General features: G+C 42.0%; 139 protein-coding genes, 6 tRNA genes, 2 rRNA genes and 1 pseudogene. 85 read left to right on the plus strand and 63 right to left on the minus strand.

What is annotated here, in order from left to right:
- Positions 1-9: 9 nt before the first annotated feature.
- The 3 genes from rrf (QQJ93_RS08300) (at position 10) to rrf (QQJ93_RS08310) (ending at position 434) form a co-directional block, all read left to right on the plus strand.
- Positions 10-125, plus strand: a 5S ribosomal RNA gene (rrf, locus tag QQJ93_RS08300).
- 70 nt (positions 126-195) lie between these two features.
- A tRNA-Thr gene (locus QQJ93_RS08305) sits at positions 196-272 on the plus strand.
- 46 nt (positions 273-318) lie between these two features.
- A 5S ribosomal RNA gene (gene rrf, locus QQJ93_RS08310) occupies positions 319-434 on the plus strand.
- A gap of 42 nt (positions 435-476) precedes the next feature.
- Here the strand turns inward: rrf (QQJ93_RS08310) and ilvY are convergent.
- Positions 477-1,367, minus strand: coding sequence for an HTH-type transcriptional activator IlvY (gene ilvY / locus QQJ93_RS08315; RefSeq protein WP_089125043.1), 891 nt, complete (start codon positions 1,365-1,367; stop codon positions 477-479).
- 166 nt (positions 1,368-1,533) lie between these two features.
- On the opposite strand from ilvY, the gene ilvC reads away from it, so the two are divergent.
- On the plus strand, positions 1,534-3,018 hold the full coding sequence (gene ilvC, locus QQJ93_RS08320; RefSeq protein ID WP_089125042.1) for a ketol-acid reductoisomerase: 1,485 nt from the start codon (positions 1,534-1,536) through the stop codon (positions 3,016-3,018).
- Between the two features lie 168 nt (positions 3,019-3,186).
- On the opposite strand, the gene ubiK is transcribed toward ilvC, so the two are convergent.
- The 4 genes and pseudogenes from ubiK to QQJ93_RS08340 all read right to left on the minus strand — a co-directional run bounded on the left by ubiK (position 3,187) and on the right by QQJ93_RS08340 (position 8,387).
- Entirely contained in the window at positions 3,187-3,441 is a 255-nt protein-coding gene (ubiK, locus tag QQJ93_RS08325; RefSeq protein WP_027696353.1) for a ubiquinone biosynthesis accessory factor UbiK, read from the minus strand.
- A gap of 168 nt (positions 3,442-3,609) precedes the next feature.
- Positions 3,610-6,657: pseudogene (locus tag QQJ93_RS08330) on the minus strand (multidrug efflux RND transporter permease subunit); the annotation flags it as partial.
- An 11-nt stretch (positions 6,658-6,668) separates the two neighbouring features.
- Positions 6,669-7,775, minus strand: a complete 1,107-nt coding sequence (locus tag QQJ93_RS08335; RefSeq protein WP_089125040.1) for an efflux RND transporter periplasmic adaptor subunit — start codon at positions 7,773-7,775, stop codon at positions 6,669-6,671.
- 18 nt (positions 7,776-7,793) lie between these two features.
- Positions 7,794-8,387 carry a TetR/AcrR family transcriptional regulator gene (locus tag QQJ93_RS08340; RefSeq protein ID WP_089125039.1) on the minus strand — a complete coding sequence of 198 codons (594 nt, stop codon included), beginning with the start codon at positions 8,385-8,387 and terminating at the stop codon, positions 7,794-7,796.
- Between the two features lie 138 nt (positions 8,388-8,525).
- On the opposite strand from QQJ93_RS08340, the gene rep reads away from it, so the two are divergent.
- Positions 8,526-10,541, plus strand: a complete 2,016-nt coding sequence (gene rep, locus QQJ93_RS08345) for a DNA helicase Rep (RefSeq protein ID WP_089125038.1) — start codon at positions 8,526-8,528, stop codon at positions 10,539-10,541.
- Between the two features lie 81 nt (positions 10,542-10,622).
- Here the strand turns inward: rep and QQJ93_RS08350 are convergent, their stop codons facing one another.
- Positions 10,623-11,036 (minus strand): c-type cytochrome, encoded by a 414-nt coding sequence (locus tag QQJ93_RS08350; RefSeq protein WP_089125037.1) that lies wholly within the window; start codon positions 11,034-11,036, stop codon positions 10,623-10,625.
- A 286-nt stretch (positions 11,037-11,322) separates the two neighbouring features.
- On the opposite strand from QQJ93_RS08350, the gene QQJ93_RS08355 reads away from it, so the two are divergent.
- The 10 genes from QQJ93_RS08355 to QQJ93_RS08400 all read left to right on the plus strand — a co-directional run bounded on the left by QQJ93_RS08355 (position 11,323) and on the right by QQJ93_RS08400 (position 19,601).
- Positions 11,323-11,399, plus strand: a tRNA-Arg gene (locus QQJ93_RS08355).
- 33 nt (positions 11,400-11,432) lie between these two features.
- A tRNA-His gene (locus QQJ93_RS08360) sits at positions 11,433-11,508 on the plus strand.
- Between the two features lie 97 nt (positions 11,509-11,605).
- Positions 11,606-11,682: transfer RNA gene (locus tag QQJ93_RS08365), tRNA-Pro, on the plus strand.
- A gap of 135 nt (positions 11,683-11,817) precedes the next feature.
- Positions 11,818-11,893, plus strand: a tRNA-His gene (locus QQJ93_RS08370).
- A gap of 192 nt (positions 11,894-12,085) precedes the next feature.
- Positions 12,086-12,162, plus strand: a tRNA-Pro gene (locus QQJ93_RS08375).
- A gap of 862 nt (positions 12,163-13,024) precedes the next feature.
- Complete coding sequence (locus QQJ93_RS08380) at positions 13,025-14,740, plus strand: dipeptide ABC transporter ATP-binding protein (protein WP_089125036.1); 1,716 nt, start codon at positions 13,025-13,027, stop codon at positions 14,738-14,740.
- Between the two features lie 114 nt (positions 14,741-14,854).
- Entirely contained in the window at positions 14,855-16,414 is a 1,560-nt protein-coding gene (locus QQJ93_RS08385; protein WP_089125035.1) for an ABC transporter substrate-binding protein, read from the plus strand.
- Between the two features lie 150 nt (positions 16,415-16,564).
- The gene (locus tag QQJ93_RS08390) at positions 16,565-17,542 is read left to right on the plus strand and encodes an ABC transporter permease (RefSeq protein WP_089125034.1); all 978 of its coding nucleotides are present in this window, start codon (positions 16,565-16,567) and stop codon (positions 17,540-17,542) included.
- Between the two features lie 2 nt (positions 17,543-17,544).
- On the plus strand, positions 17,545-18,489 hold the full coding sequence (locus QQJ93_RS08395; RefSeq protein ID WP_089125033.1) for an ABC transporter permease: 945 nt from the start codon (positions 17,545-17,547) through the stop codon (positions 18,487-18,489).
- A gap of 131 nt (positions 18,490-18,620) precedes the next feature.
- Complete coding sequence (locus QQJ93_RS08400) at positions 18,621-19,601, plus strand: Gfo/Idh/MocA family protein (RefSeq protein ID WP_089125032.1); 981 nt, start codon at positions 18,621-18,623, stop codon at positions 19,599-19,601.
- 317 nt (positions 19,602-19,918) lie between these two features.
- Here the strand turns inward: QQJ93_RS08400 and QQJ93_RS08405 are convergent, their stop codons facing one another.
- The 4 genes from QQJ93_RS08405 to QQJ93_RS08420 form a co-directional block, all read right to left on the minus strand.
- Entirely contained in the window at positions 19,919-21,049 is a 1,131-nt protein-coding gene (locus QQJ93_RS08405) for an outer membrane beta-barrel protein (RefSeq protein ID WP_089125031.1), read from the minus strand.
- Between the two features lie 262 nt (positions 21,050-21,311).
- Positions 21,312-21,953 carry an outer membrane beta-barrel protein gene (locus QQJ93_RS08410; RefSeq protein WP_089125030.1) on the minus strand — a complete coding sequence of 214 codons (642 nt, stop codon included), beginning with the start codon at positions 21,951-21,953 and terminating at the stop codon, positions 21,312-21,314.
- Between the two features lie 366 nt (positions 21,954-22,319).
- A complete protein-coding gene (gorA, locus tag QQJ93_RS08415) occupies positions 22,320-23,675 on the minus strand; it encodes a glutathione-disulfide reductase (RefSeq protein ID WP_089125029.1) in 1,356 nt (451 codons plus the stop codon).
- A gap of 85 nt (positions 23,676-23,760) precedes the next feature.
- A complete protein-coding gene (locus QQJ93_RS08420) occupies positions 23,761-24,597 on the minus strand; it encodes a 23S rRNA (adenine(2030)-N(6))-methyltransferase RlmJ (protein WP_089125028.1) in 837 nt (278 codons plus the stop codon).
- A gap of 264 nt (positions 24,598-24,861) precedes the next feature.
- Here QQJ93_RS08420 and prlC point away from each other — a divergent pair, with 264 nt between their 5' ends.
- Together prlC and QQJ93_RS08430 are read left to right on the plus strand one after the other, a co-directional pair.
- Entirely contained in the window at positions 24,862-26,916 is a 2,055-nt protein-coding gene (gene prlC / locus QQJ93_RS08425; protein ID WP_089125027.1) for an oligopeptidase A, read from the plus strand.
- A gap of 208 nt (positions 26,917-27,124) precedes the next feature.
- Positions 27,125-28,012: an AraC family transcriptional regulator gene (locus QQJ93_RS08430; protein ID WP_284186073.1), complete on the plus strand. Its 888-nt coding sequence runs from the start codon at positions 27,125-27,127 to the stop codon at positions 28,010-28,012.
- On the opposite strand, the gene QQJ93_RS08435 is transcribed toward QQJ93_RS08430, so the two are convergent.
- Positions 28,001-28,876, minus strand: a complete 876-nt coding sequence (locus tag QQJ93_RS08435) for an ArgP/LysG family DNA-binding transcriptional regulator (protein ID WP_089125026.1) — start codon at positions 28,874-28,876, stop codon at positions 28,001-28,003. The genes QQJ93_RS08430 and QQJ93_RS08435 overlap by 12 nt on opposite strands.
- Positions 28,877-29,001: 125 nt before the next feature.
- Here QQJ93_RS08435 and QQJ93_RS08440 point away from each other — a divergent pair, with 125 nt between their 5' ends.
- The gene (locus tag QQJ93_RS08440; protein WP_089125025.1) at positions 29,002-29,628 is read left to right on the plus strand and encodes a LysE/ArgO family amino acid transporter; all 627 of its coding nucleotides are present in this window, start codon (positions 29,002-29,004) and stop codon (positions 29,626-29,628) included.
- Between the two features lie 311 nt (positions 29,629-29,939).
- On the opposite strand, the gene QQJ93_RS08445 is transcribed toward QQJ93_RS08440, so the two are convergent.
- Complete coding sequence (locus tag QQJ93_RS08445) at positions 29,940-31,553, minus strand: isocitrate lyase (protein WP_089125024.1); 1,614 nt, start codon at positions 31,551-31,553, stop codon at positions 29,940-29,942.
- A 165-nt stretch (positions 31,554-31,718) separates the two neighbouring features.
- On the minus strand, positions 31,719-33,890 hold the full coding sequence (locus QQJ93_RS08450) for a malate synthase G (RefSeq protein WP_284186078.1): 2,172 nt from the start codon (positions 33,888-33,890) through the stop codon (positions 31,719-31,721).
- Positions 33,891-34,101: 211 nt separating this feature from the next.
- On the opposite strand from QQJ93_RS08450, the gene QQJ93_RS08455 reads away from it, so the two are divergent.
- Positions 34,102-35,634, plus strand: a complete 1,533-nt coding sequence (locus QQJ93_RS08455; RefSeq protein WP_089125022.1) for a DUF3612 domain-containing protein — start codon at positions 34,102-34,104, stop codon at positions 35,632-35,634.
- Between the two features lie 140 nt (positions 35,635-35,774).
- Here the strand turns inward: QQJ93_RS08455 and QQJ93_RS08460 are convergent, their stop codons facing one another.
- Together QQJ93_RS08460 and asnC are read right to left on the minus strand one after the other, a co-directional pair.
- Positions 35,775-37,643 (minus strand): PhoX family protein, encoded by a 1,869-nt coding sequence (locus tag QQJ93_RS08460; RefSeq protein WP_089125021.1) that lies wholly within the window; start codon positions 37,641-37,643, stop codon positions 35,775-35,777.
- Between the two features lie 139 nt (positions 37,644-37,782).
- Complete coding sequence (asnC, locus tag QQJ93_RS08465) at positions 37,783-38,247, minus strand: transcriptional regulator AsnC (protein WP_089125020.1); 465 nt, start codon at positions 38,245-38,247, stop codon at positions 37,783-37,785.
- Between the two features lie 298 nt (positions 38,248-38,545).
- Here asnC and QQJ93_RS08470 point away from each other — a divergent pair, with 298 nt between their 5' ends.
- The 5 genes from QQJ93_RS08470 (at position 38,546) to QQJ93_RS08490 (ending at position 43,061) form a co-directional block, all read left to right on the plus strand.
- Positions 38,546-39,226, plus strand: coding sequence for a PAS domain-containing protein (locus QQJ93_RS08470; protein ID WP_284186074.1), 681 nt, complete (start codon positions 38,546-38,548; stop codon positions 39,224-39,226).
- A gap of 138 nt (positions 39,227-39,364) precedes the next feature.
- Positions 39,365-40,795 carry a putative bifunctional diguanylate cyclase/phosphodiesterase gene (locus QQJ93_RS08475; protein WP_284186075.1) on the plus strand — a complete coding sequence of 477 codons (1,431 nt, stop codon included), beginning with the start codon at positions 39,365-39,367 and terminating at the stop codon, positions 40,793-40,795.
- Between the two features lie 42 nt (positions 40,796-40,837).
- Positions 40,838-41,626 (plus strand): class I SAM-dependent methyltransferase, encoded by a 789-nt coding sequence (locus tag QQJ93_RS08480; protein WP_089125018.1) that lies wholly within the window; start codon positions 40,838-40,840, stop codon positions 41,624-41,626.
- Positions 41,627-41,719: 93 nt separating this feature from the next.
- Positions 41,720-42,241, plus strand: a complete 522-nt coding sequence (locus QQJ93_RS08485; protein ID WP_089125017.1) for an ATP-dependent zinc protease family protein — start codon at positions 41,720-41,722, stop codon at positions 42,239-42,241.
- 148 nt (positions 42,242-42,389) lie between these two features.
- A complete protein-coding gene (locus tag QQJ93_RS08490) occupies positions 42,390-43,061 on the plus strand; it encodes a hypothetical protein (protein WP_089125016.1) in 672 nt (223 codons plus the stop codon).
- 52 nt (positions 43,062-43,113) lie between these two features.
- Here the strand turns inward: QQJ93_RS08490 and QQJ93_RS08495 are convergent, their stop codons facing one another.
- Both QQJ93_RS08495 and QQJ93_RS08500 read right to left on the minus strand, forming a co-directional pair.
- The gene (locus QQJ93_RS08495) at positions 43,114-43,707 is read right to left on the minus strand and encodes a response regulator transcription factor (RefSeq protein WP_089125015.1); all 594 of its coding nucleotides are present in this window, start codon (positions 43,705-43,707) and stop codon (positions 43,114-43,116) included.
- Positions 43,708-43,716: 9 nt separating this feature from the next.
- The gene (locus QQJ93_RS08500; RefSeq protein WP_089125052.1) at positions 43,717-45,555 is read right to left on the minus strand and encodes a sensor histidine kinase; all 1,839 of its coding nucleotides are present in this window, start codon (positions 45,553-45,555) and stop codon (positions 43,717-43,719) included.
- Positions 45,556-45,707: 152 nt separating this feature from the next.
- On the opposite strand from QQJ93_RS08500, the gene dsrO reads away from it, so the two are divergent.
- Genes dsrO through QQJ93_RS08515 form a run of 3 tightly spaced genes read left to right on the plus strand, consistent with a single transcriptional unit; the run spans position 45,708 to position 50,677 of the window.
- Positions 45,708-46,466: a sulfate reduction electron transfer complex DsrMKJOP subunit DsrO gene (gene dsrO / locus QQJ93_RS08505; RefSeq protein ID WP_089125014.1), complete on the plus strand. Its 759-nt coding sequence runs from the start codon at positions 45,708-45,710 to the stop codon at positions 46,464-46,466.
- Positions 46,466-47,581, plus strand: a complete 1,116-nt coding sequence (gene nrfD, locus QQJ93_RS08510) for an NrfD/PsrC family molybdoenzyme membrane anchor subunit (RefSeq protein WP_089125013.1) — start codon at positions 46,466-46,468, stop codon at positions 47,579-47,581. The genes dsrO and nrfD overlap by 1 nt, the downstream gene beginning before the upstream one ends.
- Before the next feature lie 9 nt (positions 47,582-47,590).
- The gene (locus tag QQJ93_RS08515) at positions 47,591-50,677 is read left to right on the plus strand and encodes a tetrathionate reductase subunit A (RefSeq protein WP_089125012.1); all 3,087 of its coding nucleotides are present in this window, start codon (positions 47,591-47,593) and stop codon (positions 50,675-50,677) included.
- An 80-nt stretch (positions 50,678-50,757) separates the two neighbouring features.
- Here QQJ93_RS08515 and QQJ93_RS08520 read toward each other — a convergent pair whose 3' ends face one another.
- Together QQJ93_RS08520 and QQJ93_RS08525 are read right to left on the minus strand one after the other, a co-directional pair.
- Positions 50,758-51,630, minus strand: a complete 873-nt coding sequence (locus QQJ93_RS08520; protein ID WP_089125011.1) for a carboxylate/amino acid/amine transporter — start codon at positions 51,628-51,630, stop codon at positions 50,758-50,760.
- A gap of 73 nt (positions 51,631-51,703) precedes the next feature.
- Positions 51,704-52,129: a universal stress protein gene (locus QQJ93_RS08525; RefSeq protein WP_089125010.1), complete on the minus strand. Its 426-nt coding sequence runs from the start codon at positions 52,127-52,129 to the stop codon at positions 51,704-51,706.
- A 316-nt stretch (positions 52,130-52,445) separates the two neighbouring features.
- On the opposite strand from QQJ93_RS08525, the gene ftnA reads away from it, so the two are divergent.
- The 3 genes from ftnA (at position 52,446) to QQJ93_RS08540 (ending at position 54,781) form a co-directional block, all read left to right on the plus strand.
- Positions 52,446-52,976 carry a non-heme ferritin gene (ftnA, locus tag QQJ93_RS08530; RefSeq protein ID WP_089125009.1) on the plus strand — a complete coding sequence of 177 codons (531 nt, stop codon included), beginning with the start codon at positions 52,446-52,448 and terminating at the stop codon, positions 52,974-52,976.
- A gap of 81 nt (positions 52,977-53,057) precedes the next feature.
- A complete protein-coding gene (uspB, locus tag QQJ93_RS08535; RefSeq protein WP_089125008.1) occupies positions 53,058-53,381 on the plus strand; it encodes a universal stress protein UspB in 324 nt (107 codons plus the stop codon).
- A gap of 212 nt (positions 53,382-53,593) precedes the next feature.
- Complete coding sequence (locus QQJ93_RS08540; RefSeq protein WP_089125007.1) at positions 53,594-54,781, plus strand: BaiN/RdsA family NAD(P)/FAD-dependent oxidoreductase; 1,188 nt, start codon at positions 53,594-53,596, stop codon at positions 54,779-54,781.
- Between the two features lie 286 nt (positions 54,782-55,067).
- On the opposite strand, the gene norW is transcribed toward QQJ93_RS08540, so the two are convergent.
- Entirely contained in the window at positions 55,068-56,225 is a 1,158-nt protein-coding gene (gene norW, locus QQJ93_RS08545) for an NADH:flavorubredoxin reductase NorW (protein WP_089125006.1), read from the minus strand.
- Positions 56,225-57,769, minus strand: a complete 1,545-nt coding sequence (gene norV, locus QQJ93_RS08550; protein WP_089125005.1) for an anaerobic nitric oxide reductase flavorubredoxin — start codon at positions 57,767-57,769, stop codon at positions 56,225-56,227. The genes norW and norV overlap by 1 nt, the downstream gene beginning before the upstream one ends.
- A gap of 218 nt (positions 57,770-57,987) precedes the next feature.
- Here norV and norR point away from each other — a divergent pair, with 218 nt between their 5' ends.
- The 4 genes from norR (at position 57,988) to QQJ93_RS08570 (ending at position 62,313) form a co-directional block, all read left to right on the plus strand.
- On the plus strand, positions 57,988-59,553 hold the full coding sequence (norR, locus tag QQJ93_RS08555) for a nitric oxide reductase transcriptional regulator NorR (protein WP_089125004.1): 1,566 nt from the start codon (positions 57,988-57,990) through the stop codon (positions 59,551-59,553).
- Between the two features lie 80 nt (positions 59,554-59,633).
- Positions 59,634-60,011, plus strand: coding sequence for a TehB family protein (locus tag QQJ93_RS08560; RefSeq protein WP_089125003.1), 378 nt, complete (start codon positions 59,634-59,636; stop codon positions 60,009-60,011).
- Positions 60,012-60,147: 136 nt separating this feature from the next.
- Positions 60,148-60,618 (plus strand): Dps family protein, encoded by a 471-nt coding sequence (locus QQJ93_RS08565; protein ID WP_089125002.1) that lies wholly within the window; start codon positions 60,148-60,150, stop codon positions 60,616-60,618.
- A gap of 231 nt (positions 60,619-60,849) precedes the next feature.
- Positions 60,850-62,313 (plus strand): SLC13 family permease, encoded by a 1,464-nt coding sequence (locus QQJ93_RS08570; RefSeq protein ID WP_089125001.1) that lies wholly within the window; start codon positions 60,850-60,852, stop codon positions 62,311-62,313.
- 148 nt (positions 62,314-62,461) lie between these two features.
- Here QQJ93_RS08570 and QQJ93_RS08575 read toward each other — a convergent pair whose 3' ends face one another.
- The 7 genes from QQJ93_RS08575 to QQJ93_RS08605 all read right to left on the minus strand — a co-directional run bounded on the left by QQJ93_RS08575 (position 62,462) and on the right by QQJ93_RS08605 (position 68,507).
- Complete coding sequence (locus QQJ93_RS08575; protein WP_089125000.1) at positions 62,462-64,204, minus strand: bifunctional lysophospholipid acyltransferase family protein/GNAT family N-acetyltransferase; 1,743 nt, start codon at positions 64,202-64,204, stop codon at positions 62,462-62,464.
- Positions 64,205-64,337: 133 nt separating this feature from the next.
- The gene (locus QQJ93_RS08580; RefSeq protein ID WP_089124999.1) at positions 64,338-64,802 is read right to left on the minus strand and encodes a YHS domain-containing (seleno)protein; all 465 of its coding nucleotides are present in this window, start codon (positions 64,800-64,802) and stop codon (positions 64,338-64,340) included.
- Positions 64,799-65,560, minus strand: coding sequence for an NRDE family protein (locus QQJ93_RS08585; protein ID WP_089124998.1), 762 nt, complete (start codon positions 65,558-65,560; stop codon positions 64,799-64,801). The genes QQJ93_RS08580 and QQJ93_RS08585 overlap by 4 nt, the downstream gene beginning before the upstream one ends.
- A gap of 16 nt (positions 65,561-65,576) precedes the next feature.
- Positions 65,577-66,128, minus strand: a complete 552-nt coding sequence (locus QQJ93_RS08590; protein ID WP_089124997.1) for a DinB family protein — start codon at positions 66,126-66,128, stop codon at positions 65,577-65,579.
- Positions 66,129-66,193: 65 nt separating this feature from the next.
- Positions 66,194-67,282 carry a D-alanine--D-alanine ligase gene (locus tag QQJ93_RS08595; protein WP_089125051.1) on the minus strand — a complete coding sequence of 363 codons (1,089 nt, stop codon included), beginning with the start codon at positions 67,280-67,282 and terminating at the stop codon, positions 66,194-66,196.
- 85 nt (positions 67,283-67,367) lie between these two features.
- Complete coding sequence (locus QQJ93_RS08600; RefSeq protein WP_089124996.1) at positions 67,368-68,012, minus strand: DedA family protein; 645 nt, start codon at positions 68,010-68,012, stop codon at positions 67,368-67,370.
- Between the two features lie 186 nt (positions 68,013-68,198).
- Positions 68,199-68,507 (minus strand): DUF4870 domain-containing protein, encoded by a 309-nt coding sequence (locus QQJ93_RS08605; RefSeq protein WP_089124995.1) that lies wholly within the window; start codon positions 68,505-68,507, stop codon positions 68,199-68,201.
- Positions 68,508-68,906: 399 nt separating this feature from the next.
- On the opposite strand from QQJ93_RS08605, the gene uvrD reads away from it, so the two are divergent.
- From uvrD to pfkA, 3 genes are all read left to right on the plus strand, one after another.
- Positions 68,907-71,078: a DNA helicase II gene (uvrD, locus tag QQJ93_RS08610; RefSeq protein WP_089124994.1), complete on the plus strand. Its 2,172-nt coding sequence runs from the start codon at positions 68,907-68,909 to the stop codon at positions 71,076-71,078.
- Positions 71,079-71,095: 17 nt separating this feature from the next.
- Entirely contained in the window at positions 71,096-71,995 is a 900-nt protein-coding gene (gene fieF, locus QQJ93_RS08615; protein ID WP_089124993.1) for a CDF family cation-efflux transporter FieF, read from the plus strand.
- A 325-nt stretch (positions 71,996-72,320) separates the two neighbouring features.
- Positions 72,321-73,283: a 6-phosphofructokinase gene (pfkA, locus tag QQJ93_RS08620; RefSeq protein ID WP_089124992.1), complete on the plus strand. Its 963-nt coding sequence runs from the start codon at positions 72,321-72,323 to the stop codon at positions 73,281-73,283.
- A 127-nt stretch (positions 73,284-73,410) separates the two neighbouring features.
- Here the strand turns inward: pfkA and tpiA are convergent, their stop codons facing one another.
- Positions 73,411-74,184, minus strand: a complete 774-nt coding sequence (tpiA, locus tag QQJ93_RS08625; RefSeq protein WP_089124991.1) for a triose-phosphate isomerase — start codon at positions 74,182-74,184, stop codon at positions 73,411-73,413.
- A 201-nt stretch (positions 74,185-74,385) separates the two neighbouring features.
- Here tpiA and QQJ93_RS08630 point away from each other — a divergent pair, with 201 nt between their 5' ends.
- Positions 74,386-74,736 (plus strand): 5-carboxymethyl-2-hydroxymuconate Delta-isomerase, encoded by a 351-nt coding sequence (locus tag QQJ93_RS08630; protein WP_089124990.1) that lies wholly within the window; start codon positions 74,386-74,388, stop codon positions 74,734-74,736.
- 40 nt (positions 74,737-74,776) lie between these two features.
- Positions 74,777-75,208, plus strand: coding sequence for a DUF805 domain-containing protein (locus QQJ93_RS08635; protein WP_089124989.1), 432 nt, complete (start codon positions 74,777-74,779; stop codon positions 75,206-75,208).
- A 73-nt stretch (positions 75,209-75,281) separates the two neighbouring features.
- Here the strand turns inward: QQJ93_RS08635 and QQJ93_RS08640 are convergent, their stop codons facing one another.
- The 3 genes from QQJ93_RS08640 to glpX form a co-directional block, all read right to left on the minus strand.
- Positions 75,282-76,550: an MATE family efflux transporter gene (locus QQJ93_RS08640; RefSeq protein ID WP_089125050.1), complete on the minus strand. Its 1,269-nt coding sequence runs from the start codon at positions 76,548-76,550 to the stop codon at positions 75,282-75,284.
- A 94-nt stretch (positions 76,551-76,644) separates the two neighbouring features.
- The gene (locus QQJ93_RS08645) at positions 76,645-77,271 is read right to left on the minus strand and encodes a helix-turn-helix transcriptional regulator (RefSeq protein ID WP_089124988.1); all 627 of its coding nucleotides are present in this window, start codon (positions 77,269-77,271) and stop codon (positions 76,645-76,647) included.
- A gap of 170 nt (positions 77,272-77,441) precedes the next feature.
- Positions 77,442-78,449 carry a class II fructose-bisphosphatase gene (gene glpX / locus QQJ93_RS08650; RefSeq protein ID WP_089124987.1) on the minus strand — a complete coding sequence of 336 codons (1,008 nt, stop codon included), beginning with the start codon at positions 78,447-78,449 and terminating at the stop codon, positions 77,442-77,444.
- A 322-nt stretch (positions 78,450-78,771) separates the two neighbouring features.
- Here glpX and zapB point away from each other — a divergent pair, with 322 nt between their 5' ends.
- Entirely contained in the window at positions 78,772-79,014 is a 243-nt protein-coding gene (zapB, locus tag QQJ93_RS08655; protein WP_089124986.1) for a cell division protein ZapB, read from the plus strand.
- A 179-nt stretch (positions 79,015-79,193) separates the two neighbouring features.
- Here zapB and rraA read toward each other — a convergent pair whose 3' ends face one another.
- The 7 genes from rraA to priA form a co-directional block, all read right to left on the minus strand.
- Entirely contained in the window at positions 79,194-79,724 is a 531-nt protein-coding gene (gene rraA, locus QQJ93_RS08660; RefSeq protein WP_089124985.1) for a ribonuclease E activity regulator RraA, read from the minus strand.
- A 141-nt stretch (positions 79,725-79,865) separates the two neighbouring features.
- Complete coding sequence (locus QQJ93_RS08665) at positions 79,866-80,774, minus strand: 1,4-dihydroxy-2-naphthoate polyprenyltransferase (RefSeq protein ID WP_089124984.1); 909 nt, start codon at positions 80,772-80,774, stop codon at positions 79,866-79,868.
- A gap of 108 nt (positions 80,775-80,882) precedes the next feature.
- On the minus strand, positions 80,883-82,220 hold the full coding sequence (gene hslU, locus QQJ93_RS08670; RefSeq protein WP_089124983.1) for an ATP-dependent protease ATPase subunit HslU: 1,338 nt from the start codon (positions 82,218-82,220) through the stop codon (positions 80,883-80,885).
- A gap of 104 nt (positions 82,221-82,324) precedes the next feature.
- The gene (hslV, locus tag QQJ93_RS08675) at positions 82,325-82,843 is read right to left on the minus strand and encodes an ATP-dependent protease subunit HslV (RefSeq protein ID WP_027696429.1); all 519 of its coding nucleotides are present in this window, start codon (positions 82,841-82,843) and stop codon (positions 82,325-82,327) included.
- Positions 82,844-83,221: 378 nt separating this feature from the next.
- Entirely contained in the window at positions 83,222-83,800 is a 579-nt protein-coding gene (locus QQJ93_RS08680; RefSeq protein WP_089124982.1) for an SPOR domain-containing protein, read from the minus strand.
- 173 nt (positions 83,801-83,973) lie between these two features.
- Complete coding sequence (gene cytR, locus QQJ93_RS08685; protein WP_089124981.1) at positions 83,974-84,978, minus strand: DNA-binding transcriptional regulator CytR; 1,005 nt, start codon at positions 84,976-84,978, stop codon at positions 83,974-83,976.
- A 295-nt stretch (positions 84,979-85,273) separates the two neighbouring features.
- Complete coding sequence (priA, locus tag QQJ93_RS08690) at positions 85,274-87,475, minus strand: primosomal protein N' (RefSeq protein WP_089124980.1); 2,202 nt, start codon at positions 87,473-87,475, stop codon at positions 85,274-85,276.
- A gap of 273 nt (positions 87,476-87,748) precedes the next feature.
- Here priA and rpmE point away from each other — a divergent pair, with 273 nt between their 5' ends.
- Together rpmE and QQJ93_RS08700 are read left to right on the plus strand one after the other, a co-directional pair.
- Positions 87,749-87,967, plus strand: coding sequence for a 50S ribosomal protein L31 (gene rpmE / locus QQJ93_RS08695; RefSeq protein ID WP_089124979.1), 219 nt, complete (start codon positions 87,749-87,751; stop codon positions 87,965-87,967).
- Positions 87,968-88,129: 162 nt separating this feature from the next.
- A complete protein-coding gene (locus QQJ93_RS08700) occupies positions 88,130-89,389 on the plus strand; it encodes a malic enzyme-like NAD(P)-binding protein (RefSeq protein WP_089124978.1) in 1,260 nt (419 codons plus the stop codon).
- Positions 89,390-89,541: 152 nt separating this feature from the next.
- On the opposite strand, the gene metJ is transcribed toward QQJ93_RS08700, so the two are convergent.
- Positions 89,542-89,859, minus strand: a complete 318-nt coding sequence (gene metJ, locus QQJ93_RS08705) for a met regulon transcriptional regulator MetJ (protein ID WP_089124977.1) — start codon at positions 89,857-89,859, stop codon at positions 89,542-89,544.
- A 636-nt stretch (positions 89,860-90,495) separates the two neighbouring features.
- Here metJ and QQJ93_RS08710 point away from each other — a divergent pair.
- From QQJ93_RS08710 to metF, 3 genes are all read left to right on the plus strand, one after another.
- The gene (locus QQJ93_RS08710; RefSeq protein ID WP_089124976.1) at positions 90,496-91,662 is read left to right on the plus strand and encodes an O-succinylhomoserine (thiol)-lyase; all 1,167 of its coding nucleotides are present in this window, start codon (positions 90,496-90,498) and stop codon (positions 91,660-91,662) included.
- Positions 91,663-94,074 (plus strand): bifunctional aspartate kinase/homoserine dehydrogenase II, encoded by a 2,412-nt coding sequence (locus QQJ93_RS08715; RefSeq protein WP_089124975.1) that lies wholly within the window; start codon positions 91,663-91,665, stop codon positions 94,072-94,074. It begins immediately after the preceding gene.
- Between the two features lie 269 nt (positions 94,075-94,343).
- The gene (gene metF, locus QQJ93_RS08720; protein ID WP_089124974.1) at positions 94,344-95,231 is read left to right on the plus strand and encodes a methylenetetrahydrofolate reductase; all 888 of its coding nucleotides are present in this window, start codon (positions 94,344-94,346) and stop codon (positions 95,229-95,231) included.
- Positions 95,232-95,551: 320 nt separating this feature from the next.
- Here metF and QQJ93_RS08725 read toward each other — a convergent pair whose 3' ends face one another.
- The 4 genes from QQJ93_RS08725 to QQJ93_RS08740 all read right to left on the minus strand — a co-directional run bounded on the left by QQJ93_RS08725 (position 95,552) and on the right by QQJ93_RS08740 (position 101,006).
- Positions 95,552-96,124: a PadR family transcriptional regulator gene (locus QQJ93_RS08725; RefSeq protein WP_089124973.1), complete on the minus strand. Its 573-nt coding sequence runs from the start codon at positions 96,122-96,124 to the stop codon at positions 95,552-95,554.
- A 163-nt stretch (positions 96,125-96,287) separates the two neighbouring features.
- A complete protein-coding gene (gene ppc / locus QQJ93_RS08730) occupies positions 96,288-98,918 on the minus strand; it encodes a phosphoenolpyruvate carboxylase (protein WP_089125049.1) in 2,631 nt (876 codons plus the stop codon).
- Between the two features lie 468 nt (positions 98,919-99,386).
- The gene (argE, locus tag QQJ93_RS08735; RefSeq protein WP_089124972.1) at positions 99,387-100,541 is read right to left on the minus strand and encodes an acetylornithine deacetylase; all 1,155 of its coding nucleotides are present in this window, start codon (positions 100,539-100,541) and stop codon (positions 99,387-99,389) included.
- A gap of 318 nt (positions 100,542-100,859) precedes the next feature.
- Positions 100,860-101,006: a hypothetical protein gene (locus QQJ93_RS08740; RefSeq protein WP_186294761.1), complete on the minus strand. Its 147-nt coding sequence runs from the start codon at positions 101,004-101,006 to the stop codon at positions 100,860-100,862.
- A gap of 104 nt (positions 101,007-101,110) precedes the next feature.
- Here QQJ93_RS08740 and argC point away from each other — a divergent pair, with 104 nt between their 5' ends.
- From argC to oxyR, 8 genes are all read left to right on the plus strand, one after another.
- Positions 101,111-102,112: an N-acetyl-gamma-glutamyl-phosphate reductase gene (argC, locus tag QQJ93_RS08745; RefSeq protein ID WP_089124971.1), complete on the plus strand. Its 1,002-nt coding sequence runs from the start codon at positions 101,111-101,113 to the stop codon at positions 102,110-102,112.
- Between the two features lie 12 nt (positions 102,113-102,124).
- Entirely contained in the window at positions 102,125-102,916 is a 792-nt protein-coding gene (gene argB / locus QQJ93_RS08750; protein ID WP_089124970.1) for an acetylglutamate kinase, read from the plus strand.
- 107 nt (positions 102,917-103,023) lie between these two features.
- Positions 103,024-104,256: an argininosuccinate synthase gene (locus QQJ93_RS08755; protein ID WP_089124969.1), complete on the plus strand. Its 1,233-nt coding sequence runs from the start codon at positions 103,024-103,026 to the stop codon at positions 104,254-104,256.
- 196 nt (positions 104,257-104,452) lie between these two features.
- The gene (gene argH / locus QQJ93_RS08760) at positions 104,453-106,327 is read left to right on the plus strand and encodes an argininosuccinate lyase (protein WP_089124968.1); all 1,875 of its coding nucleotides are present in this window, start codon (positions 104,453-104,455) and stop codon (positions 106,325-106,327) included.
- Positions 106,328-106,661: 334 nt separating this feature from the next.
- On the plus strand, positions 106,662-106,901 hold the full coding sequence (locus QQJ93_RS08765) for a DUF1656 domain-containing protein (RefSeq protein ID WP_089124967.1): 240 nt from the start codon (positions 106,662-106,664) through the stop codon (positions 106,899-106,901).
- A gap of 80 nt (positions 106,902-106,981) precedes the next feature.
- Complete coding sequence (locus QQJ93_RS08770; protein ID WP_089124966.1) at positions 106,982-107,839, plus strand: efflux RND transporter periplasmic adaptor subunit; 858 nt, start codon at positions 106,982-106,984, stop codon at positions 107,837-107,839.
- Positions 107,840-107,851: 12 nt separating this feature from the next.
- Positions 107,852-109,960: an FUSC family protein gene (locus QQJ93_RS08775; protein ID WP_089124965.1), complete on the plus strand. Its 2,109-nt coding sequence runs from the start codon at positions 107,852-107,854 to the stop codon at positions 109,958-109,960.
- A 367-nt stretch (positions 109,961-110,327) separates the two neighbouring features.
- Positions 110,328-111,248: a DNA-binding transcriptional regulator OxyR gene (oxyR, locus tag QQJ93_RS08780; protein WP_089124964.1), complete on the plus strand. Its 921-nt coding sequence runs from the start codon at positions 110,328-110,330 to the stop codon at positions 111,246-111,248.
- A 190-nt stretch (positions 111,249-111,438) separates the two neighbouring features.
- Here the strand turns inward: oxyR and QQJ93_RS08785 are convergent, their stop codons facing one another.
- Both QQJ93_RS08785 and QQJ93_RS08790 read right to left on the minus strand, forming a co-directional pair.
- Positions 111,439-111,585 carry a hypothetical protein gene (locus QQJ93_RS08785; RefSeq protein ID WP_284186076.1) on the minus strand — a complete coding sequence of 49 codons (147 nt, stop codon included), beginning with the start codon at positions 111,583-111,585 and terminating at the stop codon, positions 111,439-111,441.
- 143 nt (positions 111,586-111,728) lie between these two features.
- Positions 111,729-114,296, minus strand: coding sequence for a penicillin-binding protein 1A (locus QQJ93_RS08790; RefSeq protein WP_089124962.1), 2,568 nt, complete (start codon positions 114,294-114,296; stop codon positions 111,729-111,731).
- 266 nt (positions 114,297-114,562) lie between these two features.
- Between QQJ93_RS08790 and pilM the strand changes: the two genes are divergently transcribed.
- From pilM to trpS, 12 genes are all read left to right on the plus strand, one after another.
- Positions 114,563-115,579, plus strand: a complete 1,017-nt coding sequence (gene pilM / locus QQJ93_RS08795; protein WP_089124961.1) for a type IV pilus assembly protein PilM — start codon at positions 114,563-114,565, stop codon at positions 115,577-115,579.
- Positions 115,569-116,168 (plus strand): PilN domain-containing protein, encoded by a 600-nt coding sequence (locus tag QQJ93_RS08800; RefSeq protein WP_089124960.1) that lies wholly within the window; start codon positions 115,569-115,571, stop codon positions 116,166-116,168. The genes pilM and QQJ93_RS08800 overlap by 11 nt, the downstream gene beginning before the upstream one ends.
- Entirely contained in the window at positions 116,168-116,752 is a 585-nt protein-coding gene (locus tag QQJ93_RS08805) for a type IV pilus inner membrane component PilO (protein ID WP_089124959.1), read from the plus strand. The genes QQJ93_RS08800 and QQJ93_RS08805 overlap by 1 nt, the downstream gene beginning before the upstream one ends.
- Positions 116,752-117,258 (plus strand): pilus assembly protein PilP, encoded by a 507-nt coding sequence (locus QQJ93_RS08810; RefSeq protein WP_162497278.1) that lies wholly within the window; start codon positions 116,752-116,754, stop codon positions 117,256-117,258. Before QQJ93_RS08805 ends, QQJ93_RS08810 begins: the two co-directional genes overlap by 1 nt.
- Before the next feature lie 37 nt (positions 117,259-117,295).
- Positions 117,296-119,095 carry a type IV pilus secretin PilQ gene (locus tag QQJ93_RS08815; RefSeq protein WP_284186077.1) on the plus strand — a complete coding sequence of 600 codons (1,800 nt, stop codon included), beginning with the start codon at positions 117,296-117,298 and terminating at the stop codon, positions 119,093-119,095.
- Positions 119,096-119,336: 241 nt separating this feature from the next.
- Positions 119,337-119,855, plus strand: coding sequence for a shikimate kinase AroK (aroK, locus tag QQJ93_RS08820; RefSeq protein ID WP_089124957.1), 519 nt, complete (start codon positions 119,337-119,339; stop codon positions 119,853-119,855).
- 24 nt (positions 119,856-119,879) lie between these two features.
- A complete protein-coding gene (aroB, locus tag QQJ93_RS08825) occupies positions 119,880-120,962 on the plus strand; it encodes a 3-dehydroquinate synthase (protein WP_089124956.1) in 1,083 nt (360 codons plus the stop codon).
- A gap of 237 nt (positions 120,963-121,199) precedes the next feature.
- Positions 121,200-122,627, plus strand: coding sequence for an AAA family ATPase (locus QQJ93_RS08830; protein ID WP_160117461.1), 1,428 nt, complete (start codon positions 121,200-121,202; stop codon positions 122,625-122,627).
- A 96-nt stretch (positions 122,628-122,723) separates the two neighbouring features.
- Positions 122,724-123,545 carry a Dam family site-specific DNA-(adenine-N6)-methyltransferase gene (locus QQJ93_RS08835; RefSeq protein WP_089124954.1) on the plus strand — a complete coding sequence of 274 codons (822 nt, stop codon included), beginning with the start codon at positions 122,724-122,726 and terminating at the stop codon, positions 123,543-123,545.
- 204 nt (positions 123,546-123,749) lie between these two features.
- Positions 123,750-124,421 carry a ribulose-phosphate 3-epimerase gene (rpe, locus tag QQJ93_RS08840; protein WP_089124953.1) on the plus strand — a complete coding sequence of 224 codons (672 nt, stop codon included), beginning with the start codon at positions 123,750-123,752 and terminating at the stop codon, positions 124,419-124,421.
- A 233-nt stretch (positions 124,422-124,654) separates the two neighbouring features.
- On the plus strand, positions 124,655-125,341 hold the full coding sequence (locus QQJ93_RS08845; protein ID WP_089125047.1) for a phosphoglycolate phosphatase: 687 nt from the start codon (positions 124,655-124,657) through the stop codon (positions 125,339-125,341).
- Positions 125,342-125,520: 179 nt separating this feature from the next.
- Positions 125,521-126,537 (plus strand): tryptophan--tRNA ligase, encoded by a 1,017-nt coding sequence (trpS, locus tag QQJ93_RS08850; RefSeq protein WP_089124952.1) that lies wholly within the window; start codon positions 125,521-125,523, stop codon positions 126,535-126,537.
- Positions 126,538-126,624: 87 nt separating this feature from the next.
- Here the strand turns inward: trpS and QQJ93_RS08855 are convergent, their stop codons facing one another.
- On the minus strand, positions 126,625-128,196 hold the full coding sequence (locus tag QQJ93_RS08855) for an AMP-binding protein (protein ID WP_089124951.1): 1,572 nt from the start codon (positions 128,194-128,196) through the stop codon (positions 126,625-126,627).
- Positions 128,197-128,543: 347 nt separating this feature from the next.
- Between QQJ93_RS08855 and QQJ93_RS08860 the strand changes: the two genes are divergently transcribed.
- From QQJ93_RS08860 to QQJ93_RS08875, 4 genes are all read left to right on the plus strand, one after another.
- The gene (locus QQJ93_RS08860) at positions 128,544-129,122 is read left to right on the plus strand and encodes an aminodeoxychorismate/anthranilate synthase component II (RefSeq protein WP_089124950.1); all 579 of its coding nucleotides are present in this window, start codon (positions 128,544-128,546) and stop codon (positions 129,120-129,122) included.
- A 234-nt stretch (positions 129,123-129,356) separates the two neighbouring features.
- The gene (locus QQJ93_RS08865) at positions 129,357-130,568 is read left to right on the plus strand and encodes an aspartate aminotransferase family protein (protein ID WP_089124949.1); all 1,212 of its coding nucleotides are present in this window, start codon (positions 129,357-129,359) and stop codon (positions 130,566-130,568) included.
- A 154-nt stretch (positions 130,569-130,722) separates the two neighbouring features.
- Complete coding sequence (gene astA, locus QQJ93_RS08870) at positions 130,723-131,751, plus strand: arginine N-succinyltransferase (RefSeq protein WP_089124948.1); 1,029 nt, start codon at positions 130,723-130,725, stop codon at positions 131,749-131,751.
- Between the two features lie 112 nt (positions 131,752-131,863).
- Complete coding sequence (locus QQJ93_RS08875; protein WP_089124947.1) at positions 131,864-132,661, plus strand: DUF1338 domain-containing protein; 798 nt, start codon at positions 131,864-131,866, stop codon at positions 132,659-132,661.
- A gap of 64 nt (positions 132,662-132,725) precedes the next feature.
- Here the strand turns inward: QQJ93_RS08875 and spoT are convergent, their stop codons facing one another.
- From spoT to QQJ93_RS08920, 9 genes are all read right to left on the minus strand, one after another.
- The gene (gene spoT / locus QQJ93_RS08880) at positions 132,726-134,867 is read right to left on the minus strand and encodes a bifunctional GTP diphosphokinase/guanosine-3',5'-bis pyrophosphate 3'-pyrophosphohydrolase (RefSeq protein ID WP_089124946.1); all 2,142 of its coding nucleotides are present in this window, start codon (positions 134,865-134,867) and stop codon (positions 132,726-132,728) included.
- 25 nt (positions 134,868-134,892) lie between these two features.
- Complete coding sequence (gene rpoZ, locus QQJ93_RS08885; protein WP_027696467.1) at positions 134,893-135,165, minus strand: DNA-directed RNA polymerase subunit omega; 273 nt, start codon at positions 135,163-135,165, stop codon at positions 134,893-134,895.
- Between the two features lie 121 nt (positions 135,166-135,286).
- Positions 135,287-135,910: a guanylate kinase gene (gmk, locus tag QQJ93_RS08890; protein ID WP_089125046.1), complete on the minus strand. Its 624-nt coding sequence runs from the start codon at positions 135,908-135,910 to the stop codon at positions 135,287-135,289.
- Between the two features lie 231 nt (positions 135,911-136,141).
- Complete coding sequence (locus QQJ93_RS08895) at positions 136,142-137,497, minus strand: Na+/H+ antiporter NhaC family protein (RefSeq protein WP_089124945.1); 1,356 nt, start codon at positions 137,495-137,497, stop codon at positions 136,142-136,144.
- 208 nt (positions 137,498-137,705) lie between these two features.
- Positions 137,706-138,443, minus strand: coding sequence for a DsbA family protein (locus QQJ93_RS08900; protein WP_089124944.1), 738 nt, complete (start codon positions 138,441-138,443; stop codon positions 137,706-137,708).
- A gap of 49 nt (positions 138,444-138,492) precedes the next feature.
- Entirely contained in the window at positions 138,493-138,987 is a 495-nt protein-coding gene (locus QQJ93_RS08905) for a protein disulfide oxidoreductase (RefSeq protein WP_089124943.1), read from the minus strand.
- The gene (locus QQJ93_RS08910; RefSeq protein ID WP_089124942.1) at positions 138,984-141,104 is read right to left on the minus strand and encodes a protein-disulfide reductase DsbD family protein; all 2,121 of its coding nucleotides are present in this window, start codon (positions 141,102-141,104) and stop codon (positions 138,984-138,986) included. Before QQJ93_RS08910 ends, QQJ93_RS08905 begins: the two co-directional genes overlap by 4 nt.
- A gap of 93 nt (positions 141,105-141,197) precedes the next feature.
- Entirely contained in the window at positions 141,198-141,509 is a 312-nt protein-coding gene (locus tag QQJ93_RS08915) for a hypothetical protein (protein WP_089124941.1), read from the minus strand.
- A gap of 254 nt (positions 141,510-141,763) precedes the next feature.
- Positions 141,764-142,630, minus strand: coding sequence for a YicC/YloC family endoribonuclease (locus QQJ93_RS08920; protein ID WP_089124940.1), 867 nt, complete (start codon positions 142,628-142,630; stop codon positions 141,764-141,766).
- A gap of 157 nt (positions 142,631-142,787) precedes the next feature.
- Here QQJ93_RS08920 and rph point away from each other — a divergent pair, with 157 nt between their 5' ends.
- The 3 genes from rph (at position 142,788) to QQJ93_RS08935 (ending at position 145,729) form a co-directional block, all read left to right on the plus strand.
- Positions 142,788-143,516 carry a ribonuclease PH gene (rph, locus tag QQJ93_RS08925; RefSeq protein WP_089124939.1) on the plus strand — a complete coding sequence of 243 codons (729 nt, stop codon included), beginning with the start codon at positions 142,788-142,790 and terminating at the stop codon, positions 143,514-143,516.
- A gap of 138 nt (positions 143,517-143,654) precedes the next feature.
- On the plus strand, positions 143,655-144,296 hold the full coding sequence (pyrE, locus tag QQJ93_RS08930; RefSeq protein WP_089124938.1) for an orotate phosphoribosyltransferase: 642 nt from the start codon (positions 143,655-143,657) through the stop codon (positions 144,294-144,296).
- Between the two features lie 227 nt (positions 144,297-144,523).
- Positions 144,524-145,729, plus strand: a complete 1,206-nt coding sequence (locus QQJ93_RS08935) for an aromatic amino acid transport family protein (RefSeq protein WP_089124937.1) — start codon at positions 144,524-144,526, stop codon at positions 145,727-145,729.
- A 696-nt stretch (positions 145,730-146,425) separates the two neighbouring features.
- Here the strand turns inward: QQJ93_RS08935 and crp are convergent.
- The 6 genes from crp to QQJ93_RS08965 all read right to left on the minus strand — a co-directional run bounded on the left by crp (position 146,426) and on the right by QQJ93_RS08965 (position 151,860).
- On the minus strand, positions 146,426-147,058 hold the full coding sequence (crp, locus tag QQJ93_RS08940) for a cAMP-activated global transcriptional regulator CRP (protein WP_017025416.1): 633 nt from the start codon (positions 147,056-147,058) through the stop codon (positions 146,426-146,428).
- Between the two features lie 242 nt (positions 147,059-147,300).
- Positions 147,301-148,170 carry a phosphoribulokinase gene (locus tag QQJ93_RS08945; RefSeq protein ID WP_089124936.1) on the minus strand — a complete coding sequence of 290 codons (870 nt, stop codon included), beginning with the start codon at positions 148,168-148,170 and terminating at the stop codon, positions 147,301-147,303.
- Positions 148,171-148,252: 82 nt separating this feature from the next.
- Positions 148,253-148,468 carry a YheU family protein gene (locus QQJ93_RS08950; RefSeq protein ID WP_089124935.1) on the minus strand — a complete coding sequence of 72 codons (216 nt, stop codon included), beginning with the start codon at positions 148,466-148,468 and terminating at the stop codon, positions 148,253-148,255.
- A gap of 26 nt (positions 148,469-148,494) precedes the next feature.
- Positions 148,495-149,478 carry a DUF3187 family protein gene (locus QQJ93_RS08955; protein WP_160117462.1) on the minus strand — a complete coding sequence of 328 codons (984 nt, stop codon included), beginning with the start codon at positions 149,476-149,478 and terminating at the stop codon, positions 148,495-148,497.
- 13 nt (positions 149,479-149,491) lie between these two features.
- Positions 149,492-149,953: a TIGR02444 family protein gene (locus tag QQJ93_RS08960; protein WP_089124933.1), complete on the minus strand. Its 462-nt coding sequence runs from the start codon at positions 149,951-149,953 to the stop codon at positions 149,492-149,494.
- Positions 149,953-151,860: an ABC transporter ATP-binding protein gene (locus QQJ93_RS08965; RefSeq protein WP_089124932.1), complete on the minus strand. Its 1,908-nt coding sequence runs from the start codon at positions 151,858-151,860 to the stop codon at positions 149,953-149,955. The genes QQJ93_RS08960 and QQJ93_RS08965 overlap by 1 nt, the downstream gene beginning before the upstream one ends.
- 193 nt (positions 151,861-152,053) lie before the next feature.
- Between QQJ93_RS08965 and kefG the strand changes: the two genes are divergently transcribed.
- The 4 genes from kefG to slyD all read left to right on the plus strand — a co-directional run bounded on the left by kefG (position 152,054) and on the right by slyD (position 155,439).
- A complete protein-coding gene (gene kefG, locus QQJ93_RS08970) occupies positions 152,054-152,650 on the plus strand; it encodes a glutathione-regulated potassium-efflux system ancillary protein KefG (RefSeq protein ID WP_089124931.1) in 597 nt (198 codons plus the stop codon).
- A gap of 14 nt (positions 152,651-152,664) precedes the next feature.
- Entirely contained in the window at positions 152,665-154,455 is a 1,791-nt protein-coding gene (gene kefB / locus QQJ93_RS08975; protein WP_089124930.1) for a glutathione-regulated potassium-efflux system protein KefB, read from the plus strand.
- Positions 154,456-154,512: 57 nt separating this feature from the next.
- Positions 154,513-154,728 (plus strand): YheV family putative zinc ribbon protein, encoded by a 216-nt coding sequence (locus QQJ93_RS08980; RefSeq protein WP_089124929.1) that lies wholly within the window; start codon positions 154,513-154,515, stop codon positions 154,726-154,728.
- A 144-nt stretch (positions 154,729-154,872) separates the two neighbouring features.
- Positions 154,873-155,439, plus strand: a complete 567-nt coding sequence (gene slyD, locus QQJ93_RS08985; RefSeq protein ID WP_089124928.1) for a peptidylprolyl isomerase — start codon at positions 154,873-154,875, stop codon at positions 155,437-155,439.
- Between the two features lie 103 nt (positions 155,440-155,542).
- On the opposite strand, the gene QQJ93_RS08990 is transcribed toward slyD, so the two are convergent.
- Positions 155,543-155,773 (minus strand): SlyX family protein, encoded by a 231-nt coding sequence (locus tag QQJ93_RS08990; RefSeq protein WP_089124927.1) that lies wholly within the window; start codon positions 155,771-155,773, stop codon positions 155,543-155,545.
- A 342-nt stretch (positions 155,774-156,115) separates the two neighbouring features.
- Here QQJ93_RS08990 and fkpA point away from each other — a divergent pair, with 342 nt between their 5' ends.
- The 9 genes from fkpA to QQJ93_RS09035 form a co-directional block, all read left to right on the plus strand.
- A complete protein-coding gene (gene fkpA / locus QQJ93_RS08995) occupies positions 156,116-156,913 on the plus strand; it encodes an FKBP-type peptidyl-prolyl cis-trans isomerase (protein WP_089124926.1) in 798 nt (265 codons plus the stop codon).
- Between the two features lie 247 nt (positions 156,914-157,160).
- On the plus strand, positions 157,161-157,841 hold the full coding sequence (locus QQJ93_RS09000; RefSeq protein ID WP_267135441.1) for a helix-turn-helix transcriptional regulator: 681 nt from the start codon (positions 157,161-157,163) through the stop codon (positions 157,839-157,841).
- Positions 157,838-158,257, plus strand: a complete 420-nt coding sequence (tusD, locus tag QQJ93_RS09005) for a sulfurtransferase complex subunit TusD (protein ID WP_244943764.1) — start codon at positions 157,838-157,840, stop codon at positions 158,255-158,257. Before QQJ93_RS09000 ends, tusD begins: the two co-directional genes overlap by 4 nt.
- Complete coding sequence (gene tusC / locus QQJ93_RS09010; protein ID WP_089124925.1) at positions 158,257-158,610, plus strand: sulfurtransferase complex subunit TusC; 354 nt, start codon at positions 158,257-158,259, stop codon at positions 158,608-158,610. Before tusD ends, tusC begins: the two co-directional genes overlap by 1 nt.
- Before the next feature lie 14 nt (positions 158,611-158,624).
- Positions 158,625-158,906 (plus strand): sulfurtransferase complex subunit TusB, encoded by a 282-nt coding sequence (tusB, locus tag QQJ93_RS09015; RefSeq protein WP_089124924.1) that lies wholly within the window; start codon positions 158,625-158,627, stop codon positions 158,904-158,906.
- Between the two features lie 187 nt (positions 158,907-159,093).
- Entirely contained in the window at positions 159,094-159,468 is a 375-nt protein-coding gene (rpsL, locus tag QQJ93_RS09020) for a 30S ribosomal protein S12 (RefSeq protein ID WP_004399892.1), read from the plus strand.
- A 113-nt stretch (positions 159,469-159,581) separates the two neighbouring features.
- Positions 159,582-160,052, plus strand: a complete 471-nt coding sequence (rpsG, locus tag QQJ93_RS09025) for a 30S ribosomal protein S7 (RefSeq protein WP_045957025.1) — start codon at positions 159,582-159,584, stop codon at positions 160,050-160,052.
- 149 nt (positions 160,053-160,201) lie between these two features.
- Positions 160,202-162,298: an elongation factor G gene (gene fusA / locus QQJ93_RS09030; protein ID WP_089124923.1), complete on the plus strand. Its 2,097-nt coding sequence runs from the start codon at positions 160,202-160,204 to the stop codon at positions 162,296-162,298.
- Positions 162,299-162,449: 151 nt separating this feature from the next.
- The coding region (locus QQJ93_RS09035; RefSeq protein ID WP_246847629.1) for a GTP-binding protein at positions 162,450-162,717 on the plus strand (268 nt) is incomplete at its 3' end.

The following is a 162,717-nucleotide window of genomic DNA, read 5'->3' on the forward strand; positions in this document are numbered from 1 at the left end:
AAGAATTTGCTTGGCGACCATAGCGCTTTGGACCCACCTGATTCCATGCCGAACTCAGAAGTGAAACGAAGTAGCGCCGATGGTAGTGTGGGGTTTCCCCATGTGAGAGTAGGACATCGCCAGGCTTGATTTTGAAAGAGCCCGTGTTAAACGGGCTTTTTTATGTTCAAAGCAAAATTATTGCTGAGAATATATGCTGATATAGCTCAGCCCGGTAGAGCGCACCCTTGGTAAGGGTGAGGTCCCCAGTTCGAGTCTGGGTATCAGCACCACTATTAGCATTGCAACGGCCTCATCAAATTAGCCGTAACAGTTTTGCTTAGCGACAATAGCACTTTGGACCCACCTGATTCCATGCCGAACTCAGAAGTGAAACGAAGTAGCGCCGATGGTAGTGTGGGGTTTCCCCATGTGAGAGTAGGACATTGCTAGGCTTATATTTTAAGGCCTCCCTGAATTGGGAGGCCTTTTTCGTATTAGGCTTTTATAAATTTATTTTGTGATACCTGCCATAATGCCTTTATCAGCGGATTTTGTAGCTGAGATCGTTGACAACAAATCCCTAATTTAAAAGGTTTAATCGGTGCGACTTTCAAGCGTTGAATTTTATCTTTAACTGGACTGTTATTGATGACCACATCAGGAGCGATACCTACCCCTAAACCAAGTGCAACCATACTAACAACACCTTCATGACCAGATGTTTGAGCATAAATATTAGGCTTAAACTTCATATCTCTAAACCAAGTATTACTTCTATCTCGAGCGGTGCCGGCTTCTGGAATGATAAACGGAATTTGAGTCCAATCAGGTTGTCCCTTTTGTAGTTCAGCAGTAAAACTACTGTGAACATTTGGAGCAATGACAGATAAGGGAATTTCACCGATTGTTTCAAATTCTAAACGTGCAGGTAGCTGTGTCGGCAAAGCACTGATCACAATGTCAGCCTCATCGCGTAATAACTTCTCAACCGCTTGTGCCGGATCTCCGGTTGAGAGTTTCAATTCAATTTTAGGGTAGGCCAGCCTGAAGTCGGTTAAAATTTCGGGCAAATGACTAAAGCTCGCAGTCACCGAGCAAAATAATCGAATTTCTCCGGTTAATTGCTGTTGATTACCTTGTAGGCTGCTGCAAAACTGAGTCCACTCTTGAGTGATATGGGTGGCCACTGGAAGGAGTTTTTTTCCTGCTTCCGTTAGCTCAACACTTCGGTTATCTCTAACCAGTAGTGATTGTCCTACCTCTTCTTCTAATTTTTGGATCTGCCTACTTAAAGCGGACGGGCTAATATGCATCGCAGATGCCGTTTTACTGAAGTTTTGACTACTGCATAGATGGACAAATAAGTGAAGACTACGAATATTCATTGTGATCCCATTAACGTTATTGCACTTTTCGCAATGATTACTTGTGAATATATCACTTTGAGCAATTGAATTCGTGTTTTAATATCAATTCATCGAGTAAGGACATCTTTCGAGCAACACTTACTAAACGTTATTATGGATTAATTAAAGACAGGATTTTTAGATTATGGCTAACTATTTCAATACCTTGAATCTACGTGAGCAATTAGACCAATTAGGTCGTTGTCGTTTTATGGATCGCGAAGAGTTTTCACAAGAAGCTGATTACCTAAAAGGTAAAAAAGTCGTAATCGTGGGTTGTGGTGCTCAAGGCCTTAACCAAGGCTTAAATATGCGTGATTCAGGCTTAAATGTTACGTATGCACTTCGTCAAGCCGCCATTGATGAGCAACGTCAATCGTTTAAAAATGCTAAAGATAACGGTTTTGAAGTCGCAAGCTATGAAGAATTAATTCCTCAAGCGGATCTAGTGGTTAACCTGACTCCAGATAAGCAGCATACGAATGTGGTTGAAACTGTGATGCCATTAATGAAACAAGGTGCAGCACTTGGTTACTCTCATGGCTTCAACATCGTTGAAGAAGGCATGCAGATTCGTAAGGATATTACGGTAGTGATGGTTGCGCCTAAATGTCCTGGTACAGAAGTTCGTGAAGAATATAAGCGTGGTTTTGGTGTTCCAACTCTTATTGCTGTACACCCTGAAAATGATCCACAAGGTGAAGGCCTAGAAATTGCTAAAGCATGGGCTGCGGCTACAGGTGGCCACCGTGCAGGTGTACTAGAGTCTTCATTCGTAGCAGAAGTAAAATCTGATTTAATGGGTGAGCAAACTATTCTTTGTGGCATGCTTCAAGCAGGCTCAATCGTTTGTTATGAGAAAATGATTGCTGATGGTATTGACCCTGGCTATGCGGGTAAGTTGTTGCAATTTGGATGGGAAACCATTACTGAAGCATTAAAATTTGGTGGTGTGACTCACATGATGGATCGTCTATCAAACCCTGCTAAAGTAAAGGCATTTGAGTTATCAGAAGAGCTTAAAGATCTAATGCGTCCACTGTATAACAAGCACATGGATGACATCATCTGCGGTGAATTCTCACGTACTATGATGGAAGACTGGGCGAACGATGACAAGAACCTACTAGGCTGGCGTGAAGAAACGGGTCAAACTGCATTTGAAAACTACCCTGAATCTGATGTGGAGATCTCAGAGCAAGAATACTTTGATAATGGCATTCTAATGATTGCAATGGTTCGTGCGGGTGTTGAACTAGCATTTGAAGCGATGACAGCATCAGGTATTATTGATGAATCCGCTTATTACGAGTCACTCCACGAATTGCCACTAATTGCTAATACGGTTGCCCGTAAGCGTCTATATGAAATGAACGTGGTTATCTCAGATACGGCTGAATATGGTAACTACTTATTCGCGAATGTTGCCACGCCACTACTTCGTGAAAAGTTCATGCCGAAAGTGGGCACTGATGTAATCGGTAAGGGCTTGAAAGAAAAAAGCAATCAAGTTGATAATGGTCAGTTGATTGAGATTAACGATGCGCTACGTAATCACCCAGTTGAGTGGATTGGTCAAGAGTTACGTGGGTATATGAAGGATATGAAACGTATTGCCGTTGGTGGCTAAATTACTTGTTATATCTCAGACTTTCGGTGTCGTTGGTGCTCATTGACTATCGTCAACTCCGCGCCAACTCCTAGAAAGTCAGAGATATTCCGACGTAATTCCGAACTAGATAAAACAAAAAGGCTTGCCTATTAAATTGCAAGCCTTTTGTTTTGTTGAGCGGTTAACTTATTCTTTTTCGCTTAATTTACTTTCTAAGTCAGCCAGTTTTGCTTCGAGGTCATTCAGTTTTTGACGAGTACGCAGTAGAACTTGAGTTTGTACATCAAATTCTTCACGTGAAACAACATCTAACTTGTTGAGTTGTCCTTGGATCACTTGGCGAACTTTTTGATCAACGTCGGAACCAAGGTCTTTTACTGGCTGAGGCATTGATTCGTGAATTTGTTTGGCAATTTGCTCAATTTTCTTAGCATCAAACATCTGGTTAGCTCCTAAATAGTATTGCGTTATTTTATGCAAATCTGTTCAAAATGTCTCGGCTTGTTATCGTGAAATAAAACAAAGGCTACCAATTTGGCTGGTAGCCTTTGTATTTAACTGATCCAATATGAAGAGTTAGTGTTTAGGCTCTTCGATAGCTGGAACACTTTCATCGAACTCTGGTAATGGTTTATGTTCACTTGCTAAGTAGCTGTAAATGACTGGCAATACAAACAAGGTAAACAAAGTACCAATAGCAAGGCCCGCCACGATAACAATACCAATACTAAAGCGCTGAGCCGCACCTGCACCGCTGGCATAAAGTAGAGGTATTAAACCTGCAATCATCGCTGCTGTCGTCATTAAGATTGGACGTAGACGAATTTTTGCAGATTCCATAACCGCTTCCATTTTTGATTTACCGTGATGTAGCTGCTCTTCTTTAGCAACTTCACAAATCAAAATACCGTGCTTGGTGATAAGGCCGACTAGTGTAATCAATCCTACCTGAGAATAGATGTTCATGGTTGCCGCACCCCAAGCAAGGGCAATCAATGCACCACAAATTGCCAGTGGTACTGATACCATGATGACTAACGGATCTCGGATAGATTCAAACTGAATCGCAAGTACCAAGAAGATAATCGCTAGCGCTAAACCAAATGTGGCATACAGAGCACTACCTTCAGTCACGTATTGTCTTGCTTCACCTAGATACTCATGGCTATAGCCTAGAGGTAGCTTAGTTTCAGCAATGTTTTCAAACCAATCAACTGCTTGGCCCATAGAAGCTGTTGGTGATGGAACCGCACTTATATTGGCTGAGTTTAGCTGGTTTAAGTGAGGTAGTGACAATGGTTGAGCGATAACGTCAATATTAACTAAACCGCTAAGTGGCACCGAATGTCCGTTAGATGCACGTACATAATAGCCATTCATCGATTCAGGATTAAGGCGGAATTTACGCTCAACTTGAGGTATTACCTCATAAGATCGGCCATTGAGATCGATACGGTTAACATAACCGTCAGACATCATAGTACCAATGGTCACTGCGATATCTTGCATAGTCACGCCGTAAGCACCGGCTTTATCCTTATCAATATTGATTTTCATGGTTGCCGAATCAAAATTGAGATCCAATGTTGAATAAACAAACAATGGGCTTTTGCCTACTTCGACCAAAATGTCACTGGCAATTTGGAATAAGCTTTCAAAACTGTTTGGTGTAGTGATCACAAACTGCATTGGTAAGCCTGAACCCGCACCTGGCAATTCTGGCATCTGGAAAGCCGATACCGCCATGCCTGGGATATCTTTCATCAGATTACCCACACGTTCAGTGACTTCCGATTGGCTCGCTTCACGCTGACTCCACGGTTTCATCGAAGCAATACCAAAAGCTTGGTTAGATGCAGGAACACCGGTGAATGCCTGAGCGTATTGAATCTCTGGTTGATCAACCAATACATCGTTCACTTCATTCATGGTGTTTTGTAGGTAGTCTAAGTTAGCATTAGATGGACCTGTACCCATCAGAACGACTACGCCTTTATCTTCCGATGGCGCCAATTCACTAGGAATGAATTTAAACAATAGTGGTAAACTTGCCATAACAATGACCGCAAATGCGATTAGCACTGGACGATGTTGCATTACTGCACGCAACATGCGCTCATACCGATTGGTCATGCGATCTAATACGCTGTGTACCACAACTTCAAAGCGACTCGGCTCTGAGTGGGCTTTTAGCATCTTAGAACACATTACCGGTGATAGTGTTAAGGCAATAATCCCCGACACAAATACCGCGCCCGCTAGAGTTAAGGCAAATTCCTTAAATAATGAACCCGTAATACCGCCCATCAACGCAATCGGAGCATATACCGCACCTAATGTTAATGTCATCGCGATAACCGGAACCGCAATCTCACGAGTACCAATAATTGCCGCTCTAAATGGTGGTTCGCCGAGTTTGATATGCCGATCGACGTTTTCCAATACCACGATGGCATCATCAACTACCAGTCCTATCGCAAGTACCATCGCCAGCAGAGTCATCAAGTTCCATGAGAACCCCATCGCCTGCATAACGACCGCCACACCAACCAAAGATAATGGAATCGTGATGATTGGAATGATAACCGCGCGAAGTGAACCTAGGAATAAAGTGATCACCACCAATACGATTAATGCAGCTTCCAATATGGTATGAATAACTTCATTGATTGATTCATTGATCGCAACCGTTGAATCATAAAGGATTCGCATTTCAATATTGCTAGGTAGGTTTTTTTCCAAGTCAGGCAATAGTTCTAAAATATCATGTGCGATATTGATCGGGTTGGCGGTTGGTGAGGCATCAATCGCCGCTACTACCGCTTCATCACCATTTGAAGTTGCACGATAAGTATCATGGCTTTTGGCTAATGAAACCTTGGCAATATCACTTAATCTAACCACTTGCCCCTTATCAGACTTAACCACTAAGCGTTCAAGTTCAGCGGTATCTTCTACCTGAGTATTGGCGCTACCATTATAAATAACAAACTCACCAGTAGATTGGCCGGTTGCAGATTGGTAGTTGTTGGCATTTAAAATGCTCATTACTTCAGTCGCAGTTAAATCAAAAGCTGCCATTTTGGCCGGATCTAACCAAATGCGTAGTGCATACTGTTGACCACCGTACAGGTTAACTTTAGATACACCATTAACGGTAAACAACTGTGGGTTAATTACCCGTTCTAGGTAGTCCGTGATTTGGCTAGAGACTAACTCGTCAGAAGTAAAACCAATATAAAGTACCGAGGTTGTTGAACCTGTTGACATGGTTACGGTTGGATCTTCGGCTTCTTTTGGTAGCTGCGAACGAACCGAGTTGGTTTGAGCCAAAATATCGGCTAACGCCCCATTGGGATCGGTATTAAGTTTCATCGTCACTGTAATGGTCGATAAACCCAACACTGAGCTGGAGGTCATGTAGTCGATATTATCGGCTTGGGCGATCGCTTGCTCCAAAGGCTGAGTAATAAAGCCTTGGATTAAGTTAGCATCCGCACCATAGTAACTGGTGGTTACCGTTACAACGGTGTTGGTCATTTCGGGGTATTCGCGAACGGACATTTTGAAGATGGCTTGAAAACCAAGCAATGCAATCAAAAGACTGATCGATACCGCCAAAACTGGACGTTTTATAAAAACATCAGTAAAGCGCATAGTGCCTCCAGTTACAGCATTGGGGTTTGGGCTGGTGGAGTGGTTGCATCACTCTCCACAACTTTAACTTTTGAATTGTTACTCAAGCGAACTTGTCCCGAGGTGACAATGGTTTGACCTGGTTTTAGTCCATCTAAAATATGAGCAACACTGCCCGCACGTTCGCCCACTTTTACTACTGTTTGGGTAACACGCTGTACACCGTCTTTTTCTTCAAGCACATAAATACTGTCGCCATAAAGGGTATATGTGATTGCCGTTTGAGGAGCGATGATTTGATCATGAATTGTTGGTAGTACAATGCTGGCTCTTGCAAACATACCACTGCGGAGCTTTCCATCATTGTTCGGTATTTGAGCTTGTACTTGAATCAAACCACTTTGCGCATTTACTGCAGGAGAAATCGCACTAATTGACCCCTTAAAGGTTTTATCAGCATAAGAATCAACATTGATATTCACTTGTTGACCAACATGAATCTTACTAATGTCGGTTTGCGGCACAGTAAAACGCAGACGCATAACGCTCATATCTTCTAAGCGTACAACTTCTGCCCCTGTTTCTAAAAACTGGCCATTAAATACATTACGTAAGCCGACTGTGCCATCAAAAGGTGCGGTAACGGTACGACGATCAATCGATGCTTTTAGGCTTTCAATATCGGCTGATAGTGATAAGTAATCAGCTTGGGCATTATCAAATGCTTCTTTAGACACTGAGCCTTTTGAATACAGATCTTTATAGCGAACATATTTTGCTTGTGCGGCTGGTAGTCTTGATTGTGAGCTTTTTAGTTGTGCTTTTTCTACTTTAGAATCGACCTCAACTAATACATCATTCTTTTTAACATCAATACCTGAATCAAAATGAATTTTATCAATTTGACCGCTAGCTTGAGCGGTGAGGGTAACACCTTGATTAGGCTCGACAAAGCCAATCGCATCGATGGTTGGGGTCCAATCTTCTGGGGTGACTTTGACAACTGTCACCGGGAATTCCGGCTCAGGCATATTTGCCATGTATTCGGCAATTTTTTTCTGCTTAAACATATTAAAGCCAATCACACTGCCAAAAAGCAGTATTGCGATGATTAGCATAACGAAAGTCCACTTTTTCATTTCGTTAGAACTCCAAAATTAATGTTGAATTACCGCATCCCAACTTGCTTCAATAGCGGAGTCAAGGGCGGAATCAGTGATAATATAACAACCAAGTACGTGTTTTCTGGCTATTGATAAACAAACATCTAAACTCAAACTAGCAAGTAAGTGATTATCTAATGGTTTAAAAATACCAAGAGCTTTTCCTTCATTAAACATAGCTTCAATTTTATGGAATAGCTTACGTTCCATTTCTGAGCCACAGCTTGGCCTCGTTGGTAAAGATTCATATTGGATTCGGTTGAGAATTACATCGACTTCATTTTGAGTCGTAGTAACATGAGCAACGTTTCTCCAGATTAAAATGAATCTTTCTTTGAGAGGCATGTGTTCTTCAACACCTTGCTGCACCATATCAGCTACACGCTGTAGGACATGTATGCGAACCGCTTCAACCAAGTCGTTTTTATCTTGGAAATAACGGTAGATGGTTCCTGCAGCAACACCAGCTTCTTGAGCCAGTTTGTTCATAGATAACCCTTGAAAGCCATTTTTAGCAATCATATGCTCAGCGCTATTCAATATGAGTTGTCGTTTATCTAACAGAGAATTGCCTTTAGAATTAACCATAGAAAAAACCAGATAATGAATGAACGTTCATTCATTATATTCAGGATTTATTGATTAGTCAGTAAAAATAAAATATTCGTATTAATTTGTTACACCTTGATTAGGGTAGCAGGTGTAGAGAAAAATATTGAGCTCAGTATGAAGTTAAACTCCCGACAAGATGAAGCAGTAAAATATGTCTCCGGCCCATGCTTGGTGCTCGCTGGTGCTGGCTCTGGCAAAACTCGCGTGATCACTAATAAAATGGCCTACCTTGTGCAGCAATGTGGCTATCAAGCAAGGCATATCGCAGCGGTTACTTTTACTAATAAAGCCGCGCGGGAAATGAAAGAGCGTGTCGGGCAAACCTTAGGTAAGAAAGAAGCTCGGGGATTGATGGTATCAACTTTCCATACGCTCGGATTAAACATCATTCGTCGTGAATATAAATCATTAGGGTTAAAAGCCGGTTTCTCGTTATTTGATGATCAAGACCAACTTGCCTTGTTGAAAGATTTAACAGAAGAACAACTCGATGGCGATAAAGATTTACTACGTCAACTATTAAGCAGCATTTCTAATTGGAAAAATGACATGCTGACCGCCGATCAGGTTAAAGCACAAGCTCGTTCAGAACAAGAGCAGTTGTTTGCCTTTTGTTTTGATAAATATTTGAATCAAATGAAAGCTTATAATGCTCTTGATTTTGATGACCTGATTGCCATGCCGGTACTACTGTTGAAAACTAATAGTGAGGTGCGTGAACGCTGGCAATCTAAAATCCGCTACTTGCTGGTGGATGAGTATCAAGATACCAATACCAGCCAGTATGAATTAGTGCGTCTCATTGTCGGTGAAAGAGCCCGCTTAACCGTGGTAGGGGATGATGACCAATCCATCTATTCTTGGCGTGGTGCTCGCCCACAAAACCTAGTGTTACTTAATCAGGATTTTCCACAGTTAAAAGTGATTAAGTTGGAGCAAAATTACCGTTCAACTAGTCGAATTCTACGTTGTGCCAATATTTTGATCGCCAATAATCCACATGTATTTGAAAAAACGCTTTTTTCTGAAATTCCAGATGGTGAGAAGCTCAAGTTGCTTACCGCTAAAAATGAAGAGCATGAAGCCGAACGAGTAACCGGAGAAATTATTGCTCATCGCTTCTTAAACCGAACTCAATATAAAGACTATGCGATTTTGTATCGCGGAAACCACCAGTCTCGCTTGATTGAAAAATCGCTAATGCAAAACCGGGTGCCATATAAAATATCAGGCGGCACTTCATTTTTTGCACGCGCTGAAATCAAAGATATGATGGCTTATTTACGTGTTTTAGTTAACCCAGATGATGACAATGCCTTTTTGAGAATTGTAAATACGCCTAAGCGAGAAATTGGCCCAGTGACTCTCGAAAAGCTTGGTAGTTACGCGAATATGCGTGGTAAGAGTTTATTTGAGGCTAGTTTTGAGTTGGGGCTTGAGCAGCATTTATCAGGCAGAGGCTTAGAATCATTGCGACGCTTTACGGCATGGATTGTTGAAATTGCTGATAATGCAGAAAGAGGTAATACAGTTGATGCAGTACGTTCATTAGTGCGAGATATCAATTATGAAGATTGGTTATACGAGACCTCATCGAGCCCTAAAGCAGCAGAAATGCGTATGAAGAATGTTTCTGATCTTTATGCGTGGATCACGGCAGATTTAGAGGGTGATAACTACGATCAAGAAGTGAAGACCCTAAAAGAAGTGGTTCAACGCTTAACGCTGCGTGACATGATGGAACGAGGCGAAGGCGATGATGATGTTGACCAAGTACAACTGATGACATTACATGCTTCTAAAGGTTTAGAGTTCCCTTATGTGTATTTAATGGGAGCAGAAGAAGGCATCTTGCCACATCAAACCAGTATCGATGAAGAAAATGTCGATGAAGAACGCCGTTTAATGTATGTCGGCATCACGCGTGCTCAGAAAGAGCTGACCTTTACGATGTGCCGTGAGCGTCGCCAATATGGAGAATTGATTAAACCAACGCAAAGTCGCTTCTTGGATGAGTTACCTTTTGATGATGTTGAGTGGGAGTTACATAAAAAACCACAAAGTGCAGAAGAACGCATGGAAAAAGGGCAGGCGCATATCGCTAATTTACGGGCTATGTTTAAAAAGTAGTTAAACTGATTTTCTAAGTAAAATAAATAATAAAGCCTCGTACTAGCAAAAATACGAGGCTTTATTTATGTGCTGCGGTGTTTATAAACCAGCAATCATGTGTTCAATAGCAGCTTTGATCTCATCATCAGAACAATCCATACAAGTCCCTTTTGGTGGCATTGCATTAAAGCCTTCGATGGCATGCTTAATTAACGTATCCTCACCTTGAGCAATACGGGTTCCCCAATCTCCAGCATCACCTTTCTTCGGTGCGCCACTGACGCCAGTACCATGACAAGCAATACAGAAAGTGCCATACACAGTTGCACCATCACGAGGGCCAGATGCTTCAGCAGCCGCAGGCTCGCTACCCGCTAAGTAGACATCTCCAACAGGTTTAATACGATCAGCGATCGCAGTTCGCTCGCTATCACTTATTCCAGAAGCAAAGGCGAAAGAAGAAAAGGTTAGTGTCGCGGTAAGTATCATTAAGGTTTGGCGAATCATATCCATAAACTCACTATATGCTTAGGCCGATAAAAAGACCTAGATAAAAACAAAGCTTCATTGCTCTTAAAGGAGCAGTATATCGTTATAAATTTGTAAATAAGTCGTGATTGTATCCTTTTAATAACGTGGCATAAACTATAAGATTGCAGTGACATGGTGTGTGTCACATCCTAAATAGGTTTATTTATTGCTTAATTGTTGAAAAACACACCAAACAGTAAAAAAAGTTTAAAAAACACTAGACGACCTAGTGTGATATACGTATTATTCCACTCCGCCGATAGGGCATGCGCCCGTAGCTCAGCTGGATAGAGCGTTGCCCTCCGGAGGCAAAGGTCGAAGGTTCGAATCCTTTCGGGCGTGCCATTCGGAAAGTGGAGATATCGGTAAAAAACATTGGTGGCTGTAGCTCAGTTGGTAGAGTCCCGGATTGTGATTCCGGTTGTCGCGGGTTCAAACCCCGTCAGCCACCCCATATTATGGTAGCCTTGGGTTTCCAGCTTCGATTTCATCGAGGCAAAATGCTTAAATTAGTTACCCAGCTAATTGTTAGTAAGTGAAAATGAAAAATTCGGTGAATAGCGCAGCTTGGTAGCGCATCTGGTTTGGGACCAGAGGGTCGGGGGTTCGAATCCCTCTTCACCGACCATTTTAAATAAACTTTTGTGATAGACAAAAGTTTCGGTGTAAGAAGCCCGACAAATCGTGGGTTCGCCTGATGTTAGAATCTTGGCTCTTCACCGAGCATATTTTAAAGCCTCACTCAGGTGAGGCTTTAACTTTGGTGGCTATAGCTCAGTTGGTAGAGTCCCGGATTGTGATTCCGGTTGTCGCGAGTTCAAGCCTCGTTAGCCACCCCATATTTTAGGTACGAGTTTATAGTCCCTAGTTACTAGGAAGATTAAAACTGGCACCTCTAGGAACTAGTAAACTAGGGACTAGGAACTTACATCGGTGAATAGCGCAGCTTTATAGCGCATCTCCGGCTTTTAGGAATAAGCGGACCAGAGGGTGACCCTCAGCTTAATGAACTAAAAGTAAATACAAAATTTCGGTGAATAGCGCAGCTTGGTAGCGCATCTGGTTTGGGACCAGAGGGTCGGGGGTTCGAATCCCTCTTCACCGACCACTTTATAAAAAGCTCTGCAGAAATGCGGAGCTTTTTTGCATCTATCTCGACGGGTCGGGGGTTCGCTTGATATTAAAATCTAGGCTCTTCACCGACCACTTTATAAAAAGCTCTTCAGAAATGCGGAGCTTTTTTGCATCTATCTCGACGGGTCGGGGGTTCGCTTGATATTAAAATCTAGGCTCTTCACCGACCACTTTATAAAAAGCTCTGCAGAAATGCGGAGCTTTTTTGTATCTATCTGGACGGGTCGGGGGTTCGCTTGATATTAAAATCTAGGCTCTTCACCGACCACTTTATAAAAAGCTCTGCAGAAATGCGGAGCTTTTTTGCATCTATCTCGACGGGTCGGGGGTTCGCTTGATATAAAAATCTAGGCTCTTCACCGACCACTTTATAAAAAGCTCTTCAGAAATGCGGAGCTTTTTGTATCTATCTGGACGGGCGGGGATTCGCCTGATATTAAAACACTGCCAAATTTGAACTGACTGATTATTGCTTTTAAGTTTATATCTATCTATTTCTGCTGCTTTAGTTACTGGTTTTCTCAGTGTTATTTGCTTGTTTATGCATTGAGAGTATAACAATCTGCTGTGATCTACTGCATGCTTTTTAAGCTAAATCTGTTGTGTTGTTTATTTTGTCAGCAATATTATCTATCCTTTGTTGAATTTTTGTTAATAAACGTGCTTTGTACGGCTTTTTTTAGCGTTTAATATGCTGTTTTATTGCATTTTCATTAATTGTTTGCCAAATTGGAATACACAATTTGTCTTCCCTCCTTTTTGATGGGGATTACAACGAATGGATTCGTTTTTTTACAGACAAGGCAGAAAGCTGTCAAAGCAGTAGAGGTCTGGTAATGCCACTTTTAGAAGTTAAAGATCTACGGATTGAATATCCGTCACGTCACGGTGTTCACGCCGCGGTAAAATCCCTTTCTTTCAGCATTGAGCGCGGTGAAATCGTCGGTGTGGTTGGTGAGTCTGGTGCAGGAAAATCTACCGTCGGTAATGCGGTGATTGATCTGCTAAGCCCTCCAGGTCGTATCGCTGGTGGTGATGTTTTTCTTGATGGAGAGAAAATTTCAGGCTTAACACCTGAGCAAATGCGTTCAGTACGCGGTTCTAAGATAGGGTTTATTTTCCAAGACCCAATGACGTCATTAAATCCATTATTTACGGTTGAACATCAACTTACCGAAACGATTCATGCCAATATGAAAGTATCGGAAAAAGAGGCGTATGAGCGTGCATTAAACTTAATGAACCAAGTAGGTATTCCTCAACCTGAAAATCGCTTAAAACAATATCCTCATCAATTTTCTGGTGGCATGCGTCAACGTGTGGTGATTGCCATCGCGTTAGCTGGCGAGCCTGAGTTAATTATTGCTGATGAACCGACTACCGCGCTTGATGTATCGATTCAAGATCAAATTCTTAGCCTTATCCGCGAGTTATGTATTAAAAATAATGTCGGATGTATGCTGGTAACCCATGATATGGGCGTAGTTTCTAACGTTACCGATAAAGTTGCGGTGATGTATAGAGGTGACCTGGTTGAGTTTGGACCAACCGCCAAAGTACTTGGTACGCCAGAACATACCTACACTCGCAGTTTAATTTCAGCAGTGCCACGCTCAGATAAGAAATTTGATCGCTTTCCGTTGGTGAGTTATATCGAGGAAGCACATGAACTTGAGCCACTCGATGTCAAAACCCATTGGTTAGGTCAGAGCCAAGATCAGCGTGATTATACTGGTCCATTGCTTAGTGTTGAAAATGTTAGCTTACGTTTTACTACCAAAGACTCGTTGTTTGAATCACGTAGAGAATATGTCCAAGCCTCTAATAATGTCAGTTTTGATGTTCATGAAGGGGAAACATTTGGGCTAGTTGGTGAATCTGGATCAGGTAAATCGACAATTGCTCGTGTGATTGCCGGGTTATATGCACCAAATGAAGGCAAGGTTACCTTTGAAGGTATTGATTTAACCGCAATTAAATCAGAACGTGAACGTCGACCATTCCGTCGTCAAATGCAAATGGTGTTTCAAAATCCTTATACTTCAATGAACCCTCGCATGAAAATCTTCGATATTATTGCTGAGCCGATTCGTTTTCATAAGCTCACCCGTGATGAAAATGAAACTCGTAAGATCGTACATGATCTGTTAGATCACGTAGGTTTAGGCCGTATGGCTGGGGTGAAATTCCCACATGAGTTCTCCGGTGGTCAACGTCAACGTATTTCGATAGCTCGTGCTTTAGCGACTCGCCCACGTTTATTAATTTGTGATGAGCCAACCTCCGCATTGGATGTGTCGGTTCAGGCACAGATCTTGAATCTATTAAAAGACTTACAAGATGAGCTGAATTTAACCATGTTATTTATCAGCCATGATTTGCCAGTTATTCGCCAAATGTGTGATCGCATTGGTGTGATGAAAATGGGGCAATTATTGGAAGTGTCTCCAACCGAACAGCTGTTTACTGATCCGCAACACGAATATAGTAAACAATTGATTTCTTTAATGCCGGAATTTACAGGCCTTAGAGAAGATATGAAAATCGCTTAATGGCGATATCGTATGGGCAGCGAGAGTTCGTTGCCTATAAAAACACAGATGTATAAACACAACACACTCTATATAAAAACAAGGGATGTCCTCCCGCATGAAGGAGTTATGCAAATGAAAATGATGAAGAGCAAATTAGCCGTAGCATTAATGGCTGCGGGTTTGAGCTTTAACGCACTGGCTGCTGATATTACCGTGGCTTATGATGCTGACCCAGTATCGATGGATCCACATGAGCAATTATCGGGTGGTACGCTGCAGTTGTCTCACATGGTGTTTGACCCACTGGTTCGCTATAACCAACAGTTTGAATTTGAAGCTCGATTGGCTGAAAAGTGGGAGCGAATTGATGATAAAACCATGCGTTTTCATTTGCGTAAAGGTGTGAAATTCCACTCAGGTAATACCATGACTGCGGATGATGTGGTATGGACCTTTAATCGTTTACAAAACTCTCCAGACTTTAAAGCTATTTTCGAACCGTTTGAAAAAGCAGTAAAAGTTGATGATTTCACAGTCGATCTTGTTACGAAAAATGCTTTCCCTCTAGTGCTTCAATCTGCTACTTATATCTTCCCGATGGATAGTAAGTTCTACTCTGGTAAAGATGAAAATGGCAACGATAAGTCTGCAATTGTGAAGCATGGTAACTCTTATGCTTCGACTCATATTTCAGGTACAGGTCCATTTATTGTGACAGCACGTGAGCAAGGCGTAAAAGTTGATTTTGAACGTTTTGCTGATTACTGGGATAAAGACTCAAAAGGTAATGTTGATCATCTGACACTTAAACCAATTAAAGAAAATGCCACCCGTGTTGCTGCTTTGCTTTCTGGTGGTGTGGATATGATTGCTCCGGTTGCTCCTAATGACCATGATCGAGTGAAAGGTGCCGATGGTATCGATTTAGTGACTCTGCCAGGCACTCGTATTATTACTTTCCAAATGAACCAAAACAGCAACCCAGCTTTAAAAGATAAGCGTGTTCGCCAGGCGATCGTTTATGCGATTAACAACGAAGGGATTGCTAAGCGAATCATGAAAGGCTTCGCAACTGCCGCTGGTCAACAAAGCCCAGAGGGTTACGCAGGCTACGATGCTGAGCTTAAACCTCGCTATGATTTGAACAAAGCGAAAGAGCTGATGAAAGAAGCGGGCTACGAAGATGGCTTTAGCTTAACAATGATTGCGCCAAACAACCGCTATGTAAATGATGCAAAAATTGCTCAAGCAGCGGCTGCAATGTTGTCGAAAATTGGCATTAAAGTTGATTTGAAAACGATGCCTAAAGCTCAATACTGGCCTGAGTTCGATAAGTGTGCTGCGGATATGTTGATGATTGGTTGGCATGCGGATACCGAAGACTCAGCAAACCTAACTGAGTTCTTAACCATGACTCGTGATGAGAAGACTGGTAAAGGTCAATATAACTGTGGCCACTACTCAAACCCAGAAGTCGATAAGCTGATCACTGAAGCTAATACTGAAACCGATCCAGAGAAGCGCAGCGCAGAACTGAAAAAAGTTGAACGTATTCTTTATGATGATGCTGCTTTTGTGCCATTACATTGGCAAAACCTAGCGTGGGGCGCGAAGTCTAATGTTCACATTACACCAATTGTGAATGCGATGAACTTCCCATACTTTGGTGATTTAGTGGTTGATGAAAAATAAGCTAATTTCACGAGATTCATTCGTTGTTATTAGTGAGCAATAGGCCGTATATTCCTCGAATCTAGGTATACGGTCCTATAAAAATAAGCTGGTTACTTCTAAGAAATATGGAGCTAACCAGCATTTAATGGATTATTTAAGGGGCAAGGAATGTTAACGTTTCTGGTCAAGCGCCTATTTCAGGCACTGATAGTGATGTTTGTGATCAGTCTAGTAGCGTTTTCCATACAGGATAACCTAGGTGACCCGTTACGTGAGTTAGTCGGGCAATCAGTTTCAGAATCTGAGCGACAAGCATTGCGTGATGAATTGGGCCTTAATGACCCATTCACAGTTAAGTATTCTCGTTTTGTGGTGGATGCATTACATGGCGATTTAGGAACATCTTACTTTTTTAAAAAGCCGGCAGCAGAAGTGATTTTGGATAAACTTCCAGCCACTCTAGAGCTGGTTTTTGGCGCGACATTAATTATTATATTTTTATCGATTCCACTCGGTGTTTATTCTGCAATTAACCCTAAAAGCATTTTAACTAAAGTCATTATGGGGTTTAGTAGTATTGGCATTTCGATTCCAGTTTTCTTAACTGCCATTATGTTGATGTATGTGTTCTCGATTGAGCTAGGCTGGCTGCCGTCCTATGGTCGAGGAGATACCAGTGATATTTTAGGTTGGGATTCTGGCCTGTTTACACTAGATGGTTTAGCACATTTAGTCTTGCCTTGTATTTCTTTGGCTTCAATTATGTTGCCGCTATTTATTCGTTTAGTCCGTTCTGAAATGCTGGAAGTGCTAGGCTCTGAATACATTAAATTTTGTCGTGCTAAAGGTTTGGCAATGAACAAAATTTATTACCAACATGCACTGAAAAATACCATGCTACCGGTATTAACCGTTGGTGGTGTGCAGATTGGTACTATGGTGGCTTACACCATTCTGACTGAAACCGTATTTCAATGGCCGGGTACTGGCTTTCTTTTCCTTGAAGCGATTAACCGTGTTGATACGCCGTTAATTACCGCTTACGTTATCTTCGTCGGTTTGATCTTTGTGGTCACCAATACCATCGTTGATTTGCTTTATGGTTTGGTTAACCCAACCGTTAACATCACAGGAAAAGGAGCATAATTATGAATCAGCAAACTTCATCTGTTGTTCCGACTCGTTGGGAACGCTTCAAACAATCAGACATCTTGTATTATTTCCTACGAGACAAAGTGGCGATGGTCAGCTTTGCGGTTTTTATGGCATTTTTTGTTGCGGCTATTTTATCGCCGTGGCTCGCGCCAACTGACCCGTATGATTTAACTTCGATTGATATTATGAACTCTGAACTGCCTCCATCGTGGATGGCAGATGGTGATCCGGCATTCTGGTTAGGTACCGATGACCAGGGACGAGATATTTTTTCAACCATTTTATATGGCTCTCGCTTGTCATTAATGATTGGTTTTTGCGCAGTAGCGGTTCAACTGTTTTTGGGTATCATCATTGGGTTATCAGCTGGTTACTTTGGTGGCCGCATTGATAGTTTCTTAATGCGCTTTGCTGACATCCAATTATCTTTTTCTACTATGATGGTGGCGATCATTGTTTCGGCCATTTTTAAAGCCAGCTTTGGTGGTGAATTTTATGGTCAGTATGCAGTGTTAATGCTGATTGTGATTATTGGTGTTGCTGAATGGCCACAATACGCACGTACGGTTCGTGCATCAGTACTGGCAGAGAAGAAGAAAGAATATGTGGAAGCGGCGCGTGTGATGGGTTTCCGCTCACCTCGTATCATGTTCCGTCATATTTTACCGAACTGTTTATCGCCAATCTTGGTTATCTCAACGGTTCAAATTGCGAACGCGATCATGTCGGAAGCAGCACTATCTTTCTTAGGTCTAGGTTTACCGGTTGACCAACCATCACTGGGTTCATTGATTAGTATAGGTTTTAACTATATTTTCTCAGGCTCTTGGTGGATCACTGCATTCCCAGGAATAGTATTGGTTACTATAGTATTAGTGATTAACTTGCTTGGTGACTGGTTGCGTGATGTGTTCAATCCTAAGCTATACAAAGGTTAAATACCCTGAGTACTTGGTGTTGTTAAAATTAAAATAGTTACTCCGTAAGATAAATTTACGTATGATGCAAACCGCAAAGGGAGACTTTTGCGGTTTGTTTTTTTAGGTATGTCGATTGAGAGGGAAAACATATGCTACGTCTAGCCATTATCGGGACGAACTGGATCACTGAGCGTTTTGTGCAAGCGGCCATAGAAGTTAATGAGTTTGAATTAACCGCCGTGTATTCACGCACCGAAGCACGAGCGTCAGAGTTTGCGTCGCCATTTAATGCTCAAGCACAATACTTTACTGATTTACAGGCTATGGCAGAAAGTGATGTGTTTGATGCTGTCTACATTGCTAGTCCGAATGCTCTCCATTATGAACAAAGTGTGTTGATGCTAGAAAATGGTAAACATGTTATTTGTGAAAAACCTATCGCTTCGAATATTACTCAAGCCGAGCATATGTACCAGGTGGCTGAGCAAAATGGTGTAGTGCTATTTGAAGCATTTAAAACTGAGTATTTACCTAACTTTCAGCTCATTAATCAGAACCTTGATAAATTGGGTAAACTGCATAAAGTTTTTATTAATTATTGTCAGTATTCATCTCGCTATCAGCGTTATTTGGATGGTGAAAATCCGAATACCTTCAACCCTGCTTTCTCAAATGGCTCAATTATGGACATCGGTTTCTACTGTGTATCCAGTGCTGTAGCACTCTTTGGCGAGCCTGAAACGATTAAAGCGAGTGCTCACTTACTTGATTCTGGCGTTGATGCTCATGGTACAGTAATTTTGAACTACAAAGAGCATGATGTGGTGATTTCACACTCTAAAGTGTCAGATTCTAATATCCCAAGCGAGATTCAAGGTGAAGCTGGTTCAATGATTATTGAACACATTTCGGAGTGTGATCATATTGTGTTGAAATTACGTGGTGAAGACGCAGTGACGCTAACTGTCCCTCAAGTGGAAAACACCATGACTTATGAAGCGAGCATTTTTGCTGAGCAAATCAAGCAAGGTAAGTTGTGTGAAAAAGCTAAAGCAAGAGCGTTGGGCGTGTCGCGCATTAGTACCGAAGTGAGAAAACAAGTAGGTGTCGTATTCCCTGCGGATAAGTAAGCTAACCTCAGTTGCGGATAACTAGAAGTCACTCAATACAGCACTTTAGGCGTCTAACTTCTTTAAAATCAACGCAATAGGCCAGCTATTGACTTATGATTTTGCCTTGTTATCCATCCCAAATTGCAGCATTGAGAGAAAGTCATCAATCCTAGATACCTGACAGATGTTTTTATCACTTTTATATCAGTGAGTTAGGTTCATTATTGTGACACTCTTATCCGAAGCTGAGGTTAAGTTAGGTATTTCTTAAAGCCAAGAATAAACAAAGCCTCAGTTAATGCCGATTAACTGAGGCTTTGCTATTTAGAAGAAGATTAGAAGCGGCCGTTAACCATAATAATCAACTGGCGGCGATCACCAACTACACCGGTATACTCCATAGCGGCAGATAAGTGCTTATTGACTGTAAAATTAGCGCCCAAAATGCCGGCCCACTTTTCAGAGTTTTCTTGATGTACTTCGAATGCAATGGTATGCGGTGCATCAAAATCTTGAGTGGATTCCATCGTTTCAAGGTTAAAGCCACCAGAAATGGTTTGGTTGCTGTCCATATAGCTCGCACCAGTATACAGCGCCAACTCTAGTCCATGGTTGAGTTCAAAATTATAACCGACACGTGGCTGAATATTGAGAGTGCCGCCGCTTACATTGGTCTTCTTCATGTTAGTTTGGGTGTATACCACGGGCATAGTATAGAACCAATCTCCACTTGCACCTGCTAACATCGCACCAAGGCTGTAGTTGTAACCTTCAATTTCAGCTTCAGCATTGAGGCGCCAAGGTTCACCATTGAATATATCTGGTGGCGTATCTGGTTTAAGTGCACTACCTGCTCGACATTTCACTGGATTTTTGGCGCAGTAGGCTTGTATGCCATCATTAATTGCATTGGTAACCGGATCACTAGTCACCACACTACCTTTAGGCATACTCATTTTAATATCAATGGTGCCTTTAATACGGCCAACAGTGGCAAATACATTAAGAAAAGGGAGTACCCAAGCATCTAGTTTTAATTGTGGGGTATTGGTTTTGCTGCGAAATCGGTCAAAAGACAGAAAATCAATATCAACATTCGCAGGGCCACCATAGCCAATTTTCATATCGCTAATCGTCTGATCCTGTTCGATATAGCTGTATAAAAAGCTGACACCAAAAGGCAGAGGCAAATCGTAGCCATTATAAATTGCGACTTGACCACCAATGGGTAATATTCTATCCCATACTTTATCTGAGTTAGCTGGGCGATTTGGATTGCCACTCGTTGGTTTCGCTTGGGTTGTTTGAGCGCTTTGTGGTGTGCCAGCTTTAGGTACGGTTGTGACTTCGCCAATTTGGCTTGAAGCGGCATAAGCAATCGAAAACAGTGCAGAGGTTAGGTAAGTGCTGATGAGGCTTACACCATGCTTAAGGTTGGCAAATCCAGATAGAGGGCGACGAGACATAGAATAAGATCCATTCATTTCTATTGTAATATTGATGAGTCATTAAGGCGTTATTTGAAATAACCAATATCAATGTATCGATACTTAATGAAGGTATGGTAATGGATAATTACATTGATTACACACAAATTAAGTGAGTGAAAGTAATTATTTATAGTTTAGCTTAATTTATACTTTATCGCGCCTAGACTGGCAGCGTTTAGCCGCGATCTTACCGTTTAATGAATTAAAAAGTAGGAAAGCCTGATAAATCTGGTGAGTATTAGTTAGATACTCGAATATAAAAACCGATATGACCATCATGGTCTTCATAACTGGCTCTGCCGCCCAGAGCAATATTTTCAGTGAAGTAGTAATTCATCTCAGCAGAAGTTTGCAAATAGGTACGGTCATAGGCATATTTAGCGCCAATGTCGGCACCAAGATCAATGTTGCGAGTTAAGCTATAACGTAAGCCTGTTAAACCTTTTATACCAACACTATGATCATCGTAATCAATGCCAATAATATCATCAGCGGTAGAGCTAGTTTTACGATCTTTGTACCAATCATAACCCAGTTCGCCACCGACAACCCAATCGAGCGATGGATTCAGCGGCATGCGATATAACGCACCAAATGCGACATCACTTTGACTAAACTTGGAATCGTAGGCATTTTCACCGGTTGGAAAGTCTCCATCATTGAGAAAATAGTTTTGATAGTGGCCAGTAAAGATCCAGTTCTCATCAATCATATAGCTCCCACCTAGCTTGATATCCAAACCGTCAGTTTGCCAACCAGCACCAATCTGAAAATTATTATAATTATACGGTGAGTCGTAGGCGCGATAGTCTGGATTGGTTAAGCTCGTGATTGGCGTTCCAGTCCAATATGAGAGCATGGAAAAAAGCAAAATGAACATAGTGAGCGTCTGTCCTTAGAGTGAGTATTTTAAATTTTACGCCAATGTTTAATGCAAAGACTAGTTAAAAACGCTCAAAAGTGAGTATTAAAAATAAATAAAAATTGTTTACGATCACTGCCTAAACCAGTGTATTCGAGATCTACTGATAAGTATTGATTAACACCGAGATCTAAATCAATAATTCCTGCTCACAGTTTTTGGTTTTCCTAATGTAATCTGCTATCGGCATTGATATCACGAATGGCTTGTCGTTTATCTAGGCTAAAACGCCCTGAAATATCTTGGCAGGTTTCATTTGATGGCGCTAGAATAAAAAAGCCCCACTAAAAAGTGAGGCTATGATTTAAGTTACGGATAGTTAAACTATCTCATAGTAACAAACTCTTCCGAACCCGTTGGGTGAATGGCGACAACTGCATCAAAGTCCGCTTTGGTTGCACCCATTTTCATTGCAACCGCAAAACCTTGGATCATTTCATCAACCGTGAAACCAATGCCATGTAGACCAACTACTTTCTCGTCGTCGCCTGCACAAACTAGCTTCATTTTACATGGTTGGCGGTGTGAAGTGACCGCAGTATACATAGCAGTAAAGCCTGAAGTGTAGACTTTAATATTGTCTTCACCGTATTGTGCTTTTGCATCTTGCTCTGTTAAACCAATAGTGCCGATTGGTGGATGGCTAAAGACGACAGTCGGGACTAGGTTGTAATCCATCTTAGCGTCGGTTTTACCGTTAAATAAACGTTCAGATAATTGGCGACCGGCTTTGACTGCTACAGGGGTGAGTTCAATACCACCTTCCATGATGTCACCGACACAGTAGATGCCTTTGACATTGGTTTCTTGGTATTCATCCACTTTGATATAACCGCGCTCGTTAGTTGCCACACCAGTGACATCCAAGTTAATCGCATCGGTTGCTGGATGACGACCAATTGCCCAAATTAGGGTATCAACATTTTGACTTTCACCGTTTTCTAAGTGAAGGGTAATACTACCGTCAGCTTCTTTTACGACTTCTTTAGGCACAGAATTGGTATGTAGTGTTGGGCCCTCAGTGTTCATTACTTCAACTAAGGTGTCGATAATCATAGGATCGAAGCTACGTAGCGGCGATTCTTTACGAACAAATAGGTGAGTTTCAGTGCCGAGTGCGCTAAGTACGCCAGCAATCTCAACCGCAATATAACCTGCGCCAACCACTGCAACGCGCTTTGGTTGCTCGTTCAGCTCGAAAAAGCCGTTTGAATCAATCCCGTGCTCAGCTCCAGGAATGTTTGGAATTGTTGGGCGGCCACCGACTGCGATCAGAATATGATCGGCGGTGTATTGCTCGCCATTGACTTCAACGGTTTTCTCATCAACAAATTTAGCAAAGCCACGGATAACATTGATTTTGTTATTACCTAATACGCGGTCGTAAGATTGATGAATACGGCCAATATACGCTTGACGGTTTTCCACCATTTTGGCCCAGTTAAAGCTTTTTAGCTCCACATCAAAGCCGTAATCTTTTGAATACAGGTTAATCGCTTCCGCTACTTGTGCGCCGTGCCACATTACTTTTTTAGGTACACAACCTACGTTGACACAAGTGCCACCAAGATCTTGAGCTTCAATCAGTGCCACTTTTGCACCGTACATAGCTGCGCGGTTAGCGGATGCAATACCGCCACTACCGCCACCAATACAAATGTAATCAAAATGCGTTGTCATTTTGTTCTCCGTAACCTGTTATGTCTGTCTTTATTTAATGAGGGTAGCAGATGGATTATGCAACCCTGGTTTCATTTATTAATGATTATTCTGGAACAATCCACTCAACTTTGTGGTGGCCTGTGCTTGGTGCGATTGCCTGTTGTAGCATAGGTAAAATTTCCGTCATTTGACTTTCTAATTTCCACGGTGGGTTAATGACTATCATGCCTGATGCGGTCATACCACGCTCAAGACTATCGGCAGATACGCCTAATTCAATTTGCAAAATGTTACGAATATCGAGTTTTTTAAGATCGGCAATCATGTCATCAATAGTATGGCGATAAACGACAGGGTACCAAATAGCATAAATACCGGTCGCCCAGCGCTTATGGCTTTGTGCAATGGCTCTCACCACATCTTGGTATTCGTGAGCCAGTTCATAAGGCGGGTCGATGAGCACTAAACCACGACGTTCTTTAGGTGGCAAGCTGGCTTTTAAATGTTCAAAACCGTCTTTTTGATGGATTCTAACCTGGCGATCGCGATGAAACTCTTGCTCTAAAAGCGGATGATCACTGGGGTGAAGTTCTGTTAATACCATGCGGTCTTGATTGCGTAAGTGAGCACGTGCTACGCGTGGAGAACCCGGGTAGTAACGTAGTTCGTCACTATTATTGAGTTCTTTGATTGAATCTAAGTAGCTAGTCACTTCTTCAGGTAAATCTTGTCCCCAAATACGTGCGATGCCTTGTTTGTATTCACCAGTTTTTTCTGACCATTCGTGAGTTAAGTCGTAGCGGCCTACACCTGCATGCGTATCATGGTAAACGAACGGCTTATCTTTTTGTTTTAAGGCATTCAAAATTAAGCTCTGTACTATGTGTTTTACCACATCGGCATGGTTGCCAGCGTGAAAGCTGTGACGATAACTCAGCATGGTTTATCTCTTGAAATTGGGTCAATATTGCCGACCATGATACCGAATATTCTTGTGTCTTGCCTGATAAAAGAAAGCGTAAAGCAGTTTTTACTTTCAGCACCATTGAAATCTAGTGAGTTAGCCTACATTTATATCTAAAGAAAAGTTTCTAAATATAGAAGAATTACTATTCCCAAAGTAATTGGAGTTGCAGTGAGGCACGCCGTCAACAAAGCTGCAGCTTCAAGTACGAAGGGGATACACGAATTAAGGAAAGCATTCATGTCTAATCCGTTACTCTCATTCGTTGAATCTAAAGATGGTTTACCCCCGTTTTCTCAAATTAAACCAGAGCATGTCCAGCCTGCGGTAGAGCAAGCGATTGCTGATTGCCGTGCCCAAGTTGAAAAAGTACTTGCTGGTGGTGAAAAGCCAACGTGGGATACTCTTTGTGAGCCATTAACAGAAACCGATGATCGTTTAAGTCGTCTTTGGTCACCGGTCAGCCATTTAAATTCGGTTCAGAATAGTGAAGAACTACGTGAAGCTTATGAAGCCTGTTTGCCATTATTGTCTGAGTACGGCACTTGGGTTGGTCAACATAAAGGACTTTATGAAGCGTATAAAGCACTTAAAGCCAGTGATGAATTTGCTAACCTCAATACTGCGCAACAAAAATCGATCACCGATGCATTAAAAGATTTTGAATTATCGGGTATTGGTCTACCAGCTGATCAACAAAAACGTTATGGCGAAATCAGCAAGCGTTTATCTGAATTAGGTTCTAAGTTCTCGAATAATGTACTTGATGCCACCATGGGTTGGACGAAGCACATTACCGAGGAAGCGGAATTAGCCGGTATGCCAGAATCGGCAATGGCAGCGGCAAAAGCCAATGCAGAAGCGAAAGAGTTAGACGGTTGGTTACTAACGTTAGAAATGCCATCTTACATTCCAGTAATGACTTACTGTGATAACCAGGCATTGCGCCAAGAAATGTACGAAGCCTTTGTGACTCGCGCTTCGGATCGTGGTCCTAATGCAGGTAAGTGGGATAACACAGAAGTGATGGCGGAAGAATTAAAACTTCGTCATGAAATCGCGCGTCTGCTTGGTTTTAGCTCTTATGCTGAAAAATCCCTCGCCACCAAAATGGCAGAAACCCCATCGCAAGTGATGGAGTTTTTGAATAATCTAGCTACCAAAGCCAAGCCTCAAGGTGAGCGAGAAGTGGAAGAGCTGCGCCAATTTTCTGAGCAAGAATGTGGCGTGACTGAGCTAAACCTGTGGGACATCGCATACTACAGCGAGAAACAAAAACAAAAACTGTTCCAAATTTCTGATGAAGAGCTGCGTCCATACTTCCCTGAATCAAAAGTGGTAGCTGGGCTGTTTGAAGTATTAAACCGCGTATTCGGCATGACGGTGACGGAAAAAGCGGGTGTGGACACTTGGCATGAATCGGTGAAATTCTTTGAAATCACCGATGCCAATGGCGAGCTGCGTGGTAGCTTCTACCTTGATTTATACGCCCGTGAACATAAACGTGGCGGGGCATGGATGGATGAATGCCGCGTACGTCGCACCCTTGCTGATGGCTCAGTGCAATCTCCGGTGGCTTACTTAACCTGTAACTTCAACAAGCCTGTCGGTGATAAGCCTGCGCTGTTTACTCATGATGAAGTGGTGACGTTATTCCACGAATTTGGTCACGGCATTCACCACATGCTGACTCAAGTGGATGTGGCCGCGGTATCTGGCATCAACGGTGTGCCTTGGGATGCGGTTGAACTACCAAGCCAGTTCCTAGAAAACTGGTGTTGGGAAGAAGACGCGCTGGCGTTCATTTCTGGTCACTATCAAACTGGTGAGCCATTACCAAAAGAAATGCTGGATAAAATGCTGGCGGCGAAGAACTTCCAATCGGCGATGTTTATTTTGCGTCAGCTTGAATTTGGTCTGTTCGACTTCACGCTGCACTCGCAATACGATCCTGACATTGGTGCGAAAGTGCTAGAAACACTGGCAGATGTGAAATCTAAAGTTGCAGTACTGCCAAGTCTAGAGTGGAACCGTTTCTCCCATGCCTTCAGCCATATTTTTGCTGGTGGCTACAGCGCGGGTTACTACAGCTACTTATGGGCAGAATTGCTTTCAAGCGATGCTTATTCGCGTTTTGAAGAAGAGGGGATCTTTAATCAAGAAACCGGACAAAGCTTCTTGAATAACATCCTAGAAATGGGCGGAAGTGAAGAACCGATGGAGCTATTTAAACGCTTCCGTGGTCGTGAACCGAAAATTGATGCGCTATTGCGTCATGCGGGGATTGAAGGATAGAAAGAGCGGTTTCTAGTCCCTAGTTCCTAGGTGTAGTTGCTGTAAATCGATAAGCGATCAATATTTTTATTGATCGCTTTTTTTGTGTCAATTTGGTCCGTTTGCTTTGAAACGATAGCGGTATTTATACTTACTTTTATCTCCGCAATTTAGGTTAAGTAATAAATTTCTTTTTATCTGATACTTGGTGGCGAAAGAGAGGAAGAGCGTGGATAAAAATAAACAGCAGTATCTACAGCGGATGCGTAAAGTATGCGAATACATCTACCTGCACATTGATGAGGTGATGAGTTATGAAGCGTTAAGCCAAGTTGCTCATTTTTCGAGTTTTCATTTTCATCGTCAGTTTTCTGCCATCTTCGGCATGAGCACGACGACCTTTATAATGAAAGTAAGATTAAAACGTGCTGCCTATCAATTGGTTTTTCAGCCACATAAAAGTATTACGGATATCGCACTGGATGCGAGTTTTGATTATCTCGAATCTTTTTCACGCGCATTTAAGCGTCACTTCAACCAATCACCGTCTCAATTTCGTCGCGAGCCACAATGGCCTGATTGGTATGAACAATTTGATAGTAAAATAGGAATTAAGATGAAAGAGATTAATAACAACGTATTACTTGATGAGATCAGTGTTAAAAATTTAGAGCAGATTGTAGTCGCCGTTAAAGAACATATTGGCTCCCCAAGTTTATTGAATAACACGATTAGTCAATTTATTGATTGGCGTAAAAAGACGACTTATTCCCCTGTTAATTCTTCGCGCACTTTCGGTATTGTGTATAACGATCCGAATAATACGCCAGCGGAACAATTCCGCTTTGATGTCTGTGGAGAAGTAAAGCAAGCCGTCGGAGATAATGACTTTGGGATCGTCGATAAAACCATTCAAGGTGGTCGATATATTCATCTGCGCCATATTGGCCCACATCATTTAATGGATAACAAAATCTATTTTATTTTTGCGCAATGGTTGCCACAGAGCGGTGAAGAATTAGCGGATGCCCCAATGTTCTTTGAGTACCAAAACTTCTTCCCTGAGGTGTCAGAGCATGAGCTTATTACGGATATTTATGTGCCGTTAAAAGATTAACTCTTTTGTTTTATTCGATGCCAGTAAGGTAGACAACTTATCCAACACCGAGCCGCTTTGTTGCCAATAGTGCCAATACAGTGGTACTTGAATGCCGGTATTGTGTGGAAAAATATCCACCAATTGTTCCATGATAGGCTCGGCTTGCAGCACAGGTAATAAGCCATAACCTTGGCTATGTTGTACCATGTGAACCAAACCTTCACTGGAAGGGCAAATGTGATAGGGATAATTGGCGTGAAATCCCCATTGTTGCAGTGCTTGTTTGTGCAATTTATCTGAAGCGCCAAAAATCACCGCCGGAGCGTGTTCAAGAGCTATGCTTAGATCCCGCTTTGCAAAATAGCGTTGATAAAAATCTTCGGTGCAATAAAAGCGATATTCCATATGGCCTAAAGCGTAGCAGCGGGTGCCATTGAGTGGTTTGTCGCTGCTGCATAGACAACCGAGTACGATGCCTTCTTCTAAATGCTTCAATCCTTCACTCTGATCTTCAATCATAATGTCGAACATCACATCGTGCTGTTGGTTGAAATCTTTGGTCGCCTTAAACCACCAAGTGGCTAAACTGTCGGCGTTGACCACAATTTTGAGTGGATGCGATTGGACGCTGTCGCTCATTAAATGCTTGAGTTCTAATTCCATCTGTTTCACTTTAATCACATGATTGGCGAGGGCTTGACCGGTCGGAGTGAGGGATAAGGATTTACCCCGTTGTACTAAGATTGAACCGACGCGCTGTTCTAAATTGGTGATGCGTTGCGAAATAGCCGATTGAGTAATATTGAGCTCTTGCGCCGCAGCTTCAAAACTTCTTAGTGCTGCGATTCTTTCTAAGGATTCGAGTAATTTATAATCAAACATTTCACACCTTACTTAAGTAATACTTATGATTGTTTAAAAATTTTAATTTTAACTTATGTCTTTTGTAGCGCAATATTAGCGTCTATCAAGTGTGAGCTAGCAATGACAACTAAGGATAAAAGAGCATGTTAAGTGTGGCATTAAAAGGCGCGTTTGTATCAGGCAGTCTAATCGTGGCGATTGGTAGTCAGAATGCCTTTTTACTTAAATCAGGTTTGAAGAATAACTATGTGATGTTGGTGGCGACATTATGCTTTATGGGCGATGTTCTACTGATCAGTACTGGTGTACTAGGGGTTGGTGCATTATTACAACAAGCACCTGTGATGACAGAAATGTTAACCTTATGCGGCATCGTTTTTTTATGTTGGTATGGCTTTTTATCAGCAAAATCAGCATGGTGTGGTCAAAGTCATTTGGATATCGATAATTCAGAAGTGAGCCGTAATTGGATCAAAGTGGCGCTAATGACCTTGGCGATGACTTTTTTGAATCCTCACGTTTATATTGACACGATTCTCGTACTCGGCGGCATTACCTCATCACTTAACTTTGAAGAAAAGCGCTGGTTCTTAGTTGGGGCTTTAACTGCTTCTGCGGTTTGGTTTTATGGCGTGGCGTATGTTGCGAAAAAGTTGATCCCATTTTTTGCTAACCCGAAAACCTGGCAGATTTTAGATAGTGTGATTGCAGTGATTATGTTTTCGATCGCGGCGGGGTTGGTGAAGACGTTGTTAGTATCGAGTTCCTAGTTCCTAGGAGCGAGTTGCGAGGACGCTTCGCTCGAGAGCCGAAAAGAGTTTACGTGACTCGGTTCTTAGGCGCTTCGCTGCTCGTAATTCGAGTGTGGTAGGAATGTCAGTTCAGAATCTCTCAAAATGATTGGAGTCTTTTTCGAGCTACGAGCAGCAACGCGCCCGAGATTCCGAGCTCCGAAAATCATAAAAAAAAGCTTCACCATCTCTCGCCAACAGAGAGATGAGAAGCTTTTGGTTAAGGGAACTAGTTAAATATAAATCTTTTTCGAGCCACGAGCAGCGTAGCGCCCGAGACTCTACCTCCGTTAAGAGAACTGATTCATCGTATTATTCTCACCTGACGCTTTCAGTGCTTGGTCTCCAGAGAAGTACTCTTTGTGATCATCACCGATATTTGAACCTGACATGTCTTGGTGTCTTACAGAAGCTAAACCTTGACGAATCTCTTTACGTTGAACGCCTGCTACGTAAGCTAACATGCCTTGCTCACCAAAGTAGTCTTTCGCCAAGTTATCAGTTGAAAGCGCTGCAGTATGGTAAGTTGGTAGCGTGATCAAGTGGTGGAAAATCCCTGCTTGCGCCGCCGCATCACGTTGGAAACTTTGGATTTTCTCATCCGCTTCTAACGCTAGATCCGAACCGTCATACACTTGATTCATTAATTGGTCACGATCGTAAGCCGATACATCCTTACCTGCTTCTGCCCACATATCGAACACTTGTTGGCGGAAGTTTAATGTCCAGTTGAATGATGGACTATTGTTGTACACCAATTTTGCATTTGGAATTGCTTCGCGGATGCGATTTACCATGCCTGCGATTTGGCCAATATGCGGTTTTTCGGTCTCAATCCATAGTAGATCAGCGCCATTTTGCAGCGAAGTGATGCAATCAAGTACCACACGGTCTTCACCTGTGTTTGGTTTAAAGCGAACTAAGCCATTAGGAAGACGAGTCGGTTTAATCACCGCATCACCTTGTTTTAGTACCATATCACCTGAGCTAAGTTCGCTCAGAGATTGGATCTCAACACCATCAATGTAGGCATTGTATTGGTCGGCTAGATCGCCTGGTGTTTGTGATACTGGGATTTTTTGTGTCAGGCCTGCTCCTAGTGAATCAGTACGCGCGACAATGACACCATCTTCTACGCCAAGTTCTAAGAATGCGTAGCGAACTGCGTTGATTTTTGCCAAGAAATCCTCATGTGGTACGGTTACTTTGCCATCTTGGTGGCCACATTGTTTGGCATCTGATACTTGGTTTTCGATTTGAATACAACATGCACCTGCTTCAATCATCTTTTTCGCCAGTAGGTAGGTCGCTTCTTCATTACCAAAGCCGGCATCGATATCGGCAATGATAGGTACCACATGAGTTTCGAAATTATCGATTTGTTTTTGTACCGCTTGAACCTTCACTTGATCGCCAGATGCTTGCGCCGCATCTAAATCTTTAAATAGATGATTTAATTCACGCGCATCGGCTTGCTTTAAGAAGGTGTACAGTTCTTCAATTAGCATCGGCACAGAGGTTTTCTCGTGCATAGATTGGTCGGGTAGTGGGCCAAATTCAGAACGCATTGCCGCCACCATCCAACCTGAAAGGTATAAGTAACGGCCACGGGTGGTTTCAAAATGCTTTTTAATGGAAATCATTTTTTGTTGGCCGATAAATCCATGCCAGCAACCTAAAGATTGCGTGTAGTTCGCTGGATCTTGGTCATAAGCGTCCATGTCTTCACGCATAATTTTTGCGGTAAAGCGTGCAATATCCAGCCCTGTTCGGAAACGATTTTGCAGACGCATGCGAGCCACGTATTCTGGCGTGATGGCATTCCAGGTGCCTTGGCTTTCGATGGTGTTTTGCGCATCAGTAAGTTGTTGCTTATAGCTATTTTGATCGGTTGTATTTGGCATAATGATTCCCTTCTATGTTTCGTTATCGGATAGTCAAATTGTTGCTGTCGATTTCTTATTAGTTGTAAGTTAATTTGTGTACTTTAATTGGTTCCTGGTTCCTGGTTCCTAGGGCTTTGGCTTTTTCTAGCCGCGAAGCGTTACTAGGGACTAGAAACTAGGGTCTTAATTCCCTTTTGCCCAAACTCGATATTGGTGTAGTAACGGTTCCGTATAACCACTTGGCTGATTTTGGCCTTGGAAAATCAACTCTCTTGCTGCTTGAAACGCTAAGCTTTGCTCAACATTTGGCAGCATAGGTTGATAGCCTTCTGCCCCTGCATTTTGTGTATCTACCACTTGCGCCATTTTGTGCATGCTGTCCATTACTTGCTCTGGGCGGCAAATTTTATGTAATAACCAGTTGGCAATGTGTTGGCTGGAAATTCGCAAAGTTGCGCGATCTTCCATTAATTCGACATTATTAATATCAGGCACTTTTGAGCAGCCAATCCCCATTTCTACCCAACGCACCACATAGCCCAAAATGCCTTGAATATTGTTATCGAGTTCGGCTTCAATTTGTTGTTGAGAAAGTGTTTCCTCTAGCAATTCAAGGGTTAATAAATCCGCTTGATTCGTTGGTGTGCGTTCACTAACGGCTTGTTGCTCGGCAAATACATCCACTTGGTGATAATGCAAAGCGTGCAATGTGGCAGCGGTAGGCGAGGGTACCCAAGCGGTATTGGCGCCAGATTTTGGGTGAGCCACTTTAGTTGCCATCATGGCTTTCATTTCATCGGGCATTGCCCACATGCCTTTGCCAATTTGTGCTTTGCCTGTAAAGCCACACGCTAGTCCGACTTCAACATTGTTGTTTTCATAAGCCTCAATCCAGGTTTGTTGTTTAATATCCGCTTTGGGTTTAAAAGCACCGGCTTGCATGCTGGTGTGGATTTCATCACCAGTGCGGTCAAGAAAACCAGTGTTGATGAACACTACGCGCGATTGTGCGGCGCGGATGCATTCTTTTAGGTTGACGGTTGTGCGACGTTCTTCATCCATAATCCCCATTTTTATGGTATTTGGCTCAAGATCGAGCATTTTCTCTATACGTTCAAATAGGTCATTGCTGAATGCCACCTCTTCTGGGCCATGCATTTTCGGTTTAACAATATAAATGCTGCCAGTTCGGCTATTAGTCACGCGGCATGCTGATGGATTTTTAATTTCAATCGCGCCAATTAAGGCAGTGATCACCGCATCAATTAACCCTTCTGGCATATTTTTGCCTTGCGAGGTTTGAACTAAATCACTGGTCATTAGGTGGCCAACATTACGAACTAATAGTAGTGAGCGACCATGCAAGTTATAGTCATCCCCATTTTTATGGGTGTAACTACGGTCACAGTTCAGCCGACGGATCTGGGTTTGATTACCTTTATTGATCGTGGCCGTTAGGTTGCCAGTGATTAGACCAAACCAATTACGATAGGCTTCCAACTTATCTTGGCTGTCGACTGTGGCAACCGAGTCTTCAAAATCCATAATGGTAGAAAGCGCTGATTCCATTTGAATATCATCCAAGCCGGCAATGTCATGCTGACCAATGGCACCTTTGCGGTTAATTATTAACTCGATGTGTAAGCCGTGATTTTTCAACACGATAGAAGTCGGTTCTACATCTGGATTACTAGAGGCAACAAACTGACAAGGCTGCGCTAAACCAGATTGACTACCATCAGGGAACGTCGCCAATAAGTGATGAAAATACACTGAATAGCTTTGAACATCGTGATGTGAGCCTTGTTTTAGTGGGAAGCTGTCATCTAAAAAGGTTTTGGCAAAATCAATGACATGTTTGCCACGAGCGGGATTGTATTTCTTACCGGCTTTTAACCCTTCCGATTGAGTAATAATGTCACTGCCGTACGTAGCATCATAAAGACTACCCCAGCGAGCATTAGCGGCGTTAAGTGCAAAACGAGCATTTTTAATTGGTACTACAAGTTGTGGTCCTGCAAGTGTAGCAATCTCTTGATCTACATTTTGGGTGCTGATTTGAAAATCGTCGCCTTGTTCAACGAGATAATCAATTTGTTGTAAAAATGCCTGATATTCATCTTGATTAAATCTAGGGTGACTTTTATGCCAGTCATCAATTTGAGTTTGTAGGCGAGTACGAGTTTCTAACAGCGCTTGGTTTTTCGGCGCAAGATCATTCAGCAGTTGGCTGAAATTAGCCCAAAATTTCTGCTGATCGAGATCGGTTAGTGGCAACACTTGTTGATTGACGAATTGAACTAGCTCGGCATTAAAGTTGTGTTGAGTCGCTAATGTAGTCTGTGTGCTGGTCATTGGACCATCGATAGTATGTGCTAAGTTCATATTCGTTCCCTCATGTTACGACTTGTTTTTGAGCCACCGTTTTCTTAATCAGTGACCGCTGTCTTAAAGTTGAACATAAAATGCTGCTTTTTTATCCTGTGACTAAAAGAATAGCGATAAAATAACTAAAATTTCACAAAGAAAATTACACAGTGTAAATTTTACAAATAAGAGGTCAGGGATGAAGGCATCAAGTTCGTTAAATAGACAGTCACACTTTCTCGGCACTAAGGTTCGTAACTTACGGAAACGTAATGGTTTAACCTTGGAAGATTTATCGTCACGTTGCATTAAAATTGACCCTGAAGATGCCCCGTCGGTGTCGTATCTTTCGATGATTGAACGAGGCAAGCGAGTGCCAAGTGAAGCGATGTTGGATGTGATCGCGCAGGTATTTCAAAAGCCGTTGCAGTGGTTTTTAGATGATGCCAGTGAAGAGCAAGAAATCACCCCAGAAAAGGGGAGTCGTGGTGGCATTAATGGTATGGTGCTTGAACCAAGCTTTTTGTTTTCCAATGATATTTTACAAATTGCTATTCCTGAAATGCTGTCACAAACCGGCACTACTGGGCATCAGTTTGCCCATCTTTTGATTCGTGCTCACCAAGAACATCATCAAAATCATTTTCCTGATCTTGAAAAGGCGGCAGAAAAAGTTGGCCAAAAACGTATGCCGTTGTCGGTTGAAGATTTATTGGATATTTGTCAGGAAGTCGGTGTAAAGATCAAATGGTTCGATGAGCCATCACAAGATGTGGAGGATATTCATGGGGTGAAGTCCAAACATATTGTGCGTTCTTATGCTGAAGCACCGGGGGTAATCCGAATCAACCGTGCACTAAAAGCCACCCCAGAAAAACTTAAATATGATTTAGCGGTACACATAGGCCATAAAGTGTTGCACAACAGTGATGGTGAAAAGCATGTTATTGCCTCGGATAATCGTAATTTATCTACTTTAATGCCGGATCAAACACGAGATGTGAATAACCTCGATTCCAAACATATTTTGCAAGCTTGGCGAGACTTTGAATGCTCATTTTTTGCTGGTGCCTTGTTATGCCCGAAAGTACCATTTCGTCAGTTACTCGACCGGCATGGTTATGAGATTAGTGTGAGTAAATTAATTGGCGTGTCAGAGTCAGTTGTCATGCGTCGTATGACTGCGGTATCACCGTATCCTCATTGGCATTATTTCGATGCTTATAATCCCGGTAAGCTAAAAGCAGTATATCGTGGCAATGGTATTCCTCTACCTTGGGGTAATATGCGTATGGTAGAAGATCCGTGTCAGCATTGGTCGGTATTTCGTATGATAGGTATTCCAGGTAATACGCCAGTTGCGCAAATTTCAGTGTTGAATCAAGATGGTGTGCCACATATTTATTGCTGTGAGTCGGTTAAAGTTAAAGACATGGCGGGCAATTACCATGTGCTATGTTCGGGCGTTGATTTGAATCCAGCGTTAGAAGCTCAAGGGGAAGATGCGGTTGCGATAGCCACTGCTCTGCAAAAAGAGTGTGTGCGCAAAGGTGGGCAATGTGAGATCCCTTACCAAATAAAACAACAGCTACTTACCGTGGCGCGGATTTTAAATATTAATTGGATTGAACGCGGCATCGAAAATCAGGCGAGAGTGATTTGTTCACGTGGAGGAATGTGTCCAAGGCAACCGAGGTGTTATAAAGAGAAGTCCCTAGTTTCAAGTTCCTAGTTTCTAGTTTCTAGGAAGTGGAAGAACGTTGATTGTTGGACATAAAAAACCAGAAGCGCACAGTGCGTTTCTGGTTTAGTATTTTTTATAGCGACAGTGTTTTTCTAGGAACCAGGGACTAGCAACCTAGGGACTGCTATTTACGCTCCTATCACCCCACCATCTTCACGAGTGATTTTGATGACGGTAGAACGTGGAATACCATCAATTGCGGAATAAGAACCGGTTGGATGTTGCACGCCAACAAACATGGTTCGGTAATCTGGGCTAAAGGTTAGTCCGGTAATTTCACAACCCGTTGGGCCGGTTAAGAAACGCTTGATTTCACCAGTATTGGGATCGCCACACAACATTTGGTTATTGCCCATACCAGCAAAATCGCCTGAGTTTGAGTAGTTGCCATCGGTTTGAATCCATAAGCGGCCATCTTTATCAAACCCAATGCCATCGGGGCTATTGAACATGTTTTCAGGCGTAATATTATCACTGCCTGAACGGGGATCATCACTGGCATAAATCTCTGGGTTGCCGGCTAATACATAGATATCCCAGAAGAATTGCTCGGAATCGTGTTTGCCATTTTTCGGTTGCCAACGGATGATATGACCGTAGATATTGTCTTCTCGTGGGTTGGCTGGGTTGACTTCTTGGTCGTCACGTACACCACGATATTTATTGTTAGTGAGTGTACAAAAAACTTGCTCATTATCAGGGTGAACGGCAACCCATTCAGGGCGATCCATGGTGGTTGCGCCGACTTGAGTCGCGGCTTTACGTGCAAAAATGAGTACATCTGCTTGGCTATTAAAACCATTTTCTGGGGTTAGGCCATTTTTGCCAAAAGTTAGCTCAAGCCATTCACCTTTACCATGCATATCACCATCTTTGGCGGTAAATTTAGCGACATACAAAGTACCTTCATCCAGTAAATCTCGGTTAGCTTCTGGTTTATGGGCTTTATATTTGCCTTTTGATACAAACTTATAAATATGCTCGCCTCGTTCATCATCCCCAAGGTAGATGATTACACGACCATTTTTGTCGATGGTTAACGCTGCATTTTCATGTTTGAAACGACCTAATGCAGTGCGTTTTTTCGGTTTGGAATTTGGATTCATTGGGTCAATTTCCACTACCCAACCATGGCGATGATTTTCATTCGGTTCTTTTTCGATATCAAAGCGTTCATCAAATTGATGCCAATTAAACCAGCTATTGCCTGAATTAATGCCGTAGCGTGCATCGTCTTCCGGTACTTCAATTTCATTTTGACTACCAAAGAGACCATTAAAATTTTCTTCACAGGTAAGGTAGGTTCCCCAAGGTGTTGCGCCATTGGCACAGTTATTAAAAGTGCCAAGAACTTGTGTGCCTGTTGGGTCAGCGTGGGTTTTGACTTTATCGCTTCCTGCCGCAGGGCCGGTTAATTCCATTTCTGTATAAGCGGTGATGCGACGGTTTAAACGACCATCGACATTGACTTCCCAGCCTTGTGCACCCTTGCGCAATTCAACAATAGAAACACCAACCGCTGCTTGAGAACGACGAACTTTTTCCGCGGTTAGGTTCTCGCCTTGGTCATCAAATAAAGTTCGGTAATCGGTATTTTCATTGTTGACCGCTAATACTGCACGATTGCGACTAAGAGGTAGGAAAGTCATGCCATCATTGTTATCGCCAAATTGCATTTCTTGGTCGACCGCTGAGTTTGATTGAGAAAATGCCGCGGCCGTAGGCTTGATAGCATCACCCCAAGAAATTAAAGATTCTGCACGGTATCCCCTAGGGACAATAACACTATCTTGGGTTGAGGATGATATAGGAGAAAAGCCGAGTAATTCAGGGGCTTTAGGTGGGCGAACCATGGCATTAGCAATCGGAGAGGCGGCAAAAAAAGCGGCTGAGCTACCTGCTGCAGTGGTTTGTAGAAAACGACGACGGCTCAGCCCTTTCTCAATAATTTGTGAAAAATCGCTAATATCAGCTTTAGACGGGTTTTGCTTGCTCATAATTGATTTCCTATTGTTATTATCAAAGATGAGCAGAGGTTAATGATGAAATGTAACGTTAATATTGCAGAGAAGCGGCTGTCAAAATAATTTCATATTGAAAGGACAGAACGGAAGTCACTTGTTTTAAATGATAGGCTTATGGATTAACGTTACGGTTAATTGGGTTTTGTAATGAAATCAGTGTTTCGGTCGATTGCACCTCATCAATCGCTTGTAGTTTATCAATTAAAACGTATTGCAGCTCTTCAATATTTTTACACATCAACTTGACGAAAATATTGTAGGCACCGGTGGTGTAGTAGGCTTCAACTACTTCATCTAATGCATTTAGTTTTTCAATTGCCGAGTGATAATCTCGCGCGGCATTAAGGTTTATTCCAATAAAGCAACACACGTCATAGCCTAGCTTCTTCGCATTAACCACAACTTCAGTGCCTTCGATGACTTTGGCCGCTCGCATTTTTTCAACTCGAACATGCACTGTTGCGGGGCTGACATCAAAGCGTTTGGCCATTTCTGCATAAGGCGTTCGTGCGTCTGCCATTAAAATCTTCAGAATTGCTTTATCAAGCTCATCTAATCGAACATTAGGATCGGGCATGTTGATTCCTTAATTCATTACATTGAGATTATTTAATTTAATTTTTTGCTTTTGCTTACGAATATAACAAACAAAACAGCAAAATAGTTGGTAAGGTTAATAACATAAGTCATTATTGTTAAAGAGAGTTATTACTCGCTTTTTTATTTAGGCACTGAACAATTCGGTGTTACTTTCTCACTAAAGACATAGCTTGCACTAAATGAATGTAGATTTTCGATATTTTATAACTTTGGTTATTACCTTCGCGAGTGATTTCGCTTGGGCAAGTGAGAGTGGATCAAGTATAGAGCCTACTATGCTTGAAACAAACTCACCGGCAGTCATCAGCCAAGCCCAATCTAGTTTTACAGATATTCCTCACCCCAATGATATGCTGCAATTTTTCGTTTATTTCATTGTATTGGCGATGGTTTTATTTTTTATTATTCGTCATTTTAAGCGTGTTCGTATTACTGAAAATCAATCACAGCAAAGTCAGTATTTATTGGAAACGGTTTATGACTTAAGTAGGCAAGCCATTGGTATTGTTGATGAAAAAGGGCGGTTAATCTCTAGTAATCAGACTTTGCAAGAATGGGTGTATGACCCGAATTTTGATTACGGTCACCCCGTTTGGACTTATGGCGGATGGGGAGAAGCGAGTGGTGAAAAAGTTCAACAGGCGTACCTAAAAGCGCAACAAGAAGGGGTAGTTCGCCTTGAGGTTGAATTAATAAGAACGAATATTGGACCGATTATTTTAGATTTAAGTATTAAAAAATTACCAACAGTGGATGGTCATGATGAACAATATTTATTCGAAGGCAAGGATATAACGGCTCATAAATTGGCAGAAAAACGCTTAATTGAGAATGAGGCGAAGTTTAGAAATTACTACCAATTACAGCCGGTGATGATGCTAACCCTTGATGAGCATGATTGTATTCAAGCAGCCAACAAGTTTACTTCTGAAATCTTAGGTTACGATAACTTGTAAATCTTAGGGCGAAAACTGCAAAGTTTTTATGCTCAAACCAGCGAGATCAGTGCGTTAGAAAAGTTACGTCAACCACAAAAAAAACATGCTTTAGTCGCGCGTCGTGAAATCCAATATATTGATCATATGGGTCAGTCTGTGTGGATAAGAGAAAATATTCGTCAAATTCCAGAAACTCGTCAATTATTAATTGTCGGTGAAGATATTACCGAAACTCACTTGTTAGCGGAGCAACTAGAATATCAAGCTCATTACGATGGTTTAACTGGCTTGTATAACCGATATCATTTTGAGCAACAACTCGTCACTGCTTTAAAGGAAGTGAAAGGTAATATACGTGTGCATGCCTTATTTTATCTTGATCTTGACCAGTTTAAATTAATCAATGATACGGTTGGTCATGAAGCTGGAGATGCTGCAATTGTCTATGTCGCTGAGTTGTTAGCTCAATTAATCCCCCAAAAAGCAACACTAGCAAGAACCGGTGGCGATGAGTTTGCCATTTTATTACGTGATTGCGATGAAGAGGAGGTGAGGCAATTTGCTCAGTCGATTCTCGATGCGTTTAATCAAAGCCAGTTTATGTGGCGAGGCATCCACTTTAATTTAAATTGCTCGATCGGGATCCGTAAAATTGATTACACCGCAAAGTCGGTGCAAAGAGTGAATGCCCAGGCAGATACAGCCTGCCATTTAGCTAAAGAAGAAGGACGAAATCGAGCGCATTTTTATAATGGTGATGATAAGAGCTTCCGTCATCGAGAGTTAGAAATGGCCTGTGTCAATCAAGTGCATGACGCCTTGGCTAATGACCGGGTAGAACTTTACGCTCAACCTATTTTAGATATTTCGTCATCTCCAAGCGACAAGTTACACTTTGAAATTTTGGTACGTTTACGTGATAAGAACGATAAACTGATGTCGCCGGGAATTTTTATGCCGGCAATTGAACGCTACAACCTTGCTCATTTGATTGATCGCCAAGTATTTAAGCAAACTTTAGCTTGGTTTGAGGATCATCCAGATGCCATTGATAAGCTAGGCCGTTGCTCGATCAACCTTTCGGGTCAGTCTATGGGTGATAAAGATTTTATTGCTTTTCTGATTGACCTGCTGCAAAACACCACTGTGCCGACAGAAAAAATCTGTATTGAAATCACAGAGACGGCTGCGGTTGGGAACATGCTACAAGCCTCCCAGCTATTTACCCGCTTAAAGCAATTAGGTTGCAAGATTGCATTAGATGATTTTGGTTCAGGCTTGTCTTCTTTTGCTTATTTAAAAACCTTACCGTTAGATATCGTTAAAATTGATGGTTGCTTTGTGCGAGATATGCATCAAGATGAAGTGGACTATATTTTAGTGAAATCAATTCACAATTTAGTTAAGCAACTTGGCAAGCAAACAGTGGCGGAGTTTGTGGAAAATGATGAGATATTATCGTGCTTAATAGATTTAGGTGTCGATTATGCTCAAGGCTACTTGATTAGCGCGCCTAAGCCATTAGCACAATTGGTCGAAGAGTTTATTCCACAACCTGCTTCATCTTATCTTCCAGATAACGGATAATGCCGCGTTATTATTTGAATCTGTATTATTTTTGGAGTTTGTGTGCAGCTGAACTTATGTTGTGATACCCCTTCTCAGCAAGCTCAATTAGATGAGATTGCTGCACGTTGGCAACTTAGCCATCAGCCTGATAGCGTATTTGCTTTGGTTCTTACCGAGCAGCGTTTAGAGTTGCGTAAACTAGATGAACCTAAGCTTGGCGCGATTTATGTGGATTTAGCTGGTGGCGCAGTCGCTCATCGTCGCAAGTTTGGTGGGGGGAAAGGTCAAGCGATCGCTAAAGCTGCGGGCTTAAACAAAGGTGCGACACCTAGTGTGTTGGATGCCACAGCCGGATTAGGACGCGATGCATTTGTACTGGCATCGTTAGGTTGCAAAGTTCAAATGGTAGAGCGTAATCCCGTCGTCGCCGCTTTATTGGATGATGGTTTAATCCGAGCTAAGCAAGATGCTGAAATCGGTGAATGGGTCAGTGAGCGCATGAGCTTATTGCATGCTTCAAGTCACGATGCCTTACAGCGATTAATGGTGCAAAGCGATTTCGTTCAGCCAGATGTGGTCTACCTAGATCCTATGTATCCTCATCCTGAAAATAAAAAGAAAAGCGCGTTAGTTAAAAAAGAAATGCGTGTGTTTCAATCGCTGGTGGGGGCCGATAATGATGCTGATGGGTTATTAGAACCAGCACTGCAACTGGCGACTAAACGAGTAGTGGTAAAGCGCCCAGACTACGCACCATGGCTTAATCAGCAGAAACCGAGCATGGCGATTGAAACCAAAAAAAACCGTTTTGATGTGTATGTTTTGAACAGTATGGTGACACAAAGCTGACATGGTCTAATGAATTAATGTGTGATCATGGTGTCCGAATAAGAGTCGTTCCCAAATGATTGGGATATTTATATTCAGATATTAAAGGTGATTATGAAATTTTCTCAAGTTTTACTGACCGCTTCGTTATTCATTCCTTTATCTTCGCTTGTGGTAGCTGCCGAGCCGCAACAAGATGTCGCTCAATTACTGCAAGATAAAATCGTGGTCGGTGAAAAAGAGTGGGTCACGGTGTTAGATACCGATCAGCGCACTATCGCCAAAATAGATACTGGCGCGACCACTTCGTCAATCAACGCTATTGATATTCATGACTTTGAAAAAGACGGCAAAGATATGGTGTCGTTTAAAATCAAAGCCAAAGATGATGTCAGTAAAGAACTTACCTTGCCAGTGAAGCGCTGGGTGCATATTAAACAATCTTCAAGCCCAGAAACCTCACGTCGCCCTATTGTTGAGCTCGATATTAAGCTGGGAGATAAGACCTATACCACGCCATTTAACTTGGTCGATCGTGACCACATGATCAATGCGATTTTGATTGGTCGATCTTTTCTAGACCCAATTGCTCTAGTTGATGTAGAACAGAAGTACATTCACAAAAAGAAAAAATAATCTGAAAATCAAGCCTTTGTCATAACTGCTTTCAAATGCGAGTAATTTTCACTTGTATTTAATGATATTTAACTCTATAAAGAAATGAGAATCGTTGTTATTTGCCTTATCGTAATTGCGATTGGTCATTTCATTAGGGTGTGTAGTTATGGCAAAGTCTTTATGTAAATTTTCTCGCCGCGATATCAAAGCCGGAAAAATCGACAAGTTAGTGTTGGATTCGCAATTTTATTGTGGCTCTTGCGCACGAACGTCGAATCAAAAAAGCGCACTATGCAAACCTGTCTCTCTTGCCAAGCTTTCTCAATCTAGTCAGCTCGATAAAGCAATGACTCAAGCATTATTGCCTATTCAGGCGAGCAATGTGCCTGACGTGATCGCGAAAGCTAAAGCGATGAAAGCGCAACGTGAATATAGCCAACAAGCAACCATTCAGCCTATGACTAATGGTGTGAATTTAGTAGTGCCATCAAAAGTGATCACTAAGCCTAGTATTGAACCAGCGATGCCAGAACTTGAAGCCCAACCTTTACTTGCTCCTAATGAATTCAAGCAGCAATTACAAATCTTGAAGAAAGGTTTAAAAACACAGAAGAAACAACAGAAACAAATGAAAAAATTGCTGAAAAAGCAGCGTAAGTTAGCCAAGAAACATAAGAAAGTCTTAAAACAAGAACTTAAATTAAAAAAGCAAGAAGCCAAAATTGCGAAACAAGAAGCGCGTATCGAACAACGTTTATCTCACTTTAATTCGGTTGATCCAATCTCGTTTCCGAAAAAAATGACAGGAAAAGTGGTGGGACTTAAATCGCTACATTGAATAACGCCCTTCGGGAGCTTCATCTTGAGGTCATTTGGGGATAGATATCCAGTTAATGCTTAAGTTGAGCATATTGCATCACCAATTCAGCAATACTTTTTGCAGAAAACTTCTTCATTAAATTTGAACGGTGTACTTCGACCGTTCGCACCGCAATACATAACTTATCGGCAATTTGTTGATTCTTCATCCCCTGTACAACCAATCTTAAAATTGCCTGCTCCCGCTCAGTTAAAGATTCAAATGCCTTTTGTATGTTGCTTGCTTGAGCGGCTAGCTCTGAATAATCACACGCTTTGTTGATTGCCTCTACCAATACTTTGCCATCTACAGGCTTTTGTAAGAAGTCCACCGCGCCTTGCTTTAACGCTTCGACTGCCATTGGTATATCACCATGCCCGGTTAAATAAATCACGCCTAATGGACTATGTTGTTGCTGCAACAGTTGGTGTATTTGCTGTCCCCGCATATTGGGCATGCGGCTATCGAGTACTACACAACCTGCCTGGTCGAGTTTAGCTTGTTGGATAAAGGTCTCACCATCAGAAAAGCACTGTACTTGGTATTCAAACTCTTGCAATAAAAAGGCAAGAGAATCGAGTACAGATTCATCATCATCAACTAAATAAATCGGTAACTGAGTCATAGTGATCCTTTAACTATTTTGTTGATTGGCAGAAAGTGGCAAGTAGGGTAATTGAATATGCGCTTCACAACCATGTGGCTCAATGGGAGATAAAGTAAAATGACCATGGTGATGTTCAATAATATCGTGGCAAATTGATAAACCTAAGCCTAATCCTTTTTCTTTGGTACTGACAAAAGCACTTTGTAACTCGCTGATAGGGTGAGCTAAGCCCGCGCCATTATCACGCAAGTAAATATCCAGTTGATGATCGGTATAATGAGTAACAATTTGAATGAGATTGCTTGGTTCTTGAGGGTAGTTGAGACAAGAGTCAGTAGCATTATTGATGATGTTGACGAACACTTGTTGTAAACCGACCGCATCAGCATAAATTTCTCGTGGGTGACCATTTGATAATACTTTAATTTGTATATTTTTATCCGCTAAGTCGTGGTCGAGCAGGGCTAAAGTGTCATCGATTAATGCATTGATATTTAGGTTCTGCTTAGCCAACGTGCGCTTGGTGATTAAAGTTCTCAAGCGTTGCACAATAGCATCGACTCGCACGATTTGTTGTTCAATCTTATCCATAATTGGCGCTAGGCTGGCGGCATCAGCACCTTTTTCAATCCGCAGTTTTGCACCTTGGCTATAATTACGAATTGCTGAAAGAGGTTGATTGATTTCATGGGCTAGATTAGTCCCAAGCCCACCGACAATCGCTACCCGCTGTGCATGCTCTAACATCTGACTTTTTTGTTTTAGATCTAATTGCGCTTTATTGAGTAGTTTTTGGTTGCGATTAAAACGAAATTCTAACCAAAAGTGATAAATATTCAGAGCGATAAATAAAATAGCGGCGCCCCACGCCCATTGTTGATGTTGTTTTAGCCATATTAAAGCCTGTTGCCACCAAGGTGTTTGCTGCGGGTGAATATTAAGGTCACGGTACATTTTTACTACGCTTAATGAACTGATCGGCGATGACCAACCTTGTGATTTAGCGGCAACGGCGGCTAGGCTGTCTTTCGGTAGGTTTAATAATGCTTGAGCTGTGGCAGTGGCGACGACTTCGTTAGCTTTGCTGGTCTTGGCAAATGACCAATTGGGATACAGTGGGGTAGATACGGCGCAAGGAAAGTCTTGTGGTGCGCTATTATTGATTACTCGAAATTGTGATTTATCGATCAGTCCTTCTTTATCCATATTTTCTAATAAGCAGGCTGGGGTGATCGCCACATCGGATTGATGGTCACGCAAGTGATACAACATGGCATCAATCGGAAAGCCCAGATAATCAATTTTTTTGAAGAACCGACTAGGGTCTTGTTGTTGGGATTTTAAGTAGCGACTTAAGGTTAGAAAACCGCCAAACGCATCTGGTGATACGGCAACCGCGTGACTATTTTGTAAATCTTCTAAATCGATAAATGAGCTGTTATTTCTTACCACCAATGCGCTGCCGAGCGCTTGATTGGTGCCATTTGGCCACGGGCTTTTGAGTGTGGCAATCCAAGATAACGGATATTGCCAACCTAATTTTACCGATTGACCAGGATTGGTGAGCACAAATTCTGCGCTGTTATTTTTTATCACTTCTTCCATTTGCTCAAGGTTTCTTGGCCGTAGATAAAATTGATATTGAGGTAATTGTTGATTGAGCCAATCAATGGTCGGTTGCCAGCGTTGTATTGTTTGAGGGTTGCCGCGAGTCGCGAGTACGGCAACTTGAATCGATTGAGTTTGAGATCTAGGTTGAAAGGGAGGCTGTGAACTCTCAGCACGAGCGACAGAGAAAATACTTACCCCAAAGGTAATCAATAATAGGTGAAGCGACCACCATCTAGTTTGAGTGAGTTGTGTCATGAAGCGCTTCACATGCTTTCCTCGTTGAAATAGTTCAGGCAAAACTTGTTTTAGATCAAGTCAGCTTGGGTTATGTGGAAAACCACAATAGAGCAAAAAGTATCCATTAGTGAGAATACCCCTTAAGAGTTATCACCAGCAAGGCTAATCTCATGGATCAAACTAAACGACGCTTTCTCCGCGGTCTCGGTGCAGTTTCTGCCGGAGCTGCCATTATTCCGGTGGCGACCGCCGCACCTATCATTCGTAATAACCAAGAGCCAGGCCGTCAAGGCATGAAAGGTAAACGTTATGCCATGGTAGTAGACCTGCGTAAATGTGTTGGTTGCCAAGCCTGTACAGTTGGTTGCAGTATTGAAAACCAAGCACCAATTGGCCAATTCCGCACGACCGTCAAACAGTATGAAGTGACCTTAGATGATGGTTCCACAGCGCAACAAGAAACCAAGGTGTTTACTTTACCACGCTTGTGTAATCATTGTGAAAATCCTCCTTGTGTAGCGGTTTGCCCCGTACAAGCAACCTTCCAGCGCGAAGATGGTATTGTGATGGTCGATAACAAACGCTGCGTGGCTTGTGCTTATTGCGTGCAAGCTTGTCCTTACGATGCTCGTTTTATCAATGAAGAAACTCTTACCGCTGATAAATGTACTTTTTGTGCTCATCGTTTAGAAGATGGCTTGCTACCAGCGTGCGTGGAAACCTGTGTCGGTGGCGCGCGTGTGATTGGTGATATTAAAGATCCCAATAGTGAAATTAGCCGTTTACTCGCCGAGCATAAAGATCAAATCAAAGTGCTCAAACCGGAAGCGGGAACACAACCGCATGTGTTCTATATCGGTTTGCAAGATGAGTTTACCTCACATATTGAAGGCAAAGCGGCGATTTATGACCCTCAAGGAGAGCACTAATGAATATTACTGAAGTTTTAATTCCGTCTCAGACTGTGGCTTGGCTCCCGTGGGCAGTGCAATACTTTTTCTACATTGGCTCGGCGTATGCAGCGGCAATTTTATTTTTCATCAGCCTAGTGCTACGCGATAAGACGAGTCATACATTACGTGCAGCTTTGGCATTATGTTTAGGTATTTGTGCGATTGTTGGTCCGTTAGCTTTAACCGCTGATTTACACCAACCGGGTCGTGCTTGGCATTTCTTTCCTCATTTAACCTCTTGGTCTTGGATGTCGCGTGGTGCCATTTTATTGCCAATATTTTCTATGTTAGCGGTTCTTTCTGCATGGTTATATTTACGTCCTGAAATAAGCAAACTAGTAAGTAGCGAGAATAAATTACTTCGTCTAGTCGGTTTATTGACACTAGGTCAGTGGCAAGCATCCACTAAATTAATGACTGCGGTTGCTGGAGTAACGGTTCTATCTGGTTTATCAATTGCTCTATACACCGGAATGGAAATTTACGCAGTTGTAGCTCGTCCAATGTGGCACCAACCAGTTTCACCTATTTTATGGTTTGTGACGGCTTTCTTTGGCGCGATTGGCTTTACTTTGTTTATTTTGAATTTGATGCCAAATCAAGATAAGGGCATTGAGCTGACTCACACTGATATGAGGCTGCTGAAACGTTGTGTGGTGATTTGCTCAGTATTGTCGTTAATTTTATTGCCAATCTGGGTATCGAATGGGGCTTATATGAACTTACTGCAATACGGTAGTTGGTTTAGCAATCTAGTGTTAATGATGGCAGCGTTTGCCGCTTGTTTGGTGATGGCGTTAGCCGTAATGCGTGGCCAGCAATTTAAGCGACTTTCATTACTGGCTTGCAGTGCTCTTACTATTGCAACTTGTTGGGCGATTCGTTGGATGACCATGATTGAAGTACAAACTCTGCCGAAATATGACCAAGGTCCGTACCCTTATGATTTGCCATTAGGTGCACCGGGTATGTTAGGGGTCGTCGGCATGGCTGGGTTGTGGTTATTACTGGCAGTGATATTAAGCGAAGTAGTGCAATCTAAATCTGAAAAGTCAGTAGTATCAAACACTCCTTTATTAACTCAAGAGTAAGAGGTCATCATGGATAACAAACGTCGTAAGTTTATTAAATCTGGTCTTGCTGTTGGGGGCGGTGTTGCGTTTGCTGCGGGCTATTCTTCAACTGCAGCTCATACCGCAAAAGGCATTATCGAAGGTACATCTGGAGAGAAAACCAAGCATATTCACTTTGGTAATTCACTTGATCCAGAATACAAGGTAAAAAACGGTAATTTAATCGCTAATCCGAAACAGCGTGTTGCGCCATCAATGTGTTTTGGTTGTTGGACTTTATGTGGGGTTCGTGTTCGTGTTGATAACGAAACCGATGAGATCTTGCGTATTTCAGGCAATCCTTATCATCCACTTTCCAGTGAGCAAAAAATTCCTTTTGAAACACCCGTTAAAGACGCTTATTTATCATTAACCGGTGAAGCAGGTATTGAAGGTCGTTCGACGGCTTGTGCGCGTGGTAATGCCATGATGGATGTACGCACCAGCCCATATCGTATTACTCAACCATTAAAACGTGTTGGTAAGCGTGGTGAAGGTAAGTGGCAGCCAATTAGCTATGAGCAATTATTAAAGGAAGTAGTTGAAGGTGGCGATTTATTTGGTGAAGGTCACGTCGATGGCTTACAAGCGATTCGTGATATTAAAACACCTGTTGATCAGAATAATCCTGAATACGGCCCACTTGCCAACCAATTATTAATGACCAATGCGGGTAATGAAGGTCGTGATGACATCATTAAACGTTTTGCTTTTAATAGCTTTGGTACCCGTAACTTTGGTCACCATGGTTCATATTGTGGTTATGGATTCCGTGCGGGCTCTGGTGCATTTATGAATGATCTGGATAAAAATGCCCACATGAAGCCTGATTTTGAAAATGCAGAATTTGCATTGTTCATTGGGACTGCGCCTGCCCAAGCGGGAAACCCATTTAAACGTCAAGCGCGTCAATTGGCCAATGCACGTACACGTGGTAATTTTGAATACACGGTTGTCACGCCAACTCTGCAAATGTCGACTAGCCTTGCTACGGGTAATAATAACCATTGGTTAGCCATCAAACCGGGAACCGATTCAGCCTTAGTATTAGCCATTATTCAATGGATGATCAGTAACGATAAATACGATAAAAACTTCCTAGCACAGCCTAGTGCTGCAGCGATGAAAAAAGCCGGTAATGCTCACTGGTGTAACGCAACTCATCTAGTGATTGTTGAGCAAGGCCACGAGCGAGAAGGTGGTTTCTTACGTGCGTCGGATCTTGGTTGGGATTATAACGGAGATAAGCTGTCAGATGGTGATGCTTATGTGATTGTTGACGAGTCTAGTGGCGAATTAGCTCTTCATACTCAAGACCAACCTGCGCAGTTATATGTCGATCAAAAGGTCAACACGCCACATGGTGAGGTTGCAGTTCGTTCATCGATGCAACAACTAAAACAGGCGGCATTTGAATACTCTATTGAAGAATTCGCTGAGCTTTGTGGTATTCCTGCCAATCAAATGACTAAATTAGCAGCCAAATTGCATAAACACGGTAGCAAATCTGTTGTCGATACTCATGGCGGCAATATGCACAGCAATGGTTTCTATAATGCCTTCAGTATCGTGATGCTAAACGCCATGTTAGGTAACATCAACAAAAAAGGCGGAATGAAAGCTAAGGCGGGTGGTTATCCTACTTCGGCGGCTGGTCCACGTTATGATTTTACTCAATTTGATGGCATGGTTGCGCCTAAGGGGATATTCCTTTCTCGCTCTAAATTCCCATACCAAAAAACGACTGAATATAAACGTCGTGTTGAAGCCGGTGAATCACCGTATCCAACTCGTGCTCCTTGGTATCCAATTTCAGCGCCATTGCTAACCGAGCATTTATCTGCGGCGATTGATGGTTATCCATATCGCTTAAAAGCTTGGATCAACCATATGGCGAACCCACTATATGGTGTGCCGGGATTAACGACATTATTGCGTGAGAAATTGTGTGATCCGAAAGAGTTACCTTTGATTGTTTCAGTTGATGCTTTTATCAATGAAACCACGGCAATTTCTGACTATATCGTGCCAGATACCGTGACTTATGAAAGTTGGGGAATGGCGGGGCCTTGGCATGATGTTCCAACTAAAGCAGTAACAGCGCGTTGGCCGATTGTGGAAGCTCGTACTGAAAAGACTGCCGATGGTCGTGAGATCTGCTTAGAAACATTCTTAATTGATATGGCCAAAAGTATGAAGCTAGGCGGTTTTGGTGATAAGGCGATTAAAGATACGCAAGGTAACTGGCATGGCATTCATAATGCGGCAGATTTTTACCTACGATCAGCCGCTAATCTTGCTTATGTTGCTGGTGGAACGCCGAATGCCAGCAGTGAAGACATTTACTTTTCTGGGTTAGAGCGTTTATTACCTGATATGCAGCGGGTTTTAAATAAAGATGAATTAGCCAAAGTAGCCTTTATTTATGCTCGTGGTGGACGGTTTGAAAATGCCACTGAAGCTTACAAAGGTGATGTCATGAAGTATCAATGGCAAAAACCAGTGGCGATTTGGAATGAAAAGCTTGGTACCTCGCGTAATACTATGACTGGTGAGTTGTACTCGGGTTGTCCGACTTGGTACCCACAAAAGCTGGCAGATGGTACAGCGATAGAGGATATGTATGCTAAGTCAGAGTGGCCGTTTACTTTAACGAACTTTAAGTCGAATATTCATAGCGCGGTATCAAATCTTTCACCACGTTTGAATTCGATTAAAGGTAACAACCCGGTTTATATTCACCCACAAGATGCCAAACAATACGGTGTGCAAACCGGTGATCAGTTTACGATTGAAACACCAACTCACTCGATCAAAGCAACGGCAATGCTGGTGGATGGAATTCACCGTGGAGTACTCGGCTTTGAACATGGTTTTGGTCATACCGAACTTGGTGAGCGTGCTCATTGGATTGGCGATAAGCAACAACCAGTGAAAATGAAATCTAGTGATGGGGTGAATATCAATGATATCGGCCTCATTGATCCAACTCGCGAAGGCAAAGGTGTACTACTTGATTGGGTTGTCGGTTCTGCCGCTCGTCAGGCATTACCGGGTAAGATTAAGCTGTCTTAATTGGTAGTTTGGAACGAAAGACGGACGATCATTAATTTGAACGTCCGTTTTTTATTTGGAGAATATTTTCGTTTCTCGGTTTATACGCTACACGCCAGTGTTTTACGTTTTACCCAAGTCTCATTAACCCACAGTGACAACATAATCACCGCACCCCCGAGTAATAAACGGGTTAAATCCACATCTCGATTCCAAATCACGATATTGACGATTAACCCTGCCGGTACTAGTGCATTATTCATTACCGCCAATGCGCCGGCGTTAACTAGACAAGCGCCTTTATTCCACAAGAAATACCCTAGCCCCGAAGCAATTAAACCTAAATAGGTCAAAATTCCCCATTGCAAGTTAGTGGTTGGCAGTTTGTCGGTATTCCCCATTAAAGCAAAAGCGATAGAGGCCACGACAAATGCGCCAATATAGAAGTATCCAAATACTGTGCGTTGTGAGATTTCAACCTTATTTTGTTCCATGACATGCTTATAGCCGACTTGACCTAAGGCAAAACAAATATTGGCACCTTGTACGACTAAGAAACCACTTAGAAAGCTTTCATTGATACCGGCAAATTTAATAATGGCAGCACCCGCAACAGCAATAACGGCAGTTAACAAATACCAAGGTGAGAAGCGACCTTTCAGCAGATCATAAATAAGTGTCACATAGATAGGTGTGAAGACAGTGAATAACAAAACTTCGGGTACGGAAAGTAACAGAAATGATTGGTAATAAAAGCAGTACATCAATCCAAGTTGAATACCACCAATCGCCATCAATTTACCGATTAGCTTTGCTGGAATGTCTTTAAATTGAAGGAAAGGAAGAAAGATTAGGCCAGCAAGGGCAATACGCATCCAAACAGAAAACCAAGCGTCAACTTGACCGGCAAGATAGACGCCGATCAAGCTAAATGAAAACGCCCACAAAAGAGTGACCGCAGAAAGATAGAACATAACTCACCAACTTAAATTGAGTGTAAACCAAAAATTGTTTTTTAAGTTTACATTAATTTAAATTGAAAACATATTAGTCCTCTAAAGGTACGATCAGCATATCAACAGATGTATCATTAATGAGCTGGCGAGAAGTGGAAAGTAACTTACTCCAAAAATCTTTATGGTGACCACATAACACTAAATCGACATGTTGTAGTTCAATTGCATGGGAAATTTCATTACATAAATCACCGCTTGATACGATGGTTTCGGTAATCGGAAAATCAATGTTCTCTACAAGAGTTTGAATTTTTTTCTGTGCTGCTTCAAGCATGGCATTTTGGGTTTCGGCAAAATTGATTTCCATGAAACCGGTGTACATGTCTGTGAAATTGACATCAATGTGAATCAGCGACAATTTAGCGTCGCAGGCTTTGGCTAATGCGGCGGCTTTATTGACGAGAATAACGCTGTCATCAGATAGGTCTACAGCTACAAGGATATGTTTGTACGTCATAATGCGCTCTCCAATTATCATTATTTCAGAGCTTAATGGTTAATGTTTTAAGCACTGGCTCTGTATTGAGACTATCATTAACATAGCGCAAAAAGTGTTGCTTATCTCTCACTATTTCTTACATTTTGAGGTGATAAATGACTTTCCATTAATACAACAAACCATTTGTTGGTATACATACATATGGTTGAGAGTGGCTATTTATCCCTAAGTTACTTCAAGATACCAACGGTGAGTTTTGCATCTTGATGTTACTAACGTATAGGCCGTGTTATAGTTTGTGGAGGTGTGTATCAAAATATTGAAGGAGTCACAAATGCTGTCTAAAGCAATGGTTGAACAATTGAATGAGCAAATTAATCTAGAATTTTTCTCATCTAATCTATACTTACAGATGAGTGCTTGGTGTGAAGATAAAGGCTTCGAAGGTGCAGCAGAGTTTCTACGTACTCATGCTACGGAAGAAATGGAACACATGCAGCGTTTGTTTACTTATGTGAGTGAAACGGGTGGCTTACCAATTCTAGGTGCGATTGATGCACCAAAACATGATTTCGATAGCTTAGGTGATGTGTTCCGTGAAACTTATAAACATGAGCAAATGATCACTCAATGTATCAATAAATTGGCTCACTTAGCTTTTACTAGTCAAGATTACTCAACCTTTAACTTTTTGCAGTGGTACGTGGCAGAGCAACACGAAGAAGAAAAATTGTTTAAAGGGATTTTAGACAAGCTTGAGTTGGTTGGTGAAGATGGCAAGGCCTTGTTCTTCATTGATAAAGACTTAGCTGAATTAGCAAAACAAGGTTCATCATCTGTGATGGCAGGTTCTACGACTGTTTAATGGGTCGAGAAAAGTAAAGGCAATGTAACGGTTGTTGAGATTGTCTTTTCCTCCTGCCATTTATGATGTTTGGAGGGAAAGATGATCAGTGCAGATATACTATTAACCGCGTTATCCATTGTTACCCTTATTAATTTAGTGCGTTATATCACCGCACTTCGCTCGCTCATTTTTATTATGAGAGAAGCGCATCCTCTTCTTTATCAGCAAGTCGATGGCCGTGGCTTTTTTAGCACTCACGGCAATATGACCAAGCAAGTTCGCCTCTATCACTATCTGAAAGATAAAGAATACCTTCATCACCATGAAGAAGTCTTTATTAATAAATGCAGTAAAGTTCGCGAACTGTTTGTGTTAACTTCCGGTTTAGCTGGGTTTACTTTATTGATGGCCTTTATGGTTTAGCTTTCACTCTTTCTACTCAACAAATGATGTGACATTGAAAGGATGTGCGTTAAAATCGCGCGTCCTTTTATTTTGCCTATTATTATATATTGGTTTGAAAGGTGCTGACATTCCTTCGCCAATCTTCCTTGCCTAAAGGTTTGGATGATAGCTCTGAGTTCTGCATCTTGACGTCACTTGGGTATATAGGCCGCAGTGCAAGAGAAGTAGTTATGAGTATTCATTATGATGTGGTGATTATCGGTGCTGGTGCCGCGGGCTTAATGTGCGCAGCGGAAGCGGGAAAACGAGGTCGCACAACCTTAGTGATCGATCATGCTAAAAAGCCTGGGCGTAAAATTCTTATCTCTGGTGGTGGTCGTTGTAACTTCACTAATTACGATGTCAGTGCCAATAACTACCTCTGCCAAAATCCGCATTTTGTGAAATCCGCTCTATCGCAATACACCAACTGGGATTTTATCAGCCTAGTGTCGAAATACGGCATTGAGTTTGAAGAGCGTGAACACGGCCAATTATTCTGTGTCGATTCCGCGAAGCAAATCGTTGATATGCTACTCAAGGAATGTGACTACCCAAATGTTTCGCAGCGCTACCGTTGTGATATTCACGATATTGAAAAAACCGATAGCGGCTTTCGTTTTAAAGCCAACAACGATGAAATCACTTGTGAATCGCTAGTGGTGGCAACCGGTGGGCTTTCGATGCCAAAACTCGGCGCAACGCCATTTGGCTATAAAGTCGCAGAGCAATTTGGTTTGTCAGTGCTTAATACCACCGCTGGACTCGTCCCATTTACGCTACACAAAGAAGATAAAGAAGACTTTGCCGAACTTTCCGGTATTGCTATCCCATCTGAAATTACTGCGCAAGATGGTACGGTCTTCAAAGAAGCTTTGCTGTTTACTCACCGTGGTCTATCTGGCCCATCGGTATTACAAATTTCTTCGTACTGGCAGCCGGGTCAAACCGTTACCATCAACCTGATCCCAGAAGCGGATGTTTTAGAATTATTAACCCAATCTCGTGAAAAACATCCCAATCAAAGCCTAAAAAACACCTTAGCCAAAGTGCTGCCTAAGCGTTTAGTTGAAGTGCTGATTGAGCGTAAAATGTTGGAAGACAAACCTCTTAAACAGTTCAACCAAAACCAATTGCAAGCCATCGATCAGCAACTACAAAATTGGCAAGTTCTCCCTAATGGCACCGAAGGTTATCGCACCGCAGAAGTAACACTAGGCGGCGTTGACACTAAACACCTGTCATCAAAAACCATGCAATGTAATAGCGTACAAGGTTTGTATTTTATCGGTGAGGTGATGGATGTCAGCGGTTGGCTCGGAGGGTACAACTTTCAGTGGGCATGGGCCTCTGGTTTTGTTGCAGGGCAGTGGGTGTAGGTTTTTACCCAAGTCGTAACAAGTAGTTCAGGCGGTCAACACAACATAAGAAGTCTTAGATTGACCACTTATGTTGTATCGATATAGCCTAAAGGAACTTACTTGGTTGTTATCTGATAATATTCACAAGCCAGTTCATGATGAAGTGGAGAGGACTCTAGTTCGCAATCTCTTGGCTTATGCAGGTTTCGACGGTTTACTGTGTTAGCTGACCATTTAGCCCATGATGTTTGCAGTTCATATATATAATGATTTAGCACTTTCATATATCCTCCCTTAGCCTTATTTATACCAATGCAGGTAATGTTTTTAGCATTTTCAAGGCATTACTCATGTGATTTTGAGTTGTGATAAAGCCGACTAGATTATTACTGTCATCAAACGCACGGGCGGTGATGCCTTCCTTATCTAATTCAATCGACCATTTTTGAACCGACTGGCCTGTATGCCCTGCTAATTGAATTGGTAGATTAGGTGTTTTTACTTTTACGAGCATTGCTGGCAATTTTAATGTGGCGGTTTGGCTTTCTGTTTGTAATAAGACCTTAGCTAATACGTTGGCACTTAATAAGGTTGGCTGCAAATAAGAGAGAACTTTATTTTCAATTTGAGCACAATCACCAAGAGCATAGATATTTGAGTCGGATGTTTGTAATTGACGATTGACTATGATGCCTTTATCTACCGTTAATCCAGCCTGTTGTGCCAGGTGGATGTTGGGCTTGAGTCCTGAAGCTGAAATAACACTATCGACAAGAAATTGTTCACCAGAATGGAGAGTGATTTCGATGCCAAAGTCCGTTTGTTCGAGTGTTTGTACGGTATTATTTAAATATAACTTCACGCCACCTTGTATTAACTTTTGCTGTAAAGGTGCCGAAATAGCATCAGGTAACAGGGTTTGCATTATGCTGTTACACGGATCAACAACCGACACAGTTTTACCTGATGTGGAGAGATCCATTGCTAATTCAGTGCCAATTAGGCCCGCACCAATAATGAGTACATGCTCTGCTTGATCCAATTTATTCTGTGCTGCTTGGTACTCTATACGGCTATTGAGCGTTATCACATTCTTTACTGCTGAACCATTCATTGGTGGTATAAAGGTTGAAGCACCGGTTGCCAGTACTAATTTTGAATAACTAAGAACATCACCTTTGGTTGTTGTCACGCATTGTGCATGGTGATCAATCGTTTCCACTTTGGTTTGAGTGTAGATTACGATTTCATTATCTTGTGCGAAGTTATCTGCAGTTTGTCGAATAAGCGCATCTGCATTGTGTTTGTTGGTAAACACATGGCTAAGATCGGGCTTATTATAGTCATGGCCATCATCAGCGGTAATCACTGTAATTGGCGCTTGTTTATCTGAACGGCGTAATGCCTTCACTAGTTGATAGGCAGCGAAACCACTGCCTATGATTATAATTGGATTACTCATTACGCCACCTGAGATTGATTATTTTTATCGATATTGTTGCTTAATCTGCTTGCACAAGGTTCAAACACTTCTTTACCAATGCCACATTCAGGGCATAAGAAATCTTCAGGTACGTGATTCCAAGTGGTTCCAGGCTCAACACCTTGGTTTGGTTCACCAAGCTCAGGCTCATAGACCCATTGGCAAACGGTACATAACATCGCTTGCTGATCCTCTGCTGACGAGTTTGTGTTATTCACTGGTTCTACGTTAGTTGCTTCAATAACATTGGCAGGTTGAGAAACTGCTTTGTTTGTCATGATATTAGTGACATTTTTAGGCGCTGAATGATTCACATGTGACAGATCGTGCAATGCCCATTCTTTTGCAATTTGACGACCATAATCACGACATTCTTGCATTGCTTTGCCATCAGGACGCCATTTGGTTTTTTTACTAATTGCTGTTTCAAATCCACAGTCCATCAAGCGTGTGTGGATACGGTCAACTGCACCGCCATTCCAGCCATAACTACCAAATGCCGCAGCTTTTTTATTTTTAAAGCGTAATCCTGTGATTTCTTCTAGCATGCCAGCCACTTTTGGCATCATGACATTATTCATGGTAGAAGAGCCAACCAAGATACCTTTTGAACGGAATACATTAGATAAGATTTCGTTTTTATCGTGCAAAGAGACGTTAAACACTTTAACCGCCACATTTGGATCTACATCATTAATACCTTGAGCAATAGCATCGGCCATCATGCGAGTATTATTCGACATTGAGTCATAAAATAAAGTGATACGGTCTTCTTGGTAGTTATCGGCCCATTCTAAATATTGGTGAATAATTTGAGTTGGGTTATCACGCCATACAATACCGTGAGCCGTTGCGATCATATCAACGGGTAGCTCAAGGCTAAGTACTTCTTTGATTTTTGAGGTCACTAATGGACTAAATGGTGTCAAAATGTTGGCGTAATAACGTAAGCATTGCTCATAAAGCTCAACTTGATCCACTTCATCATTAAATAGGTGTTCATCACAGTAATGCTGACCAAATGCATCGTTACTAAACAGTACGGCATCTCCTGTCATATAAGTCATCATGCTATCTGGCCAATGCAGCATCGGAGATTCGACAAAGACAAGTGCTTTGCCATTACCTAAATCGATACTGTCACCGGTCTTAACTACATTAAAATTCCAATCAGGCTGGTGGTGGTGACCTGTGATTGAATCAACAGCATTCTCGGTACAATAAATTGGAGTATTAGGGATTTTGGCTAAGAGTGCACCTAGAGCACCTGCGTGATCTTCTTCTGCATGGTTGATAACGATGTAATCAATCTCGTTAAGATCAATTTCCATTTCCAAGTTTTGGACGAACTGTTGACTAAAACGGTGATCGACGGTATCGATTAAAACAGTTTTTTCTTCTTTAATTAGATAGCTGTTATAACTGGTACCACGTGTGATTTTATATTCTGTACCATGGAAGTTTTGTACTTCCCAATCACGTTGACCAACCCAGTGGATGTTATTTTTAACATGAATAGACATAAATGACTCCTAAGTATGAATTCTAAATTTCGATAAAAAGTAAATTAATAAACTTGTTATTCATATAATTGCAGTATGCGTGCCAACTTTAAAAATAATTTAAATTCAATTGGTTATGTTTTTTTCTTTATTTTAGCTGTCATAATGACACGAATATATTGATGTCAAAAGGACACTTTGTGTGTCATATTGACATAATATTTAAAGAAGGAAGGTAAATGCAGAAATTTCATTCTCAAATCACTCAACTTGCACTTGATTTGACGTTAGGAATATCCAATCAAGACCGCTTTGATCGTCTTTTAGAAGTATTAAGAAATATTTTAAATTGTGATGCAGCGGCATTGCTTGCCTATCGGAATCAACAGTTTGTGCCATTAGCGATTGATGGCTTATATGATGAAGTGATGGGACGACGATTTAATCTTGATGAGCACCCTCGTTTAGAAGCGATTGCACGAGCGGGTGATGTGGTTCGTTTTCCAGCCGATAGTGATATTGCTGATCCTTATGATGGATTGATCCCTAATAAAGGGGATAAGTTGCATGTCCATGCCTGTGTTGGGCTACCGTTAATTGCACATGGTCATTTAATTGGTGCGCTGACGATTGATGGTTTTGATGCTCATCAGTTTGATACCTTTACCGATGGTAACTTACGAACTATTAGTGCACTGGCTGCGGCAAGTTTACATACCTCCTTATTAGTAAAGCAATTAGAGTCACAGGTCGTTAATACTAGTGATGCTGACTCTCATATCACCAAAGAAATTAACTTAGGTGAGGAGATGATTGGGCAGTCGGGCGCAATGATGGATTTAAGAATGCAGATTCAAGCAGTTGCTAATACAGATCTTTCTGTTTTGATTATGGGAGAAACGGGAGTTGGTAAGGAACTGGTCGCGACAGCTATTCATAATCAATCGAACCGTTCTAAACAAAACCTAGTGTATTTAAACTGTGCGGCTTTACCTGAGTCGGTGGCGGAAAGTGAGTTATTTGGTCATGTAAAAGGTGCCTTTACTGGCGCGATTAGTCACCGTAAAGGGAAGTTTGAATTAGCCGATAATGGCACGCTATTTTTAGATGAAGTCGGTGAATTGCCTTTAGGATTGCAATCTAAGTTATTGCGAGTATTGCAGTATGGTGACTTGCAGCGGGTTGGTGATGACAGCGTACTTAAAGTGAATACCCGCATTGTGGCAGCAACGAATCGAGATTTGCATCGAGATGTGGTGAACGGCAAGTTTAGGGCTGATTTATATCACCGCTTAAGTGTCTTTCCTATTCATGTTCCAGCGCTTAGAGAGCGAACAGGAGATATTACGTTATTGAGTGGCTTTTTTATTGAAAAGTGCAAACACAAACTAAATTTGAATCATTTAAGTATTTCTCCTGCGACTTTGCAGTTATTGGGCCAATATAGTTGGCCGGGTAATATTCGTCAGCTCGAACATGCTATCCACCGCGCGGCCGTATTAGCAAAAACAGAAAATAACCAGTCTAGCCCGATTAGTTTACAACCTCATCATTTTGAATTAATACAAGCAGAATCTACCTCATTACAAGGCATTGAGAATCAAAATCAGCTAGCGGATACCGTTAATTCTGATATAGCTAAGGACTATTCTTTGGGTCTAAAAGTGGCTACTGAAACATTTCAGGCGCAAGTGATTATGGATGCGCTAAACAATAATCAGCAGAACTGGTCTGCTACCGCTCGTGAGTTGAAAATTGACAGTGGTAATTTGCATCGACTAGCAAGACGCTTAGGATTAAAGTAATAGTGCTGCCATACTCAAGAAAATAAGTTCACTAAACCGCGATATCGATCATGATATTAATCGGTAATTAAGGGGAATATATGAGCCATTTAGTCATTCCAAAACATTGGAAAATCCGACGTTCTACTCACTTTTTTACTAAAGATAATGTACCTAAAGCGTTAATTACCCATCACAATACGGCTGCCGGAGTGTTTGGGCAGATCTGTGTAATGCAAGGAACGGTTACTTTTTATGGTTTTGCAAATGAAGAAGCTACTGAGCCAGAACAAGTCGTGGTAATTAATGCTGGTTCGTTTGCCACTAGTCCACCTCAATATTGGCATCGTGTTGAACTTAGCGATGATGCTCAATTTAATATTAATTTTTGGGCTGAAGAAGAGACTGGTAATAAAGCCATGTTTAAGAGCTCAAGAATTCATAGCAAACCAATTGATGGGTTATTAGATAGTGAGTAAGCGGTTTAATCACTTCTAAATGACTAATAGCTTATACCTATCAAATCGATATATTCAATCCATTAGCCCTTATTAACTGTAAGGGCTATTCTATGTCCATAGCAAAGTTAATCACTACTCAATAAGAGAGGCGATAATGGAAAAGAATATGATTGGTTTAAATAAACAACAAACGGCTACATTGGTGGATGATCTCAATCAACTATTGGCGGATTACCAAATTCTCTATACCAATGTACGTGGTTATCATTGGAACATTAAAGGTCGTGATTTCTTTGAATTGCATGCAAAATTTGAAGAGATTTATAACGATTTAGTACTGAAAGTAGATGAAATTGCTGAGCGTATTTTGACACTAGGTGGCACACCGGTACATGCTTTCTCTCGTTATTTAGAGATGTCAGATCTGGAAGAAACCTTGAATGTGTCGAATGGTACTGAAGCGGTGGGTAATATCTTATCGGCTTACCGAGTATTACTGACTAAACAACGTCAAATTGTAAAAACAGCCGCTGATGTTGATGATGAAGGTACGGTTTCATTAATGAGTGACTATATTAGTCAGCAAGAAAAAGAAAGCTGGATGTTAAACGCTTATCTTCAATAAAAATGAATAACCGATAATAACTGAATGGGAGCCCAAGTTTGAATGCTTGGGCTCTTTTTTTAGGTATTTAAATTAACCATAACAAAATAAAGGTTAAAGTGATCACATTTATGAAACAATAAGTTACACCTTGATCACGAACTGTTCTTTTCAGGGTTCTCTTTCAATAAGATATGCTTTAAAAGTACAGCATAATCAACCGTATAATATGCATCATAAGGTGACGAAGTTATGTCAGTATTAACAAAAGAAGAATCAATCCCTGGCGGTTCGCGTTATGTAGGTTTAATTCTCGGTCCTTTGGTTCTTATTTTAACGCTTATCTTTCCTGCGCCATTTGAAGGATTAAGTGAGCCAGCTTGGCGTATGATTGGCTTAGCAACGTTTATGGCTATTTGGTGGGTAACCGAAGCTGCGCCGATTCCTGTTACATCGTTTTTACCGATCATTCTCTCACCGCTACTTGGTACTGCGGATATTAAAACTGCCACCGCAGCCTATGCTAACCCATTAATTTTCTTATTTTTGGGTGGTTTTATGTTGTCGATTGCGATGGAAAAATGGAACTTGCATCGACGCGTAGCACTGATTGCCATGTTAGCCGTGGGCAATAAACCTGCACATCAAGTCGGAGGGTTAATGTTGGTTACAGCGTTTCTTTCTATGTGGATGAGTAATACCGCGACGGCTGTGATGATGTTGCCGATTGGGATGTCGATAATTGGCATGGTATGCGGCGAAAAAGGCGATAAAAATCCACAGTTTGCTAGTGCACTATTACTCGGTATTGCTTACTCCGCAAGTATTGGTGGGCTTGCGACCTTAATCGGTACCCCACCAAATGCTTTGCTTGCGGCATATCTCTCTAACACTTATCAAATTGAACTAGGCTTCGGTCGCTGGATGATGGTGGGCTTACCATTGACGATTGTGATGCTGACACTGGCTTGGGTATGGCTAACTAAAGTGTCTTATAAGCTGCCGAATGAAGAAGCGGGTGATGCGCGCAGCTTATTGAAAAATCAATTGCAGTTATTGGGTAAATTAAGTAAAGGTGAAAAATGGGTGGCGGTAATTTTTGTCGGTGCTGCTATTAGCTGGATTATTCGCCCATTGCTTGCTAAATGGACTGGCTTGCCAATTAACGATACCAGTATCGCGATTTTTGCTGCTTTACTACTGTTTGTTATTCCGGTAAATGTGAAAAAACAAGAGTTTATATTAGATTGGGAAAGCACTAAGAAGTTGCCTTGGGGCGTACTATTGCTATTTGGTGGCGGCTTAAGTTTAGCGGCGCAGATTAAATCATCTGGTTTAGCCGATTTCATTGGCGATAGCCTAGGCGCCACTAATGGTATGCCGATTATTGTTGTGATGCTGATTGTTACTGCGGCAATTATCTTCTTAACCGAAGTGACCAGTAATACCGCTACGGCAGCAGGCTTCCTGCCGTTACTCGGCCCAATAGCCATTGCCATGGGGGAAGGCCCAATGATGCTAGCGATCCCAGCAGCACTCGCGGCAAGTTGTGCCTTTATGATGCCGGTAGCCACACCACCAAACAGTATCGTCTTTGCTTCTGGTCAGCTTAAAATCAAAGAGATGATTCGTGCAGGCTTTGCATTGAATATCATGGGCATTTTCATTATCACAGCGTTAAGTTACACGCTGGCTGCTTGGGTATTTGGGATGTAGGGGAACGTTGATCGAGTGCTTCGCTTCTTGGGCGCTACGCTGCTCGTAACTCGATGATTCTGTAGTGATTTAACTAAGCCGATAAATATTATTGTTATCGGCTTTTTTCTTTTCCGAGATTCGAGCGACGACACGCGAAGCGTCCTAGTTACGTATTCTTATGCTTTTCCAAGTACTCCGCACTTTCTTCCTTCCCCATATATTTCGCTAAAGTACGCTGCGGCACTTTACGTAGATCAACTACAATTAAGCCATCAAGTGCATCATTAAAGTCTTTATCGACATTAAAGCTGATCAATTTGCCATTAAGGTTGAGGTATTGCTTGAGTAGTACAGGAATGCTTTTTTGTCCTAAACGAGTGAGTACTTTGGAGAGTAATTGAATATCGGCTAGTGACGACAACATGTCAGCTCGCCAGAAGCTGTTCTTGCTTTTTTTAAGTGGGTTACTGGCCTTCACTAAGCTAGCACTGTCTTGATCAAAATGATGCATTTCAAGGGTGGACACCATTAATTCTCGAGCGGTAGGGCTGTATTCACTGCTAATACTGACCGGGCCAAATAAGTGAGTATATTGTGGATTTCGATAAGCGTAAGTAGCAATGCCTTTCCATAATAGTAGTAATGCAGTGAGACTACGTTGGTAGGGTAGGTCGATAACCGAACGACCCATTTCAATAGCATGACCAAATTGATTGATCAGCGTTTCATCAAATTGGAAGAGGGTTCGAGAATATAAACCTTTCACGCCTTTATTTTGCAAAATGTGATCGGTTAATCCGAGTCGATATGCGCCGACTAATCGCTGGGCTTCGTTATCCCAAATGAATAGGTGCTGGTAGTAGTGGTCGAATTCATCAAAATCACACTCTTTACCTGTGCCTTCATTGACTAAGCGAAAGTTCGCTTCCCTAATTCGACCAATTTCCAATACGATGTTTGGGATCTCTTCAAATTTGGCACAATAAACATCAAAGTTTTTAAAGTTTAAGAGGTGAGCTGATGTTGGTAGTCCGTGAATATCTGAGATCAATTGATCCTGTAAGATCGGTGCGATCACTGGTGTTTGATGGGGCAAGCTAGGGGCTTGATGTTCGGCTCTAGGAGCCAGTAAGTAAGTATTTAACCTCAGATAATCAACGATGTGTTGCTCGCAAGATAAGCTCTCAATCTCTTTTTTATCAATCAACTCACCAATGGAAATATCAATAACTTGTTGTTTTTTATTTAACATTTCTCGGCCTAGCATTGCAGTTCGCAAGTAAGGATGAACCATACCTGCCCAATAAAAAGGCTTACTATTATGGCCGTTGATATGCATAGCGAGTGCGTTGGCATTGCTACGTTTGATCAATTTAGCGACTGAACGACTCCAAGGTTTGTCATTGAGTTGGCCCTGTTTATCAAAAGTAGAGACTTCACCTGCTGGAAAAACCAATAAGACACCACCGTTTTGTAAATGCTGTAGTCCTTCACGTAACGCTTTGATATTGGCACTGACGGCATTTTTGCCTTCAAACACATCGACACTAATAAAGAGCGGTGCTAATTCTGGCAGCCTCTTTAAAAACTGATTGGCCAATATTTTTACATCAGGACGAACCTGTAACAGCATTTCTGCCAATATGACACCTTCCACTGCGCCGAGTGGATGGTTGGCGACGATCACAAGTGGTCCCGTGGCAGGAATATTACTGAGATGCCCGGAAGCAATTTGATATTGTACGCCTAACTTTTCTAAGGTATGACGTAAAAAGCTTTTTGTATTGAGATGCCTTGGTAATTGTTGATAGTAGGTATCTAAAGTGTGCAACCCAGTCACTCTTTCTGCCGCACGTTCGAGTAGGCGAAAAGGGGTCACGCAGGGTAAACGAAAAGGACTAGTTTGCATATTGAGCTCCTAGATAGCAGCTATCACTTCCACGATTGAGATAATTTACTGGTTAGATCTTACAATTTCTTTACAGCTTGTTTTATTCTTGCTGAAACTCGCATCTTGAAGTTACTTGGGTATACCCCTTTGATTAATCCAAAATGCTTGGCCAGTTTTGATCGGCGGCTTTGATGAAGCTGTCTTTTTTAGGTAGCCAGGTATCTTGCACGCTTTGGTCGTAGTTGATGTAGAGCTTGCCTTGATGGATAGTCCATTGGTGTGGATCGCCTGGTGCTAATTGATTTTTTTCTCCGATAGCCCAAGCGCAATAACCACCATATTGTGGAGCATATTTCTCCGGGTTATCAGTAAACATATCTAAGTGTTCTTTATTGATAAACCACCACTCGGCACCTTGGTATTTCACTTTAAAGTTACTTTTACCTTCAACCGCTTTGCCTTCGGTAAAGTAAGCCACAGTATCATAGCCTTCGAGCGCTTTATTGCTGAAGAAACCAGTATAAATAGGGTCATTTTCCGCCATTACTTGGGGGCTAAATAACGCTTGGCTAACAACGAGCAAAATAAAGGTTAGAGTTTTCCAATAGGCTTTCATGGTTGTATCTCCATTTTGATGGTTCTTGGAATCGCTGAATTATGGAAGGGCTGATGCTGGCATGGTGCACCAGGTTGGTAGTCCATTGTGACTTGATTGCTATCGACATTGATTATGGTAAGGCTAACGGTTTGGGCATCATCACGGTGCATACATACCGAATGAGCACCTGCTTGTGGTTCATGACTAGAATGATAGTTCATTAATTCACATAAACTCGCTTGGGATTGTGAGTTAGTTTGGCGATTAAAATGTGTAACTCGAGCGGCTTGGACTTTCTCAAATTCAAACGAAGATGAAGTAATAGGGCTTTCTTTTTTAGTGTGTTTGACTTCAATACCATCCCAGATAATGGCACTAACTTCTGGTTTTCTTTGAAGCTTATTAAGATCGAAGATTAATAAAGTAAAAGGTGGGAAGTCACTCCAACGAATCGTCCTCAATTGTTTTTCTAATTGTTGCTCGTTAAAGCAAAAAGCAAATTGGCGTACAAGTTGTCCTCGGCTTTTTAGGGCATTATTTTCTTTGACGGTAGTCGGCATTTGGCCTTGATAATTATTCAGTAAGCACAAGCTAAAACCGTGGTTGTTGGTGGCTATCCACGTGCCTTGTCCATCTGGATCAATTGGCATTAATGCGTAGCAATCATCTTGTTGAAAGGTTTGAGGCGGAAGTGCAATCGAACGAGTTTTCTGCTCGTCACGATTAAACAGCACTTGATAACCGTTGTCGGTTATTCTCCAGGTTAAGGTACACATTAGTCTAGACTCCTCATTAGCATTGGCTCCTTAAATAACTGGCGGTCGCTGGCGCATAAGAAAAGATGCTATCGGTTTTAATCTGGCAAGCTTCGGCATTGACTCTCATTACCGAGAAGTGGTGAGTAGTATGGCTCGACACAAATAACAGCTCTCTCTGTAGGCTTGAGGGCATTTGGCATATTTGTTGTTGATAAATTGAGGTTTCACTTTTGATGGTGACCGGCGTTGTTAAGTCTTGTTCGTTTAGCGCGAGTAACCAGCGCTTAATTGCCTGTAACTCATCAATACCTACCTCTCGCTGAGTTTCAACTAATGCCCCGCGACGACGTTGATCGTAATCGATAACCCCTTGCTGGTAGCTCATCAGGGCAAAGTACATATCATTAATATGGCGCAAGTGAGCCCCTATGCTGCTTTGCACATAAGGCGTGGCGATATAGATGTATTGAGTCTTATCAAGTTGCCCAAGTAACTGCAGAGCTTGCTCAATGCCTTCAAGATTGGCACTCACTAATGGATGGTGAGCATTGTGATTGTCTGGTGATGCTGCCATAGATGTCGACATTCCTTACCTTCTTACTCTCTATAAAGTGTTTAAGCTGCGTGTGCTTAAAGCCTTTGATTCGTTTTTTAATCCGTAGCTGGGTAGTGTTTAATCAATTGTTTTTCTTGCTTTAATGCGCGGAATAATTCGTGAAATGTAGGCACTTTATGTCCGGCTTTTCGTTGCAGTGCTCCAATTTCATATAAGCAGCGATATTGATAAAGCAAGGTAGAAAAAATCTCTTTGAGTGGGGTGTTGCTATCCCAAATATGTCCTGCTTCGCTGCTTGCACCATTCATCTCTAAAATATCGAAATCTTTGCCCTGCATTAGGGACTCAATATCTTTGAATTTCACATCTAAACGACCAAAGTGATAGCCAGGGTAGTCATCAAAAATACGATCTAATTTTTCAGCAAGGGCCTTCGTAATATAAGCGTTGCCATTTTTGAAAATGCAGCCTCGACAATGGCTACCAGCAAATGCTAATTGGAAAGGTTTGCCATGTTCTAAAACCTGTTCGAGCTGATCTTGATGGCGAGGTAGGTATAAATGCGCAAGTTGTTTGGCACGTGGATCTTGTTCGATTAATTGACGCAGAGTGTGCTTTCCTGTGCCCACCACTACCGGTGAATATTTAAGAGTAATAGAGAATACTTTGCCTTTTTCTTGGTTGGGGTAGCGGATATAGAACAGTCCTGCTTCGGCTTGATAAGGCGATTTTTTTTGCAGCATGTAACGAGCCTTGTCAGGAAAAGCGGCGATGTATTGTTGTAGCTCTTGGTCGGACTCCATTAATTGCACACCGACACCGCGACAACCTTGGTCTGGCTTGGCAACTATCGGGTAGCTTAATCCTGTTTTTATCATGGCTTGTTTGGCCTCTAACCATTGAGCGGATAAGGAAGAGCGTTCTGATTCGGATTGCTTGGTTAAAGTGACAAATGGTGGGATCCATTGTTTAGCGTAATCCCCTGCGAGTTCTAAAATTTCTTGTTTAGATTCACCAACCATACCGCTGAGTTTGATGTGTGGGTTGGCGACTAAAGGTAGGCGAAAATCGCGATACTTGATGCCATACCATAAGCTTTGTAGAACCACTGGTGTATAGAAGAACCAAGTTGGCCAAAACTCAAATCGAGAGACTGTCTTACCAGAGTCATCCATTTTCGGCATGCCTTTATTCGGTGTGTCTTGATTTTTTGGCAAAGAAGGCTGCGTCAAAATGCTCTCCGATTGGGATTCAGGACTGACATACATATTAAAGTTTCCCTTTTGAAATGCTGTGAGATTGAGATAGCTCGGATAAGCTGTGATTTGATCGTTTTTTATTGCGGTGTAATGAATGTCCTGCAATACGATTTACTCCCCATAATAAAATTAATGCGATCGGACCAAGCAACCATTTCAATGGATGTTGTTGTAAATATTCTGTGCTACCTACTTGATAAATAATGCTGAAGACTAAGGCTGTCCATGCGGCCGTCGCCAATAACACCGCAATCAAGAATTGATGGAATGGAATGCGAAAGTAGCCGCATAAAGTAAAGCTCACACTGCGCAGACCAGGAATAAAGCGGATGATTACAATGTTGATGATAGCGTGATGTTTTAATCGGCGTCTGGCTTGACGCAGTAGTGGCATATTCAATAAACGGTAACGCAGAGATCTCCAACGTCTTGCCCATACACCAAAGGCGTACAACAATGCATCACCACTGGCGATACCAACAAAGATAGCCAATAACGCCACTTCAAAAGGCATCGAACCTTGGCTTGCCATTACCGCTGCAGTGACAATGGCCAGATCTTCTAACAAATACGATAGCAACACGATGCCAATAAAGGCTAGCCATGTATTTTGTTGTATCGTGTTTGGTTGAAGCAAGGTTATGTAATCTTCCATTCGCACCACGTACTTAGTTTTTTGCTTAATAAAACATCACTAATAAAGAACCCATTACGCGCATTTAAATTTCAACTTGGTTCAGTTAATTTATTAACCCGCTGAATTTTTGAGATATTTCATGATCGTATTTAACTTTATTATTGAGGGGTTAAGCTGCAAAATGATGACAGGGTTATATTCGCCCTATTTAATTAATCTAAGATTGATCGGCACTTGGTAAGCTTTACCTTTTAAGCAAGAAACCATGCCGAATAAGCAGAAAACCAAATGGATCGCGCCAAGTAGAGTGAAAAGAAATTTGCTGCCAAACAATGAGACAACGAGAACCGTTAGCCATAATGTAATACCCCAATTAAGGGCTTCTTTGGCTTGTTGCTGGATGAACGCATCTTCTCGTTTGAAGATTAAGAAAAGTAACCCAGATAATATGCTAAAAAATACGCTCAGAAGCCAAACGATAGCGGCAGTCACCATAGATTTATTCGCTTTCATAGGATTTCCTTTTATCCAAAGGCTATACCCAAGTGACCTCAAGATGCAGAATTCAGAGCTATCATCCAAGTTCTTAGACAAGGAAGATTTATGCGGAATGTAAACACCTTTCAATTAAATCTGACGTAGGCTAAGGTCTTGGATGAAGCTCCCAAAGGGCAAGTTAAAACAAGCTTTATGCTGCGTTAAATTGAACAGAGATAGAATGACTATGATCATATTCAATTTGCCTTGCCTAAAGCTTGTTTTATTCTTGCTGAAACTCGCATCTTGAGGTTACTTGGGTATATTTTTAGTGTAGTTGCCAATGGTGAGAATGAAACCTCATCTTGAACTCTAAAATCCTAGTAAAAGTTCGTGTATACTCCTCTTTTATGTATAAATAACCAGTAGATGACGATGGATCCTTCTTTATTACTCGACGGTCTTAATGACAGACAACGTGAAGCGGTAGCCGCTCCATTGGAAAACTTACTCGTATTGGCGGGCGCAGGTAGTGGTAAAACCCGCGTGTTGGTGCATCGCATTGCTTGGTTATTATCGGTAGAACAAGCGTCGCCGTTTTCAATCATGTCGGTCACCTTTACCAATAAGGCCGCTAAAGAAATGCGTGGTCGTATTGAAGAACTGATGATGGGGACTTCATCGGGTATGTGGAATGGGACTTTCCATGGTATTTGTCATCGTATTTTGCGCGCGCATTATATGGACGCTAAATTGCCGGAAGATTTCCAAATCTTAGATTCGGAAGACCAAATTCGTTTATTGCGTCGTTTGATCAAAGCGCAAAATCTCGATGAAAAGCAGTTTCCGGCTAAGCAAGCAAGTTGGTGGATCAACGGCAAAAAAGATGAAGGCTTACGTCCAAGTCATATCGATACTTATCATGATCCGGTTGCCAAGACCTATTTGCAGATTTACCAAGCGTATCAAGAGGCTTGTGATCGTGCTGGCCTAGTCGATTTTGCCGAAATTCTATTGCGCTGCCATGAATTATTGCGTGATAAGGTGCATGTTCGTGAGCATTACCAAGCGCGTTTTAAGCACATTTTGGTCGACGAATTTCAAGATACCAATAACATTCAATATGCTTGGCTACGCATGATGGCTGGAGCGGATTCACATGTGATGATCGTGGGGGATGATGATCAGTCCATCTATGGTTGGCGTGGTGCACAAATCGAAAATATTCAAAAGTTTCTGCGTGAATTCCCAGGCGCACATACTATTCGTTTGGAGCAAAATTACCGTTCTACTAAAAATATCCTGAATGCTGCCAATGAGCTTATTAGCAATAATACTGAGCGCATGGGTAAAGATTTGTGGACCGATGGCAATGACGGTGAACCGATTTCTTTGTATTCCGCATATAACGATCTCGATGAAGCGCGCTTTGCGGTCAATAAAATTAAAGAATGGCATGAAAAGGGCACCCCCCTAGTCGATTGTGCCATGTTGTATCGTAATAACGCCCAGTCTCGTGTATTAGAAGAAGCATTAATTCAAGCACGCCTGCCGTACCGAATTTATGGCGGTATGCGTTTCTTCGAACGTCAAGAAATCAAAGATGCCTTAAGCTACCTGCGTTTAATGAATAATCGTAATGATGATGCTGCCTTTGAACGTATTGTGAATACTCCAACCCGTGGTCTCGGGGATAAAACCTTAGAAACTATTCGTATGACCGCGCGTGATCGTGGCACGACTTTATGGCACGCCGGCGTTCAATTAATTGATGAAAAAGTATTATCTGGTCGTGCGGCGAGCGCGTTTAGTCGCTTTATTGAATTAGTGAACGCGCTCGAAGATGACACCTTTGATTTAGCGTTACATGAGCAATTTGATCATGTGATCAAATCCTCGGGCTTATTTGCCATGTATGAAATGGAAAAGGGTGAAAAATCTAAAGCACGTATTGAAAACTTGGAAGAATTAGTCACTGCGGCACGTCAGTTTGAAAAGCCTGAAGAAGCAGATGACATGAGTATGTTGTCGGCATTTTTATCACACGCCGCATTAGAGGCAGGTGAAGGGCAAGCGGATGAATTTACTGATGCTGTGCAGTTAATGACATTACATAGTGCTAAAGGTTTGGAATTCCCATTAGTCTTTATGGTCGGTGTTGAAGAGGGCATGTTCCCTAATCAAATGTCGGCAGAAGATGCTGCGCGTTTAGAAGAAGAGCGTCGTTTGTGTTATGTAGGTATGACTCGAGCAATGCAAAAACTTTATATCACCTATGCCGAGATGCGCAGAGTGTATGGGCAAGATAAATACCACAAGCCGTCACGTTTTATTCGTGAAATTCCAGAAAGCTGTGTGGAAGAAGTGCGTATGAAAGCGCAAGTGAGCCGTCCAGCGACTTCGGGACGTTTTGGTGCCACCGCGGTAAAAGACAATTTTAATAGTACTGGCTATTCATTAGGTCAACGAGTGAAACATGCTAAATTTGGCGAAGGTACCATCATTAATTTTGAAGGCAGCGGTGCACAAAGCCGAGTACAAGTCGCCTTTAATGGTGAAGGTATCAAATGGTTAGTCACTGAATATGCTCGTTTAGAGACACTTTAATAGGTTGTTCAAAGATCATGGATAAAACGTATTCTAAGCTAGTCAATTCTGCGGCCTGGGCAGCCATGGTGATTGCGACTATTTTACTATTAGTGAAATTGGTGGCGTGGTGGCAAACCAATTCAGTGAGCTTACTGGCTTCCTTGGTCGATTCATTACTGGATATGGCGGCTTCTCTGACTAATTTATTGGTAGTGCGTTACGCTACTCAACCTGCGGATGATGAACATCAATTTGGTCATGGAAAGGCAGAGTCATTAGCCGCATTAGCACAAGCGATGTTTATTTCCGGTTCAGCGTGTTTCTTATTGCTGAATGGGGTAGATCGTTTTTTCCGCCCACAAGAGTTGGTCTCACCAGAGCTTGGGGTATGGGTCAGTGGGTTTGCTATCTTGCTAACTTCTGGATTAGTGCTGTTTCAAAAGCATGTCGTACGCAAAACCGGCAGCCAAGCAATTGCTGCCGATTCATTGCACTATCAAACTGACTTATTTATGAATATCGCGATAATGATTGCGTTGGTATTAAGTTGGTATGGATTAAAACAAGCTGATGCAGTGTTTGCGGTAGGGATTGGTTTGTACATTCTGTATAGCGCTTATCAAATGGCACAAGAAGCGGTGCAGTCATTATTGGATCGACAATTGCCGGAAGAAGAAGTCCAAGCGATTCATCTGGCTTGTGTGTCAGTGGAAGGAGTACTAGGTGCGCATGATCTACGTACTCGTATGTCAGGTCCGATACGCTTTATTCAAGTGCATATTGAGCTCGATGATAATTTACCTCTGGTTGAAGCTCACCGCATTTCTGATGAGGTAGAGGCTAAATTAGAAGCATTATTTCCTCATTCAGATGTGCTTATTCACCAAGATCCGATATCAGTGGTTCCTGATGCAAAATATCAGCCGCTAAATTAGCCGAAATGCGGTGAATAACATAAAATTATGTGACTTAGCTCATTATTATTGAGACAATTTAGCGGTTAATGTCTATCTTATAGGCAGATAAAAAAAACCGTTGATAGTGATATGAATCAACATCACTAAGCGTCAAGCTTGTATATTATGCTTAGTATTTATTGAGTTGTGTTGTCGTTAACATATGTTGTTTGATAGTAGAGCAATTGTGAGTTAACGAAGATTTGGATTGAGTCACACCGAAAAGTATTAGGCTAGAAAAAAACATAGCCAGTTTGTGTGACTGAATAGAAGAATTTGTTTTTTACTTTTTTAGAGGGTGATCATGGTTAAGAAGATCGGTGTTTTAACAAGTGGTGGCGATGCACCAGGCATGAACGCAGCAATTCGTGGTGTAGTTCGTACTGCGCTAAGCAAAGGTATTGAAGTTTGTGGTATTTACGATGGCTACCTTGGTCTTTATGAAGGTCGTATCGAAAACCTAGATCGTTCAAGCGTTTCTGATGTGATTAACCGTGGTGGTACTTTCCTAGGTTCTGCGCGCTTCCCTGAATTTAAAGAAGTGGCAGTTCGTGAAAAAGCGATTGAAAACCTAAAAGCACACGGCATTGAAGCACTAGTGGTTATCGGTGGTGACGGTTCTTACATGGGCGCCAAAAAACTGACGGAAATGGGTTATCCATGTATTGGTCTACCAGGCACTATTGATAATGATATTGCAGGCACGGACTACACGATTGGTTATTTAACGGCATTAAATACTGTTATTGATGCGATTGACCGTTTACGCGATACCTCTACATCACACCAACGTATTTCTATTGTAGAAATCATGGGGCGTCATTGTGGTGATTTGACTTTGATGTCTGCAATTGCCGGTGGTTGTGAGTACATTATCACCCCCGAGAACAATTTAGATAAACCAGCATTAATCCAAAACATTAAAGATGGTATTGCGAAAGGTAAAAAACACGCAATTATTGCTTTAACTGAATTGCAAATGAATGCCAATGAGTTAGCTAAAGATATCGAAAAAGCTACAGGTCGTGAAACTCGTGCGACAGTACTTGGTCACATTCAACGTGGTGGTCGTCCAACAGCATTTGACCGTGTTTTAGCTTCTCGTATGGGAAATTATGCAGTGCACCTATTAGCTGAAGGTCATGGTGGTCGTTGTGTTGGTATTCAAAAAGAAGATCTAGTTCATCACGATATTATCGATGCGATTGAAAACATGAAACGTCCGGTTCGTAATGACCTTTATAAAGTTGCTGAAGAGTTATTCTAATTCGTTAATCATGATTTGATTGATAAAAACCGTTGGCGAAAGTCAGCGGTTTTTTATGGTCACGAAACACGAAACAAAAAAAAGGCTGGCACTTAGGCCAACCTTCGGTGTTTTTAGCTAGAAACTATTATGCTTTTTTTGCTTCAGCAGCTGCTTTAGCGATAGCGGCAAAGCTTTTCGCGTCAAGTGCAGCACCACCAACTAAAGCACCGTCGATGTCTGGTTGTGCAAAGTAAGCCGCTGCGTTTTCTGGTTTAACAGAACCGCCGTATTGGATTACTACGTTTTTCGCTACTTCTTCTGATTTTTCAGCAATGTGAGCACGGATTTGAGCGTGGATACGTTGCGCATCTTCAGCTGTCGCTGCTTTACCAGTACCGATAGCCCAGATTGGTTCGTAAGCAATGATTGCTCCGTTAAGAGCGTCTACACCTAGAAGGTTGATGACTGCGTCGATTTGACGAGCACATACTGCAACCGTTTCGCCAGCTTCGTTTTGTGCTTCAGATTCACCGATGCAAAGAACTGGAGTTAGGTCGTTTTCTTTTAGGAAAGCGAATTTCTTAGCAACGAACTCGTCTGATTCGTTATGGTATTCACGACGCTCAGAGTGACCGATGATGATGTGAGATGCACCGAATTCTTTCAACATAGCTGGAGACATATCACCTGTGAATGCACCGCTGTTGTTTAAGTCAGTGTTTTGAGCACCAAGAATGATCGCGCTACCCGCGTCAGTTAATGTACGCTCAGCAAGATCGATGAATAGTGCTGGTGGCGCTACTGCAACGTCGACGCCTGTTACGCCTTCAAGTTCAGCATTTAGACCTGTTAGCAAATCAACAACCATTTCTTTGCTGCCGTTTAGTTTCCAGTTACCCATAACTACAGGATGACGCATAGGATGATCTCCATTTAATTTAAGTATCGAAATATTTTAACTACCAAAGAATATAACAGAATAATGTGATGAAATCATGATTCTCATCATGTCAAAACGATCAATAATGATAGTCTAGCTTACTAATGCTTTCTATGAGAGTGAAATAGATTTAAACCTACCTTTGAGTGGTAGGGGATTTAATATTTATAAGGAATTTACATGCCAAATGTTGTGATGGAATACTCTCATTCAATTGAAGAGCGGGCTAATGTGCAAGCGCTATTGGAAGATTTACATCAAGTGACCATTCAAAGCGGTTTATTTGAGATAAGGGATGTAAAATCGAGAACTTTGAGAACACATCACTGGTTAATCGGAGATTTGGATGACAGTGTTGGTTTTATTCATGTCACAGTTGAATTACTGGATGGGCGTAGTGATGAGCAAAAGAGAGCATTATCGGAAGCGTTGATGCAAGCGTTGCAAAATAAGGCTGCTTTTGTTGCTAGCTTAACGGTTAATATTCGTGATATGGAACGTGGTTGCTTTCAAAAAGTGACTAATTTCTAAGGTCAACAGATCCTAATTAATTTCAAAGGTTATTGTAGCTATGACAATTAAACATTGGCTTCTTTCTTTCCAAGGCCGTATTGGACGCCAGCGTTTTTGGATGTGGAATTTATTTTACTACCTAGTGATGCTGGCGATTATTGGTATTGCGGCACAGAACTTATTTGGTAGTTTTAGTGGCGTGGCCATTTTTATTATAAGCGCGGCTTTACTAGTGCCAGATCTAGCGGTAACAGCAAAGCGTTGGCATGACCGCAATAAATCGAATTGGTGGCTGTTAATGCATGTGCCTTTGATTGCTGGTCGTTTGATGGCACCGATTGGTGCTGCTGAAACCGTTGAGCCATCGATGATACAAACGTCTGTATCAATAATTGCGATTATCTGTGGTGCTTGGATGCTGGTCGAATGTGGCCTATTAAAAGGTACCCAAGGTGATAATCGCTACGGACCTGAGCCGACACGAGTCTAAATTTTAATCTTGCTGAAACTCGTATCTTGAAGTTACTTTGGTATATAACTCTGTTATTACCAACAGCTCTGGATTATTCGCTTGAGCTGTTGGTGATGTGTTTAAAGCTTTTACGGAAAATCATCCAAGCATTTAATCCTGCCAACAAATTCCCGAATAAAGCGCCGATAAATAATCCTTTAATACCTCCTAGCTGTGAACCTAACCATAAACAAGGCAGGAAGAAGACAAAGAGGCGTAGTGCGGAAATCCATAAAGCGGAGTAAGAGCGGCCAATTGCATTGGATAAGGATACCATCAACATACAAACGCCTAGAGAACCAAGACTTAACGGTACGATAGTAAGATGCCAATGCAAAATATGTGTCACTTCTTGATCGCTAGTCATTAACTTCGCTAAATCATTAGCAGCCAAAAAGGTGATGAATGCTATGACCAGCTGGAATAGTAAAATAAAGCGAATCGCAATCGCGGTGAGTTTTTTTATATCCTCATACTGCTTAGCGCCTAACAGTCTGCCAACCATCGGTGGCATGGACATGGTAAGTGCTAAGACGGCAACGATGGCGAAGAATTCATAACGTGATCCGATTGCCCATGCAGCAACCGCTGTCGTACCAAAACTGGCTAATAACTTAGTGGCAAGCATCGAAGACACAGGTGGTAGTAGCTGACTCACCATTGCTGGTCCCATAATGTTAGCGAGCGAGCCAATACTGCGACGAATATTTAAGTCGCTCCAGTCAAAATCAATCCAACCTTTAGCCCACACTTTGGGTGTTACCACAATTAAACCAACCGAAAATGAGAGTAATGTTGCGATGGCAGCGCCATTAATTCCCAGGCCAAAAGTAAAGATAAATAGAGGGTCGAGCGCCATATTGAGCAGACTAGTCACCATCATCATACTGCCCGGTAAAATCGTATTACCATTGGCGCGACATAAGCTATAAAAGAAATACAGTAAAGCGCCACACCATGCACTGAGAAGCCAATAAACCCAGTAACTACTTACAATAGGATGAATCGTCTCGGGCGCACTTAATAAGTCGAGAATTGGAATACGTAGACTATAAATAATGCAAGAAAACAAGGCGATACCAACGCTACCGATAGTGACGACCAGTCCACCTAACTGCTTTGCATAGCGAAAATTATTTTGTCCGAGTGCTTTTGAAATGACAGCAGTGGTGGCGATTCCTAAACCCACTTGTAAGCCAATAATGATCATTTGAATTGGTTGAGTAAAGCCTTGTGCCGCAAGAGGTAAAACACCCAGCTGCCCGATAAATGCGCTATCTACCAATTGAAAACTCATAAGCGACAGCACGCCAAATAACATTGGCCAGGTTTGCTGAAATAATTGACGAGCAAGTGAAGAAGTCGGTGATGAAGTCACAAAAATAAAGTTCCTACTTAAGGCGTTTAATGGTGGGTTAATCACCCTTGATAGGGGTAATCAGGTAACAGCAACGATGCGAGCCTGCAATAATGTGTTCTTGGTGAACGACTTTGCATTCGTTTTCCAGTAAGGTTTGGAAGATATTCAGCTCTGATTGACACAATGCTGGGCATTGTTTCGCGGTATGACAAATTGGACAATGGTTTTCAATGAGTTGATATCCAGTCTCTGTAGTTTCAAGCTCCGCCATGTAACCTTCTTGCTCTCGCAATTGAACTAAAGTTTGTAGTTTTTGTTCGGTACTAGAACATTGGGATAAATTTTGCTGATAGCGCTGGAGAATTTTTGCTTCTCTCTGGGCGGTAACCTTTTCAATCCCTTGTTGGCCATAGGCGTGGCCAATAGCGTTGATGATATCAATACTAAGATCTTGGTGGCGATCGATAAATTGGTCATGGCCCTTTTGGGTTAAAGACCAGTGACGGGCTGGGCGTCCCACTTTGACTTTAATGTCGGAGTGGTTTAGTAACCCTTCATCTTCTAACGCTTGTAGATGTTGGCGTGCACCCATGCTGGTGATCGATAACTCATCGGCCAGTTGGCGCGCGGTAATTTTTCCTTCACGCTTTATTTTATGGAGAATTTTATCGCTGCTTTTCATTGATTGCCTTTGGGGGCTGTATTGTGCCGCGTTTTGGAAGTCACTTGGCTATATGATGGCGCAAAAATTAAATAAAGCAAATGCTTAACATACTCTAAAATCCTTTGTAAGGAGAATAAAAAACGCAACCCGAAAGTTGCGTTTGTAAGCTATACCCAAGTAAACTCGAATTATAAGATGTGCTGTCTTACTTCATCATCTTTACGTTCAAGGTAGTGAATCGACTTGATGCGACGAATCGTACGGCTCTTACCACGAATCACTAAGGTTTCTGTGGTTGCGATATTTCCTGTACGAGTGATACCTTCAAGTAGGTCACCTTTGGTAATACCGGTTGCAGCAAAGACTACATTATCACTGCGCGCCATATCATCCATTTTTAAGATCACATTTGCTTGTACACCCATTTCGGCGCAACGTTGTAATTCTAATTCACCGTGAGTGCGGTTTTCTGGAGTATCCCCTTTAACTTCATGACGAGGTAGTAGACGACCTTGCATGTCACCATCTAATGCACGAATGACTGCCGCAGATACAACACCTTCAGGTGCGCCACCAATGCAGTACATCATGTCCACTTCGCTATCTGGCATACAAGTTAAAATAGAAGCTGCAACATCACCATCTGGCACGGCAAAAACACGAGCACCCATTTGTTGAATTTTAGCGATAATCTCGTCATGGCGAGGTTTGGCTAAAGTGATAACAGTCAGTTCATTGAGTGGCTTATTAAGTGCTTTAGCGACATTTAAGATGTTATCTTCAACCGATTTAGAAAGATCAAGACAACCTTTAGCACCAGGACCCACGACAAGTTTTTCCATATACATATCAGGAGCTTTTAAGAAGCTACCTTTTTCGCCTGCTGCCAGTACTGCTAGTGCATTCGACTGACCCATAGCGGTCATACGGGTGCCTTCGATTGGGTCAACCGCGATATCGACTGCATCGCCACCTAGGCCAACTTGCTCACCAATATAAAGCATTGGTGCTTCATCAATTTCACCTTCACCGATAACAATTTCACCGCTGATTTCTGTGTCATTCAGTAGGGTACGCATTACGGCTACTGCAGCGCCATCGGCTGCGTTCTTATCGCCTCGGCCTAACCATTTATATCCGGCAAGCGCAGCACCTTCTGTGACTCGAGAAAATGCCAATGCTAAATCGCGTTTCATACTGACTCCAAATAAAACAAAGGGAAGAAAATTATGCGGCGCATTTTAGCACAGCCAGAACGGTAACGTTTGCTTTTTTGGTTGGATCATTACGCAACGATAGCTACAGAGGTCTTCATAGAGCTCATTAAAGGGAGTCAATATGCGGGCTAATGTCATAATTGAGTTAGCTTTGCTGTTTTTTTGCGCAACCGAACAAAAATAGTTAAATAAGACGGTGGCGCTTACAACGAAGCTGAGTAGAATGAGGGTAACAAACGTGATAGGGCGTGACCTTGGGTTAGCTTTATTGCTCACCATGATCATTTTATAGGTATCAGAGATGTCTTTCGAAGTATTAGAACAGCTAGAAGCAAAAATTCAAACCGCGGTAGATACTATTGCATTATTACAAATGGAAGTTGACGAGCTTAAAGAAAAGAATCAACAACTAGCTTCAGAAGCCGGTCAACTACGCGAAGGTCGTGAAGAGTTAGAACAACAAACTCAAGCGATGCGCCAAGAGCAGCAAGCATGGCAAGAGCGTATCCGTAACCTACTTGGTAAAATGGATGACGTTGAATAATTAAAGCTATTATCGTTTTATACCCGTCATACTTGAAGCTGCAGTTTTGTTGTCAGTGTTCATTCACTTGTCTCCTCACTGCAACTCCAATGACTTTGGGTATAGATAGCAGTAGATAAACAAAAAACAGAGCCGATTGAGCTCTGTTTTTTTGTTTATAAGAATTTGAGGAGATGAGATTAACGGTTTAAAGGCTCAACGTCGTCTAGTTCTTCATCTAACTCTAGATCAACATCTAACGGTTCTTGAGAAATGATCACACCAGTATTGTCGGCATAAAGGTGATCTTCAGGTAAGAAGGTAACCCCACCAAAGTTGACCGGTACATCGACTTCACCGATGTTGTTCTGAGTGGCTCCGACAGGAATAGCAGCAATGGCTTGAATGCCAATTTCCATTTCTTCTAAGTCATCAATTTCACGAACACAGCCGTAAACCACTAGGCCTTCCCAGTCATTTTCTTCTGCTAACGCGGCAATCTCAGCATCAATCAGTGCACGACGCAGTGAGCCGCCGCCATCAATTAATAGCACTCGACCAGTACCATCTTCTTGTAAAATAGAACGAATAATGCCGTTATCTTCAAAGCATTTCACTGTGGTTAATTGGCCTGCGAATGAGGTTAAGCCACCAAAATTACTGAACATAGGCTCAACAACATCAACTTGGTCTTGGTAAATATCACACAGTGCAGAGGTATTATATTCCATAGTGGTTTTCTCTTTGCTTGCGGAGGATGGTTAAGAGTACATGACTAACGAGTATATAGGGTCATTATTGCTTTGCAATGACAAAGGACAATTTCCTGAAAAGACTTTGATCTCATCAGGGTAATCGTCCTGAACAGAGTGTTATTGGCCTAAAACCATAACAATTGAAAATACGATATTGGTGATAAAGGCACATTTCACCATATCCGGTAACATAGGTACAAACTGCTTAGCTTGTTGGATATTCCAGATAGTCTTGCCATGTTTGAATATGAGCAGCAGTGGTAATAACATAAACACATTTAGCCAGATTGGTTGAGTGTGCATAACCAGGTAAATGGCCATAGTTAGCCAACCGAAAGCCAACAAACCTAGGTGATAGCATTTGGCTTTTTCAATGCCTATCCTAACCACTAAGGTGCGCTTGTTACTCACTGTGTCATTTTCCACATCACGCATATTGTTGATATTCAACACGCCCATTGAGAATAAACCAGAGCCAATTGCTGGTAGTAGCAAGTCTGTTTTAACCGTGCCGGTATGTAAGAAGTAGGTACCTAAAATGGCTAATAGACCAAAGAAAATAAATACCGAAATATCACCAAGGCCGATGTAGCCATAAGGCTTGCTACCCATGGTGTAGGCGATTGAGCTAATAATTGACAGTAAGCCTAAAAATATGAAAGCCATAATACTGGTTGGACTTTGTAGGGCATAAAACACCAGAGCCAATCCACTGATCACAATAAAGACAATATTCAGTGTGATCGCTTTTTTCATCCCAGCTTGGGTGATCATTCCTTGTTGCATGCCACGAATTGGACCTATTCGGTTTTCATTATCGGTGCCTTGGACGGCATCTCCGTAGTCATTAGCAAGGTTAGATAAGATTTGCAGTAGGGTTGCTGTAAGTAATGCCAAAAGAGAAATCGCAAGTGAAAAATGGTGGTCGGCATAAGCAAGGCTACTTCCTGTTGCAATCGCAGCGATCGCAAGCAGTAAGGTTTTGGGTCTAGCGGCATCAAGCCAAATAGCTAAGGATGATTTCATAGTCTCATACAGTTAAGGTTACTTGAGTGTAATTATATCAAGTCGTTGTCAAAAATAACAAAAGCCCGCAATGGTGCGAGCTTTTAGTTTGTTTTATTTAAGACTAGTTTACAGGATAAAGCGACTTAAATCTTCATCTGCAACAAATTCACCTAGGCGTTGCTTAACGTAATCGCCATCAATTGAGATCTTCATCCCAGGGTTATCGGTGGCATCAAATGAAATATCATCCATTAGGCGTTCCATAACCGTATGCAAGCGACGTGCACCAATGTTTTCGGTGGTTTCGTTGACTTGCCATGCAGCTTCAGCAATTTGAGTAATCCCGTCTTCGGTAAATTCAATGTTGACATTTTCCGTGGCCATTAATGCGCAATATTGCTCGGTTAATGATGCATTCGGTTCAGTCAAAATACGTTTAAAGTCATGACTACTTAGCGCTTCTAATTCAACGCGAATTGGTAAGCGGCCTTGTAATTCAGGGATTAAATCTGAAGGGCGAGCTACTTGGAATGCACCTGATGCTACAAACAAAATATGATCTGTACGAACCATACCGTGTTTAGTTGACACTGTGCTGCCTTCGACTAATGGTAGCAAGTCACGTTGTACACCTTCACGAGAAACATCACCACCGCCGCTTTGATCGGCACGTTTACAAATTTTATCAATCTCATCAATGAACACGATGCCGTTGTTTTCAACATTGAAAATCGCTTGTTCTTTTAAGTCTTCTTGATTGACGAGTTTGGCCGCTTCTTCTTCGGTCAATGCTTTGAAGGCATCTTTAATTTTCATCTTACGGCTTTTTTTAGTATCGCCCGCAAGGTTTTGGAACATGCCTTGAAGTTGATTGGTCATCTCTTCCATACCTGGAGGTGCCATGATTTCTACACCCATTTGCGGGGCGGCAACATCAACATCAATTTCTTTATCGTCTAACTGGCCTTCACGTAGCTTTTTACGGAATACTTGGCGAGTATTAGAAGTGCTTTCTTGTGACTTTTCGTCTTGTCCCCAGCCTTCACGAGGTGGTGGGAGTAAGGCGTCAAGAATACGTTCTTCCGCTTGTTCTTCGGCGCGAAATTGTACTTTTTCCATTTCACGCTGGTGAGTCAGTTTGATCGATACATCCGTTAGATCACGAATGATAGATTCGACTTCTTTACCAACATAACCCACTTCGGTGAATTTGGTTGCTTCGACTTTAATGAATGGCGCATGAGCTAATTTCGCTAAGCGGCGAGCAATTTCTGTTTTACCCACACCAGTTGGACCGATCATTAAAATATTTTTTGGGGTCACTTCTGCGCGTAGATTTTCATCGAGTTGCATACGACGCCAACGGTTACGCAGTGCAATCGCAACCGCACGTTTCGCTTTATCTTGACCAATGATGTGTTGATTGAGTTCATGAACAATTTCACGAGGTGTCATCTCAGACATAACGTTATCCTTTTACCCTATAAGTGATCCATGAGTGTCAGTCATGGGTGGTAAATCTTGTGTGGCCTTGAGCTCGAGCGCGAAATACAAAGGCCAGATGAGATTTATAGTTCTTCGATGGTGTGGTGGTGGTTAGTGAACACACAAATATCGCCAGCAATCGTTAAGGCTTTTTCAGCGATTTCGCGAGCTTCAAGGTCAGTATTTTCAAGTAGTGCTGTCGCAGCTGCTTGAGCAAAATTACCGCCAGAGCCAATAGCAATTAAGTCATTTTCAGGTTGAACTACATCGCCATTACCTGTGATGATAAGAGATGCCGTCTCATCAGCAACTGCTAATAATGCTTCTAGCTTACGTAACGCGCGATCACTACGCCAATCTTTAGCAAGCTCTACTGCTGCTTTGGTTAGGTGACCTTGGTGCATTTCTAGCTTACGTTCAAAACGTTCAAAAAGCGTGAATGCATCAGCGGTACCGCCAGCAAACCCTGCTAACACTTTATCATTATATAAACGGCGAACTTTTTTAGCGTTGCCTTTCATGACAGTGTTGCCTAATGAAACTTGGCCATCACCAGCGATGACGACTTTATTGTTGCGGCGTACAGATACAATAGTAGTCACGAGAAACCTCTTAGTTATTCTGCTGTTTTAACTGATATGAGGTTAGGACAAAAAGAATTCAAGAGAAAGGGCAATAAAATGTCGAGGGAGGAGGTTCATCAGAAAAATTGTCATCTCGGAAACGAGGGGCGAGTTATCCGGGATCTATCTATAGCGCGCTTTAAGTAGATCCCTGATGTCGCCTTACGGCTCTTCAGGGATGACGGTTTATATAAAATCTAGATTGATGTTGCAGGTTCTTTCTTTGTCGAGATACGAGCAGCGTAGCGATCGACCAACGAGACTCGATTCTGCTTTTTCTAGCAACTAGGAACTCGAAACTAGGGACTGTCTTTCCAAGAAACGATAAGCGAAGCGCCCAAGTAACGAGATACGTTTTTACTGCAACGTATCCTTCATGATGATACAAGGTTCAATTTTAGCGCGCTGTAGTACGTGTTGCTCTTTTACTGCATCACGTTTGAAGGTATATGGACCAAGAATAATGCGATACCAACTACTGCCTTCTAGCTTAACCACTTTGCTACTTAAGCCTTGAAACGCAATATTGGCTTTGCGCTGTTCTGCTTGAGATGGTGTTTTGTAAGCACCACATTGCATAATGTATGGAATCTTAGGTACTTCAACCTCTTTAGCCTTAACCTCAATTTCACGCTTAGGTAAGGTTTCCATGTAATCCCATTTTTCTTGTGGTGGTGGTGGAATGACTTCGGTGTTTTTCGGTTTTGGTGCCACATTCACCGGTAGGGTATTGGTTGCAGGAGCGGCTGGCTCTGGATCATTGTTTAGAACCGACAATAGATAGATAAATCCTGCGAGTAGAAGCACGGCAATAATTGCAGCTTTCCATGGAATAGCACGAGATGCCGGTTTCTTTTTTTGAGCCGGTCTTCTTTGGTTTCTATTGTTTTTCTTATTAGGAGTTGGACTCTTTCTTACGTAATCTCGGTTAGCCACGGTATTTTCAATAACTCAATAGAATAAAAAAGGAGCTATATGTTAATGCAGTTTTTTAACCAATACTATTATTAATCCAGTAAGAAGAGAGCCACGGTCTTAGTTACTGAAACCGCAGCGTGGTTGGTGATGTTGATTTACCTCGCTGCGCTTCGAATTACGCTACTCTAATTTTAACTTCTCGGTGGCGCAGCACTGTTTCGGACGACAAGGTTGGCTTCCAATAATCGTGAACCAGCACGAACCTCTCTACCTTTTAATATCTCTAACAACATCAACATGGATTGTTTGCCGATCTCATAACGGGGTTGAGCAATAGTGGTGAGCGGCGGATCGCAGTATTGAGAGAATTGGATATCGTCAAAGCCAACAATCGAAAGGTCTTGTGGTACTCGAAAGCCTTGTTTTTTCGCTTGCTGAATAGCACCGATGGCCATGCTGTCATTGTGACAAAAAATTGCAGTCGGAGGCTCAGGCAAAGAAAGTAATTTATTGGCAGCAGTGACGCCAGACTCTAATGTGAAGTCACCATGAACTTGATAGTTAGGATTCATCTCGATTCCAGCACGGCGCAGGGCTTGTTGAAATCCTTGATGACGGAACTGGCAAAGTGAAGCTTCTGCAGGACCAGACATTTCAGCGACTTTCTTATGACCCATTTGAGTGAGGTAGTTTACTACATCGAAAGCAGCGGTTAGGTTGTCGATGTGTACGGTTGGTAACTCTAATTCAGGGGCATATTCGCAAGCCATAACTAAAGGAGGGAGATTTTTTTGCTCAGGTTTACTGACATCAAAAGGAACGTCAGTCCCGAGTAGTAACATACCATCGGCTTGTTTGGTGAAAACGAGATTAACAAAACTGCTTTCACGTTTGAGTTGTTGGCCACTGTCACCTAGCAGGACTAAGTAATTATGTTCTGCCGCAGTATCCTCTATGCCGCGAATGATTTCGGTGAAGTAGGGATCACAGATATCCGGCACAATCACAATAATGGTTTTAGATTCATTACGTCGTAGATTTCGAGCTAAAGAGTTTGGTGAATAACCTGATTCTAATACCGCATCTTCGACACGCTTGCGTGTTGCATTGGAGACTTTCTCAGGGTTCATCAGCGCACGGGAGACCGTTGCTGTTGATACTCCGGCTAGTTGGGCAACCTCCTTCATTGTCGCCATAAGTTTTCCTCTCTTTCACTTTTTTATACCCAAATGGGTAAGCCAAAAACGCTTATATAAAAACGGTCTACCCATTTGGGTGTAAACATATAAGCAAAATGTGAGGGATTATCCTAATTAGGTTTTGTTCCTCAGCAATAACGACTTCTTAATGTTATCTACCCAAGTGAAGTTACTCGGGTATATAAACATTTTATGTTCTAAATTAGCTGGTTAATAGCTCGAGCATGGTAATTCTTACATTCCAATGGTGATATGCATCACATAGAGGGTTTTTAATACCCTTAGTTTTTACTCAACTTAGGTCCTGAGGTTCTATATCCATATTCCAGCGTACTTTTTTGGCGAGTGGTAATAATTGAATCGCCGGTTTAGATGAGCCAATAAGACGCTGCATTTGACTGCGAGTTGTCACTTGTAGCATCAGTTGCCAACGATACTTACCAGCACGTTTAGCGAGTGGGGCTGGCATTGGACCTAGTACCATGCATTGCTCATCATAAAGTGGGTTGGCTTCAATCGTGTGGCGTACCTGACGTAAAAAGGCCTCAACCTCATCATTATTGTTGCCTTCTGCGCGAAATAGCGTCAAAAAACTATAAGGTGGAAGTTGCGCCATTTTGCGTTCTTCCAGTGCGGTTTGAGCAAAGTGTTGGTAGTCTTTATGCAGCAGTGATTGCAATAACGCATGCTCAGGGTGGTGAGTTTGCAATAAAACCTCACCGGGTTTACTGGCGCGGCCTGAGCGTCCTGCAACTTGAATAAATAACTGAGCAAGACGCTCCGATGCTCGAAAGTCACTACTATAAAGTGAACCATCAACATCCAATAATCCAACTAGGGTGACATCCGGGAAATGGTGACCTTTCGCCAACATTTGTGTGCCAATTAGAATTTGATATTCACCACGACGAATTGATTCTAATGCACTTTCTAAGCTGCCTTTTCGGCGAGTACTATCACGGTCAATTCGAATAGTTTTAAATTCAGGGAATAGTAATTCTAATTGCTTTTCGAGTTGCTCAGTACCAACGCCAACTGAAACAAGTTGAGTTGAGCCACAGCCTTGGCATTGCTGGATCACAGGGCGTTGTGATCCACAATGGTGACAGCGAACTTCTTGGCTACCTTGATGGAAGGTGTAGTAAGCATCGCAACGTTTACATTCTGCCAGCCAGCCACATTCATGACACATTAATGCTGGGGAGAATCCACGACGGTTCAAAAACAGCATCACCTGATTACCCGAATTAAGATGACGCCGCATTTGAGCGATCAAGGGTGCTGATAATCCACCTTCTAAGTATAAACCTTTGATATCGAGTACATGATGTTTGGCTGGCTGCGCATTGCCAGCACGCTTGCTTAACGATAAATAATGATATTTACCCGTTTTAGCATTATGTAACGTTTCTAATGCAGGCGTTGCGGAACCAAGCACTACTGGAAAATTTTCTTTGTGACCACGCATGACTGCCACATCACGAGCGTGATAGCGTAGAGTATCTTGTTGTTTATAAGAGGCATCATGTTCTTCATCGACAATAATGACACCGAGGTTTGCAAATGGAGTAAACAACGCAGAACGCGTACCAATAATGATACCCGCTTGTTTATCACGGGCTGAAAGCCATGCATTTAAACGTTCGGTATCATTTAAGCCCGAGTGCATGACTTCAACAGGTACATTAAAGCGGCGTTTGAAGCGGTTGATGGTCTGCGGTGTTAATCCTATCTCCGGTACTAAGACTAATGCTTGTTTACCTTGTTCAAGCACAGGTTTGATAATATTTAAATAGACTTCGGTTTTACCTGAGCCGGTTACGCCATCAATTAAAAAGCAGCCAAATCCCGGATGGTTATTTATGCTGGCGACCGCAATGGCTTGTTCTTCATTTAAGTGCGGTTTGTGTTGTTCGTTTTCTAATTGTGCTGGCCATTCCGGTTGCGTTGGTTGAGTGTGTTTTGCTTCAATCCAGCCTTTATTTTGCAGTGTTTTTAGCGTGGCGCTGCTGATGTCCTCGTCGATCATTGCTTGATGAGGAAGTGGTCCATGATCTAGCATGCGTACCACTTTGGCTTGCAGGTGAGCTCGACCAAACCCAGCCGCTAACTGGTTTTTTCCGGCTTCGGTAATGTGCCACTCTTTGAGACTAGTAAAATCAGCCGCTTTACCTTTTTTAAGTAATGATGGCAGAGCCATTGCTAGCGTATCGCCAAGTGGGTATTGATAAAACTGACTACACCAATGTAATAGTTGATAGAGTGGTTTTGGCCAGACAGGCTTGGCATCTAAGCAAGCTTTAATGGGTTTTAATTGCTCAACAGGGAAGTCAGAATGATCGACAATATCTACTACAATACCAATTAAGGTTTGGCGGCCGAAAGGTACAGAAACGCGGCCACCAATTACGGGAAATAAATAATTAGGAATAAGGTAGTCAAAGCACTTATCTAAAGGAACAGGTAGGGCAACTTGAGCAATATTTGGCTGCATAAGTAAGAAAATTGTCCTTGAGACAGTAGGGAAAGACAAACGAAAGGCTATGATAAAGCAGTCGTTATCGATATAAAACTGAAATATTGTAGAAAAAGGGAGCAAATGTGTTGATCGATGGAGACGGATTCACTATTATACTGCGCCTCTAACGATGTATATTTTTACATCATTTTTTAGTAACAACGTATGGTGTCTGACTGCTTTGATACTCGCAAGAGAAATTTAGAGTAAGAATCAGATAGCGATACGGACCAATAAAAGGTTTGTCCTATGAAAACTGGTATCCACCCAGAATACAAAGCTGTAACAGCAACTTGTTCTTGCGGTAACTCTTTTGAGTTCAATTCTACGTTAGCAAAAGAATCTATCCACCTAGACGTATGTGACAAATGTCACCCGTTCTACACTGGTAAGCAACGTATCGTTGATACAGGCGGTCGTGTTGATCGCTTCAACAAGCGTTTTGGTGCACTTAGCAGCAAAAAATAATCTTCTACTAAACTATTTTAGTGAAAGACAGAATTTGAAAGGGATGCTTCGGCATCCCTTTTTTATTGCTTGAAATTAACGGTATTGACTACCAAGTTAAGTTTTGATCCTTTAAAATCATTCTCCCCCCCTACGAAATAGAATAATTAGGAAACGTTCACTATGTCTGATGATCAGCAACAAAATGATTTTCGCCAAAAAGCATTGGATTACCACGCCCAACCTACCGCAGGTAAAATTGCCATTGCTTTAACTAAACCAGCCGATACGGCGGAAGATCTGGCTTTGGCTTATAGTCCAGGCGTTGCTGAACCGGTACGTGAAATCGCACTTAATCCTGATAATGCTTATAAATATACCGCCAAAGGCAATACGGTTGCGGTTATTTCAAATGGTACGGCTATTTTAGGTCTAGGCAATTTAGGCCCATTGGCATCAAAACCTGTTATGGAAGGTAAAGCCCTTTTATTTAAGCGTTTTGCTGGCTTAGATTCGATTGATATTCAAGTGAAGCACCGCACTATCGATGAATTTGTCGATACGGTTGCTAATATCGCTGATACTTTTGGTGGTATTAACCTAGAAGATATTAAAGCGCCAGATTGTTTTGAAATTGAGCGCCAGTTAATTGAGCGTTGTGATGTACCCGTTTTCCATGACGATCAACACGGTACGGCGATTGTTACCGCAGCAGGTATGCTAAATGCAATTGAGCTACAGGGCAAAAAATTGTCTGAGTGTAAAATTGTTTGTCTAGGCGCTGGAGCTGCAGCGGTTGCGTGTATGGAGCTATTGATCAAATGTGGCGCATTACGTGAAAAAATCTACATGTTAGATCGTAAAGGCGTTATTCATACTCGTCGTGATGATTTGAATGAATATAAGCAATTGTTCGCTAACAACACAGACATGCGTACTTTGGAAGATGTGATTGCAGGGGCTGACTTATTCTTAGGTGTTTCTGGTCCAAATTTACTCCCACCGGAAGCGCTAGCATTAATGGCTGATAAGCCTGTGGTATTTGCTTGTTCAAACCCAGACCCTGAAATTAAACCTGAATTGGCGGCAAAAGTTCGTAATGATTTAATCATGGGGACAGGTCGTAGTGACTACCCGAACCAAGTGAATAATGTTATTTGTTTCCCATTCATTTTCCGTGGTGCGTTAGATGTACGCGCGAGTGAAATTAATACCGAAATGAAATTAGCAGCAGTGGAAGCGATTCGTCAGTTAGCTAAACAAGAAGTACCAGCTGAAGTTCTAAAAGCAGCTGGTGTTGAGTCACTATCATTTGGCCCAGACTACATTATTCCAAAACCAATGGATCCACGTTTGCTTTCTGAAGTAGCAGGCGCAGTGGCTCGTGCAGCAGTAGAATCTGGTGTTGCTCGCATTGAATTGCCGGAAGAGTATAAGCGATAACGGAACTCGAATTTCGTTTCTCGTGATCCGAAAAAGCCAGAACGTTTTGATTCGTTCTGGCTTTTTATTGTGAGTAACTAAAACGTTATAGTGATTAATTAAAATGAGAAAGAATATTCGAGAAACGAGCCACGAGTATCCGAGACACGTTTTTAATCATCAAAATTCTCAAACTCAATACCCATTTCGGTCATTAAGCGTTTTACTTCTGTCGGAATATCATCTGGGCGATCTTTACGCAAATCTTCATCGGTTGGTAAAGGTTGGCCAGTATAAGCATGTAAGAATGCTTCACACAGTAGTTCACTGTTGGTCGCATGGCGCAAGTTGTTGACTTGGCGGCGTGTGCGTTCATCGGTTAATACTTTAAGAACTTTTAATGGGATAGAAACCGTGATTTTTTTAACTTGTTCACTTTTCTTTCCATGCTCTGCATATGGGCTAATGTACTCACCGTTCCAATCTGCCATCACGCACCTTCGTTGTTTAATATCTGTAATTTTAGTGGCTAAGTGCTAATTCTAGGAGCATTTACTGCCGAAAGTAAAGACATTTAGATGGCCAGAAGTCTTGACGTCCTATGTTGTGAGGGATAAAGTACCGTTATATATTGTTTCACACATGCCACTGTAAGTGGATTTGTATACTTAACCTCAGGTTTGGATGGCTTTAGTTATCCAAATTTGAGGTTACTTAGGTATATGCTCCTTACTACTTTAAAGTAGTAAATAGTTTCAGTTTTTTAAATTGAGTTTGTGCCAATAGCGCTTTGGAAAGATTTTAGTATATACCCAAGTGACTTCAAGATGCAGAATTCAGAGCTATCATCCAAGTCTTTAAACAAGAAAGATTCGTGTAGGAATGTAAGCACCTTTCAAATGAATCTGACGCAGTGTAAAGGCTTGGATGAAGCTCCCGAAGGGCAAGTTAAAACAAGCTTTATGCGGCGTTAAATTAAATAGAGATAGAATCATGATCATATTCAATTTGCCTTGCCTAAAACTTGTTTTAATCTTGCTGAAACTCGCATCTTGAAGTTACTTGGGTATAGTGGATCGAGTGTCTGTGTATATTGATTGCGATTGCAAGAGAAAAGGAATACGCCAATGAGTTCAAGAAAGCCAGCAACTGTCGCCGTTCGTACCGGTATTGAATCGGATAGCCAATATCATGCGGTGGTTCCACCTATTTATCTATCGACCAATTATGGCTTTCCGGCTTTTGGTGAAGTACCTAAGTATGACTATACTCGTTCGGGAAACCCTAATCGTGGTTTGCTTGAGCAAGCTTTATCTGAGCTTGAAGAAGGCGCTGGTGCAGTGATCACCAACTGTGGCACATCTGCACTGAATTTATGGGTTTCCGCCTTTATTGGCCCAGATGATTTGATTATCGCACCTCATGACTGTTATGGCGGTACTTACCGTTTATTTAATACTCGAGCACAAAAAGGCGACTTTAAAGTTCAGTTTGTTGACCAATCAAACCAAGCGGAATTTGATGCCGCCATCGCTAAAAAGCCAAAATTGATTTTATTAGAAACACCATCAAACCCATTGGTGCGTGTGGTTGATATTGCCAAATCTTGTGCAAAAGCTAAGCAAGTAGGCGCATTAGTGGCGGTTGATAACACCTTCTTGACACCGGTATATCAAAAACCATTAACCTTGGGTGCAGATTTTGTTATTCACTCCACGACTAAGTACATCAATGGACATTCCGATGTCATCGGTGGGGTGATTATTTCTAAAGATCCTGAGCATGTAGAAACACTTTCATGGTGGGGCAATTGCATTGGTGCAACCGGTACACCGTTTGATAGCTACATGACATTACGTGGTTTAAGAACCTTAGCGGCGCGTATGCGAGTACATGAAGAAAGTGCACAACACTTATTAGCTTACTTACAAGAGCAACCATTAGTGGGCACTATTTATCACCCGAGCTTACCCGATCACCCTGGACATGATATCGCCAAAGCGCAACAAAGTGGTTTTGGCTCAATGCTGAGTTTTGAAATTAATGGCAGCATGGAACAGTTAAAGGCCTTTGTTGGTCAATTAGAATTATTCTCTCTGGCTGAATCGTTAGGCGGAGTAGAGAGCTTGATGTGTCATCCATCATCTATGACCCATCGAGCGATGTCAGATGAAGCACAAGCAGAAGCAGGGATCTCACCTTTGCTGTTGCGTGTTTCTGTTGGATTAGAAGATAGTCAGGATTTAATCGCTGATTTAGAGCAAGCTTTCAAAAAAGCACAAGAGGTAGCGTAAATGACATCTGCTCGTCAGTTACACAAATTTGGTGGTAGTAGTCTGGCTAATCCAGAGTGCTACAAACGAGTCGCCAACATCTTAAAAGAATATTCATCTCCCGCTGATTTAGTAGTGGTATCGGCTGCCGGTAGTACTACCAACCGATTAATTGAGTGGATTAGTGCGCTAGAAAAAGATGGCCGTATTGCTCATGAAATATTGCAGGAATTACGTCAGTTCCAAATTAAGTTAATAGATGAGCTGCTGCCAGAAGAAAAAGCACAGCCGTTGCTTGAGTTAATTAATCAAGAGTTTATGGCATTGGGGGAGATCAATTTCCCAGTGACTGAAGTGATGCGAGCTAGCATTCTAGGCCATGGTGAAGTCTGGTCATCTCGTTTATTGGCCGCATTACTTTCGTACCTTGATATGGAAGCGGTGCAGCTGGATTCGCGTGATTTCTTACGAGCTGAGCGTGGTGCACAACCCGAAGTTGATCGTGGTCGTTCATTGCCTCTGCTAAAAGAAAAATTAGCTCAACACGGAAAACTACGTGTGGTGATAACAGGTTTCATGGCACGTAATGATGCAGGTGAAACCGTATTGCTTGGTCGTAATGGTTCAGACTACTCTGCCACGGTGATTGGCGCATTAGCTGAAGCCTCTCGAGTGACGATTTGGAGTGATGTGGCAGGAGTATATAGCGCAGATCCTCGTAAAGTCACTGATGCTTGTTTGCTCCCTTTGCTTCGTTTAGATGAAGCCAGTGAATTGGCCCGTTTAGCCGCGCCAGTATTACACAGCCGTACCTTGCAGCCAGTTGCGCAAAGTGCCATGGATTTAAGTCTACGTTGTAGCTACCAGCCTGAATCAGGTTCTACTCGTATTGAACGAGTATTGGCATCAGGCCGGGGCGCAAAAATCATTACTTCACTTGATGAAGTGCTACTGATTCAAATTCACTTTGGTGCAGGGCATGATTTTACGCGTTTAGAATCAGATTTAATGCGTTCGTTAACTCGAGCACAATTGCAGCCATTGGCTATGCAGTCTCAACCTGATCAAGGTTTAGTCTCTTTGGCATATACCGCTGAAATTGCTGCAAGCGCAATGACATATTTACAAGACACCGCAGTCGGCGCAGAGATTAAATTGCGTGAAGGTTATTCGATGGTCGCAGCAGTTGGTGCAGGGGTAACGATTAACCCAAATCATTGTTATGGTTTTTACCAGAAACTTAAAAATGCACCGGTTGAATTTATTTCAGAAGCCGATTCCGGTTTAAGCCTAGTGGCCATTTTGCGTAAAACCAATGTCGCTGAGCTGGTGGTTGATGTTCATTCTCAATTATTCCAAGCACAGAAACGAGTTGCGATTGCCTTATGTGGTAAAGGTAATATTGGTTCAAGTTGGTTGGAATTATTTGCTGAGCAAAAAGCCGAACTAGAAAAGCGTCGTGGAATGAGCTTTGATTTAGTTGCCGTAGTCGATAGTCAAACTTATTGGCTGGATTTGAATGGTATCGATCCTACTCAAGCGATTACTCGCTTTGAAGATGAATCCGTTGTGAATGATGGTCAAGCTTGGTTGCACACCTTAGCGCACCAAACTGATTATCATGAAGTCGTCGTAATGGATGTGACGGCTAGTGCTGAGCTAGCAAGCCAATATGAAGCTATTGCCGAGCATGGTATGCATCTTATTTGTGCCAATAAAGTTGCAGGCTCTGCTTCAACGCAAGACTACCAACGTGTGGTAAATGCCTTTGATAAAACCGGTCGACATTGGTTGTATAACGCGACGGTAGGTGCAGGCTTACCCGTTAACTATGCGATTCGAGATTTGCGCAATAGCGGTGACCAAATTACCGCAGTATCGGGTATATTCTCAGGTACTTTGTCTTGGTTATTTCAGCAGTTTGATGGCTCAGTACCTTTCACTGATTTAGTCGACTTAGCGTGGCAACAAGGTTTAACTGAACCAGACCCTCGCTCAGATCTCGATGGCTCGGATGTGATGCGTAAGTTGGTAATTGTGGCGCGTGAATCTGGGTTAGAAATAGAACCAGAAAGCGTTAAAGTCGAGTCACTGGTTCCCGATGAGCTAAAAGATCTTTCAACCGATGACTTTTTCGATAAAGGCAAAGTGTTGAATGAGTTGTTATCAGAGCGTTTAGCTAAAGCTCAGAAGCAAGGTAAAGTGTTGCGTTATATTGCCCGTTTATCTCGAGATGGCAAAGCAACGGTTGGCGTTGAAGCGTTATCTCCAGATCATGCGTTAGCTAACTTGTTACCTTGCGATAACGTATTTGCGATTGAGAGTAAGTGGTACAAAGATAACCCGTTAGTGATTAAAGGCCCTGGGGCTGGGCGATCAGTTACAGCAGGCGCATTACAATCGGATCTGAATCGTTTATCTAATTTGATTTAGTCGCTGGGTATAACACTATTAAATCAATGACTTATTAATGCTACTTCAGTAATGAGGTGGCATTTTTTGTATTTGAGAGTTATTCAGCATTATTATGAAGAAAATTCATGATAAGAGGATTGACTTTATATCCTATTCAATTCATTCTGTAGACATATAGACGTCTAAATGACTTCGGGAAATTTTAATTAGGTACGATAGAGATAAGGATGCTTTTCAGATTCGTACTTTTTAGGTGAGTTAAGTGGCTTGTCCACAGGGAGTAAAACATGAGTTATTCACACGCAGGCCATATTGATGCGCTAAACCATAATATTGCTGATCTAGAAGGCAAGATTAATGTTTCTTTTGAATTTTTCCCACCAAGTAGTGAGAAAATGGAAGAGACGCTGTGGAATTCAATTCACCGCTTAAAAACCCTACAACCTAAATTTGTCTCAGTAACTTACGGTGCGAACTCTGGTGAACGTGACCGTACTCACTCAATTATTAAAGAAATTAAAGATCAAACTGGCTTGATTGCCGCACCACATTTAACTTGTATTGATGCCTCTCGTGATGAGCTGAAAGAGATTGCGCAAGATTACTGGAATAATGGAATTCGCGATATCGTTGCTTTACGTGGCGATCTACCGCCAAATGGTGGCAAACCAGATATGTATGCTTCTGATTTGGTTGAGTTGCTAAAAGGTGTTGCGGACTTTGATATTTCGGTTGCTGCTTACCCTGAAGTGCACCCAGAAGCCAAAAATGCCCAAGCGGACTTAATCAACTTAAAACGTAAAGTCGATGCCGGGGCGAACCGTGCGATCACGCAGTTTTTCTTCGATGTAGAAAGCTACCTACGTTTCCGTGATCGTTGCGTAACTGCTGGCATTGATGTGGAAATTATCCCAGGCATTCTACCTGTGTCAAATTATAAGCAAGCGAAGCGCTTTGCCGATATGACCAATGTTCGTATTCCAAGCTGGATGGCCAAACAATACGAAGGCCTAGATGACGATCCAGTAACACGTCAAATGGTTGGTGCGAGTCAAGCAATTGATATGGTGAGAACGCTGAGCCGTGAAGGTGTGAAGGATTTCCATTTCTATACACTTAACCGTTCTGAGATGACTTATGCGCTTTGCCACACACTAGGTGTACGTCCGCGCTAATTGTTCTTATCTGTATCAAAGCATTAAGATATATACCCAAGTGACTTCAAGATGCAGGATTCAGAGCTACCATTCAACCCTTTAGGCAAGGAAGATTGGCGAAGGAATGTAAACACCTTTCAAACCAATCTGACGCGGCATAAAGGTTTGAATGAAGCTCCCGAAGGGCAAGTTAAAAAAAGCTTTATGCTGCGTTAAATTGAACAGAGATAGAATAACTATGATCATATTCAATTTGCCTTGCCTACAGCTTGTTTTATTCTTGCTGAAACTCGCATCTTGAAGTTACTTGGGTATAAACCATAAAGGCTTACTGACTTTCAGTAAGCCTTTTTGCTACTTGTTAGCTCAGAAGCCGGAAAGGTTTCGAGTTGTTGTTTTACTTCGGTTGCCCATCCAACCCAAGTTTGTCTCTCTAAAATATTACGTCTTAAAATTAAGCGCTCTAGCTTCGCATGTGGTTCAAGAGACTCTGGACTGTGGTAAAACTGGCTTTCGAGTTGTTGATAATGCTGCAATAAGCATTGCGCCTCAGGGAGCAATTCGTTTAATTGTTGAATAAAACTGTTTACCGATTCAACACTACAAGCCATTAATTTAGCCGAGAATTCATCACGAGTAGCGGTATAAGGGGTAGGCTGGTTAAACCAAGCGGTTAATTTTGAGCGCCCTAATGGCAATATGGTATAGATTTTTTTATCAGGTTTGCCGACTTGAGGGTGAAGTTCTGATGTTACCCACTCTAGCTGAGTCATTTTAGCTAATTCACGATATACCTGTTGGTGGCTAGCCTTCCAAAAGTGTCCAACACTATGTGAAAACGCTTTGCTGATGTCGTAACCGGTCGCCGGCTCTCGACTTAAAATAGTTAAAATAACGTAGGGCAGTGACATGTCAGCTTCTAAGTTGGCTAATAAGTAGATAACTAAGATAGCGTAGTTTCATTCATTTATGTACTGATGAAAAAATAATATTTAAAACAAAAAGAGAAGCCGTACTTAACAAATTAAGTACGGCTTTTATATTTAAACAATATCTATCAGCTGATTAAGTGTATTAACCAGTGTTACGCATACCTGCTGCGATACCAGCAATTGTCAGCATTAACGCTTCTTCTAGCTCTGCAGATGGATTGTCGCTTTGACGAGTACGGTATAGCAACTCGGCTTGTAGCATGTTCAATGGCTCAACGTAGATGTTACGTAAGCGGATTGACTCTAAACCCCAAGGGTCGCTTTGCATTAGGTTCTCGTTATTTTCTACGTTCAGAACTGTCACAATATCTTTTTGCAATTGTTCACGTAAACGCTCACCAAGAGGCCAAAGTGACTCATCAGTTAGGCGTTGATCGTAGTAGCGTGAAATATCAATATTACACTTCGAGTAAACCATCTCTAGCATGCCAAGGCGTGTTGAGAAGAATGGCCATTCACGACACATGTCTTCAAGCATTGGCTGGTGGCCTTGTTCAATTGCATGTTGTATTGCTTCACCGGCACCTAGCCACGCGGGTAGTACTAAGCGGTTTTGACTCCATGAGAAAATCCATGGAATTGCACGCAAGCTTTCAACACCACCATTTGGATTACGTTTTGATGGGCGCGAGCCTAAAGGCAATTTACCAAGTTCTAGTTCTGGAGTTGCGGCGCGGAAATAAGGAACAAAATCCGGTTCGCCACGCACTACTGAGCGATAGGCTTCACAAGAAACATCAGAAAGCGTATGCATCATTTCACGCCATTCTTGCTTTGGCTCAGGAGGTGGAAGTAAGTTTGCTTCCAAAATGGCACTGGCGTATAGGTTAAAGCTGTTTACCGCGACATCTGGTAAGCCTAACTTAAAGCGAATCATCTCACCTTGTTCAGTTACACGTAAGCCACCTTTTAAGCTGCGAGGTGGTTGGGAAAGAAGTGCCGCATGTGCTGGTGCACCACCGCGACCTACCGTACCACCACGGCCGTGGAATAGCGTTAAGTCGATGCCTTCTGCATCTGAAACCTTAACGAGTTTATCCATCGCGTCGTACTGTGCCCAACCTGCTGCCATTACACCAGCATCTTTAGCAGAGTCGGAATAGCCGATCATCACCATTTGGTGGTTATTGATAAAGTTACGATACCAATCGAGCGAGAACAATTGCTTCATAACCGCTTCAGAATTGTTCAAATCATCTAAGGTTTCAAACAGTGGGCAAACATCCATACGGAATTTGCAACCGGCTTCTTGCAAAATCAAATGTACGGCGAGGACGTCAGATGCCGTACGTGCCATCGAAATAACATAAGCCCCAAAAGCTTCGCGAGGGTGTTCAGCCATTACTCGACAAGTATTAAGAACTTCTTGTACTTCTGCTGAAGGCTCCCAGTTACGCGGCAATAGTGGGCGTTTTGAGCTAAGTTCTTTAATTAAGAATTCAACTTTTTCGTCTTCAGTCCATTGATCGTATTCGCCAATTTCTAGGAAGCGTGTCATTTCAGTGATCACATCTGAATGACGAGTACTTTCTTGACGAATATCCAAACGGACTAGGTGAATACCAAATGCTTTCACACGACGTAGAGTATCGAGTAGTGAACCTTCTGCGATGATGCTCATGCCACATTCGTGTAGTGATTGGTAACAAGCTAGTAGTGGATCCCAAAGTTGCTCAACACGCTCTAAAATTGGCAAATTAGGCACTTCAGTACCATTGATGCGTGCATCCAGTACGGTACAAGTATTGTTTAACAGAGTACGTAAGCGTTTCAGAATTGCACGGTACGGTTCATGTTCTTCACCTGATAATTCACGTACGGTATCGTTACAAGCTGTCATTGACAGTTCGGTGATCAAATCTTGAATATCGGTTAGATATAGATCGGCTGCTTTCCAGCGAGACAATAACAATACTTCAGCGGTAATTGGGTGGGTAACATTAGGGTTACCATCACGGTCACCGCCCATCCAAGATGAGAAATGTACTGGGCGAGCATCGATAGGCAAAGCTTCACCAGTGAAATTTTTCACTCGATCATTAAACTCACGTAAGAACTCAGGCACGGCTTGCCATAATGAGTTTTCAACGACTGCAAAGCCCCATTTCGCTTCATCTAATGGGGTTGGACGTTGTTGGCGAATGACATCTGAGTGCCAAGATTGAGCTATTAGACCTTCTAAGCGACGTTCTGTTTTCAGACGCTCACGAGTAGAAAGATCACTGTGTTCTAATTGCGATAAGCACTTATTGATTTTGACCAATTTATTGATCATGGTGCGGCGAGCAATTTCTGTTGGGTGTGCGGTCAGTACCAATTCAATATTCAGCTCTTTGATTGCTTGTGCGGCTTTTTCTTTGCTGATGTCATTGGAAGCTAACTTACCAAATAAAGAGTTAATTGCGTCTGGTTCACATACGTGTTCTTCACAGTGGCGAGAAATAGTATGAAATTGTTCTGCAATATTGGTTAAGTTAAGAAATTGACTGAAGGCATGTGCAACAGGCGTGAGTTGTTCGTTAGGTAGGTTTTTGATTTCTTCGATTAAGCTTTCGCGGTCTTCCTGACTACCAGCACGTGCTGATTTGGAAAGCTTACGAATGGTTTCAACTTTATCAAGAATAGCATCACCATGAGCTTCTTGAATGGTTGCGCCGAGTAAGTCTCCGAGCATGCGAACATTGCCCGTTAAAGCGGCATATTTTTCATTCATCGTCGTTTCACCTTGTAATTTAATTACATCCATTTAATTCTTTATACCAGCCACAACATGAGTCAGTAGTCTAAGTTCGCATAAGAAAAGCTTGATAACAAAGCATGAATTTTTGTTAGTAGCTGTTCTACTTACAAATTTCATTACATAGTTAGCTCGGCTTTCAACAAGCTATGAAGATTAGTTGCTCGTTGCGATTGGTATAATCACTACAATCTATCGAAAATATTTGCACTGAGTCAAATATTTGCCGCGTTCATGAAAAAATAATACAAATATCATTGACCTAAATCAGTTATCAATGAATGGGTAAAACCAGTTTGATTGCAGTGTGAAACCTTTGTTACTTATACCATATTTGATTTTTTCGACCGCACTCAAATGGTTTGAATGCGGCATGATTCATTATTTCAACTTCTCAGATTGTATCCAATTTACTCAAAGCGCCTATTTAATAAAAGTATCGGCTTATTCAAAGCAATAGTGGCGCATCGACTTGGATAAAATATTGATAGTCGGGTCGATAAATTCAAATGCTAAGAATTCGTCAGGTTGGTGGGCTTGGTCAATTGAACCGGGTCCCATTACCAGTGTTGGGCAAACTTCTTGTAAGAAAGGGGCTTCAGTACAGTAGTTAACGGTTTCCGATGGCATTTGAGTTAGCTCTTCCATAGTCTTGATGAAAGGGTGATCATGTTGGCATTCATAACCCGCAATTGGTTCGTGTAATGGTTTGATCTCAATGCGTTCTGGCCACTTGGCTTGTACTTCTTTAAGTGCGGCTTGCAACATGTTGTTTAAGCCATCTAAGCTGATCCCCGGTAGTGGGCGAACATCATAATGCAACTCACAACAACCACAGATACGGTTAGCACTGTCGCCGCCATGAATGTGACCGAGGTTTAAAGTAGGCGTTGGGATTTCAAAACCCGGGTGGTGATATTCTTTAATTAGTTGATTGCGTAGCTGCATTAATGCAAATAGTACTTCATGCATAATTTCAATCGCATTAACGCCGAGAGCTGGGTTAGATGAATGGCCAGAGTGGCCAGTAACACGAATCGCATTAGCTACATGGCCTTTATGTCCGCGTATAGGCTTTAGGCTAGTTGGCTCACCAATGATGCAATAATCCGGTTTATACGGTGCGTCCCCATTTAAGCACGATTCTGTAAAGTGACGTGCACCCAGCATGCTGGTTTCTTCATCGCAGGTTGCCAGAATATAAAGCGGTTTGGTTTGGTTTGCCCAATCGACTTTTTTGACCGCTTCAATAATAAAGGCGAAAAAACCTTTCATATCCGCAGTACCTAATCCGTAGAATCGATTGTTATGTTCGGTTAAGGCGTGTGGATCAAAGTTCCAGCGGCCTTCATCAAAAGGCACGGTATCAGAGTGACCAGATAGCAATAGTCCACCTTCACCTTGGCCTTTTTTAGCGATTAGATTGTGTTTTCCCGGCGCGACTTCAATGACTTCTACCGAAAAATCGAGATCTTTTAACCATTGCGCCAACTTGGCGATGACTTCGGTATTACCTTCATCCCAAGTGGGATCAGTTGCACTAATTGAAGAGGTAGAAATTAATCCGCGATAAACATCTAAAAATTGAGGTGTGCCCATAAAAACTCCATTTCGTGTGATGACTTTGCCTGTATGCAAAGATCAACAGACCCTAAATAAAACCATTGTGGTTGATAACCGTGCTATTGACAAGAAGGTTATAAAACGATAAAACACATATTAAATCATTATTTGTGAATAAAAAATCAAATAATCAGGTTTTTTTAGAGTGGATAATCATATTTTTACGTTTGGTAGAGACTTGTTTTCAGTATGAAAATAATACGATGGTTTAACGAATACCACTTGAACAAATATAAATAGTACATATACCCAAGTGAGTTCAAGATACAGAATTCAGAGCTATCATCCAAACCTTTAGGCAAGGAAGATTGGCGAAGGAATGTAGACACCTTTCAAACCAATCTGACGCGGCATAAAGGTTTGAATGAAGCTCCCGAAGGGCAAGTTAAAACAAGCTTTATGCGGCGTTAAATTGAACAGAGATAGAATAACTATGAACATGTCCAATTTTCCTTGCCTAAAGCTTGTTTTATTCTTGCTGAAACTTGTATCTTGAAGTTACTTGGGTATAAAGCAAACGGTACAAAACAAACGGATAGGTGAGTATGCTAAAAACAGTCATTATTGGAGCAAGCGGTTATACTGGTGCGGAGTTGGCCTTGATGGTCGAAAAGCACCCTGAGCTGACTTTATCTGGTTTATATGTATCAAAGAATAGTGTCGATGCTGGTAAACCTATTTCTCAACTACATGGGAAATTGCATGGATTAATTGATCTTACCGTGCAACCGCTAACCTCCCCCCAAGAAGTCGCACAACAATGTGATGTCGTTTTTCTTGCTACTGCTCATGAAGTTAGTCACGACCTTGCGCCGACTTTTCTTGCTCATGACTGTGTTGTTTTGGATTTATCCGGTGCTTACCGAGTTAAAGCTGATGGTTTTTATCCTCAATACTATGGCTTTGAACATACAGAGTCTCAGTGGTTAGACCAAGCAGCTTACGGCTTAGCAGAATGGAATGCTTCTCAAGTTGAACAAGCTCAATTAATTGCCGTCCCAGGCTGCTACCCAACGGCATCTCAACTGGCGATTAAACCGTTAATTGAATCGCAACTTCTCGATTTGAATCAATGGCCAGTAATCAATGCCACTAGTGGCGTGACAGGAGCGGGTCGTAAAGCCTCCATGACGAATAGTTTTTGTGAAGTGAGTTTGCAACCTTATGGCGTATTCACTCACCGTCACCAACCTGAAATTGCCTCACACTTAGGTTGCGATGTGATCTTTACTCCTCACCTTGGCAATTTTAAGCGTGGTATTTTAGCCACTATTACCATGAAGCTGGTTGATGGGGTGAGTGAGAAACAAATTCAACAAGCCTTCGAACAAGCGTATAAAGATAAGCCAGCAGTACGGTTACTTGATGAACTGCCTCGTTTGCAAAATGTCGAAAATACCCCGTTTTGTGATATTGGCTGGAAGATTCAAGGTCAGCATATTATTGTGGTGTCAGCGATTGATAACTTATTAAAAGGTGCATCAAGTCAGGCAATGCAATGTCTGAATATTCGTTATGGATTCCCTATTTTAACTTCATTAGTTTAAGGGGAATTGAACGTGACTGAATCAATCAATAAACCATTAGTTATTAAATTAGGTGGCGCAGTTTTATCTGATATGGATACCTTGGCGTTATTGTTTAAAGCAATTGCAAGTTATCAACAGCAAGCGAAGCGCGAAATTGTGATCGTGCATGGCGGAGGCTATTTGGTTGATGAGTTGATGGATAAACTGCAGCTTGCAACAGTAAAAAAGAATGGCTTACGCGTCACACCTTTCGAGCACATTAATTATATTAGTGGTGCATTAGCAGGAACAGCAAACAAGTTATTACAAGGCCAAGCGATGAAGCTAGGTTTAACCGCGGTAGGGTTAAGCTTGGCAGATGGTGGTTTGTGTCAGGTTACTCAACTATCTGATGAACTAGGCGCAGTTGGCGAAGCAAAAGCTGGAGAGGCTTCAGTGCTAAGTGCAATTTTAAATGCAAATGCTTTGCCAATTATTAGCTCCATTGGCATTACTGCACAAGGTCAGTTGATGAATGTCAATGCCGATCAAGCAGCGGTAGCGGTGGCGACGGCACTGGATGCTGAGCTTGCATTGCTTTCAGATGTTGCAGGTGTACTCGATGCGGATAAGCAACTTATTTCACAACTAGACCAATCACAAGTCGACCGCTTAATTGAACAAAAAGTCATTACCGATGGCATGATTGTTAAAGTACAAGCGGCTTTAGATGCGGCAAATCAACTCGGTCGAGCGATTGAAGTTGCGGGTTGGAAAAGCCCTGAAAAGCTAACCCAACTTTTTGCGGGTCAAAGCATAGGAACTCGTTTCTTGCCTCAATAAAGGGAAGAAGCAAATTAAATAATCCAAGGAATTCACCCAAACATGATTCCAGGGAAGGCAATATACCCCACAGTACAACGGGTAAAAATATATTTTGGAGAAGTAACATGGCTAAACTAAGTGTCGATAAAGCAAGCATTAACAAAGTAGTTGTTGCATATTCGGGTGGATTAGATACCTCAGTTATCATTCCATGGTTAAAAGAAAACTATGATTGTGAAGTTGTCGCTTTTGTAGCTGATGTAGGCCAAGGTGATGAAGAGTTAGTGGGCATTGAAGAAAAAGCCATCGCGTCAGGGGCATCAGAATGCTACATCGCTGACCTTAAAGAAGAGATGGTGGCGGATTACATTTACCCAACGCTAAAAACGGGTGCTTACTATGAAGGTAAATACCTATTAGGTACGTCAATGGCGCGTCCAATCATTGCTAAAGCCCAAGTAGAAGTGGCACGTAAAGTGGGGGCTGATGCGTTATGTCATGGTTGTACTGGTAAAGGTAATGACCAAGTTCGTTTTGAAGGTGCTTTTGCGGCGCTTGCCCCAGATCTACATGTGATTGCGCCTTGGCGTGAGTGGGACTTAGTAAGCCGTGAGGAATGTTTAGACTACCTTGCTGAGCGTAATATTCCTTGTACCGCTTCTCTAACTAAAATCTATTCACGTGATGCGAATGCATGGCACATCTCAACTGAAGGTGGCGTGCTGGAAGATACTTGGAATGCACCGAATGATGATTGCTGGGCATGGACAGTCGATCCTGAGCAAGCACCGGATCAAGCAGAATATGTAACATTGAAAGTAGAAAAAGGCGCAGTAGTTGAAGTTGATGGCCAAGCACTTTCTCCTTACCAAGCTCTAGTGGCGCTAAACGAAAAAGGTGTGAAGCATGGTGTTGGTCGTATTGATATCGTAGAAAACCGTTTAGTTGGTATGAAATCTCGTGGTTGTTATGAAACTCCAGGAGGCACGATCATGATGGAAGCGCTTCGTGCGGTTGAGCAGTTAGTGCTTGATAAAGCGTCTTTTGAATTCCGTGAAGAGTTGGCGGTAAAAGCTTCTCATCTTGTTTATGATGGCCGTTGGTTCACGCCATTGTGTAAATCTCTTCTTGCCGCAACTGAAGAGTTGGCACAAGATGTGAACGGTGAAGTGGTGATTAAACTATACAAAGGTCAAGCAACAGTTACACAGAAACGTTCAGATAACAGCTTGTACTCTGAAGAGTTTGCTACTTTTGGTGATGATACTGTATACGACCAAAGCCACGCAGGCGGATTTATTCGTTTGTACTCACTAGCAAGCCGTATTCGTGCGTTGAACGAAGCGAAGAAGAAGTAAAAACGAGTCTCGTGGCTCGAATGCTCGTGAATCGATAGTGTGCGCTTTGATTCATGAGCATTGGTTTAACTATATTGAATACCAAACACCCTAAAAATATAAAATAAAGTGGAAATTCGAGAAGCGTAGCGCTCTAGCTACGAGAAACGAAGTGTTCGAAACTCGACAATACAATGGATTAAGCAGGAGATTCACAATGGCATTATGGGGCGGAAGGTTTACCCAAGCAGCAGACACTCGGTTTAAGCAGTTCAATGACTCATTGCGCTTTGATTACCGATTGGCTGAGCAAGACATTGTGGGGTCGATTGCTTGGTCTAAATCTTTGTTATCAGTTGGCGTATTAACAGAGGAAGAGCAGCAAAGATTAGAGCTAGCACTGAATGAATTGAAACTGGCGGTGATGGAAGATCCCGAGCAGATTCTAAAGTCAGATGCAGAAGATATTCATAGCTGGGTAGAAACACAACTGATTAGCCGTGTCGGTGATTTGGGCAAAAAACTGCATACTGGTCGTTCGCGTAATGACCAAGTGGCGACCGATTTAAAACTGTGGTGTCGTCAGCAGGGTCATCAGCTATTAATGGCACTCGATCGCCTGCAATCACAAATGGTGTCGGTGGCGCGTGAACATCAAGCGACGGTACTTCCTGGCTATACTCACTTACAACGAGCTCAGCCTGTGACCTTTGCTCACTGGTGTCTGGCTTATGTCGAAATGTTTGAGCGTGATTATTCTCGTTTAGATGATGCGATTAAGCGTCTTGATACCTGTCCACTTGGTTCTGGAGCGCTAGCGGGTACTGCTTATCCTATGGATCGTGAGCAACTGGCTCATAACTTAGGTTTCCAACGTGCCACTCGTAACAGCTTGGATTCTGTATCTGACCGTGATCATGTGATGGAGCTGATGTCGATTGCTTCGATTTCCATGTTGCACCTTTCCCGCCTGGCTGAAGATATGATCTTCTACAACTCGGGTGAATCTGGTTTTATTGAATTGGCTGATACCGTCACTTCCGGCTCATCATTAATGCCACAGAAGAAAAACCCAGATGCGCTTGAACTAATCCGAGGTAAAACTGGCCGAGTATATGGTTCGCTTGCTGCCATGATGATGACAGTAAAAGCGCTGCCATTGGCGTATAACAAAGACATGCAAGAAGATAAGGAAGGGTTGTTTGATGCGCTCGATACTTGGAATGATTGTATGGAAATGGCCGCATTATGTTTTGATGGCATTAAAGTGAATGGCGAGCGTACTCTAGAAGCAGCGAAGCAAGGTTATGCTAACTCAACTGAGCTGGCTGATTATTTAGTCGCTAAAGGCATTCCATTCCGTGAAGCACACCATATTGTCGGCGTGGCGGTAGTCAGCGCAATTGAACAATCTTGCGCACTAGAAGAATTATCACTTGAGCAACTTAAAGCTTTCTCTTCTGTGATTGAATCGGATGTATATAACATTCTTACTATTGAATCGTGTTTAGAAAAACGTTCAGCATTAGGCGGTGTATCACCTAAACAAGTGAATTATGCGGTGACTCAAGCTCAGAAACGCTTGGATGAACGCGATAATTCTGGTGTGACGGTTCGCGCCGCACGTTTAACCGATATCGATGCACTTGAAGGCATGGTGGCTTATTGGGCTGGTCTAGGTGAGAACTTACCACGTAGCCGTAATGAATTGATTCGTGATATTGGCTCGTTTGCAGTATCTGAGCATCATGGTGAAGTCACTGGCTGTGCTTCCTTGTATGTCTATGACTCTGGTCTAGCGGAAATTCGTTCATTAGGCATTGAAGCCGGTTGGCAAGGCCAAGGCCAAGGTGCGGCGATTATTAAACATTTGGTGGATAAAGCACGTCAAATGGCGATTAAAAAGGTATTCGTGTTAACTCGTGTACCTGAGTTCTTTATGAAGCAAGACTTCATTCCAACTTCGAAAACATTGTTACCGGAAAAAGTATTAAAAGACTGTGACCAATGTCCTCGTCAACATGCTTGTGATGAAGTTGCATTAGAGATTAACTTGAATGAACAAGTGATCATGAAGGTAAGTGTTGCTTAGACGCAAATAATTAATAGTAGTTTTAATACATTTTGGTGGCTGCTTTTTGTACTAATCCTGCGTAAGCCATGTAAAAAAACAACTAACCTTTGTTTTGTCTTTGGCGTATAATCTGCCCCAAGCTAGTTTATCAGCTTGGGGTTGTTTGTATTTTACATAAACACTTTTCTAATTATCCCCTTACCAATTTATGAACTAGTCGCCATACTATTTCTCTTCTGGCATCTAATCGCTTAAACGCTAATATCATAAAAGGACATTATGTTTGCGTTCACTCTAGGGTGAAACGTTGGCGTACTCGATTTTATGATTATGACTTATCAAAGGTGTGCGTTTGAACGTTGAATTTCTTCAAGTAGGTCTTCCTATCTCCGATTTAATCGTCGGTGCTTCACTGTATTTTCCACCAATATTTAAAGCCTTTTTACTGGGTATATTGCTGTGGGGAGTTATTCATCGGTTATTAAGAAACTGGATGTATTCTGGTGAGGTATGGCACCCGACGTTAATGGATCTATCCTTGTTTGTGTTATCAGTCTTCGTCGCTTTAATCTTAATTATGCGGGTGACATGATTGGTACATAAAATATGGGTAGTACTTTGTAATTTTATCTAAAACTCTAATCACAAAAGGTCGATCGACCTAGGTAATGTATGAAATTTAAAACGTTAAGATATTTTTCAACTGTCGCTGTGTTTACCGTGGCTTTGTGTGCAGCTTGGTGGATGTGGAATTACTATATGCAATCACCTTGGACTCGTGATGGTAAGATCCGTGCTGATGTCGTAGATATTGCTTCTAGCGTTAATGGTACTGTGGCTTCGCTACATGTTGAAGATAATCAGTTTGTTAAAAAAGGCGGCTTGCTGATGACCATTGATCCTGAACCTTTCTTGATTGAAATTGATGAAGCGAAAGCCGCTTTAGAAACCGCGCAAGCCAATGCAGAAAATGCTCAGCGTGAGTACACTCGCCGTCGCAATATGAAAGAAAGTACTATTTCTAAAGAAGAACTGGAGTCAGCACAAAGCAATGCCAAAGCAACTGCAGCGCAATATAAGTCAGCTCAAGCGGCATTAGCGAAAGCTGAGTGGAAGCTACGAGAAACCAAAGTATATGCGCCAGTTGATGGTTATATTAGCCACCTAAAAGTACGTGAAGGTCGTTATGCTATTTTGGGAATTCCTTTAATTGGACTTATTGATGCCAATTCATTTTATGTACAAGGTTACTTTGAAGAAACCAAATTAAAACATATTCAAGAAGGTAGCCAGGCGGATATTACTTTGTTCTCTTCGAATCAAAAATTAACTGGAGAAGTGGAAAGCATTGGTCGGGGTATTGTCGATCAAAGCGAAGCTACGTCTTCTGAACTCCTTGCTAATATCAAACCAAACGTACCTTGGGTACAGTTAGCTCAACGTGTTCCTGTACGTATTAAATTGACCGAACTACCGGAAGATCTGCGCTTAATAGCGGGTACTACTTGTAGCATTTCAATTCATTACTAATTTGAGTGAATTATGAGCTTTCATTGGTTAGATTGGTCACAAACTCCATGGGGAAGGGCAACGGCTTCTCAATGGCGATATGCGATTCGCAATGCGTTGGCATTAACATTGGCCTTATATGTGTCGTTTGTGCTCGATCTAGAGCAGCCATATTGGGCATTAACCTCTGCGGCAGTGGTGAGTTTTCCAACGTTTGGTAGTGTGATTAGTAAAAGCTTGGGCCGTATATTTGGTAGTTTATTAGGCGCTTTTGCTACCTATCATATTGTTGGCCATACTTTAAATGACCCATGGTTATTTACCTTTTATATGTCGCTGTGGATGGCTATCTGTACTTATATAGCCAGTCACTATGAAAACAATGTTTCTTATGCTTTTCAGTTAGCAGGTTATACTGCGGCCATTATTGGTTATACAACAGTGAATAGCACCGATACTCACATGCTATTTGAAGTTACTCAGGCGCGCGTGTGTGAAGTCATTGTCGGTATTTTGTGTAGTGGCATGATGATGATGATCTTACCGAGCACTTCAGATGGTGTGACACTAATTAGTACGCTACGCCAGATGCATGCCAAATTACTTGAACATTTTGAATTGCTCTCACATCCTGAATCCTATCATCCAGACGTTCATAATAAAGATCTTCATGACAAGATCCGCCTTTCCCATGAGACGGTGATTGGCAAAATCCTTTCCATGAATTTATTACGAGTGCAAGCTTATTGGAGCCATTACCAATTACGTTATCAAGACAGTTATCTTAATCACTTATTGCAGCAACAACTGCAAATGACCAGTCATATTTCTAGTTTGCGTAGAATGCTGGTGAACTGGCCACATCCGCCAGAAAATCTCTCTAGTGTTTTGCTGGATATTCAACAAGGTTTAAAAACAGGCCAGTTGAATCAATACAGCCTAGCGCAGAAGTTGGCATTAATTAAACCATTACGTGATGATGATTTTCGCCACCATGCTTTTTGGTTGCGTTTATGCCAGTTTTGTAAACTGTATTTACGTTGTTCTGATACCTTACATTCGATTGAAAATATGTCTCCAGGCCATCAACGTTCGTTAGGAGTAGTACCGAAACGCAGCCGAATTCGTCGTCATACCGATAATACAGAAGCTTTATACAACGGGCTGCGTACCTTTGTTTGTTTAGTTGCTTGTAGTTGGTTTTGGATTAACTCTCAATGGGATATGGGGGCAGGGGCTGCAACCCTAGCAGCAGTGAGTTGTTTATTAAACTCTACCAGCCCTGCGCCTATGGTTGCGATTACGACCATGTTCCGTTCAGTGTTATGGCTTTGTGTTGCTGTATTTATTTTGAAATTTGGCATTTTGCTGCAAATTAGTACCTTTGGGCCATTCGCCATCTTATTGATCCTAGCGGTAATAACCATGGAGCTAAAAAAGCTTCAATCGGTTCGAAATGCAGGTCTATGGGGGATCTTGATCGTGTTTATGGGAACTTTTATTGCGATTACTAACCCACCTACGTATGACTATCAAAGTTTTGTGAACACTTGCCTCAGTATGATTGTTGGAATCTTATTCTCAGCAGTGGCATTTCATGTATTTAAGCCGAGTTCAGACCGTCGTAAAGGGTTGCGTATTGCTAAATCATTAAGACGTGACGTATTGACTCAGTTAAGTTCTCGTTCAGGAATGGGGCATTATGAATTTGAATCTTTAATCTATAATCGCGTTAACCGCTTAAGCCAAAGTAAAGACCAATGTACTCGCTTAGGGTTATTACGCTTAGGTGTGGTGACATTGAACTGTCAGCATGCTGTTTATCAACTAAAAACAATGCAATCAGTAATAGCGGCTGAAACACTGAAAATGGCTGAAGGTTATTTATATCAAGTCTATAACTCGATGAAGATAAAGCAGGCTTGGTTTATTACTCATAATTGGGAATTCCACTATTCCCATGATGAAGCGCAATTACAGAAATCACTTAATTCATTGATGCAATTGAGTGAATCATTGGCAAGTGAAGGGCAAATAGCAATATCTGGTGTTGTTTGGCGTTTGTATTGTAGTTTACTGCAATTACAACAAGTGAATGTAGCAGGTGATGGAAAAAGTTTGGAACTTAAAACTCAACCTTGAGTCTTAATAAATACCACTGCTTTTTCTTAATTTAAATCCTGTGATTAAAAATTTAAGATGGCCCCGTATTCAAATTTGAAGTACGGGGTTTTTTGTTTTTATCAATTTTTATTCATCAATGCTGTTACCAATCTGAGCTTCTTGACCAATCTTGTTTTAAATCGTTATTTGAAAAGTAGTAAGCAGCATGTAAGCCATCTTGGATTTTAGAGATTTGTTTGATTAATTTTTTCATTACTTACCTCGAAAAAAAAGAGGCCAAAGGGGTAGCCTCAAAGTAGTGAAGTGCGTTTATTTGTTTCTATTATGATGAAAAATTTTTGATAGCCCCAATCGTTTAGTGCTATTGTTTTGATAGTTTTTTACTATGGAGTTGTGTGTGAATATCCGTGATTTTGAATATTTAGTTGCACTAGCGGAACATAAACATTTTCGTAAAGCGGCGGAAGCGTGTTTTGTTAGCCAGCCGACGTTAAGTGGTCAAATTAGAAAAATGGAAGATGAGCTAGGTACTTCGTTACTTGAGCGTAGTAGCCGTCGAGTCTTATTTACTGATTCCGGTTTACAACTGGTATCTCAAGCTAAGCGAGTATTGGCTGAGGTGAAAACCTTTACTGATATGGCCAATTTGCAAGGCAAAGAAATGAGTGGGCCACTGCATATTGGTTTTATCCCAACTATTGGCCCTTATTTGTTACCACGGATCATTCAACCATTAAAAAAGGCTTTTCCTGATCTCGAATTATTTTTGCATGAAGCGCAAACTAATCAATTAGTGAGACAATTAGAAGAGGGGCGTTTAGATTGTATCGTTCTTGCTTCGGTTGCGGAGACGCAGCCCTTTATTGAGCTTGAAATATTTGATGAGCCATTAATGATGGCGGTACCCGAAGCGCATCCATGGGCTGAAAAGACAGAGTTAGAAATGGAACAATTAAAAGGCCATACCGTACTCTCTCTTGGCGATGGTCATTGCTTGCGTGATCAAGCTTTAGGTTTTTGTTTTGCAGCAGGTGCTAATGATGATGACCGTTTTAAAGCGACCAGTTTAGAAACCTTACGGAATATGGTAGCAGCTGGTGGTGGTGTCACTTTATTACCACAATTGTCAGTTCCTAAAGAGAAAATTAAAGATGGTGTGTGTTATTTAAAAGCGATCAACCCCACGCCTAGTCGCAAAGTGGTTCTTGCTTATCGGCCGGGTTCACCATTAAGAAAGCGTTTTGAGCAGCTTGCTGAATTTATTGCATGTAATCTGAAGCAAAATAATACCAATTCCAGTAAATAAATGGTCTAAATTGGCGTAGAGAAAAAGCTTGATAACAAGGCATAAAATTTCTGTTAGTAGTGGTTTTACAGACAAATTTTATAACGAAGTTAGCGAGTTTTTAACAAGCCAAGATGATCTGCTATTTGTTGGAATTGGTATATACCCAAGTGACTTCAAGATGCAGAATTCAGAGCTATCATCCAAACCTTTAAGCAAGGAAGATTGGCGAAGGAATGTAAGCACCTTTCAAACCAATCTGACGCGGCATAAAGGTTTGGATGAAGCTCCCGAAGGGCAAGTTCAAACAAGCTTTATGCCGCGTTGAATTGAGTAGAGATAGAATAACTATGATCATATTCAATTTGCCTTGCCTAAAGCTTGTTTTATTCTTGCTGAAACTCGCATCTTGAAGTTACTTGGGTATAGATATTGAATAAAAAAGAGGCCATCGTTTATATCGATGGCCTCTCTGTTATTTAGATACTCTTAAAGTAAGAGTTAGAATAAGCTATCGCCATCTTCATCTTCGGAATAGAGATCGGTACCTTGATCTTCTACTACTGACTCCGTTGGCTGAGTACCCGCTTCAAAGTATTCCCACATTGAAGAATCATCATTTTTATCGGTGAGTAGGCCACTGTCACGGTCAATACGCACACGAATAATTCCTGGTGGTAGTTGCTTTTCTTGTTCAGGTATATCTTTCAAGGCAACTTTCATAAACTCAACCCAAGCTGGTTGAGCCGTGGTTGCACCCGATTCACCGCCATTATATTGCTCTTTGCGATCAAAGTTTGCGTTAGCAGCTGTATAACCTAGTGGGCGGTTAGCGCCATCAAAGCCTACCCAAGTACTCGCAACAATGCCTGGAGCATAGCCATTATACCAAGTATCGACTGAGTCGTTGGTGGTACCGGTTTTACCTCCGATATCACGGCGTTTTAATACTTGCCCACGCCAGCCTGTACCGTTCCAGCCAGTGCCGTTACTCCAAACACCCCCGCCCCAAATATTGCTGTACATCATTTCACGTACGAGAAATGCGGTTTGTGGAGAAATCACTTTTTCAGCGTATTTAGGCTGTTCTTCAGTACCTTGATCATCCACTACGATAGGCTCGTGTGAACAGTTATTTTCACACACTTTCGTAGGGTTTGAACGGAAAATTAAATCACCGTATGGACTGTTAACGTGATCAATATAATAAGGTTCTACGTAGTAACCACCGTTGGCGAATACTGCAATACCTTGTGCCATTTTGATTGGCGTTAAGCTACCAGCGCCCAGTGCGATAGTTTCTGAGTGCGGCAGTTTTTCCGGGTCGAAACCAAAGCGAGGTAGGTAGTCTAGTACATTATCTAGGCCAACACGGCGTAGCGTACGTACTGCCATTACGTTTTTCGATTGAGCTAAACCACGGCGTAGCATGGTTGGGCCTAAATAGACCGGTGGTGAGTTCTTAGGACGCCATGCAGTACCTTGACCTTCATCCCACTGGTTAATTGGGGCATCGTTAATTAAGGTTGCTAAGGTTAAGCCTTTATCTATTGCAGATGAGTAAATGAAAGGTTTAATACTCGAACCTACTTGACGCTCCGCCATAGTGGCACGGTCAAACTTACTGTGAACAAAGTTGAAACCACCAACTAATGATAGTACTGCGCCGTCATCAGGGTTCAATGCGACAAAAGCAGTATTCACAATAGGAACTTGGCTTAATTGCCAGGTTGAATTAGCCATTGGATCAACGGCTTCTTCTTCGGCGTTTGCTTGTTGGTCTAAAGCATTTTCCGTTTCTTCTGCCGTAGGTTTATCTTCCAAAACGCCCATTGGACGAACCCAGATTTGCTGACCGATTTCTAGCATGTCAGCTGCTTTAGTTGGCGCTGGACCTTGACGTTTATCGTTATAATATTTACGCGCCCATTTTAAACCATCCCATTCGATGGTTTGTTCACCGCGGTTTTTGATGTAGACGGTGGCTGAGCGTTGAGAAATACCGGTTACCAGAGCAGGGTGGATCAAACCAAAAGTCGGCTTGTCTTTTAGGTATTTATCCATTTGCTCTTGAGTAAAGGCGGTATCTTGTGGTTTCCAAGCCACTGCCTCAGCGCCGCGGTAGCCATGACGTTCGTCATAGTTAAGTAGATTACCAATCGCAGCTTGGTTTGCGGCTTCTTGCAAGTTGGATTTTACCGTAGTGTAAACCTGCATACCTGAGCTATAAGCATCTTCACCGTAACGTTTTACTGCCCAACTACGTGCTAATTCAGCTACATAAGGGGCATTCACTTCAATATGAGCGCCATGATATTTGCCATCAATAGGTTCAGCATCGGCAGCATCAAACTCTTCTTGAGTGATGTATTTTTCTTCTAGCATACGAAGCAATACAACATGACGGCGAGTTTTCGCACGATCAATTGAGTAGATAGGGTTCATGGTTGATGGCGCTTTCGGAAGACCGGCAATAATCGCCATTTCACCTAGGGTCAAATCTTTCGGTTCTTTACCAAAATAACTTAAAGAAGCTGCACCTACACCATAAGAGCGATATCCCAAATAAATTTTGTTGAGATACAGCTCTAGGATCTCCTGTTTATTCAGAATTTGCTCAATATGAATCGCGATGAAAATCTCTTTGATTTTACGCATGATCTTTTTGTCATTCGACAAGAAGAAGTTACGCGCAAGCTGCTGAGTAATTGTACTCGCGCCTTGTTTTGCTGAGCCAGACATTGCCACCACGACAGCGGCACGCACGATACCAATCGGGTCAATACCATAGTGTTGATAATAGCGGCTATCTTCTGTTGCGATGAAGGCTTCTTGCATCTGCAGAGGAATATCATCGAGCTTAAGAGGGATGCGTCGTTTTTCACCAAACTGAGCAATCAGCTTTCCATCTTGGCTATAGACTTGCATTGGAGTTTGCAGTTGTACGTTTTTCAAAGTTGCAACGTCTGGGAGCTGAGGTTTTAGGTAGTAATAGAACCCAAAAATTGTGGTCACTCCAAGAATCATGCAAACAAATGAAAAAATGAGCAATGGCTTTATGAACTTCACCGGATATTCCCTGATTGAGTAAGGATGTGTCGATATAAACACCTGTACAGTAGGTGCACATATTAGCATATCGCTAAAAAAATGCGTTCTTAACTTTTATTTCAATTCAATAAAGAACCTTCATTTCAATAAGGGATTTAGCTCCCATAACTGAAGTGATGTGAATTTTAGTAAATCGGCCTATCGGTTTACTAAATGGTTAAGTGCGCTTATTTATTCATCCAACCTTTGTTGAGGAGTGATTCCTCTAGCTGGAGCCTAGCAATATGGGTAAATCTTTCGTCACGGGCATCGATATTGGTCACCATAGTATTAAAGCTGTGGTTATGAAACCCGCTGGAGAACTGTTTGAACTGGTGAGTTACAAAGAGGTGCCAGCAACGGAGGCTATTTTTTCAGATAACCATACCTTTGATCATCAAGAGATTGTCAAAAAACTAAAAGAGTTAAAAAAACAGCTGCCGATGATGGCCAGAAATGTTGTGTTATCCGTTCCAGACAATGCGGTGATCAGCAAAGTTCTGCATATTGATAGTGAGTTGGAGGAGCGAGAAAAAGAATTCGCTATTTACCAAGTGTTTGGTCAGCAATCGCCTTTCCCGGTGGAAGATTTAAGCTTGGATTATGTCAAAGTGGAATCGGATACTTTAAAACGAGCACCGACTTCGACGTATCAAGTTTATGCTACTCGTAAAGAAGTGATAGAAAGTCGCATGGATGCGGTGAAAAAATCCGGCTTCAAGCCCATTGTGATGGACATACAAGCCCATGGCCTGCTTCGTGTATGGCAATTGGCGACTCAAGTTGACCCAACCAAACAAAGTTGGTTGCTAGTTGATATCGGTCATAGCCAAACTTCATTATGTATTGCTCCAAATAATCGCCCTGCTTATTACAAAGACCTTCCTTTTGGTACGCAAAATATCAAGCCCTCGATGGCATTCAATCTCGATAGTGACTCACCAAGTGTTGAATTGAATCAGCAAGATGAATTTATTGCCGAATTAGCGGAGCGTTTAACTCGCCAGCTTAGTATGTATGGCTCGGTTAACCAGCAACAAAAAATTGAAGGGGTTTGGTTAACCGGTGGCGGCGCAACCTTAGCAGCGATTGATGAATATTTATCAGAAAAGCTCGATCTTGCGGTTGAGGTGCTTGATCCATTAAAGCTGTTACAAGGCAAAGTGAAAAATAATATTGAATCAGAAGCATGCACCTTTAGCGTGGCGGCTGGATTAGCCATACGCGGCATTCAATGGCAAGGAGGAAAGCATGTTGCATGATATTAACCTATTGCCATGGCGAGAGGAGAAGCGTCAACAGTATAAGCAGCGCTTCTATGGAATGGTGGTACTAGGGATCTTGGCCGCATTGATGCTGCAATGGTTTGCCAGCTTATATATCGATCATTTAAAAGATCAGCAAAAGAGTCGTAATCAACAACTGCAAGCTTATATCACCAAACTTGATAAAGAGTTAGTGAATCTAAAAGAAATTGAAGCCAAACATAAGTCGATATTAACTCGGTTAAGGTTGGTTGAATCGCTACAAAATGAACGAAATAAAACCACGGATTTTATGAACCTTATGCCGGAATTAGTTCCAGAAGGCGTTTATGTCGACAAGATAAAAATGAGTGGTAGAGAAGTAGAAATGGCTGGAGTGAGTGATAGTACCGCTCGTCTGGCGACTATGCTGGATAACTTCGAAAACTCTATGTGGTTAGTCGATGTGGAAATGCATTCAATAATTTCAGGGAAGGTACTTTTTGGTAAGAAGTTTCAAAGTTTTAAATTGTCATTTCGTTTTGAAGAAGAACCGCCAGAACAAGCTAAAGATGGACAGACTATTGCTAAACAAGGAGGTCAGTAATGGTCGATTTTCGAGAACTTGATTTTGAAGATATGCCGGAATGGCCACTACTTCCTCAGTTATTGGCGATTGGCGCTTTGGTGATCGTTCTACAAGTTGTTGGTGCCTGGTTTTATCTATCTCCACAACAAGATGAGCTTGAACAGATTCGTCAACAAGAAGTCACGCTAAAAAGCTCAATTCGTATTAAAGCGGCCAAAGTGGCAGCACTACCACAACTACAAGCGCAACTCGATGAATTGAATACTCGCTATCAATATTTATTAAAGCAGTTACCTGTACAAAAAGAGTTGGCGAGCATGCTGTCTTCAGTCAACGACATTGGTATTAAAAATGATTTGAGCTTTACCCGAGTAGATTGGGGTGAAAAACAAGTGCAGGAGTTTTTATATCGTTTACCGCTCAATATTGAGCTTACCGGGGCTTATAACAACATCGGCCAGTTCTCAGAAGCCGTTGCCAAATTGCCACGCATTATCAGCTTGCACAATGTGGAGTGGCAACGAGTGAGTCAAGAAAGTAGCACGTTGCATTTCCGTGTTCGTGCTTATACCTACCAGTTTAAGCCGGAGGATAGCCAATGATGAAATCAAATTTGATGATGCTTTCTACGTTGGTATTGGTTGGTTGTCAGCAATCAAATGATTCGATTCCTAATTTTATTTCTCAAGTGGAAAATCAATCGCGCAAAGAAATTGCTCAGTTGGAGCCAGAAAAGCCGTTTAAAGCGACGCAATATAGCGGCACGAGTTTACGAGCACCTTTTAGTTTACCTGCTATTGCGGTGGCCAATCAGCCTCGTACTAAGCAAGATTGCTGGCAACCGGGATTGCGTAGTAAGACGGGTCAGCTTGAGCAGTACCCACTAGAGCAATTACATCTCAGAGGGGTAATGGGAAGCAAAGATGACATTTCTGGCTTAGTACAAACTCCGAAAGGCACTTTAGTGAAGGTTCAACCTGGAGAATATGTTGGATTGAATAACGGTAAGGTGGCTCAAGTGACACCAAAATTTATTTTGATCAAAGAGACACTCCCAGATGGATTGGGGTGTTGGCAGCAGCGAAACGTTAAGTTAGCGCTGAAGTAATCACAACGACGTGAAGATAATAATTGAGTATTAAATTATGTATAAAGGATTAACGCTGACAGCTTGGACTCGCCAATTCACTTTGATGTCGACCATTGCTTGTACCCTTCTTTCAGGGCCAACCGCCGTTGCTGCGACGACCTCTTCTAAGACTTCTAGCTCGGCAACACAATCAGAGCAAGGGTTGAGTAATAAATTTGTTGGCCTTGACTTTCATTTAAATAAAGAGAAAGAAGGGGTAATAGTCGTCAAACTAGGCTCTTCGGCTTCGGCGGTGGATATCAAGAAGAACCCTCAAGGTTTAACGATTGACTTAATACATACTCAGGTTAGTGATGATGACTTGTATGTGATCGACGTGAAAGATTTCTCTACGGCAGTCAAAACGGTTGAGGTATTTCGAGATGAACCGAGCACTCGTCTGCAAGCTTTGATTTCTGGTGATTTTACCTATGACTATCGTTTGAAAGGTAAGAATTTAGAAATTACCGTGACAGAAGTTAAATCTAAATCTAAGTCGGTAACAGCTAAACAAAAAACGGCTTTAGATAAAGAAAACAAAGTGATCTCCATTAACTTTCAAGACATACCAGTGCGTAACGTATTACAGTTAATCGCTGATTATAATGGCTTTAACCTCGTAGTTTCGGATTCAGTGACAGGTAACTTAACGCTGCGTCTAGATGGTGTGCCTTGGCAGCAAGTCCTGGATATTATCCTGCAAGTGAAAGGCTTAGATAAAAGGGTTGAAGGCAACGTTGTTTTAGTCGCACCAAAAGCTGAGTTAGATGCACAACAAAAACAACGTTTAGAGCAAGCCCGTATGGAGGAAGAGCTTGGAGATTTAAGCTCGGAATTGATTCAAGTTAATTTTGCTAAAGCTTCGGATATCGCTGGGTTAATTGGTGGTGAGGGTGAGCTTAGTATGTTATCAAGTCGCGGTAATATCACCGTCGATGAGCGAACCAATTCATTACTTATTCGCGATCTACCAAATAATATCGATATCATCAAAGGTATTGTTGAATCATTAGATATTCCAGTTAAGCAAGTTCAAATTGAAGCGCGTATCGTTACGGTCAACGAAGGTAATATGCAAGATCTAGGGGTTCGTTGGGGGATTGCAGAAACCAATGGCTCTTTTTCTGCTGGTGGCTCGATAGAAAGTAATGTTGGCCAAATTGGTATTTCTGATGGCGGAAGTGGTATCGATTTTGCTGGTGGCGATAACAAAGTAGGAATAGAAGACTTTCTTAATGTCAATTTAGCTGCGACAAGCTCAAATGCATCTAGTATTGCTTTTCAGGTCGCCAAATTAGGCTCTGATACTTTGTTGGATTTAGAGTTATCTGCGCTACAAGCTGAATCAAAAGCCGAAATCATTTCGAGCCCTCGTTTGATTACCACTAATAAACAGCCAGCTTACATTGAGCAAGGTACCGAGATTCCTTATTTAGAGGCATCATCAAGTGGGGCGACGTCTGTAAGCTTTAAAAAAGCGGTATTAAGCTTAAAAGTAACACCACAAATTACACCGGATAATCGCTTAGTACTTGATTTAAGTGTGACGCAAGACCGACCTGGATCAGTGGTGAAAACCGGTGATGGTGAAGCGGTGGCAATTGATACCCAACGCATCGGAACTCAGGTATTGGTTGATAATGGAGAAACAGTAGTACTTGGTGGTATTTACCAACATTCTGTACAAACTAGTGTCGATAAAGTGCCATTATTGGGTGACATCCCATACTTAGGAGCGCTATTCCGCCGTAGTTATGAAAATTATGGCAAAAGTGAGTTATTGATTTTCGTGACACCAAAAGTAGTCTTACAGTAGTGAGGTCGGTGCTTTGCAAGCGATTTGGTTCATTAAAGAATCAAGATAAATGCGTTGTAAGCAAAATTAAAGTTGCATTAGTGGCACCATACTTAGATAATTTCGGGTCTGATCACGAATTATCTGTGAGGAATTAGGTGCCACAATGATATCTAATGAGGCTTTTGCACGCATAAAGCAAACTTCATAATAGAATATCGGATGGCAATTTCATTAAATTAACGTTGAATTACTGCTAAACATGGCCGAAAAACGCAATATTTTTCTTGTTGGCCCAATGGGTGCCGGCAAAAGTACAATTGGTAGACATCTAGCTCAACAGCTGCACATGGAGTTCTTAGATTCTGATACGGTTATTGAACAAAGAACTGGTGCAGATATCAGTTGGGTATTTGATGTTGAAGGTGAAGAAGGTTTCCGCGTTCGCGAAGAAGCTGTCATCGATGACTTAACTCAAGAGCAAGGTATCGTACTGGCAACAGGTGGCGGCTCAATTAAGAGCAAAGATAATCGTAATTATTTATCTGCACGAGGCATTGTGGTTTACCTTGAAACGACAATTGAAAAGCAACTTGCCCGTACCAATCGCGATAAAAAACGCCCTTTATTACAAACGGGTGAACCGCGTGAAGTATTAGAAGCATTGGCTGCTGAACGCAATCCTCTGTATGAAGAAATCGCCGATTATACTGTGCGCACTGATGATCAAAGTGCCAAAGTAGTGGCTAACCTTATTGTAAAAATGCTAGAAGAAAACTAGCCGATAGCTTGGGAGACCCAAACCATGGAACGGATAAATGTGGATCTTGCTGAGCGAAGCTATCCTATCTCTATTGGCGCTGGATTGTTAACGAATCCAGCGCTTTTCTCTCATTTAAAAGCCAATCAAAAAGTGGTCGTGGTCACTAATGATACGGTTGCTCCTCTGTACGCTGATCGTTTAATTCAAACATTGACGAGCCTGCAATGCCAAGTTGATTTGTTAACTCTGCCAGATGGTGAGCAATATAAATCGTTGGAAACCTTCAATAGCATTATGAGTTTTCTGCTTGAGGGTAACTACAGCCGTGATGTGGTATTAGTGGCACTTGGTGGTGGTGTGATTGGTGATTTAGTTGGCTTTGCCGCTGCTTGTTATCAGCGTGGTGTTGACTTTATCCAAGTCCCAACCACTTTGCTATCACAGGTTGATTCATCTGTTGGGGGGAAAACCGCAGTTAATCATCCGCTTGGTAAAAATATGATTGGGGCTTTTTATCAGCCTAAATCAGTGATTATTGATACCGATTGTTTGGATAGCTTACCTGAACGTGAGTTTGCTGCTGGAATGGCCGAGGTCATTAAATACGGCATCATCATTGATGGTGATTTCTTCACTTGGCTTGAACAGAATATGACAAAGTTAGTTGCATTGGATAATCAAGCTTTGTGCTATGCGATTGCACGTTGTTGTCAAATTAAAGCGGATGTGGTTGCAGCTGATGAAAAAGAATCTGGTGTTCGTGCTTTGCTTAACCTAGGCCACACTTATGGTCACGCGATTGAAGCTGAAATGGGTTATGGAAACTGGTTGCACGGCGAAGCGGTTGCTGCTGGTACTATGATGGCAGCTCATACTTCTTTGCTTCGAGGCCTAATCAGTTCAGAACAAGTTGAACGAATTCAGAGTATTTTGGTCGAAGCTAAGCTTCCTATACACACACCAGAGACGATGACTTATGAGCATTTTATTAAACATATGATGCGAGATAAGAAGGTTTTGGCTGGTCAATTGCGTTTAATTTTACCTACTGGAATAGGCTCATCTGAAGTGTTAGGAAATACCGATGAGACAATCATCAGACAAGCGATAGAAGCTTGTCGATAACGTTATATTTAAGTGATATATAACACCGCATTTTAGATGGCAAATAGTGTAAAAATCAACGTGGTAGAATCTCTATTACGTTGATTTTCCTGTTTATAATACTGAAAATGATATTAATCATGGCAGTTGGGTAGTTTTTTCATAAACTATTAACTTATTGTGTTTTTTTAACATTTTTTAGTTGATAGCATGCTATTTATAGAGCATTCCTATTTTGACGTATTTAAGAGGCTAGTAATGAGCATGACTCATGATGGTGCACACATGGTGCAATTGGAATCGCAAACCGATATTCTTGATGGTTTGCAAATGTTTACTCGCCTTGATTCTAACGTAATATACGTTGAAGGAGAGAAAGGTTCTGGTAAATCGTGGCTTGCGCAACGCTTCCTTAATACCGATAAAAAAATTCAGACATTATCTTTTCTAATTTGCTTATCGACTCAAACGGCGGAGCAACAACGTAGTGTATTACTTGGTCAGCTATTGTCTGATAGTTTTTGTACTGGCGAAGAAACGTTACTTGAGAGTTTGTCGGTATTTCGTAAAGATCAAGAGTGCAAAGCAACGATTATCGTTGATGACGCAAACTTGTTGGCGGAACACTTACTTGATGAACTCGCACAACTAGTATTAGCCGCGCAACAAAACCCATTATGGCAAATCAGCGTTATTCTGTTTGCAAAGCCTAATGAGATTGATGAATCATCATTAAATACCGATCCGAAACCAGAATTTAAGCATATAACCATCTTACCGTTAACTGATAGCGAAGCGACGGATTTTATCGAGCAATTAGTCATTCCAGTATCCCACATTGACTCTGACAAGAAAAAACAAGCCATTCATCGTGCGGCACAGTCTGTAGTGAATTACCCTGCTAATTTATTAGCATTATCTGACTCGCATAAAAAGCCAGTAGTATGTTGGGTTAAGCGATCATTGATTGCTTTAATTATTATTTTATTGGCATTAGGTGGTTGGTCTTGGTGGACTAGCTATCAGGCTCGAGTTCAAGATCAGCAAACGGAAACCGATATCATTGGGCAAGATGAAGCTAAGCAAGATACGCTACCGAATCAAGTTAGTTCAGCAAGTGATACAACATCAGGTACGCAATCGACATTAGATGCCGATCAAACTCAAGAAGACGACACTCTACCGCAGGCGGTAACCGATAAAACGTTAACGGTAGGAGATGAGTCTGATTCTGAACAAAAGCGTGTTGTGGTTCCTTCCAAGGTTGTCGATGCATTACTTGATGGCGATTCACCGAAAGATGCCAAAGTTTCCAATGATGAGGTGATATCCGCTCAAGCTTCATCGGTTCAAAAGACGAACAGCTCATTGAAAGGCGATCAGCTTACGTTAGCCGATGAGGCGTTATTAGCGTTACCAGCAGAACGATATACGTTGCAATTAGCGGCAGTAACCAAACAAGACGAAGCGGTTAGCTTCATTAAGATGTATGGTTTAGATGGGCAAGTTCGAGTTTACCGTACGTTACGCAATCAGCAACCTTGGTATATTGTGACTTACCAAGATTTTGCTAGCATCAAGGAAACTCGAGAAGCAGCCCAAGAACTATCATTAGCGCTACAAAAAGAACAACCATGGCCGAAATCGATAGCTCAAGTTCATCAAGAAATTGAACGGGTGAAATAGCGCAGACCCTAGCGCGGAAATATGTTACATTCCCCAGCCCATCAACAATTTCGATGGGTTGGTGAAAACACTTGTGGTCGGTGAGTAGTAAAATAAATGAAGAAGCAGCGAGCTTTCCTCAAATGGGCAGGCGGTAAATACGGTTTAGTTGAAGATATTCAACGTCACCTACCAGAAGGTAGAAAGCTAGTTGAACCTTTCGTCGGAGCAGGTTCGGTATTTTTGAATACCGACTATGACCAATATCTATTGGCCGATATCAATCCAGACTTAATTAATCTGTATAACTTATTAAAACAGCAACCGGACTTGTTTATTCAAGAGGCGCAGCGCTTTTTCACACCTGAATATAACCGTAAAGAAATTTACCTAGGCGTACGCGCTGACTTCAACCAGAGTCAAGATACTTTTTTCCGTTCCCTTGCTTTTCTATATATGAATCGATTTGGTTTTAATGGCTTATGTCGTTATAACAAAAAAGGTGGTTTCAATGTGCCTTTTGGTTCTTATAAAAAACCCTACTTTCCAGAAAATGAAATGTTGAATTTTGCTGAAAAAGCAAAAAAAGCAACGTTTGTTTGTGAAGGTTACCCACAGACTTTTGCTCGAGCGCGCAAAGGTTGTGTTGTGTATTGCGATCCTCCTTATGCCCCTTTAGCCCAAGCAAGTAACTTTACTTCTTACGCGGGTAATGGCTTTTCATTAGACGACCAAGCAAAATTGGCAAGTATTGCAGAACACACCGCAGTACAACGCGATATCCCAGTATTGATTTCCAATCACGACACCGCATTAACTCGCCGCCTATATAAGGGAGCTCAGTTGAATGTGGTTAAAGTAAAGCGCACTATCAGCCGCAATGGCGCTGGCCGTAACAAGGTTGATGAATTATTAGCGTTGTTTGAAGCGAAGGAATAAATTTTGTTTCTCGTTTCTCGTTTCTCGTTTCTCGGCTTGAATCTTTTTCGTAATACGAGAAGCGAAGCGCTCTAGCAACGAGAACCGAAATAAATATCGTGACTACTGACTCGTAACTCCCCACTTATCTTGTATATAAACGTTTGCTTGGGTAAACTTGCGCCAATTTCATCCCATTGATTTAGGCCATACTCGGAGTTAGCCATGAAAGACTTTCTGATCGCACCATCCATCCTCTCTGCTGATTTTGCTCGTTTAGGCGAAGACGTCGAAAGAGTATTGGCCGCGGGTGCTGATGTTGTTCACTTTGATGTGATGGACAATCACTATGTGCCTAACCTGACTTTTGGTGCGCCAATCTGTAAAGCGTTGCGTGACTACGGAATAACTGCGCCTATTGATGTTCACTTAATGGTGAAACCCGTCGATAGTATTGTGCCTGAGTTTGCTAAAGCGGGTGCGTCAATGATTACTTTTCATATTGAAGCTTCTGAGCACGTTGATCGTACTTTGCAATTAATTAAAGAACACGGTTGCCAGGCAGGTGTTGTCTTTAACCCAGCGACGCCACTTCATCATCTAGACTACATCATGGATAAAGTTGATATGATTTTGTTGATGTCAGTGAACCCAGGTTTTGGTGGTCAATCTTTCATTCCGTCTACCTTAGATAAACTACGTGAAGTCCGTAAGCGTATTGATGCGAGTGGTCGTAATATTCGTCTTGAAATTGATGGTGGTGTGAAAGTGGATAATATCCGAGAAATTGCTGAAGCGGGTGCAGATATGTTCGTGGCAGGTTCAGCTATTTTTAATCAACCAGACTACAAGCAAGTAATTGACCAAATGCGCGAAGAGTTAGCGAAAGCAAAATAAACTCTATACCCTTTGTACTTGAAGCTACAGCTTTGTTAACGGCGTTCATTCGCCCCAATCACATAGACTAGCTATGCTCTGAGGCCTCTTTCACTTGTTGCCTCACTGTAACTCCAATTACTTTGGGTATAAATGCCCTTAGGTAACTAGTGGTCGATATCAAAAGAGGCTTGAGATACACTCAAGCCTCTTTTTTGTTTCTGAATGGAAGTTTGTTGTAAATGGAAACTGTGATGACCCTACAAGATATTCAATTAATCGCATTTGATTTAGATGGAACGTTACTTGATAGCGTACCTGATCTGGCGGTTGCAGCCGATCAAGCAGTACAAAGCTTAGATTTTCCATCGGTAACGGAAGAACAAGTTCGAGATTGGGTCGGTAATGGTGCAGACATACTAATTGGTCGTGCATTAAGTCAAAACATTAAGGTTGATGAGTCCTTAGATTTAGATCTGTTGAAGCAAGCGCGTGTACGTTTTGATGAGTATTATCACCAAGGTGGCCATCAATTAAGTCATTTATATTCTAATGTGACGTCGACATTGAAAGCCTTACATCAAGCGGGCTACAAAATGGCAATTGTCACGAATAAGCCTTCCGCTTTTGTTCCTGATATCTTGCAACAGCATGGCATTGCCGATTTATTTGTTGATGTGATTGGCGGTGATGATTTCCCCAATAAAAAGCCCGATCCTATGGCACTCAATTGGTTACTAGATAAGCATCAAGTGAGCGCTCAACAAATGTTGATGGTTGGTGATTCAAAAAATGATGTATTAGCCGCGAAAAATGCCGGCTGTCATAGTTTTGCTCTGACCTATGGCTACAATCACGGTGAGCCGATTTCTGATTCTGCGCCAGAGTATGTTGCCGACAATATTGCGGAACTACTAGATGTGCTTAGTGTTTCTCAATAATTGCGATGATTCGATCAATTAACTTGATAAAACGCTAGTCAAACCGACTTAGATCAGTAAACTGAAATGCCTGTTTATCTCACATTCCAGAGGATGTGAGAGCAGGCATTATTATTTTTAATTTCAGCCCAATATTCGATAATGAGTATTAATTGGGGCGACAGTAAGGGAAAAGAAACATGAGCAAACCCATAGTATTAAGTGGTGTTCAACCATCTGGTGAACTAAGTATTGGTAACTACTTGGGTGCTCTACGTCAATGGCAACAAATGCAAGATGACTATGATTGCCAATACTGCGTTGTTGATCTTCATGCAATTACGGTTCGTCAAGATCCTAAAGCTCTGTATGAAGCGACATTAGATGCATTAGCAGTATGTCTTGCGGTTGGTGTTGATCCTAAGAAGAGCACGTTATTTGTCCAGTCACATGTACCGGAACATGCTCAACTAGGTTGGCTTCTTAACTGTTATACCCAAATGGGCGAATTGAATCGTATGACTCAGTTCAAGGATAAATCACAGCGTTACGCCAATGATGTCAATGCTGGGCTTTTTGCGTACCCAGTATTAATGGCGGCGGATATTTTGTTGTATGGTGCTCACCAAGTCCCTGTTGGTAATGATCAGAAGCAGCATCTAGAGCTAGCCCGTGATATCGCGACTCGCTTTAATAATGTGTATAGTCCTGAAAATCCAATTTTCCAAATTCCAGAGCCATACATTCCACAAGTAAATGCTCGCGTAATGAGCTTGCAAGATGCGACGAAGAAAATGTCTAAATCGGATGATAACCGTAAAAATGTTATTACCATTTTAGAAGATCCCAAGTCGATTCTGAAGAAGATCAATAAAGCGCAAACGGATGCAGAAACACCACCACGTATTGCACATGATGTAGAAAGCAAAGCAGGTATTTCAAACTTGATGGGGCTGTATTCGGCTGCAACGGGTAAAACCTATCAAGAAATTGAAGCGCAATATGCCGGCGTTGAGATGTATGGTCCATTTAAGAAAGATGTAGGTGAAGCAGTTGTTGCTATGCTTGAGCCGATTCAATCTGAATATAAACGCATTCGCGAAGATCGTGCTTACATGAATGAAGTGATGAAAGTCGGCGCAGAAAAAGCCTCAGCAAAAGCTGCTGTGACTTTAGCCAAAGCTTATCAAGCGGTAGGTTTTGTGCCTCGCGGTTAAACAGCACCTCAGATATAGGTATATCAATAAATAACCGCTGAAATGATACTTTCAGCGGTTTTTTGTTTTTATCGATTTTTGCTTTTACTATGCCGTACGTAATTCTCGACGCAGTACTTTACCGACGGTTGATTTTGGTAACTCTTTAAGGAATAAAATTTTGCGTGGAACCTTATAGGCCGCTAAGTTTTCGCGACAATAAGTCTCAATATCTTTTTCTGTGAGTTCACTGTCTAGTGTCGTGACTAGGTGAGCAACCACTTTTTCTCCGGTTTTTTCATCTTCCTCTCCAACAACGGCTGCTTCAATTATTTCTGGGTGCTGGCATAAGACTTCTTCAATTTCATTTGGGTAAACATTAAACCCCGATACTATGATCATATCTTTCATTCTATCGACGATTTGAATGGCACCGTTTGGCAGAATAAGCCCAACATCTCCAGTTAGAAAGTAACCATTAATAATGCTCTTTTCGGTATCTTCAGGGCGGTTCCAATAACCTTTCATTACTTGTGGGCCTTTAATAACTAATTCACCCACTTCACCTTGTGGTAATGGTTGATTGTCTTCATTCCACACTTGTATATCGGTGTCACCAAGAGGAGTGCCTACGCTACCAGGTTGCTGCTGACCAAACTCATTTAAAGTGAGAACAGGAGAGGTTTCAGACAATCCCCAACCTTCGGTGATGGTACAACCAGTAACCTTTTTCCATAAATTAAAGGTTGAGCTATTTAATGCTGAGCCACCAGATATTGTTAGTTTAAAGTTTGAAAAATCTAAATCTTTAAATTCAGGATGTTGGCATAAACCAACAAAGAGGGTGTTGATGCCTGACATTCCAATAAATGGTGTCGATTTCAGTGTTTCAACAAAGCCTGCAATGTCTCTTGGGTTTGGAATTAAAGTATTGGTTACGCCTAAACCAAATAGTGCGACCATATTAACGGTGAATGCATAAATATGGTAAAGAGGCAGCGGACAAATAAAGCTTCCACCGTCTAATGGAGGGAGTTGCTCCAGTCGCTGTGCCATTTGAGATGCATTGGTCAGTATATTTGCGTGGGTAAGGCTGGCACCTTTTGCGACTCCGGTTGTGCCCCCTGTATATTGTAATACCGCAATATCATCGGGTTTAGCTTGAATCGGCAGTTGCTCAGGTAGTGACTTTCCTTGCTCAAGTAGTGACATTAAGTCGAAGTATTGGTGAGTGGGTTCGGTAACTTTTAATAAATCGGCTGCTCTGGTGACAATGACTTGTTCAATGCCAATTTTATCTTTGATAGCTTCATATTTTGGTAGTAGATCTTCGAGAATAATTAAAGCTTTAGCACCAGAGTCATTGAATTGATGATGCATTTCTCTTGGTGTATATAGAGGGTTCGTATTGACGATGATTAAACCCGCTTTAAGTGCACCATAAGCGACGATTGGATATTGAGTTAAGTTGGGTAGTTGGATTGCAATTCGATCGCCCGGTTGTAAGTCACTTTCGTGTTGTATCCACTGAGCAAAGTACGTAGAAAGTTGTTCAATTTCAGCATAACTATGGCCTTTTCCTAAGCACTGGTAAGCTTGTTTTTCTGGGGCACTTACACAAGTGCTTTCAATAAATTGAACAAGATTTTGGTGTTGTAAAATAGATTGCCAGTTGCTCATTGAAGCCTTCCTTACTGAGGGTATTTAGACCACTTACTTATTTAGACTAGTATATATCCGTTGTATTTTAAGTGGCAGTTTGGTTGACGATGCTTATTCGCCTCACTGCAGCTTTAATTACTCTGGATATAATTAATTACGTATTATTAACATATTTATCACTAAGTGTTGGTTTAGAGATGAAAATAATGTGGAGTCAAACACGTGTTTGAATAAAAATGATGGTGTTTTTATGAACGAAATCATCTTGTAATGGGAAAATTTATTCACTTTATCGTGTGAGAAGCTTGCCTTTATTTGTCGCTATTGCAGAATAGCCACTTCTGATTTGGTATTAAGAACTTAAAATGCTGCTGATTATTGATAATTACGATTCCTTCACTTACAACCTCTACCAATACTTTTGTGAGTTAGGGGCCAAAGTGCAAGTAATACGTAATGATGAAATTGATATCGCCGGTATCGAAGCGCTTAATCCTAGCCACTTAGTGATATCTCCAGGGCCATGTACCCCAAATGAAGCGGGGATCTCTCTACAAGCCATAGAGCACTTTGCGGGCAAGTTACCAATATTAGGAGTTTGTTTAGGCCATCAAGCGATCGCACAAGTGTTTGGAGGTGAGGTAGTAAGAGCAAGGCAAGTGATGCATGGCAAAACATCGCCGGTTGTTCATACCGGGCAAAGTGTATTTCGTGGTTTACCTAATCCTTTAACGGTGACTCGTTATCATTCTTTAGTCGTTGAAACGGGCAGCTTACCTGAGTGTTTCGAATTAACGGCATGGACCACATTGACCAACGGTGAGTTCGATGAAATTATGGGTTACCAGCATAAAACCTTGCCGATAGAGGCTGTGCAGTTTCACCCCGAGTCGATCAAGACCGAATGTGGTCATCAAATCTTAGCTAATTTTCTTCAGCGATAAATCCTGCCTAAAAGTTACAAAAACGTTAATTGTTCCACAACCTTGCGATTTAGATTTTATCCTATTCTATAATTCCACTATCCTCTAAGAATAAACATGAATGCTTGAATTTCTTTTATCAGGCCTATTGTTTTTTTTTGAATAAATATTTATAAAAAATAAATAAAAAGTCATTGATGCGTTTCATCTACTTAGCTAAATTAGTAGTCGGTGAATAAACGAAGAGGATTAGGGATGTCAGTCGATACGCAAGTGCAAAGAAGTTGGTTTGAAGATGTCATGGTACCTTGTTACAACCCGATGGAAATGATTCCAGTACGCGGACAAGGTTCTGTTGTTTGGGATCAACAAGGTAAGGAGTATATTGATTTCGCAGGTGGTATTGCGGTGAGCTGTCTTGGTCACTGTCACCCTGTGATGGTTGAAGCATTGATGGAGCAAGCCAATAAAATTTGGCACTTGAGCAATGTAATGACTAATGAACCGGCATTACGTTTAGCTAAGAAACTGACGGAAATTAGTTTCGCTGAAAAAGTATTTTTTGCCAACTCTGGCGCAGAAGCAAATGAAGCAGCACTGAAATTAGCTCGCCGCTGGGCAAAAGAAACCCATGGTGAAGAAAAAAGTGAAATTATCGCCTTTACCCAAGGTTTTCATGGACGTACCTTCTTCACTGTTACCGTTGGTGGTCAACCTGCCTATTCCGATGGTTTTGGCCCTAAACCAGGCGGTATTACCCATATTCCTTATAACGATCTTGAAGCATTAAAAGCGCACTTATCTGATAAAACCTGTGCAGTGATGATGGAGCCTTTGCAAGGTGAGGGTGGTGTCGTTTCTCCAGATCCTGAATTTGTACAAGCGGTGAGAGATCTTTGTGATCAACACCATGCGTTATTGATCTTTGACGAAGTGCAAACGGGTAACGGCAGAACTGGACATTTTTATGCTTATCAAGAGCTTGGCGTGACGCCAGATATTCTATCTACTGCAAAATCTCTTGGTGGTGGTTTCCCAATTGGTGCGATGCTTACCACAACCGAACTAGCGCAGCATATGAAACCTGGTGTACATGGCTCAACCTATGGCGGTAACCCATTAGCATGTGCGGTCGCTGAAGCGGTAGTCAATCACATTAGTCAACCCTCAGTGCTACAAGGTGTAGCTGAGCGTGAGCAATGGCTCAAGCAAGGCTTATCTGGATTAAACGATAAGTACGGCTTATTTGCAGACATTCGTGGTAAAGGGTTACTGATTGGTGCCGAACTTAATGATGAGTGGAAAGGGCGGGCGCGCGATATTTTAGTCGCGGCAGGTCAACATGGCTTATTACTATTAGTAGCAGGCGCTAACGTAGTGCGTTTTACGCCGTCTTTAGTGATAACCCAAAAAGAAATCGCTCAAGGTTTGGAGAAACTCGATCAAGCCATCGCCTCACTTGTTTAATCTTTTTCTACCATTCAAATACTAGGGCAGCTCAGGTTGCCCTATGATTTATGGAGACTCTATCCCAAGTGGACTCTGCATCTTAAAGTTCTTGGGTATATTTTAAGGCTATTGCCCTTAACAACAGTGTCCTTAAGAAAAGGAAGGAGGCAATATGATCATCGTTCGACCGATTCAATTGTCTGATTATGATGCGCTGTATCGTTGCGCTGAAGAGTCCGGTCATGGTTTTACTTCTTTACCGCTTAACCAAGAGATTCTGACTCGCCGTATTGAAAATTCACAACAAAGCTTTTTAAAATCATCACAAGACGGCCAATTTATACGTCAGGATGAAAGTTATCTTATGGTGGCGGTCGATAGTGAAACCAACGAAATTATTGGTACAACTGGCATTGAAGCATCGATTGGTTGGGATGTGCCAGCTTATAGTTATCACATCAGTAAAGTCGTCCACAGTTCAAATCGGCTGAAAGTACGTAATGAAGTACAAGTACTGACGCTTGGTAATAACTACACTGGCAGCAGCGAGTTATGCACTTTATTTTTACGGCCAGAATACCGCCAAGGCCTTAATGGTCGATTATTATCTAAGTGTCGTTTTTTAATGTTGGCACAATTTCCGGAACGTTTTTCTGACACTATTATTGCTGAAATGCGTGGTGTTAGTGATGCACAAGGCAACTCACCATTTTGGCAATGGCTTAAGCAACATTTTTTCTCGATTGATTTCACATTGGCCGATTACTTAACCGGTATTGGTAGTAAAGGGTTTATCGCTGATTTAATGCCTAAGCTGCCGATTTATGTCAATTTGCTTAGTCCTGAAGCACAAGCAGTGATTGGTAAGGTTCATCAACAAACTGCTCCGGCATTAAAGTTGCTGGAACGAGAAGGGTTTTCTTGCCGTGGTTATGTCGATATTTTTGACGCAGGACCAACGGTTGAATGCGATCGTGAGCGTATTCACTCGATACAGCAATCGCTGCTAACTAAAGTGGAAGTGCGTACTCATTCTTCTTCACAGCAATACCTTATTGCCAATACGAAGCTACAAGAATTTAGAGCGACGTTGGCAAAAGCTGCTTACGATTCTGAACGCAATACGATTTATCTTGCACCAGATGTTGCAGAGCAATTATTAGTGGAAACTGGCGATAGCTTAAGAGTATTAGCTCAATAAAAACGCTGGGGTTTGTGAGTTTTTAGAAAGTTATTAATACCTTAAATAATAGTCACTTGGGTATAGAACTTGAACTATAGTTAATTGAATCATGATTATTGGAGAGGAAGCCATGGTAACGGTTGAAAAATTATTTGAACAACTTTGGCAAGATTACGTCAAACGTTTGTGTCCTTCGGCATCAAAAGTTCAAAAACTATTGAGTCAAAAAAGCGACAAATTAATCAACGACCATATTGCGTTACGAACCTTTTCAGGCAGTAAATTAGGATTAGCTCAACTGGCTAAGCATTTTGTACAGCTTGGCTATCAACCAGCCGGAGAGTACCACTTTGAAGCGAAAAAGTTGTACGCCCAACACTATCAACATCCTGATCCATTATTTCCCAAAGTATTTATTAGCGAATTATGCTTAGATCAATGTTCTGACACGCTTAACCAAATCGTTAATAAGCTGCTTCATGATTTACCAAGCCAATATAGTGATGATGTGCGGTTCTTATCTCAAGGACGGCCTTGGCGTGTCAGCAAAGAAGATTATCAAACTCTAGCGCAAGAAAGTGAATATGCAGCTTGGGTTGCTGCACATGGCTTTGGGGCGAATCATTTTACTGTGAGCGTCAATCATCTAGCGGGTTTTCTAGATCTTGAACAAGTGAATGACTTCTTAGTGTGGCATCACTTTGAAATGAATCATGCTGGTGGGGATATTAAAGGCAGTCAAGAGGTTGGTTTACAGCAATCTTCTACTTTAGCGGATAAGGTAAAAGTAGAATTTATCGATGGTGAGTTGGAGATCCCTGGTGGATTTTATGAATTTGCTAAGCGATTTGAGCAAGAAGATGGAGAGTTGTATCAAGGCTTTGTCACCGCTTCCGCGGATAAGATTTTTGAAAGTACTAATATGTAAAATATGAAGTCACTTGGGTATATACGTTTCTCGAAAAATTAAGCTTTTTCGAGAAACGAACTCTCTAGTTACGCGCTCGACGTACTTTTAATGCATGTGGCATTACACGGATACGTCTCATAATTTCAGCAAGATGCACTCGATCTTTGGTCGTCAATAATAGCGTGATGGTATACAAGCGACCATCACGTTCTTCTGTCGCAATGCCATGAATGTTTGAACCAGTAGAAGAGACTACATTCGTTAAATCAGCTAGTGCACCCTGACGGTTCTGCATGTCGACTTTTAACTCAGTAATGAATTCTTGTTCAAAATCTTTTGACCACTCAACCGCCATATAACGCTCAGGCTCTTTTTGATAGCCACGAACATTCGGACAGGTTTCACGGTGGATGACTAGGCCACGACCCGGTGAAACATGCGCAATAATGTGATCATCTGGAATTGGATGACAGCATTTCGCATAAGTGAGCAAAATACCTTCTGCGCCACGAATAGGTAGTTTCTTTTTCTTCGAGTTGCTAGAAGCGTTCGCTTCATCTTCAGGTACTGGCATTTCGGTCAGTTCGTCAGCATCGCCGAGTAGTCGACGTGCAATCACGATACTCATAAGCTCACCTAAACCAATGGCTGCCAGTAACTCATCGAGTGTTTTCAGTTTAAGATCGGAAAGTACATGTTTAATGTTGCCTTCACTAATGTCGCTGATAGACAGATCGCCTAGTGCGTGGTTGAGCAAGCGACGACCTAATGCCACCGATTCATCACGACGCATGGTCTTCAATACTTGGCGTATCTTAGTACGAGCGCGAGAAGTTACTACATAGTTGAGCCATGCGGCATTAGGGCGAGCCCCAGGTGCACTGATGATCTCAATGGTTTGGCCATTCTTCAGAGCTTTGCTAAGTGGGTATGGATTACGATCAACACGAGCACCAACACAGGTGTTGCCGACATCCGTGTGTACGGCATAGGCAAAGTCAACTGCGGTTGCGCCTGCCGGTAATTCAATGATGCGACCTTTTGGTGTAAAGACAAAAATCTCATCAGGGAATAAATCGGACTTAACGTGCTCGATAAACTCAAACGAGTTACCCGCACTTTGTTGTAATTCGAGTAGGCTCTGCATCCAACGCTGTGCTTTAATTTGCGCAGTGGTGCCGGAGCTATCGCCATTGGCTTTATAAGACCAGTGTGCAGCGACACCTTTATCAGCCATTTGATCCATATCTTCGGTACGGATCTGTACTTCAACCGGCACCCCGTGTGGGCCTACCATTGAAGTATGTAAAGATTGATAGCCATTGGCCTTAGGTACCGCAATGTAGTCTTTCATACGGCCTGGGCGTGGCTTATACAGGTTATGTACTTGACCTAATACTCGGTAGCAAGTGTCTGCGGTATCAACAATCACACGGAAAGCATAGATATCCATAATGGTATGGAAACGCTGCTCTTTAGTTCGCATTTTATTGTAGATAGAGTAAAGGTTTTTTTCTCGTCCGAGTACACGAACTTGTAAACCTGCTTCTTGTAAGCGGCCTTCAAGTTCACTGTGAATTCGTTGGATCATTTCTTTTCGATTGCCACGTGCTGCTTTGACGACTTCTTTCAAGACGCGATAGCGATTAGGGTACAAAGCTTCAAAACCGAGTTCTTCAAGTTCAGTTTTTATATTGTGGATACCTAAACGGTGGGCAAGGGGGGAAAAAATCTCAACCGTTTCACGTGCGATACGGCGACGTTTATCTGGGCGTAATGCGCCAAGAGTGCGCATATTGTGGGTGCGGTCAGCCAGCTTAATTAAGATCACGCGAATGTCTTGCACCATGGCTAAGATCATTTTACGGAAGTTTTCAGCTTGAGCTTCTTTACGATCGCGGAATTTGAGTTTATCGAGTTTAGAGACACCATCGACTAATTCAGCCACCGTTTCACCAAATTGAGCAGCAAGCTCTTCTTTAGTGACCTCGGTATCTTCTATTACATCATGTAATAACGCCGCCATTAAGGTTTCGTTATCAAGGTGCATTTCCGCCAGAATACGGGCTACCGCAACTGGATGAATGATGTAAGGTTCGCCGCTTGAACGACTTTGACCTTCATGAGCCTCTTTTGCGACCAAAAAGGCTTCACGCAGAGTCTCGATTTGAGACTCTGGTAAATATTCTTGGGCAACGGCCTTTAAACTTTCAAATAAGTACAATTGTTATACGCCCAGAATAGAGAGATTAACGGTGGTGAACGATGCTGCTTACTGCTGCTAATTCTGCCGCGTCTTGCTCTTGTTGTTCTTGGCGCTCACGTGCGTCGAGTACTTCTTTAGTGATCAAGCCTTCTTCGATTTCACGTAGTGCGATAACAGTAGTCTTATCATTTTCTTCAGGAACCAATGCATCTTTGTTGCCAGTTTGCATTTGACGAGCGCGGCGAGCCGCAATTAGGACTAGGTCGAAACGGTTACCGACTTTTTCAACAGCGTCTTGGACAGTTACGCGTGCCATGGTTGACTCCAATTAGTGAATTTTATTTAGAATGACGGGAAATTATACAGCCTTACTGTAACAGTTTCTAGCAATAACATTCCCGTTGAGAAATTTACTTTGTTCGCGCGTGTGCAGGAAATTACTCTGCCAACAACGCTTTTAACATGCCGTTATATTTAACCGCTTGTTTGTCTTGTTTTAGACGCTCTGCACGAATAATAGCTTTAAAGTCCATTAATGCAGCATCAAAGTCATCATTGATGATCAGATAATCATATTCATCATAATGAGAAATTTCAGATTTTGCCTTGCTCATGCGACCAGCGATCACTTCTTCGCTATCTTGTCCACGAGTATTTAAACGTCGCTCTAACTCACCATTAGATGGCGGTAAAATAAAGATACCTTTGGCGTGTGGCATTTGAGTGCGAATTTGACGTGCGCCTTGCCAATCGATATCTAAGAAAATATCGATACCTTTATTTAGGTTTTCTTCGATCCACACACGAGAAGTGCCGTAATAATTACCAAACACTTCAGCATGCTCTAGAAATACACCTTGTTCCATTAATTCAACAAAGTGTTGTTTTTCAACAAAGTGATAATGAATGCCATCTTCTTCTCCAGGACGTTTTTCACGTGTGGTGTGTGAAATAGAGACCTTCATTGCGTAGTTAGGGTTTCTTTCTAACATAGCAGAGATGAGGCTAGACTTACCCGCACCACTCGGTGCAGAAACAATATAAAGGGTACCTTTACCGATCATTATTCATTCACTTTTGTTGAGGCTTATCGTTACCATTTTAGTCAACTCGACAGTTTAGCCAAAGCATTAAAAACAATAAGGATAAAAAAGGGGAGCGAAGAGTAGCATAAGGGATAGGGAATTTGAATTAGTAAGCCCGTTTTGTCGATAAAATTAAATCGATATTCCCAAGTAACGTCAAGATGCAACGTGACGTTACTTGGGGATAGAATAGATAAGAGGCTTTACTTAGGAGTGACGATTTTTCACAAATACCGCAATGATTGCGCAAACAGCCAAAATTAAGCAGTAGAAAGAGTTCGAGACAATGTCTAGTGGTGACAATTGAAATACTGAGCCGAGTAATAATATTTGTGCGCCATAAGGTAAAAGACCTTGAGTGACACAAGAGAAAATATCCAACAGACTTGCAGAACGTTTCGCACTTACATCGTTTTGTACTGATAATTCACGCGCCACACTGCCTGAAACAATGATGGCTACCGTATTATTCGCAGTACAGAAGTTGGTTAGAGACACTAAAATTGCAATGCCTAATTCACTGGCTCTTGAGTTGGCTTTGGCAGAATGCTTTGCGCCAAATTGATGAATAATACGGCTCACTAGTTGCGTTAAAAAGGTTAAACCACCTTGCTGGCGCATTAATTCACTTAGACCTCCAATTAGCATCGACAATAAGAAGATTTCTTGCATATTGCCAAAGCCAGCATAAATATCTTTGCCTAACTGAGCGAATGCGTAATCTGGCACTGAATATAAGCTTACCCCACCGGCTAGAATAATCCCTAAAGTTAACACGACAAATACATTCAGACCTGAAACTGCTAAAACTAGAATGGTTAGATAAGGTAGAATTTTCAGCCATTCGATATCACCGGTTGCAGGTGTTTGAGTGGCTGTGCTGCTTAAAGCAAAAATCACAATTGCGATTAACGCTGCTGGAATGGCAATTTTGACGTTTTCGCGGAATTTATCTTTCATCTCACAACCTTGTGAGCGAGTGGCCGCGATAGTGGTATCAGAGATGATCGACAAGTTATCGCCAAACATCGCACCGCTTAATACTACCCCAGCGGTTAGTGGCATGCTCATGCCAGCTGATTGAGCAATACCAACCGCAACCGGAGCAACGGCAGCAATAGTGCCCATTGAAGTGCCCATTGCGGTAGCGATAAATGCCGAGATTAAAAAGATACCTGGTAAGATCATATTGGTAGGCAGCAAAGACAAGCCAAGGTTTACTGTGGCATCTACCCCACCAGATGCTTTAGCCACCGCCGCAAAGGCTCCGGCAAGCAAGTAGATCATGCACATTGCGATAATGTCTTGGTGACCAACCCCATTTAAAAATTGCTCAATCGCTTTATTGATTTTTTCTTTGCTTAATAAGATTGCAACAACAATGGCTGGCAAGGTAGCAATCGGAGCTGGCAGTTGATAAAACGCAAAATCAACACCTTGAATGGTTAAGTAAGTGCCGACGCCAATGAATAATGTTAGGAATACACCGAGTGGTAGTAATGCCAATGCGGACGGTGCAGGGCGATGAGGTGGAGTGGGTTTTGATGATTCAGGGGCAGACATAACACACCAATATAAATGGAAGAACAAAAACAAAATAGGCCGCGCAGAGTAAAGCTTGTACAGTGAGATGTCAACGTCTAGACGTCTAAATGTCTGTGTGAGGTGTTCTAAATCAGAATCGATATAAGACAGGAACAACGAAAAAGGCGACTTGATGGTCGCCTTTGTTTCACCGGTTATGTTCTTTTCAAGTTATCCAAACCTGAGATTATTTAGCGAGTTGCGCTTGGATAATAGGTTCTAACTTTTCAATGGGTAAATATCCTGGAATTACTTCATCACCAATTAACATTGCAGGGGTGCCTTGTAAGCCAAGTTGAGCAAATAATTGGTAGTTTTTAGTCACTTGTTGTTGGGTTTTATTTATCTCTTCTAATTGCTCACGAGTATCCGTTTTCTTTGCCACTTGAAGTAGTGACGCAGGGTTGTGACTACCTGGTTTGTTGACTAATAATTCACTGACCTCGGCAAACTTGCTTGGCTTATTTTGCCAAGTATTTAACGCATAAGTCGCCGAGTTTTGTTTACTATTGATCTCTTTTAGTGGCACTAAAATATCGATGACTTTTATCTCAGGATATTTTTTGGTTAGTTGCTGTAATACCGGCGTCAATTTTTTACACCAAGGACAGCTGTAGTCGGTGAAAAACGCAATTGTTAGCTTGGGATCTTTCGCGCCATAAGACGGCTGATCAGGGTTGTTATAGATATAGTCATTATTTTGTTGTAGTACGGCATCAAATTGGTTTTGCTGGTGGATATAGCGCTGTAAGCTTTCGTGTAGACTATCAACTACCTGTGGGTTATCGCGTAATATTTGATTGATCTCGTTAATTTTTTGCTCCGTCTCTTGTGGCAGTGCTGCAGCGTGTAGTGTGGCTGTCGTTAAGCTCATCATGAGAAGGCTAATCCAAATAAATGCGCGTTGTTTGTGTGTTGTTTTCATCATATTTCCTAAAAAGAGTTCTTAAATAATTTGCTAGAAAGTGGCAGTGTTAACTGATCCAAAGGCGAGCCAGTAAACCGATTGGTGAAGTAAAGCCCGTGGTAATGTGTTTTATTTCACCATTGCGAATAACAAAAATTGTCGGCGTGACATTAACCCCCCATTTCTGGCCTATTTGGCTATGAGGATCGTTAATGTTGGCAAAGTCCAATTGCTTATATTCAAAATATCGCTGCAGCTTGTGGGATTCTCCGGATGACAAAGAAACGCCGACGGTAGGGTAGTAATCACTTACCCAGTTGACACTTGGTGTGACAAATTGACATACCGAACACCAACTCGCCCAGAAATACACCACCACAGGTTTTTGTTGGCTAAGTGCCTCAATATCGATCCATTGTTGATGGATATCTTGTGCCTTGAGATTGAAATTGGCTTGCGTTGGTACCGACTGGCTGCGCCACAGATCGACCGCAACAGATACTACAATCAGTAAGACTAGATACTTAAATATTGCGATGAACTTTGACTTTAACGATTTCATTGAGCCCCTCCCGATGCTTGAGCTAGGGCTTGCATCACATCGTCACTGGAGTAGATCACCGGCAAAGCAATACCTCGTGGCGCTTGTGGTCCGTAGACAATATTAAACGGCACGCCAAAACGATTGTACGATTGTAAGTATTCACTCACTTGTGGATTAGGCACTGTCCAATCACCTTGCATACGGATAACTTTGTCTTGTTGCAATGCGTCATAAACCGGTTGTTGTAGCAGTACGCCGATCTTGTTGGCTTTACAGGTGATGCACCAATCTGCCGTCACATCAACAAACACTGTATTACCTATCGCGACTTGTTGTTTAATTGTCTGAGTATCTAGCGGTTGCCAGCTTAATTCGGCTGGTAATGGTGAGCGCCAATAATCAGCCGTTAAGCTTGCGATGAAAAAAATGACCGATGAGGCAATCAAAGCGATACAGCTAGTGATCGCCACTGAGCGTCCGCCAAACACCTGCACACTACGCCAAATCAGTAACAGTGAACCTAAGACGCTGATTGCCCATAAGAGTCCAGCCGATAGATGGGAAGAAAGTAAGCTAATTAGCCACACACAAGTCGACAGCATCATCAAACCAAAGAGGTTTTTAAGGCGATTCATCCATTTACCCGGCTTGGGTAGTTTTAAGGCGAGTGAAGGGCGCAGCGCCACCAATAACCAAGGCAGTGCCATACCGATTCCTAGACCGGTAAAAATCAGAAATAAAGTTGCCCAAGAAGCGCCGAGAGCAAACGCCACTGCGGTACCAAGAAAGGGCGCAGAACAAGGTGTGGCTAATAAGGTGGCAAACATCCCTTGCATAAAGTGACCCGAATGCTTGTTGCTTCCCTTAGTTGCCATCCAAGTATTGACCGATGAAGGTAAACGTAATTCAAACAAACCAAGCATATTGGTACCAAAAATCGCCGTCACCAATACCATTAAGCCAAGGAAACCTGCGCTTTGAAATTGAATGCCCCAACCAATGGATTGACCAGACCATTTGAGTATCGCCAAGCTGGCGGCAATTAACCAAAACGAGCTGATGATACCCGCTGCTGAGGCTAAAAACTGCATCCGTATTTGTGATTTCTGTTGGCGTTCGGCGCTTAATACTGAGGTAAGCTTCATACCTAACACTGGCAGTACACACGGCATCACATTAAGAATTAAGCCACCTAGTAAAGCAAATGCAAACATGGTTAATAATGATGAGCCAGTACTTGCTTCGCTTACACTTCCATCGGTTAATGCAATGGTTTGTTCGGCAATAAATTGTTTACCGACGATGGTGATTTGAATCGATTCGCCACTCAAATCCGGCTCGCCTAGCCAGTTAGAAACATCAAACCAAGCGGTTAACTGATTACCATCAATTGACAACCTAGGATGAGAAAAACTGCTGTCTGCAACCTTTTCTGCCTTACCATCAATAAATAAGTCCGGTTGCTGCCAACCTTGTTGACTGGTGAGGGAAACTTGTAGCTTATTGCTCGCTGCATCCCATTTGGCTTGAGTCTCTGTCAACATTGAGGAACCTTGCGGTACTAAGCTCATCGCTTGAGCATAGCGACGCATAGCATCTGGTTCGGCTTTTAACTCAGAGGCTGTGAAATTGAGTTCTAACGGATAGTCGGTGATAACGCATACCGTTGAACAAGACGATAAGCTTAAATTGGCCTTAAAGGTGGCAGGTTGATGACGATTTGCGATTTTTATCGACAGTGGAAACACCACATCATGTTTGTAGCCGAGGGTTTCAATGCCTAAAACATCGAAACGCTGAGGATAAGGCCAGTGCCAATCTACCTGATTAATATTGCTTGATGCTTGCCAATTAAGTTCCGGTGACACGCCACCTTCACCCGGAGAGCGCCAATAGGTTTTCCACTCATCGGCGAGCTTAACTTCAATAAAACCAGCGGCGTTATTGTTCTCATCAACCTGTCCGGTTAACACAAATTGCACCTCAACTGGTGGATGTTGTTCAGCCTTTATCCAGCCGGTGGTCGGCGGGGCCGCCATTAAATGGGCGCTAAATAATGCGCATAGCCCTAATAACCAAGCACTTAATCGAGAAAGCTTTGGCTGGAAGCATATGAATACAGTAAAAAATTGCATTGGTATTCCTAAAAATGAAAATAACAAGATACGGCTTCTAAAATACGGTCTCTTAATAAAAAGAGAATGATGAAAAGAGTTAGTCGTTATTAGTCATTCTTGGAAAGTACAAAGCTCCAAGTGACGTCGCCGTTTGGGAACGGGAGGTTTATGGAAGATTTGGTGGGATGTGAGGCTAAACCAAAGGAAAGCCGCAATCATTAAGCTCGGCAGTAGGTTACTAATGACCACACTGTCGAGTTGATGAAAATGAAATTGCAGCAGCTTTTCTGATAAATGGCATTCACTAGTGTTATTAGATTCAGCCTTTTCATTGCTGCTTAGTAAAGTTAATTCTTGAGTGTTGTTCGTTGGTTGAGAAGCTGACACTGAACAAGCTGCCGATAACACATTCATATTTTTCATCAGACACACCAAAATCACCCACAGCACAAGAATTAGCGCCCAGTGAGTTGAGTTAGATGTACGAAGATGATGCAGTGTTTTCAAAGCATGCCTTTGTGAATGATACTACCTAGCTACTATAGAAAGACAGATGATGATAGCTTGAGTTCGAATAGGCATCTTTTTGATTGTAACTAGGTGTGAATGTCTTTAACACAAACAACAAAAAGCCCTCAACAAAGAGGGCTCGTTTGGTATTGATTTTATGCTATTGATTACTCAATATTCTGGATCTGCTCACGCATCTGCTCAATCAATACTTTCAATTCCACACCCGATGCTGTCACATCGGTGCTGATCGACTTAGACGCAAGCGTATTGGCTTCACGGTTGAATTCTTGCATCATGAAATCCAGTTTACGACCACATGCACCACCTTTTTTCATGATGTTAGTGGCTTCTTTGACATGAGAATCTAGGCGATCTAGCTCTTCTGCGACGTCTGATTTTTGCGCCAGTAGAATCAGTTCTTGTTCAACCCGTGAGCTGTCGAGTTCAATTTTCGCTTCTTCAAATTTGTTGAGTAGGCGGTCGCGTTGCCATTGTAGGATCTCTGGCATGCGAGCGCGTACTTTGGCGGCTTCTGCCGTGATCGCTTCAAGGCGTTGGTCGATCAAGGCTTTCATGTTGGAACCTTCACGGCCACGCGCATCAATGAAATCGCTCATTGCTTCTTCAAACGCTTCAAGTAATTCTTTTTGGATGGTATCCATGTCTTGCTCTGGTGCTTCCATCACACCCGGCCAGTTCATCACTTGGAATGGGTTGATACGAGACTCTTCACCGGTTAGAGACATCACTTGATTGGCCGCTTTGATCACTTGCTTGGCCAGATCTTCATTAATGTTAAGATCGCTTTGCGCTTTTGAGTTGGCTTCAAAACGTAGGTGACACTCCACTTTGCCGCGTGCTAAACGCTTACGAAAACGCTCACGTAAGATTGGCTCTAGGCCGCGAAATTGCTCTGGTAGGCGGAAGTACGTTTCTAGGTAACGTTGGTTGACACTGCGGATTTCCCACACTGCGTTGCCCCAATCAGATTTGATTTCTTTACGGGCATAAGCGGTCATGCTGTAGATCATTAGACTTTCCTAAAAGCGAGAATATGGATAATTTTCTGTCGCTCATGTTAGCACAAGTCATGGCGAAAATGAGTAAACTCGCAACGTCAAGATCGCTTTTTGATGGCAAGATCGTTATAATCGGCCCCCAATTCTATCGCTAATCAGGTATTTCTTTATGTCTTCAAGTTTACGCCCAAATGATCGCGCTGCTGATCAAGTTCGTCCTATTAAAATGACTCGTAACTATACGGCTTATGCTGAAGGTTCAGTATTGGTGGAATTTGGTAATACCAAAGTATTGTGTAATGCCAGTGTTGAAGAAAAAGTACCAGGTTGGTTAAAAGGCCGAGGTAAAGGTTGGGTCACCGCTGAATACGGTATGTTGCCTCGTGCGACTCATACGCGTAACCGTCGTGAAGCCGCCAGCGGTAAACAAGGCGGTCGTACTATGGAAATCCAACGTTTAATCGCGCGTAGTTTACGTGCTGTCGTCGATTTGGATGTACTAGGCGAAATGATGATCACGGTTGATTGTGATGTGATTCAAGCAGATGGCGGTACACGTACTGCCTCTATCTCGGGTGCAAGTGTGGCATTGGCCGATGCAATTCAATCACTAGTCGCTTCAGGTAAATTGAAAAAGAACCCAATGAAGTGTCATGTTGCCGCGGTTTCTGTGGGAATTTTAGGCGAGCATGCATTATGTGATTTAGAGTATGTAGAAGACTCTGCTGCCGATACCGATATGAACGTCGTAATGACCGAAGAAGGTAAGATGATTGAGGTTCAAGGTACCGCAGAAGGCGAAGCGTTTTCTCGTACAGAGTTGAACCAATTATTGGATTTAGCCGAAAAAGGCATCAACGATATTATCGCAGTCCAGAAAGCCACTCTGGCGGAATAGTTTGTTTTTATAGCTCCTCATTGAGGGGCTATTTTTTTGAGTATAGTTTGAGTCTGTTATGTTCATTACAGCTGAAATTGAAGATGAAACCCTCTAGTGACTAGAAACTAAGAACTAGAGATTAAATAGAGATATTTTATGAAAGCATATCAACGTGAATTTATTGAGTTTGCCTTAGAAAAGGAAGTTCTGAAGTTTGGCGAGTTTACTTTAAAATCTGGCCGCATTAGCCCATATTTCTTTAATGCCGGTTTATTTAATACTGGACGTGATTTAGCTCGTTTAGGTCGTTTTTATGCTGCTGCTTTAGCGGATTCAGGCATTGAATTTGATGTGCTATTTGGCCCAGCTTATAAAGGTATCCCTATTGCAACGACGACCGCGGTAGCACTGGCGGATCATCATGAAATTGATACACCATACTGCTTTAACCGTAAAGAAGCGAAAGACCACGGTGAAGGTGGTAACTTAGTTGGTAATCCACTTGAAGGCCGTATTATGTTGGTCGATGATGTGATTACTGCAGGTACCGCGATTCGTGAGTCGATGGAAATCATTAAGGCTAATGGCGCTGATTTAGCTGGCGTATTGGTCGCGATTGACCGTCAAGAAAAAGGCAAAGGTGAATTGTCTGCGATTCAAGAAGTGGAGCGTGATTTCGGTTGCGCAGTCATTTCGATCATTAGCCTAGGTGATCTGGTGACTTATCTTGAAGAAAAAGGTGATAACGCTCAGCAGTTAGAATCAGTAAAAGCTTATCGTGAGCAATACGGTATTTAATTTTTTCAATTAACACTCTTAATCGATCTAACCCTGTGGCTATCTTAGTCATGGGGTTTATTTTTATTTACAGTGTGTAACTTTTTATATACACCATAACAAAAACGTCATTTTAGGTAGATTTGCAGAATATTTAATCAATTTTGTATTTTGTAACCTCGATTTACTGCTAGAAACTGGGTAATGTGTCAGCTTAATATTCCGTAAAACAATAAAAGAAAAAGCAGATGAGTAGTTCAAAGATTTTAGGCAGTACTTTGATTATTGCTGGCACGACAATAGGCGCAGGTATGTTGGCGTTGCCAATTGCTTCGGCAGGCTTAGGTTTTAGCACTTCTTTAATCATCATGATTGGTATGTGGGCCTTAATGGCGTATACCGCATTGCTGATGCTAGAGCTGCACCAACATGCCGATTACGATGCCACTCTACACACGTTAGCGAAACAGTTTTTGGGTGACAAAGGTAAATGGGTTGCAACGTTTGCCATGTTGTTCCTTTTTTATGCGCTATGTGCAGCTTATATCGCTGGTGGCGGTGGTCAGTTTAATGCCAAGTTACATAATTGGTTTGCTATTGATGTTTCTAATGGTATTGGAACGCTGATTTTTACCATTATTATTGCGGCGATTGTGACGTTTGGTACTCAATCAGTGGATCGGGTAAACCGCGTGCTATTCACCTGTAAATTGATTGCCATGGCGGTCATGCTGTTCTTCTTAACGCCTAATATTCAAGCGGTTCATCTACTTAATATGCCATTAGAAAAAGGCCTGATTATTGCTGCATTGCCAGTGATTTTTACCTCTTTCGGTTTTCACGGCAGTATCCCTGCGGTAGTTCGCTATTTAAATCTCGACATGAAAGCTTTGAAGAAGGTAATGGTTCTCGGTTCTTTATTGCCGCTAGTGGTTTATATTTTATGGCAGTTGGCCACGCTAGGGGTGGTTGACCAAGCGACATTATCTCAAGCCGGTGATGTAACGGCATTAGTCGGTACTTTATCTCAAGTGATTCATAGCTCGGTTATTTCTCAAGTGGTCTCAGTGTTTGCTGATTTAGCATTAATTACTTCTTTCCTCGGGGTGAGTTTAGGGCTATTTGAATTTTTAGGCGACAGCTTGAATAAAAACCAAAGTAAAGGTGGCCGTGTTGTTATTGCGGTGGTGACCTTCTTGCCACCGCTGTGTTTTGCTTTGTTTTATCCACAAGGCTTTATCATGGCTCTAGGTTATGCGGCGATTGCATTGGCGATACTCGCTATTTTATTGCCGGTGACGATGGTGATGAAATCTCGTGCACAACACCAAGATAAACAAGACTTCACCGTCTCTGGTGGGACGCCAGCTCTAATGCTAACGCTAGCAGCTGGTGTGGTGATTATTGTAGTGCAGGTGATGATTAGTCTTGGAGTGTTGCCGGCGATAGGGTAAATTAGTTCCTAGTTCCTAGTTCCTAGTTCCTAGTTCCTAGTTCCTAGTTCCTAGTTCCTAGTTCCTAGTTCCTAGTTCCTAGTTCCTAGTTCCTAGTTCCTAGTTCCTAGAAGAAGAATATAGGGGATTTACTCAAAGCGCGCCGAATCGTTAAGCTCATAATAGTTTACAGCGCGCGGCATGAGATTCCCGCTCTCGCTAAGGCTCGTCTGGAATGATGTTTTTTCGGGCTAGTCACCTGTTTCGTGTAACAGCGAGTGTATTATTAAATGGTAATCGTCATCCTGAAAAGCGACGTAGGAGCGCAGTTCAGGATCTCCCAAAGCGTGCTGAGATTGGACTATTTCTTTGGTGAGTAATGTGCGGTAGGAGATCCTGAACTACGTTCGTGCCTCACTATTCAGGATGACGGGGTTTATTTTTTGTATCCGCTTGTCTCTTTATCCTTGAGACTCGAAGCGCCCTAGGTTGTCGTGACAACAATTCGCTGCAAAAATCATCACTACGTCAACGCTCACTTTGTTAGTTTAAATTTATGAGAACAGCACTTAAGATGATGCTTTCGATAATCTTTTCGCTTTTTCTAGCAGCGAAGCGAAACTAGGGACTAGCACCTAGAAACCTAACAAAAAAGCCACTGAACTTACCATTCAGTGGCTTTTGGTTTTCTTATACGACTCAACGCGATGTAAAGGCTTAACGCGTTCCGTATACCACGATAGTTTTACCGTGTGCAGAAATCAGGTTCTGCTCTTCTAGCATCTTCAAGATACGGCCAACAGTTTCACGTGAACAGCCTACAATCTGACCGATCTCTTGACGAGTGATCTTGATTTGCATGCCATCTGGGTGAGTCATTGCATCGGGTTGTTTTGCTAGGTTAAGGAGTGTTTGAGCGATACGACCTGTTACGTCTAGGAATGCTAAGTCACCAACTTTTTGGCTAGTGATTTGCAAACGTTTTGCCATTTGGGCAGAAAGGCGCATCAAAATATCTGGGTTAACTTGGATAAGTTGACGGAATTTCTTAAATGAGATTTCTGCAACTTCACAAGGAGATTTTGCACGAACCCAAGCGGTGCGCTCTTGGTCTTCTTCAAAAAGACCTAATTCACCAATGAAGTCACCTTGGTTCAAGTAAGACAAGATCATCTCTTTGCCTTCTTCATCCTTGATTAATACTGCCACAGACCCTTTAACAATGTAATACAGAGTTTCTGCTTTCTCACCAGCGTGGATCAAAGTACTTTTTGATGGGTACTTGTGAATATGACAGTGAGATAGAAACCACTCTAATGTTGGATCTGTTTGAGGTTTACCTAGAACCATAATTTGTTACTTCCTCTACAAGGCTTGCTCAGTTTTGAGTCATTCATCCTGAGACCGGCTAAACTGGTCAAATAGAATAGGTGTTAATTGTTATTGCTGCAAGTCGTGTTGCAGTTGTGCATTTATACTACCCCTTTCTAGGTCGGATTTCTTGACTTTGATCGGGTAACTATGGGGTTTTTCACCTTTAAATTGTGTTCAGTGTCACAGACTAGTCACTAAGTGTGTTCTGAGTAACACTTTTAGGCGATTTTGCCTGTTTCGATTAGCTGATGAAGCAGTGGTTGAATGATTAATTCCATTGCAAAACTCATCTTGCCACCAGGCACTACAAGGGTGTTATGGCGTGACATGAATGAGCCTTCAATCATTGACAGTAGATATGGGAAGTCGACGTTTTTAATCCCACGTAAGCGAATCACCACAAAGCTTTCATCTAAACTTGGTATGCCCTTGGCATTAAGAGGGTTGGAAGTATCGACAGTGGGTACGCGCTGAAAGTTGATGTGAGTACGAGAAAACTGCGGTGTAATGTAATTTAAATAGTCGTCCATTGAGCGAACAATCGAATCCATCACGGCTTCTCGTGAATGGCCGCGATCACGGGTGTCACGGACGAACTTTTGAATCCATTCAAGGTTTACAATCGGCACCATGCCAATCAAAAAATCCACATGTTTAGAAACACTCACATCGCCATCGACGACGCCACCATGTAAGCCTTCATAAAACAATACATCGGTATTTTCAGGTAGGTCTTGCCATGGAGTAAAGGTACCGGGCATTTGGTTATAAGGGACAGCTTCATCAAAGCTATGCAAGTAACGGCGAACTTTGCCGCTGCCATTTTTACCGTATTGATTAAAGAATTCAGATAGAGCAGGGAAGTCATTGGCTTCAGGGCCAAAGTAACTGATGTGTTTACCTTGTTCTTTGGCTTTACGGATCGCAACGTCCATTTCGGGGCGAGTGTAGCGATGGAAGCTATCACCTTCTACCCAAGACGCTTTAATATCCATCATATTGAACATTTTTCGGAAGGTTTCTGAGGTAGTGGTGGTACCCGCACCAGAAGAGCCCGTTACCGCAATAATAGGATGTTTTGCCGACATGATAATCCTTTCTTTCGACTTATATTTTGAATGACAGTGTAGAGGAATGACTGGCAAGAATAAATAGTGGTGCGTATTGACTCTAATTCAATTCATTAATCGGTTTAATATCCACGCTTTCATGCAGCTCAGAAAAGACAATGGCTACACTGCCAGACTTTAACTGCCCTTTGACCTGCTTTATTTTGGTTTCAAGTGAGGTTTCCTGCATACCGTAGTCGGTGCCCTCACGTAAAATAAATTCTTTGATAAGATTCTCTAAGGTGTCAGGATCGATGTCTTGCCATGGAATGATCATTGATGTGGCCTTTAATTATGGGAATGTTAAAAACGTTGACGATAGCCAAGGGTCAGTGAAAAATCAGCAGAATTATCGCTGTTGATGACATTTTCAGTAAAGGAGAATTCAACTGCTGCAAACCCGAGGCTGTAACGATAGCCGACAATCGGTTCAAAGCTAACCATACTTAATTCATTTTCATCGTTATGAGTTGCGCCTTGTTGCATTCTAAATTCCGCTAAAATGGAATGTCGCTCATTGAATAAGTATTGATAGCTTATACTGCCATTGGTGGTGAATTCACGTAAATTAACTAGATCAATACTATCAGTATCATGATGGACAAAGTTGACACTGGTATAAAAACGGTTGGCATCGGTTAAGTAAAAAGCGTAGTTCAATTGAATGGCTTGCTCGAAAGAGGATTGAGCGAAGTTGCCATTAAATACTTTGTTGTAATACAGTGCGCCACCTAGTGATAGTGCTTGGCGTTTAGTTTCGAATACTGTTTTTTCAACATACAGGTTTAATGCATTATTTAATGTATCGCCCTGAAAGTCCTCAAGCGTAGTCCCCGTTTTTTTGTTTTTAATATAAAAGCGATCGTTATCGACATCGTGCCGACCATTATCATCTAATCCGAGTGCATCATGAAAACCGTTCACTAGGCCATCAAGTTTGTTATTGCCGGCAAAGCGATATAAATAGTTAACGTCGATTTTCCAATCGTCGGCAGGCGCGTAAATAAACCCGATATTGACATCATTTTGATAGTAATCAGCGATATAATCCGCTCCATCAGCCCATACGCTTGATACCGTGCCTTGACCATATACTTCAAGAGTGCCTTTTTCCCAACCAAAGGCATCACGAGTTTTCAATGATAAGCCCATGGCTGGGATTGGTGCCTGGGTTAAGGTCAATAATGGTCCGAAATCAGTATAATTATCTGGCGCTGAGTTTGTCGCATGTACTTGCAGTGATAGTAAGCCGAATAGTATTAACATGGAGTGCTGTAGCGGAGACATGGTTTTGATCCCTTTACTTTTCAGCGCTATAAAAAATTTGAGATAACCGTTGAGCGCCAATTTTTTGACAATAGACATGAGTCATTGGTTGGCCGGTTCTTGGAGACAAATCAAGCAGGTTAATACAATGCACCAAATCAGCTTGTTGCTGGCGTTCTAACTGTAATTCAAATTGTAGCGATTCACGGTAAAGCGTATCCGGTAAATGAGGTTTTACTTTTCGTCGGTAATCACGAAATTGCTGTAATAAAGGTTCGGTTCGCTCAATAGCGTTATCTAATTGCAGCCATTGTTCTTCAGTTAGACTTAATTCGTGTTCATCAAGCCATTTTAATAACAAGACTAGGTTGACCTTACCTTTATACCTATTTTGTAATACTAGGCAGGCTTCCTTAATTTCACGTACGCCATAATGCTGCAAACTAAATTGCCATAAGCGTTCGAAGGTTAAAGGTAGAGGTCTATATTGGTTCATTAGGGATTCAGTGATTCCAGTTCTTCTTGTAGTGCCATCCATTCCATCTCAACTTCTTCTAATTGAGCTTTACTGTTGGCTTGCAATGTTAATACTTGGGTAAGTTTAGCTTTGTTTTCATCTTGATAGAGTGATACATCGCCAAGTTGTTGTTCGGCATCCGCTAATTGCTCGCCTAGTTTGTCCATTTTTGCTTCGAGTTGTGTCAGCTTTTTGCGAATTGGTGCAGTTTGTTTGCGTAATTCAGCTTCTAGGCGCTTTTGTTCTTTACGTGCCGCGGCGCTATTTTGGCTAGGCTCTAAGTTTGTCTCTGGCTGTGCATCTTTCTTATCTTGTTTTTGTTGTTCGGTCAGCCATTTGTAGTAATCCGCTAAATCACCATCGAAAGGGACAACTTGTTTGGCATCGACAAGGTATAAGTCGTCGGTCGTAGCGCGCAATAAGTAACGATCGTGGCTGACAATGACCATTGCCCCTTCAAAGGTTTGTAATGCCATCGTTAATGCTTGACGCATATCTAGATCAAGGTGGTTAGTCGGTTCATCGAGCAAGAGTAAGTTTGGTTTTTGCCACACTACTAAGGCTAGAACGAGCCGAGCTTTTTCGCCACCAGAGAATGGGGCTACTTTATCGAGTGCTTTATCGCCAACGAACCCAAAGCTACCTAAATAGTCTCGCAATTGTTGCTCGGTATGATTAGGGGCAATTTGCATCATGTGTTGCAGTGGCGTTTCTTCAGGATGCAAGGTTTCTAACTGATGCTGAGCGAAGTAACCAATTTTCACCCCTTGCGAGTAAGTTAAATCTCCGCTTTGTGGGTTTAGTTCACCTGATAACAATTTAATTAAGGTTGATTTACCAGCACCATTGCGACCAAGTAGGCCAATGCGACTGCCAGGGACGAGGTTTAGGCGAATGTGTTCTAGAATTAAATTGTCGCCATAGCCTGCAGATACTTGATCCATCATCATGATTGGGTTGGGAAGCGCGGCAGGTTCCCTAAATTCAAAGCTAAATGGGTTATCGAATTGTGCGGGCAAGACTTTTTCCATCTTCTCTAAGGCTTTAATTCGGCTTTGTGCCTGACGAGCTTTCGAAGCTTTGTAACGGAAACGGTCGATGTAGCTTTGCATGTGTGACATCTGCTTTTGCTGTTTGGCATACATGGCTTGCTGTTGCATTAATTTTTGCGCACGTTGGGTTTCAAATGACGAGTAGTTGCCGGTGTATTCGTTGAGTAATTGGTTTTCGACATGAATGATACGTCCGACGATAGGATCTAGGAAATCCCGGTCGTGTGAGATCAAAATTAATGTACCAGGGTAGTTCTGTAGCCATTTTTCAAGCCAGAGTACTGCATCGAGATCTAAGTGGTTGGTCGGTTCATCAAGTAATAATAAATCAGAACGACAAAGTAGGGCTTGGGCGAGGTTTAGGCGCATACGCCAACCACCAGAAAATTGGGTGAGGCTCCATTGCATTTGCTCTTGACTAAAGCCTAGACCATTTAACAATTCCGCAGCGCGAGATTTAATCGTGTAGCCACCAACGGTTTCTAATTTACCATGTAATTCCGCCACTAGGGTGCCATTGTCTACTTGCTCTGCTACTGCAAGATCTTGCTCTAGTTGACGATATTCACGATCGCCATCAATCACATATTCTAACGCCGCGCGCTCTAATGCTGGGGTCTCTTGAGCAACCCAAGCTAGCTCCCAGTGCGCTGGCATTTGGAAGTTACCCGCATCAATGGATAATTCATCTTTCAATAATGCGAAGAGTGTGGATTTACCACAGCCATTTTTTCCGACGAGGCCAACTTTGTCGCCTGGATGAATCGTCGCTGAAGCTTGTTCTAAAAGTGGCTTACCACCACGCAGCAATTGAATATCTGAAAATGTAATCATAGAAGTCTTATTTTAGGCATGAAAAATGAGAAAATGCAGCGGCTTGAATATTAGGCGTTTCAAGGATAAATGTCGATTATTATACGATTTACGATATGATGATTAACAATCTTTGTCACAAAGACCTTAGGTTGTGAAAAGTGATAAAATCGTGCACCTTTGGGTGTTAATAAAGGAATGTAAGGGGGCAAGGATGTCAGATATTAGCCAACATACTACTACATCCATTAAAGATGACGAGCAAAGCACACAACAACCTCGCGTGCTGGTCATTTATGCGCATCCCGATCCTGATAATTCGATCGCTAACCAAGTCTTACTCAAAGCAGCTCAAGGGCTACCTCATGTGACGGTGCACGACTTGTATGCTCATTATCCAGACTTTTTCATTGATGTTACCGCTGAACACCGATTATTACTCGAGCATGATGTAATTGTCTTTCAGCACCCAATGTTTATGTATTCCTGCCCTGCTTTAATGAAGGAGTGGATGGATACGGTACTTGGCAAAGGTTTCGCATTCGGTAAAGGGCGCGCACTTAAAGACAAATATTGGCGGAGTGTGGTGACGACCGGAGGATCTAAAGAAGCTTTCTCGGCTCATGGTTATAACCAATATCCTTTGGAGCAAATTTTGCAGCCTTTTGAGTTGACCGCCAAATTATGTCAGATGCATTGGGTTGAGCCCTTGGTCTTATATTGGGCAAGAAATGTCGAACAAGCGGTACGTATTGAGCATGCTCAGGCTTACCGCTATTGGTTGTTGCACCCACTAGAAAGCAGTAAATAGTACAGGGAAGGATTATGGCATCAACAATTGATTTTTTAGAAAGTGGTGTGGTGTTTCTGGCCGCCGCTGTGGTCGCTGTCCCTTTGGCACAACGTTTAGGTTTAGGTTCAGTATTAGGCTATTTGCTGGCGGGTATTGTGATTGGTCCATGGGGATTAGGATTAATTAGCGACGTTGATAGTGTGATGCATTTTTCCGAACTCGGAGTGGTGTTATTACTGTTTTTGATTGGCCTTGAATTAAATCCTAAAAAACTCTGGCAAATGCGCATGCCGATCCTAGGTTTAGGTGGTGCGCAGGTGGTAGTAACAACTCTAATCATTTCGATGATCGCCAATGCTTTTGGCATTAGTTGGCAAAATAGCTTAGTGATCGGTATGGGATTAGCACTTTCTTCAACTGCAATCGCATTACGGGTTATTGAAGAGCAAGGGTTAGCGGGAACTGAAACCGGGCAATCTGGTTTTTCAGTTTTGCTTTTCCAAGATATCGCGGTGATTCCTATGCTGGCGGTATTGCCATTATTGGCTGGTAATGTCGGTGGTGACTGGCTAGATGCGGTTTGGATGATTGGTGGGGTAGTCGGATTATTAGTTGGTGGTCACTACCTGTTACGACCTATTTTTCGCTATGTGGTGATGAGCCGAGTTCGCGAGTTATTTACGGTAGCAGCCTTGCTATTGGTGATTGGCATTTCCGTCATTATGCAGCAGCTTGGTCTATCTATGGCATTAGGCACATTCTTAGCTGGCGTGTTATTGGCAGAAAGTGAATATCGCCATGAATTAGAAAGCGCTATTGAGCCATTTAAAGGCTTGTTGCTTGGCTTGTTCTTTATGTCGGTTGGTATGGCAGTTAATCTTGAGTTACTAACGCTTTACCCTATTAAAATTTTGGCCGCGGTAGTGGCATTGGTGACGATTAAAGGCTTAATTCTTTATCTACTTGCTCGTCTTATGGGCACTAGGGCAAAAGCACGTAGTCGTATGGCGGCAATTTTAAGCCAAGGCGGTGAGTTTGCTTTTGTCTTGTTTACCGCCGCAAAAGGTCATGGTCTACTCGGTGCTGAAGTCAGCTCTTTCTTGCTAGTGGTGGTGAGTCTATCGATGATGACGACGCCTTTGATATTGCTTGCTCAGCAAAAATGGTTTAACCGCATGATTAACGTTAGCGACAACATGCAATCAGATGTGGTAGATGAAGAGCCGAAAGTGATCATTGCAGGCTTCGGCCGTTTTGGACAAGTAGTGGGGCGTTTGTTGTATGCCAATAAGATCCGTATCACGGTATTAGAAAGTGATGCCAGCCAAATTCAACTTTTACGTAAATTTGGCTACAAAGTGTATTACGGTGATGCGACTCAACTTGATTTATTGCGAGCCGCAGGCGCTGAAAAAGCGAAAGCCATCGCCATTTGTACCGACTCGCCTGATGAAGTGTTAAAGATCGCTGAATTGTGTAAACAACATTTTCCTCATTTGAAAGTCCTTGCACGTGCTCGTAGCCGAGTTGAGGCTTATCAATTAATGAATATTGGTGTGACATTATTTTCGAGAGAGACCTTTCTAGGTGCTCTCGATTTAGGGCGACAAGTGTTAACTCAATTGGGGATGCATCCTTATCAAGCCAAGCGTGCAGAGGCGCATTTTAGAAAACTCGATACCACGATGTTAAAAGAATTACTGCCTTTGCATATGGAAGATAAGGATATGGGAATTCGAGCTAAAGAAGCCCGTAAAGAGCTAGAAGAAATTTTTGACCGAGAGATGGAAAGCGATCGTCAGACTCAACAGCACTGGGACTAGAGCACTGAGACTAGAGCACTGAGACTAGCTCCACTCCAGCTATGAAATAGGATAGTTATGAAAACGAAAAAGAGATTTATTGCTGGCGCTAACTGCCCAAACTGTAAACAAAGCGATAGTTTACGAGTGTGGGAAGAGAATCAAATTGAAGTGGTTGAGTGTGTTGAATGTGATTATGTTGAACAAAAGACACCACAAGCAGTAGAAGCCCGTTCACATAGCTCTAGTTCTCCTAATTCAGAACAATTAATTGGTATTTTTAAGCCAGAATAATGGTTGCTAAGCGCAAGATATCTGTCAGGTTTGTAAAATAATCCTTTATTAGCGATTGAAATCTGTCTGGCTTATCCCCATTATCTTGCACATAGAGATTAAGTGCTCACACATTCTCACGCTTAATCTGAATTTGGAGCGAATATGAAAATTGAAAAAAACGTTGTTGTTAGCTTGGCATACCAAGTAAAAGTAGAAGACGGTGTGGTAGTAGACCAATCAACGGTTGAAGCACCACTAGACTACCTACATGGCCACAACAACCTAATTACAGGTCTAGAAAAAGAGCTAGAAGGTAAAGTTGCTGGTGATAAATTCTCAGCAACCATTGCTCCAGAAGATGCTTACGGTGAGCACAATGAAGGTTTAGTTCAACGTGTTCCTGCTAACGTATTTCACGGCGTGGATGAAATCGAAGTTGGTATGCGTTTCCTTGCGGATACCGACCAAGGTCAGATCCCTGTAGAAATTACAGAAGTAGATGGCGATGAAGTTGTGGTTGACGGTAACCATATGCTTGCAGGCCAAACATTAACGTTTGATGTTGAAGTTGTAGCCGTTCGTGAAGCAACAGAAGAAGAAGTGGCTCACGGTCATGTACATCAAGCTGGTGGTCATCACCACGATCACGATGGCGACTGCTGTGGCCATGATCATGAAGAGAAAAAAGAAGGTTGTGATGGAAATGGCGGCTGTGGCTGCTCTCACTAATCTTAAAAAAAACGCCAGCGTCTAACGTTGGCGTTTTTGATCATAGAAACAACTTACTTATTAGAAAAGACAAAAAGCAACAATGTGAATTAAGCAATGTGAATTAGTAGTGCGGTGGTGGTGTTTCTTCCGATGCATCGGCTAAGTTTGAAGTATCTAAGTTTTTTACTTTGCCGACGACAAACTTCATTTGATCTTGCATGCGAGTAATCAACAGTTGCTGTTGACTCAAGGCATCATTAAGTTCATTGATGGTTTGTTCTTGGAAAGCGACTTGACACTCTAGACCATCAATTCTTTGTTTTAATTCGTTTTCAAGATTATCTGAATGCATTTTATTCACTGTTAAGTTATTAAATCGACTGTACTCAAATTATACCTGAAAGATGCCGTACTGTAGATCATTGATTGAGTCGTGGTATCGCGAAAATAATGTCACTTAAGTCGTGTTTTGTTGAAACACAAAGTAATAAGCGGATTATTTTTATGGGTTAAGGCGGAACTTTGCTAAAAAAATACAGTCAATTAACAATAGCTTAAATTAAGCACGTGATAGTGTTAATGTAGATCAATCGCATTTAGAGTGACTAGATATAGAACTTGAACGTTCTAACACATTGATAGAATAAATTTTTATACATCATAACGATGGTTTTCCATCATGCTGGAGAAGTTAATGAAACCGATTTTTAAAGTATCGTTGCTTGCAGCCACTGTTTTACTTGCAGTTGGTTGTCAGAAAGAAGAATCAAAAGATGCACAAACCACAGCAAAAGCTGAGCAGGCGCAATCTGCAGCGGCATCAACACTATATAAAACTGATGATGAGAAAGCGGCATATGCGATTGGTGTTTCTTTTGCTAACTACCTAAATACTAGCATTGAGAAACCAGCAGAAATCGGTATCAACCTAGATAAAGATATCGTATTAAAAGGTATCGAAGACGTATTTGCTCAAAAAGCAGGGATGACAGAAGAAGAAACACATCAAGCACTACAAGAGCTAGATAAGCGTGTTTCTGAAAAGATGCAAGCTCAAGCCGCTGAAAAATCAGCCGCAGCTAAAAAAGCCGGTGATGATTTCCGTGCAAAGTTCGCTAAAGAAGATGGTGTGAAGAAGACTGAATCAGGCATTCTTTACAAAGTTGAAAAAGAAGGCGACGGCATTTCACCAAAAGCAACGGATACAGTCGTAGTTAACTACGAAGGTACTTTGGTTGATGGTACTAAGTTTGACAGCTCATACGATCGTAAAGAGCCTGCAACTTTCCCACTTAACCGTGTTATCCCTGGTTGGACTGAATCAGTACAGCTAATGAAAGTGGGCTCTAAATATAAAGTTGTGATCCCACCAGAGCTTGCTTACGGTGAACAAGACACACCAACAATTCCTGCTAACTCAACATTAGTGTTTGAAATTGAGTTAATGTCAGTGAAATCAGCGGAAGCACCAGAGGCACCTGCTGCAAATTAATTGAACTAGCTAGTTTACTTAAGGCTCATCAATATGATGGGCCTTTTTTGTTTTGAAAGCTTAAAAATACGATCCATAATTTGTTCTAAATCATCATATTGAAGTTAGATCCGTGCCTCTTTCAAATTTTCTGATAAACTTACGTTAATTTGTTTAATTGTTCGACAATTTTAATAAACGATTTTCTATCGGAGTAGAGGTGAGTGTGAGTCAGTCTGAAGTGGTACATTCGGAAGCATTGTTAGAAATGGAATCTGTCCATGTTATGCCCTTTACAGAGCACGATAAAATTATTTTGCATTCTTATGAAGCGGTAGTCGATGGTCTTGCTAGTTTGATCGGTAACTATTGTGAAATCGTGTTGCACTCGTTAGAGGACTTAAATACCTCGGCAGTCAAAATTGCTAATGGTGAAAATACCGGCCGTCAAGTCGGATCTCCGATTACGGATTTAGCGTTAAAGATGCTAAAAGATATTGAAGGTTCGCAGCGTAATTTCTCTCGCTCTTACTTTACACGCGCCAAAGGTGGCGTATTGATGAAGTCGATCACTATTGCGATCCGTAATGGCGAGCAACGAGTGATTGGATTACTGTGTATCAATATCAATTTAGATGCGCCATTTTCTCAAGTGTTACACGCCTTTATGCCTACTGCGGAAGCAGAAGAAGCGGCTTCGTCAGTTAACTTTGCTAGTGATGTTGAAGAGCTGGTGGATCAAACGGTTGAACGCACTATTGAAGAAATCAATGCTGATAAATCGGTATCAAACAATACCAAGAATCGCCAAATTGTGATGGATCTTTATGATAAAGGGATCTTTGATATCAAAGATGCGATTAATCGGGTAGCTGACCGTTTAAATATTTCTAAACACACGGTTTATTTATATATTCGTCAACGCAAAATTGAGGACGGCGAAAAGTGAGCCAATGTTTCCCCTTGCCAGAAAAAGTACTAACTTATAGTTTGCTGGTTAATGGCTCAGTTTATGGTAATCAATCTGCACTTAATGCCTATCAGTTTGCTTGTGCTTTGATTGAAAGAGGCCACAAGTTAGTCAGCGTGTTTTTCTATCAAGATGGCGTTCATCATGCTTCTAGTTTAGTTGTGCCTGCGAATGATGAATTTGATCTAGTTAAAGCTTGGCAGCAATTGAGTGAACAACATGAGGTGCGTTTGGAGTCTTGTGTTGCAGCGTCATTGCGCCGCGGCATTCTAGATAGTAATGAGGCCAAAACGCATGGGCGAGATAGCTGCAATGTGGCTCAAGGTTTTGAATTGGCTGGACTAGGTGGGCTTGCTGAAGCCATGTTAGTACAAGATAGGGTGGTACAGTTTTAATGCGTTTAGGTTTTGTATTTCGCTCTCACCCTCATACGAGCGCAAAAGGTAGAGAAGGGCTGGATGCATTGTTAGCCGCTTCGGCTTACTGTGAAGATATTGATGTGTTTTTTATCGGTGCAGGGGTGACTCAGTTACTGCCAGCGCAACAGCCGGCAAGCATTTTGTCTAGAGATTATATTTCAGCCTTTAAATTGTTGGATTTATATGAGATTGATAACATTTATACCTGTCAATCATCATTAAACGACTACCAAATAAACTCAGACGACTTGCTGATTGAAAATAGCGCATTAAGCCAAGCTGAAATGGTCGAAAAATTCCAACAGTGCCAAAAGATCCTGACATTTTAATAGGGCGAATAGACATGCTACATATTATAAAAAGCCCATCAGGATTGACTGATGCGATCAACTTGATCCAACCTGATGATGCAATATTACTCGTTGAAGATGCGGTTTACGCACTTTTTCGCCAATCAAGCTCACTAATTGGATTGAAAGATCAAAAAGATCGTTGCTGGGTGTTACAAGAGGATCTTGTGGCGCGTGGTTTGGTTGATTTAGTAAATGTTGATGCTCAGTTGACTGATTTTAAAGGCTTTGTTTGTCTTACCGAACAGCACACTCAATCAATCACTTGGGATTAATCTCAGTATTATTGACACTTTTCTTATTGCCAGAGAAAAAAACTCGGCAGCACGATTGTATATTTCTTGACACATCCCCCCTTGATGAATAAAATTTCGCGTCCTTATTTCTCGCTGCGTGTAAATGTTGCCGGGAATTAGGATTAGATTTTTCACAAGCTTATTTTCGTAAATCAGGAGCTATTTAATGGCAACTATTAACCAGTTGGTACGCAAGCCACGTGCAAAGCAAGTTGTTAAAAGCAACGTGCCTGCGCTAGAAGCGTGTCCACAAAAACGTGGTGTATGTACTCGCGTATATACTACTACTCCTAAGAAACCGAACTCAGCATTACGTAAAGTATGTCGTGTTCGTTTAACTAACGGCTTTGAAGTGACTTCATACATCGGCGGTGAAGGTCACAACCTTCAAGAGCACAGTGTTGTTCTAATCCGTGGTGGTCGTGTTAAAGATTTACCAGGTGTGCGTTACCACACCGTTCGCGGCGCTCTTGACTGTGCTGGCGTAAACGACCGTAAACAAGGTCGTTCTAAGTATGGTGTTAAACGTCCTAAGTCTTAATAGCTTTCTGTTTTAACAGAAAAGCGTTAAGTAAGGCCAAACACTAAAATTATATAATTTTGATGAAACTGAAAAGTTTTGGATAACCTGAAGAAGACAACGGAGAAACATCCATGCCACGTCGTCGCGTAATAGGCCAGCGTAAGATCCTTCCAGATCCTAAATTCAAATCTGAATTGCTGGCGAAATTTGTAAACATCCTTATGGTTGATGGTAAGAAATCAACTGCTGAAAAAATTGTTTACACTGCACTAGATACTATGGCTGAGAAATCTGGTAAAGATCACTTAGCTGTATTTGAAGAAGCTCTTGAAAATGTTCGTCCAGCGGTAGAAGTTAAATCTCGCCGTGTGGGTGGTTCAACTTACCAAGTACCTGTAGAAGTTCGTCCGGTTCGCCGTAACGCTCTTGCTATGCGTTGGTTGGTTGAAGCTGCGCGTAAGCGTGGTGAAAAATCTATGGCACAACGTCTTGCAGCAGAAATGCTAGACGCGTCAGAAAACAAAGGTACTGCTGTTAAGAAACGTGAAGACGTTCACCGTATGGCAGACGCGAACAAAGCGTTCGCACACTACCGTTGGTAATCGCTTCTTTGCTCGCAAAGAAACAACGTTAGTTATACCTTCTGTGCTGCAGGATATCCTGCAGCACATTTTTGCTATTTATCGACTCTCAAATATGTTGATAAATAGATGGAACTACCTAAGGGTTCCCTTAGTAAGAGGATACAATCGTGGCTCGTAAAACTCCTATTGAGCGCTACCGTAATATTGGTATTTGTGCGCACGTAGATGCAGGTAAAACAACCACAACTGAGCGTATTCTGTTCTACACAGGCCTTTCTCATAAAATTGGTGAAGTTCACGATGGCGCAGCAACCATGGACTGGATGGAGCAGGAGCAAGAGCGTGGTATCACTATCACATCTGCTGCTACTACAACTTTCTGGCGTGGTATGGAAGCTCAATTCGAAGAACATCGCGTCAATATCATTGATACCCCTGGACACGTTGACTTTACAATCGAAGTAGAGCGCTCATTGCGTGTGCTTGATGGTGCAGTGGTTGTTTTTTGTGGATCATCTGGTGTTGAACCTCAGTCTGAAACTGTATGGCGTCAAGCGGACAAATATCACGTACCTCGTTTGGTGTTCGTGAATAAGATGGACCGCGCCGGTGCAGATTTCCTACGCGTTGTTGACCAAATTAAAAATCGTCTTGGTGCAACTCCCGTTCCAATCCAATTAAATATTGGTGCGGAAGAAGAGTTTAAGGGTGTCATCGACCTTATCAAGATGAAAGCAATCAACTGGAATGAAGCCGATCAAGGCATGACCTTCACATACGAAGAAATTCCAGCAGATATGCAAGAACTCGCTGAAGAATGGCGTAGCCATTTAGTAGAAGCGGCAGCAGAAGCTTCAGAAGAGTTGATGGATAAATACCTTGAAGGTGAAGAGCTAAGTGAAGCTGAAATTAAGCAGGCACTACGCGCTCGTACTTTGAATAACGAGATTGTATTAGCAACTTGTGGTTCAGCCTTCAAAAATAAAGGGGTTCAAGCAGTACTTGATGCTGTAATTGACTTCTTACCATCGCCAATCGAAGTACCTGCAATTAAAGGTATTGATGAGAATGAAAATGAAGTCGAGCGTTATGCCGATGATAAAGAACCATTCTCAGCACTTGCCTTTAAAATTGCTACCGACCCATTTGTTGGGACGTTAACTTTCATGCGCGTTTATTCTGGTACTGTTAATTCAGGTGATACCGTTTATAACTCAGTGAAAGAGAAACGTGAGCGCTTTGGACGTATTGTTCAAATGCACTCTAATAAGCGTGAAGAAATTAAAGAAGTATTGGCAGGTGATATTGCCGCCGCTATCGGCCTTAAAGATGTGACAACCGGTGACACCTTATGTTCTCTTGATCATAAAGTTATCCTAGAGCGCATGGAATTCCCAGAGCCTGTAATTCAAATAGCGGTAGAGCCTCGCTCACAAGCTGACCAAGAAAAAATGAGCATTGCACTAGGTAAACTAGCTGCAGAAGATCCCTCTTTCCGCGTGGAAACCGATGATGAAACTGGCCAAACCTTAATCTCAGGTATGGGTGAGCTTCATTTAGACATTATCGTCGATCGTATGAAGCGTGAATTCAGTGTGGATTGCAACGTGGGTAAACCTCAAGTTGCGTACCGTGAAACCATTCGTGGTAAAACGGAAGTCGAAGGCAAATTCATTCGTCAATCTGGCGGTCGTGGGCAATATGGTCACGTATGGCTTAAACTTGAACCATCAGAGCCGGGTGAAGGGTTTGTGTTTGTCGACGAAATCGTGGGTGGTGCTGTTCCTCGTGAATACATCAACTCAGTGTCGAAAGGTATTGAAGAGCAAATGAACAATGGTGTACTAGCTGGATATCCTGTATTGGATGTTAAAGCAACCTTGTTCGATGGCTCATACCACGATGTCGATTCAAACGAGATGGCGTTTAAAATTGCTGGCTCAATGGCTTTCAAAAAAGGTGCACTAGAAGCGCAACCAGTGCTGCTAGAGCCTATGATGAAAGTAGAAGTAACTACCCCTGAAGACTGGATGGGGGATGTGGTTGGTGATCTTAACCGTCGCCGCGGCATCATTGAAGGAATGGATGAAGGTTACGGTGGCTTGAAAATTATTCGAGCGCAAGTACCATTATCTGTGATGTTTGGTTACGCAACTGACTTACGTTCTGCAACTCAAGGTCGTGCATCATACTCAATGGAATTTTCCGAGTATGCTGAAGTGCCTAAAAATGTTGCTGAAGCAATTATCGCAGAGCGCGGTTAAGGTTGATTTGGCGATGAGTTTAATCACTGATCGCCTTATTAAACAATGAATCTATTGCGTTGATGAAAATTGACGCATAAAATAGCAAATTCTGGCGCGTTTTGACGCAAACTTTTGTCAAAGCGAATCATAACTAGGAAGGAACACGATTGTGTCTAAAGAAAAATTTGAACGTACGAAACCGCACGTAAACGTTGGTACTATCGGCCACGTTGACCACGGTAAAACAACTCTTACTGCTGCTATCTGTACTACACTTGCAAAAGTGTACGGCGGTGTAGCAAAAGACTTTGCATCTATCGATAACGCTCCAGAAGAGCGCGAGCGTGGTATCACAATCGCAACTTCTCACGTTGAGTACGATACTCCAGCACGTCACTACGCACACGTAGACTGCCCAGGACACGCCGATTATGTTA

This window comes from Vibrio algivorus (assembly GCF_030161215.1).
Lineage (GTDB): Bacteria > Pseudomonadota > Gammaproteobacteria > Enterobacterales > Vibrionaceae > Vibrio > Vibrio algivorus.

Coding starts and splice junctions, on each gene's coding strand:
- ilvY (WP_089125043.1), bottom strand. CDS start 1,367: ATGAATATTCGTAGTCTTCACTTATTTGTCCATCTATGCAGTAGTCAA.
- ilvC (WP_089125042.1), top strand. CDS start 1,534: ATGGCTAACTATTTCAATACCTTGAATCTACGTGAGCAATTAGACCAA.
- ubiK (WP_027696353.1), bottom strand. CDS start 3,441: ATGTTTGATGCTAAGAAAATTGAGCAAATTGCCAAACAAATTCACGAA.
- QQJ93_RS08335 (WP_089125040.1), bottom strand. CDS start 7,775: ATGAAAAAGTGGACTTTCGTTATGCTAATCATCGCAATACTGCTTTTT.
- QQJ93_RS08340 (WP_089125039.1), bottom strand. CDS start 8,387: ATGGTTAATTCTAAAGGCAATTCTCTGTTAGATAAACGACAACTCATA.
- rep (WP_089125038.1), top strand. CDS start 8,526: ATGAAGTTAAACTCCCGACAAGATGAAGCAGTAAAATATGTCTCCGGC.
- QQJ93_RS08350 (WP_089125037.1), bottom strand. CDS start 11,036: ATGGATATGATTCGCCAAACCTTAATGATACTTACCGCGACACTAACC.
- QQJ93_RS08380 (WP_089125036.1), top strand. CDS start 13,025: ATGCCACTTTTAGAAGTTAAAGATCTACGGATTGAATATCCGTCACGT.
- QQJ93_RS08385 (WP_089125035.1), top strand. CDS start 14,855: ATGAAAATGATGAAGAGCAAATTAGCCGTAGCATTAATGGCTGCGGGT.
- QQJ93_RS08390 (WP_089125034.1), top strand. CDS start 16,565: ATGTTAACGTTTCTGGTCAAGCGCCTATTTCAGGCACTGATAGTGATG.
- QQJ93_RS08395 (WP_089125033.1), top strand. CDS start 17,545: ATGAATCAGCAAACTTCATCTGTTGTTCCGACTCGTTGGGAACGCTTC.
- QQJ93_RS08400 (WP_089125032.1), top strand. CDS start 18,621: ATGCTACGTCTAGCCATTATCGGGACGAACTGGATCACTGAGCGTTTT.
- QQJ93_RS08405 (WP_089125031.1), bottom strand. CDS start 21,049: ATGTCTCGTCGCCCTCTATCTGGATTTGCCAACCTTAAGCATGGTGTA.
- QQJ93_RS08410 (WP_089125030.1), bottom strand. CDS start 21,953: ATGTTCATTTTGCTTTTTTCCATGCTCTCATATTGGACTGGAACGCCA.
- gorA (WP_089125029.1), bottom strand. CDS start 23,675: ATGACAACGCATTTTGATTACATTTGTATTGGTGGCGGTAGTGGCGGT.
- QQJ93_RS08420 (WP_089125028.1), bottom strand. CDS start 24,597: ATGCTGAGTTATCGTCACAGCTTTCACGCTGGCAACCATGCCGATGTG.
- prlC (WP_089125027.1), top strand. CDS start 24,862: ATGTCTAATCCGTTACTCTCATTCGTTGAATCTAAAGATGGTTTACCC.
- QQJ93_RS08435 (WP_089125026.1), bottom strand. CDS start 28,876: ATGTTTGATTATAAATTACTCGAATCCTTAGAAAGAATCGCAGCACTA.
- QQJ93_RS08440 (WP_089125025.1), top strand. CDS start 29,002: ATGTTAAGTGTGGCATTAAAAGGCGCGTTTGTATCAGGCAGTCTAATC.
- QQJ93_RS08445 (WP_089125024.1), bottom strand. CDS start 31,553: ATGCCAAATACAACCGATCAAAATAGCTATAAGCAACAACTTACTGAT.
- QQJ93_RS08450 (WP_284186078.1), bottom strand. CDS start 33,890: ATGACCAGCACACAGACTACATTAGCGACTCAACACAACTTTAATGCC.
- QQJ93_RS08455 (WP_089125022.1), top strand. CDS start 34,102: ATGAAGGCATCAAGTTCGTTAAATAGACAGTCACACTTTCTCGGCACT.
- QQJ93_RS08460 (WP_089125021.1), bottom strand. CDS start 37,643: ATGAGCAAGCAAAACCCGTCTAAAGCTGATATTAGCGATTTTTCACAA.
- asnC (WP_089125020.1), bottom strand. CDS start 38,247: ATGCCCGATCCTAATGTTCGATTAGATGAGCTTGATAAAGCAATTCTG.
- QQJ93_RS08470 (WP_284186074.1), top strand. CDS start 38,546: ATGCTTGAAACAAACTCACCGGCAGTCATCAGCCAAGCCCAATCTAGT.
- QQJ93_RS08485 (WP_089125017.1), top strand. CDS start 41,720: ATGAAATTTTCTCAAGTTTTACTGACCGCTTCGTTATTCATTCCTTTA.
- QQJ93_RS08490 (WP_089125016.1), top strand. CDS start 42,390: ATGGCAAAGTCTTTATGTAAATTTTCTCGCCGCGATATCAAAGCCGGA.
- QQJ93_RS08495 (WP_089125015.1), bottom strand. CDS start 43,707: ATGACTCAGTTACCGATTTATTTAGTTGATGATGATGAATCTGTACTC.
- QQJ93_RS08500 (WP_089125052.1), bottom strand. CDS start 45,555: ATGACACAACTCACTCAAACTAGATGGTGGTCGCTTCACCTATTATTG.
- dsrO (WP_089125014.1), top strand. CDS start 45,708: ATGGATCAAACTAAACGACGCTTTCTCCGCGGTCTCGGTGCAGTTTCT.
- nrfD (WP_089125013.1), top strand. CDS start 46,466: ATGAATATTACTGAAGTTTTAATTCCGTCTCAGACTGTGGCTTGGCTC.
- QQJ93_RS08515 (WP_089125012.1), top strand. CDS start 47,591: ATGGATAACAAACGTCGTAAGTTTATTAAATCTGGTCTTGCTGTTGGG.
- QQJ93_RS08520 (WP_089125011.1), bottom strand. CDS start 51,630: ATGTTCTATCTTTCTGCGGTCACTCTTTTGTGGGCGTTTTCATTTAGC.
- QQJ93_RS08525 (WP_089125010.1), bottom strand. CDS start 52,129: ATGACGTACAAACATATCCTTGTAGCTGTAGACCTATCTGATGACAGC.
- ftnA (WP_089125009.1), top strand. CDS start 52,446: ATGCTGTCTAAAGCAATGGTTGAACAATTGAATGAGCAAATTAATCTA.
- uspB (WP_089125008.1), top strand. CDS start 53,058: ATGATCAGTGCAGATATACTATTAACCGCGTTATCCATTGTTACCCTT.
- QQJ93_RS08540 (WP_089125007.1), top strand. CDS start 53,594: ATGAGTATTCATTATGATGTGGTGATTATCGGTGCTGGTGCCGCGGGC.
- norW (WP_089125006.1), bottom strand. CDS start 56,225: ATGAGTAATCCAATTATAATCATAGGCAGTGGTTTCGCTGCCTATCAA.
- norV (WP_089125005.1), bottom strand. CDS start 57,769: ATGTCTATTCATGTTAAAAATAACATCCACTGGGTTGGTCAACGTGAT.
- norR (WP_089125004.1), top strand. CDS start 57,988: ATGCAGAAATTTCATTCTCAAATCACTCAACTTGCACTTGATTTGACG.
- QQJ93_RS08560 (WP_089125003.1), top strand. CDS start 59,634: ATGAGCCATTTAGTCATTCCAAAACATTGGAAAATCCGACGTTCTACT.
- QQJ93_RS08565 (WP_089125002.1), top strand. CDS start 60,148: ATGGAAAAGAATATGATTGGTTTAAATAAACAACAAACGGCTACATTG.
- QQJ93_RS08570 (WP_089125001.1), top strand. CDS start 60,850: ATGTCAGTATTAACAAAAGAAGAATCAATCCCTGGCGGTTCGCGTTAT.
- QQJ93_RS08575 (WP_089125000.1), bottom strand. CDS start 64,204: ATGCAAACTAGTCCTTTTCGTTTACCCTGCGTGACCCCTTTTCGCCTA.
- QQJ93_RS08580 (WP_089124999.1), bottom strand. CDS start 64,802: ATGAAAGCCTATTGGAAAACTCTAACCTTTATTTTGCTCGTTGTTAGC.
- QQJ93_RS08585 (WP_089124998.1), bottom strand. CDS start 65,560: ATGTGTACCTTAACCTGGAGAATAACCGACAACGGTTATCAAGTGCTG.
- QQJ93_RS08590 (WP_089124997.1), bottom strand. CDS start 66,128: ATGTCGACATCTATGGCAGCATCACCAGACAATCACAATGCTCACCAT.
- QQJ93_RS08595 (WP_089125051.1), bottom strand. CDS start 67,282: ATGCCGAAAATGGATGACTCTGGTAAGACAGTCTCTCGATTTGAGTTT.
- QQJ93_RS08600 (WP_089124996.1), bottom strand. CDS start 68,012: ATGGAAGATTACATAACCTTGCTTCAACCAAACACGATACAACAAAAT.
- QQJ93_RS08605 (WP_089124995.1), bottom strand. CDS start 68,507: ATGAAAGCGAATAAATCTATGGTGACTGCCGCTATCGTTTGGCTTCTG.
- uvrD (WP_089124994.1), top strand. CDS start 68,907: ATGGATCCTTCTTTATTACTCGACGGTCTTAATGACAGACAACGTGAA.
- fieF (WP_089124993.1), top strand. CDS start 71,096: ATGGATAAAACGTATTCTAAGCTAGTCAATTCTGCGGCCTGGGCAGCC.
- pfkA (WP_089124992.1), top strand. CDS start 72,321: ATGGTTAAGAAGATCGGTGTTTTAACAAGTGGTGGCGATGCACCAGGC.
- tpiA (WP_089124991.1), bottom strand. CDS start 74,184: ATGCGTCATCCTGTAGTTATGGGTAACTGGAAACTAAACGGCAGCAAA.
- QQJ93_RS08630 (WP_089124990.1), top strand. CDS start 74,386: ATGCCAAATGTTGTGATGGAATACTCTCATTCAATTGAAGAGCGGGCT.
- QQJ93_RS08635 (WP_089124989.1), top strand. CDS start 74,777: ATGACAATTAAACATTGGCTTCTTTCTTTCCAAGGCCGTATTGGACGC.
- QQJ93_RS08640 (WP_089125050.1), bottom strand. CDS start 76,550: ATGTTATTTGGCGTGCTGTCGCTTATGAGTTTTCAATTGGTAGATAGC.
- QQJ93_RS08645 (WP_089124988.1), bottom strand. CDS start 77,271: ATGAAAAGCAGCGATAAAATTCTCCATAAAATAAAGCGTGAAGGAAAA.
- glpX (WP_089124987.1), bottom strand. CDS start 78,449: ATGAAACGCGATTTAGCATTGGCATTTTCTCGAGTCACAGAAGGTGCT.
- zapB (WP_089124986.1), top strand. CDS start 78,772: ATGTCTTTCGAAGTATTAGAACAGCTAGAAGCAAAAATTCAAACCGCG.
- rraA (WP_089124985.1), bottom strand. CDS start 79,724: ATGGAATATAATACCTCTGCACTGTGTGATATTTACCAAGACCAAGTT.
- QQJ93_RS08665 (WP_089124984.1), bottom strand. CDS start 80,774: ATGAAATCATCCTTAGCTATTTGGCTTGATGCCGCTAGACCCAAAACC.
- hslU (WP_089124983.1), bottom strand. CDS start 82,220: ATGTCTGAGATGACACCTCGTGAAATTGTTCATGAACTCAATCAACAC.
- cytR (WP_089124981.1), bottom strand. CDS start 84,978: ATGGCGACAATGAAGGAGGTTGCCCAACTAGCCGGAGTATCAACAGCA.
- priA (WP_089124980.1), bottom strand. CDS start 87,475: ATGCAGCCAAATATTGCTCAAGTTGCCCTACCTGTTCCTTTAGATAAG.
- rpmE (WP_089124979.1), top strand. CDS start 87,749: ATGAAAACTGGTATCCACCCAGAATACAAAGCTGTAACAGCAACTTGT.
- QQJ93_RS08700 (WP_089124978.1), top strand. CDS start 88,130: ATGTCTGATGATCAGCAACAAAATGATTTTCGCCAAAAAGCATTGGAT.
- metJ (WP_089124977.1), bottom strand. CDS start 89,859: ATGGCAGATTGGAACGGTGAGTACATTAGCCCATATGCAGAGCATGGA.
- QQJ93_RS08710 (WP_089124976.1), top strand. CDS start 90,496: ATGAGTTCAAGAAAGCCAGCAACTGTCGCCGTTCGTACCGGTATTGAA.
- QQJ93_RS08715 (WP_089124975.1), top strand. CDS start 91,663: ATGACATCTGCTCGTCAGTTACACAAATTTGGTGGTAGTAGTCTGGCT.
- metF (WP_089124974.1), top strand. CDS start 94,344: ATGAGTTATTCACACGCAGGCCATATTGATGCGCTAAACCATAATATT.
- QQJ93_RS08725 (WP_089124973.1), bottom strand. CDS start 96,124: ATGTCACTGCCCTACGTTATTTTAACTATTTTAAGTCGAGAGCCGGCG.
- ppc (WP_089125049.1), bottom strand. CDS start 98,918: ATGAATGAAAAATATGCCGCTTTAACGGGCAATGTTCGCATGCTCGGA.
- argE (WP_089124972.1), bottom strand. CDS start 100,541: ATGGGCACACCTCAATTTTTAGATGTTTATCGCGGATTAATTTCTACC.
- QQJ93_RS08740 (WP_186294761.1), bottom strand. CDS start 101,006: ATGTTCATAGTTATTCTATCTCTGTTCAATTTAACGCCGCATAAAGCT.
- argC (WP_089124971.1), top strand. CDS start 101,111: ATGCTAAAAACAGTCATTATTGGAGCAAGCGGTTATACTGGTGCGGAG.
- QQJ93_RS08755 (WP_089124969.1), top strand. CDS start 103,024: ATGGCTAAACTAAGTGTCGATAAAGCAAGCATTAACAAAGTAGTTGTT.
- argH (WP_089124968.1), top strand. CDS start 104,453: ATGGCATTATGGGGCGGAAGGTTTACCCAAGCAGCAGACACTCGGTTT.
- QQJ93_RS08770 (WP_089124966.1), top strand. CDS start 106,982: ATGAAATTTAAAACGTTAAGATATTTTTCAACTGTCGCTGTGTTTACC.
- QQJ93_RS08775 (WP_089124965.1), top strand. CDS start 107,852: ATGAGCTTTCATTGGTTAGATTGGTCACAAACTCCATGGGGAAGGGCA.
- oxyR (WP_089124964.1), top strand. CDS start 110,328: ATGGAGTTGTGTGTGAATATCCGTGATTTTGAATATTTAGTTGCACTA.
- QQJ93_RS08785 (WP_284186076.1), bottom strand. CDS start 111,585: ATGATCATAGTTATTCTATCTCTACTCAATTCAACGCGGCATAAAGCT.
- pilM (WP_089124961.1), top strand. CDS start 114,563: ATGGGTAAATCTTTCGTCACGGGCATCGATATTGGTCACCATAGTATT.
- QQJ93_RS08800 (WP_089124960.1), top strand. CDS start 115,569: ATGTTGCATGATATTAACCTATTGCCATGGCGAGAGGAGAAGCGTCAA.
- QQJ93_RS08805 (WP_089124959.1), top strand. CDS start 116,168: ATGGTCGATTTTCGAGAACTTGATTTTGAAGATATGCCGGAATGGCCA.
- QQJ93_RS08810 (WP_162497278.1), top strand. CDS start 116,752: ATGAAATCAAATTTGATGATGCTTTCTACGTTGGTATTGGTTGGTTGT.
- QQJ93_RS08815 (WP_284186077.1), top strand. CDS start 117,296: ATGTATAAAGGATTAACGCTGACAGCTTGGACTCGCCAATTCACTTTG.
- aroK (WP_089124957.1), top strand. CDS start 119,337: ATGGCCGAAAAACGCAATATTTTTCTTGTTGGCCCAATGGGTGCCGGC.
- aroB (WP_089124956.1), top strand. CDS start 119,880: ATGGAACGGATAAATGTGGATCTTGCTGAGCGAAGCTATCCTATCTCT.
- QQJ93_RS08830 (WP_160117461.1), top strand. CDS start 121,200: ATGAGCATGACTCATGATGGTGCACACATGGTGCAATTGGAATCGCAA.
- QQJ93_RS08835 (WP_089124954.1), top strand. CDS start 122,724: ATGAAGAAGCAGCGAGCTTTCCTCAAATGGGCAGGCGGTAAATACGGT.
- rpe (WP_089124953.1), top strand. CDS start 123,750: ATGAAAGACTTTCTGATCGCACCATCCATCCTCTCTGCTGATTTTGCT.
- QQJ93_RS08845 (WP_089125047.1), top strand. CDS start 124,655: ATGACCCTACAAGATATTCAATTAATCGCATTTGATTTAGATGGAACG.
- trpS (WP_089124952.1), top strand. CDS start 125,521: ATGAGCAAACCCATAGTATTAAGTGGTGTTCAACCATCTGGTGAACTA.
- QQJ93_RS08855 (WP_089124951.1), bottom strand. CDS start 128,196: ATGAGCAACTGGCAATCTATTTTACAACACCAAAATCTTGTTCAATTT.
- QQJ93_RS08860 (WP_089124950.1), top strand. CDS start 128,544: ATGCTGCTGATTATTGATAATTACGATTCCTTCACTTACAACCTCTAC.
- QQJ93_RS08865 (WP_089124949.1), top strand. CDS start 129,357: ATGTCAGTCGATACGCAAGTGCAAAGAAGTTGGTTTGAAGATGTCATG.
- astA (WP_089124948.1), top strand. CDS start 130,723: ATGATCATCGTTCGACCGATTCAATTGTCTGATTATGATGCGCTGTAT.
- QQJ93_RS08875 (WP_089124947.1), top strand. CDS start 131,864: ATGGTAACGGTTGAAAAATTATTTGAACAACTTTGGCAAGATTACGTC.
- rpoZ (WP_027696467.1), bottom strand. CDS start 135,165: ATGGCACGCGTAACTGTCCAAGACGCTGTTGAAAAAGTCGGTAACCGT.
- QQJ93_RS08895 (WP_089124945.1), bottom strand. CDS start 137,497: ATGTCTGCCCCTGAATCATCAAAACCCACTCCACCTCATCGCCCTGCA.
- QQJ93_RS08900 (WP_089124944.1), bottom strand. CDS start 138,443: ATGAAAACAACACACAAACAACGCGCATTTATTTGGATTAGCCTTCTC.
- QQJ93_RS08905 (WP_089124943.1), bottom strand. CDS start 138,987: ATGAAATCGTTAAAGTCAAAGTTCATCGCAATATTTAAGTATCTAGTC.
- QQJ93_RS08910 (WP_089124942.1), bottom strand. CDS start 141,104: ATGCAATTTTTTACTGTATTCATATGCTTCCAGCCAAAGCTTTCTCGA.
- QQJ93_RS08915 (WP_089124941.1), bottom strand. CDS start 141,509: ATGAAAAATATGAATGTGTTATCGGCAGCTTGTTCAGTGTCAGCTTCT.
- QQJ93_RS08920 (WP_089124940.1), bottom strand. CDS start 142,630: ATGATCTACAGCATGACCGCTTATGCCCGTAAAGAAATCAAATCTGAT.
- rph (WP_089124939.1), top strand. CDS start 142,788: ATGTCTTCAAGTTTACGCCCAAATGATCGCGCTGCTGATCAAGTTCGT.
- pyrE (WP_089124938.1), top strand. CDS start 143,655: ATGAAAGCATATCAACGTGAATTTATTGAGTTTGCCTTAGAAAAGGAA.
- QQJ93_RS08935 (WP_089124937.1), top strand. CDS start 144,524: ATGAGTAGTTCAAAGATTTTAGGCAGTACTTTGATTATTGCTGGCACG.
- crp (WP_017025416.1), bottom strand. CDS start 147,058: ATGGTTCTAGGTAAACCTCAAACAGATCCAACATTAGAGTGGTTTCTA.
- QQJ93_RS08945 (WP_089124936.1), bottom strand. CDS start 148,170: ATGTCGGCAAAACATCCTATTATTGCGGTAACGGGCTCTTCTGGTGCG.
- QQJ93_RS08950 (WP_089124935.1), bottom strand. CDS start 148,468: ATGATCATTCCATGGCAAGACATCGATCCTGACACCTTAGAGAATCTT.
- QQJ93_RS08955 (WP_160117462.1), bottom strand. CDS start 149,478: ATGTCTCCGCTACAGCACTCCATGTTAATACTATTCGGCTTACTATCA.
- QQJ93_RS08960 (WP_089124933.1), bottom strand. CDS start 149,953: ATGAACCAATATAGACCTCTACCTTTAACCTTCGAACGCTTATGGCAA.
- QQJ93_RS08965 (WP_089124932.1), bottom strand. CDS start 151,860: ATGATTACATTTTCAGATATTCAATTGCTGCGTGGTGGTAAGCCACTT.
- kefG (WP_089124931.1), top strand. CDS start 152,054: ATGTCAGATATTAGCCAACATACTACTACATCCATTAAAGATGACGAG.
- kefB (WP_089124930.1), top strand. CDS start 152,665: ATGGCATCAACAATTGATTTTTTAGAAAGTGGTGTGGTGTTTCTGGCC.
- QQJ93_RS08980 (WP_089124929.1), top strand. CDS start 154,513: ATGAAAACGAAAAAGAGATTTATTGCTGGCGCTAACTGCCCAAACTGT.
- slyD (WP_089124928.1), top strand. CDS start 154,873: ATGAAAATTGAAAAAAACGTTGTTGTTAGCTTGGCATACCAAGTAAAA.
- QQJ93_RS08990 (WP_089124927.1), bottom strand. CDS start 155,773: ATGCATTCAGATAATCTTGAAAACGAATTAAAACAAAGAATTGATGGT.
- fkpA (WP_089124926.1), top strand. CDS start 156,116: ATGAAACCGATTTTTAAAGTATCGTTGCTTGCAGCCACTGTTTTACTT.
- QQJ93_RS09000 (WP_267135441.1), top strand. CDS start 157,161: ATGGAATCTGTCCATGTTATGCCCTTTACAGAGCACGATAAAATTATT.
- tusC (WP_089124925.1), top strand. CDS start 158,257: ATGCGTTTAGGTTTTGTATTTCGCTCTCACCCTCATACGAGCGCAAAA.
- tusB (WP_089124924.1), top strand. CDS start 158,625: ATGCTACATATTATAAAAAGCCCATCAGGATTGACTGATGCGATCAAC.
- rpsL (WP_004399892.1), top strand. CDS start 159,094: ATGGCAACTATTAACCAGTTGGTACGCAAGCCACGTGCAAAGCAAGTT.
- rpsG (WP_045957025.1), top strand. CDS start 159,582: ATGCCACGTCGTCGCGTAATAGGCCAGCGTAAGATCCTTCCAGATCCT.